Below are 228152 nucleotides of genomic sequence, written 5' to 3'. Positions count from 1 at the left end.
CGAACCATACGCTAAAGAGCGGGCGAGGTGCTTGCAACTGTTGCAACCGGTATTTGCCGCCCAAACGCCTACGCTCAGTCGGGGCGGACATAGCGAAGTACCATGTCGGTGACGTGGTCTTCGAGCTTCTGCTGATTCTCGGATGCGCGCTGGTCCCAATCGAAGATGCGCGAGAAGGTGTGCTGATTGGAGACGTTGAAAAACGACAGCGCGCTGATCAGCCAGTGTAGCTCGCGCGGGTCCAACCCCTCGCGAAAGCAGCCGGTTTCCACGCCGCGGCCATAGACGCCGGACAGCGTATCGATCACCCCGGCGTTGAGCGACTGAATGAGCGTCGACTGCGCGACGAAGCGGCCGTGATGGATGTTCTCGATCATGACCAGGCGAATGAAATCGGGATTTTTGGCATGGTGGGTAAAGGTGAACCGCACCAGCCGGGTCAACGCTTCGACAGGCGCCAAGTGGTTCAGGTCGAGCTCGGCTTCCTGCAGGCGCACCTTCTGGTAGGCCGCTTCCAGCGTGTGCCGGTAGAGCGACTCCTTGTCCGTGAAGTAGTAATAGATCATTCGCTTGGAAGCGCGGGTCTTGGCCGCTATCTCGTCGATACGTGCCCCGGAAAGTCCGTTTTTTGAAAACTCGCGCGTCGCTACGGCCAAAATATCGGCGCGCACGGATTCGGGGTCGTTTTTACGCCGGCGACGAGGCCCGGCCGGGGGTTTCTGGCTCGCGGAAGCGGTCATGAGAGGCGCCTTTTGTTGTCATGATTGTTCTTTTGTCTAGTATGCCCTAGCTTGACTGAACGTACCATTTCGTACATTGTTTTGAAAGACACTACGAAAAAGCCTAAAAACGCCACGCCATGCGGCTTTCGAGGCCGCTCACCGCTTAAAATAGAGGACAATAACAATGTCATCACGCCTGAACCACACCCTGCTCAAACACGCACTGACCGCCGCCGTCGCTACCGCCGTGCTGGCCGCCACCGCCCAGGCGAGCGCCCAGACGCTGCGCTTTGCCCACGTCGACCCAGACGACTGGACCACCTCCAAGAAAGGCGCGGCCGGCCAGGTCTTCAAGAACCTGGTGGAAGCGGAAACGGATCTGACCGTCGAGCTCTACCCGGCGGGCGCGCTGGGTGGTGAAACCGAGCTGATCGAAGGCGCCCAGGACGGCACCATCAGCATCGCCATGGTGTCCGGTGCCTACGCCAACTTCTGCCCGGCGGTGGCCGTGACGGACATTCCCTACACCTTCCCGTCCGCCCCGGTGGCGTGGTCGGTGATGGATGGTGAATTCGGCGATGAACTCGCCGAACACTGCCTTGAGCAGACCGGCCTTCGCACCCTGGCCTACGGCGAAACCGGCTTTCGTCACTTCACCAACTCCGTGCGTACGATCAGCTCGCCTGAGGACATGGCCGGGCTGAAGTTCCGCGTGCAGACCATTCCGCTTTATCTTGAAATGGTGAGCGCGCTGGGTGCCGAGCCTCAAGGCATTGCCTGGGGCGAGGTGCCGACGGCGCTGGCCACCGGCGTGGTCGACGGCCAGGAAAACCCCATTTCGGTAATCTACGGCAACAACTTCTACGAGTTTCAGGATTACCTGACCCTGGATGGCCACGTATACGGCGTCGATCATCTTTTGATCAACGATGAGATCTTCCAGTCGCTGACCGAGGAAGAGCAGGCCGCCGTGAAACGCGCCGCCGTAGTGGCGGGCAACACCGGTCGCGTCATCCAGCAGTTCAACTCCGCCGAGGGTATCGCCAAGCTGCAAGAAGAGGGTATGGAAGTCACCCAGCCCACCGCCGAGCAGTTGGAAGCCTTCAGGGAAGCAGCGCAGCCGCCGGTGCAGGCGTACCTGCGCGAGGAGCTGGGCGACGACGCCGAGTGGATCGACCGCCTCTCTTCGGCGGTGGACGAGGCTTCCGCACGCTTTTAACCCGATCTAAACAAGACGTTTCGCGAGTGGGCCGGGGTCGGCCCGCTCGTCGTTGCGTGTGCCTGACCACCGTTTGAAGGTGCTCCCATGTCCCATCTTCTCGCTCGACTGCAACGTGGCCTGATCCTGTTCAACGCCGGCCTGGCAGGCCTTGCCATGATTTTGATCTTTCTGCTCGTGGCGGGTAACGCTTTCGCGCGCTATACCTACGGCGGCTCCATCAGTTGGGGCGAAGATACCGCCATTTACCTGATGATCTATGGGCTGATGTTCGGCATGGCCTGGGCGTACCTGCAGGACAAGCACATCGGCTTCGACCTCATTCGCCGGCTTCTGCCGCCGCGTTGGCTACGCTGGCAGGCGATCGTGATCGACCTAGTGGTGATGGCGGTGGGCATCGCCCTGGTGGTTTCAGCCATCGAGTTCATCGACTCTCGGGGGAGCCGTACCTCGGCGAGTACCGGCATGCCGATGTGGCTTTACCAGGCCTCGATGGTGCTCGGCGGCGGGCTCTTGAGTCTGTCAGCCCTGATCATGGGTGCCCTGCGTTTAACCACGCCCGCCGACCAGGAGGTGGCGCCATGATTTTCGTTCTTCTATTGGCGCTGGTGCTGATCGGTGTACCGTTCGCCTTCGCCATTCTGGGCACGCTAACGGTGCTGATGAGCACCGGCGACCTGCCCTATCACATTCGTATCGTCTCGCAGCAGTTTTTCGGCGGCATGGAGTCCTTTCCGCTGTTGGCGATTCCGCTGTTCATTCTCGCCGGCGAGCTGATGAACGAGGCGGGCATCACCCACCGCATCATCAACCTGGCCAGTGCTATCGTCGGCCGGCTTAAGGCCGGGCTTGCCCACGTCAACATCTGGGCCTCGGTGATCTTTGCCGGGCTCTCCGGCTCGGCGATCGCCGATACCTCGGCGCTGGGGCGGGTCTTTATTCCGTCGATGGAGAAAGAGGGCTACCCGCGGGATTTCGCCGCCGCGCTCACCGCGGCCTCCTCAGTCATCGGCCCGATCATTCCGCCGAGTATTCCGGTCATCATCTACGCGCTGACGGTCTCCGGCGTCTCGGTACCCGGGCTCTTTCTCGCTGGCATCGTGCCTGGCTTTTTGCTGGCACTCGGGCTTTCGATCTACGTCTACTTCTTTGCCGGTGACCTTGGCGCCTCGAAGACGCAACAGCAGTCGCGCCGCCACGCCCTGCTGCACGGTCTGCTGCCGGCGCTGATGCCGGTTTTCGTGGTCGGCGCGATTCTCGCCGGCATCGTCACCCCAACCGAGGCCGCGGCCTTTGCCGTGGTCTACGCGCTGATTCTAGGTGTGGTGCTGTATCGCAACATCAAGCTCACCCACCTGCCGGCGATTTTCGCCCGCGCCATGCGCGATAGCGCCGTCATCATGGTGATCATGGGAGCCGTCGCCGCCGCCAACTGGGTGCTGACCTTCGAGCGCGTGCCGAACATGCTCACCGAGTGGGCGCTGATGAGCATCGATACCCAGTGGACCTTCCTACTCGCGGTGATCGCGCTGCTGCTGGTCGTCGGGCTGTTCCTGGAAGGGATCGCCGCCATTCTGGTGCTGGTGCCCATCCTTCACCCGATCGCCATGGCGCTGGGGATCGACCCGCTGCACTTCGGCATCGTGGTGATCTTCAACCTGATGATGGGGCTGATTACGCCACCCATGGGGCTTTGCCTGTTCGTCGCCGATTCGGTTTCCGGCGTCGGCATGGGCGCGATCATCCGGCGCATTCTGCCGATGCTGCTCGTGCAGTTTTTGATTCTGCTGCTGATCACCTTCGTGCCGACGCTGGTCACTTTCCTGCCGAGACTCTTTGGCTATTGATCCATGAGCGGCTGGGTTTTCAGCGACCAGGTTTGTAATAGCTGAGTTTTAAAGACTGAGTTTTAACGACCGGGTTTTAACGACTGAGCTTTAGCCACTGAGTGTTCGACGGCTGTTTTTCCGACTGCAAGGAGCGTGTTGTCATGTATTCGTCCATCGCCACGGTGTGCCTGAGTGGCTCGCTCGAAGAGAAGGTCGACGCCATCGCCGAGGCCGGCTTCGAGGGCCTCGAACTCTTTGAGAACGACCTCACCGCCTTCACCGGCTCCCCCCGGGAGGCCGGCGAGCTGATCCGCTCGCGCGGGCTCAGGCTGGTCACGCTCCAGCCGTTTCGCGATTTCGAGGGCCTCGAGGGCCGCGCCCGGCAGCAGGCGTTCGATCGCGCCGAGCACAAGTTCGACCTGATGCAGGAGCTGGGCACCGATCTGTTGATGGCCTGCAGCACCACCCGTGCGGATTCACTGCCGGGGCTGAGCCGGGCCGCCGACGACTACCGTGAGCTTGGCGAGCGCGCCGCCAAACGCGACCTGCGCGTCGCCTTCGAGGCGCTGGCCTGGGGGCGCCATATCCATGACTACCGTGACAGTTGGGAAGTGGTGCGCCGCGCCGCCCACCCAAGCGTGGGGCTGGTGCTGGACACCTTCCATATCTTCTCGCGCCAGACCGAGCTTGGCACCATCGGGCGCATCCCGGGCGACCGGATCTTTCTCGTCCAGACCGCCGATGCGCCCAGGCTCTCCATGGATCATCTCTCCTGGAGTCGTCATTACCGCTGCTTCCCGGGCCAGGGCGAGCTTCAAATGGATGCGTTCATGGCCATGCTCGAGGAGACCCGCTACGACGGCCCGCTCTCCCACGAGATCTTCAACGACGTCTTTCGCATGGGTCACAGCAGTCAGACCGCCCGCGACGGGGTGCGCTCCTACCACCTGCTGCGCAGCATGCAGACCGACAGCGGCATACCCGCGCCGCAGCCGATCGCGTCGGTGGCCTTTCTGGAGATCGCCGTCGAGCCCGGGGATCTCGCCCCGCTGCGTGACGAACTCGGCGCGATGGGACTCGCCTGCGTGGGGCGCCACCATACCCTGGACGCCGAACGCTGGGCCGCGGGGGACGTGAACCTGGTCCTCAACACCGAGTCGAATTTCACCGGACGGGTCCCCGGGCGCGACGCCACCGCGATCACCGCCATCGGCCTGAAGGTGGATAACGCCTACGAGGCGTTCAAGCGGGCGGACAAGCTGGGCTATGACATCGTCGAGCCCGAGGACGTCGGCTCGAGCCATCGCATGAGCGCGCTGCGCAACGTCGATGGGAGCCTTTCCTACATCATTGACGACTCCCAGCTCAGCCGCACCTGGGATCGCGAATTCACCGTCGATGTCGCGCCGGTGCCGCAAAACGCGCTGGTCGATATCGACCACATCAGCGTGGCGCTCTCCTATCACGACTACCTGTCGCTGATGCTGCAGTACCGCGCCATCTTTGCGCTTGAGATCACGCCGTCGTTCGACGTAACCGACCCGCGCGGGCTCATCCAGAGCCAGGTGCTGCAGAACCACGACGGGCGTTTTCGGCTGGCGCTCAACGCCAGCGCCTCGCCGGATACCGCCAGCAACCGCTTCGTGCGCCAGTACGGCGGCTCCGGCATTCATCACGTCGCCCTGCGTACCCGCTCGATGCGCGAGACCGCGGCCACGCTGCGCGAGGCGAACACGCCGACCCTGCCGATTCCCGGCAACTACTACCGCGACCTGAACGCGCGTTTTGAACTGCCGGCGCAGACGCTTGCGTGGATGCAGGACCACGACGTGCTGTTCGACCAGGACAGCGGCGGCGATTTCCACCAGCTCTACGCCCAAACGCAGCGCAAGGCGTTCTTCTTCGAGCTGGTGCAGCGCGACGGCTATCAGGGACTCGGAGCGCCGAACGCCTTCGTGCGCGTGACCGCGCAACAGCGTCTGGACGCCGAGATCGACGCCATCGAGCCCCCGGACTCTATGGATGACACGAAAGGACATCACGCATGATCAAGCTTGGTCTGGTGGGCGAAGGCATCGCCCAGTCGCAGTCGCCGGATTTGCACGTTCGCCTGGGCGCGGCGCTCAATGAGGCGGTTCGCTACGACCTCGTGGATAGCCGCGGCGTCGAGAACTTCGACTTTCCCGGCGCCATCGAAACGCTGCGCCGCGAAGGCTACCGCGGCACCAACGTCACCTTCCCGTTCAAGGAGCGCGCCGCGAAATTGGCCGATATTCGTGGTGAAGGCGTCAAGCGCGTCGGCACTGCCAACACATTGCTGTTCGAGGAAGGCGGCCTGCGGGCGGAAAACACCGACTACACCGGGTTCATCAGCGCTTACCGCCATTCATTTGGCGAGCGCCCCGCCGGCGAGGTGCTGTTGATCGGCGCCGGTGGCGTGGGCCGCGCGGTGGCCTGCGCGCTGGGCGAGGTGGGCGCCACCTGCGTTCATGTGCTGGAGCGCGATGCTGAGCGAGGCGAAAGCCTGGCGCGCGATCTCAACGCCATGGGCATTAACGCCGATTGCCTCTCGTTTGATCAGGCCAAGCGTGAGCTTTCTGGCTTTCAAGGCGTGGTCAACTGCTCGCCGATCGGCCATATCCACCACCCAGGCTGCCCGATCGACACCTCCGGTCTTCACGAGGGCCAGTGGGTGTTCGACGCCGTGTACGTGCCCGCGCATACCGAGTTTTTAAACGCCGCCACCCAAGCAGGCGCCGACGTCCTGTCCGGGGTCGAGCTGTTCGTCTTTCAGGGCGTGGACGCGTTCCGCTTCTTTACCGCGGATCGGCTGAGCGCTGATAGTATCGATGCGCACGTCATTTCGCTGCGCCAGCACTATATCGAGCGGCTGGTGACGTCGATGTCCAGTCGTTGAAGGCAGGGAAACAACCGTTAGACTTCCTGCTCTGCCAACGGTCCAATCGGCTCTCCGGGATTTCCATTGATGGCATATCCGCCGTCTACCAGCCAGTCCGCGCCCGTAATGAAACCGGACCCCGGCTCAGCCAGGAATCTAACGACACGAGCGATTTCCTTCGGGTCGGCCCACCGACCCACCGCGCTTCGCTCTGCAAACAGAGCGTAATTCAGCGTGCCCTCCTTCATTTTTTGACGTAAAGGAGACGTCAGCGTGTAGCCTGGTGATACGGTGTTGACGGTAATGCCTTGCCGACCATACTCCAGCGCCAAACCGCGCGTCAGCCCACCTATGGCGGACTTGGCCACGGAGTAAGCCGTACGCCGCTGAAGCCCGACATGGCCGATGACAGAACCGATGTTGATGATACGACCGCTGCCACGCTGACACATCTGAGGTAAGAAAGCGGCGGCCATTCGCGATGCGCCGCCCACGTGTACGTCCAGCATTCGCTCCAATACGCAGGCCTGTTGCTCGTGATGTCTGGCGATTAACGGCTGCATGATCCCTGCATTGTTGATCAGAATATCGACCCGCTCCTCGCTTTTGACCAGCTGTGCGATGGAGGCTTCGCTTGTCACATCGAGTGCGTAGGGACGACACGTTACACCACCTTTTTCGAGCCGATCAGCCAATGCTTCGGGCGGGGATAGATCGCCCAATACGATGCGCGCGCCGCAGCGCCCAAGCTCGCAGGCCAGCGCCTCACCGATACCGCCTCCGGCACCTGTGACAAGGGCTACCCTGTTCGTTAGTTCTTTACCCGGTATATCCATGTGGAACGCTTACCCGTTTAAAGCGACACCGCTATAGGCAGGTCGGCTGTGTGTGGTACGTTACATACTCGGTGCATCCAACTCGTTTTACTTGTATGGAATCTCCATGTCGTCTAGGTCGCTCAAAATTCAACGTCCCCAGTCGCTGGCAACGCTTGTCACCGAGAGGATTCGTGAGGCCATCGTTTCCGGGGAGTTCACACTGGGCGAGAAAATCTCCGAGGAGTCGCTTGCCGAAACCTTCGATGTGAGCCGCTCCCCGGTACGCGATGCCCTCAACGCGCTTCAGTTCACCGGCCTGGTCGAGATTCGTCCCAAGCGCGGAAGCTTCGTCTTCAATCCCACCATTCTGGACATAGGTCAGCTTTGCGAATATCGCGAAATGCTGGAGCGCGAGGCCTGCACGCTTGCGATGCGAGGCAGTCGCGAGGCACTGCTCGAAGCGCTAAAGGCGCTGTTCGATGAAATGGCCAGCGCTCACAAAAACGGCGATACCCGACGCTATGCCGCCCTCGATACGGCCTTTCACAAGGCCTTTTTCGAACACTGCTCCAACGCTCTTGTCCAGGATGCCTATCTGCTGGTCGAAGCGCGGCTGGCGACTATTCGCACCGTGCTAACAGCAGCAAAGAAAGAGCGACGTGAAGCCAGCTATGACGAACACGGCGAGATCATCGATGCGCTGAAAAAAAACGACATGGCCCGGTTCGAGAAGGTGCTAAAAACGCACATTCATCGAACCCAGGCCGTTGCCGTGGAACGCCTATCCGAACCCGACAGCGGCGGCGTTTATCAAAAGCCCGATCGTTAACGTTTGATATCTCGCACGTCGGGATTGGCCAAATAAGTGGGTTCACGGCCCTGCAAAACATCGACGACGTTCTGAGCGGTTTTCGAGCGAATTTCAAACTCGCTTCCTTCGGAATACCAGGCGCAGTGAGGGCTTGCGATGACGTTAGGTAGTGATAGCAAGGGGTGGTCGGCACCGATGGGCTCAACTTCGAATACATCCAGCCCGGCACCGGCGATCTGACCCTCTTTCAATGCCCGTATCAGCGCCTCTTCGTCAATGACCGGACCACGCGCAGTGTTGAGAATCAAGGCAGTGGACTTCATGGCTGCAAACTGCTCATGGGAAACCATATGCCGGGTCTCGTCCGTCAGCGGCACGTGTACGGATAAGATATCCGACTCGGCGATCAGTGCTTCGTAGGACACGAGCTCGACGCCGGCCTCTTTCGCCACGGCTTCATTAGCATAGGGGTCATGGGCGATCATACGTAGACCGAATCCAGCCATCTTTCGTGCCATGCGCTGAGCGATTTGGCCAAAACTCAAAAACCCCAGGGTTTGGCCACGAAGACGCGTCAGCGGCTTTGCGGCGGTATAGTCCCAACTGCCCGCTCTGAGAGCGCGGTCGTAAAGCCCAATGCCTCTTTTCAGTGCCATCATCAGTGCAATGGCATGATCCGAGACTTCCTCGAGCGAGCCGTCAGGTACATTCGCGACATAAATGCCGGCCTCGGTTGCACGCGGCACGTCAATGGTGTTGAGCCCGATTCCATAGCGCGAGATTACCTGGCAGCGCTCCAGCTTATCGATCACGTTCGCCGTAAGTTGACAGTACTGGTTAATGATGGCGTCCGCATCGGCGCAGGCGGCAATAGCCTCGGCTTCGGTCTTGCACTGGGCTTCTACTAGCTCGAAACCCGCAGCTTCGATGACTGCCCGCTCTGGTGCCAGATCGGGAAATTCGAAATCGGTGACGACGATTTTGGGACTCATGAACGCGCTCCATACTGATCGTCAAACTCATTGAAGAAATCCTGATTGACGATATCGGTGAACTGGCTGTAGTTATGCTGGTCGCCGACATGGGCAGGTGTGCCGTCATCGCGAAGACGAACCAGCGCATTTTCCATGGCCTTGCTAGCGGTAAAGAGCAGCGTGACCGCGTAGAACACGACCGAAAAGCCCATCTCCTGCAGCGTGGATCGGTCGAGCTTGACGGTTTCGTTGCCATCGACGATCGATACTACCTTGGGGCCTTCGACCGCTTTGGCCACCGCCTCGATTTCAGCGATGGTCTTGATACCATCGACGAATACCAGATCGACGCCAGCATCCTGATACATTTTGGCGCGGCGTATCGCCTCTTCAGGGCCAGCAGCGGGCATCGCATCGGTGCGTCCGATGATCAGCATGTCCTGATTGCCTCGAGCAGCAATGGCACCTTTCAAACGACGAGCGTTGGCTTCGGCATCAATCAAGCGAACTCCAGCACGCTGACCGCAACGCTTGGGGGCTTCCTGATCCTCCAGATGAATCGCGGCAACGCCGGCCTGCAGGTACTCCTGCACGGTACGATAGATATTGTTGGGACCACCGTAGCCGGTATCGGCATCGGCAATGACCGGGATATTGACCGCGCGCACCATGTTGCGAGCGTGCTCGGTCATCTCTGTCTGAGATAAGAGCCCAATATCCGGCATGCCTAGCCGACTGGCGGTGGCGCCAAAGCCTGTCATGTAGATAGCGGGAAAGCCGGCACGCTCTACCAGCCGTGCCGATAGCGAGTCGGGGGCACCGGGGGCGGCGACGATACCACCCTTGGCAATTAGGGATCGGAGAAGAGAGGCTTGGGTAGTGGGCCGTGTGTCAGTCATTGAGCACCTTTGAGTAATGTAAGTTATGAGGGTGTTAGCGCCGCCCGCCGGCGACGCGTAGCACTTCGCCAGAGGTATAAGGCGCATCCAGCAGCAGCCATTCAGCGGCACCGGCCACTTCCTCGGCGCTACCCGGCCGGCCGAGCGGGATAGCCTCGGCGCTCGCCGCCCCTCCGGGCGCGCCGGTCTGCATGGCGGTTTGAATGATGCCGGGCGCCAGGGCGTTGACCCGAAGCTCTGGGGCCAGATCGCGAGCCATCGCGCGCGTTAGCGCTAACAAGGCACCCTTTGAAGCACCGTAAGCAGCAAACCCCGGCGCGCCGCCGTTTTCACCCGCAATAGACGCCATGTTGACGATCGCCCCGGGCGCCTCAGGCGTGCGCGCGTTCAGAAAGGCTTTGGTGACCAGCATCGGGCCAGTCACGTTGATGCGTAGCAAGCGCTCGATCTCAGTAGCCTCCAGATTGAGCCAGCTGCGCTTTTGACCAAGAATACCGGCGTTATTAACTAGATGTGTCGGACGCCACGTGGTCAGATCCGCCGATGCAATGGCATTTTCGTCGGCGATATCGACGACGTCCGTTCGGGCCAGGTCGCCGAGCTCGCTGCGTGTCTGCTCCAAGGCGTGCGCCGAGACATCCCACAGAAGAACGCGCGTGCCTCTCTGAACCAGCCGAACCGCGATGGCCCGGCCAATGCCTGCCGCCGCGCCAGTAATCAGTACAGTGGGTCGAGACATGATTCTCTCTTTATCAGTTGTCTGAGCGGATACTGTCGAGCTGCTCCATCATGCGGTCGATGTTGTCACCGCCAAGCGCGTCACGACTGCTTTCGTAAACCGGCGCCACCGTTTCGCGAAGCTCTGTCATTGCCTCTTCACGGAGTTCAGTAAACTCCATGCCTTCGGACTCCAGTGCGGTGCGCGCCTCGTCTACAGCTTCACGGGCGCGCGTGACTTGAGGATCGCGAGCCGCGACGGCACATTCGCGCACCAGGTTCTGCTCGGCTTCGTTAAGTCCGTTCCACTTTCGCTCTGACATCAAGACCGGTAGCGGGGAATAGGCGTGCTGCGTCAGAGTGACGTAATCCTGAACTTCGTAAAAACGCTGCGACTGGATCAGCGGCAGCGGGTTTTCCATGCCGTCGACGGCACCTGTTTCCAGTGCGGTGAAGACTTCGCCAAAGGACATGGGCACGGGGTTAGCGCCCAGCGCGCGGAACGTGGCGAGGTAGATCGGGTTTTGAATCACACGTATGTTCAGCCCCTCGAAATCCGCCACGCTCTCGATGGGATGCACCGAGTTGGTAGCGTGCCGGAAGCCGTTCTCCCAGATCGATAGCATCACCAGTTGATGCCCTTCCATTTTTTCAGCCAGATCGTCGGCGTAGGGGCCCGTCATGACCTCGTCGACTTCATCGAAGTTGGAGAACAGAAAGGGCAGGCTGAAGACGCCCATCGCCGGCTCGATGCCCGCCAGCGCATCAGCCCCGGCTACGACCATATCGATGGAGCCCGAACGTACCGACTGTGTTGCCTGAGCGTCATCACCGAGCTGGCCAGAATAGAAAGCGCGCAGCTTCATCGCGCCATTCGAGCCCTCCTCCAGGCATGACGACATGGCATCGATACCCGTGGCGACCGGGTGATCTTGCGCCGCGCCGTTCGATACTCGGAACGTATGGTTACCAAACTCTTGTGCCATGGCCGGCGTCAGCGTTATTACACTTGTGAGAGCCGTAGCAGTGAGGAAGGTCATTTTTTTCATGATGAATCATTCCTTATTGTTTGTTTTAACACGCTAAATAGTTACCACTTCCAGGTTGTGTCGAGCGTTATCGAGACAACCACTCCAGTGGCCAGAGTACGATTTGCGGAAAAGCGACCAGTAACACCAGCACCATGACCTGCGCGATCAAGAAAGGCGCTGCTCCACGGGCCACCCGGTGCAGCGATACGCCGGATACCCCAGAGGCCACGCTGAGCACGATACCGACGGGCGGCGTTACCAGACCTATGGCGGTATTGACCACAAAAATGACACCGAAATAGATCGGATCAATCCCGGCCTCGACAACGACCGGCAACAAGACAGGTGCCAGGATGAGAATGGTTGGACCCATGTCCAGCATGGTCCCTACCAGTAGCACGATCAGCATGATGACGATCAGCAGCAAACGCGGTGACTCCACTAACGGGCCGACCAGCTCCAGCACCATTCCTGACAAGTCGGCAATAGTGATGAACCAGGCGGTTGCCAGCGCCGCGGCAGCTAGCAACATAACGACCGCGGTGGTAAGCGCTGCATTGCGAAACACTTCGAACAGATCACCGATTCTTAGCTCCCGGTGAATCACCATCCCGATAAAGATGGCGTAAACGGCGGCGACGACCGCCGCTTCCGTCGGAGTAACGATGCCGAATCTGATACCGCCGAGAATGATGACTGGCATGCCCAGCGACCAGATCGCGCGCCGGGTTTCGCGCAGGCGATCCTTCCATCCCTGACGTGGCAGCGGTTTCACGTTGTCGCGGCGCGCCACTACGAGCCACGCTGCCATCGCGGCAAGCCCCATCAGCACGCCCGGAACGATGCCAGCCAGAAAGAGCTTCGTGATCGACAGGTTGGTGGCAACTGCGAAGATGATATAGGCGATAGAGGGCGGAATAATCGGCGCAATGACACCGCCTGCCGACAAGAGTCCGACTGAGCGGGCTTCATCGTGGCCCGAGCCCCGCATCATGGGCAGCATGATGGCGATTAACGCCGCGGTATCGGCGGCGGCGGAGCCGGACAGCGACGCGAGGATGATAGCGGCGAATATCGCCACAATGCCCAAACCACCCCGTAGATGACCCACGAAGGCGATCGCGAACGCAATGATTCGCTTAGACATACCGCCGGCATTCATGAGCTCGCCGGCGAGTAAAAAGAACGGGATCGCCAGTAAGGAAAAGTTATTGGCACCCAGTACCAACTGCTGTGAAATGATTTGCGGATCAAACAGGTCGAGCGCCCAGCCCATCATGGCGGCACAGATTAGAAGCGCGAACGCGACCGGAACACCGATGGCAAGAGTGGCTGCCAAAGTGGCGACAAAGATACCTAAAATCATGACGCCACCTCACCGGCACGCGGCGCGAAACTCAGGCGTCCGCTCAGATAACCCAGCATCCTCAATGCAGCGATCAGACCAATGATGCCGGCCATGGGAATCACCGCACCGAACACCCAAATCATCGGCAAACGCGTTACCGGGGCGATATTCGTTGCGTTGATATCGAATTGTTGCACCGCCCCTGTCACAAGCAGAGCACAAACCGCGACCACTAAACCATTAGCGATCACCAGCATGGCTCGTCTCAATGCTGGCGGTGCCAGCAACAGCACCAAATCGAAACCGATATGCATGTTGCGATGCATGGCGGCGATAGCCCCTAGAAAAATCAGCCATACGAAAAAAAAGCGTGAAAGTTCATCCGAAACATCGATGCCCGAGCCAAATCCGTAGCGCAGTATGACGTTGGTGAACACCATCGCCGTCATGCCGAGCAGCAAAAAAACGAGTGCCATGTCGACTGCACGAAAAATTAAGCGAATTATCCTGGACATCGTCCCTCCACAGCTGGAACCGAGGCTCACAATCGAACGTCTTGATTCTTGTAACGTGTTACATACAACATACAACGATGATTCCAGAGTGCGTCAAGACAAACTTGCTCTTTAAGCAATCAATTAAGACTAAAGTAATACTAAAAAGATGGCTGGAAAGCTCTTATCGCCTTTTTATCAAAGTTTTATTCGAAATAAATGCCGCTTTGTATGTAACCTAAAAATCAGCAGAATAAAGCTAAACCGATTACCCACCCGCATTAAAAAAACAAGTTTTTATATAAATTTAACAAACACTTATATTAAATTAATACTTTTTGCTAATACGTCAGAAGGGAATATTCCTTGACGCGGCACATCGTTTAAATTGAAGTGTTATATGTTACATACAACAAGCTTTCGATAATAAAACAGGACTCGCCGCCATGACTCGTTCGATAAAAAGCCGCTGCTGTTACGCTTTGGGTGCTGCATCGCTGGTAATGCTGACCTCTTCGCCGCTGCACGCTGACAGTTGGCCCGAGAAACCAGTGACATTGATCGTTCCTTGGGGGGCCGGTGGCGGCACCGATGCCACTGCAAGAATGCTTTCAACATTGCTCGAAGAGAGCTTCGGCGTTCCTTTTCCGGTGGTTAATCGCACCGGTGGCTCAGGCGTCATAGGCCACTCAGCGATCGCCAACGCTTCACCCGACGGTTATACGATCGGGGTGGCCACGCTGGAAATCGGTGGCATGCATTACCAAGGCCTAACAGATATCACCTATCAAGATTACTCGCCCATCGGGCTCTATAACGCCGATCCTGTCGCCGTTTTCGTTTCTTCCCGAAGTGACTATGACAGCGTTGAAGATTTACTGAGCACGATTCGCTCCTCCGAACACCGTGAACTCAAGGCAAGCGGCTCGGCCCAAGGGGGCGTGAATCACATTGCAGAAGCCGGAATGCTGCTGGCCTCCGATATCGCGGCCGACAAAGTGGCTTGGGTTCCCTCTGAGGGGGCAGCGCCCGGCCTTCAGGATCTTGCTGCTGGCGGCGTGGATTTCGCGACCGCCTCGATGCCGGAAGGCCGAGCGCTAATGGACGCTGGACTGATCAAGCCTCTAGTGTTGCTCAATACTGAGCGTTCGACATCGTCGCCAGAGGTGCCCACCTTCGAGGAAGAGACAGGGAACGACTGGTCATTTGGTTCCTGGCGCGGCCTGGTTGCACCGGCCGGTGTGGATGAAGAAATCATTACCACACTACAAGCGCATATGAGCGATATCGTAAACGATCCTGCCTACCTGGAGTTCATGGAGAACCGGGGCTACGCAACACAGTGGCTGGAAGGCGATGAGTTCATGGAATTCATGCAGAATTCGGATCAAAGAATCGGCGAAACCCTCAAGTCCTTGGGCATCGTGGAATAGTGAATAAAGGGTACATCGTTTGCGATGTATCCTTTTATTTTAGGTTACCGCACATGAAAGCTAACGATATCGTCATCGGCGCTATGTTTATCCTCCTTGGCCTCTTGACTGTTTTTCAGGCGCGCACTTTCCCATCCATGGCGGGCCAAATGGTCGGCCCCTCCACGTTTCCCACACTCATTGGAAGCGGTTTATCGGTAGGCGGCGCGGTACTGATCTTGAAACAGCTACTAGCCGGCGAGCGGGCGCCTTTAGTGATTGCCAACTCAGGATGGTTCAAGACTAAAAGAGTCTTGAGTTTTGCCCTTCTATTCGTTGGAAGCCTTGTTTTCGCTATATGGATCGAGGAGATCGGTTTCGTCATTGGTGGGGCCATACTCGCGATAGCGCTCTTGTGGCTGGAAAATTATCGCAAGCCGCTGATACTCGGTTTCGCAGCGCTGTTCGTGGTCGTGGTTTATTACCTGCTGTCACAACAGCTCAACGTTCCGCTGCCAACGGGACTATTTATTTAACGATTTTTCCAACGGCATTACTCAAGCACTGTTAGTCAAGAACTTGCCGTTCAAGCGTTTCATTCAAGAGTCTCAAACAATGATCGACAACATCGCAGGCGCACTCCCGCTGGTTTTCAATTACACGACGCTCGGCGTCATTTTAGCCTGTGCGTTGTTTGGACTCTTCGTCGGCGCAATTCCGGGGCTATCCGCGACCATGGCTACCGCTATTCTGGTACCGATCACCTTTTTCATGGATCCGGTTCCCGCCATAGCGGCCATCGTTACGACCGCAGCCATGGCGATTTTTGCCTCCGACATTCCTACTGCCTTGCTGCGCATACCGGGAACGGCTGCCTCAGCGGCCTACGTTAACGACATGAACGGTCTCGCCGTCAAAGGAAAGGTGGGGCATGCGCTAGGCATTTCGGTCTTCTGCGCGGCGTTCGGAGGCGTATTCGGATCGCTCGTGCTTATCTTCGCCGCGCCAAAGCTTGCGCTAGTCTCTCTGAACTTCACATCCACTGAATATTTTTGGCTGGCGCTTCTCGGTTTGACGGCGGCCGTCATGTTAGGCACCGGCTCCGTTCTGAAAAGCCTACTTTCATTAGGGCTCGGCCTATTGATTGCCACCGTTGGTCTTGATTCGACAGCGGGCTACCCTCGCTTCGTCTTCGGTATCGACGCCGTCATCTCCGGCGTCGCTTTCGTGCCCGCCTTGATCGGCATGTTCGCCATACCCGAAATTATTCGTACCCTCGTGCATAAGGAGTCGACCGAAAAAGCGCCTGCTCACGTCTCGGTGCGCTCACTGTTTTCGGGGTTGGGAAGTACTTTGTACAGATACAAGGGCAATGCGCTGCGTGGCTCGCTGATCGGTAATATCGTAGGCATTCTACCTGGCGCGGGTTCCGATATCGGTAGCTGGATCTCCTACGCCGTCTCCAAGAAGTTCTCTCGTCAGCCAGAAAAGTACGGTACAGGTCACGACGAAGGATTGGTGGATGCCTGCTCGGCCAATAACTCCGCGCTATCGGGCGCTTATGTACCTGCCATGGTGTTCGGCATTCCAGGGGATTCTATCACCGCGATAGTCATCGGCGTGCTTTACGCCAAAGGACTCAATCCGGGGCCGCTGGTGTTCATTACCAAAGGCGTCGAAGTCACCGCAGTGTTCATTACCTTTTTGGTGGCCAATCTATTGATCATTCCGCTTGGATTGATCGCTATCTTCGCCTCGAGACGTCTACTTCAGGTCGACAAAACGCTGCTGGCACCCTTCATTCTGATCTTTGCGATAGCAGGCTCTTACGCGATCGACAATACCTATACGGGTATCGTCATCATGCTGGTACTGGGTCTATTGGCTTACTTTATGGAAGAGAACGGTCTACCCATTGCGCCGGTCATTTTGGGGTTGGTTATGGGCCCCATGCTTGAAAGCAACTTGATTACGTCTCTCATCAAGAGTGACGGCAACATGCTCGATTTTTTCTCTCGTCCAATCGCCGCAACGCTGGGTGTCTTGACACTTTGTATATGGTTTGTACCTGTTATTTTAAGACTTGTTCGAAAAACTAGAAAAACCGACGATTGATAGGTCTTATAATGAAAAAAAAATCGCACATTGGCCCTGTTCAATCATTAACGGACATTGCAACTGAACGGCTTCGCACGGCCATCATCAATGGGGATTTCTTGCTGGGGGAAAAAATTCCCGAAGAGGTGCTCTCGTCAAAGCTCGGTGTTAGCAGAACGCCTATTCGAGATGCACTCGCTCGACTTCAAACCATCGGACTCGTGACTGTCAGACCAAAGCGCGGAAGCTTCGTTTTCGAACCCACCAGCACGGACGTCGTCGACATTTGCGATTTCCGCTTTATGGTCGAGTTACAGGCGGCAAAACGCAGCTTTTCTAATAGCCCTGTAAGGTTCATAAAGTCGCTACAGTTGATTGCTCAAAAAATGCAGGTATCGGTTAGCCGAAACAACGCTCTTGAATATTCCAATCTCGATAGCGACTATCATCAGATGTTTTTTGAATATTGTGACAATAAATACCTTCTCAATGCGTTCAACTTGATAAGCAACCGAATTTCAGCTTTAAGAGCTTCCATCACGTCACCTCAGCCTGCGCTTAGAGAAATCAGTTTCGAAGAGCACTTGGCCATGATCGACCATCTCAAAAAAAGTAATATCGAATGTTTTGAAAAGGTGTTGTACACGCACATCATGCGTACTCAAGACATTTACTTGAAGGCGCTGGAAGAGCGAAAAGCAAATGCATAAGTCGACTCCCCTTATTCGAGTAATAATACGGCTCAAGATCATTGATTAAGCTGCTTCCATAGCGCTTCAACTCAATGTTTCTGCCGCCGTAACGAATACCAGAAGTAGAAACACTTCAAAAAATATTCTTTATTTACGTTCCGCGAAGCTGTCCTGTGCCGCGCTTGGCGGACTACTGATTCGTTCGACGGCCGTTTCCAGGCGGCTGGTTTCCGACTGCAAGGAGCGTGTTGTCATGTATTCGTCCATCGCCACGGTGTGCCTGAGCGGCTCGCTCGAAGAGAAGGTCGACGCCATCGCCGAGGCCGGCTTCGAGGGCCTCGAACTCTTTGAGAACGACCTCACCGCCTTCACCGGCTCCCCCCGGGAGGCCGGCGAGCTGATCCGCTCGCGCGGGCTCAGGCTGGTCACGCTCCAGCCGTTTCGCGATTTCGAGGGCCTCGAGGGCCGCGCCCGGCAGCAGGCGTTCGATCGCGCCGAGCACAAGTTCGACCTGATGCAGGAGCTGGGCACCGATCTGTTGATGGCCTGCAGCACCACCCGTGCGGATTCACTGCCGGGGCTGAGCCGGGCCGCCGACGACTACCGTGAGCTTGGCGAGCGCGCCGCCAAACGCGACCTGCGCGTCGCCTTCGAGGCGCTGGCCTGGGGGCGCCATATCCATGACTACCGTGACAGTTGGGAAGTGGTGCGCCGCGCCGCCCACCCAAGCGTGGGGCTGGTGCTGGACACCTTCCATATCTTCTCGCGCCAGACCGAGCTTGGCACCATCGGGCGCATCCCGGGCGACCGGATCTTTCTCGTCCAGACCGCCGATGCGCCCAGGCTCTCCATGGATCATCTCTCCTGGAGTCGTCATTACCGCTGCTTCCCGGGCCAGGGCGAGCTTCAAATGGATGCGTTCATGGCCATGCTCGAGGAGACCCGCTACGACGGCCCGCTCTCCCACGAGATCTTCAACGACGTCTTTCGCATGGGTCACAGCAGTCAGACCGCCCGCGACGGGGTGCGCTCCTACCACCTGCTGCGCAGCATGCAGACCGACAGCGGCATACCCGCGCCGCAGCCGATCGCGTCGGTGGCCTTTCTGGAGATCGCCGTCGAGCCCGGGGATCTCGCCCCGCTGCGTGACGAACTCGGCGCGATGGGACTCGCCTGCGTGGGGCGCCACCATACCCTGGACGCCGAACGCTGGGCCGCGGGGGACGTGAACCTGGTCCTCAACACCGAGTCGAATTTCACCGGACGGGTCCCCGGGCGCGACGCCACCGCGATCACCGCCATCGGCCTGAAGGTGGATAACGCCTACGAGGCGTTCAAGCGGGCGGACAAGCTGGGCTATGACATCGTCGAGCCCGAGGACGTCGGCTCGAGCCATCGCATGAGCGCGCTGCGCAACGTCGATGGGAGCCTTTCCTACATCATTGACGACTCCCAGCTCAGCCGCACCTGGGATCGCGAATTCACCGTCGATGTCGCGCCGGTGCCGCAAAACGCGCTGGTCGATATCGACCACATCAGCGTGGCGCTCTCCTATCACGACTACCTGTCGCTGATGCTGCAGTACCGCGCCATCTTTGCGCTTGAGATCACGCCGTCGTTCGACGTAACCGACCCGCGCGGGCTCATCCAGAGCCAGGTGCTGCAGAACCACGACGGGCGTTTTCGGCTGGCGCTCAACGCCAGCGCCTCGCCGGATACCGCCAGCAACCGCTTCGTGCGCCAGTACGGCGGCTCCGGCATTCATCACGTCGCCCTGCGTACCCGCTCGATGCGCGAGACCGCGGCCACGCTGCGCGAGGCGAACACGCCGACCCTGCCGATTCCCGGCAACTACTACCGCGACCTGAACGCGCGTTTTGAACTGCCGGCGCAGACGCTTGCGTGGATGCAGGACCACGACGTGCTGTTCGACCAGGACAGCGGCGGCGATTTCCACCAGCTCTACGCCCAAACGCAGCGCAAGGCGTTCTTCTTCGAGCTGGTGCAGCGCGACGGCTATCAGGGACTCGGAGCGCCGAACGCCTTCGTGCGCGTGACCGCGCAACAGCGTCTGGACGCCGAGATCGACGCCATCGAGCCCCCGGACTCTATGGATGACACGAAAGGACATCACGCATGATCAAGCTTGGTCTGGTGGGCGAAGGCATCGCCCAGTCACACATTCGAGTAGCCCTATAATTGACTCGCTTTGCGAGGCGTTGCGATAGTATTGAATCAAACGACTCGTCATTGTGCGTGCTCTGTATTCACGCGCCGAAAAGGCCTCCATGCTCTCCATTCTCGCTATTACCACGCCCATTTTCCTGCTGATCGGTGCCGGCTATGTCGCAAGACGTAGCCGGCTGATGAGTGCCGAGCAGATGCAGGGCGTGAGTATTTTCGTGCTCTACCTGGCGCTGCCGGCGCTGGTGATACGCGCTTTCAATCAGCAGCCGCTGGGCGACATCCTTCAGCTCAACTACCTGGTGGCTTACGGGCTGGCGTCGGCGCTGGTGTTCGGTTTGGGGCTTCTGATTAGCTTGAGGCGCGAACGCGAGAACCTGGCGGCTGGGGCCATGCAGGCGCTTGGCATGGCGGCGGCCAACAGCGGCTTCATCGGCTACCCGGTGGCGGCGATGGTCATCGGCTCGCCGGCGGCGGTGCTGTTGGCGCTGAACATGATGGTCGAGAACCTGCTGATCATTCCCACCGCGCTCGTTCTAGCGGAAATGGCGAGCCAGCGCAGCGGGCGACTGGCCACGACGCTCAAGAAAACCGCGCTCAACTTGGTCAAAAATCCGGTACTGGTCGGGCTTGCGATCGCATTGAGCCTTGCAGGCTCCGGCCTTTTGCTGCCGGCGCCGCTGGCCAAGGCGGTCGACATGCTGGCTGAAGCAGCGGGGCCGGCGGCGCTATTCGTGATCGGGGGCGCGCTGTTCGGCTTGAGGCTCAAGGGGCAGACCCGACACGTCAGCCTGATCGTGATCGGCAAGCTGCTGATCCACCCGCTGGCGGTACTTGCGGCCTTTTTAGTGATACCCGGCATCGACCCGGTATACATCGTCGGCGCCGTTTTATTCGCCTCGGCGCCGATGATCAGCATTTATCCGCTGTTCGGCCAGCGCTATGGTGTGGGCGACATGAGCGCAGCGGCCATGCTGACCGCGACGGTGGCATCGTTTGTCACCCTGAGCCTGATCATCGCGCTGCTGCTGCATACCCCGTCGCTGGCGCTCTAAGAGGCGTCTTCGCTGTTGATAATGGCGTCGAGCGCGGCCCGATACCCGTACGTGCCGAGTCCGGCGATGACGCCGTCGGCGCGCAGCGACACATAGGAGTGGTGGCGAAAGCTTTCGCGCTTATGAACGTTGGAGATGTGCACCTCGAACACGGTGCCCTCAAACGCGTTGAGCGCATCGAGAATGGCAACGGAGGTGTGGGTGTAGGCCGCCGGGTTGATGATGATCGCGCGCGTTCCGTCCAGACGGGCAGCGTGAATCGCATCGATCAAGGCGCCTTCGTGGTTGCTTTGAAAGCAGACGACCTCCCAGCCGGCCAGCAGCGCCGCTTCGCGCAGCCGGTTGTTCACGTCGTCCAGGGTGTCGGCGCCGTAGATTTCGGGCTGGCGGGTGCCCAAAAGATTGAGGTTCGGCCCGTGTAGCACGGTGATTTTTTTCTGTTTCATCAAAAGGGCTCCTCATTAGTGAAGCAGGACGATACTGTCGGCGCGTGCAGCGTCCAGGACGAACGAATAATTGTTCGCTATTCGAACATCGTGTTAGATTCAGGGTTTCAACTGCGCGCCTATCGGTCAATGATTCATTATGAAAGACGCTTTACAGGAAGATACGCTCACGCCGGATAGCCGTGATTTCGTCTCCGCCCTCTCCAGCGGGCTGGACGTCATTCTCGCCTTCGACGACGCCCATTCGCGCATGACCTTGAGCGAGGTCGCCGCGCGTACCGGCATGAACCGGGCCAAGGCGCGCCGCTTTCTGCTCACGCTGCACGCGCTTGGCTACGTGCGAAAGCATCAGCGCTATTTCGAGCTGGCCCCGAAGGTGCTGCAGTTGGGCTATGCGTTTCTCTCGGCGAACAATTATCGTAGCGTCATCCAGCAGTTCCTGGAAGATATCACCGCGCAGACCGGCGAGTCCTCGTCGCTGGGTCAGCTCGACGGCGACGAGGTGATCTACGTGGCGCGCTCTGCCGCCCCGCATCGCCTCATGGCGATCACGCTTTCCGTGGGTACCCGCCTGCCCGCCGCCTATACCTCGATGGGCCACGTGCTGCTGGCGCAGCTATCCGAGCCGGCGCTGGAAGCATATCTCGAGCGTATCGAGCTTTCACGCCACACCGACAAGACCGTTGTGGATAAACACGCGCTCAAGCAGCGTATCGACTCCGTTCGTGAGCAGGGCTACGCCATCGCCGACCAGGAGCTGGATTCCGGGCTGCGCTCGCTGGCAGTGCCCGCCTTCAACGCCAGCGGTCAGCTGCTCGGCGCGATCAATATCAGCACCAACGCGGCGCGCATCGACATGCCGACGCTGCTCGAAGAGTACCTGCCGCTGTTGCAGCAAAAGGCCGCGCAGATACGCACCTCGATTGCGAGTTAAGCGCCGCCATGCCATCCGCATCTTTTCTGTTACGTTGTGCCGAGCTTGCACGCTTTGGCGATTAGACGAGCGCCAGCGCAAACGTCGCGCCCGTTCTACCTGGGCTTGCCGATGTGGGCCAATCAGGATTGGCAGGGCAGCCTCTATGCGCGCCACGCGAAAACCGAGCTGTTGAGCGACTACGCGGCGGTGTTTTCGACCGTTGAGGGCAACACCACGTTTTATAGCGGCGCGCCGAAGGCGGAGACCATCGCTTCCTGGGCGCGCCAGGCGCCGAGCGATTTTCGCTTCTGCCTGAAGCTTCCCGCCCGCGTCACCTACGAACAGCGCCTGACGCGGCTGGACGAGGCATGGCGCTTTCTCGAGGCCTTTACGCCGCTGCACGACCGACTGGGCCCGACCATGGTTCAGCTTCCGCGAGATTTTGGCCCCGAGGAGCTACCCCGATTGGAGGCGCTGCTCGCCGGGTGGCCGGCGCATTTGCCCTGCGCCGTCGAGGTGCGCCACCCCTTGTTTTTCCACAAGGGTGAGGCGGAAAAGGCACTCAACCAATTGTTGATAACTTTTGGTGCCAACCGTGTGATGCTGGATGTTCGCCCGGTGTTCTCCACCCCGCCCAACGGCCACGAGGGCTTGGCCCACGCGCAGCAGGAAAAGCCGAAACTCCCGCTACACGTGCTTTCCACGGGAAATGCGCCGGTCATTCGCTTCATTGGACATATTGACAAAGCGATCAATAGCCGCTACTTCGACCCCTGGATATCGCGAATCAACCTGTGGATAAATCAGGGGAAAACCCCTTTCTTGTTTGTGCATACCGCGGATAATCGCGCCTCGCCGCAGATGGCGCGACGGCTCTATAACGCCTTGAACGAACACGCTTCTCTGGCGCCTCTTGCGCCCTTTCCCGGCGAAACCCAGGCACCGCTTTTCTAGCATGGGTTGTTTCATGCTGTTTTGCTCATCAAACTGAGCCTCAGCGGCTGGCATGGCGCGCCGCGTTCCTATAAATTGCGCGTACTTTCGGTCTGCCCCTGGCAGGGCCGAGCTCGACGAAGCGCGCAAACGCATACTACAAACTGAACACCTGGGTGATGTATGGCAAAACTGGCACACGCACAGTGGTCCTCGAAGATGGGCTTCGTGTTGGCCGCCGCGGGGTCTGCGGTAGGTCTTGGGAATATCTGGCGCTTTTCGTATCTCACTGGAGAAAGCGGCGGCGCGGCGTTCGTACTGGTCTATCTGGCCTGCGTTGCGCTGGTGGGGCTTCCGATTCTGGTGGCGGAGTGGATGATCGGCCGGCGCGGTCAGAAAAATCCGATCAACACCATGGCGGAGCTTGCCAAGCGTCACGGCCGCTCGCGCGGCTGGGCCATGGTGGGAGTCAGCGGTGTACTGGCGGCGTTTTTGATCCTGTCGTTTTACAGCGTGATAGGCGGCTGGTCGCTCAACTACACGCTGAACTCGGTGACCGGCGCCTTCAGTGGTCAAAACGCGGAAACGAGCGAAGCGGCTTTTAATGCGCTACTGGGTAACCCAGGGTCGCTACTCATTTGGCACACGCTGTTCATGGTGCTGGTGGTGGGTATCGTAGCTCGCGGCGTGACCAAGGGGCTGGAAGCGGCAGCGCGCTTGCTGATGCCGGCGCTGGTCGTGCTGCTGCTGGTGCTGGTGGGCTACGGCGCGGTGAGCGGCGCCTTCGGCGAGGCGTTTGCGTTTATGTTCAGCCCGGACTGGAGTGCGCTCAACGGCAGCGTCATGCTGGCGGCCATGGGGCAGGCGTTTTTCACCCTGTCGCTCGGTATGGGCATCATGATGGCCTACGGCTCCTACCTGGGTGAAGACGTCAACCTGCTCGGCACCGCCCGTACAGTGATCATTCTGGACACCGCCATCGCGCTGTTGGCCGGGCTTGCCATCTTCCCGATCGTGTTCGCGACCGACCTGAACGCCTCCAGCGGCCCCGGTCTTATCTTCGTGACGCTGCCCATCGCCTTCGGCAACATCCTTGGCGGTAGCCTGCTGGGGTTGGGGTTCTTTTTGCTTTTGACCTTTGCTGCCCTCACTTCGGCGATTTCTCTGTTAGAGCCGGTGGTGGAAACACTCGAGGAGCGCACCGCCCTTGGCCGACTGGGCGCTACGCTTGCCAGCGCCGCGGCGGTCTGGCTGGTCGGCGTGGCCGCACTTTTATCGTTCAACGTATGGGACGGCGTGCTGCTGTTCGGGCTTAACATCTTCGATCTGCTCGACACCTTCACAGGCAAAATTCTGCTGCCGCTGACCGGGCTAGGGGCGATCGTGTTCTACTCGCTTTGCCTGGACAAGGAGGAGTCGCGTAGCGAACTCGGTATGGACGTGTACGACTACAGCCTGTGGAATCTGCTGACCAAATATGTCGCGCCCACTGGCGTGATCGTGGTCTTCGTGGCGGGCTTCATTTAAACCGCGGCGATGTTTTGACCAGCTCAGGGCCCTGCCAATGGCAGGGCCTTTTTTATGGCCGCGCGTTAACGCGGCGATGTTTCGATCGGCCGAGGCTCAATGGAGCGCGCTAGGCGGGAACTCCTCGTCGTCCGCCAGCGGGGCGATCGCGCGCGACAGCTTCTGTGATTCGCGATGCAGCTCGATGCCGCGTCGGGCGCGCAAGTTGCGCTGGGCGGCGCTTTGGCGGCGTTTGGTGTGTTCGTCGACTTCCATTCCCATGAATATATCGAGCAGCTCGTTTTTAAGCGACGTCAGTCGTTCGACGTTTTTCATCATCGATGCTCCCTTGGGTGAATAAGCACTTGTCCACCTGCATCCGTGACGGCGAAAGCAATGATGCAGTGCGGCACGACACTTATTACTATAACCTACTTGACAAAATGATGACGGCTCAGGAAGAAAGAGGCCAACGGCCTTTAAACGCTATCAATTAGCCTAATGAGCCGGGGCGCGCAGCGCACCGGGTTCAGGCATACTGTCGCAAACGCCAACGGCACCAGGCCGTGCCCTGACTATCAAGGAGCTCACCGTGAGTCGCGCCCTGTTCGATGAAATGAGACGCCGCATGGAGCACTTTCGCCGCTCCGAGCAAAAGGTCGCCCGGTTCGTGCTGCGAAACCCTGACGAAGTGATCCACATGCGCATCGTGGATCTCGCCACCGAAGCGGGCGTCAGCGAGCCTACGGTGGTGCGCTTTTGCCGGGCGCTGGGCTGCAACGGCTTTCAGGACTTCAAGCTTCAACTGGCGCAGATGCTCGCCTCGGGCAGCCAGTTCGCCCAGTTCTCGATGAACGATAGCGACTCGGTGGCGGAGTTCTCCCACAGCATTTTCGACTCCACCGTGGGAACGCTTCTGTCGGTGCGCGACCGGCTCGACAACGACGCGCTGGGTAAGGCAGTGAATGCACTCGCGATGGCCAACCGGGTGGAGTTCTACGGCTTCGGCGCTTCCGGGGCGGTGGCGTTCGATGCCCAGCACAAGTTCTTTCGTCTGCAGATCTCGACCTCGGCCTACGCCGATCCGCACATGCAGAACATGTCCGCGGTCACCTTGCAGGAAGGCGACGTAGTGGTGGCGATCTCGCAGACCGGGCGCACCCGGGCGCTGGTGGCGAGCGTACGCCTGGCGCGCGAGGCCGGCGCTACGGTGATCGGGCTCTGCCCGAGTGAGTCGCCGCTGGCAGACGAGGTAAGCCTGCCGCTTTACATCGACGTTCACGAGGACACCGAGATCTACACGCCCTTGAGCTCGCGCATCGCGCATCTGGTGCTGATCGACGTGCTGGCCGTCGGCGTTGCCAAAACCCGCGGGCCGAAGCTCGCCGAACAGTTGAAGGCGGTGAAGAAGAGCCTGAATACGCTGCGCTACCCGGAAGAGGGCTGAGCAAACTGCCCGCGCCACTGTATGGTCGTCCAGTGGCGGGGCTGTGCTAAACTAGCCGCCCATTTGCAAACCGGCAGCGGCGACCATGGATGACGTAACGGCGATTCTCGATCAGCTCAACCCTGCTCAGCGCGAGGCGGTCAGCGCCCCCCAGGGCAACCTTCTGGTGCTCGCCGGCGCGGGCTCGGGCAAGACCCGGGTGCTGGTGCATCGCATCGCCTGGCTGATGCAGGCCGAAGGCCTCTCGCCCTACGCGCTGCTCGCCGTGACGTTTACCAACAAGGCCGCGCGCGAGATGCGCACCCGCCTCGAGGCGCTCTTGGGCATCTCGATGCGCCACGTCTGGGTGGGCACCTTCCACTCCATCGCCCACCGACTTCTGCGCACCCACTGGCAGGATGCCAAGCTCCCCCAGAACTTCCAGATCATCGATTCCGACGACCAGCTGCGCTTGGTCAAGCGGCTATTGAAAGATTACAACGTCGACGACGAGCGCTTTCCGCCGCGCCAGGTGCAGGGCTTCATTTCCGGCTGCAAGGAAGAGGGGCTCCGACCGCATCAGGTCAACGTCGACGGCGACGGCTATCTCGGCCAGATGGTCGAGCTCTACGAGCGCTACCAGTTCACCTGCGAACGTGGTGGCCTGGTCGATTTCGGCGAGCTTCTGCTGCGAAGCCTGGAGCTTCTGCGCGACAATCCGGCGCTTTTGAACCACTACCGCGAGCGCTTCGGCCACGTGCTGGTCGACGAGTTTCAGGACACTAACACGCTGCAGTACGCCTGGCTCAAGCTTCTGACCGGCATGCAGACGCCGATGACTGCGGTGGGCGACGACGACCAGTCGATCTACGGCTGGCGCGGGGCGAAGATCGAGAACATCCGCCGCTTCGAGGACGAGTTTCCGCAAACCAAAACCGTGAGACTAGAGCAGAACTACCGCTCCACCAGCGCTATTCTCGACGCGGCCAACGCCTTGATCAGCCACAACAGCGAGCGCATGGGCAAGAATCTCTGGACCGACGGCGTCGAAGGCGAGCCGATCTCGGTCTACGCCGGCTTCAACGACCTGGAAGAGGCGCGCTACATCGTCGATACCATCAAGGAGCGCGTCGATGAAGGCGTGAACCGGCGCGACGTGGCGATTTTGTACCGCTCCAATGCCCAGTCGCGGCTGATCGAGGAGACGCTGATCCGCCAGGGCATGCCGTACCGCATCTACGGCGGCCACCGCTTCTACGAGCGCCTCGAGATCAAAAACGCCCTAGCGTACCTGCGCCTGCTGCTCAACCGCGACGACGACGCTTCGCTGGAGCGGGTGATCAACGTGCCCACCCGCGGCATCGGCACGCGCACCGTCGAAATCGTGCGCCACCGCGCGCGCCTTGAAAGCGTGTCGCTCTGGCAGGCGCTGCACGACGCCCTCGGTGACGGTACGCTGAAAGGTCGCGCGGGCAACGCGGTGCAAGCGTTCACCAACCTGATCGAGCAGCTCGACAACGACGCCGCGGGCCTCACCCTTCATGAGATCATCGATCATGTGATCGCCCATACCGGGCTCATCGAGCATCACAAGAGCGAGCGCGGCGAGAAAGGCCAGGCGCGGGTGGAAAACCTTGAGGAGCTGGTCACCGCGGCGCGGGCCTTCACCCAGGGCGACGCCTTCGAGACCCCGGAAGCCGGTGAAGGCATGACCGCGCTGGAAGCGTTTCTGTCCGAGGCCGCGCTCAACGCCGGCGACCACGAAGCCGAGGAGTTCGAGGATAGCGTCCAACTGATGACGCTGCACTCCGCCAAGGGTCTCGAGTTTCCGGTGGTGTTTATCGCCGGCGTCGAAGAGGGGCTTTTTCCGCACAAGATGTCCGTCGAAGAACCGGGGCGCCTGGAAGAAGAACGCAGGCTTTGCTATGTGGGCGTGACCCGCGCCATGCAGAAGCTCTACCTGACGCACGCCGAAACGCGGCGGCTGCACGGCAAGGAAGTGTTTCCGCGCCCGTCGCGCTTTTTGCGCGAGCTGCCGCCGCACCTATTGGAAGAGGTACGCCTGCGCGGCCACGTCTCGCGCCCGGTGACCGCGCAAGCGCGCCCCAGCTACGCCCAAACCTCCATCGAGTCCGAAGGCGAGCTTCCGGAGCTACACATCGGCCAGCGCGTTAGCCACCCGGTGTTCGGCGAAGGCATGATTCTCAACGCCGAAGGCCAGGGCGCGCGGGCGCGGGTGCAGGTGAGCTTCGAAGGCGAAGGCGACAAGTGGCTGGTGCTGGGCTTTGCCAAGCTCACCCCCCTTTAGGCTAACTTGCCCAATAAAAGCGGATTGGCGCATACTCGCTAATGATGCTTGCGCTTAGGTGCACTTATAAAAACGATTCATGTCGGAGTAACTCTTTCATGCAACGCCGCCAATTTATCAAGACCGCCGGCTTCGGGGCCGCCGGTGTCGCCGCCGCTCCCTTTGTGAGTACCGCCCAGGCTCAGGAAACCTATACCTGGGACATGGTCACCTCCTGGCCGAAGAACTTCCCGGCCCTCGGCACCGGCGCCAACGACTTCGCCCGCCGGGTGGAGGAGCTTTCCAACGGTCGCATGCGCATTCGCGTGCACGGCGCCGGCGAGCTGGTGCCGGCCCTCGAGGTGTTCGACGCGGTTTCCGCCGGTACCGCCGAAATGGGCCACTCCACGCCCTACTACTGGCGCGGCAAGGTCGCGGCGTCGCAGTTTTTCACCGCCGTGCCGTTTGGCATGACCACCACCGAAATGAATGCCTGGATCTACCACGGCGGCGGCCAGGAGCTGTGGGACGAGGTGTATGCCAACCATAACCTCAAGCCCTTCGCCGTGGGCAACACCGGCCCGCAGATGGCCGGCTGGTTCAAAAAAGAGATCAACTCGCTCGACGACATGCAGGGCCTGCGCCTGCGCCTGCCAGGTCTTGCCGGTGAAGCGATGAATGCCATCGGCGTGAGCACCGTGACCCTGCCGGGCTCGGAAATCTTCACATCACTGCAAACCGGCGTGCTCGACGCCGCGGACTGGGTCGGCCCCTACAACGACCTGGCCTTCGGCCTGCACCAGGTGGCGGACTACTACTACACCACGGTGTGGAACGAGCCCTGCGCGCTGGTCGAGAGCTTCATCAACCTGGACGCCTGGAACGAGCTGCCGGAAGATCTGCAGGCGGTCATTCGCGAAGCGGCGCGGGCATCGAATCTGGCCATGTTCACCGAGTTCGCCTTCCACAACGCCCAAGCGCTGGAAACGCTGGTCGACGAGCACGGCGTCGAGCTTCGCACCTTCCCGGACGACGTCATGCAGGCGCTTTATGAGGCCACCCGCGAGGTGATTCAGACTCAGACCGAAAACGACGAACAGTCGCGCCGCGTCTACGAGTCCTACTCCGCGTTCCAGCAGCTGATGCGCCCATTCAGCGACATCGGCGAGTACGCCTACTTCAAGGGCCGCGACAGCATCGGCGCGTAGCGCGAGAAGTTATTTTCTCTATCGATGATGCAAGCGAAAGGGCGCCCCAGGCGCCCTTTCATCGTTTTTGCCGCCAGAAGTAGCCGCACCGTTAAGCGTGCGAGTCGCCGTGTACCGCGCGAATGCGGCCGTTGTCATCGAGGGCGACGACTACGAAGCGCGCCTCGGTCACTTTCTGGCGCTCTTCGAGGGTACGCCCCTGGGGCGGACGCACCCACACCTCGACGTCGATCTTGATCGAGCTGTGGCCGATCTCCTTGACCTGGGTGTAAACGCTGACGGTGGCGCCCACTCGCACCGGGCTCAAAAAATCCATCGATTCGATCGCCACCGTCGCGGTGCGCCCGCCGGCCTCTCGCCCGGCGGCAAGCTCCGCGGCCTGGTCCATTTGATTGACCAGCCAGCCGCCGGGGATATCGCCATAAAGATTGGTATCCTGGCGCGACGCCAGTAGCTTCAACGTGAGCTGCCCAAGCGGGGCGGGCACGTCGTCCAGATCGTGTTCAAGGGGTGTCATAGTCGGGTCGCTTCGAGGGCTTGTTGTTGTCGAATGTCGCGTGACATATCGTGGTGACGTATGTTTGTAACAGGAAAGGGTAACGATGATGTGTTACTCAACGGCGTCAGTTAATCACAAGAGGTGGTGCGTTTGAAGAGTCCCAGGAGCAGGCCCGCCAGGATCGTCGCGGCGCTTCTTATGGGCGGGCTTTTGTGGCTCGCCACGCCCGCTGTCTGGGCGGCGCCGATCACCGGCACCCTGGGCGCGACCGGCTCGGACACCATGGCGAGCCTGGTGCTGCGCTGGGGGGAGGCGCTGGCCGCGCGCCATCCGGGCATCACCATGCAGCTACAGGCCGGCGGCTCCTCCATTGCCGCGGCGGCGCTGGTGGCGGGTACCACGCGCCTAGCGCCGATGTCGCGCCCGCTGAGCCGCGCCGAGCGCGAACGCTTCGAGCACCGCTACGGTTACCCGCCCCGGGAGCTTCGTGTCGCCCGGGACGCGCTGGTGGTGGTGGTGCATCGCCACAATCCGCTGCGCGCGATCACGCGGCAAACCCTGGACGCCCTTTTCTCCAGTACGCTGGCCTGCGGCGGCGAGGCGCCGATTCGCCGCTGGGACGACCTCCCCCCGCCGCTCGACTGGCCCTTTGGTCACGTGGCGCTGCACGGGCGCAACCAGGCCTCCGGCACGTTCGATCTGTTTCGCCAGCGCGCGCTGTGTGGCGGGCGCTTTCGCGCAGACATCAGCGAATACCCTGGCTCCTCGGCGGTCATCGCCGCCGTGGGCAGCGCGCCGAATGCCATGGGCTACAGCGGCTATCATCACCTGACACCGATGGTTCGCGCGCTGGCCCTGATCAACGCCGAAGGCGAGGCCATCGACCCGACCCCGGAGACGATTCAAAGCGGCGAGTATCCGCTGGCGCGCAATTTATACCTGTACGTAAACGCGGCGCCGGGCACGCCGCTGCCGCCCGCCGAGCGCGCCTTCATCGAACTGATCCTGTCCGATGAGGGCCAGCAGATCGTGCGCGCGGCGGGGTTCGTGCCCTTGGCGGACGAAGCGCTCGAGGTGTCACAAAACTGACATGAAAATGACCTACGCTAGTCAATGGCGGATGCCTCGTTGGCATACCGATACCCTCTTGCTCCCTTTTATGATGTCGTTATGACGCCACCTTCCCCGGCCCCCTCGTCGCTTCGAACGCTCAAGGATCGAATCGCCACCGGCTTGATCACCGCAGCGGGTATCGGCGTGCTGCTAGCGATTCTTGCCATCGGCGTGTTTCTGGTGTGGGAGACGCTGCCGCTTCTGACCCATTTCGACACGCTTTCGCTGGAGAAGCTTTCGCCCCTGGCTTGGGGTACGCTCAAGGCGGCCATCGCCGCGCTGGTACTGGCGGTGCCGGTGGCGCTGGGCGCGGCGATTTTTTCTGCGCTGTTCATGACCGACCGGCTGCGCGCGCGCATCAAACCGAGTCTCGAGCTGATGGAAGCGGTGCCCGGCGTGGTAATCGGGTTCGTCGCCGGGCTGGTGCTGGCGCCCTGGGTCGAGCGTCATCTCGCAAGCACCCTTGCGCTGTTACTGTGGCTGCCGCTGTCGGCGGGTCTTGCGGGCATTCTATGGCACCTGGCGCCGAAGGCGCTGCGCCGGGCGCTGTCGCTTGAAAGCGCGGGGCTTTGGCTGCTGCCCTGGATTGCCGCCACGGCGGCGCTGGTGCTTTGGGCGGCGCCGATTTTGGAGCAGCAGTGGCTGGGTAGCGACCTGGCCACGTTTCTGGATCGGCGCTTTGGCATCGACTACACCACTCGCAACACGCTGATCGTCGGGCTGGCGATGGGCTTTGCGATCATCCCGAGCGTCTATTCGCTGGCCGAGGACGCGCTTTACGATATTCCCAAACCGCTGATGGAAGGCGCCCAAGCGCTCGGCGCCAGCCGCTGGCAGGCGCTTTGGAAAGTGGCGCTGCCAATGGCCGGGCCGGGCATTTTCTCGGCGGTAATGATCGGCGCCGGACGCGCCGTGGGCGAGACCATGATCGTGCTGATGGCGAGCAGCAACGCCGCGCTGATGAGCGCCAGCCCCTTCGAGGGTCTACGCTCGTTTTCCGCGGCGATCGCCATCGAGCTTCCCGAGGCGCCGCCGGACAGTCAGACCTATCACCTCTTGATCCTCGCGGCGCTGGTACTGTTTCTCTTCACCTTTTTGGTCAACACCCTGGCCGAGGTCGTCCGCCAGCGCCTGCGCCGCCGCTATCAGCGGCTGGGAGGCGCCTGATGTCGCGCACGTCTCACCGCCGCCGGTGGCCCGGCGACGCGCTCTGGGCCTGGCTCTGCGCCGGGTGCGTGGCGCTGTCGCTGTTCATGCTGGCCACGCTACTGACGCTTTTAACCGTCAAGGGGCTTGGCCACTTCTGGCCGGCAACGCTCGAGGAGCTGACGCTGCGCTCCGGCGAGCAAATGATCGGCCAGCCGCTGCGCGAGGCGCCGATGCCCACCGGCAGCGCCACCGAGCGGCTCTACTTCACCGGCAATCGGGAACTGACCGGCGCCGACTGGCGCTGGGTCGGCGTTGACGAGATCGTAAGCGCGGCGACCCCGGCAGACGTGATTCGCCTGGAGCGCAGCCCCTGGGGGGACTTCATCGGGCGATTGATCGCGCTGGAGCTCGACGGCGAGCGCCTCACCGGCGACTCGGCTTTTGATCGCATTAGCCAGCTGCTTGCGTTGCCACCTTCCGAGCGCTCGGGCGAGCTGGTGCTGCTTTCACCCAGCGGGCGCGGGCTCGTTCAGCCGCTTTCCGGGGTGAACACGTTCGTGGCGCCGAATGCACTCTCGATAGGGGAAAAAACCGCGATTTGGGGCCAGGGCGTGTGGCGCTTTCTCAGCGAAGGCCCGCGGGCGGCGAATACCGGCGGCGGCGTGTGGCCGGCGATTTTCGGCACGCTGTTGATGGTGATACTGATGTCGGTGATCGTGACCCCCTTTGGCGTGCTGGCGGCGGTTTATCTCAACGAGATCGCCCACCAGAACCGCTTGACCCGGCTAGTGCGCATCGGCGTGCGCAACCTCGCCGGCGTCCCCTCGATCGTTTACGGCGTGTTTGGCTTGGGGGTGTTCGTTTATGGGGTGGGCGGCTCGCTCGATCAGTGGTTTTTCGACGACGCCCTGCCCTCGCCTACCTTCGGTACCGGCGGGCTTTTATGGGCGTCGCTGACGCTGGCGCTTCTGACCCTGCCGGTGGTGATCGTGGCGACCGAAGAGGGGCTCGCGCGCATTCCCGACGCCCAGCGCGAAGGCGCCGTGGCGCTGGGCGCCACGCGCCTGGAGATGCTCACGCGCATCGTGCTGCCCATGGCGACCCCGGCCATGCTGACCGGCGTGATCCTCGCGGTGGCCCGCGCCGCCGGCGAGGTGGCGCCGCTGATGCTGGTAGGCGTGGCCAAGCTCGCCCCGCAAATGCCGCTGGACGCGGAGTTTCCCTACCTGCACCTCGAGCGCAAGTTCATGCACCTTGGCTATCATCTATTTGATAGCGCCTTTCACGGCGACGACGTCGAGGCAGCGATCCCGCTGGTCTACGCCACGGCGCTGTTGCTGGTGCTGATCGTGCTGGTGCTTAACCTAACTGCCATATTCCTGCGTCATTATTTACGCCGACAGCGAGGAGAGTCATGAACGCGCCCCTGAATGCCGCGCCGCCGGTGGTCACCTTTCCCGCCGAGCAGCGCTGCCTGAACGTCGAAGCGTTTAGCCTGGCCTACGGCCACAAGCCGGCGCTCAAGGCGCTCACCCTTGAGGTGCCGCGCCACCGGGTGACCGCGTTCATCGGGCCGTCGGGCTGTGGCAAGTCGTCGCTTTTGCGCGCGTTCAACCGGCTACACGATCTCAACGAAAACGCGGTGCACCAGGGCCGTATTCAGCTTGAAGGCGACGACATTCACGCGCCGAATCTCAATGTCAGCGAGCTTCGCCGCCGGGTCGGCATGGTGTTTCAAAGCCCCAACCCTTTCCCGATGTCGATCTACGAGAACGTGGCGTTCGGCCTGCGCTTGGAGCGGCGCCTGCCCAAACGCCAGCGCGACGACATCATCGAATGGGCGCTGAGCGCCGCCGCGCTGTGGGACGAAGTAAAGGATCAATTGCACCGCTCGGCGTGGCAGCTCTCTGGCGGCCAGCAGCAGCGGCTGGTGATCGCGCGCACGCTGGCGGTCAAGCCGGAGGTGCTGCTGCTCGACGAGCCGGCCTCGGCGCTGGACCCGATCTCCACGCTCAAGATCGAGGAGCTGATACGCAATCTCAAAAACGAGCTAACGCTGATTTTGGTGACCCACAACATGCAGCAGGCCGCGCGGGTATCCGACTACACCGCCTTTCTACACAGCGGCGAGCTCGTCGAGTACGGCCCGACCGATCAGGTTTTCACCAACCCCCAACGACCGCGTACCGAAAACTACATTACCGGCCGGGTCATTTGACCCACCCGACCCTCAGGAGGGCTCGATGGATATTACAAGCGATACCCATAGCCAGCATATTTCGCGCCAGTTCAATCAGGAGCTCGAGGAGCTTAAAACCCACCTGATGGCCATGGGCGGACTGGTGGAAAAACAGGTGCAAAACGCCGTACACGCGCTGCTGGAAAACGACAGCCACTTGGCCGAAGAAGTGCGCGACAACGACCGCCAGGTCAACGACCTGCAGTTGCAGATCGACGAAGAGTGCACCCGCGTGCTGGCCCGGCGCCAGCCGGCGGCATCGGATCTGCGCCTGGTGCTGGCGGTGATTCGTGCCACCTCGGATCTCGAGCGTATCGGCGACGAAGCGAGCAAAATCGCCCGCAACGCGCTGCTCCTTTCGGAAAACGCCAGCACCGTGCGGGGCCTGGTCGAGGTGCGCCACATCAGCGAGCACGTGCGCAAGATGCTGCGCGATGCGCTCACCGCCTTTGCCCGCTTCGATACCGAGCTTGCCATGCAGGTAGTGCGCGAGGACGAATCCGTTGACGACGAGTACGGTAGCGCCATGCGCTCGCTGATGACCTTCATGATGGAGGATTCGCGCTCGATCACGCCGGTACTCAGCATCATGTGGGTGCTGCGGGCGCTGGAGCGCGTGGGCGATCACGCCAACAACCTGGCCGAGTACGTGGTTTACCTCGTCAAGGGGCTCGATATTCGCCACAGCGCGCCGGACAGCGTCGACCAGCAGATGCTAAAAAAGCCTTGACCTTTTAGCGCGTTGATTCTGCAATACGCCCGGCTTCTTAACCCACGCTTTTCGTCGGGCGTATTGCGAAAGGATCAACCATGCTGACTGCGGTTTCCGCACTGAGCCAGGGGCTGCGCCTGGTGTATCAAAAGGGGCAACGGCGCTACGTCTTTCTCCCCATTCTCATCAATCTGATCGTCTACATCGGCCTTGCAAGCTTCACCGCACGGCGTTTTTCCGGCTGGCTGGACCATGCCATGGCCAGCATTCCCACCTGGCTTGATTGGCTCGACTGGCTGCTTTGGCCGCTGTTCGTTTTGAGCCTGCTGGTGGCGATCTTTTTCACCTTCACGCTGGTGACCCATTTTATCGCCGCGCCGTTTTACGGGTTTCTCGCCGCGCGCGTGGAGCGCACCGCGACCGGCGTCGAGCCGCTGGATGATCGCGGTTTGGCTAAAACGGCGCTCGACGCGGTGGGCCGCGAGCTCGTCAAGCTGCGCTACATCCTGCCCAGGGTCGCGCTTTTGTTCGTATTCAGTTGGATTCCCGGGCTCAACCTGGCGGCCCCCTTTTTATGGGCGCTGTTTTCCGCGTGGGTGATGGCGATCACCTATCTGGACTATCCGATGGATAACAACAAGGTGAGCTTTAAGGAGATGCGCCGACGGCTGAGCGCGCGCTGGTGGCCCAGCATGAGTTACGGGGGCTTGGTCACGCTGATTACCTGGATACCGCTGGCCAATCTTTTTCTACTACCAGGGGCGGTCGCCGGAGCCGTGTTGATGTGGGACGCGCACTACCGTGATCTTGAAAGACTGCCTGCTCGTTAAAAGCGGCTTACGGTCAAACGCCTTGCGGTTTCCCAAGCGCTGGGGGCCTTGCTACTACCTAAAATGAAAACCCGCCATTACCCTCAACAAAAAAAGTACCCACAAAAAATTAGACCCCGCAAAGGGCGGGGTCTGGATCTCGTTTAGCGATTTCGATACGTAACGTAAGCTTCCAATCCTTGTGCGGGTCTCCAACCTTGGAATCTACCCTGACAAACGTTTTGATCTTCGCTTGATTCATTCCTTGAATCGGTGAGCATCCGTGCAGTGGGACATCCTTGCCCCTTCTTTTGCTCACTCCATAAGCGTAATACTTTGTACCGAAATTGCAAACAAATGTTACCTAAAGCGTTTGCTTAGGACTCGGAATTTTTCTCGACGACTTCTTCCGGTGACATTTCAGCACCTTCATCGGTCTCGCCTACTGAATCCGGGGCGGTACCCATGGAATCAGGCTCGCCGATCGTTTCGTCGTTCGGGCCTTGAGTATGGTGATCGGTCGTGAGCTCTTCCTGTGTGTAGTCAGGGCTCTCGTTGGTGTTCATATTGACGCCATGATCTTGCGTACCATCCTGCTCGACCATGCTGTCCTGGTTCTCATCGATAGACGGGTGATCAGTAGTATCTGCAAAGGCCATCGGGCTTGCCAACAGACCAAACGCAATACCTACGACACCAGCTTTCTTGAGTAGCTCCTTGGACATCATATTCCACCTCCTGAATTGCTGTGGTACCGCTTAAAGTAAGAAAGAGTGCCTTACGGCGAACTACTTTGAAGCAGCTGTCTTTCTTGCTTAAAGCTTTGCAGAGACTGTGCCATAAATCAAATCAAAAGTTAAAAACATTTAAAATCAATAACATAAAATATTACAAGACCTGTACAAGGGGATGTATCTAGCCTGATCAACGCCTCTATAGTGACTAAAAATGGCACATGCGCGAAGCTGTACCACTCTTTCATGCCATATTGACACACTTGTACAAGCGTTATTTTGAGATAGGGTCAGCTCAGGCGAGCGGCGGGAAAAATACAGCAAAAGGTCGCGCCCAGGCCCGGGCGGCTTTCGATCGAAAGCCGCCCGTCGTGGCGAAGCAGCACGTGCTTGACGATGGCAAGCCCAAGACCGGTACCGCCAGTGGCCGTGCTGCGGCCCTTGTCGACGCGATAAAAACGCTCGGTCAGCCGTGGAATATGCACCGGGTCGATGCCGTGGCCGTCGTCGCTGACCTCAAGACAGGCCCCACCTTCGGCGAGCTCGGCGTAGCGAAGCGTAATCGTACTGCCCCCCGGGGCGTAGCGCACGGCGTTGAATACCAGGTTGGACACCGCACTTCGCAGCTCCTGCTCGCTGCCGATCAGCCGCGCGTCACTTTCGATCTCAAGTGTGATCTGCTGGGGCGTTTCATGCTGCTGGCCAGAAAGCGCCCGAGCGTCCTGGCACACGCTTTCCAGCAGCGGGCCTAGCGCCAGCGGCTGATGATCCTTGCCGCCCTGATCGATCTCGAGGCGCGAAAGCAGCAGCAAGTCGTCGACCAGATTCTGCATGCGCAGGGTTTGCGCCTGCATCTGAGCGACGCTGCGGCCAAGCCTTGGCGGCAACTGATCGCTCAGATCGCTGTAGGTTTCCAGATAGCCAGAGAGTACGGTCAAGGGCGTGCGCAGCTCGTGGGAGACGTTGGCAACGAAATCCTGGCGCATCTGCTCCAGCCGGTGTAACCGAGTGATATCACGCGCCATCAAAAGCCGCTCATCGTCGCCGTAAAGCGTGATCTGATACTCGAGAATGCGCCGTTCGTCGATGGGCGAGGTGAGCGTTAGGGGCTCACTATATTCGCGGGATGAGAAGTAACGCACAAAAGCGGGGTCGCGCAGCAAATTGGTGATGTGCTGGCCGCGGTCATGGGCGGTTTGAAGCCCCATCATCTGCGTGGCGGCGCTGTTCCACCACTCCAGATCACCGTGACGGTCGAGCATGACCACGCTGTCGCGCATCGCCTCCGACGACTCCTGAATACGCGCAAGGGTAGCTCTCAGGCGGCCCTGGGTGATGCGCTGACTTTTCTGGTAGCGGTAGAGGCGGTCCAGAAGCTCGCCCCAGAGCCCGGGGCCGGCAGGCGGCTCTTCACTTGGCGTCAGCGTCAGCCACAGGTAAAGCGCGCGTAGCTGGCGCAGGTGGTAGAAAAGACACACCCCAAGACCGGCGGCGAGGCCAAACCCCGGCGCGCCAAACAGCCAGCCCATGATGATACCGAGCGTGGCAAGCCAGGCGATTCGCCAGAGTTCCCGGCTCCACAGGTGCACGCGTTAGCCCCGGGCAGAGAAGCGATAGCCCGTGCCGCGCACCGTCTGAATCAGGTTCTGATGGGCATCGCCCAAGGCCTTGCGTAGGCGGCGGATGTGAACGTCCACGGTGCGCTCTTCGACGTAGACGTTGCCGCCCCATACCTGATCCAGCAGCTGGCTGCGGGTATAGGCGCGCTCCTGGTGGGTCATGAAAAATTGCAGTAGGCGGTACTCGGTCGGCCCCATGTCGAGCGCCTTGCCGTGAGCACTGACCCGATGGCTTACCGGGTCGAGCAGCAGGCCGTTGATCTCCACCGGGTCTTCCATACCGCGCGGTGTCGTACGGCGCAGTACCGCTTTCAGGCGCGCGACCAGCTCCCTGGGAGAAAACGGCTTGGTGATGTAGTCGTCGGCGCCGGCCTCGAGCCCCTGGATCTTGTTGTCTTCCTCGCCCTTAGCGGTGAGCATGATGATCGGAAGCTCGGCGGTGGCCTCTTCGCGCTTGAGGCGGCGGGCCAGTTCGATGCCGCTGGTACCGGGCATCATCCAGTCGAGCAGCAGTAGGTCCGGCTGGTTGTCGACGACCAGCGCGTGGGCATCCTGGGCGTTATCGGCTTCGAGCACGCGATAGTCCGCCATCTCCAGCGCCACCGCGATCATCTCGCGAATCGGCGCTTCATCGTCGACGATCAAAACGGTTTTGGCGGTCATGGTCGGGCCTCACGGTGTCCAGGCGAAGTGGTCGATGACATATCGGTGACAATCACACCATGAGCGAGTGACAGTTTTATGACACCGACTGTCGCCACCTTAGCCCGTGACCGGCCAAAAGCTCAAGACGAGCCCGGCGAAGAGCAAAAGCCCCGACCAGTGATTGTTCAAAAACGCCTGGAAGCAGGCCGCGCGCTCGCGGTGAACGATCAGGCGCTGCTGATGCACGAAGGTGGCCGCCATGGCCACCAGGCCCAGCCAGAAAAAGCCCCCCAGGTTGACGGCCCACCCTACCCAGGCCAGCAGTAACAGCGTGGCTGCTTGCAGCAGACCAATAATGAGCCGGTCGGCCTGGCCAAACAGCACCGCGGTGGATTTGATGCCGATCTTCAAGTCGTCGTCGCGGTCCACCATGGCGTACTGGGTGTCATAGGCGACGGTCCACAGCACGTTGGCCAGAAAAAGCACCCACGCCACGAGCGGCACGTGGCCAAGAACCGCGCCAAAGGCCATGGGGATCGCCCAGGAGAACGCCGTACCGAGCACCACTTGGGGAAAGTGGGTATAGCGCTTCATGAACGGATACGTGGCGGCAAGCAAAAGCCCGCCCACCGACAGCAACACGGTAAACCAGTTGGTCAACAGCACCAAAATGAACGACACCGCCACCAGCGCGATGAACAGTACCTTGGCTTCGGCTTCGCCGATGCGCCCGGTGGCCAGAGGCCGGTTTTTGGTGCGTTTGACGTGGCCGTCGAAGTGGCGATCGGCGTAGTCGTTCACCACGCACCCGGCCGCGCGCATGGAGTAGACGCCGGCGATAAAGATCAACAGCACCCCGCGCCCCGGCACCCCCTCGGCGGCGATCCACAGCGCCCAAAGCGTGGGCCACATCAAAAGCCAGGTCCCGATGGGCCGATCAAGGCGCATCAGCGTGATGAAATCACCCGCCCGGGACCAGCCGGTCGGGCGCAGCAGAGAACGGTCCATGCTTACCTCTCGAGGATAAAACGCGCGCCCAGCTTAGCGCGAAGCCAGATCGGGTTCATCCGCCATGGTCGATAAAAACGCTTCCTGCACCAAAAGCGACAGCCCGCCGTGGTAGAAGATCGAACGCCGCGCCCAGACGCTCGAAAGCTCCGGCGCCTGGCGATGAGCGAACGCCGGACGCTGGCCGGTGGCATAAAGCGCGCCGCGCTTAAGACCCGGCTGGCGAAACAGCCAGCTACCCAGCGAGCGCTCGCCCAAACGCTCGAGGTGCTGCCCCTGGAGCTGCGACAGCGGCGCCACCGAGCGGGCCACGACCCAGGGCGCGCCATTCACGCACAGCGCCACCTCACGACACCAGGCAAGCCGGCGCGGAGCAAGGCCGAGCGCCCGCGCTTCGTCGCGTTCGGGTACGCCGACGCCCTGGCGCAGCAGCCGTACCCGAAACGCACCGGGGCACCCGCCGCCATCAGCCGCGCGGTCAGCGAATCGGTGGAGGCGACCCACCGCCACCAGGGCGCGCTCATGGCCGGACGCAGCGCCGAAACGGGTTGCCAGCGTGGAAAAAGCGCTACCTGCTGAGTGTGTGTCGCCACGCGATCTCCAGAGCGGTCAAGTCATAAAAGCTAGTGTAACATGATGGCCCAACGCGCTTTTCTCGAGAACATCCGTGTCTCGAGCTCCCGAATTCCAACGTCTGGTGAAGACATGGCCGACTCTTTCTCTCAAACCGATGCGCCGGTGGATCTGCTCATCATCGGTACCGGTATGGCCGGTATCGGCCTTGCCCGCGAGCTGCGAAGATTGGGAGATACCCGCTCGATCACCCTGGTAAGCGGTGATAGCGCCGATGAGTACAGCAAGCCGCTGCTCTCGACGGGCTTTGGCAAGCGCCTGACACCGGAGAAGCTTGCCAAAAAAAGCGCCGCCAGCGTCGCCGACGAGCTCGATGCCACGCTGTTATCGAATACTCACGTCGTCGCTATCGATAGCGACCGCCGCCGGGCGACCCTCGAAGACGGCGAGCATGTGGGCTTCGAGGCGCTGGTGCTGGCCACCGGCGCCGGCCCGCGAAACGCCTTCGACATTCCCGCTGGGCTTGCCGAGCGCTTTTTCAGCGTCAACGACCTGGACGACTACCGCCGCTTTCACGCCGCCCTGGCGCCAGGGCCCGCGCGGATAGCCGTTGTCGGCGCGGGGCTCGTGGGCTGCGAATTCGCCAACGACCTGCTCGCCGGCGGCCACCAGGTCACGCTGATCGCCCCGGAGGCCACGCCGCTGCCGCGCCTTCTGCCGGTACCGCTGGGTCAGGCTTTGGGCCGCGCTTTCGAGGCCGGCGGTATCGAACTGGCGTTGGGCCGCACGGTGAGCCGCGCCGCCGCCGCCGCCGCCGAGCACGACGACATTGCCCTGACGCTTGACAGCGGCGACACCCATCACGTCGACGCGGTGCTGATGGCCACCGGCCTTGCCCCGCGAAGCGCGCTAGCGCGCGAGGCGGGGCTCGACGTCAGCGAGAGCGGCATTCATGTCGACCGTACACTGGCGACCTCCCACGCCGGCATTTACGCCTTGGGCGATGTGGCATGCATAGACGGCGTCAACGCTATGTACGTCCAGCCGCTTCAGGCCAGCGTCAAGGCGCTGGCCGCCACCCTCACCGGTCAACCAACCCGTGTGCGCCTCGGTGCCTGGCCGGTGGTGGTGAAAACGCCGCTTTTGCCCGTGGTGGCCTACCCGCCGGTCGGCGCGGGCGCCCAGTGGCGCATCGAGGGCGAAGGCGATACGTTGACGGCGCTGGCCGACGATAAAGATGGTCAATTAGTCGGGTTTGCGTTGACAGGCGGGGCGGTCAAAAGGAAAGTGGAGCTTTCCAGAGCAGTACCCGCGCTGCTAGGCTAAATCGCAACGCAGTGGCGCTCGAGCCCGGCATCGGGCTTGAGCCGAGAAATTAAAACACTCGTTCGTTTTCAATCGCACTCATAAGCGTTACGCTTATTTTTTCTATCAGGGAGACCCCTTTTATGCGCAAACCTGACCTGGCCGCTGCCATCGCCGATAACGCCGACCTATCCAAGGACAAGGCGGGCCAAGTGCTGAACGTCATTCTCGACGAAATTACCAACAGCGTGGCGAAAGGCGAAGACGTTGCCCTGATCGGCTTTGGTACATTCACCGTACGCGAGCGCGCCGCCCGCACCGGCAAAAACCCGCAAACCGGCCAGCCGCTGAACATTCCAGCCAGCAAGAACGTGGCGTTCAAGCCCGGTAAAGCGCTCAAGGACGCCGTCTCCTAATGAAACTCCGGCTTGCGCTGTTGCTACTGGGCTTGTTGCTCAAGCGAGCGCTGCGGCGTAAGCCGCGCTTCAAGGAGCAGCTCGAGCGGATGCGCGGTTTGGATTGGGGCATCGCCACCGAGGATCTGGACACGGCGCGCCACTACCGGATGACGCCCAAGGGCATCCACACCGGCAAGGGCCTGCCGATCGACCTGGATCTGGAGCTGCGCTTTCGCGATCAGGACGCGGCGCTCAGGATTCTCAAAAAGCCGACCCAGCAGGCGTTTCTGCACGGCATGATGAACGGCGACGTTCGCCTGGTCGGCGACTCCAGCGACCTGACTAAACTGCAAAAGCTCTTGAAGCACCTGTAGCGCTCAACGGCCCGCCTTTAACGGCGGGCCGTTTTGATAGATCCCTTCGCGTCACATCCGCCCGGATGATTCGCTTTCCTGAAAGCACCCTGCTTTTGCCGCCCTACCCCGGCTTACTGACGACAAGCGCCTAAAATGGTATCGATACCTAACGTCGTCAAAATGGCGTGAGGAGCACGAAGGCCGTGGCCAGGCGCTCACCGACATTGTTATACTAAAGTCTAACGAATCATCGAAGAGACGCCATGCCGATCGCTCTACCGCTGCGCCGCCTTTGGACACTGGATAAATTCGCCTACAGCCTGCGGGTGTTCATCGCCTTTAGCGGGGCGCTTTTGTTTAGCGTGTTTCAGGCCGACGTGGCGCTGGTCATTCCGCTGTTTCTGGGCATCATCGCCTGTGCGCTCTCGGAAACCGACGATAGCTGGCAGGGGCGGCTTCAGGCGCTGATCGTGACGCTTTTGTGCTTTGCGCTGGCCTCCTTCGTGGTGCAGTGGCTGTTTGCCTGGCCTTGGCTATTCGCGCTCGGGCTTGGGGTGTCGGCCTTTACGCTGATCATGCTCGGCGCCATCGGCCAGCGCTACGCCACCATCGCCTCGGGCACGCTGATTCTCTCGATCTATTCGATGATCAACATCGAGCAGCACGGCGGCGTCGATGCCGATGTCGCTTCGCGCCAGCTTTTGCTGCTGGCGGGAGCGGCTTGGTACGGGCTCATCTCCGTGATCTGGTGCGCGCTCTTTTCCCGCCAGCCGGTCAAGCAGAGCATGGCGCGGGTGTACAAGACGCTGGGGGAGTTTTTGATCCTCAAATCGGCGCTGTTCGAGCCGGTACGCGGCGTGGATGTGGAGGCGCGCCGGGTGGCGCTGGCGCACCAGAACGGCCAGGTAGTGGCTGCGCTCAACCAGGCCAAGGAGATGATCTTTCGCCGCCTGGAGGGCCAGCGCGGAAGCAAAAAGCTCAACCGCTACCTGCGCATTTACTTCATCGCTCAGGACATCCACGAGCGGGCGAGCTCCACCCACTACCCTTACAGCGCGCTGACCGAAGCGTTTTTCCACCACGACGTGCTGTTTCGCTGCCAGCGCCTTCTGGACCAGCAGGGCCGGGCCTGTCGCCAGCTGGCGAAGTCCCTGCTATTGAACCGCCCGTTCGATCACGAGCTCAGCGAGCAGGCGCTGATGGATCTGCGCGCCTCGATCGATAATCTGAGTGATCGCGACCGCCCGGAGTGGCGCGCGCTGATTCATCCACTCAACGCCCTGGCGGATAACCTGGCCACGCTGGAGACCCAGATCGCCAGCGTCCACAACCCCGATAGTAGCGATGATCGACGCGACAGCGCCCTGTTCGACCGTTCGCCGTCGAGCATCAAGGAGGCCTGGAATCGGGTACGGCTGAATCTGACGCTGGGCTCGCCCACCTTTCGCCACGCCGTGCGTCTATCGACGGCGCTGGTCGCAGGCTATGCGCTTTTGCAGTGGATCGATCCGGAGCAAGGGTTCTGGATTCTCCTGACTACGCTGTTCGTGTGCCGCCCCAACTTCGCCACCACGCGACGCTTTCTTTCCCAGCGGATTCTCGGCACGGTGCTTGGGCTGATCGTGGGCTGGGCTTCGATTTCGCTGTTCCCCAAGCCCGGCGTTCAAAGCGTGATCGCCGTGGCCGCGGGGGTCTGCTTTTTCGCCAACCGCGAGCGCCGCTATGTCATCGCCACCGCCTCGATCACGCTGCTGGTGCTGTGCAGCTTCAACCAGGTGGGAGACGGCTTCAACCTGATCTGGCCGCGGCTGTTCGATACGCTGATCGGCGCGGTCATCGCCGGGCTTGCGGTGTTCTTCATTCTGCCCGACTGGCAGGGCCGACGGCTCTACCGCGAGGCGGCCCGGGTGCTGACCAGCCACCGCGGCTACCTCGATGAAATCACTCACCAGTACGAAACCGGTAAACAGGACGATCTGGCCTACCGGCTGGCACGGCGCAACGCCCACAACGCGGATGCAGCGTTCTCGACACTGTTGACCAACATGCTTCACGAGCCCGGCCACTACCGCAAGCAGGACGCGGACAGCGGGCTGCGCTTTCTGGTGCTCTCCAATACGCTGTTGAGCCACCTGTCGGCACTCGGCGCCCACCGCCACCGGCTAACCGACGACGAAGACGACGCCGCGCTGATGCCCCAGGCCCGGCGCATCAGCGAGCTGCTCGAAGCGATGACCCGGGAGCTACACGCGCGCCAGCCCGTCACCGCCCTCGATGAGCAGACCGAGGCGTTGCTCGCCGCCCTTGGCGATGCGCCAAAGGCCGACACCCCGCCGGCCAGTGACGAGCGCACCACCGCGGTAACGCTTTACCGCCCGATTCAGAGCCAGCTCAAACTGATCGCCGAGCAGCTCACGCCGCTGGCCCAAAGCGCGGCCCGGCTCACCCAGCGGCCTAAACCGGCCGACCGCTAGACTTGCCCGTAGCGCCCGGCGGCTTCGCCCAGCCAGCGGCGTACCAGCACGGCGGTGGCTTCACGGTCGCTTTGAAGCGTTTTCGCCATCGCCGTGACGCGCTCCAGCAGGTCGGCGTCGCGCTCGAGATCGGCGATTTTCATCTGGGCAAGGCCCGTCTGGCGGGTGCCGAGCACCTCGCCGGGGCCGCGAATCTCCAGGTCCTTCTCGGCGATGCGAAAGCCGTCGGTGGTTTCGCGCATCACGCCCAAACGCTCCTTCGAGCTTTTTGACAGCGGCGGGTGATACAGCAGTACGCAGAAGCTCTCGGTGCTTCCCCGCCCGACCCGTCCGCGCAGTTGGTGAAGCTGGGAAAGCCCGAGGCGCTCCGGGTTCTCGATGATCATGAGACTCGCATTGGGCACGTCCACGCCGACCTCGATCACCGTGGTGGCCACCAGTAAATCCAGCTCGCCTTCCTTGAACGCCGCCATCACCTCGGCCTTTTCCGCCGCCTTCATGCGCCCGTGGATCAGGCCAATGGCAAGCTCCGGTAGCGCTGCCGTCAGTTCCTCGCGGGTGACCTCGGCGGCCTGGCACTGCAGCACCTCGGACTCGTCGATCAGCGTGCAGACCCAGTAGGCCTGGCGGCCGTCGCTGCAGGCGCGGCGGATGCGCTCGACCACTTCCGGGCGGCGCTCGTCGGACACCACCACGGTTTTGACCGGCGTGCGCCCCGGCGGCAGCTCGTCGATGATCGAGACGTCCAGATCCGCGTAGGCGCTCATGGCAAGCGTTCGGGGAATCGGCGTGGCAGTCATGATCAGCTGGTGCGGGGTGAGCCCGCCCGCCTCGCCTTTCTCGCGCAGCGCCAAGCGCTGGTGCACGCCGAAGCGGTGCTGCTCGTCGATGATCGCAAGCCCCAAACACTTGAAGTGAACGTCCTCCTGGAACAGCGCGTGGGTGCCGACCACCATCCGCGCTCGGCCATCGGCGATCGCTGCCTTGGCATCGAGGCGGCTTTTGCCCTTGAGCTTGCCGGCAAGCCAGGCGACCTCGATACCCAGCGGCTCGAACCAGGCCTTAAAGGAGCGGTAGTGCTGCTCGGCAAGAATTTCCGTGGGCGCCATGATCGCCGCCTGGCAGTCGCCGGCAAGCGCCGACAGCGCGGCCATGGCGGCGACCACGGTCTTGCCGGAACCGACATCGCCCTGCACCAGCCGCAGCATCGGCGCGGGCTCGACAAGATCGAGCTCGATCTCCTCGAGCACCCGGCGCTGAGCGCCGGTGAGCGCAAAGGGCAGCTGGGCCAGAAAGCGGGTTTGCAGGCTGCGCCCTGCCGGCAGGCGCGGGGCGCCGTCGGCCTGAATGCGCAGGCGCACTTCGCGAAGGCTCAACTGGTGGGCCAGAAGCTCCTCGAGCGCCAGCCGCCGGGTCGCCGGGTGCAGGCCCTGGGCGAGCGTGTCGAGGTCGACGTCCGGCGGCGGCTGGTGCAGCAGCATAAGGCTTGCGTGAAGCCCGGGCAGGCCAAAGCGCTCGGCCAGCGCCGGGGGGATCATGTCCGGCAGCGCTTCCGGGGCGGCTTCCAGACGCTCGAGTGCCTGCAGCGCCAGTGCCCGCAGCCGGGTCTGATGGAGCCCTTCGGTGGTCGGGTAGATCGGCGTGTAGTGCTCTTCGACCGGCGCCTCGGCATCACTGACCGGACGATACTCGGGATGATAAATTTCGAGCCCGGTAGCACCGGCGCGCGCCTCACCAAAGGCGCGCAGCGTCACGCCCGGGCGCAGCTGCTGGCTCTGCGCCGGGGAGAAGTGGAAAAAGCGCAGGCTCAGGATGCCGCTTTGGTCACGAAGGCGTACCAGAAGGCTTCGCCTTCGCCCCTTGACGATGTCGCAGGCGGTCACTTCGCCTTCGACCACCGCTTCGCTGCCCGCGCGCAAAAGCCCGATCGGCGTCAGACGCGTACGGTCCTGGTAGCGAAGCGGCAGATGAAAGAGCAGATCGCTCACCCGCTCGACGCCCAGACGCGCAAGCTTGGCCGCCAGCGCCTCGCCGACGCCCTTGAGCTCGGTGACCGGCGCGTCGAGCGCACTCATGGCATGGCCTGCCGGCACTGGTTGATCGCCTGCACCAGCGCGTCGATCGCCTTGGGTCTGGGAAAACTCGCCCGCCAAGCGATGGCCACGGTGCGCGAGGGCGAGGGCGAAACGAAGGGCCGGCTCGCCAGCAGTGAGCGTTCATCCTTCTGCGTTCCCAGCGCCGACTGCGGCAGCACCGTGATGCCAAGCTTCGAGGCCACCATATGGCGGATGGTCTCGAGCGAGCCGCCTTCGGCGATCAGCGTATTGCTGGGGCTGTTGAGCTTGTGGGTAATCGCCGGGCAGGCTTCGAGAATCTGGTCGCGAAAACAGTGCCCTTCGCCCAGCAGCAATAGCCGCTCCTCGAGCAGCGCCTCCTTCTCGATCGCCTCCCGTTCGGTCCAAGGGTGGCTGCTGGGCATCAGCACCTCGAAATCCTCGTCGTAGATCGCCTTGGTGACGACGTCGGTTTCGGTGAACGGGAGCGCGACGATGATGACGTCGAGCTCGCCGCTTTTGAGCTTGCCCCTGAGCGTGCCGGTCAGCCCCTCCTCGATGTAGAGCGGCATCTGCGGCGCCGCCTCGGCCAGCGCCGGCACCAGGTGCGGGTAGAGATACGGCCCGATGGTGTAAATGGCGCCGATGCGCAGCGGGTTGGCCAACTGATCACGGCCGGCGCTGGCCATCTCGAAAATCAGGCTGGACTGCTCCAGCACGCGCTGCGCCTGAGCGACGATTTTCTCGCCCAGCGGGGTGACCTGCACGGTGGACTTGGAGCGCTCGAACAGGGGCGTGTCGAGTTCGTCCTCGAGTTTTTTCACCGCCACCGAGAGCGTGGGCTGGGAAACGTGGCAGCGTTCAGCGGCGCGGCCGAAGTGGCGCTCTTGTGCAAGGGTTACGATGTAGCGAAGTTCTGTTAAAGTCATAACGGTGCCGGATGGCATCCTCTCGTAGCAGGTCGTGACTCAGTGTGACGATGAACGGGACGGCAAGGACAAACAAATTCTCTTGACGATGGCATATCTCAAGAGGACTTTGTATCTAATAGGGAATATTTATCATGAGGAGTGCGCAGGTGAAACTCACTGTACTGATCATCGGCTGTGGCGATATCGGCACCACCCTGGGACGCGAGCTGGTTAGCGAAGGCCATCGCGTCGTCGGCGTGCGCCGCCATACCGATTCCTTACAGGGGACCGGCATCGAGCCCCTGGCGCTCGATCTTGCGACGCTCGACGACGCCAGCGCCTCGGCACTGCCCCAAGCCGACTACGTCATCTACACCGTCAGCGCCGACCGCTTCGAAGAGAGCGCCTATCAAAGCGCCTATCCGGACGGCTTGAAACGCGTACTTGGCGTGCTCGAACAGCACGAAACACCGCCGCGGCGTATCTTCTTCGTCTCCTCGACCAGCGTTTACGGTCAGCAGGAAGGCGAAGTGGTCAACGAGGTCAGCCCCACCGATTCAACGAGCTTCTCGGGCACGCTAATGCGCACGGCCGAGCAGGCGCTGCTGGATCACCCGCTACCGGGCACCGTCGTGCGCTTTTCCGGCATCTACGGCCCCGGCCGCGACCGGCTGATCCACCAAGTCAAGAGTGGGCGCATGGCGGCCATCACGCCGGCGATCTACTCCAATCGCATCCACCGCGACGACTGCGCCGGGATTCTCGCCCATCTGATCCAGTGTCAGGAAAGCGGCAAGCCCTTGGCCGAGCTCTACCTTGGCAGCGACTCCGAGCCCGCCACCATGCACAACGTCATGAGCTGGCTGGCGAAAGAGCTCAAGGCCACCTCGACCGAGACCATGCAGTCGCCGCTGAGACGGCGCACCAGCAAACGCTGCGACAACAGCCGCGTGCGCGAAACCGGCTACGAATTCCGCTATCCGAGCTTTCGCGAAGGCTACGCCCAGATTCTCAAGGAAGGCGGCTTTTTGACGTCCAAAAGCGCCTGATTCGCGCCTCCCTTGAGACGAAAAAAGCGAGCCCTCAGGCTCGCTTTTTTATGCCTATTCAGACGCTTAGTCGCCAATTACCATGACTGCTTCGGCTTCGACCTGGCTGCCCTTGGGCAGCGCGCGTACGCCCACCGCAGCGCGAGCCGGGAAGGGTGCTTTAAAGAACTCTTCCATCACGCGGTTAACGATGGCGAAGTTATCCAGATCCACGAGATAGAGGTTGAGCTTGACGATATCGGTCAGCGAGCCGGCGGCCTCTTCGCACACCGCCTGCAGGTTGGTGAAGACCTGGCGGGCCTGGGCTTCGATATCACCGGAGACGATCTCCATGGAGCTCGGGTCGAGCGGAATCTGGCCAGAGAGATAGACCGTGTTGCCCGCCTTGATCGCCTGGGAGTACGGGCCGATGGCGGCCGGGGCCTTTTCGGTATTGATAACGGCTTTATTGCTCATGGACATGCTGCTCCTGTCATCGAAAATGGGATGGTTGAAAATCGTCGTTTAAGTTGTCGTTAAAATTGTCGTCGAAACTGTTTTTAAGAGCTGTCTTTAAAAACCGTCTTTAAAACCGTCGCTCACGCGGCCATCGAAAAAAGCGGGCCCGCCTCTGGCACTGCCAGAGGTTGCTGATGCGCGGGTTCTAGTTAGCCGTTCGGGTTATTTTACTGACGCTTGGCAGATTGCGGATACGCTTCATGATACGCGCCAGGTGCACGCGGCCCTTGACCGAAAGCGTCAGGTTCACCGTCGAAAGTTTGGCGTCGCGCTCTTCGATGCCGATGCGCTCGATATTGGCATCGGCGTCGGTGACCAGGCCCGCGAGCTCGGCCACCAGTCCCCGGCGGCTTTCGATCTCGATACGCAGCGCCACCGGGAAATCCTCGTCGATATCCTCTGACCACTGCAGCGTGAAAAGCTTCTCTGGATCGCTTTTCAGGTCTACCAGGTTTCGGCACTCGTCGCGATGCACGACGATGCCCTTGCCCACCGATAGATGCCCCACGACCGCATCGCCGGGCAGCGGGTGGCAGCAGCGGGCAAAGCTCAACACCATGCCTTCGCTACCGCTGATCACCACCGCGTTATCGCTGTTCTCCAGCCGGTTGATCTCGCGATTCTCGCCCTGGGCGGTATCCGCCAGCCGCCGGGCCGCCACGTAGGCCATACGATTACCCAGCCCCACTGACTCCAGCAAGGTATCAAGCGAGGAGACGTCGAGCTCCTTGAGCGCCTTGGCGAAGACCCGCTCGTCGAGCTCTTCGAGGCTCGTCTCATAAGAGGCCAGCGCCTTGTTGAGCAGCCGCCGCCCGAGCATGATCGCCTCGGACTGCTGCTGGTGCTTCAGGGCGTGGCGAATCGCCGAGCGTGCCTTGGCCGTAGAGACGAAATTGAGCCACGACAGGTTGGGCCGCGCTCCGGGGGCGGTGATGATTTCCAGCGTCTGGCCGCTTTCCAGCCGCGTGGAGAGCGGCGCCAGGTGACGGTCGATGCGACAGGCGATGCAGTTGTTGCCGATATCGGTGTGCACGCTGTAGGCGAAGTCGACCACCGTCGCGCCCTGGGGCAGCTCCATGATGTCGCCCTTGGGCGTGAACACGTAGATGTCGTCGGGGAACAGATCGTTTTTGACGTGCTCGATGAACTCCAGCGAGTCGCCGGCGTGGCGCTGCATCTCGAGTAAGCCCTTGACCCAGGCCCGCGCCCGGGCGTGGCTGCCCTCGGCGATCGGGTGCTCGGTCTGGCCGGCCTTGTAGAGCCAGTGGGCGGCAATGCCGTTGTTGGCCATCGCTTCCATCTCGCGGGTGCGAATCTGCACCTCGATGGGCATGCCGCGCTGGCCAAAGAGCGTGGTGTGCAGGCTCTGGTAGCCGTTCGCCTTGGGAATGGCGATGTAATCCTTGAAGCGCCCGGGCACCGGCTTGAAGAGGTTATGCACCACGCCCAGGATCCGGTAGCAGCTCGCCACGTCGTCGGTGATGATGCGAAAACCGAACACGTCCATGATCTCGGCGAAGGGCTTTCGCTGGTCGCGCATCTTCTTGTAGATGGAAAGCAGATGCTTTTGCCGGCCGATCACCGTGCCCTGGAGCGCTTCGTCGTCCAGGCTTTGCTGTAGCGACGACTGAATCTGGCGCATCGCGCTTCGCCGGTTGCCGCGGGCGCTGGCCACCGCGCGTTTGATCCGCTCGGCGCGCATCGGATGGATCGCTTGGAACGAAAGATCCTCGAGCTCGATGCGGATGGTGTTGATCCCGAGCCGCCCGGCCACGCGGGCGTAGATCTCCAGCGTCTCGCGGGCGATGCGCCGCTTCTTGTCAGGGCGCAGCGCGCCCAGGGTGCGCATGTTGTGCAGCCGGTCGGCGAGTTTGACGATGATGACGCGGATGTCCCGCGACATCGCCAGTACCATCTTCTGGAAGTTCTCCGCCTGAGCGACGGCCTTGTCCTCGAAGGTGATCTGGGTGAGCTTCGAGACGCCGTCGACCAGCTCTGCCACCGGCTGGCCGAACTGCTCGCCAAGGGCCTTTTTTGATACGCCGGTATCCTCGATCACATCGTGCAGCATGGCTGCCATCAGGCTTTGATGGTCCATGTGCATATTGGCGAGGATATTGGCGACGGCGAGCGGGTGGGTAACGTAGGGCTCGCCGGAGCGGCGCCGCTGGCCGTCGTGGGCCTGTTCGGCGTAGTAGAAGGCGCGTTTGACCTGCTGGATCTCGTCCGAGGGTAGATAGCCGCCGAGCCGGTCGGCCAGGTCATCGATGGTGAACATGGAACGCGCCCCTTCGGTTCCGGACTCAGTCGTCGATCTGAATGCTGGGCGCAGCCGGGCGCTGGCGTACCGGCGCCTCGACCGGCTCGTCGAGCACGGTATGATCGACCAGGCCTGCGGCGATCTCACGCAGCGCCATGACCGTGGGCTTGTCGTTCTCCCAAGCAAGCTGGGCATCGCGGGAGCCGCGGGCGAGCTGGCGGGCCCGCTGGGTAGAAATCATCACCAGCTTGAAGCGGTTTTCTACGTTTTCGAGACAATCTTCGACGGTAACGCGCGCCATGGGAGCTTTCCTTTAAAAAACGACGCCGGGCCGGCTGGGCTTGAAACGACCGCCGACTCGGCAAAAATGGGTCACTGGACCCGATAGATTACTCGACCGCCGGCGCCTGTGACAAGAGCGCCTTGAGCAGCGGGGCATGGCGATGCTGCATGGCAGCACGCGTCAGCCGCTGACTGGTGATCAGCGCCTGCAGCTCGCCAAGCGCGGTGGTGAAATCGTCGTTGATCACCAGGTAGTCGTACTCGTCGAAATGGGTCATCTCATTGACCGCATCGCGCATGCGCCGCGCGATCACCGCGTGCTCATCGGTGCCGCGGTTTGAAAGGCGCCGTTCGAGCTCCGCCCTCGAGGGCGGCAAGATGAAGATCGATACCGCATCACTCATCTGCTCGCGCACCTGCTGGGCACCCTGCCAATCGATCTCGAGAATCACGTCCTGACCGGCGGTGAGCAGATCCTGCACGGCGTGGCGCGAGGTGCCATAATAGTTATCGAACACGCGGGCGTATTCGAAAAAATCGCCGCGATTGATCATTGCTTCGAACGTCGCGACCGGGCAGAAATGGTAGTTCACCCCGTCCACTTCGCCTTCGCGCCGGCCCCGCGTGGTGTGCGACACCGATACCTGGAGGCCGTCCAGGCTCTCGATCAGCTCGCGAACCAGGCTGGTTTTCCCCGCGCCCGACGGCGCCGACACGATAAACAGCGTACCCTGGGACATGAAACGCTCCCCTCAAAAACAGTCGTTGACCCTGGCATGCCACGCTTACCGCTCGCATGTGGCGCTAAAGCCGGGCAGTATCGCATACCTGCCGCGCGGGCTGTAGTAAAAGCCTGGGCGCGCTCAATAAGCGTTAATCACCCAAGGAGAGCGGCATGCGAGGGACGGTTTTCATTCTGGCGCTGATTGCCTTGGGTGTGGCGCTGCAAAAAGGCATCATCGAGATTCCCCGCCAGTGGGCGCCCTGGGCCCCGCTGCATATCGACGACCCGATTACGCCGGTCACTAAACTCAAGCTCAAGCGCCTGGAAGGCGACCGCCAGGGGTGTCTGGCCGCGCTAGACACCGTGCCCTCGAGCGAGCTCAACTACACGCCGGTGGCGGACTATTCGCCGACGACGAGCTGCCCGCTTTCCAACATCGTGCGTATGAATTCGAGCAGCGTGCGCTTTAACCGAAGCTTCGTCGCTTCCTGCCCCATGGCACTGGCCTGGGTCATGTTCGAGCGCCACGAACTTCAGCCCGCCGCCGCCGAGATCATGGGCAGCCGCGTCAGCCAAGTGGATCACGTGGGAAGCTTCGCCTGTCGCAACGTTTACGGAAGAGCAACCGGGCGTCGCAGTGAGCATGCCACGGCAGAAGCGCTGGATGTCACGGGATTTCGTTTTGAAAACGGCCGGCGCATCACGCTAATCAATAATTGGGACAACGAAGGCGCAGTAGGAGAGTTCTTCAGAGCGGCGCGAGATGGCGCCTGCAAAAGCTTTGGAAACGTACTGGGGCCGGAATACAACGCCGCGCATGCCGACCACTTTCACATGGGCATGCGCGGCTACGGGCTATGCCGTTAGACGATCACTCGAGGTTGATGTCGTCTTCGTCGGTCAGCGCGCCCGCCGCGGCACCTGCGCCGGCGCCAAGAATCGCGCCGCCGCCGACGCTGCCGCCGGTGGCCGCCGCGGTACCCGCGCCGACCGCCGCGCCCACGCCCGCACCGCTGGCGGTACGCTCACCGGTGGTGGAACCACAGCCGGCCAGGCCGATAGTCAGCGCGGCAATGGCGGAAAGCGTCACGATGCGCGAGGTTTTCAAAATCGGGGTATGCATGAGTCATCTCCTTATGGGGTGCACCTATATAACCTAGAAAGGTTTGTACGCCTTTGCCAGCTTTATTGCGCAAACGCCGATTTAACTCATGTTATTACTTAGCGAAGAGGCCGGGTACGTGCGTTTTTCCAGCCACCGCCCAAAAACGAAGATGACCAGCCCGCATAGCGCCAGCCCAGTGCCCACAAAGCCCGTGCTCGACGGCGTGAAACCGGCGCTGATGGCAAGCCCGGCAAGCCAGGCGCCTAGGGCGTTGGCGCCGTTGAAGGCGGCGTGATTGAGCGAGGCCGCCATGGTCTGGGCGTCCTCCGCCACGTCCATCAGGCGCGTTTGCAGCGACGGCGCCAGTGCCATGCTGGTTCCCACCAAACCGACGAACAGAAGCCCGCTCCAGACGCTGTTGGCAGCAAAGTAGTAAAGCCCTTGAATCACCGCGCACCAGATCAAAATGCGTGGGATTGCGCGCATCAGGTTCTTGTCCGCCATGCGCCCGCCTACCAGGTTACCGATGATCGAGCCGATACCGAAAATCACCAGCACCAGCGGGCCGAGTGCCTCGCTCATGCCGGCCTGGCGAGTCAGCGTAGGCATCACGTAGCTAAAGATGGAGAACATGCCGCCGCAGCCAATACAGGCGATGGCGATGGTCACCAGCACGCGCTGTTTCAAGAGCGCCGAGAGTTCTTTCACCGGGCTCGCCGTCAAATCGACAGGCTGTACGGGCACGAACAGGCGAATCAACAGCGCCGTGACGACGGCGATGACGCCCACCCCGGTAAACGCGACCTGCCAGCCGAACTGATTACCCGCCCAGGTGCCCAGCGGCGCGCCGAGCAAAATCGCCACGGTCAGCCCCATCATCACCCGCGACACCGCCCGCGCCCGCTGATCTACCGGCACCGCTCCTGCGGCGACCAACGCGGCCACACCGAAGTAGGCGCCGTGCGGCAGCCCCGCCAAAAAGCGCAGCGCCACGAAGGACCAGAACTCCGGCGCCATGGCGCTGGCGATGTTACCGACGGCAAACACGAGCATCAGCAGAATCAATAAAAGCCGCCGCGGCATGCGCGCCGCCAGCGCCGAGATGATCGGCGCCCCCACGACCACGCCCAGGGCGTAGCTGCTAATGGCGTAGCCCACCTGGGGCACGGTGACCGCGAGATCCCCCGCTACCCGGTTCATCAATCCCATGATGACGAACTCGCTGGTGCCGATCCCGAAACCGCCCAGCGCTAACGCAAACTCGGCCAGCCGCGGACTCCGCGCCTGGCCTTGAGAAGACTCTTGCACACCTTGCTCCCCGGACGCTCGGCGCCCGCATGTCGATCGCTTTGAATGGCGCGAATGATCGCAGGATTAGACGAAAGTAGAAACACGGACGGCCAAAAAGTTGGTCGTGCGCCGCCCCTTGTACGCGTGATTTGCTGCTACGTTAGAGATTCACTTCGCAACGCGTGACGACCGCGAGCCCATGACACCGGACACCATTACCCAAGCAATGAACGCGCTGGCCGCGATGGATGCGGACATCGCCCGTGCCCTGCCCCAGGTCGGCGCCCCCGCGCCGCGCCAGCGCGAGCGCGGCTTTGCCACCTTCTTCTCCACCATCGTCAGCCAGCAGCTCTCCGTCGAAGCGGCGCGCTCGATCATGAACCGGGTCAACACGCTGCTCCCGGCGCTTCACGCCAAGGCGGTGATGGAGGTAGAAGGCCAGGCACTGCGCGACGCCGGGCTCTCCTGGCGCAAGATCGAGTACGCCAAGGGCTTGGCCGAGGCGGAGCTTGCCGGCACCTTCAGCGCCGATGGCCTCGAACGGCTAAGCGATGAAGAGGCCATTAGCGCCATCACCGCCCTTAGAGGTTTCGGGCGCTGGAGCGCGGAAATCTACCTGATGTTTTCGCTTGGGCGAGTGGACGTGTTTCCGGCGGACGATCTAGCCCTGCGCGTGGCGCTGGGCCGGCTCAAGCGCCTGGACGACAAGCCCACGCCCAGGCAGGCGCGCCAAATGGTCGAACACTGGGCGCCCTGGCGAAGCGTAGGCGCGCTTTTTCTGTGGCACTACTACCGCGGCGAGCCGCTTTAGGCGTTCAAGCCACCAAACTTGCCCGCCTGGTAATCCTCCACCGCCTGAACGATCTCCTCGCGGGTGGTCATCACGAAGGGGCCGTGGGAGTAGACCGGCTCGTCGATGACCTCGGCGTGACCAAACAGCAGCCGCGCCCCCGTGGACGCTTCAATATCGAGGTGCTCGCCGTCGCGGTCGACTTCGATCAGGTGGTGTGCCTTGGCCGGCTCGCCGCCCACGCTGACATCGCCGTTCACCACGTAGAGAAACACCTGGCGGCCAGCCGCGACGGGTAGCGTTACGCGACTGCCGGCGGGAAGCGTCAGCGTCGACATGAACACGCCGGTTAGCGTCTCGACCGGGCCTTGGGTTTCTTCCCACTCGCCGGCGATCAGATTCAGCTCGCCGCCGCCGGCAAGCGCTACGCGGGGAATGTCACCCTGCTGCAGGCCGACGTAGTGCGGCGCGCTCATCTTGAGTTTCGAGGGCAGGTTGATCCAAAGCTGCAGGATCTCCAGCGGCCCGCCGTCGCGCTTGAACTCCGGCGGCGATACTTCGGCGTGCACGATGCCGCTACCCGCGGTCATCCACTGCACGCCACCTTCATGGATTACGCTCTGATGGTCGGTGCTGTCGGCATGGGCAAGCGAGCCTTCCAAAATGAACGTCACCGTCTCGAAGCCGCGGTGCGGGTGCGGGCCAAAGGGCAGCCCCTGGTTGTTGGCCGGGTAGGTCTGCGGGCCGTGGTGGTTCAAAAATAGAAACGGATCGAGCTGATCGAGCCCGGGCCCCGGCAGTGGGCGCCGGGTGGTGAGATCGCCGATATCGTCGCGGTGCGCCGGATGCTGTTGGATGACGCGGCGCGCGGAGGGGGAAGTCGATGCAGGCATATCGTGCTCCTCGATGCAGAATGCCCACAGCTTAAAACCCGGCACCGCGATTGAGGAGCGAATAATTTCCACAGGGTGATTGAAGGAAATCGACCCAAGTCGATCGGCACTGCCTGGCCCGATCATGGGCCAGGCAGTGCCGGAAGGCGGTACCTATCTGGCCGGCGCGCTGTCCATCACCAGCTCGCGATCGCTTTCGAGCATGAACCCGGCCGCCACCAGCTCGTCGACAGCGGTGCTCAAGGCGCTCTGGTACGCCTGCTCCGTCGGAAAGCGCGCCGTCGCTGATGGCCGGGTATCGCCTTCGTCATCGAAGGCAATGAAGCTTCCGGTCACGCCGCAAAGCTGCCCTTCGGCGAAGCCTTCGTCGCGCAGGTTCCACCCCAGATAAGTGCCCAGCGGCGCTGCGACATAGGGCTGGCGGATACCGCCCTGGTCGATGCCGTCCGAGTCCACGGCGGGTACCTTGACCGTATAGCGCTCGCCGGCCACCGGCGGTAGAACATCGTGGTCGATCACCGCCAGCTCATTGACCGGGGGCGTCAGCGTTTCACCCTGTAGCGGCGGCAGTGTCAGCGCCTCAAGATCGATCAGCGGCTCGTCACCGGCCAGGCCCGGGAAGCGGCTGGCCGGGGGCTCGCGGCCTTCGGACACCCACGCGTCAAGGGCGACGACCAGCGCGCGCATGCTGGGCGCGACGCTGAGCGGGTTGCTTGGAAAGCGGCAGGTGTCGACCGCCTTCGGCGTGGCGCCCCAGGGGCTGAAATGCTGGGCACCGGGAAAGAAGTAGAGGCGCACGTCGTCGGGCATGCGCAGCGCCTCGCCGTTCGGCGCGGTGGACACCAGCGACGAGCGCGCCTGCCAAAACTCGGTCGAAGTATCCGTATGCATCAATTTGGGGCAGGTACCGGTTGCCCGGCAGGCGGCGAATACGCTGTCACGTTCACCATCCAGGTCCTCGGTTTCCACGTAGCTAAACGGAAATTGATCGCCGGTGACGTCGTGATCCTCGTGCTGGCGCGAGTAGCGCCCGGGCTGGGCGAAGCGAGCGTTGGTAAACGTCTTTCGTGACCCGGCGATATGCGCCATGGCGCCGTCGAAAACGCGCTGGCCTTGGGCGTCCGCATTGAAGCCCTGATAGATGAAGTCGCGCAAGAAACGCCCGGACTGGGACACCCCGAGCGCCAGCGTATGCTGGACGCCCTCCAGCGGCGAGGTGACATCGTGCCCCGGCGCGCCGCGCAGAAACGAGACGAGATCGCTCGTGGCGAGCATGCCCAGCCCGCTGGGCCGGGACTCACGGGCGGTATAGATGAACTCATAGATGGCGCCCCCATCCATATCGGCGGGGCGCTGAATCTCGATGTGCTGATCGTCCAGATAGCGATAGGACGACGCCTCGACAGCGCGACGCGGCTCACCGGCGCTCGGCCGCACCGTCAGCGTCGCATCATTGGGGTCCAGGCTGACGGCAGGATAGCTGAGCGCCGCGACGCTGACCGCTTCGTGATCATCGAAGATAAACTCCTCCCGCGAAGGCCCCGTTATTCCCTGCGCGATGGGCAGATCGATTCGAATCGACGCGTCATCCAGCCCCACTTGCCAGCCGCTCCAGACCAGCGTGTAGCCCTGCTCCATCAAAAAGCCGTCGCCGGGCTCGTCAAGACTGAACCCGCTGGCAGGCTGGGAAAGGTTGAACAGCGGCAGCGCCAGATTCCGGCCCCGGTTGGGCACGTCGTACAAGAGCGTCGTCGAGTCCTGCTCTACGGGGCGAAGGATCGACACCTCGGTGCTGAACGTGACCTCGCCGCGCTCGTCGACAGCCGCCTTGTCGAGATCGACCACCGCGCGGGCGCGCGGGCTTTGCGGGTCGATGGCGAAATGCGCCACCGCATCGATGCGCTCATAACGCCCGGCATCGTCGAACACCTGGCCCTCATAGGCATCGCCCGTATCGACCACCTCGAAACTCGTCACCCGCGCCTGCGCGGTAAACGCCACCCCCAGAGCCCCCACCAATACCATCGAGGCGAGCCCCGCCCGTTTCGTGATTGCCATTGCCCGCCCCTTCATCAAAGTTGATAGTGCCTTGTTTATTATCATTTTAAGGGCGGCCACGACTATTGGCTTTTAGTAACGGGTGGGATTCAGAATTGGGTGACCACCGTCACTCCAGCGCTTTCGAACTTGTCCATAGTGACCAGCGCATCGATCGACTCCTCGAGGGTGATTCTGCGGCCGATCAGCCGCTCCGGTTCCAACTTGCCGGATTCGATCATCGCCAGCATGTCGCCATAGCGGTGCGCCTGCATGCCGTGGCTACCGAAGATCTCAAGCTCGTTGGCAATTACCTGACTCATGGGGATCGCCGGGGTGCTGTGGTCGGCGAGCATCAGGCCCACCTGAACATGGCGGCCGCGCTTGCGCAGATTGCCGATCGAGTTGAAGCAGGTGGTGGGGTGACCCAGCGCATCCAGCGAGACGTGGGCACCGCCCCGGGTGATCTCCCTGACCGCCTCGACGACACTGGCCACCTCGGCCGCGTTCACGGTGGCCACCGCACCGAGTTTGCGGGCGAGCGTCAGCGCATCCTCGGAGATATCCACCGCCACCACGTTAGCGCCCAAAGCATTAGCGATCATCACCGCCGAGAGCCCCACGCCGCCGCAGCCGTGCACCGCCACCCACTGGCCCGGCGCCGCGCGGCCTTGATCCACCACCGCGCGAAACGAGGTCACGAACCGACACCCCAAACTCGCCGCGGTGGCGAAGTCGAGCGTTTCGGGTAACGCCACCAGATTCACATCGGCGTAGTGAATGCTTACATACTCGGCAAAGGAGCCCCAGTGGGTAAAGCCAGGCTGGAACTGGTTATCGCACACCTGATGATTGCCCGAATGACACTCCGGGCAGTGGCCGCACCCGCCGACAAACGGCACCGTCACCCGGTCGCCGACACGCCACCGGGTCACGTCCTTGCCCACCGCCTCGACGTTACCGGCCAGCTCGTGACCGGGCACGTGGGGTAGCACGACATCCGGGTCGTGGCCCATCCAGGCGTGCCAGTCGCTGCGGCACACCCCGTTGGCCATCACCTTGACCACCACGCCGTGGGCTTCCGGCGTCGGGTCGGGCACCTGCTGAATAGACGGCGGGATGGCAAAGTGCTCGATTACTACAGCTTTCATGGGTTACTCCTGGGTATGCGTGAACCGCCCCAATATAACCAGCCGCGCCTGAAATTACTTTTCCGATCAATGTACACGGATCTACGTGTTTCAAGATGAGCCTCTGGAGAGCCCGGGTCCCGTTAGTGCCACCGGCTAAAGTTGTCTTAACCTATTGGGCGGGTTTGATTAGTATGCCGGTATAGCACGGCCAAACCATGAAGAGCCTGGATACCAGAAGCCAAGAAATAAAAAGCCAAGAACGGAGCGCCCAGGGAATGACGACCGAACACGCCACCACCAACTTTGGCTTTCTGGCCGAGCACGATGCGTTACTCGCGGATCTGGCCACCGCCGCCGAGCGTGCTTTCGCGGGCGACCCCAACACGACGCTGATCAAGCTGCGCCAGCTTGGCGAAGCGCTGGCCCAGCATATCGCGGCCCTCTCCGGCATCGCGTTTGACGAGCAGACAAGCCAAGCCGACCTGCTCTACCGCCTCAACCGCGAGCTGCGCCTGGAACCCCAAGTCAAGGAGCTGTTTCACACCCTGCGCATCGAGGGCAACAAGGCCACGCACCAGTTCCGCACCCGCCACAAGGAAGCAATGGACGGCCTGAAGCTGGCCCGCGAACTGGCCATCTGGTTCCACCGCTCCTTTGGCAATGCAGGCACCGCTTTCAAGCCTGGCCCCTTCGTGCCGCCCGCCGACCCGAGCGCGCAGTCGCGCCAGCTTCAAGCCGATATTGAAAAGCTCCGCCACGAGCTGAAAAGCGCCAACCTGGCGCTGGACAGCAGCCAGCAGCTCAGCCAGCTGGTCGAACAGGAGAAGCAGGAGTTTGAAGCACTGGCCTACGCCATGGACCAGGAAGCGCAGACGCTAAGCCAGCAGGCCCAGCAAAACGAGCAGGCGCTGAAGGTTCAACGACAGGCCTACGAGCACAAAATCCAGGCGCTTCAGCAAAAGCTCGACGCGCAGAGTGAGCAGCAAAAGAGCCAGCAGCGCCAGAAAGTCGCCAGCCAGACCCAGGCCGCCAGCCAGTCACTGGAACTCAGCGAAGAGCTCACCCGGCTACTGATCGACAAGCAGCTCAAGCAAGCCGGTTGGGAAGTCGATAGCCAGGAACTCACCTACGCCAAGGGCGCGCGGCCCGAAAAAGGCACCTACCGCGCCATCAGCGAGTGGCCCTGCCTGCCCAGCAGTGGCAAACCTACCGGCAAGCAGGACCAGGCCGACTACGTGCTGTTTGTGGGGCTGACGCCGATGGCCGTGGTCGAGGCCAAAAAAGAGAACGTCAACGTCGCGGGCAAGATCGAACAGGCCGAACGCTACAGCAAAGGGCTGGTCATCGCGCCACCGCTGGTTGGTGCCTGGGAGCTTGCCGGGCGCACCATTGCCTGGCCCACCGATGACGAAGCCCACTACAAGGTGCCTTTCGTCTACTCCTGCAACGGCCGCCCTTATGTGCCGCAGCTCAAGGAGCAGTCGGGCACCTGGTTTCGCGACGTGCGCGAGCCAAGCAATCTGCGCCGCGCTCTGCCCACCTTTCATACCCCGGGTGGGCTGGTAAACAAGCTCGAACGCGACCGGCGTAACGCCGAAAAGCTGCTGCACAGCGAGCCCTTTGGCTATTTGGACCTGCGCGACTATCAGCAGAAAGCCATCGCCGCGACCGAGCAGGCGCTGGCGCGCGACAAGCGCACCGCCCTGCTGGCCATGGCCACCGGCACGGGCAAGACCCGCACCATCATCGGCCTGATGTATCGCTTTCTGAAAACCGAGCGCTTCCACCGCATTCTGTTTCTCGTCGACCGCACCTCCCTTGGCGACCAGGCGACGGACGCCTTCAACGAAGCGCCGCTGGAGCAGCACCATACGCTCTCGAGCATCTACAACGTCGCAAGGCTCGGCGACATGGTGCCAGAGGCCGAAACCCGCGTGCAGGTGGCCACCGTGCAAGCCATGGTGAAACGCCTGTTCGCCAGCGACGCGCCGCCGCCCATCGACCAGTTCGACTGCATCATCATCGACGAAGCCCACCGCGGCTACACCCTTGACCAGGAGATGACCGAGGGCGAACTCGCCACCCGCGACCCGGCCCAGTACCTGTCCAGCTACCGCCGCGTGCTGGAGCACTTCGACGCGGTGAAGATCGCCCTGACCGCCACCCCGGCGCGGCATACCAGCGAGATTTTTGGCAAACCGGTCTACACCTACTCCTACCGGGAAGCGGTGGCCGACGGCTGGCTGATCGACCACGAGCCGCCCATCCGCTACGAAACGCTGTTGACCCAGCAGGGCATCCATTTCGACAAGGGAAGCGCGGTCGAGGTGATCGACCCGCGCACCGGCGAAGTGGACACCACCGAGCTCGACGACGAGCTCGACTTCGAGGTCGACGCCTTCAACCGCCAGGTCATTGCCCCCGACTTCAACCGAGTGATCTGCGAGCAGCTCGCTCGGGAGCTGGACCCGTTTGGCGACGAGAAAACGCTGATCTTCTGCGCCACCGATTTCCACGCCGACATGGTCAAGAACGAGCTGGATAAGGCCTTCAAGGCGCGTTACGGAAAGAGCTACCACCAGGCCGCCGTGGCCAAGATCACCGGCAAGAGCGACAAGGTCAGCCAGCTCATCCGTCGCTATAAGAACGAGCGCCATCCCAACATCGCCGTCACCGTTGATCTGTTAACCACCGGCATCGACGTGCCCAGCATTTGCCATCTGGTTTTCATGCGCCGGGTGCGCTCGCGCATTCTGTTCGAGCAGATGATCGGCCGCGCCACCCGCCGCTGTGACGACATCGGCAAGACCGTGTTCACCCTCTACGACCCGGTGGATATCTACGCGGCCCTTGCCGAGGTCAACACCATGCAGCCGTTGGTGCGCGACCCGAACGTTAGTCTTGCCCAATTGATGGGCGAACTCAGCGACCCGCAAACGCTTGAGACCGCTCTCCAAAGCCCCGGCGATGCCCCCGGGCGCAACCAGGCCGAGGCGGTGCTCGACCAGTTGAGCCAGAAGCTGATGCGCGTGCTGCGCAAGGCGGACGCCAAGGCGGCGCAACAACCCGCGCTCAAGAAGAAACTTGCCGAGCTGCACGACCAGTGGGGCGTCGAACCCGGCAAGCTGCACGAACATCTGCAGACGCTGGGCCCACGCCAGGCCGCCGCGTTCTTGCGCGAGCACGGGAATCTGGTCAACCAGCTTATCGAGGTAAAAGGTCTGGTGGGCCGCGAACACATGCCGATTATTGCCGGGCACGAAGACGAAATCCGCGAACGCCACCAAAGCTACGGCGAGCACAAGCGTCCGGACGACTATCTGGACAGCTTCAACGCCTTCATCAACGAGCAGCTCAACCACTCCGCCGCGCTGGCCGTGGCGGTGAACGCGCCCCGCGACCTGACCCGCGAACAGCTCAAGGAGGTCAAGCTGCTGCTCGATGGCCAGGGCTACTCCGAGGCCAACCTGCAAAGCGCGGTGCGCAACCAGACCAACCACGACATCGCCGCGAGCATCATCGGCCACATCCGCCGCGCCGCCCTGGGCGAGCCACTCAAACCGTTCGAGCAGCGCGTTTCCGAGGCAATGGACACGATCCTCACCCAGCACGCCTGGAACGCCAACCAGCGCAAGTGGCTCAAGCGCCTGGCCAGCCAACTGACCCACGAGGTCATCCTCGACCGCGAAACGGTCAACCAGCTACCGGCATTGGAAGGCGGCGCCAAGCGTCTGGACAGGGTGCTCGACGACCAGTTGGACAGCGTATTGGCAGAGCTGAGCGAGGCGATGTGGCCCAAGCGGCAGGCGTAAATACATGGATTTTACGTTTATCTGTATAAGTGACGCAGCACGTGTAAAGAAAATGGGGTTTTCCTTTGCATGTGCCAGACGACATGTATAGATTTTTAAATTTTATATACATGATCAGGAAATCCAACACATGTTGCCGACCTTACCGCTGAACGACATCGAGCAGTGGGAGACCCGCGCCGTGCTGAAAAAGACGGCCCAGGCCCATCGGTACCTGGCAGAGCTCAAAGGTGTCGCCGCCACCATTCCCAATGAAGAAATTCTGATCAATACGCTCACGCTTCAGGAGGCGCGGCACAGCTCTGAGATCGAGAACATCATCACCACGCAGGACGATCTATATCGTGCCGCGGTGGCGGATGAGGCTAGCGTCGACCCCCAAACCAAAGAGGTTCAGGATTATGCAACGGCTTTGCGAGCCGGTTTCAGAAGCGTTCGGGAAAGTCGGCTACTTCGTCTAAACGACATTCTTGCGATACAGGAGACGCTTGAAAAAAACCGGGCGGGTCTGTGCAAACTACCGGGCACGACTCTAAGAAATCAAGCGACGGGGGACGTCGTTTATGAGCCGCCACAGGCAGCGCCAGAGATCGAGCGCCTGATGGAAAATCTGGTGATTTATCTCAATGACGATGAGCTTTGTGATGCCGACCCGCTGGTCAAGATGGCGATCATTCATCATCAGTTCGAGAGTATCCACCCATTCTACGATGGCAACGGTCGAACCGGGCGCATTATCAACATGCTTTATCTCGTGGCCAAGGACTTACTCGACCTACCGGTGCTCTACCTCAGCCGCTATCTAATACAGACCAAATCACGCTATTACCAGAAACTACAGGCCGTCCGCGATACTGGTGACTGGGAACCGTGGCTTTTATACATGTTGGAAGGCATCAGCCATACCGCGCAGCAAACCGTCGAATTGATAGGCCAGATCCGAAAGCTGATGCAACATACCAAGCATCGCATGCGCGAAGAATGCCCCAAGATCTATCGACAGGAACTGCTCAATAACCTGTTCAATCACCCCTACACCAAGATCGAGTTCGTGATGGAGGACTTGGCCGTTAGCCGTATTACCGCGACCAAGTATCTGGATGAACTGGTCAGCATCGGCTTGCTGGAAAAAATCAAAGTGGGCCGCAGTAACTTTTATATCAATGCCGCCCTTATGGCGCTCTTTCTTGAGCGTGGATAACCCAACAGGAATTTATCGTGTCCAACAACGACATCGTCCAAAAACTCTGGAACCTCTGCGACGTGCTGCGCGACGACGGCATCAACTACTCGGACTACGTCACCGAGCTGGTGCTTTTGCTGTTCATCAAGATGGTGCACGAGAACACCGAAGCGGGCACCTTGCAGCGCCACCCGCTGCCCGAAGGCTGCCGCTGGACGGACCTGAACAACAAATCCGGCCTTAACCTGCTGGATGACTACAAGCGCATTCTGCTGAGCCTTTCCAGCGGCCGCGATGGCAACGGTCACGTGGTGCATGCCGACCCGCTGATCAGCGCGATTTACGCCGACGCCCAGACTCGGCTGCGCGAGCCGCGCCATCTGGAGCAGATGATCAAGGCGCTCGACGGCATCGACTGGTTCAGCATCCAGGAAGATGGCCTGGGCGATCTGTATGAGGGGCTTCTGGAGAAGAACGCCAGCGAAACCAAGTCCGGCGCCGGGCAGTACTTTACGCCGCGCCAGTTGATCGACTCGATGGTGCGCTGCGTGAAGCCCCAGGCCGGAGAAACCGTACAGGACCCTTCCGCGGGGACGGCGGGCTTCTTGATCGCCGCCGACCGCTACATCAAGGCGCAGACCGACGACCTGTGGGATCTCACCGCCACGCAGCAGGCGTTTCAGAAAAACCGCGCCTTTACCGGCATCGAGCTGGTGCCCGGCACCCGGCGGCTGGCGCTGATGAACTGCCTGCTGCACGGCATGGAGGGCGACAACGAAGGCGTGGTGCACCTGGGCAACGCCCTGGGCCAGGCCGGGGCAAGCCTTGCCAAAGCCGACGTGATTCTCGCCAACCCGCCGTTTGGCACCAGCAAGGGCGGTGATGCCAGCATTACCCGCGACGACCTGACGTTCAAGACCAGCAACAAGCAGCTCGCCTTCTTGCAGCACATCTACAGAAACCTCAAGCCCGGCGGCCGCGCCGCGGTGGTGCTGCCGGACAACGTGCTGTTCGAGGCCGGTGTAGGCGCGGACGTGCGCCGCGACCTGATGCACAAGTGCCACCTGCACACCATCCTGCGCCTGCCCACGGGCATCTTCTACGCCCAGGGCGTGAAGACCAACGTACTGTTCTTCACGAAAGGGGCAGCAGCGGACAAGCACCAGGACACCGGCTGCACCGACCACGTCTGGGTGTACGACCTGCGCACCAACATGCCGAGCTTCGGCAAGCGCACGCCGTTCGGCAAGCAGCACCTGACGCCGTTCGAGGCCGTGTACGGCGACGACCCCAACGGCCAAAGCCCCCGCCGTGAAGGCGAATGGTCGTTCAACGCCGAGGAAATCGCCGTCGATCTTGATGCCACGGAGGAAAACCAGGGCGTAAGCGATGACCGCCTCGCCAAATCCCGCTGGCGCTGTTTCAGCCGCGAGTGGATTCGCGACACCAAGGGCGATTCGCTGGACATCAGTTGGCTCAAGGACAAGGACAGCGTCGACGCCGCCGATCTACCCGCGCCCGAAGTGCTGGCGGGAGAAGCGATGAGCGAACTGGTGCAGGCGCTGGGCGAGCTGGATGGATTGATGCGCGAGCTGGGGGCTGAGGACGAGGCTGACGGGCAACGCTTACTTATTGCCGAATCCTTTAACTTAAAGGATGAGGGTAAGTAATGATCGAAGGTAAGCCCAAAGAGTGGTCAAGAGCCAACATTGGAACTCTCTGTAATTTGATCAATGGAAGAGCGTTCAAGTCTTCAGAATGGAGTGAAACAGGCCTTCCCATTATTCGAATTCAAAACTTGAATAATCCTGAGGCAAAGTACAATTATTTTGATGGTGAACTGAATGAGAAACACCGAATAGAAAGTGGCGATTTACTTTTTGCTTGGTCAGGCACTCCGGGCACCTCCTTCGGCGCTCACGTATGGAGAGGTGAATCAGCAGCTCTCAATCAGCATATTTTTAAGATTGAGTTTGAAAGATCATTAATAGAAAAGCGCTTTTTGCTATATGCAATAAATCAAACGTTAGATGTTCTTATTTCAGGTGCGCATGGTGGCGTAGGGCTACGGCACGTAACCAAAGGGAAATTTGAGGCTGCTGAAATTTCATTCCCTTCCCTCGCCGAACAAAAGGTCATTGCCGACACCCTCGACACCCTGCTGGCGCAGGTGGATAACACCAAAGCCCGCCTCGAACGTATTCCCGAGATACTCAAGCGCTTTCGTCAATCCGTGCTCGCGGCGGCGGTGAGTGGGCGGTTGACGGAGGAATGGAACAAAAAATATACAGCGCATGACGAATGGCAAAAAATATCACTCGGACACCTTATTGAAAACGGACCTCAGAATGGGATTTATAAGCCAATCAAGCTCTATGGCTCTGGTTGCTTAATCATCCGAATCGATAGCTTTTATGACGGGCTCATCGCTGACTGGGAAAAACTTAAAAGAGTTCAGCTATCGCCATCAGAGATTAAGAAATGGCAAGTCCATAAAGAAGATATACTAATTAACCGTGTCAATAGTATCGAGTATCTCGGAAAAAGTGCATTAGTTAAAGATTTGCTAGAACCAGCAGTTTTTGAAAGCAATGTTATGCGCCTATCTCTCAAAAGAGGCTTGGCAAACCCAGAGTTTATATCTCTGTTTCTGAGGAGTCCGGTTGGTTTAGAGCAGCTGCGGGCTAATGCAAAACTTGCAGTGAACCAAGCAAGCATTAATCAAAATGATGTAAAAAGCTGCCTATTGGCATTGCCATCTCTCGAAGAACAAGCCGAAATTGTCCGCCGGGTCGATCAGCTCTTCGCCTATGCCGATACCGTCGAGCGCCAGGTCAATAGCGCCCTTGCGCGCGTCAATCAACTTACCCAGTCGATTCTCGCCAAGGCGTTTCGCGGCGAGCTGACCACCCAGTGGCGGGCCGATAATGTTGATCTGATCAGCGGCGACAACAGCGCCGAGGCGCTTCTGGCGCGCATCAAGGCCGAACGCGCCGCCCAGGCGCCGAAGAAACGTACACGCAAGAAGGCGGCCCCATGAGTCAGGCAGCCACCACCCCGCCCACGGCCCAGCAATGGCTTCGCTACTGGCGCAACTCGCTGGCGGATGCCGAGAGCGGGCAAGGCGCGCTGCGCCACAAGGATCTGGATAAGACAGAGCGGCTCGACAGCACGGTATACCGGGAAGGGCGTATACCGATGGAGCACCCGGTACTCCAGCGCCTTTTCGAGAATGAGGAGACGTCGACTCAGCTTGTGCAGGTGGTACTGCGACCGGCTGTATACAAGGTGCTGCAGGAACACGGCGCGAAAAAAAGCGCGCTCTATCCCGAGATCATCACGCCGTTGATCTGCGGTTTGTGGGTCGCCCGCGACGGCCGCCTGATTCCCGCCGAGCCGCCGGTGATACCCCGCGACCTGCTGGCGCCCCAGGCCGATGATCGGTTCACGCTGGCAAGCGTTGCCGAACAGGACCGCTTCCTGAGCAAGGCCGAGCCGCAAACGTGGTCAAAGAGCGAAGCCCAGACGCTGCTTGAAGATGAAACACATCAGACACACGACGAGCGCTGGCAGGCCTACTATGACCTGTCGCGCCGCTTGTTCGATCAGCTTTATCCCAAAGCCCTTTTGCGAGACGTGTTCGTCAGCGCCGACGAGGCGCGCATTGCCAAGGTCGATGAGCAGTTGGGCGCGGCCGACAAGATCATTGCCCTTTACGACTGGCTCTCGAAAAACGCGCCGACGCTGCCGCTGCTGGAAAACTACGCGCTTTCACGCGTCGAGACGTATCGGCCCTGCGTCGCGCCGTTATCCGGCATGGCGCATCGGCTGGGCCACGCCAATTCGCAGTACCCGCTGGCCATTGCCCAGCGCGACGCGCTGGCGCAGGTCATGGCCATGGAGGAAGGCGAAATACTGGCGGTCAACGGCCCGCCGGGCACGGGTAAAACGACCTTCGTGCTTTCGGCCGTTGCCTCGCTGTGGGTGAACGCAGCGCTCAATGAGGCCGAGCCACCGCTGATCGTGGCAGCCTCGACCAACAATCAGGCCGTCACCAACGTGCTCGAAGCCTTTGCCAAGGATTTCGAGGAAACCTCGGACGCCATCGGCGGACGCTGGCTGCCAGAGGTGACCAGCTACGGCGGCTACTACTGCGCTTTCAGCAAAGAAGGCGAGGCGTCAAAGTCCTACCAGACTCCGTCTTTCTATCGCCACGTCGAGTCGCCGGAGTACCTTGATAGTGCCGAGGTAGTTTTTCTTCAGCGTGCCCGGCAAGCGCTGGAGGATGAATCGCTCACGCGCATCCATGCCGTTCGACAGCAGCTTCATCAGCGGCTGACAGAGCGCCAGGCAAGGCTTTCAAAACTTCAGCAGCACTGGGCGGCTCGGGCCACACTTATCGCTCAGCTTGCTGAAAAGCTCGGTGATCCCCCCGAGGAGGCGCTGGCCCATGAGCAAAACGTACTTGCCGGCCTGCAAACAGCATACGATGCCATCAAGGCGGACCTGAAAGCGTGGCAGCGCTTTTGCGCTGACGAACCCATGTGGCTGTCGCTCTTGGCCGTGCTGCCACCGGTGGCCAAAAAGCGCCGACTGCGGCGCGAGCTGTTCGTCGATGAGCATTTCAGCGCTAACGCCCGGCAACTGATCGAGCAGGCGGACTCGGGAAGCGCCATTCATGCCACGCTGAATGCCTGGTTGAGCGAGCAGCGCGACGTCATCGCCCAGAAAAAGACCTTTGTCGCCGAGTGCCAGCACAACCTGCAAGAGATCGAGCAGGCCACGATACAACTTGAAACGGCGTACCAAGCGCTGGGCTTTCGTGCGCTACCCGCCGCGTTCGACACCTTCGATCAGGGGCTGGATACCACGCTACGTTTTCAGCTCTTTCAACTGGCAGTGCACTACTGGGAGGCGCGCTGGCTGGAGGATTGCGCCGAACGGGCGGACGAATTGGCAAAACAAGCCAAGGGCCAAGAGAAGCAGGGGCTTGCCGCGGTACGCCCACGATGGCGACGCCGCATGATGCTGACGCCATGTATCGTCTCGACGCTGCACTCACTGCCCGCCCATATGATCCACAAAGTCTACGAAGGACCAGGGCAGTTTCGGCCTGATTACCTGATCAATGAGATCGATCTTCTGATCATCGACGAAGCCGGGCAGGTCGCACCGGATGTGGCGGGTGCTTCCATGGCGTTGGCCAAGCGCGTACTTGCGATTGGCGACGTCCACCAGATCAAACCGGTAGCCACGCAGTCGCCGACGGTCGATGTGGGCAACCTTGCGCATCAGGGACTGCTCTCAGCAGTCGAGGACTACGAAGCACTACGCGAAGGCGGCCGCTCGGTAGTGGATGGCAGCGTGATGCGGATTGCCCAACAGGCCAGCCGCTACCACTACCTCGAACAGGCCGAGCCGGGCATGTTTCTGCGCGAGCACCGGCGCTGTCTCAACGACATCATCGCCTACTGTAACGACCTCTGCTACCAGGGGCTGTTGCAGCCGCTGCGTGAGAAACCAGCCACCGATGCTGACCTGCCACCCTTTGGCTATGTGCATGTGGATGGTCGGGCCGAGTCGCCACCCTCGGGAAGTCGCATCAACCGGCTGGAAGCCATTACGGTGGCCGAGTGGCTGGCAACCCAACGCGAGCGGCTGGAAACCGCGCACGGCAAGCCGCTGGAACAGATCGTTGGCGTGGTGACACCCTTCAAGGCCCAGGCCAATCTGATCGAGCAAGAGTGCCAAGCGCGACACATCAAGGTGGGCAGTGGCGAGGCGGAAATGACGGTGGGCACGGTGCATGCGTTGCAAGGCGCCGAGCGGCCCGTCGTGCTGTTTTCAGGGGTATATTCGCGCCATGACGACGGCGGTTTCATTGACAGCGACCCCTCGCTTTTAAACGTTGCGGTATCGCGCGCCAAGGACAGCTTCATCGTGTTTGGCGATATGGACGTTATCGATACGGCTGCGCGAGGAACGCCTCGTCACCTATTGGGACGGTATCTGTTCCGCCATGAAGAGAACGAACTGCTCTTTACAGCAAGCGCAGCACGCCCTGATCTGCTCGAACTATGCCGCAAGCCGCGGCTGATCAACGACGCCGAAGAGCACGATGACTGCCTCAAGGAGCTGCTTGACGTCGTCAATTCACGCCTCGATATGGTCTCGCCCTGGATCTCCTACAAGCGTCTGGACGAAACCGGGTTACTAGCGGCCCTGCAAAAGGCGGCGGCAAGGGGCATCGCTATAACGATCTATACGGACTATCGCTTCAACACGGCTAACGGTGATCAGCAGGATGCCCAAAAGACAGCCCGCTTTGAACGGTGTTGTGAAGCACTTGCCGAGGATAACGTGACGGTAAAACCGGCCAATCGGGTTCATAGCAAACTTGTGATGGTCGACGATCATGTCATGTGTGCAGGCTCTTACAACTGGGCCTGCGCCGCGCGACAAGGTCCGTATAGAAATATGGAAACCTCCGTACTTTATAGTGGTGAACTACGAGAGGAGTTGGAGCTTCAGCGCGATGCACTGGAAAAGCGCGTTCGTTAGCGGCATACCGAAAGCGTATGGAAGAACGCCACATGATCGCGACGCGCTGGCTTGATCGAAACACTCATTGAACGTATCCCATGATGCGTGTCCTTAGCCTGACTTAACAAACCCGCTGCCCGGGTGAAACATTAAGCGGTTGACGAGATCCCTTGTCCTCTCCAAAACCGCTTTAACTCGTCTCCCGTCAGCACCTCACTAAACAGGCGTCTCTGGTAGTCATGCGTGCGCAGCTCGACGAAGAATAGCGCAAAGGGCGCCTCGCCTTTCAACATGAGGGAAGCGGGCCGCGAGCGTTCGAACCCCGTGTTCATGATCGGGTTTCTCGAGCCAATCCCCCGCGTTGAGTCTATGGTGATATAAGCCCGCCTCGGTCAATGCCGCCCCGCTAGGCAAGGCAACTCGATAGCAACACCTCTTCTCACAAGGAACGTTAAATGAAGGCGCCCACCCATCAGCCGGATTTTTCTGAACGCGATATTCCCGTGGCCATCAATACCTATACGACGGTGCTGCGTCGCCAGCGCGTGCCCCACGAGCTGTTCGCCACCTACTGGCGAGATGTGCACGGCCCGCTCTGCTCACGGCTGCCCGGGCTTGCCTGGTATACCCAGACCCATTTTCATCGCGAGCAGGATGACCATCTTTGGCCAGCGATCGAAGGCGTTCAGGCGTTTCCAAACTATGCGCTGGATGGCGGGGTGGAAATTGGCTTCGCCTCTGCCGATGACCAGCAAACCTTCATGGACGCGTGCCATCTGCTGTTCTCGGACGAACAGAACATGTTCGCGGAGACCATTGCCTACGCGCTACCCAACGGCTCGACCACGCTGGTGGACAAAATCGCTGAGCCCGCGACCAATGGCGATGACGGGCTGGATCGCATGCACGTTCACTTTGGCGCAGCGCACGACGATGCTTCGGCATTCAGCCGGTTTCTGTCCGACGAGCTGGCGCCCGCCCTGGCGCAGGACCCGGCCCTGCTCAAGGTGCGGCTGCATACGCCCGAACGCTACGACAACGACGACCCCGCGCCGCCGGCACCGGATGTTGGCCACCAGGTACCGCCCGAGCGTGAACTAGTGGCGGTGCTGGAACTTGCGTTTCAATCGCCCCTCACGCGCCGGGCCTTTTTTGAGTCCGACGCTTTCACCCGGCTTGAAAACGGCATAAAGCAGCACATCGCCTACACCACGGCGTTTGCCGTGAGCGGCCACTATGTTTACGTCCGCGATAAGCAAATGACGCTAGCGGGCCTCAGGGGAAGCCGCCCGGCGCAACTGATCGAACGGCTGGGCGCCAACAATCAGATCACGCCAGACGTGATGCACCTGATTCGTACCGGCACGGTGAAAAGCGATTGAGAGAAAAGCATCACTCGGCGGTGCGAAAGCCGCCGGGTGGTGATGGGGTCAGCCCTGAGTGTATCGATGATTACGGTTAGGCATCGCACACGAGCTATCGCTACTCAATATTCTGAATCTTAAAATAGAGTAGGATTTAAAAATATTAAAAATCAATATCTTAAAATAAAATATCCACAAAAAACATGCAATCGCTACCCAATATACTACCCACCTAACGCTAGGGAAGACCAAAAACGAAGCCATTCTGAATGTATCTATTGCAGCCTCCGCTCTTTCGTTTTACATCACTAACTATGGCCACTTCCATCCTCAAAATGCCCCTCCTCATGTAAGCGAATAAATTCTTGCATCCGTTCATTTAGCGAAGGGCCTACTCTCGAACGCATTATTTTCAATTTACCAAGCTCCTCCTCAACTTCCGCAGCACGCTTTGTTACAGAATCGCGGTAAGCCTCAATGGCGTCGCTTTCTATCACTGCATCTTCCAATTTGCCTACTAGCGCTTCATAACGGCAGCGATGGTCAATTTCATCAGCTAGGGCGCTCAGCAATGCATTCACCGCAGAACTATAAACCTGCTCGGCTTGCTGAGCAGTTTCTTGCTGCTTCTTTAACCTAGCATTGAAAGATTCTCGTTCTCTTTTTAACTTTTCTGCGTCTTGCCTTTGTTCATCGACTGCATTGCTGATGAGTTGACTAAGGGTTTGTACCTTGGAATACCCGATTCTTTTGGACAAGGTGTCTAGCTGTTTAAGGGTGATATCCGGTAGTTGAAAAGAGACTTGCTTGCCATTTTGTCTTCGATACTGGTGCGTTTGCCAGGCGCCCTTCATCTGTCGGCTGACCTCTCGATTAGATATATCGTCAGGAAGCTCCATCAACCTTTCAGCCAAAGTTTGGTTATTGCTTGCACTTAGGATATGGGTCAACGAATAGGGCATCTTACCCTTTGAAGATCTGCGTGCTATGTAAGCGCAAATCCATTCCAACTGACCATGATCTTTCGTATCTATCCATCGAAATGGGGGAGCCATGAACTGTACCTAAAGGCGTAAGTATTTATAAAAAGGAGAAGGGTAGCTTCCCCTACCTCTGAAGAGGCAAATAACCGTATTTTTTAATCACATTGTGTTTATACATTGTGTTAACACCATGTGTAAACACGAAGTACACACACTACGTACAAACACTGTGTACAAACACAATGTGTAAATAATCCTATTTTCTATGGGTATGAAATGTCTTTTATTGCTTGAGAAAGCGTGTATATTGCTTCTATGAATACAGCATTTCTCGCCTACGAAAGCACCCTATTAACACCCGAAGCTCGTTGGCTACTGACTCAATGGGCTTCGAAAAAAGGCCTCGATCAGCCTGTGGAATGCTCTCCACGAGACCTCTTTGCTGAGCTGGGTTTAACCTATGCGCAAGGTCGGCGCGCGTGGCAAGTACTCACCTGCAAACGGGGTAAGCAACAAGAGCAATTTGTTGAAGTAGAACGTTTGCCGAGAAAGGGGCCTGGACGATATAAATCGCGCTACCTTTTATCAGCCAAGCTTTTAAAGGCACTGGCGAAATCTTCATTACCCGTCAGCAATTGCCATGCAGAAGAAATAATCACACTGGCAAAAACGTCCCGGTTGTCTAGCATTGAGGAAAGAATTGATTTGCGCGAGGGAAGCCGTCGCCGCCGTACTGGCTTAACGCTTCCTAATCGCTGGTTGCTAATGGTGTTATTGGCTCATGCTGATTCGCCAGGGACTGTGACTCGCCTTAGCGTATCCGCCCTACGTCGTTTGACGGGGATGTCGAGTTTTCGCATCACGAACCAGCTAAAGAAGCTGTGTGGCTTGGGTCTCATTGCTCACCATCAGCCAGGGCGATACGCACCTAAGGCTACTACTCGCAAGACTTCCATCTATTTGCTGGATCTAGAACACCCTTTGCTCGGTAAACGTGTAAGAGCACCGGCCACCATTTTATCGCTACCTTCAAGCAGGAAGTTTAAGAGAACCGAGTTAGTAGGCGGAATTGTAGATGCGGTGATGACGGCTGGGGTGTGTAGCCTTCAAATCGAAGCATTGTTGAAGGAGTACGATGCCAATAAGGATTCTGATAGTACCGTGTCAGACGATACTAAGGATGAATCAAAACGAGAGCATGATCCTTATCGCGAGGCTAAAAACTACCAAGAGAAATACATCCAACTCAAAAGAATTTTTAACGAGGCGCGATCACTGCTGCCAAGCACACGCTACCTAGAAAGCGGTATTGAAGAGCTAGTTAAATACTACGATGCGGATGATGCAAACTGGTTACTTACCAGCGTTCATATCGACGCATGTCATCTGCTAACCTCCTCCTGGAATGAGTTGAAAGAAGGTTTTTTTGGGCCTGAACAACCATGCCATGACGTCATAGTGGCGACGGCTCGTCGTTTAGGCATAGCGCCTGAATATGTGATCGAAGCGAAACCTGGGCAGGAATCAGAATGCGCGTCTGAAAAAGCAGACAATTATAAAAAGGCCCTGGACGATAATAAGCCTCATAGGTCTCCCGAAGTAGATCCAATCACAGGGCAAATTTCTTACCCTCCCTTGGCGCTACTGTTTTATGCCCTGTCACATCACCTAGCCAAACAGCTTCAACGTGTCTTCACCCTAGATGAACACGAAAATGTCGAAGCAATGACATACATGCTCGTACCTGTTTTCCCCAATTCACCTAACGGCCCGAGCTTACCCGCGTTTCAGCTACGGTGTTATTGCCTGCGCTCCGAAGGTACCGATCAAGAGCCAACAACCACTATATTTCTTAGTTCTGTCAGTGAGGATCTAAAAACTTATTGGCAAACGTATCATCAGGATTGCCTTTAAGCCATCAACGATGAGCCAGATGATGCCACAGAGTCTGACGCTCAAGAGCCTAGCGACGCATAACCTCCAGTCGCCAAGGCCACTCTCCAATTAAAAAATACTCAGCTTCCTCATGTCATGAACGAATAACAGGAGTTCGTCATGAGCATGAAACTGATCCGCATCAAAGACGTCATGGAACGCACAGGGCTAGCCAGATCGACGATCTACAAGTACATCAGCCTTGGGCGTTTTCCTCAGCCAATCAAGCTGGGCACGCGGGCCGTTGCCTGGGTCGAAAGTGAAATCGATACTTGGATAAATGACAGCATTAAGCGTAGAGATGACGATGCTGCTTAAGATCAAATCATTTAGCTTTTGCTAATTTAATTGAAGAGTTGATTATCCACTAGCCGCTACTCGCTTACGCTAGCACCTATCTACATCCGTCGAATTGCCATCAACCTTTCTGACCCTTGTTTAATTATTATTAAATTAAGGTATTAAGGTTAAGGTAATCAAAGTGTAGAGGGAGGGGCATCAAGCCCCGTACTTAAGCTGTCATCTAAGAACTCAGCATCGATACACCACCATGGCACTGAATCCAGCAACCGCTGGAGGATTCATCCTGCCTGTCATAAACGCCCATGCTTTAAAGCCATGGGCTATTTTACTCATACAAAGGAGCTTAAAATGCTACAGCTACTCTCATCGAACGCTAACCTGCACTTTGGCAATTCCCCAATGTTCAACGGGCTAAGCCTTCAAGCGGATCATCTACCAATGGCCGATGAATACCTGCAGGCCCTTTACGACACGATGCACAAGGCACTAAGCGACTACCCACGCGTAATGGCATTCAGAGTTGACCCTCGCATCCCTTCAGAAATAAGCGACCGAATGACGCTAGAAGACCACAAGCGGTTGATTAAACGTTTCACTGCTTCTCTGAAAGCCATCATTAAACACGACCGGCAACAAAAGCGTCTGAGTGGCTGGGTGCCAGATACCAAAGTGCGCTATGTATGGTGTCGAGAGGTTGGTAGCAATGGTAAGCCGCACTACCATTTCTTTATTCTACTGAATCGTGACGCCTACCACATGCTAGGTAGAGCCTGCTCCCCCAATGAGAATCTTATCAGCCGTGTGTCACGCGCTTGGTACAGCGCGCTGGGAGTTTTGTGGAACCCCCAAGAGCCATGGGTTCATGTTCCAAAGAACCCTACCTACTGGATAGACCGAGATAATGCAGATAGCTTTCAGGAGGCGTTCTATCGCGCCTCTTACCTTTGCAAAGCTGATACGAAGCAGTATGGGATAGGGTTAAGGGCATTCGGAACCAGTCGTAACTGAAGTCTCATCAAGAACATTGAGCATGGCCGCTGAACACTTCTTTGCCCGCATGCCCCCACACCGCTAAACTCGGCTCACTATTTGTGGGGGCCGGGTACCCGCCATGTTCACTATTACTGCCATACATGGAATCACCAATGAGCCACACCGTTACTCTGCAACAGTTGGAAATCCCAGTAGGACCTGAACCTACAGCCAAGAGATTATGAGTGCAGCCAGGCCATTTTTGAGGAACGCGCCTGCAATGCGACTGTACTTAAAAATCAAAAATTTAAAGATTTCCACCACTAACATCCAACACGCCGTTTACTCGTATTCAGCAATCAAACCGCAACCAAGCTGATCAATTGCTCCAGTTTCATGGTCATGTCGACCGTGCTGAACGATGCATGCACGCTGATTTTTTTTATTCAGGACGCAGGAATGTGGATACGTGCTAAAGCTATGTTAGCTTATAAGAAAAGCCGAAAAGCGCAGAGTTTCAGATATGCACCTTTCTAGAATTTTTATCAAACATTTCAGAAACTTCCAGAGTCTTGACGTGAAGCTCAGCGGCAACGCGGTTATCTTGGGCGAGAACCGTACTGGAAAGAGCAACCTTCTGTACGCGCTGCGGCTCATTTTTGACCACAATCTACCGGATAGCGCACGCCAACTCTCCCCGTCAGACTTCTGGGACGGCCTCGAAACGCTCAGCGCGGATGACAATATCGTGGTCAGCGTCGAAATCAAAGAGTTTGAGCATGATCCGGATATTTTAGCCGTTCTTACAGACTTTCGACTCGATGACGACCCCGAGACCGTTAGACTTTCCTATGAACTTCGGGCAAAAGCCGATCTGGACGTCAACGCCCCTATATCTGCAGAAGATTTCGAATTCTTCTGCTATGGGGGGGAGAGTGGTACAAAAACTTATGGACACAAATTGCGGCGCCGAATCGCAATGGAAGTACTTCCGGCGCTGCGCGACGCTGAGAGTGATCTCGCCGTATGGCGGCGCTCACCTCTACGTCCACTGGTGGAAGAGGCGTTCAGAACCGTCGACCAGGATAGTCTCGCGGCCATCGGCGAGGCTATTGAGGAGGTTACCGGAAAGATAACGCAATTCGAAGAAGTCCAAGTGCTGCAACAGCGCATCGCAGACGCGTTTTTAGAGTTAAGTGGGCCGCGCCAGGACATTCGGCCCGGTATCGGATTCAGCCCAGCGGATCCGACGCGCCTGCATCGTTCGATCCGCCTATTAATTGATGATGGCGCGCGAGGAATCGATGATGCCAGTCTCGGCTCTGCCAACCTGGTTTTCCTCAGCTTAAAAACACTAGAAATCAGACAACTGATCAGTGAAAACAGTCGCGACCATACATTCCTTGCAATAGAAGAACCGGAAGCGCACCTGCACCCACATCTACAGCGCTCAGTTTATCGGCAAATGTTCGAGTCGGTCGATGGCGCAGAGACGCCGGGACCTCTCTCGGTCATTTTGACGACCCACTCTCCACACATCGCAAGCGTTTCGCCATTACGGTCAATCGTGTTGCTAAAGGATCACGGCGAGAAAGGTACAGTCGGCTATTCAGCTCAAGAGATCAATCTCAGCGACGACGAAGCGGACGATATTGCGCGGTACCTAGATGTCACTCGCGCGGAAATGCTGTTCGCGCGTGGAGTCATTCTGGTTGAAGGCGACGCCGAGAAATTCCTCGTCCCGCCCTTTGCCGCGCGGATCGGACAACCACTCGACAGGCTTGGGATAACTGTCTGCTCGGTTTCCGGAACGAATTTCAAACCCTATGTGAAGTTTCTGAGCGGGCTCGGTATACCTTTTTCCATTATCACGGACCGGGACCCACGAGAAGGTAAAAGGCCGCTTGCTTACAAACGAAGCTGCAATCTTGTCACAGTTATCGAGGTACAACGCACTGGGGAAAGACCCAACGACGTGCTCGCGGAACTGGCCGAGCTTAGCGACTATGAAGAATTTCGTGAGCGGTGCGAGGCTTTCGGTATCTTTTCCAATCAGCAGACCCTTGAAGTTGATTTATTTAAAGAGGGCTTCGCGGGCGCGATCATAGGCACATTGCGTGAGTACAATCAGAGCGCGACCCGCAGGGAGCAGATTGATCGCTGGAATGACGATCCTGACAGCTTGGATGAAAGCACTCTTCTTAAGATGATTGATCGCATTGGCAAGGGGCGGTTCGCCCAGAGACTGCTCTCTCATTGCGAGGAGACCGACCCTCCCGCATATATCGCTCGGGCCATCAGATACGTGGCCGACCGTGTCTAAGCGCGCAGCATATCTCAAAGCTGCCGAAGATCTACGGGGCAACCCAGGACAGTGGGCTGCCTACGAGTCGGGTGGCCATTGTGTCGTACTGGCTGGCCCCGGCAGCGGCAAGACGAAGACGCTGACGATCAAGCTCGCGCGTATGCTTGCCGAAGATATTGAAGAGCCGCGTGGCCTTGCCTGCATTACCTATAACAACGAATGCGCGCGTGAACTGGAGCAGAGGCTCGAAGGCCTAGGTATTGCGCCTAGCGAAAGGATTTTCATCGGCACTGTCCATTCATTCTCGCTGACGCAGATCATCCTGCCTTACGCAAAGGTGGCTAGGCTCGGCCTGCCAGACGATTTTGAGGTCGCAAACCTGCAGGAGCAACGCGGCGCACTGGAGCGTGCCTATGACAGGGTGATCGGATGGGGTGAAGATCCGCATAGAATGTGGAAGGGGCCCATGGAACGTTATCGCCGGTCTCATCTAGATCGGACAGTAGCAGCTTTCCATAATGACGACTCCACATGCGCGGAACTCGTTCTTGCCTACGAAGAGGAGCTGAGAGCGCAGGGACTAATCGATTTCGATGACATGCCCTTGCTCGCTTTGCGGGCACTTAAGGAAAACGTGTGGCTCCGTCGCGCCATTCGCGCTAAATATCCCATTTTGGCTGTAGATGAATACCAGGATCTTGGCAGCGCACTACACAGTATGGTTTTAGGACTTTGCTTCAGCACCGGCATACGGCTTTTCGCTGTCGGAGATGTGGATCAATCGATATACGGCTTTACTGGCGCAAAACCAGAACTGCTAAGGCAGCTTGCTAATCGCGAGGACGTAGAAACGGTTCCACTGCGCCTGAATTACCGCTGCGGATCAAGTATCGTCAACGCTTCGCAGTTGGCACTAGGCGAGGAAAAGGGATACGAGGCTCCGACGGGCGCTGCAGAAGGGACGATCTATTTTAAGCCCCTTCATGGCAACTATGAACAGCATGCGCACTACATTTTCGAGACTCTCATTCCCAATGCCATAGCTAGGCTACCGGGTCTAGAACCGGGAGACATTGCTATCCTCTACCCAGCCGCATGGATAGGTAACTCTATCGCAGATGCTGCCCAAGCATACGGCTATGGCACAGTAAGGGCGGACGGTAACTCACACTATCCCCGCTCAAGCCGACTGATGCGCTGGCTAGAGCAATGTGCCACATGGTGCTGCAGCGGGTGGCAAACAGGAACACCTCGCTTCTCAAGGCTTGTGGCTAACGGCGAACTCCTGTTCGCTGAAACACTCGCTTCCGAAACAGAACAAAACAGATTTCAGCGGCAGCTGATTACTTTCCTATGGGAACGGCGTGACAGCACGCTTGATCTTCATACTTGGCTAACTACCTTCCACCAAGAGTTGCTGAACGATCACCTTGCCCGAAGCCGCACTATGAGCGACGAGCGCAGCACACTAAATGCATTTATAGAGAAAAGTGCCCCAGGTAACACCTGTGCCGACTTCACGCTCGGCCTTTTCTGCGGTCATGGCGAGGGTAACAATCGCATCAACTTGACAACCCTTCACAGTTCCAAGGGCCGCGAGTTCCGTTTTGTCGTTCTCTTCGGTATGGATGACGGCAGGATACCGCGCAATAATGCAGGCGAGGGAGAGATAAGAGAGGCACGTCGCCTGTTCTATGTAGGATTCACGCGTGCTGAAGAGGAAATTCATATAATTTACAGTACCAATAACCCGTCACCGTTTGTAACAGAATTGGAAGGACGAATTGATGCAGACGATGCCTGAAGCATTTTACTTTTATATGGTCAGTAGATGCGCAAGCCTTCTGGAAAGGCTAAAAGAATTTACTACAAGCACCTCGCCTTCGTGAATTAATGAAAGTGAAACGCTCTCATCTCACTATTTCTGAAATGGCAGAACATCCGCTCGTGTAGCTCGACCAGACCTTACGGTATTGTGCTTGAGCTTGAGAGGCACCACGTTATCAGCAGCATTGGGCTGTAGGCTTAGGTAACCAGGGCGTAAGCTACAAAGCATCTCAATGGTTTCTGGTGGCAAACCAATCTGATAAGCCAACTCAGAGCGCTCGAAAATGCCGTTATCTACCAACAAATGCGCGCCGCGCATCATGAGCTTGGGCTGCTCGAAAGCGAAGGTGTCATCGCCAGGCTCTCCTTTCGTCCATTTACGTGCAGAGCGTCCTTTCCAAAGTCTCAATTCAAGCTGATCCGAAAGCAATGATAGATCGCGACAGCGTACGATCATTGACGCTACAGAGACCTTCCAGCGAGATTTAAGCGAGAGCAGGTTATCAAGCGTTGGCCATACAACCTCCTGCGCAAAGCTCTCGGGAGGCATCAAGAATGCACTGGCAAAACGGTGTGCCTGACCTTCTAAAAGGTTGTAGAGCTCATTTTTCGCATATTGCGAAGCCGGAATTTTCGAGTGTAGTACCAAGTGCCCCAACTCATGCGCTGCGTCGAAGCGATTACGAATCGCATTCGCTTTGTCTTCAGCGATCAGCACATAGGGTCGGCCATCCAAAATGGAGACATGGGAAACGCCGTCCATTTTGACATGCCCAAGGGTCGCACGAGTACAAATGATTCCAGCATTTTCCATCACTTGGATAACATTCGGAATAGGGGCAGTGCCGAGATTCCAAACCTCACGGCATTCGCGCGCGATATCTTCTATTTCTTCATCACTGATCAGGCGGCAGTCATCGGCATCCAGCATAGGCACATTGACCTCAGGCCACTCCATTGCATCCTGAAAGAAGTCTGAAATCTCTTGAAGCCATGCTAAATACAACTGCGACCGCTCACGGGCCTGCTTGTGAGCAGATGCTTGAGAGCGGAAAAAATGGGGGCGCTGTTCCCCTTGGAAAGCTAGCGGTATTGGCTTAAGAAACCACATACGTGAAACATTAAAAACGTGGCAAAGGCGATCAAAGGACTCAGCCTCAGGTAGCTGGGCACCTTTTTCCCATGCCGAAATCGTGCTGGAAGAGCGCTCAATTTGCTCTCCCAGCTCCGCGAGGGTCAAATTTTGGGCCATACGCAGCTGGCTCAGCCGCTGGCCTTGAAATCCATCAACCCCTGTTCTCATATCACTCGCTTCCGCCTTCGTTTTGGTCTCGACCTTCATCGCGACGCATGCTAGCACGCAGCTTCGGATAAGCAACATCGCCGATACCATCTATTTCGTCGTAATACTGTAAAAGCTCATCAGTACTAATTCGCAAATGGAAACCTGCGCTTGGATCACTGAATGGAACGGCCAACACTACACTCAAAGTGGAGCTGTGATCGCTTTCTGTCCATTTCGCCGTATAGGGCAGCAATAAAGCATGCAAAGAGTCGTCATTCGGACCAAGGGGCGGGGTCAACGACTGAAATAGGTCAGGATGCTGATTTTCCAGCCTTTCGTTAATAGCGCTGAACTCGCGCCGGTATTTAGCCGAAGTGGGCTGTGCCTTGTCTTGCGTCATGACACTCGTAGTAATTTGTAACGAACCAGCACGAATTAGCGCAAAGTGACCGCCTGCTGGTTGAGTAGGATAGTTGCTCACCTCAAAGCTTTCGCCAGCCTGCAAACCTAGAAGCGCCTCTTGCACCGTGTAATGATGTAACTGCGGCCCAGGGCCAGGCAGTGGTACATGCTTGAAGGTCTCTTTGAGAAAGGTATCGCTTTTCTTAAAAGCTGCTTCAATGCTTTCAAGCAACTGATTTAAATCAGGACGAGATAGCTGCTGGCAGATAAAGCGGCACAGTTCTTCTCTGTTCGTTTCTTTTTGGCTCACGATTGCCTCCAAGGCGCCGATTCGGTAAAGCAGATTATAGACCCATTTTTTCCTGTTATCCACGCAGCCATTTATTCTTGCCTGCTGATCAGGGCAAATTGACCGCTTTAGAAGTTGCTCTCTACACAGGTTATTATGTGGCCAAAAGCCCAGCCCAAGTCACACGCTGCTAAGGAACACACGAGTACATGCCCATACTGCGATGGTTGACCCGAGACGAAGACGTGCGCGCCGCTGAAAAGGTGCCTTATCGCTTGATGGAAGAAGCGCCCGAGCTTGGCTATGGCGATCAGAACTCCGGGAATATGCTCATCCAAAGCGATAACCTCGACGCCCTGAAGGCACTTCTGCCCTATTACGCTGGGCAGGTAAAGTGCATCTATATCGACCCACCCTACAACACCGGCTCTGCCTTCGAGCATTACGACGACAACCTAGAGCATTCCAAATGGCTCGCCATGATGTGGCCCCGCTTGGAGCTGCTGCGTGAACTGCTAGCAGAGGATGGGTCGATATGGATCAGTATTGACGAAGACGAGCATGCCTATTTAAAAGTCATTTGCGACGAAGTATTTGGTAGGCGAAAATTTGTGACTACCAACGTCTGGCAGAAACGCTATGCACCAGATTCGCGTGTTGCCATTAGTGATGCCCATGAGTATGTGCTTTGCTATGCGATGGAGCCACGTTCTTTTAAAGAAACACGCAACCTCATCCCGCTTAGCGACGCACAAACTAAACAGTTCAAAAACCCAGATAAAGACAACCGAGGCCCCTGGAAGGCTAGAGACTTTACAGCACCTGGTTACCGTCCTAATCAGATGTATGAAATCACTCTTCCTTCTGGACGCGTAGTCACTCCTCCAGGCGGCCGGTGTTGGCGGGTCACTAAAGCAGGATACGAGCAATTCCTAGCCGACGACAGGATGTACTTTGGCCCCAAAGGCGACGGAGCACCTTCGGTTAAAAGGTTCGTCGCTGAAATGCCAGGTATGGTTCCTTGGACATGGTGGCCTCATACAGACGTAGGGCATTCTCAAGAAGGTAAAAAAGAGAATCAGGCTCTTTTTGGACACGATGACACATTTGGTACTCCCAAGCCGGAGCGCTTGATTGAGCGCATTCTCCAAATTGCCACCAACCCCGGCGACTTAGTACTTGATAGCTTCCTCGGCTCTGGTACCACAGCCGCTGTCGCCCACAAAATGGGCCGTCGATATATCGGCATTGAAATGGGCGAGCACGCCGTCACACACTGCGTTCCCAGGCTCAAACAAGTCGTTGATGGTGAGCAAGGCGGTATTTCAGAAGCGCAAAATTGGCAAGGCGGCGGTGGCTTCCGCTTTTATAGGCTTGGACGTCCCGTATTTACGGAAGATGGGCAAATTCAGCCCGACATAAAATTCCCCGTATTGGCCGCTCATATCTGGTTTACCGAGACGGGCACCTCGTGGTCGAAGCATAATGATCAAACGCCGTTTCTTGGCAGCCATAATGGCCATGGGTATGCCCTCCTATACAACGGCATTCTTGGAGACAAAGCTGCTGCCAATGGAAACGTATTAACTCGGAAGACGTTAGCTGTGATTCGCGCTGCGCAGGGGGATTTTGAAGGCCCTATGACCATTTATGGCGAGCGCACCATGCTATCAGAGGCAACGCTTAACGCTGAGCAGATCGAGTTCAAGCAAACCCCTTACGATGTTAAGGCGCGCACATGAAGTTAAAGGATTACCAACACGCCTCGCTTGATACGCTGAAAACCTACCTGGAAGAGGCGCGGGTGATTGGCCCGCACGAGGCGTATAAAACAATTACCGAAAAGCCCGAGGTAGCCGCCCGCCTACGTGGTTATTCAGCAAAGTACACGTCAGTCAAAACGCTGCCAGATACACCTTATGTATGCCTACGCTTACCCACCGGCGGCGGTAAGACAATTCTCGCCGCTCACTCAATTGCGGTGGCCAAAGATGCTTGGGTAGAAAAGGACTTCCCCTTAGTGCTGTGGCTCGTGCCCACCAACACCATTCGTACGCAAACGGCTGAAGCACTCAAGAACCCTCGGCACCCCTACCGCAAAGCACTGGACGAGGCGTTTGGTGGGCGCGTGCGAATCTTTGATATAGGCGATTTTACTCACATCAAACCGCATGACCTACTATCCAATCTCTGCGTGGTCGTCGGCACGGTACAAACTCTGCGCGTAAGCAATACCGATGGGCGCAAAGTCTATGCCCATAACGAGGAAATGGAGCCACACTTCTCTGCGGTTTCTCCTCAAACGCCAGAGCTGGAGCGCACTGAAAAGGGCAATATTAAATTCAGCTTCGCTAACCTGATGCACCTGCATCAGCCATTGGTGATCATGGATGAGGCCCATAAGGCTGGCTCCAAGCTCAGCCAAGAAGTTTATGAACGGATTAATCCGACCGCGCTCATCGAATTCACCGCCACGCCCAAGGGGTTCAACAATCTGCTTCATTCAGTGACCGCCCAGGAGCTGAAAGATGAAGAGATGATCAAGATGCCTGTGGTGCTGGACGAAGCTGAGACATGGCAAGGAGCGGTTAACTCGGCCATTTTGAAGCGTGCCGAGCTACAAGAGCATGCTGAACGCGACCGAGACGCTTATATTCGCCCTATCGTGCTCTTTCAGGCACAAAAAAAAGGCGAAGAGGTCACCGTGGAGGTGCTGAAGCAGCACCTGATCGACAATGAGAATATTGATCCAAATAAAATCGCCGTGGCCACTGGCGCGCAACGTGAATTAGACGGCATCAACCTATTCAAGCCCGATTGCCCTATTGAGTACGTCATCACGATCGAAGCGCTCAAAGAAGGCTGGGACTGCTCTTTCGCCTATGTTTTCTGCTCGGTGGCTAATATTCGCAGCTCCACCGACGCTGAGCAGCTCTTGGGCCGCGTGCTTCGCATGCCTTACGCCCAGAAACGTAAAGAAAAAGCGCTAAATAAATCCTACGCCAAGCTGGTTTCAAAACGCTTTATGGATGCCGCCCACAGCCTTCGGGATAAGCTCATTGATATGGGCTTTGAAGAGAGCGAGGCAGAGGACAATATCGAAGCTGAACAGCTCGGCCTTGATGATGGGTTGTTTGGACGTCAGCCTCGGCCCACTCCGACGATGAAAGTCGCTATTCAGGCTAGTCAGGAAGAAGCCAGCAAAATGAACACGGCGGTGCCATCGAAGGTACAAGTGACTTTTGATGAGAGCGGCAAGAGCCATGTAGAAGTAAAAGGCTTCCTCAAGCCTGAAGAAGCCGACACATTGATCAGCTATGCTCCTGAATCGCTTAAACCGCAGCTTCAGCAAAGCATCAACGAGCACCACGCTAAATACCAGCACGAGATACCACCTTCACAGAAGGGAGAAACCTTCACGCTGCCTCGCTTAATGGCCTACGTGCAAGGAGAGCTAGTATTTGGAGACCCCGAAATTCTCATGGAGCAACATGAGTGGTCGCTTGCCGACCACCCTGCTCGCTTGGAAGCGTCCGAATTCAGTATCGTGGATACCACGAACACATTTGAAATTGATTTGGACGGCAATCGCGTGACCATTGGCTCTGGCGATGCTGCTGAGCAGCTCACCATGAACGTTGAAGTAGACGACTGGACGCCAAACAGCCTCGTGCAATGGCTAGATCGCAAAATACGTACACCGTGGCTTAGCCAAGCTGAATTACTGGCGTGGCTAAGTGACGTCGTGACCTATCTAACACGTGATCGAGAGCTGAGTTTATCCCAGCTGATGCGCTGCAAATTTATTCTCGCTCGCAAGCTGTCTGAAAAAATTCAGGGCTTCCGCCAAGCAGAGCGTGAGAAAGTCTACCAAGCCAACCTGTTTGGGCCAGACGCCCATATTGAGGTCTCCTTCGATCAAGGCTTTACCTTTTTCGATGAGATGTATGCGGGGGTTCCGACATATCGCGGTAGCTACCGCTTCAAAAAGCACTTCATGGGGCCCGACGCTGTGCCCGTCTTTGATTCCAAAAAGGTCAATGGCGAGGAAGAACAGTGTGCCTTCATAATCGATTTGCACCCGAGGGTAAAATACTGGACGCGTAACGTCAGCAGGCACCCAAATTCGTTCGCATTGCCGACCTCCACCGATAAATTCTACCCAGACTTTGTCGCCCTGCTCGATGATGGCCGCCTGCTGGTCGTGGAATACAAAGGCAAAGACCGCACACCCGAGGAAAGCCGCGATTCACGCGAGAAAAACCTTATTGGTCAGCAATGGGCAAAGGCCTCCAATGGTCAGGCGGTCTTTGTGATGGCCACTATTGAGAAGGGTGATCCGAAGGAAGTGCGGGTGGCAATTGATGAAGTATTAGGGAAATAACCAACCCTTAGCGCAAAACCCGTTCTCGTAGATGCCTCTGCGGTGCAGAAAAACCAGGAATCTTGTAAACGGCAAAATGGAGGGGATTGCCCCCTCCATATCGCTTACTTCTTCTTACGAACCTTGATCGGGAATACCTTGCCGTTTTTAGGCCGAATAATTTTCCCGTTCTTACGGATGTAAGGCCGATAAATGATCTCGTAGTCGTCATGAATAACGCCCATGGATCACCTCCATCTACTATCACGGCCTTAAAAACTTCGCCTCGTTGACCTTTGGCCAGGCAAAGATTAACCTTCGCCATGCTATCGAATATGGCAACTCGCCAAGAGAACAGGGCCGCCATGCTAAGTCCTGCTCTTTTGCGTCCTCCCAGCCAAGGCGGCAACCTTGGCTGGGAATCCTTCCTTCATCTCATCTTCCTTGATTCCCTCGTAGTAGTTTTCTAAGAAAGAAACCACTACATGTAGTGCTCCTTTGTCTAAATCTACATATCAGGTTGACAGGTGTCAACCCAATCACCATATTGTCAACTTAACCCACCTTACAATAAGGTAGAAAGTCATGCTGCATGATCGTATACATCGTGCGCGTGTCCTCAAGAATATGACCTTGCAGCAGTTAGCCGATCTGCTGGGAGACATAACCAAGCAGGCTCTGTCGAAATATGAACAGGGCAAGGACGCGCCCAATTCGACTCGCTTGATCCAACTGGCGGACGCGCTTGGGGTTAACCCTGAGTATTTTTTCCGCTCAGACTCAGTAGAGCTGGGTAAAGTAGACTTCCGTAAGCACTCCGCCTTCGGAAAACGCCAACAAGAAGCCGTAAAAGAGCAAGTGCGTGAGCACCTAGAACGCTATTTAGCGGCAGAGAGCCTGTTTCAAACCGACCAATTAATTGGTGAATTTGCCAAATGGCATCAGCGTTTTCCTGTGTCCAATGTTGATGAGGTTGAACAGGCGGCAAATAAACTGCGTGAAGATTGGCAGCTAGGGGTAAACCCTATCGCCAACCTGACTGAAATTCTGGAAGAAAAAGGTATCAAGGTAGTGAGCCTTCAAGCCCACGAGAAATTCGATGGGCTGTGCGCTCTCGTCAATAATGGCGCGGATGCTGTTATCGTCAGTAACACCGAGCGTCCTGGTGAACGCCAGCGTTTTAACCTCGCCCATGAGCTAGGACATTTGGTGATGTCACTGCCTGAGGAGCTTCATGGCACTCGTGATGAAGAAAACTGGTGCCACCGCTTTGCCGGGGCGTTTCTGTTCCCTGCTAGCCAAGTACGCATCACCTTTGGTGAGCACCGCAAGCGGGTACTGTTCCAGGAATTTCTGTTGGCCAAGGAGGAGTGGGGGATTTCTATTCAAGCCACTTTGCGCCGGTTATATGACCTGGATATCGTTAACTCGAACTTCTATCAGAATACTTTTCGCTTATGGTCGATGCAGGGGTTCAAAAAAAATGAGCCTGGTCGGCTAGACCCTGAAAAATCCTATCGCCTGAAGCAGTTGGTTTACAGGGCACTAGCAGAAGGGCTGGTCACTCCTTCAAGAGCAGCGGAGTTGCTTAGTACAAGCCTCGGTGAGATCGAGGAGATCATGGCAAACGGACAGGCAGGTGACGGTGAGCATGCCCGCGAAAATTCTTGTATCTGATACCAATATCTGGATCGATCTACACCGCAGTGGCCTGCTTGAAACCGTGTTTTCTCTACCTCACCAGTTCGTAACCACCGACTTTGTGTGGCGAGAGCTGAAAAAGCCCCCTGGTAAGGAACTGACAGGCTTGGGGCTTGCGGTTGAAGCATTCAACGGCGATGAGGTAGCGACACTTTTTACGCTACGCCAAACATTGGGCAATTCCTCACTAGCGGATGTGTCGTGCTACTTCCTAGCCAAGGAAAGAGGTTGGACGCTGCTAACCAATGACGGAGCGCTCAGGAAATCAGGGCAACAAAGCCAGTTGGAGGTTCGTGGTGTACTTTGGATATTAGATGAGCTGGAGGCTCATGCCCTTCTTTCGCCAAGCCAACTGGCCGACGCTTTGGAATCGATGCTAAAAGCGGGTGCCAGGCTACCGGAATACGATTGCCATCAACGACTAGGCCGATGGCGGTAAATATGGTGCTTAAGATAACGCCCTAGAGCAGGCAAAAGGCTTCATGTCTGTTATGAATATTAGCCAAAAAAATACAGCCCAATGAAGGGGAACCGCTCCCCAGGAGCGGCACCAAATTTAGAGTTAATCAGTTACAAATACCCCTTTTCTGCGAACGACGTGCATCCATCGCTTCCCACCACTACATGATCAATTACCTTGATATCCATCAGCCCCAGGACTTCCTTCAGGCGCTCAGTGATTCGCCTATCTGAATCGCTGGGTTCAGGGTCACCACTAGGATGGTTATGCACCAGAATGACGGCAGCGGCGTTGTAGGCCAGCGCGGCTTTCAGCACTTCGCGTGGGTAAACGCTTGCGGTGTCGATGGTGCCACGAAAAAGCTCTTCAAAACGGATAACGCGGTGCTGGCTATCCAGGAATAAGACGCTGAACACCTCATGCTCGTAGTCTTGCAGCAATAATTGCAGGTGCTCGAAGGCCTGCGAAGGCAGGGTAATCTTGAGGCCTTTAGCGAGCTTGCGGCGTGCGAAGCGCTTGGCCATGGTGATGATGTCGGTTTCAGTAACCGGCGAAGTGACTAAGTAGGTGCCCGCCACTTCACCGGCTTTGAGTTTGCTATGGGGCATGATGACCTCCAAAAAAATAAAGATGCCGGGGTGGTGGCCCCGGCATCTATGTCGTTAATAGTGGATGTGTATTGTGGTTCAGCGGATGAGTCACGCGGCCATCACTTGGCTGATGCGCCGCTCCATCTCTTCATGAAAGGCCTCAACCCGCTCGGCAATCGTGCGGATCAGAGCCTCGTCTCGGTAGGCACGTTTCACAAACAGCGGCATTCCAGGCCAGTAGCTCACAAAGTCGATCCATTCCCGTTCACTGACCCAGAGCCCACCCTGGCATTGGGGCACGTGTTCGTCGGGTATTTCCCCACTGAGCAGCACCTCAATCTGGAACTTGGGCAGCTTGGTCTTGATCTCCAACAGGCCGTTTTTGCCAATCAAGCTATCCGGTGAGTAGCCTACGTTGTGGTTGAGGATCAGGCCCACTTCTTTAGGCTTCGGTGCGCCAGTCATATCGCGATACAGTGAGCGGGCGACGCTCTCTAGCTCCTGCCCCCGCTTGGTGTGGGCATTGCCTTGAAACGGCTCGGCCAGCTCTCCGGTCATACGCTCGCCGATCAACTGGTGCATGTAGGTGATGGCTCCGGTACCCAACCCGCCTGGGCCTTTGCCATTTACCAGCAATGCTTTGAGTTCCGACATAGTGACGCGCCCAAGACGCGCCGCCAGCCACTCAGGAGAGCCTTGTGGCATGGTGAGTATCTTCATAACGCCTCCTGTAGGCGGTGAGTGAGCAGGCTGCGCCGCTATTTCACGGCTCGCTTGGTGAGGGATGCGCGGAGCTTGTCGAAATCTGCCTGAGGCACCTGAACCGCAGCGCCGTATTTGCCGCTGAACCACTCTTGGGTGGTGCCTGGACATTGGCTGATCAAACGCTGAATCTGCCCCGCCTGAAACGCCGTAACCCTCTTCACGACTGCTCGTGTACTGGTCTGGCCATTATCGTCTTGCCCGCGTGTGGTGATATTGAGCAAGGCGCACAGTACGTAGCGCTTGCCGTAACTAGTGGACGATCCAAACGCCTGTACGGCATTCTTGTTGCCACTCACATCGGCTGGGAGCAGCATGCTGGTCTCTTCCCGGTGGCCGTCCTTGTGCATCAGCACGCCGGTGATCTGAATGCCGCGTTCCTGCGTTTGAATACGAAAGCTCACCGCAAAGCCGTGCTTCTGCATAATCGGCCGCACGGTATCGACGATATCCTCCAGCGTGGCGTAGAAGCCGTTGTTGGTTTGCCCGCGCTCCTCGATGCTGGGCAGCTCGGTCTGCATAGCCGCCATGGCCGCGCTATAGGCCATCAAAGCCTGGCGATCCATGACCCGTTCCTGCATCTGTAGCAAGCGCTCCATCTTGTCGATATCGACGTCCGGGTTGAGGGCGGCTCGCTCGATCACCTGAATAATGGCCGTGCTGTCCGCGAGATGGGGAGTAGGTGTGCTAGGTACGGCTTGTAGTGAAGAGGCGGCAGACGCCTCGTGATTTACCACATTGGTTTTGGTGGCCATGACAAGGCTCCTTCAATAGGGGTTAAAAATCAGCGGGCAGCTCGCGCGGGTGAATGGGGTGTAGACGCAGCTCCGTGCGATACAGCTGTCCTTTTGCCATTACGTACGTCTCGGCGCAGGTTTGATCCTTGTCTAGCAGCCGTTCGGTCAGTTGCGTCAGTGCCATATCCAGATCGGGATCAGGAAAACTCATGGGGTACTCCTCGTAAAAGGCAAAAAGCCCGGCCTGTCAGGGCCGGGCTTATCGCGCTATCCAATGGGGGGCAGAATAAAAAACAGGACAATAAGCAGTAGAACGATTAAAAGCAGCATGTCAGCTCACCAGTTCCAGGGCCGTTTGTAGTGCTTCCTGCTTTAGCTGCGCCCCTTGTCCAAACCACGCGGAATCCAGGCGCGTATCGTTGCTGCGCGCACGCTTGTCATGATCCACGTACTCGGTCACCGCATTGAGCAGACCCCAAGCGGTGTCTTTAGCCGTATCAAGGTGCGAGCCACGGCCTTCGCCGTGGTAGAGCGTCTGTACCTTGTTAAGCGCCCGGTAGTTGGGCAGCCGTGAAGGATCGTCGATCGGCTTGTCGATCCCGCAGAGCACCGACTGAAAATACTGCTGCGCCTCTCGATGATCTATCTTGCGTTCCGCTAACGCCTTCATGCGGTACATGAAGTCATTCCATTGCGAGACCGAAATGCCCAGTTGGCTTTTCACCGCACGAGGATCAAACTCCGACCGGTGGGGCACCTTCACTGCTTGGGATGCACCATCGACGGCAATCTGCAGCGTGTTATTGCACACCACGCGCACCGTGGTGGGGGTCGCCATGGTCGCCAGCGTGCCGTCACAGGACGTTGCCAACAGCAGGTAGTCGTTCACCTCATCCTGACCTTTCAGCGAGGTACTCAAGCCACTGCGCGCCAACGCCCAGAATTTGCGCCCGCCTTTAAGCACCCCGGCGGTTTCAAGCTCATACCCGGCGTACTCGGTCAGATCACGGTAAAACTCCAGAATCTCTTCCGGCTGTACCACTTTGTAGCGCTGGGACACTACCGACAGCGGCGCCTTGGTATCCGAGCGGTAGAGCACTTTCTGCTCAGGGAACGAGTGGATACTGCCCAGGTGGCTCGCGCCTTCCGCGATAAAGCGCACCGGGGCTTCCTCGATATGCCAGTTCATACCGGCCTGCTGCTGCCAGACCTCGAGCGGTTGCTGACGAGACAGCTGCTGCCCCAGGCCGTGCCAGGGGGTCGTACCGACGTAAGCCATTTGTTCAACGAGATGTGCCATGAGTGAGTCTCCAGACATAAAAAAAGCGCTGACATTTGTCAGCGCTATGGGGTAAGTGAAAGGTAATATCCGTCAGGTGTGCCTCAGCGAGCGGCGGCCAGGGGCGGATAGGTCTGTCGAAAGGCGTGCCCACAGGCAAGGCACAGCCAGGGCGTACCGGCGCCGGGGGGTAACCAACTGGCGAATAAAGATGAGGTGACCCGGATACCTGACCGGCCACCGGTAACGGCGCCGATCATAGCAGTGGGAAGTTTAGCGAGCGGAAAGCGCGCCATGGCCAGTGAAGCTTCTGAGGTTACTGCCATGGCGCGAAAGGTGCCTATTGCACCGCCGACGACGCAACCGCTGATAACACCGATGCGTTGAGCGGTATAGAGATTGATCAGACGGGTAGCAGCACATTGCTGGCAAGGTGGGGGCATGGGCAATACTCCTATGCATCACAAGGTAATTCGAGGGATGGATTCATGGGAGTGATATAGGTCTGTAATTTTTTGGTTTTGACCCCTGAATAGTTGATTCACCAGGTTTCTTTACTGATACCGTTTATACATACAGAAATCATAAAGAGGATATCATGTCATTGAATGTGTCACTGTTGGGCTGGGCGGATGCCATGTCCGCCTCACTGCCCTTACCCCTCTATTCCAGTGCTGCGCGCGCCGGATTTCCGTCACCGGCGGATGTCCATCTGGATACTGATCTGGATTTACACCAGTGCGTTGTGAAGCGCTAGGCGGCGACCTATTTTATAAGGTCTGAGTGAGACTCCAGGCTGATCGATGGCGTTCATCATAGCTACCTGCCGGTGGTGGATCGCAGCCTTGAAGCGCTACTTGGACGTATTATTGTGATCTTTGTGAATGGCGAGCTCACGGTAAAAAGATTAGAGCGCATAGGGCAGTGCAACTATCTTCGGGCCAGTAACCCGGCGTATCCGCCCCTTCCTATTGATGGGCGCGAACCCCATGTTTAATGTGTCGTGACCCAGGTGCTGCATAGTTTGCTTGGGGTTACGATGCAATGATGGCCCTGAATGGCTCTAATAACTCTTCTGCGAGCGAGTCTTTAACTCGTCTCTGGAAGGCCGTCCTATGGGGGCGCTGTCCAACAACGATGGTTGCGTCGTTGCCCGTTCCAACGAGCTAAAAGCGTTGAGTTTAGAAATGGGAGCCGCCATGTACCTCTATTATGCTAGACGTACGTCGTCAGGCGGTACTTTTATCCAGCAATATAAATATCCCGGTTTTAGTGGCATCGCTGATTAGAGTTTTCCGCCCGTTGACCTTCTACCCCGGGCCATGCGCGTAATATGTCATAGTAGCCATGAAAGGGTTCATATATGACAGCGCCACCTTGCTACTACCACCAAGGCTGCAATGCCGGAGGTGCATCCAGCGCGACTACTTGGCCGATCAGCGGTATCACCAACTGGTAGCGGTGTGTTTCGCTCGCCCGAACGAGACGCTCGAAAGGCTCGTCCCAGCGATGCTGCGCCAAGGCAAACCGTCCGGCATGGCCGGGCATCAAGAGCCGGGTATTCAAGTCATCAGCGGCATGCGAAGCTTCTTCGGGCGTCATGTGAATATGGGCCCAGCGTGGGTCGTACTGGCCATGATCCAACGCCACGAGATCAAAGTCGCCCAAACGTTGGCCGATCTCGGTGAAGTGCTCGCCATACCCACTATCACCACTGAAGTAGAGCCGACGCTCCGATGTTTCCAGCGCAAAACTCACCCACAGGGTTTGGTTACGCGTGAGAAGCCGCCCTGAATAGTGACGCGCCGGCAGCACGTGGATGCGCAAGCCGTCATCGAAGGTGAGTACATCGTTCCAATCCTGGGCGTGAATACGGTCTGGCGCATAGCCCCATTGCTCGAAATAGGTCTCCATCCCCAAACCGGTAATGACATAGTCGACTTTGGGTTCAAGCGCTTTGAGCGTTGGATAATCCAAGTGATCCCAATGATCGTGAGTAATCAACACGTAGTCGATAGGCGGCATTTCGTCGGCACTGTAGAGCGTCGTTCCTTCGAACGCCTGATTGGCGAACGGTATCGGCGCGGCATTACGGCTGAATACCGGATCGATCAGCAGGCGGCGACCGTTCAACTGCACGTAATAGGAAGAGTGTCCTAGCCAAACGACCAGATCCTCTTGCAGGTCATATGTGCGCAGATCGCTCTTGGCCGAGGGTAAGGGCACATTGGGACGCAGGCCATCGCGGTCGGCGCGCGCATTATCCCAAAGCACCGAAAAGACACTTTCACCATCGCTGAGAGCGGGTGTTTCCATCAGGTTATGAAACTGACCATCTCGATGATTGGGCGAGCGTTCCAACACGGTCATCGCCTCTTCCGAAGGAAGCTGTCCAAACTTCGGATGCTGCAGGTAAGCCCAACCGGCGATGATGCCTACGACAATAACAGCGATAATGGCCAGCAGCACGTGTTTGACCTTCTTGTTCATGAGAGCGGTATCCGGACGGGCCTGATGTCCGCGAGCGCGAATCAGGAAGCGTCGACGATAGATGAATCAACGAACCTTCAGATTAACAGCGTTATAGCCAACAATAATGACAACAAACCGATGACAATAATGAAATATTCTCATCAATCAAGAATGCGTGCTGAGTAGTATCCGTAGAAGCCGCCCTTAGTTCCAGATGTGGAGAAAACCCTTTTTCCGTCAAGATTGATGAGTTTAGCTAATAAGTTTTTTAAGCGTTCCTTAGCTAGTCAACGTCATCAGCGTCGAGCAAGATAGGCCCCCCACCAGCCTCGATATCGCGACATCTTTAAGTGTGCAATGCCGACACTGAAATTCGCCAGGTTCAATGATGGCGGCCATTGCCGTTGCACAAGTGTTCTTGGCACAAGGCTGACATGAGCTTTTTACTGCTTGTCGCTTGAAAGCTTATGGCCGCTGTTTGACGTGATCGGTTATCGAGCCACTTTCATTGCAAGCGCCTTACTGCTGGCCTTGGCAGGCACCCTTGCGCTCATGGCCGCAAGAGAACAGCGATGACCATGGGCGCGTTGACTCAGCGATCGACACGCTCGTGTTAACCCGATGTCTCGACCACTCATTCTCGATCACTTACCCGTGCTTCGACTGTCAGTAAAACCTGGAGGACAACATGAACGATAAAACGCTTGGATACACCGCCATCGAGCAAATCGGCCCATCACGTAGAGGCTTTCTTCAAAGCTCGGTGCTCACAGGTAGCGCCGTTCTACTAGGGGGCCATTCGGCCCTGGCCTCGGCGTCAACGACTGACCGCGCGTCGAATGGCCTCGCGCTGACACAAGAGTGGGACAAGACCTTCCCCCGTAGTGAACACGTCGACCACCGCAAGGTCACGTTTCCTAACCGCTACGGCATCACGCTGGCCGCCGACCTTTACCTGCCAAGGACCCGTTCGACAAGCGAAAGGCTCGCCGCGATCGTGATCAGCGGCCCTTTCGGCGCCGTCAAAGAGCAGTCGTCAGGACTGTATGCCCAGACGATGGCCGAACGAGGGTTCGCAACGCTCGCTTTCGATCCTTCCTACACGGGTGAAAGCGGCGGCGAGCCACGCGATATCGCCTCTCCAGATATCAACACCGAAGACTTCAGCGCCGCGGTGGACTTTATCGGCCTGCTGCCAGAGGTAGATCGTGAGCGAATCGGCGTTATTGGTATTTGTGGCTGGGGCGGTATGGCCCTCAATGCCGTTGCGGTGGACAAGCGTGTCAAGGCTGTCATAGCCAGCACCATGTATGACATGACCCGTGTCATGTCGCGGGGCTACAACGACAGTATGACCGCCGACGAGCGGGCGCAGGTGCTCGAACAACTGAGTCGTCAGCGCTGGGACGACGCCCAAAGCGGGACTCCGGCCTACCAACCTGCCTATAACGAACTGAGCGGGGGTGAGGCACAGTTCATGGTCGACTATCACGATTACTACATGACACCGCGCGGATACCATCCCAGGGCGGTCAACTCGGGCAATGCCTGGACGCAAACGACCCCGCTCTCCTTCATGAACATGCCGCTCCTGACCTATATCCAGGAAATCGCGCCACGCCCGACCCTGCTGATTCACGGCGAGAACGCCCACTCGCGTTATTTCAGTGAAAGCGCTTACGCCGCTGCGGCAGAGCCCAAGGAGTTGCTGATCGTGGAAGGCGCCAGCCATGTCGACCTCTACGATCAACACGACAAGATCCCGTTCGACAGGATGGTCACCTTCTTCGAGGAAAACCTGACCTAAGCCATTTCCCGTATAGCCACCCGGGAGAAGTGCGCGGCCGATGCATGCTCCATCTGTCGCTCCATGATGCGTACTCCGTGGACCGGATCGCCCAACCTCGGGCGTGTAGCGGTGCTGGTCAACATTACGTCGTGTGGTGCTGGCCAGCCCTTTGGCCTCATCAAAGTAGATCGAAAATTCCTTCGCTGGAGCACTTACGCCACGCTCGCTATCCGCTTGGCCGTCGTATTACCTTGCTTGCATCACTTGACCTCAATATTGCTTGAGGTTTTATAACAGGCAACGGCTCCGTTACACGCCTCAATGTCCTGCTGCGTTACCGGCGCCGTTCACCCATTTTGCAGGAGAAGCGACGATGTCTCACCAACTTCCCAACCTCCCCTACGACTACGATGCCCTCGAGCCAGTGATCGATGCCCAGACCATGGAAATTCATCATGGTCGCCACCACGCAACCTACGTCACCAACCTCAATACCGCCTTGGAAGGAACGGGGTTCGAACATCTATCGGTGGATGAACTATTGGGCCAGATCGAGCAATTGCCTGAGACCAAGCGACAAGCCGTCATCAACAACGGCGGTGGGCACAGCAATCACAGCTTGTTCTGGCAGGCGATGTCGCCCAACGGTGGTGGCCTTCCTCAAGGCGAACTGGCCAAAGCCATCGAGGAGGACTTGGGCGGCTTCGAAAGCTTTAAGGAAACTTTCAAGGCCACGGCGTTGGGCCGCTTCGGTAGCGGCTGGGCGTGGTTGTCCCTCAACCCCGATCATCAATTGATCATCGAGAACACGCTCAACCAGGACAGCCCTATCATGGTGGGCAACACGCCCCTGCTGGGTTTGGACGTGTGGGAGCACGCTTATTATCTCAACTATCAAAACCGCCGCCCGGATTACGTGACCGCGTTTTTCGATGTCATCGACTGGAACGAGGTCGCTCGTCGCTACGAATCAGCGCTAGGCTGAGCATTTATCAACGAGCATCGCCGATTGGCGATGCTCGTGACGACTCGCGCCATGATCGAAGATCGCCGCCATTAAACACTTATGCGTCACGCGTCACGTCATGGCGTAGCCACACCACGCCCCCTTTGAGCGTTTCGCTAGCTTGCAGCGCGAGATGCTGTCCGCTGGCGGGCTGGCTCTTTCCTGTCCCCAAGTGATCATAGATGGCCTGCACCCCGGCCAAGCCGTCGAGGGTGGGGCATATCAACGTACTCAGCGCATCGATCAATCCCGCTGCAAGAAAGGCACCGTTGGTAACCCCCCCGCCTTCCAACAACAGATGCCGAACGTTTAACTGCTTGCCGATCTGCTCCAGCGCTTGAGACAAGTCACGGCCCTCAGGCCCTGCGAATACGTAAGAGACGCCCGCTGCGCGAAGCCGTTCCAGTGATGTATCCGGTACCCGCTCCGATAGAATGACGACGGCTTGGTCACCGCCCACGTCATCACTGACGAAATCGAGCCGCCCACCCGGATCGATCGCCACGCCAATCTGGCGTTGTCCGCGCTCGGCGAAATGAGACTTCCGTGGCATAGGTGTTTCGAGAAGGTCGACACTGACATGCTGCTTGACGAAATCGGCCATGGTCTTGCGGCCCACGATCCAGCCATCGGCGTTCAAACGCGATGCGACCGATTCATAATGGACATCTATCAGATCACCTATACGCCCATTGGCGGGATCCATCCAACGTTCGGGTAGGAGGCGACCATCCAGCGAAGTGATCATGTGGCAGGTGATTTTGGGTCGCATCGTGATTAATGACTCATCCGAAAAAGGAATAAAGATTGATCGACAAAAAACAAGCGCCGCTCGTGAGCGGCGCTTGAGCCATGCGATGTCGTCTGATTAACGACCGTACTCGTCGTCGCTCACTTTCTCCATCCAGGTGACTGGTGAACCGTCGACAGACTCTTGAATGGCAATGTGGGTCATGGCGACATCTGGTGAGGCGCCGTGCCAATGCTTTTCACCTGCCGGGAACCAGACTGTGTCACCAGGGCGAATCTCTTCGATGGGCCCACCCTCTCGTTGAACGCGACCTACCCCGTGGGTCACAATGAGCGCCTGTCCGGCAGGGTGCGTATGCCAAGCGGTACGTGCACCCGGTTCGAACGTCACTGCAGATCCGGAGCTACGTCCCGGTGATTCGGCCTGAAATAGGGGATCCACTCGAACGGTTCCAGTAAAGTAATCAGCAGGTCCCTGAGCGGATGCCTGTGTGCCTACACGATTGATTTTCATTGATCATTCTCCTTCATCCACTATGTTAGGTCTTAATAAACATAGTCAGTATTAGCATGGTAATGAAATTATTCTGCTTGCTAAAAGAAATGAGCATGATTCATTAATCGATTATAATCGATCAAAACGATACACCAGTGAGGGCTTGCCCGGCTGATTATAGGCAAGCTCAGCCGTCACCATCGCAAAAGGTTCCACAAAACGAGCCGTTTCCAGTGCCCCTGCATCAAGTGGCTGATAGCCTGCCGCGTCAATCAAGGTCTCGACCATACGTTTGGCTGTGCTGTCATCACCATAGTAGAGGACATCCGGCTTGGTGACTGTGGCCGTGCGTCGCTGAAACACTTCGATCAGCGCCTCACTGGGGGTTGTATTGAAGGCAGAAACGAAGTGGACATTGGGCAATCGCTTGGCGAGTTCTTCCGCGCCCGAGGTGCTGGTGCCGACCACCAGATAGCGATTATCACTATCCAGTGGCACACAGCAATTCACAACACATTTGCCAGACAGATCACCTGCTTGAGCGAGCACGTCATCAATACGCGACCAGTGAACGGCCAGTAGTACGACATCGGCATTCCTTGCGGCCTCGGCAGGTGTACCATAGTGGGCACCCGTTGCTTGGGCCAGACGCTCGAGTTTCGATGCCTGGCGCGAGTAGCTAAAGGTCACTTCATGACCCTCTGCGGCCCAAATGGTGCCAAGTGTACCGCCCATCATCCCCGATCCTAGAATTCCGATTTTCACTGCATTTCTCCTTGGTACCAGTGAAGTAGCGCGAATGAACCGATTGAGCGCTTGATCAGCATAGTGGCGTCTCGGCGTTAAGCGCCAGTCTGCTAGTATGAGTAGAAATAATGAGCAGGAATCATCAATGCTGAGAGAAAACGTTACCGACCTGATGTCTTTCGTCGTGGTCGCTCGAGTCGAAAGCTTTACCAAGGCAGCTGCTCAGATTGGCGTTTCACAGTCGGCTCTTAGTCATGCCATTCGCGGGCTCGAACAGCGCCTTGGGGTACGCTTGCTGACTCGAACAACACGCAAGGTCACCCCCACCGCCGAAGGTGAGCGTGTTCTCAATCGAATTGCGCCTCACTTCTCGCAAATTGAGGAAGAACTCGAGGCGCTGGTGGAAATGCGGGATCTACCTGCAGGCACCATTCGTATCACGACCACCGATTATGCCGCGGACACGCTGATCTGGCCGAAACTCTCACCGGTACTAAAGGCGTATCCAGACCTGAAGGTTGAGGTCGTGACCGACTATAGCTTAACGGATATCGTGGCCGAGAAATTCGATGCTGGCGTTCGTCTTGGCGAGCAAGTATCCGAGGGCATGATCGCCGTCAAGGTGGGGCCTGACTTTCGCATGCTGGTAGTGGCGGCTCCCGAGTATTTCAAGACACGTAGCAAGCCGGTGACACCCCAGGAACTCACGGACCATGACTGTATCAACCTACGGCTTCCCACCCACGGTGGCCTCTATGCCTGGGAGTTCGAGAAAGACGGGCGCGAACTGCGAGTGCGAGTGGATGGACAGTTTACGTTCAATACGATAGGTCCAGTGGTGCGCGCCGCGCTGGATGGCTACGGTTTGGGCTACGCACCTGAAGGCCTAGTGCGAGAGCATATCGATGCTGGTCGCCTGGTATCAGTACTCGAGAACTGGAGCCCTCCCTTTCCCGGCTATTTCCTGTATTACCCCCATCGCCGCCAATCATCTCTTGCGTTTCGAGTAATCGTCGAAGCCTTGCAGCATCGCGACGAGTGACGCCCTGCTCAAGGCCCATCACTGCAATCGACCTATCACGCTATTAATGAGTAATAGTCATAACTCATTTTTATTTAGCACATTTGCATCATGGCTGACGGATTGCCATGTTTGATATGGGCAGGGTGAGCGGCACATCGCTCCCCCCGATTGATAATGTAACTTGCCGATATCAAGCCAGAAGGAGACCAACCACATGAAAAAATTCTTCACGAAAGCGCTGCCCTTGATGGCTTGCTTCGCGTTTACCAGTACAGCCATTGCGCAAACCATCGACGTCAATTCCGCCGACTCACGCCCTTCCAGCATCGGGTCATCGGAATACTTCACAGGTGAATCGATCATCGTACCTTTATTCCATACCACCGAGTATTCCAATATTTCCTCCGGCGAAGTCACTTTCCCGCCTGGCACACGAGCCGCTTGGCACACCCATCCCGCTGGTCAGATTCTGGTGGTCACCTCCGGCATAGGCTGGGTACAGACGCGCGGTGAAGAGCGTCAGGAAATTCGTGCGGGTGATGTCGTACGTATTCCGCCGGATGTCGAACACTGGCATGGAGCCAGCGCCGAACACGCCATGACCCACATTGCCATCCAGGAAAACGTCGATGGTAGCGGTGTGGACTGGATGGATCACGTTACCGACGAAGAATACGCCGAATGAGGCGCCAGGAGCTCATGATGAAATTTGGATCCGTCTCGATACTGACATTGGCCATGGCTTCCGCAACGCTGACGAGCGCTCATGCCAGCAATTCTTCGAGCACCTCATCACCACAAGAGCAGGCCAACGTGGCACCGGCCCTCGCCGCTTATACCGAGAATGTATTGCAGGAAGAAGTATGGGAGCGCGATGGTCTCTCGGTGCGGGATCGTAGTATCGTCACGCTGGCAACGCTCGTGGCGAGAAATGATGCAGCCGAACTTACCTATCATTTCAATCTGGCGCTGGATAACGGCGTGGAACCTGGCGAGATCACCGAATTGATCACCCACTTGGCCTTCTACTCAGGCTGGGGAAACGCAACCTCCGCCACCGAGCTGCTAGCGCCAGTTTTCGAAGAACGCGGCATCAGCAGTGACGACGTTCCAGGCGAAGAGGTGGAATTGCTGCCCCTTGACGAAGAAGCCGAGGCGGAACGCGCCACCTTTGTGGAAAGCGAATTCGGGGACACGGCGCCTGGCGTGGTGCACTATACGACCGAAGCACTTTTCCGTGACCTCTGGCTACGCCCGGGACTTGAGCCACGCGACCGCAGCCTCGTTACCGTTAGTGCTTTAATTGCCAACGGCAATGTCGAGCAGGTGCCTTTCCATCTTAACCGCGCCATGGATAATGGCCTGACACAAGAGGAGGCATCTGAAATGCTGACTCAGTTGGCCTTCTACGCAGGCTGGCCCAACGTCTTTTCGGCACTGCCGATCGCCAGAGACGTGTTCGAATCCAGGGGCGAGTAGACGCTACCCAAGACCGTTCGCTAGGTGTTTGGCCCCGCGAAGTGATGGTTCGGATCGTTATAAAACCTATCGGGCTCTTTCTGCCATTGCTCAAGGATAAATCCAATCGGTATTTGCCCTTGAGCGCTCTTAGCGGTCGAGCACTATTATAGGCCCATTGAGAAGCTTTCAGGTGAGATTGAAGCTGGTCTAACAAGGCGTGATGGGAAGCTCGAACCGTCGCTGCTTTGATGATGCGGTTCATTCGCTCCACCCGACCGCTGATCCAGTGGTGAAGCGATTTCATCAAACGATATTCGATACATTAGCGAAGACACATCTCATCATATATATGCGGCTTGTAAGCCTCTTTGCCCGGAACCTCATCCCATTACCATTTAACACTTTATGGGCGCTATAAGGCAGTGCTTTGAGCGTGTCCTTAAAAAAGTCAGTGGCCCCTGCTTTGTCATCTTCTGGCATAGCCGTGCATGAATGAACCTGGACGCTCGTTCCACTGCAACGAAGAGGTCAGCCTTGCCTTCGCCTGTCCGTATCTCGCTGATATCGATACGCAGATAGTCCATCGGATAATGCTTTAAGGACTTTTTCTCGCACGTTGCTTCACTAGCCCTTGGCCGCTGATTAATACCGTAGCGTCCGCTCAATGCCATGACCGACTCTATCAATCGCTGTAAGTCTTCCCGGATAGCGTGCGTGGCCGTGGCGCGTTGATGACGTCCCTGAGACATGGATCCTCTTCCGGCAAGTAATCATGCCATAAACCATTACATTCCGGGGCCAAACACCTAAAACGAATTCATGAAAGCAACTATTAAGTCCTAGTGCCCCACTGGGCTTATCAGACGCCGATAGAGCACCTACCTTGTTCTCATTAATTATTCTCAGAGAGATATTCGCATGAAAGATTATTTTGTCGATAAGGTCGCGCTCGTAACGGGCGCGGCTATGGGCATGGGGTTTACCACTGCCCGCGCCTTTGCCGAGGAAGGTGCCCGGGTAGTGCTGTCAGACATCAGCCAGCCGGCTCTCGATGAGGCGGTTGCAACCCTGAAGCAGGAAGGCCATGAAGTGACCGGAATCCTGTGCGATGTCGCAGACGAAGGACAGATCGCTCACCTTGTCGAGCAGACCGTGGCCATCTACGGAAGTATTGACGCCGCGTTCAACAACGCTGGCGTTCAAAGTCTGGCTGCCCAAACGGCCGATGCCACCAGCGAAGAGTTTAACCGAGTAAATTCGATCAACTTGTTCGGCGTCTGGTGCTGCATGAAATATGAACTCATGCAGATGCGCAAGCAGGGTAGCGGTGCCATCGTCAACTGTTCATCACTGGGTGGGCTGGTCGGTCTACCGGGCCGTTCGATCTATCACGGCACCAAGCATGGCGTGGTCGGCATGACCAAGAGCACTGCGCTGGAATATGCCTCACAAGGCATCCGCATCAACGCCGTCTGCCCCGGTACCATCGATACACCTATGGTGCAGAAAATGGTCGAAAGTGGCGACCTACCGTTGGAAGACATTCTGCGTGAGCAGCCGATCGGCCGTCTGGGCAAGCCCGAAGAGATCGCTTCCGCCGTCGTCTGGTTGTGCGGGCCGGGCTCCACGTTTGTCATCGGGCATGCTCTTCCAGTAGATGGTGGCTTTACAGCGCACTGACTTTGCGCTTCACGAGCGCCACACCGATACCACCTCACATTTCACTTTAGGAGTTGGACATGACTCAGGAAATTCAGGACAAGGTCGTCGTCATCACCGGTGGCAGCAGCGGTCTGGGCGAAGCGACTGCCCGCCATTTGGCCGCTCACGGCGCCACGGTCGTGCTGGGTGCTCGGCGCCTTGATCGCCTGCAATCCATCGTGGATGACATCGAAGCCAACGGCGGTAAGGCGCTGGCATTGAAAACCGACGTCACTCGTCAGGCGGACGTACAGGCCTTGGTCGATAAGGCCGTGGAGACCTACGGAAAGATCGACGTACTGCTCAACAATGCCGGACTCATGCAGCAGTCCCCGCTCGAGAAGCTGAAGATCGATGAGTGGGACAACATGATCGACATCAACATCAAGGGAACGCTTTACGGCATCGCCGCCGCTCTGCCGCACATGCAATCGCAGAAATTCGGCCATTTGATCAACGTTTCATCAGTCGCCGGTCACAAGGTGACGCCGGCTGGCACGGTCTATTGCGCCACCAAGCACGCCGTTCGTGCGATCAGTGAGGGCTTTCGTCAGGAGGTGAAGGACTACAACCTGCGCTCCACCATCATCTCACCAGGCGCCATAGATACCGAACTGCCAAGCCATATCACTGACCCGGAATCCTCCGAAGCCATTGGTGGCTTCTATGCATCGTCCGCCATTCCGGCAGACTCCTTCGCCCGGACGGTCTTTTTTGCGATCACTCAGCCTGAGGACGTTGATATCAACGAAATCCTCTATCGCCCGACCGCGCAGCCACTGTAAGCGACATACGATCTACCTTTGCGTAACGATTCGGCGAGCGCCTCGGGCGCTCGCCGATGTCTTTAAACTCTCATCGGGAATCAAGATGGTCACGTTCGTTGTCATGTTACGATCCAGCCTCTGCGCTATCGGGCTTGCTGCGATGCTGCCATCGGGCCTAACACAGGCATCCGATACACCTTCCACACAGGAGTCCCATTCCATGAATATCGTTTTCGATGTCGAGGGACAGCAAGTTTCCGCCACACTCGAAGACACGCCCGCCGGCCGTGCATTTGCCGACATGCTGCCGCTCGATCTAGAGCTGGGCGATTTTGGCGGCGGTGTCGAAAAGATCGCCGACCTGCCCGGCAGTCTGCCGGATGGTGAGGCATCCAAGGGTATGAAGCCGGTTGCAGGCGATATCACCTACTACGCGCCTTGGGGCAACCTGGCCATCTTCCGCAAGGAATTTAAGCATTCCAGCGGTCTGGTCAAGCTGGGCAACTTCGATTCGGAGTTTGCAGCCATTGATCGCGACGGACCAGTCAAGGTTACAATCAGGCATAAAGAGTGATGTCATGACCTGGAAGATATGACATGAACTGACGCCTACGTGAATACCGCTGGTGCGCCAGGTCCCAGATGCGTCAAGGTGTCCTACACCAAGTGTGTGCGAAGACGCGTAATAGCAGCAAGACCGAATATTTCGACCTTACAACGCTCATAACGACTGAATGAGCTTGAGAATCTCGGTCCCCGGGGCACGATCGAAATCGGGTGCCAATCGCGCTGCCAGACTCGCCACTGAGGAGGATATCGCACCCGCATCTTCCATCGCCCGAAACATGGCCAGCTCGCTGCGCTCTGATAGCCCACCGATCGCATCGACCATGTAGAAAACGGTATACCCCTCGGCCAGCGCATCGAGCACCGTCTGAATCACCACGACTTCGGCCGCGAATCCGGCAACGACAAGGATGGGTCGCTCCGTCGCTGACAATGCCTCTTGTGTCGGTGCGTCCATCAGCGCCCCCGAGGTGACCCGATGATACGTATTATCCTCTATCGCATAGGGTCTCAGGGGCTCAATGACCGATGGGTCCATGCCGGCCTGAGCCGCCACGCTGTGATGCATTGGCAGTTCTAGAATGTTGGCAATCCTGGCCAGACCAACAGCAGCTCGGATGATCGACTCTGGTGGTGTTGTCCGGCTGTTGTCGATCAGATTGCCCTGCAAGTCGGCGAATAGAATCTGCACCTGATTTGCGTCGAGCCGAGCGGTTTGAGCGGGCCCGAAGGACCCGTCAGCAGTGCTTGTATAAGGATTGGATTGGCCATTATTCATTTGCGACGTCACTCTCGCGCTCACTTGGGCTTGCCACTGAGCGGCGCATCGGAACCGCCGCCCACAACCCGGCCCACGGCATGCTCGGCCTTACCAACGAAGCGGGTCCGCATTGCATCACCGAAATCACCGTAGGGATAGCAGTTTTCCGGCACTGGGCGACTCAGCGTTTCCAGACGCTCGGTGATCTCGTCGCCAAGGTCCAGATCTACCGCACCGAGATTATCCTCAAGATGCGCAAGCGTACGCGCTCCGCAGATCGGTGCCGTCACGCTCGGGCGATCTATCAACCAACGCAGCGCCACCTGTGAAGGCGTCGCACCGAGCTGTGTCGCTGCCTCCCGCACGGCTCCAATGACACGCCAGGCACGATCCGAACTGACGAACTCGGCGCTCGACCATTGATAGAGTGGGTTATCGGAACCGGCTCGCGTGTTGGCATCCGGTATGCCGTTACGCTCGTACTTGCCGGTCAACATGCCACCGGCCAGCGGTGACCATGGAAGCAGGCCCAGGCCATTGTGCATCGAGGCGGGAATGATCTCCCATTCGATCTCGCGCGACAGAAGGTTGTACTGCGGCTGATGCGAGACCGGCACTGTCAGCCCCATGGCCTGGGCGGTGGAGACCATGCGTTGAATCTCCCAACCGTTGAAATTCGAAAGCCCGACGTAATGAATCTTTCCGGCGCGCACAGCGTCGTCCAGAAACGTCAGCGTCTCTTCCATCGAGGTGAGTGGATCAGTACCGTGCAGCTGATAGAGATCGATAGTGTCGACCTTGAGACGCTCAAGCGATGCATTGAGCGCACGGTGCAGGTGACGACGCGAGAGTCCCTGCGCGTTGACATCTTCACCGGTCGGGTAGCGACCCTTGGTCGCCAGCACGACATGATCGGTCACCTCTTTCGGCCGGCTGGCCATCCAGTGGCCAACAATCTTTTCTGCCGCCCCTCCTACATACACGTCGGACGTATCAATTAGCGTTCCGCCCTTTTCCATGAAGGCGTCGAGAATAGTGAAGGCCTCCTTTTCGGCAGTTTCATTGCCGAAATACATTGTTCCAAGCGCAAGTTGGGAAACGGCCATTCCGGATTGACCCAGTAAACGGTAGTCCATGACATTAAATCTCTGATGACGTGATGAAAGGCAGGCAGTAAGCCACATGTTGTCGATGGCACCCGAAAAAGCTCGATTCGGAAACGGTCATACACGCCCTTTTCTTCAACTTTATTCAAGGGCAGTCCATCGCCTATACCAAGCGTAGAAGTCTAATGACGTGACCAGCAGTGACTTTGGATAAAACAGAAATGAATTCAGCTCATGAATGAAATAGAAACGAAATGTTTAGTTTTGGAGTGTCGTGGCTTTTGGTACAGAGCACTAACGGTTTAGGATCCATGGCTCGAATACATCACCAGCGCACCACAGCCATGCACGCCATCCGAGAAAAGATACCGCGCGCCGCAATACGCGGCTCAGGGACGGGGCTGCTGGCAGGATTGGCGATTATTGTCTGCGCCGTGGTGCTGGATCGCCCCATGCAGAGAAAAGCCGCGCGATGAGGTACTGCGTGTATTGCCTCCGCCACCAGTACTGACACCGCAGGGCCTGTAGGGTCATTCCGACCGATCACGGGCAGATGCTGCCTCTGGACCTGCCCATAAATCCTACCCCTGATCGACGTCTGCTTTCGTTTGAAAGCGCGCCGCACCTGCAACGTTCTGGCCTAATATATCGCCAGGGTTACGCAATGGACATTGTGCCAGCGACAGACATCCGCATCCGATGCAGTCATCGAGCTGATCGCGCAGCCGTTCAAGATGACTTATGCGCTCGTCGAGCTGCGTACGCCAGCGTGCCGACAGTTGTGCCCAGTCATCGCTGTCTGGAGCACGACCGTTGGGCAGCTGTGCCAAGGCGTCACGAATCTCGGCCAGAGGAATACCCACCCGTTGAGCGGTCTTGATAACGGCCACGCGACGCAGGATATCTCTTGTGTAACGACGCTGATTACCGGCACTGCGATAGGCCGTGATCAAGCCTTCACGCTCATAGAAATGCAGTGCCGAAACGGCAATGTCCAAGCGCTGTGCTACATCACCGACGGATAAAAACCTTTTTTCAGGGTTCAGGGACCGTGCCACCGCTTGACCTCAACATTTATTGAGGTTTGATAATACCTGCATCCCTAACATGGAGGCAAGCATGGCGCCTGTACCTTTATCCATAGCAACGGTTCTTGGAAGCGCCCGTTACGGGCGACGATGCGAACCCATTGCGCAATGGGTTGCAAACGGAATCGATACACGTCAGGACATGACGTCAGATTTGATAGACCCTTTAGAGCTTCCTCTGTCATTGGGCGAACAACCACTGCCCCTGGATAGTTGGCGCTTACTAGAAGAGCGCATGGAAAAAGCCGACGCCTTTGTCATCGTGACCCCTGAATATCATCAGGGCTATCCAGCAGTACTGAAGCATCTCATCGACATCGTACCAAGCGTATGGCAAGACCGGCCGGTCGGTTTCATTTCGTATGGGACCTATTCGAACGGCGTGAAGGCCGTCGAACAACTCAAACAGGTGTTGTATTCTCTACAGGCCATCCCTGTCGATCAGCCCTTGGCTTTTGAAGGCGTAGAACGCTATTTCGATCATTCCAACGCCTTCCGGCCGAGTATTGATGCCACGCATCACCTGTCCGTGCTGCTTGATCGATTGCGTCATGCGTTATAGGTGATACGTACTCACCGTTATGAGAAGGACCATCAAGGGCGGCCTCGGCATTCAGGCCGAAACCGCAATCTGCAAGGGCAGTCTTACCAGGCGATGGTGCCGCCATCATCTACAAAGGTACCTGTCGGACCGTCCTTATCGACCTGAGCCAGTTTGATAGCAATTTCCGCGCTTTCTTCGACACTTCTGCCCTGAAATTGGGTCGCTTCGGTTGCTGTGAGCCCAGGACACACCGCATTGATTTTGATGCCATATTCGGCAAAGGCTGTTGCGTGGCTGAGCGTCAGGGCGTTCAGGGCAGCCTTGGAAGCCTGATAAAATGGAAGCTGGAACGAGGCATAAGGCCAAGAGGCATCCGATCGCAAGGTGAACGAGGCGAGCGAGGAAGAAATGTTCACGACACGAGCATGCTCCGAATGCTTCAAAAGAGGCAGCATGCCTTCCGTGAGAAGCACCACACCCAACACATTGACGTCGAAGGTATTTCTGTAACGATCACGGGTGCTCAGCGAGGGCGTCATGTCCGCGGAGAGGCCAGCATTGTTGATCAGCACATCGAGCTTTCCGAACTTTTCCTGGATAAACGCCCGAAGCTTTTCAATGCTGTTTTCATCGGTGACTTCAAGCTGTACGGGTTCGATATCGTCGCTGGCTGGAGAAGAAAATACGCGCTGCCCGGCTTCCAGATCACGGCATCCGGCCAGAACGTGAAAACCGGCCCTGCTGAGCCCCTTTGCAATGGATAAACCAAGACCACGATTGGCACCACTCACCAGAGCAATTTGCTTGTCGCCCATGTCTATCTACTCCTGAACCGATTATGAGGATGTTCGAAGACTTTGCCTTCCCTCAGCGACTATAAAACCTCAACTTTTGTTGAGGTCAATTTAAACGTCAGAGAAATCCCGCTGGTTTTACTCAGGGGGCAAGAGCATTAAATGGACAACGTTACAGTGATGAACTTTAAAGAAAATGGGCGGATGCTTTAAAAACATCACTGCACAGAAGGCCCTCTAGCTCGGCTTCTCAGTTTCTGAATATCACTTTTTGGCGGTGCACCGAATGCCCGGCTGTATTCCCTGCTGAACTGGGATGGGCTTTCGTAGCCGACCTGGAAAGCAGCATTGGCCGCATCGACTTGCTCGTTCAGCATTAGACGTCGCGCTTCATCAAGCCGCAGCCGCTTTTGATACTGCAGTGGGCTGAGCGTCGTGAGCTGGCGAAAGTGATGATAGAAGGACGGCGTACTCATCTGTGCCAGTGCCGCCAAGTGCTCGACCTGCATTGGCTGGGAGTAATGGGCTCTGATCCAGTCGACGGCCTTCGATATCCGAAAACCGTGGCCATCGATCGAGGCAATTTGGCGCAGACGATGGGCCTGATCGCTCTGAAGCAGACGATAATGAATTTCACGCAGTACAAGCGGCGCCAGAAAAGGTATCGCCTCCGGTTCATCAAGCAACGTGAGCAAGCGATACACCGGCGCCAGCAGCCCTGTCGTGGTATCGCTCAAGCCAATACTGGCCACATTGCTTTTATCACGCGATCCCTGAGCCCCACCTTGGGAAATCAAGTCTGTCAGTTGAGCCTGATCGATTTTTAACGCCAGCCCGAGACAGGGGCGCTCAAGGGAGGCCTCAATCACCTCGGAGCGAGCCGGCAATTCGAGCGATGTAATCAAAAAACGCGACATATCGTAGGAATAGGCATCTTTTCCGATCCACATACGCTTGGCACCCTGAACCACGATCACGATGCTCGGCTCGATCATGCACTCTACGGGCGGCGAGGGTAGTTCGCGCCGAAAAAGATTAAGCCCGGGCACTGCCGTCTCGATATCCTGATGACCAAGGGACCAGCGCTCGACGATATCCACTAGATCAGGCCCTAAAAGCCCATTAGGGTCGCCGTCACCAGGCGTATCCGTATTATGTTGGACTATTTCCAGCGATCGTGAGGTCTCTTCCATCATCGTCTCCTCTTCGAAGCCATCACTGTAAACAACTCTGAGGCACGCTGATCACGATTCGGTCAATAGACATCGAATCAGGCAATAATTTCAGAGAACCTGGCTATCGGTATCCGCTAGCCTGCCGTGAAAATGCTTCACGTCACAATATCCACCCAGAATGCTGGAGGAAGCCACCATGCCGGATGATGCACAGAACTTCTATAAGAGCGACCGCGTTGCCGCCGAAGCAGTCACGTTCCAGACCCTTTACCAGACCACCGTGGCTGGCAATCTGTTTATCCCGAAGAATCTGGACCGCTCGACGGCGCACCCCGCCATTGTGGTTGGCCATCCGATGGGGGCGGTGAAGGAACAGAGCGCCAACCTCTATGCCACCAAACTGGCCGAGCGCGGCTTTGTCACACTGGCGATCGACCTGCCGTGCTGGGGTGCCAGCGATGGCGCGCGTAATCGCGTGTCGCCGGATTTTTACGCCGAAGGCTTCAGCGCTGGAGTCGATTTTCTCACGAGCCAGTCGTTCGTCGATGGCGAGCGCATCGGTGGTCTGGGCGTGTGCGGCAGTGGCGGCTTCGTGATCAGTGCCGCCAAGATCGACTCACGCCTGAAGGCCGTGGCCACGGTCAGCATGTACGACATGGGTCAGGCCAACCGCTATGGCCTCGGTAAGAGCATCTCGCTCGAGGACCGTAAGGCCGGCATCGAGGCTGCTTCACAGCAGCGCAACGTCGAGTTTACCGGTGGTAGCATCGAGTACACCAGCGGTAGCCCGCACGAGATCGACGAAAACTCGCACCCCATCGCCAAGGAGTTTTATGACTTCTACCGCACGCCGCGCGGCGAATTCACGCCGAAGAGCCAGTCCCCGGACCTGACCACGCACCCGACGCTGACCAGCAACGTGAAGTTTCTCAACTTCTATCCATTCGTCGATATCGACACCATTTCACCGCGCCCGCTGCTGTTCATCGCCGGTGATCAGGCCCACTCCCGCGAATTCAGCGAGGACGCCTATGAGCGCGCGGCCGAGCCGAAGGAACTCTACTGGGTCGAGGGTGCCGGGCACGTTGACTTGTATGACCGCGTCAACCTAATCCCCTTCGACAAGCTGGACACGTTCTTTGGCGCGTATCTCGGCTGAGATCGCCCAGAGAGCCACCCCAGGCCCTGCCTCTGGCGGGGTCTTCTGCGTTATCGCCCAGTCACTGCCGGGCGATGACACACAACAGCCCGTTGCTCGAACACCTTAATGTGGGCAATGGCGTTGCGCTCTCGCCACCGGCTGAGCGAGAAGCCCTGTATTACGAGCAACAAGGTCAGGCCAAGAAGACGGCCTGACTCAAACCAACGGGTCTCCGAGAAAGCCGGGGCGGTTCAGATGCCAAGCTCCAGAAAAAGCTGTTGTGATCCAAGTCGAAGTGATATTTCAAGCTGCCCGTTTGGGCAAGAACACCGGTTTGCCCCGAATTTATTTCAGATCGCCGTTCTGCCGGGGTACTTTTATCCAGAACTTACGCTCGACAAACGCTTCCAGTCGGTCGGCGTTGCGGTAAGCGACAACACAGATAAAAAGCACAACCGCGACAAAGCTCAGGAATGCAATCAAGGGGCGGGAGCAGCTCAGCATCTGGGCGGGGTCACCGGCCTTTTCGAGATGCCCAAAACCGCCCCCCTGACCCTGACACCGGAGGACCTGCAAGTTAAGTTCGACCGTGCCCGCGGCCGCGCCTGAACAATATTGTCACTCCTGAATTAAAAATCAAAAATCCTAATGATCATCTTTTATTGCAAAAGTGGACATAAATCCTAAGAAATAGAGCTGCCTGATTGGCAGCACTAGTAATTAACAATTGTTTTTAGAATTGACGATAGCGTCGACTAATTTTGCCACTTTAGCTAATGCTTTTTTTCTCTCTTCAAGGTAGTCGTATCTATCATAAATGCCTTCCACACCTTTTAGCTTATGATTTAAGCAACGTTCAGCCACATGACTCGGCACTCCTGTCTCAGCCAACAGACTGCGGCAAGTGCGCCTAAGGTCATGCACCGTAAAGATGGATAGATCACCCATTCTATTCTCGGGCTGCAGCTTCTTACCTGGTTCATGACCAAATAGCTTAGCAATGGCGCGATTGAGAGTGTCTTTACCCATGTGGGGCTGCTTACTGCTGCGACGGCTAGGAAATACGTAAGGCGAACCGCAAGCACGAGTGTGAAGCTCCTCTAACCACTCGACCGTCTGCGGTGGCAAAGGAATTGCAATTCCAACGCCTGACTTGCTGCGCTCTCCGGGTAAATTCCATTTCGCATTGTTCAAATCAAATTCTGACCATGTGGCTTCTGTTAGCTCTGTTTTACGCACTCCAAGCACAACAAGCAGTGCGCATGCGAGATAGTTGTCACGCGTAAAGCTAGTGCGATTCTCTCTGAAAACCTCAAAGACAAAGCTGAGCTCCTCAAGGCTAAGTGCTCTATCACGGCTTTTCTCGACCCCGCCCGCATCGTTGACGTTGAAAGCAGACGCAGGATTATAGGCCAAAAGTCCTAGCTTGATACCATGGTTAAATAGCTGCTTTAAGTACATCAAAGCATCGTTTGCAATGGTTGGCCGACCGCTACTCGTCACCTTTCTGACGATGGCACGTATATCCATAGGAGTAACGCTATCTAGCGCTAACGAACCTATGAATGGAGCAATATCCCTTTCAAATACACGCTTGGGAATATTGGGATGCTTGAGCCGCTTCTCTAATTCCTGATACCAATCGTCGAACAGATCCTGCACTGTACTGATGGTTATTTTTTCTTCACGTTTGCGCTCGGTAAGAGGGTCTCTACCGCTACGAATCGCCTTCTGAGTCTCAACCACCTGCTCGCGAGCTTCAGCTAAGGAGAGGTGAGAATATTTACCCAGCGTCATACCACGGCGTTTACCCGCGAAGGTATAGCGGCACATCCAATAGGCAGCTCCTGCCTTAGGAATCATCAAGTACAAACCGTTGCCATCACCATAGCGTCCCGGCTTGGCTTCTTTGATCAACGACTGGACCTTCTTGGCAGTAAAGCTTCCCATCCCCCCCTCCCAAACGCCTCATTATTTTCTATATTTAACAATATTTTCAGATACTTAAATTAAAAACGGGTAGTAACTTTAAGAAATTCTTCATTATTGGTGGGTAGCATGGCACTTTACTACCCATTTTACTACCCACTTGGGCGTGGCTTAAGCGGTATTTTAGTAGACGGCCGTAGACAACCATTAGCATTAAAAAATATAAAAAACAATAATTTATAAACGATCATGAACAAGCATAGAAATCACTCAATATTCTGAATCTGCTCGCGCATCTGCTCGATCAGCACCTTCAGCTCCACCGCACACCGCGTGGTATCGGCGACCACGGATTTCGACGAGAGCGTGTTGGCTTCGCGGTTGAGTTCCTGCATGAGAAAGTCGAGCCGGCGCCCTTGGGGACCTTTTTGAGTGAGCTGGCGGCGCACCTCGTCGACGTGGGTATCGAGGCGGTCGAGCTCTTCGTCGACGTCGGCCTTTTGCGCCACCATCACCAGCTCCGCTTCCAGCCGCTGAGGGTCGAGCTCGGTTTTGGCGCTCTCCAGGCGTTCGAGCAGCAGCGCGCGCTGACGCTCGAGGATCTGCGGAAGAAAGCCGCGCACCTGATTGACCTGTTCGCTGACCGCGTCGAGCCGTGACGCGATCATCTCACCGAGTTTTTCGCCTTCGCGAGCGCGGGTATCGATAAGCTCCGTAAGAGCCTGGTCGAACAGCGCCAGCGCCCGGGCCTTGATCGTTTCCTGATCGAGATGGCGGGTTTGCAGGACGCCGGGGTGGTTCAAGAGCTCGAGCGTGGTGGGCGCGCGGGCGTCGGGCACTTGGGCGTTAATCGTCGCCAGCGCGTTGGCGATTTCTACAAGCCGCGCCTCGTTGATGCTGGGCGCCTCGGTATCTTCCTGGCTTTCAAAGCGCAGGGTGCACTCGATCTTGCCGCGGGCCAGGCGCTGCCGGAGCGCTTCGCGAAGGGCGGGCTCGAGCTCGCGCAGCGCTTCCGGCAGGCGAAAATGCGGGTCGAGATAGCGCTGGTTCACGGAGCGGATTTCGATCTGCAGGGTGCCAAAAGCGGCTGCCTGTTCGGTACGAGCAAAGGCGGTCATGCTATGCGGCATGGGGCAGACTCTCTTGGACGGTAAACGTCAGGCAAGTGTAGCGCAGTTCCCACCCACTGAGTGTTCGTCTCACCTAGACGCCGATGATCTCCGGTGCCACTTCGATACAGCGGTTCTTTTCGACCACCGGCGCATCGATCATCTCGAACACCCGCGCGATCATCACCTCCACGCTTTGCCGCACCATCATCAAGTGCGGGTGAAAGGCGGCGGCCAGCGGGTCCCAGTCAAAGCATCCTACCACCATGTCGTCGAGCTGATAGCCGCCCAGCTGCAGCCAGCGCACGATGCCTTCCAATGAAATCGTCGAGTTGACGAACATCGCGCTGGGCAGCCGGGGGCGATGACGCATGTACGCTTCCAAGGCGGCCTGGGCTTTATCGGCGGCGTAATCGCAGGGAATGATATCCACCTCCGAGGTGGCAAGCCCGCGCTGAGTACGAGCCTGGGTGAACCCGGCGATACGTTCGCGAGTGTTGTGATCCTCAGCGCGCCCGCCGATGAAAAGGATGTCGTCGCCGCTGACGGGTTGCTCGGCCAAGCGGTCGAGAATGGCATCGGTCAGACTTCGCGCGCCTTCGCGGTTGTCGGAAATCACCGAGGGTGCCTTGTGTCCTGGCAGGTCTAGATTGATGCTGGCTGCACCGCTTTCGTCGCACATCTCGGAAATCGTGTCGGGGTCGGTGGCACCGGTGCTGACCAGGCATTCGACCCGGTAGGCCAGCATCATGCGCGCGGCCTCCCGCTCTTGTTCCGGGTCGCGGTTGGTACAGGCGACGATAGCAAACAGGCCACGTTGACGCGCCTGAGCTTCAAAGTGCTGGGCGATGGAGCTGAAGTAGCGGTTGTCGTAGAGCGGCAAAATCATACCGATGATACCCGAGCGCTCGCGGCGCAGCGCGCGAGCTTGCATGTTTGCCGAGTAGCCCTCGGCCTGCGCCAGGGAGAGGATCCTGTCGGCCAGCTTCTGGCTGATGCGCCGGCGCTGCCACGAACCGTTGAGCACGGCGCTGACGGTGCTCGGCGAGGCGTTAGCGAGTCTCGCTAGATCGTAGATGGTCGGCCGCTTAGGGGACTCGCTTGCCACGTAACCGCTCCTTGTAATAGATAAAAGTCGCATTGACATGAAGGCGCCAACGAACAATGCTACACTTTGCACAACCGATTGTGCAGCCTAATTTAAGTGACGTTCGACTCCATGGCGCTTTATCTTTGCAGCCCAGGGTCGGAGGCCACCGCCACCTATGCTTCATTTCACTGGCTTTGTTCGCCACCAGCAAAGGATAAGACAATGAAATACAAAGTACTTCTGAGTGCCGCCACGCTTACCGGTGCGCTTGCCAGCACTGGCGTCATGGCGCAGGAGTCTCCCACCATTGCTGTCGTGGCGAAAGTGGGCGGTATTCCCTGGTTCAACGCCATGGAAATGGGCATCGAGGAGATGGGCGACGAGCTGGGCGTCGAGGCCTACATGGTCGGCCCCACCAGCGCCGACCCGGCCCTGCAGGTACGCGCCGTCGAAGATCTGATCAGCCGCGGCGTCGACGTCATCGGCGTGGTTCCCAACGACCGTGAAGTGCTGGAGCCGGTGCTTGAGCGCGCTCGCGAGCAAGGAATCATCGTGCTGACCCACGAAAGCCCCGAGTCGGTCAATATCGACTACGACTTCGAGATGATCTCCGCCCAGCAGCTCGGTGAAGAGCATGCAAGGCTTCTGGCAGACACCACCGGCTGTGAAGGCTCGTATGCCGTTTTTGTGGGTGGCTTGAGCGTTCCGGCGCACAACGCCTGGGCGGATGCCGCGGTGAACTGGCTGGAGGAGAACTGCGAAGGTCTGACCCCGGCCGCGGAGCGTTTCGGCGTGGCGGAAAGCGTCGACGATAGCCGCAACACCACCCTCGATCTGTTGCGCGCCCACGAAGACCTGGCCGGTATCATGTCGTTTGGCAGCCAAGGCACCATTGGCGCGGCGCGGGCGGTGAAAGAGCGCGGCCTGGCCGGCGATGTCGCCGTAATGGGTCTGTTTTCGCCGGGTCAGGGGCGGCGCCTGGTGCACGAAGGCGTGATCACCGGTGGGTTCCAGTGGAGCCCGCTAGAGGCGGGCAAGGCGTTCGTGGCGTTGGGTAACCTGCTCTACAACGGCGAAGAGATCACCGACGGTGACGAGCTGCCGGTACTGGGCGAGATTACTCTGGATGGCCACACCCTTTTTGCATCGAAGCCTCTGGAGCTTAGCGAAGAAACCGTAGACGAACTCGCCGAGCTTGGCTTGTAACACACCCCCTTCATCCCATCGTGTCAACGCTGCCGCGCTCCTTGAGCGCGGCAGTCATGTCAAGAGAGCCATCATGTCTAGAGAGAAGCCGCCGATGAGCGACATCGCGATTCGCGCGCGTCATGTAAGCAAGGTTTTCGGGCAAAGCCGGGTACTCGACGAGGTCGAGTTCGAGCTGCGCCGCGGCGAGGTCATGTGCTTGGCGGGCGAAAATGGCTGTGGTAAAAGCACGCTCATCAAGATCATCAACGGGGTCTACAAACCCGAGCCGGGCGTAGAATTCACCTTCGGTGACGAAACCCTCACCACGATCAGCCCGCTAGAGGCGCGCAGTCGCGGTATCCACGTGATCTGGCAGGATTTGGCGCTCTTTCCTCATCTGAGCGTGGCGGAGAATATCGTCTTTGACGACTATGTGGCCAAGCCTTGGCGACCGATCTCCTACAAGGAGGCTCTTCGACAGTCTCGCGAGATCATCCAGCAGTTTGGCTTGACCCTGGACCCGACTGCGCGCGTGGAAGATCTCTCTATCGCTCACCGCCAGTTGGTGGCGATCTGCCGGGTGCTGCGCGCTGGCGCCAGCATCATCTTCATGGATGAACCCACCGCCTCGCTCACCTATAAAGAGGTGCAGTCGCTGCTGGCCATCACCCGAACGCTGGCCGACAAGGGCATTTCCATCGTTCTGGTCAGCCACCGCTTGGCGGAAGTGCTGGAGGTCTGCCAGCGAGTCACCGTGCTTCGCAACGGCCAACTGGTGGGCACCTACCCCACCGAGGGCATGACTCAAGCGCGCCTTTCCACATTGATGACCGGCATGGAGCTTGAGCTCACTCCGCGAACGAATGCCTGGAAAGGCGCGCCGATGCTGGAGCTCGATGGTTTGAGCCGCGACGGCGAATTCGAGGATATATCCTTCACTCTGCACCGCGGCGAGATTCTGGGGCTGACAGGGCTTCTGGGCGCCGGGCGCACCGAGATCGCTCACACCATCTTCGGCATGACCCGCCCCACCTCAGGCGAGATGCGCAAGGAGGGCAAACCGCTCAAGCTGCGCTCCAATCGCGACGCCGTGCGCCAAAAGATCGCGTATCTCTCGGAAGATCGCCTACACCTGGGGCTGGTGCAGAACCAGTCGATCAACATGAACAGCGCCGTGACCGTACTGCCCTCTCTGGAGAGGCCACGAGGCTTTCTCTCGCCCGGGCGTATCAAGGCATTGACCGCGCGCTGGATCGAACAGTTGAAGACCAAGGTGAGTGACGCCGAGCTTGCGGTGTCGTCGCTTTCCGGAGGCAACCAGCAGCGCATTGCGCTGGCCAAGTGGCTGGCCACCGAGCCGGACGTGCTGATCCTCGACTGCCCCACGATTGGTGTCGATGTCGGCGCGAAAGCCGGTATTTTCGACATCATCCGTAGCCTTGCCGATCAGGGCATGGCGATCATCCTGATTTCCGACGAGGCTGGCGAGATCTGGATGAACACCGACCGCGCGCTGGTACTGCGTGACGGGCGCATCGCCACCGAAATCATTCCCGCGGACACCACCGAAGAAGCGCTGGAGGCAGTGATCAATGCGTAAGCTTTTACCCCGCCGGGGCCTTGGTAGAAAGGGCCTTGGCACCGAAGGCGTACTGCTGGCTATCATCATCGCGCTTTGCGTGGTGCTGGCGCTGAGTACCGACAGCTTCTTGAGCGTTCAGAACCTGTTCGACCTGCTCAACAACCAGTCGGTCAACATCATCTTCGCAATAGGGCTGGTGGTGGTGCTGATCGCCGGTGGTATCGATATTTCCTTCGCGGTGGCCGCCTCGGTCGTGCAGTACGTGGTGATCACGGCGCTGACGCAGTACATGGGCGGCGGCGGTTGGGTGGCTGGCATCCTGCTGTCCATGCTGGTGGGCACGCTGTTGGGGCTTATCAACGCCTTGCTGATCCACCGCTTTCGTATCGTGTCGATCATCGTCACCATCGGCACGTTCAACCTGTTCTTTGGGCTGTTGATGTACGTAACCGGCGGGGTATCGATCTACGACATTCCCGACTGGCTTTACTACTCGATTCCACTGCTGGACCTGCCCGCCGAACGTGGCTCGGCCACGCTCTACTTTCCCGCCGCCGTCATGGCGGTGATGGTGCTGCTGACCTGGTTCATCCTGGCGCGAACAGGTTTTGGCCGGGCGCTCTACGGCTACGGTTCGAGCCCCGAGGCGGCGCGGCGCTCCGGCGTCAGCGTGTGGAAGATCCATGCCTTTGCCTACGGCTGGCTAGGGCTCTGCGCAGGCGTTGCAGGGCTGATGCAGGCGCATATCGTGCAGGAAGTGGTGCCCAATGCGCTGATCGGCCAGGAACTGCCCATTTTGGCAGCAGTGGTGCTGGGCGGCGCCACCCTGGGCGGGGGGCGTGGCACGGTGCTCGGCGCAGTGCTCGGCGTGCTGCTGCTCGCCGTGGTACAGAACGGGCTGAACCTGCTGGGCGTCACACCCTACGCATTTCGCATGATTGTGGGGCTGATCATCCTGGCCGCCATCACGACCAGTAATCTGGGCAACCTGTTGCCCCGTTCCACCAGGGCAAAAACCGTATGAACAAGCATCAAGCCACGCCCGCCAAGGCGGGCATTCGTCTGGGCGGCGATAGTCTCGAAGTGCTGGCGATGACCGCGCTTTTGATCGTCAGCATCGCGTTCTTTTCTCTACTGGCTCCCGGGTTTCTCAGCACGACCAACTTCGGTTCGATGTCGATGCAGCTACCCGAGCTCGGCCTGCTCTCGCTGGCCATGCTGGTGCCGATCATCTCCGGCGGGCTGAACCTGTCGGTCACCTTTACCGCCAACATCGCCGGGCTCACCACGGCGTGGCTGGTGCAGGGGGTGCTTGCGGAAATGGGCGGGGTCGGTGCGCCGCTCGCCATTCTGGCAGGGCTGGCGGTGGGCGCGGCGGCGGGATGCCTGATCGGCGTCATCGTCGCTTACGTCGGTGCGCACCCGATCCTGGTATCGTTGGGCGCGATGATCTTTTTGCAGGGCGTGGGCGAGTTCTTGACCCGCGGCGGCGGTATCTCGGGCATGCCGGAGGTGTTCCAGGTCATTGGCAGCGGCCACTGGCTGAACGTGCCGATTCCCATGTGGATCTTTCTCGGTGCCGCCGCCGGGCTCATGTATATCATGCACTTCACCCGAACCGGCTTCTCGATTTATATGCTCGGCTCCAACCCGCGCGCGACCGCATACTCGGGCATCAACGTCAAGCGCGTGCTGATCGCCGTCTACACCCTTTCTGGCCTGCTGGCAGGGCTAGCCGGCATGGTGATGCTGGCGCGCTTCAACTCGGTGCGCGTCGGCCACGGTGAAAGCTACCTGTTGATCACCGTACTGGCCTGTTTTCTGGCCGGCGCCAACCCGTTTGGCGGCTTTGGCCGCGTGCTGCCGCTGGTACTGGGGTTGATGAGCCTGCAGGTAATCGCCTCGGGCATGAACCTGATGGGCGCCAGCCAGCACCTGGCCACCGCCGTCTGGGGCGGGTTTCTGATCATCGTGATGGCACTGCGGATGCCGTTCATCAAACAGTCATGAGTACGCATTTATGAGTCACCAAGAGCACGTTCTGGGCATCGACATCGGCACCGGTAGCGCCCGCGCGGGTATTTTTACCCAGGATGGCGTAATGCTGGCGGAGGCGAAAACCCCCATCGCCATGCACCGCCCCGCCGAGCACCACGTCGAGCAAAGTTCTACCAATATCTGGCGCGCAGTCTGCAGCGCTACTCGCCGGGCGACCGAGGCCGCCGGCGTTGCCGCCGAGAGCGTGACGCGCATGTCGGTCAGCGCCACCTGCTCGCTGGTGCTACTGGATAAAGCCTATCGCCCTCTGGCGCTATCGGAAGGGGACGAGCCCTGGGACATCATCGTCTGGATGGATCATCGCGCCACGATGGAAGCCGCCGAGTGCACCGCGACCGGCTCGAAGGTCCTCGCCAACCTGGGCGGGGCGATGTCGCCGGAAATGCAGATGCCCAAGCTCAAGTGGCTTAAGCGCCACCGGCCCGAACTCTATGAACAGATCGGTTATGCCGGCGATTTGGGCGACTGGCTAGGCTTTGCTTGCACGGGTTCTTTCGAGCGTTCGGTGTGCATGCTCGCCTGCAAGTGGACTTTCGACCCGCGCCCGGGCCACGGCTGGGATCACGACTTTCTCGACCGTATCAATATGGCGGATGTCATCGAGCGCGCTCGCCTCCCCGAAACCGCGCTGCCGGTAGGCGTGGATCTTGGCCCGCTCACCGAGGCCGCTGCAGCGGATCTGGGTCTGACCACCGGGTGTCACTTTTCGGTGGGCATGATCGATGCCTACGCCGGCGCCTTGGGCACCCTGGGTCGCAGCCTAACAAACGCTCCCGAGACCCGTCTGGCGGTGATCGGTGGCACCTCGACTTGCCATATCGGTGCCCAGCCCAGCCGCTGCGAGGTTCCCGGCGTCTGGGGGCCCTACCCTGGCGCGCTGTGCGATGGATTCGTGGCCAACGAAGGCGGCCAGAGCATTACCGGTGCACTGCTCGATCACCTGGTCGCGATGTTCGCCGCTGGCAGCGCGTTCGGTGATGACGTGCACGGCGAGCTATCGAAGGTGCTGCTCGAGCGGCTAGAAAGCGGTGATCCCGCTCCGCACACCCACGTCTGCCCGGACTTCATCGGCAACCGCTCGCCGCTCGCCGACCCGGAGATTCGCGGCGCGATCACCGGGCTCACCCTGGATACTCCTCAAGAGAGTTTCATCAAGGTGTACTGGGCCGCCGCCACCGCGCTGGTCTACGGCACTCGGGCGATCATCGAGCGGCTCAATGCCCACGGTTACGCCATCGACACGCTGCACTTGAGCGGCGGCCACGGCCGATCAGCGCTTCTACGCAAGCTTTACGCCGATGGTACCGGCTGCCGGGTAGTGCTTTCCGAAGCGCCGGAGCCGGTGCTGTTGGGCGCCGCCGTGGCGGCGTTGGGTGCCGCGACGAAAGGCGATGTGCTGGGCGTGGCCAAAGGGCTCTCCCCGGGCGAGCACGTGCTGGAACCCGACCCCGCCATGGGTGCGATGCACGCCACGCGCTATCAAGCGTTCAAGGCGCTCTATGCCGGCCGCCTGGAGTAAACACGCTCAGGCGCCACAAGGCCCGAGGGTGTACAATGGGTCGCTTTAGCCTTAATTGACGAGAGGTGCCATGCGTCCCGATGTTGTTCGCCCCAGCGGCCGCGAGGCCGACCAACTGCGCGATATTCGCCTGACCCGTGACTATACCCGCCACGCCGAGGGTTCGGTGCTGGTGGAGTTCGGCGATACCAAAGTGCTGTGTAACGCAAGCGTCGAGGCGGGCGTGCCGCGCTGGCTGCGCGGTAAACACCAGGGCTGGGTGACCGCCGAGTACGGCATGCTGCCCCGCGCCACCCACTCGCGCAGCGGCCGTGAAGCCAGCCGCGGCAAGCAGGGGGGCAGGACGCTCGAGATCCAGCGGCTGATCGGGCGCAGCCTGCGCGCCGCGGTGGATCTGAAAAAGCTGGGCGAGTTCACCATTACCGTGGATTGCGATGTGATCCAGGCCGATGGTGGCACGCGGACCGCGGCAATCACCGGCGGCTGCGTGGCGCTGGTGGATGCGATTCGTTATCTTCAGCGCGAGAAAAAGATCAAGGGCGACCCGTTCAAGCAGATGGTCAGCGCGATTTCGGTGGGAATCTTCAAGGGGGCGGCGGTGCTGGATCTGGACTACCCAGAAGACAGCAAAGCGGACACCGACCTGAACGTGGTGATGACCGAAAGCGGCGAGCTGATCGAGGTGCAGGGCACCGCCGAAGCCGGCTCCTTCAGCCGCCAGGAGCTCAACGCCATGCTGGATCTGGCCGAGAAGGCCGGGGCCGAGCTTCTCGAGCATCAGCGCGAGGCGCTGGGCATTCGCGGCTGATCGGCTGCGCCCGTGTAGAACGTCAACGTTTAGAAACGCCAAAGGCCAGCATGATGCTGGCCTTTTTGCGGGCGGCTCGCTACAGGCGACGCGGGAAGCCGTCTGCGCTTACAGCGCGAGGTCGTACTCGACGATCAGCGGCGCGTACTCGGAGAAGGTCGCATCATAGTCGATCCAGGCGTCGACCACGTGGCGGCGAAAGTTCGGGCCGACCAGCTGGTAGTCGATGCGCCAGCCTTCCTGGCGGTCGCGGGGAACATCCTGGTCGAGCTTCGGCCACCAGGTGTATTCGCCGGCGTCGCGATTGATTTCGCGGAAGGTATCGATGAAGCCGGTCGGGCCGAGCACCTGGTCCATCCAGGCCCGCTCTTCCGGGCGAAAGCCGGAGGTGAGCTGGTTATCGGACCAGTTGGCCAGATCCACGGTCTTGTGGGCGACGTGCCAGGTCCCGCAGATGATGTACTCGCGGCGCTTGCGCGACATCTTGGTCAGGTACTCCTGGTACTGGTCCATGAAGGCTTGCTTGGCCTTCTGATCGGTGCCATCGGGCATCAAGAACGTGGCGATGCTGAAGCGGTCGTAGTCCGCCTGCAAAAAGCGCCCTTCGTGGTCGCACTGGGGAAAGCCCAGCCCGTACATGATGGCCTTGGGAATCTTGCGACAATAAAGGCCCACGCCGGAGAAGCCGTCCTCTTCGGCATCGAGAAAATAGCCTTCGAAGCCTTCCGGATAGAGGATATGGTCGCCAAGCTCGAAGCTCTTGGCCTTGAGGTTCTGCACGCAGACCACGTCGACATCCTGCTGAGCCAGCCAGTCCAGGAAGCCTCGATCGACGGCATCGCGTATACCATTGACATTAATGCTGGCAATTTTCATAAATCGTCCCTTTTGCGTCGCTGCGGTATGATACCCGACGTTTCGACGTTTGGGTAAATAGGCAGGCTCAATCAGGCGTGTTACCTGATCAAATCGGTTACTTTCACTCACTTTCGACTCAAGAGACGATCATTGTGACTTCGACTCTCAAATCCTATCAGCGCGACTTCATCGCCTTCGCCATCGAACAGGGCGTACTCAAATTCGGCGAGTTCACGCTCAAGTCCGGGCGTGTCAGCCCCTATTTCTTCAACGCCGGTCTTTTTCAGACCGGACGCGCCTTGGCCAAACTCGGCCGCTTCTACGCCCAGGCGATCATGGACAGCGACCTTGGCGCGGACGTGCTCTTCGGCCCGGCCTATAAGGGCATTCCCCTTGCCGCCGTGACCGCCGCCGCGCTTGCCGACCATCACGACCGGGACATGCCCTACGCCTTCAATCGCAAGGAAGCGAAGGCCCACGGCGAAGGCGGCAACATCGTCGGCGCGGCGCTTTCCGGCGACATCCTGATCATCGACGACGTCATCACCGCCGGCACCGCCATCCGCGAGGTCATGACGCTGATCGAGGCTCAAAGCGCCCGCGCCGCCGGCGTCATCATCGCGCTGGACCGCCAGGAGCGCGGCCAAGGCGAGAAGAGCGCGCTACAGGAAGTCACCGCCGACTACGGCATGCCCGTTGTCAGTATCGTCACGCTCGAGCAGGTACTTGAATATCTCGAAGAGCACGAAGGCGGCGAGATGCTCGCCTACGCCGAGGCGGTGCGCGCCTACCGCGACCGCTACGGCGTCACCGCCTAACCACCGGCGCCCTGGTAGCCCTGCTGGCGCCAGGCCTCGTAGCTCACCACCGCCACGGCGTTGGAGAGATTGAGGCTGCGGTTGTTGGGCTGCATGGGGATCCGAAGCTTTTGGGCCTCGTCGATCGCGGCGTGGGCATCTGCTGAGAGCCCGCCGGTTTCCGAGCCGAACAGCAGCACGTCGCCCGGGGCAAAGGCGGCCTCGCTGTACGCCTTGACGCCTTTCGTGGTGATCGCCCAGATCCGGCGGCCGGCCATCGCCTCTAAAAAGGCGGCGAAATCGGCGTGGCGCGTCACGTTGGCCAGATCCCGATAGTCCAGCCCCGCGCGACGAAGCTTCTTCTCCTCGAGATCGAAGCCCAGCGGCTCGATCAAATGCAGCCGACAGCCGTTGTTCGCCACCAGGCGCATGATGTTGCCCGTATTGGGCGCCATGCGCGGCTCGAAAAGCGCTACTTCAAACATGACTCTTCCTTTGCGTGCTGCGCCGGCCAGTGGATCGACGGCCGGGGCAGGCTGAACGCGGCCAGCCAAGGCGTGGCGCCTTTTAGCGGTCGCGTATTATACAAGCTCTTATAGAACTTTGGTCTAATGCTATAAAAGATTTTTTAGACGCTACCGGCCACTTTTATTCACCGGTTTCGCCTTCGTCGTGCCGGCCTGTATGATACGGCCAAAGCGTCCCGCTTTCCTGTCAGGTAGTGATCATGTCCTCTATTCTCAGCCGCATCCAAGGCCTCAACCCGCGCCAGCAGGAAGCCGTGCGCTATATCGACGGCCCTTGCCTGGTATTGGCCGGCGCGGGCTCGGGCAAGACCAGCGTGATCACCACCAAGATCGCCTATCTCGTGCAGGAGTGCGGCATGAGCGCGCGGCGCATCGCTGCGGTCACCTTCACCAATAAGGCCGCCCGCGAGATGAAAGAGCGGGTGGGTCAGATGCTCAAGGGCAAGGAGGGCCACGGGCTGACCGTTTCCACCTTCCACACCCTGGGGCTCAACATCATTCGCGGCGAGCTGAAAACGCTGGGCTACAAACCCGGCTTTTCGCTGTTTGACCCGGAGGACGCCAAGGCGCTCTTGCGCGATCTGATGAACAAGGACGCCCAGGTCGACGCCGAGCAAATCAACACGGTGCAGGCCAAAATCTCCACCTGGAAAAACGATCTGGTGCTACCCGCTCAGGCGCTATCCCATGCCGAAGACGAGGACGAGCAGTTCGCCGCGCGAGTGTATGAAGCCTACATGCGCCATTTGAAAGCCTACAACGCGGTGGATTTCGACGACCTGATTCTGCTGCCGGTGGTGCTTTTGCAAAACGATGCCGAGGCGCTGGCCCGCTGGCGGCGCAAGATCCACTACATGCTGGTGGACGAGTACCAGGACACCAACGTCTCGCAGTATCTTTTAGTGAAGCTTTTGATGGCGGAGCGCGCCACCTTCACCGTGGTCGGCGACGACGACCAGTCGATCTACGCCTGGCGCGGGGCGCGGCCGGAGAACCTGGTGACGCTGGGCGAGGATTTTCCGCGGCTCAACGTCATCAAGCTCGAGCAGAACTACCGCTCCACCGGTACCATCCTGCGCGCGGCGAACACGCTAATTGCCAACAACCCCCACGTCTACGACAAGACGCTGTGGTCGGAAATGGGCGACGGCGCGCCGATCCGCGTGGTGGTCAACCGCCACGAGGAGGCCGAAGCGGAGCGAGTGGCGAGCGAAATGCTCACCCGGCGCATCAAGGAGAAAGCGGAGTGGCGCGACTTCGCCGTGCTTTACCGGGGTAACTTTCAGGCCAGGCTTTTGGAGCTCAAGCTTCAGCACTACCAGATTCCCTACAAGCTCTCCGGCGGCACCTCGTTTTTCTCGCGCAACGAGATCAAGGACGCCATGGCCTACCTGCGCCTTCTGATCAACCCGGCGGACGACAACGCCTTTTTGCGCATCGTCAACGTGCCGCGCCGCGAGATCGGCCCCGGCACGCTCGAAAAGCTCGCCAACTACGCCAACGACCAGGCCTCCGGCCGCGCCATTTCGCTGTTCAACGCCTGCCGCGAATTGGGCCTTGAGCAGGTGTTGCCGACCCGGGCGGTGGAGCGGCTGTCGCGCTTTACCCACTTCATCGAAGGGGTCAGAAAGCGCATGGACCAGGGCGACGCCATCGCCGCCATTCGCGACATGCTGCGCGACATGGATTACGAGGCCTGGCTTTACCAAAACGCCAGCGCCCCGACCATCGCCGAGCGGCGCATGGCCAACGTGTGGATTTTGATCGACCAGCTCGAGAAGTCACTCAACCGCGACCCGGAAGAGGATGACGACGCCACGGCGACAGAGACCGACGGCGTCGAAGCCGCGATTTCGCGGCTGGTGCTGCGCGATATTCTCGAGCAGCAGGCCGAGGAGGACGACTCAGACCGCGTGCAGCTGCTCACCATGCACGCCTCGAAAGGTTTGGAGTTTCCCCACGTCTACCTGATGGGCCTGGAAGAGGACCTGCTGCCCCACCGTAACGCTATCGAGGTCGGCACCGTCGAAGAGGAGCGTCGCCTGGCCTATGTGGGTATCACCCGTGCCCGGCGCACGCTGACCATGACGCTCGCCCGTCAGCGCAAGGCCTACGGCGAGCTGATGGACTGCCAGCCGAGCCGCTTTCTCGACGAGCTGCCCGCCGACGACCTCGAGTGGGAGGGGCGCGCCGACAAGGAAGACCCGGATAAAAAGCAGGCACGGGGCAAGGACGCGATCGCCGGGCTGCGCTCGCTGTTGGGCTAGGGACACTTGCTATAAAGCCGAGTGAATATCGAGTTATCCACAGCCGGATCGAGCCGAGCGGCTGTGGATGGTTTGAACGGGCGCCTTAGCGGGCGCGCTCGATCATGTAGTCCACCATCGCCTTGAGCTCGTCGTCGCTGGCGGTGCTTGCGCCCCGGGGCGGCATCACGCCCTTGCCAAGGATCACGCTTTGATAGAGCGTCTCACGCCCCTGCTCCAGCCGCTCCCGCCAGGCGTTCGTGTCACCCAATTTTGGCGAGCGGGCGATACCGGTGGCATGGCAGGTAGCGCAGCGCGCGCGGGCGTAGAGCGCCTCGCCGTCGAGACTGCGGTGATCGGCGCTTGAGCCTTCGCCGTTGGTGTCATCAGGCTCGGCATCGTCAGAAACCGGTAGCGGCGCCTCGCGCTCGACACGTTCGTCGGCGGCCTCGCTCTCTTCAGCCGGCGCCGCCATGACCGGCTCGACCAGATAGTGCGTGGCCGCGCGTATCTCGTCGTCGGTCAGATTGGGATTACCGCCGCGGGGCGGCATGGCGCCGATGCCGTCGATGGCGTGCTGCACCAGCGTCTCGACGTCCTGCTCCAGGCGTGCCGTCCAGTCGTCGCTGTCGCCGCGAATCGGCGCGCCGGCCACGCCGGTTTGGTGACACGCCATACAGAGCCGATCATAGACCGCCTCGCCCTCTCCGGTCTCACCGGCCACGGCGACGCTTGTTAAAACGCCGAACACTACTGCCGCTACGCGCCTGACGCTCACCGTGGACTCCTTGTATGACACATCGCCCCGACCGGCCGAGGAACCAATGTCGGGGCGTGAAGAAATTGGGGAAAGCGGTCGCGAGCATTAGAGCGCCTATCGCCCAAAGCGTCGCGACCGGAGGCTGGCTCGAACGTCAAGCCACGCCGACACCGTCAGAAGATGAGCTTGAACACGCCCGTGAGCGTCAACAAACCGACGAGGAAGATAAATACGATAATACCGAGAATGATTTTCACCAGCGTTCCTCCATGAATTGAACAGTTGTCCTTGTGCGAACGCCCTCAGTATAGAGTAAAAAGGCGTTTTTCGAAGACCATTTGCCTTAGTTACGAAGGCTTACGCCACGCATAGAGCAACTGCTCGCTTTCACGCTCGAACCCGGCATCGAGGTACAGTCTGACAGCCGGGGCGTTGTGTGCATCGACGGTTAGACAAAGCTCACGAGCCCCAGCCTGAAACGCCAGCCGCATCGCCCGCTCTAAAAGCGCCCGGCCAAGCCCTCGCCCGCGCCAGCCGGGCAATAACCCCATCAGTTGAAGCTCCCAACGCGCGGGGCTTTGCGGCGCCAGCAGCAGCACGCCCGCCGTTTCGCCCTCGTGAAGGATACGATACCAGTGCCCTGGGGCATCGGGAGCACCGGCGTAAAACCCCGACAGCAGCGTCTGTATCGGCAGCGCCTCGAGCAGCGCCGGACAGTCGAGCGAGCCGTCGCTAACGCCTTGCAATAAGCCAAGCTGCGCTTCGCGGCCAAGCGCGCCGAACGGAGCCACTTCAAGTGTTTCCGGCGTTGTTTTTGGCATTGTTTCTGGCACTGTTTTTGGCATTGCAGGCGGCGTTGAAAGCGCAACGCTCAGGTGCCAAAGCGCGGCCAGACGCTCCATGGCGCTTTTTACAAGCGCCGGCTCCCAATGGCTGTCACTTTCTCCAAGCGCCACGTGGCAAAGCGTGTATCCCTGTGCTCCGACCCACTGACGGGCATCGCTCAAAAGCGTGCCCAAACACTCGTGCTGAACACCGGGCAGCCAGAGCCGGGCGGTGTTGCCCTCCATGGGCTCGACCCATAGCGCCGTTTCGATGTGAGCACCTCGTTTGACGACTCTAAGCCCCTGCCAGACGACGTTTGGTGCGGCCTTCGCACGCTCTAGAGCGCGCTGTAGATCGGCTTGATGGCTGGGGTCGTTGACCGCTGCAAGATGCAGCAGCGCTTCTCGGCGCTGGGAAAGCGGACATCGTTCAGCCTGTAGAAATGATCCATGTTCTAACACCATTGATTCATCACCTTTCTTCATTGCCCGGCAAAAGCGGTAATAAATATTTAGCTGACTTAAGCCTGTGTTAAGCCACCCCCTCCAGAGTGTTTAAAAACACGATGGAGATACCGATGTCTCGCTTACGTTCACTCTCCCCTGACCCGTCGACGCTGCATTGGCATGAGGCGATCAGTTGGCAGGAAAAGACAGCGCTTAAACAGCTGATTAGAAAGCGCTTTGTTCTACAGCATAGTGCTCATATCCAGCGTTTTTTACCTCGTCTATTTGGGGTGTGGCAAGCCGATCAACCCCTAGCTGCAGTGGGTCTGCGCCTTGCCAGCAGCGGGCCACTCTTTTTGGAACGTTACCTGGATGGTCAAGCCGAAGAGATCCTCACGAAGCGCTTTCAGTCATCGCTTGTTCGTCAGGATATTGCTGAAATCGGCAACCTGGCCAGCTTGCGTCCTGGCTTGCAGCGTCAACTGTTTCTCTATCTGGCCTACCAATTGGCGAAAGAAGGCATCGCCTGGTTGCTGTTTACGGCAACGCCTGAAGTTGCCAATGGCCTGCGCCGAATGGGCTTCGAGCCGCAGCCCATCATGCCGGCTGATCCTAAGCGGCTAGGCGATGAGTCGCACCTATGGGGGCGTTATTACAAGCATCGTCCTTGGGTCATGGCAGGGGACCTTCGTTACGCCATGCAGATGCTCCAGACCCGATTAGAAGTGGCTGAAACCGCCGTCGAAGAGGTGTTGCATGCACGTATTGCCTAATGCGCTGATGAAGCGGATCGAATACCACGCCCATCATACCCCCCAGCGTATCGCCCTCAGCGATGGCGAGCAGCACCTCTCGTACAAGGCTGTCATGCAGCACATTGCTCAACGGCGCCAACGCTTGCGCGAGGTAGGTGCGCAACGCGTGGCGTTGGCGCTGGATAACGGACTGGAGTGGGCTCTGTGGGATTTGGCTCTCATGATGGAAGCACGTGTGGCGGTGCCTATTCCTGATTTTTTCAGTGACACGCAGCGTCGTCATATCGTTCAACAGGCAGGAATTGACAGCTGGATTGGCCAAGGTAGCGAAACGTTTAGCTTTCGGCCCACCAGTGATACAGCCATCTGCCAGCGTCGCGTCGACCACGTGCCCGCGTTACATGAAGGCACTACACGGATCACTTTTACCTCAGGCACTAGCGGCTCCCCCAAGGGGGTGTGTCTGGATAATGAGGCGCTGCTGACCGTTACCGAAAGCCTCGCGGAGATAGTGGCCGCGCTCGATATCCGCCGCCATTTGGCCATGCTGCCTCTTTCCACACTCCTGGAAAATATCGGTGGGCTTTATTTACCGCTATGGCTTGGCGCTTGTAGCGTGCTGCCTGGCATGGCATCGCTAGGTTGGCAGGGAGCCAGCGGCTTCGACGCTACTGTTGCACTGAAGGCTATCGCCTACTACCAGCCTCATAGCATGATTTTAGTCCCGCAACTGCTGCAAGCGTTAGTGAACCACTCCCCACTCGCACCTACTGGCCTGCGCTTTGTCGCGGTAGGTGGGGCACCGGTGGCCAACACCTTGCTCACCCATGCTCAACAGGGCGGCTGGCCGGTCTTCGAAGGCTACGGTTTATCGGAGTGTTCCTCGGTGGTGTGTCTTAACCGTCCAGGCGAGCAACGCCAGGGAGTCGGTCGCCCACTCGCTCATGCGCGCCTGCGTATCGATGGCGAAGGTCAACTGCACGTTAGCGGTGCCCTGATGCTGGGCTACCTGGGTGAGCCTGCGTGTGGCGAATGGCACGCCACGGGAGATACCGGTGAGTGGCAAGACGAGTCCATCGCGCTCAATGGTCGCCAGCGAGACGTCTTCATTACGGCCTATGGCCGTAATGTCAATCCGCAATGGGTAGAGAGCGAGCTTTGCACGCAGTCTGCGATTGCTCAAGCCATGGTCTACGGCGAGGCGCTGCCCGCCAATCGCGCGCTAATCGTTCCCACATCGGCTCAGCATACCGATGCACAGCTCGACGCCGCCATCCAGGCCGTCAATCGCCAGCTACCCGACTACGCCCAGGTACACGAGTGGCAGCGTACCCCCCCTTTTACTCCAAATAACCAGCAACTGACCGCCAATGGCCGCCTACGTCGCGACAAGCTACTCACGGCCTATGGACACTGGTTACAAAGCACGGCCCCCTACCCTACAAAAGGAGCAACACAATGACTGCTTACCAACAGCTGCAAAGCGCAACGGAAGAAGCACGTACCTGGTTACTGAGCACGCCTATCGTCGGCCGCGCCTTGGCAGGCAACGTGACCCTTGAGGAGTATCTTGCATTTCTCGGTCAGGCATACCATCACGTACGCTTTACCGTTCCACTCATGATGGCCTGTGGTGCGCGGCTACCCGAGCGCCTTGGCTGGCTGCGCACGGCCTTGGTGGAGTACATCGAAGAGGAGCACGGTCACGAGCAGTGGATTCTGGACGACATCCGCGAGGCGGGTGGCGATCCCCGTGCTGCCGCTGACGCGATGCCCGACCCCGCTACACGCCTGATGGTGGCCTGGATTCGTGATTCGATCGAGCATGGTAACCCAGTCGCGTTCTTCGGCATGGTGCAGGTACTGGAAGGTACGAGCACGGCGCTGGCGACCCAAGCTGCCGAGAAGCTTCAGGCAAGCCTGGCGCTACCTGACAATGCCGTACGCTACCTGACCTCACACGGCAGCCTGGATATTGGCCACTTGGCCTTTTTCGAAGAGCAGATAAATCAGCTAGGGGAAGAGGATCTTGCCGCAGTGATCGATAGCGCCAATATGTTCTACCGCTTATACGGCGCGATGTTCAGGGGCATTGAAGCACGCTATGCGCAACAAAGTACGATAGAGGAAGTTAGTCATGCGCTGGTTTGGTAAACGCGTTTTTCCTGGCGGTTGGGCGGCACAACGCGTGCTGATCACCGGTGCCAGCGGCGGCATCGGACATGCGCTCGCTGAGGCCTTGGCGAAGCGAGGCGCCCAAGTGCTCATCAGTGGGCGAAATCAGGAGGTGCTATCTGCACTGGCCAACCGCTATCCTGATCATGTCGTCGCCGTCAGCGCCGACTTGACCAATGCAGAAGATCGCAGTCGCTTGGTCAATGCCGCGCGTATGGCGGAATGCAACATGCTGATCAATGCTGCCGGCAGCAATCAGCAGGGCTTTTTCGATACCGCCAGCGATCACGATATCGAACAGCTCATCGCCATTAACTTGACCGCTACGCTGCAACTCACTCGAGCTCTTCTTCCACAGCTGATGACCTACCCTCGGGCGATGATCATCACCCTCGGCTCGACCTTCGGGCAGTTGGGTTATCCCGGACAAGTCACCTACTGCGCAACCAAGTTCGCCCTGCGTGGCTTCAGTCAGGCGCTGCGCCGTGAGCTAGCCGATACCCGTGTACGCGTGATGTACATCGCTCCAAGAGCGACACGCACCGCCATGAACTCCCCACAGACCGAGGCGCTCAACGCGGCACTTGGAAATGCCGTCGATGCACCGGATGCCGTCGCTTTGGCCATTGTCGATGCGGTGGAACAGCAACGTGAGGAGTTGCAGATCGGTCTGCCGGAACGCTTTTTCACTCGTCTTAACACGCTCTGGCCAAGCGCCGTTGACCGCGCGCTCTTACGTCAACTGCCGGTCATTCGCCGATTTATGACGTCCAAGGAGTCTGTATCATGATCCAGTCAGCATCCAGGGTGCTACGCACCACGCTATTGGCGAGCGCCATTGCCTTGATCAGCCTGCCTGGTTTCGCCAGTGAGGGCGATAGTACGGCAATCGCCACCTCGCTTGCCGAGCTACAAAACCGTTGGGCAGAAATCAATTATACGCTGCCACCTGCCGAGCAGGAGGCCGCTTTCAGTCACCTGGGCGACCGTGCCGAACAACTGGTCGGGCGCTATCCCGACGCCGCCGAGCTGCATATATGGGCCGGCATCATTCGTTCGACAGAAGCGGGGGCTCGTGGCGGGCTGAGCGCACTGGGATTGGTGAAAGAGGCTAAAAAGGAGCTTGAAACCGCGTTGGAATTGGATCCGCTGGCACTCGATGGCTCGGCCTATACGAGTCTGGGTGCGCTCTATTATCAAGTTCCCGGCTGGCCTATCGGCTTTGGTGACGACGAAAAAGCTGAATGGTATCTGCAGCGAGCGCTTGCGATTAATCCCGATGGGATCGACAGTCTTTACTTCTGGGGTGACTATTTACACGAGCAAGGCCGCGATGTAGAGGCACATCAGGTATTGGAAAAAGCCTTGATGGCACCGTCTCGCTCTGGTCGCGAACTTGCAGATGATGGCCGCCGTGACGATATTCGTCAGTTAATGTCAGAACTTCAATAGGAAGGACTCATGCGCATCTTGCTGGTAGAGGATGACCCAAGTTTGGCCTCGGGCATCCGCTTGGCTTTGAAGCCTGAACACTACACGGTGGATCATCTAAGCGACGGTGCTACCGCTTTGAATGCGCTTAAAGAGAAGGAACCATTCGATGCCGTGATTCTTGATCTGGGTCTGCCCGGTATGGATGGCATGACGGTATTGAACGCAGCCCGGCGCCATGGGAGCCAAGTGCCCATTCTGGTACTGACGGCCCGCGATGCAGTGAACGACCGCATCGCGGGGCTGGATGCAGGCGCCGACGACTATTTGACCAAACCCTTCGAAGTGGCCGAGTTGAAGGCTCGACTACGCGCATTAATGCGCCGCAGCCAAGGTCAACTCAGCAGTATATTGAGTTGTCGCGGTATTCAACTGGACCCCCATACCCTGAACGTTAGTTATCGGGGGCAAGATATCGGCCTTACGCGTCGTGAGTTGACCCTGCTTCAGGAGTTCATGAGCCATCCTGGCCGAGTATTTACCCGCGATACCTTGACCCGCCTGGTCTACGGCTGGGACGAGGACGTCGAAAGCAATGCCATTGAAGTCCACATCCATCACTTACGTCGCAAGTTATTCACCGACGTCATCCGAACGGTACGTGGTATTGGTTATGTCATGGATAAACTGCCAAAGGATGACGCATGACGTCTATACGCCAACGCACCCTGGGACTGGTACTACTCGTGTTCGGCGCCAGTATGTTAGTGATCGGTTTTATCAGTTATCGCTATGCTGCCCATGAGGTAGAGGAACTTTATGACGCCAGTTTGGCGCAAAATGCCCGTTTGCTGGAAGGCTTTTTGCAGGCTCCGCTGTCCGGCGCGGATCGTACGGTGCTGTTGAGTAGCCTGGAAAACGCCCTGGAACGCGCTCGTCAATCCGACAAGCGTTTTGCTGGCCACCGCTATGAGAGCAAACTGGCCTTTCAACTATGGGAAGATGACCGGCTGCTTTTGCGCTCCGCGACAGCCCCTGAAACACCGATTTCCCAACAGACCACGGGCTACTCGACGCTAACCGTGAAAGGATACGATTGGCGGATGTATGTTCTGAATGTGCCCAATTCCTCAAAGCGCCTGATAGTTAGCGAGCGCGAAGACGTAAGAGGTGAATTAATCAGAGCAGTAGCACTTCGAACTCTATTGCCCGACCTGATTGGTCTGCCACTCCTTGTTATTCTGCTGTGGTGGTCCATTGGTTGGGGGCTGGCCCCACTATCCCGTATGGCCGAGCAGATACGCAGTCGTGATGCACATAATTTGCAACCGTTGACGCTAAGTCGGTTACCCCAGGAATTGGATACGATCGCTGGTGCGCTTAACCGCTTACTGGAGCGTATTCGTCTTATGCGCGTTCGCGAGAAGCGCTTCATTGCCGATGCCGCCCATGAGCTTCGCACGCCCTTGGCAGTACTTGACCTGCATGCCCAGAATGCATTGACTGCCGGCAATTTTGAAGATCGCCAGGAGGCGCTCTTTCATTTGCGCGGAGGTGTTGCCCGAGCCACACGCCTGGTTACCCAGCTATTAACGCTGGCGCGTCTGGAGCCTGAAGAGGAACCTCAGCTCGAGTACCGCTCTACCAACATACTCAGTGAAGTGCGTGAAACGCTAGCCAAGCTTTCACCCTTGGCCGCAGAGCGCCAACAGCAGCTACTATTAGACGCGGATGAGAAAGCACAATGGTTGAATCTGCAAGAACCCGGTGCGATCGAAACCCTGATACAAAATCTGGTCGGCAATGCCATTCAGCACTCGCCTAACCAGAGTACTATTAGCATCTCTCTGTCGGCCACGCCTCAAGGTTTTCAGCTCATAGTGGATGATCAGGGGCCAGGTATACCAGCCGACGAGCGTCATAAAGTGATTGAGCGATTTCAACGTTCAGGCCCTAGCGCCGGGTCTGGGTTAGGGCTTTCAATCGTTGAGCGACTGGTTATTCGCCATGGCGGTACATTACAGTTAGGTGATGCTCCCAGCGGCGGGTTACGCGTTGACGTAATGCTCAAGCGTCATGCATTCTCAGAATAGTTTTTTATCCCCTTAAGGTTCTGATAAGAATTAGCTGCAAATCTTAAGTTACGAAACAGGCTTGGCTGCTTGATCACCCTTACACTAGAGGTACCGCCATGAATCTGATGGTTCGCAAACCCAAACCCCTTGTCCAGTTCGGCCAAACCCCGTTTCTGACCACGCCCGCCGTGAAAGAACTGACCCCGGACAGCCCGGCTATCGAGCTTCTGACCGATTTCAAACAGATCGCCCCGCAGTCGGTGGCCTCGGATATGCCGATCAACGACGCGCACCTAAAAATGCGTCATGGCGGTGTTCGGCTGTTGTTCGTGATCGACCCGGAAGGCCACTGCATCGGCGTACTGACCTCCAAGGAAGTGATCGGCACTCGCCGCGTGAACCTGGCAATGCAGCAGCGCCAGATCGACCGCGAGGAAGTCACCGCCGAAATGATCATGACGCCCTGGGAGAAGCTCAGCGCCATGCCGCTGGAGCACTTGGAATCCTTGAGCATTCAGGACCTAATTCTCTCCATGGAGAGCTTTACCGAGCAGCACCTCTTGATCACCGAGCAAAACGCCGAGCACGCGCTGAGCGTTCGTGGTTTGATCTCGGTGACCGATATTCAAAACGCTATCGGCAAGGGCGCGAACAGCAAGGTATCGAGCTCCGCCATCCCGATGGCCAGCAGCTTCGCCGATATCTGCCAGGTCATCACCGGCCACGATCTATAAGACCCGTCAGTTTTGCCGAACAAATTTGCCGAACAAAAAAACCGCCCTCATTCGAGGGCGGTTTTCGTTTGGCTAAACGCCATACGTCTAACGCTTGCGAGCCTAGAACAGCGACGCGTTGATCAACAGATGCGCGCCGATACTCGCGGCGTAGCCGAGCAAAATGGCCGGCACCCAGCGTAAATGCACCGCAAAGGTGTAGATGCCGCGGGCTTGGCCCATCAGCGCCACACCCGCCGCCGAGCCCATAGAGAGCAGGCTTCCGCCCACGCCGGCGGTCAGAGTGATCAACAGCCAGTTGCCCTCGGACATGTCCGGTGCCATGGAGAGTACGGCGAACATGACCGGAATGTTATCCACCACCGCCGAGATCAGCCCCAGTACCACGTTGGCCCAAACCGGGTTCCAGCCGCCGTAGAGCGTCTCGGAGAGAAGCGCGAGATAGCCCATGAAGCCCAAACCGCCTACACACAGCACGACCCCGTAGAAGAACAGCAGCGTATCCCACTCCGAACGGGCGATACGGCTGAAAATATCGAAGGGCACGACGCTTCCCAACTGCTCGAGCTTTTTCCAATCGCCGCGGCGCGAGTAGCGCTCACGCTTGCGCTCGAGCGAGCGCGGCAGGCTCCGGCGCAGGTAGTAGCCGAAGAACTGCAAAAGCCCTAGACCGAACATCATGCCCATCGCCGGCGGCAGGTAAAGCACCGAATGGCACAGCACCGAGATCGCCACGGTCAGCAGGAAAAGCGCGATGATGCGCCGTGAGCCGCGCTTGAGCCAGACGTTTTCGGTGAGTGCGGCGGGCTGACGGTTCTGAATGAAGAAGTTCATGATGGTGGCGGGCACCATGAAGTTGATGATCGCCGGCACCAGCAGCACGAAAAAGCCCATGAAAGGCACCTGACCACCCTGCCACACCATCAGCGTGGTGATATCGCCAAACGGGCTGAAGGCACCGCCGGCATTGGAGGCGACCACCACGTTGACACAGCAAAGGCCAATGAACTTGTTATCGCCTTCGGCGACCTTAAGTACCACCGCGCACATCAGCATCGCCGTGGTCATGTTGTTGGCGATCGACGAAATGAAGAAGGCGAGAAAACCGGTGATCCAGAAAAGGCTGCGGTAGCTAAACCCCTTGCGCACGAGCCAGGCGCGCAGCGCGTCGAACACCCGGCGCTCCTCGAGGGCGTTGATATAAGTCATCGCCACCAGCAGGAACAGCAGAAGCTCGGTGTATTCCAAAAGCGTTTCGCGAAACGCCTCCTCCGAGGCCTCGGGAATGCCTGCCTGCACGTAAACCCAGGCCACGATCGCCCAGATCAGCCCCGCCGCGACCAGCACGGGCTTGGACTTGCGCATGTGGATGATTTCTTCGGACATCACCAACGCATAAGCGAGGATGAATAGCAAAACGGCAGTGATACCGGCAGCGGACGTGGTGAGATCGATAGGGCCGGGGGCGGCGAAGGCGAGCGAGGGAAAAGCGAGAAGCACAAACGAAATCAACAGCCAGGCACCCCGGCGGTTGGAGCACCGGGCTGCGAGGGCGTTTGATGGAGTCATGGCGGCGAGATCCTGGGCGTTTAGGTGGAGAGACACCGCCGAATGATAAGCACACTAATGACGTGTTGCAACGCAGCGGTTGCGCATACGATGCGACAATTGACCGCGTCTTGCAAAGCCCAATTTGTGAATCTTTGCAACGTTATTCGACGGTGACGCTTTTGGCCAGGTTACGCGGCTGGTCGACGTCGGTGCCCTTGAGTACCGCCACGTGATAGCTCAGAAGCTGCAGCGGTAACGTGTAGAGAAGCGGCGCCAGCGCTTCGTGCACGTGGGGCAGCGTCAGCACCTCGATGCCTTCTTCGGGCTTGATGCCCACGTTCTCGTCGGCAAAGACGAACAACTGACCGCCGCGGGCGCGCACTTCCTGCAGGTTCGACTTGAGCTTTTCGAGCAGATCGTCGTTGGGCGCCACTGAAATCACCGGCATTTCGCTGTCCACCAGCGCAAGTGGCCCGTGCTTGAGCTCACCGGCCGGGTACGCCTCGGCGTGGATGTAGGAGATTTCCTTGAGCTTGAGCGCGCCTTCCAACGCCACCGGGTAGTGGGCGCCGCGACCTAAAAAGAGCGCGTGGTGCTTCTCGGCAAAGGCCTGGGAGAGCGTCTCGATCTGGCTATCCAGCGCCAGCACTTTTTGGCAGAGCTCGGGCAGGGCGCGCAGCACCTCGACGATATCGCGGTAGTCGCCCCGCTCTTTGACCTTCGCCACCGACAGCGTCAGCAGCATCAGCGCCACCAGTTGCGTGGTGAACGCCTTGGTCGAGGCCACGCCGATCTCCGGGCCGGCACGGGTCATCAGCGCCACGTCGGATTCGCGCACCAGCGAGCTTCCCGGCACGTTGCAGATCGCAAGGGTTCCCACATAGCCAAGCGTTTTGGCAAAGCGCAGCGCCGCCATGGTGTCCGCGGTTTCGCCGGACTGGGAGAGCGTGACGAACAGCGTATCCTCCGGCACCACCGGACAGCGGTAGCGATACTCCGAGGCGACTTCCACCTGAACCGGCACGCCGGCGTAGCGTTCGAGCCAGTAGCGCGCGACCATGCCGGCATGATAGCTCGTACCGCAGGCGACGATATGGATCTGGCGCGTGGCCTTGAACAGCGACAGCGCCTCGGGCCCGAAGCTTTCGACCAGCACACTGTCGGCGCTCAGGCGCCCTTCCAGCGCCGCGCTGATCAGCCCGGGCTGCTCGAAGATCTCCTTGAGCATGTAGTGGCGGTATTCGCCCTTACTCGCCACGCCGTCGCCGTGCTCGAAGGTTTGAACCGGGCGATCGACGGATTGCCCGTCGCGGTCGACCACCTCAATCTCGCCGCGCTCGCGAAGCACCACCAGATCGCCCTCTTCGAGATAGATGAAGCGGTCGGTCACCGGCAAAAGCGCCATCGGGTCCGAAGCGAGAAACGCCTCGTCAATGCCCACGCCGACCACCAGGGGACTCCCCTGGCGGGCGCCGATCACCACGTTCGGCTCCGCCGCGCACACCACGCCCAGTGCGTAGGCGCCGCCAAGCTGGGCGACGATTTGCCGGGTCGCCTCATAAAGGCTGGCGCCGCCCTCGACCCGCTCGTCGAGCAAGTGAGCGATCACTTCGGTATCGGTTTGCGACTGGAACGTGTAGCCGTCGCCTTCGAGGCGGTGCTTGATCGACTCGAAGTTTTCGATAATGCCGTTATGCACCACGGCGACCCGGTCGCTGCTATGGTGCGGGTGAGCGTTGGCCTCGACGGGCGTGCCGTGGGTGGCCCAGCGGGTGTGGGCAATGCCGAAGGTGCCGGGCAGTGGCTCGCGCTCGAGTTTTTGTGCCAGTGCGGCCACCTTGCCGACCGCGCGGTGGCGGTTTAGCTGACCGCCGTTTGGCACCGTCATGCCGGCGGAGTCATAGCCCCGGTACTCCAGGCGCTTAAGACCTTCCAGCAAAATTTCCTGTACGTTGCGCTGTGCAACCGCTGCGACGATGCCACACATGATTCACTCCTGGGCGTTTTGGGCAGTAAAAGGTTTATGACGTTTTCTTGGCCGGACGTGACCAGGGCGTTTTCTGGGTTTGCTGGCTGCGTGCCAGCACCAGCGAGTGGTCATCGACATCGCGCGTCACCGTCGAGCCGGCGCCGACCGTAGCGCCCGCGCCGATCAGCACCGGAGCGATAAGAGCACTGTTGGAGCCGATGAACGCATCGTCCTCGATAACGGTTTGATGCTTGTTGGCGCCATCGTAATTGCAGGTGATCACCCCAGCGCCCACGTTCACACCGCGGCCCAAGCGCGCATCGCCTACGTAACTCAAATGATTGATTTTACTGCCTTCACCGACTTCGGCGTTTTTGGTCTCGACGAAGTTGCCAATTTTGGCTCCCCGCGCCAGCCGCGTTCCCGGGCGTAGCCGGGCGAAGGGGCCGATCTGGTTATCGCCAGCCCCTACGGTATCCTCTACCACACTATGGCTGTCAATCGTACTATCGGGGCCAAGGGTGCTGTTTTTAATCACACTGTAGGGCCCAACGCGTACGCCTTTTTCCAGACGTACCTTTCCTTCGAACACGCAGCCCACATCGATGAACACGTCCTCGCCGCAGGTGAGCGAGCCGCGCACGTCCAGCCGTGCCGGGTCCGCCAGCGCTACGCCCTGCTCCATCAACGCCTCGGCAAGCTGAGACTGATAGGCGCGCTCGAGCCGCGCCATCTGGGCGCGATTGTTGATGCCTTCGACCTCGAGGGCGCTTTGTGGCTGGGCGGTGCAGACCCGGGTGCCCTCGTTACTTGCAAGCTCGATCACGTCGGTCAGGTAGTACTCGCCCTGGGCGTTTTGGTCCGAGAGCTTCGGCAGCCAGCGCGAAAGCTGCTCGCTGGTCATCGCCATGATGCCAGTGTTGCACTCGGTGATGGCGAGCTCGTCGCGGCTGGCGTCCTTTTGCTCGACGATGGCCACCGCCTCGCCCTGCTCATTGCGCTTGATGCGCCCGTAGCCGGTGGGATCAGAAAGCGTGACTGTCAAAAGCCCCATGTGGGTATCGTCGACCTGGTCGAGCAGCGCGCGCAGGGTGTCGGTCTGGATCAAGGGCACGTCGCCGTAAAGCACCAGCACTTTGCCGCTTCCCCACTGCGATTGGGCCTGGGCGACGGCGTGGCCGGTGCCCTTCTGCTCGGCCTGAACGGCGAAGCTCACGTTCTGGCCTTCAAGCGCGTTGCGCAGCTGGTCTGCGCCGTGGCCGATCACCACGTGGGTACGCGTAGGCGAAAGCGCAAAGGCGCTGTCCAGTACGTGCTGGACCAGAGGTTTGCCGGCAAGCGTATGAAGCACCTTGGGCGTTTGCGAGCGCATTCTCGAGCCCTTGCCAGCGGCGAGAATGACGATATCGAGTTCTTGCACGTTATTCACCTGTTGCGGCGGGTGTCGTCTCGGCGTTCCATACATCGACGCCGAGCGTTTGAAGAAGGTCTTCACCGAAGTAGTCGACGAAGGCAGGACTCGCCACGCTCTGCCACTGCCCTTCGTCGTCGTTGACGAGCATCAGCACGCTCAGGTCGTTGTCGACGGCCATCTGCATGCCGACGTCCTCGCCCACCACCGAAAGCGCGGTGGCCCAAGCATCCGCCCAGGCGTTCGACGGATGGAACACCGATACAGAAGCCAGGCTGTGGGTGACCGGGCGCCCGGTGCGCGGGTCCAGGGTATGGGCGTAGCGCTGCCCGTCCACTTCGAAGTAGTTACGGTAGTCACCGGAGGTAGCCACCGACAGCGTCTCCAGCGGAATGATGTGCTGCGCTTGGGGACGGCCATCTCGGGGCACCTCGATGCCAATGCGCCAGGGTTCCTGCTCGGCGGCAACGCGGTGGCCGCGGGCGATCAGGTCTCCGCCCAGGTTGACCAGGTAGTTGTCGATGCCTTCCTTGTCGAGATACGCCGCGACCCGGTCCGTTGCATGGCCTTTGGCCACCCCGGAGAGATCGACGAAAACGTCGCGCACGCGCCGCGCCTGCATTTTCTGCGTATCCACCTCGACGGCATCGAAGCCGATGCGCGCCAGGCGCTCCTCGAGCTCCTGGTCGGAAGGAACTTCCTGGGGCCGCGCCTCGGGGCCGAAACTCCAAAGATTGACCAGTTCCCCAACGGTGATATCAAAGGCGCCGTTGCTCGTCTCGGCCACCGACTGGCTGATTGCCATCACTTCGATCAGCTCGTTGGAGAGCGGCTGCCACTCGTCGAGCGGGGCACCGTTGAAGGCGATCAGCTCCGAGTCGTCGCGGTAGGTGGACATCGCCTGATCGACATCCTCGAGCTCGGCGAGAATGCCCTCCTCGAGCGCCTGTGACTCGCCTTGGGTGAGCGGATCGGCGATGGTGACCTGGTAAAACGTGCCAAAGATACCGCCCTCCAGGCGTACGGGCGAGTCGAGCGGCCGGTCGTTTTCCGAGCAGCCCGCCAACAGGCCTAGTGCCAGTAGCAGCACAAGAGGAAGGTAGCGCGCGGTTCGGTTCGCGCTCGGCGAAGTCATGTTCATGCAGGATCCCTTCGAAAACGCTGGGCGACTAAAAGTAAAAGAACCATAAAAGCCAAAGGCCAAATAATACGCGATAAATCACGAAGGGTTGCATGCTCAACTTTCTAATCACCGCTAAAAAGTAGTGAATACAGAGATAGGCGCTGACGCCGGAGAGCAGGGTCGCCCAAAACATGGCGGTGACGTCGACCGATACTGGCGCGCTGATCAACTTGAAAGTTTCGAGCCCGCCGGCCAGTACGATCACGGGAATGGAGAGTAGAAACGAAAAGCGCGAAGCCCCCTCACGGCCCATGCCTACCATCAGCGCGGCGGTAATCGTGATGCCTGAACGCGAGGTGCCGGGGATGAGCGCAAGCACTTGAGCGGCGCCGATGATAAGCGCATCTTTTAGGCGCATGTCGTACTCCGAGCGCTCACCGCGCTTTTTCATGTCGGCGTAGCCCAACAGCAGTCCGAATACGATAAGACTCACGGCAATGACTGATGTCGAGCGCATGTTCGCCTCGACAATGTCTTGAAGCACAAACCCAACGGCGCACACCGGAAGCGTTGCCACCACCACCCAAAGCGCCAGCGTCGCGTCCCGATTGATGCCTTTGCCGCCCAGCGTGGCGAACGTACTGGTCACCATCTGCCAAAGCTCGCGGCGAAAATAGAGCACCACCGCGCTGAGACTACCCAGATGCAGCGCAACGTCGAACGCCAAGCCCTGGTCATCCCAGTCGGTCAATACGGGAACCAAAATGAGGTGGGCCGAACTCGAAACGGGTAGAAACTCGGTCAACCCCTGTACGACCGCCAGCACCACTACTTGAAGCCAATCCATGAATAATCCTGTTCGTATTACGCTATTCGGGTGCTGTCTGAAAAGCCGGCGAGCGGCCACGCTTTTCAGACAAGACCTCTTCGATGTGGCCCTGACCGGATTGCAAGAATACACATCCTCTCGATATTTGTCCGCTTTGTAACATCAAGTGAACAAACGTTCGGGGGTATGGATGACGCTGCGATGCGCTACAATAGAGCCCTATTGATCGTGCAAGCCCCGGCAGGGAACCCATGTCTCAGACCGTAGAATCGCCAGTGGTTCAAAACCACGCGCTCGACCACCAAAAAGCCAAGCGGGTGACCTACGTGGGCGCCTGGCTCGACGCGCTTTTAAGCATCGTGAAAGTGGCGGTTGGCTATCTGGTCGGCTCGGCGGCGCTGATTGCCGACGGCATCCACTCACTGTCTGATCTGGTCACCGACGGCTTCGTGCTCACGGCGATCCACTACGGCCGCCAAGGGCCGGACGACGACCACCATTATGGCCACGGGCGCATCGAAACGCTGACTACGCTGCTGCTGGGCAGTGTCCTGATCTTTGTCGCCGGGGCGATCGCCTGGTCGAGCGTCGACAGGCTTTTAAACGGCGAAGGCGTCAGCGCGCCGGGAGCGGTTGCGATCGCCATCACTGTGGCCGCGCTTTTGAGCAAGGAGTGGATCTTTCGCTACACCATGCGCGTGGCGAAGGAGGTGAAGTCGAAACTGCTTGAAGCCAATGCCTGGCACTCGCGAAGCGACGCGCTCTCCACCGCCGTGGTACTGGTAGCGCTTCTGGGCGCGCAGTTCGGCGCCGGCTGGCTGGACGCCGTCGCCGCCGTGGTGGTCGGGCTTTTGGTCGGCAAGGTGGGCTGGGATCTTCTGTGGCAGTCCGCTCGCGAGCTCGTCGATACCGCGCTTCCTGAGGAGGTGCAGCGCCAGATGCACGACGTGGCCTGCAGCGTGCCCGGCGTGGACAGCGTGCACGACCTGCGCACGCGCCAGTCCGCGGGCTGGGTGATGGTCGATCTGCATGTCGTGGTGGGGCCGACGATCACCGTCTCGGAAGCCCACGAGATCGGCAACGAAGTGAGCCGCCGGCTGCGCCACGAATTTCCGCTGCTCACCGACGTGATTTTCCACATCGACCCGGAAGACGACGCCGGCGAAGGCGACCCGAGCAAGCTGCCAGGCCTGCCGCTGCGCCCGGAGGTCGAGGCTGCCCTCGACGAGCGCTGGTACGCACACCCGGTGTGGCGCACCCTGAATGATCTACAGCTTCACTACCTGGACAACAAGGTGTCGGTATCGCTGATCATCAGCGACCCGGTGCACCAGCCGCCCCAGTGTCTGGCCAGCCACCTAAAGGCGATGGCCGGCGACATCGAGTGGCTGGGCCACGTCGAGATTCTCTTCATCACCCGGGCGGCGAGCAGCGCGCTGCGTTAAACCGCGCGGCTAGTTAATGCTGACCAGCACGGCGGTGGCGATACTGAAGTAGATCAAAACGCCCGTGGCGTCGATCAGCGTGGTCACCAGCGGTGCCGAGGCCGTGGCCGGGTCGACCTTGAAACGCTCGAGCACGAAGGGCAGGCACATGCCGATCAGGCTGCCAAACAGCACGATCACCACCATACTCAGCGCAACGATTCCCGCCACCGCCTCGCCGCCGCGCATGATGCCAATCGGCGCCACGGCGATTGCCATGGTCAGGCCCAGCGAGCCGGCCACCAGAAGCTCCCGACCCAGCATTTTGCTCCAATCCTTGACCCCGACATCCCCGGTCGCCATGCCGCGCACCATCAGCGTCGCGGCCTGGGCGCCGGCGTTGCCGCCGCTGCCGATCAGAAGCGGCAAGAAGAACACCAGCGCCACCTGAGCGGCGATCACGTCCTCGAAGTAGGCGATGCCCGCCCCGGAGAAGAGATTGGCGAACACCAGCAGCACCAGCCAGGTCACGCGTTTGCGATAAAGGCTCCAAAGCGGCACCCGGCTCACGCCGTCCTCGAGCTGGCCGATCGACATCCCCTTGTGGATATCCTCGGTCGCCTCGGACTCCGCCACGTCCATCGCGTCATCGTGGGTGACAATGCCCACCATTCGGCCATCATGGTCGATCACCGGCAGCGCCAGCAGATCGTAGCGGGCGACCACGCGAGCGACGTCCTCCTGGGCGCGGTCCACGACGGTGCTGATCACATCCTTGATCATGATGTCGTCGACCACCGCCCCCGGGCGCGCCACCATCAGTTGGCGCAGCGACATGGTGCCGATCAGCTCGCCGTCGCTATCCAGCACGTAGAGCTGATAGACCGTCTCCGCGTCCGGCGCGGTCTGGCGCACGCGCATCAGCGCCTGGGAGACCGTCATGCCGCTGGTGATGGCAACGTAGTCCGAGGTCATGATGGCGCCGGCGGTGCCCTGCTCGTAGCTTGCCAAGCGCTTTAGATCCTCGCGCTCCTGGTGAGCCATGCGCCGCAGCAGCGCTTCACGGCGATCCTCACCCAGCAGGTTGAAGAGATCCGCCCGCTCGTCCGAGCCCATCTCTTCGAGCAGTTTCAGTACCTGGGTGTCAGAGAGCTCGCCAACGACTTCGAGCTGGCTTTCACCGGGCAGATAGCCCAGCACGTTGGCGGCGCGCTCCGGTGAGAGAATATCGAGGATGGCGATCGCTGCCGGCAGCCGCTCGTCATCCTCGATAAGTTCCTCGAGCACCTCGGCGATATCCGCTGAGCGGATTTCCGCCAGCCGCCCGGCGAGCAGGTCCCGGCGCACCGGGTTGGCGTTGAGCGCGTCCAGAAGCGCCGTTTTCAGTGCCTGCAGGGTTTCATCGTTTAGCGACATCGTCATTTCCTCTACTAAACCCAGTGGGCAGGATGAAAGATAACCGTGCGTTTTTTGACGCGGCGCGTAGGCGCCTATAGTAGCAGAGAAAAAAAACGCTCCCTGAACCCGATGGGCTCAAGGAGCGTTTTCGTCGCGCGAAGGGCGTCGGTCTTTCTAGCCCTTACCCGCCTTCTTGCGCAGCTGTTGGATCGTACGCAGTTGGGCCACGGCTTCGGCAAGCTCTGCCGAGGCGCGCGTGTAGTCGAGCTCGGCAGACTTGTCGTTGAAGGCTTTCAGCGCTTCTTCCCGCGCCTGTTCGGCGGCGGCTTCGTCAAGGTCGCTTGCCCGCGTGGCGGCATCGGCCAGGATGGTCACGTGGTCCGGTTGGACCTCCATGAAGCCCCCGGACACAAAGAAGTGATCTTCCTTGCCACCGTCGTGAAACACGCGAACCGGCCCGGGCTGTAGCTCGGTCAAAAGCGGAGCGTGCCCCGGCAGAATACCGAGATCGCCCACGACGCCGGCCGCCACCACCATCTCGATGGTTCCCGAGAAGATCGAGTCTTCGGCGCTGACGATATTGCAAGTGAAGCTATTCGCCATAGCGAATCCCCCTATTGAACGGGATTACTTCTTCATCTGGTTGGCTTTTTCGACCGCTTCGTCGATAGAGCCGACCATGTAGAAGGCCTGTTCGGGCAGATCGTCATAATCGCCGTCGAGAATGCCCTGGAAGCCCTTGATCGTGTCTTTCAGCGACACGTACTTGCCCGGCGAGCCAGTGAATACCTCGGCCACGAAGAACGGCTGCGACAGGAAACGCTGGATTTTACGCGCCCGGGCAACGGCCAGCTTGTCTTCATCCGACAGCTCGTCCATACCCAGAATGGCGATGATATCCTTGAGTTCCTTGTAGCGCTGCAGAACACCCTGAACACCGCGGGCGATGTTGTAGTGCTCGTCACCGACGACCAGCGGGTCGAGCTGACGCGAGGTAGAGTCGAGCGGGTCGATCGCCGGATAGATACCGAGCTCGGCGATGGAGCGCGCCAGTACCACGGTGGCGTCCAGGTGCGAGAAGGTGGTCGCCGGTGACGGGTCGGTCAAGTCATCCGCGGGGACGTAAACCGCCTGTACGGACGTGATCGAGCCGTTCTTGGTCGAGGTGATACGCTCCTGCAGAACGCCCATCTCTTCGGCCAGCGTCGGCTGGTAACCTACCGCGGACGGCATACGACCCAAAAGCGCCGATACCTCGGTACCCGCCAGGGTGTAGCGGTAGATGTTATCGACGAACAGCAGAACGTCGCGGCCTTCGTCACGGAATTTCTCCGCGATGGTAAGGCCAGTCAGCGCCACGCGCAGACGGTTACCCGGCGGCTCGTTCATCTGACCATACACCAGCGATACCTTGTCGATAACGTTGGATTCAGTCATCTCGTGATAGAAGTCGTTACCCTCACGCGTACGCTCACCCACACCGGCGAATACGGAGTAGCCACTGTGCTCGGTGGCGATGTTGCGGATAAGCTCCATCATGTTGACGGTTTTACCCACACCGGCGCCGCCGAAGAGGCCGACCTTACCGCCCTTGGCGAACGGGCACACCAGGTCGATGACCTTGATGCCGGTTTCCAGAAGCTCGTTGGAAGCGGCCTGGTCGGCGTAGCTCGGCGCTTTACGGTGAATCGGCATGCGCTCGGTTTCACCGATCTCGCCGGCTTCGTCGATCGGCTCGCCGAGCACGTTCATGATCCGGCCCAGCGTCTCCTTACCGACCGGCACGGAGATTGCGGCCCCTGTGTTGGTCACGTCCAGATTACGCTTGAGGCCCTCGGTGGAGCCCATGGCGATGGTGCGCACCACGCCGTCGCCCAGCTGCTGCTGGACTTCGAGGATGGTCTCTTTATCGGAGACTTTCAGCGCGTCGTAGACCTTGGGCACAGAGTCCCGCGGAAACTCTACGTCAATCACCGCGCCGATGATTTGTACGATACGTCCGCTCATCTTGGTTCCTCTTTAAAACCTGCAAATGAAACCTGTCTGCCTTGAGCCGGCGGGCGGCTCCAAAGGCGTTATACGGCTGAAGCGCCGCCGACAATCTCGGAAATTTCCTGGGTAATGGCGGCCTGGCGGGCCTTGTTGTAGACCATCTCCAGATCGTCGATCAAATTACCCGCGTTGTCGGTCGCGCTCTTCATGGCGATCATCCGGGCGGCCTGTTCGCACGCACCGTTTTCGACCACCGCCTGATACACCTGGGATTCGATAAAGCGAATCAGCAGGCTGTCCAGCAACGCCTTGGCATCCGGTTCATACAGGTAGTCCCAGCTTCCGGGACGGGCGTTTTCTTCGTTGTCATGTCCGGCGTCCTCACCCATGTCGGATGAGAGCGGCAGGAGCTGACGAACCACCGGCTTTTGCGTCATGGTGTTGACGAATTCGTTGTACACCACGTATAGACGATCAAGACGGCCTTCGTCGTACGCTTCGAGCATGACCTTGACACTACCGATCAGACCCTCGACGGTCGGCTTTTCACCCAATCCGCTTTTCGCCGCAACCAGGTTGCCGCCGTACTTACGGAAAAAGGCGCCGGCCTTTGAGCCCAGGGCGCAGAAGTCCAGCTCAGCGCCTTCCTCTCTCCAGGCGGCGGCGTCTTTCAGCACGGCCTTGAAGAGGTTGACGTTCAAACCGCCGCACAGACCGCGGTCGGTGGACACCACAATGTAACCAACGCGCTTCACCTCGCGCTCGACCATGTAGTCGTGCTTGTACTCGGGATTGGCGTCAGCGATGTGGCCGACCACGTTGCGAATCTGTCGTGCGTAGGGCTGGCCAGCCTTCATCAGATCTTGTGCTTTACGCATTTTCGACGCAGCGACCATTTCCATGGCGCTGGTGATTTTCTGCGTATTTTTAATGCTCCCGATCTGGGTGCGTATCTCTTTTGCAGCTGCCATAGCGATCTACCCTTCGTTCGTGGCTCTCAAAAAGTAGTGAAGCCCGCCCTTTGAAGGCGGGCTGACCATTACCAGCTCTGAGTCGCCTTGAACTGTTCGAGACCCGACTTCAAGCCGTTTTTGATCTCGTCGTTGTAGTCGCCGGTCTGGTTGATCTTGTCCATCAGGTCAGAGTGCTCGGACTTCATGTAGTCGTGCAGGGCACGCTCGAAATCCAGCACCTTGTCGACGCTGACATCATCCAGATGACCTTCGTTGGCGGCGTACAGGGTAAGCGCCATTTCAGCCACGGACATCGGCGAGTATTGATTCTGCTTCATCAGCTCGGTGACGCGCTGACCGTGCTCGAGCTGCTTGCGCGTGGCTTCGTCCAGATCTGATGCGAATTGCGAGAACGCCGCCAGCTCACGATACTGGGCCAATGCCAGACGCACGCTGCCGCCAAGCTTCTTGATGATCTTGGTCTGAGCCGAACCACCAACACGAGATACCGACAAACCGGCGTTGATCGCCGGGCGGATGCCCGAGTTGAACAGGTTCGTTTCCAGGAAGATCTGACCGTCGGTGATCGAGATCACGTTGGTCGGAACGAACGCGGAGACGTCGCCGCCCTGGGTCTCGATGATCGGCAGTGCGGTCAGCGAGCCGGTCTTGCCGGTCACTTCGCCGTTGGTGAACTTCTCGACGTAGTCGGCGTTAACGCGCGCGGCGCGCTCGAGCAGACGCGAGTGGAGGTAGAACACGTCACCCGGATAAGCTTCACGGCCCGGCGGACGGCGCAGCAGCAGCGATACCTGACGATACGCCACGGCCTGCTTGGAGAGATCGTCGTAGACGATCAGGGAGTCTTCGCCGCGGTCGCGGAAGTACTCGCCCATGGTGCAGCCGGAGTAGGCGGCGAGGAACTGCATCGGCGCCGGGTCGGCAGCGCCGGCCGCGACCACGATGGTGTGCTCCATCGCGCCGTGCTCTTCGAGCTTGCGTACCACGTTGGCGATGGTCGACTGCTTCTGACCGATCGCGACGTAGACACAGGTCACGCCCTTACCTTTCTGGTTGATGATCGCGTCGATGGCGATCGCCGACTTACCGATCTGACGGTCGCCGATGATCAGCTCACGCTGACCGCGACCGATCGGCACCATGGAATCGATCGACTTCAGACCGGTCTGGATCGGCTCGTCGACGGACTGACGCGTGATGACGCCAGGTGCTACTTTCTCGACCGCGTCGGTCATCTTGGCGTCGATGTCGCCCTTGCCATCGATGGGGTTACCGAGCGCGTCGACCACGCGGCCAACCAGCTCCGGACCCACCGGCACTTCGAGGATGCGACCGGTGCACTTGGCGGTCATGCCCTCTTCGAGGAGCAGGTAGTCACCCAGTACGACGGCACCCACGGAGTCGCGCTCCAGGTTGAGTACCATGCCGAACACGGAGTTCGGAAATTCAATCATTTCACCAAACATCGCGTCTTCGAGGCCGTGAATTTTCACGATACCGTCGGAAACGGTGACGATGGTGCCCTGATTACGGGCTTCGGATGCGACGTCAAGCTTTTCGATACGCTGCTTGATGATGTCGCTGATCTCGGAAGGATTCAGTTGCTGCATGCCATGTCCCTCGGACTCAAGCGGTGAGCGCGTCAGAAAGGCGGTTCAATCGACCGCGTACCGAACCGTCAATGACGGTGTCGCCGGCACGCAGGATGACACCGCCGATGAGCGACTTGTCTACCTGAGTAGTAATGGAGATTTCGCGATTCAGACGCTTTTTAAGCGCGTTTGCCAACTTGGTTTTCTGCGGCGCCGTCAGCTTATAGGCCGACGTGACCAGCACCTCGACACGCTCCTCGTGTTCAGCGCGCAGGCGCTCGAACTGATCGGCGATGAAGGGCAGGGCCATGAGGCGCCCCTGAGCGGCCAGCGTCGTCAAAAAACGTGAAAGGCCGTCGGGCTTTTCCGCCAGCAGGTCGCCCAGAAGTTCGACCTTTTGCTCACTAGACACCTTGGGGCTGCCAAGCACCCGGCGAAGGGTGTCGTCGGCGACCGCAACGCTTAGAAAGTTCAGCGTTTGGGACCAGCTATCAAACGCCTGTTGGTCACGCGCGTATTCAAACGCCGCCTTGGCGTAAGGACGAGCGACGGTCAGTAATTCCGCCATGGGTCACCTCCTTACAGTTCGGCGGCAAGCTCATCAAGCAACTTGCGATGTGCGTTCTCGTCGACCGACTCTTGCAAAATACGCTCAGCGCCGATGATCGCGAGGTGAGACACCTGAGCACGAAGCTCGCTTTTCGCGCGGTTGACCTCTTGCTCGATTTCCGAGCGGGCGCTTGCAACGATACGTTCGCCTTCGGCTCGCGCCTGTTCCCGCGCCTCTTCGATCATCTGGGCAGAGCGCTTGTTGGCCTGCTCGATGATCTGTGAGGCTTGCTCCTTGCTCTCCTTGAGCGTCTGCTCGGAGCGCTCCTGGGCAAGTTCGAGATCGCGTGTTGCACGGCTGGCTGCGTCCAAACCATCAGCAATTTTCTTCTGGCGCTCGTGAAGCGCGTTGCTGATCGGAGGCCACACGTACTTTATGCAAAACCAGACAAAGATCGCAAAGGCGATCGTCTGCCCGATAAGCGTCATGTTGATATTCACAGGACTGTACCTCTGACAAGTTCGTGGCGACCGGGGTAAAACAAAACCGAGCGTTGAAGCGCCCGGTCAGGTTTGATTAACCGGCAACAACGAAGATCAGGTACATCGCGATACCAACACCGATCATCGGTACCGCATCCAGCAGACCCGCCATAAGGAAGGTTTTGGTTTGCAGCTGGTCGCCAAGCTCCGGCTGGCGAGCGGTAGACTCAATCAGCTTACCGCCGAGGATGGCAAAGCCGATACCGGTGCCGAGTGCACCCAGACCGATCATGATGGAAGCAGCAATGTAGATCATTTCCATGGTAATGCTCCTGGTTTTTTCAAGTTGAAGGTTGAGGTTGAGGGTTGAAGTTAAGGGTGGATCTTGAGATCAGTGGTGTTCGTGAGCGGCGCTCAGGTAGACCACGGACAAAACGGTAAAGATGAAAGCCTGCAGGGTGACGATCAGGATGTGGAAGATGGCCCACGGCACGTCCAGCACCCAGATGGCCCAGAAGGGCAGCATGGCGATCAGGATGAAGATCACTTCACCGGCAAACATGTTGCCGAACAGACGCATCGCGAGGCTGAACGGCTTGACCAGCAGCGATACGATTTCGAGCACCAGGTTGAAGGGAATCAACAGCCAGTGATTGAACGGGGTCAGCGAAAGCTCGCGAGCAAAACCGCCCACGCCCTTCACCTTGAAGCTGTAGTAGAGGATCAAACCGAACACGCCCAGCGCCAGGCCGAGAGTAGCGTTGACGTCGGTGGTGGGTACGATTTTCATGTAATCGACGCCAAGCTTAGCGAACAGCACCGGGAAGAAGTCGACGGGGATGATCTTCAGCGTGTTCATGAACAGAATCCACACGAACAGCGTCAGTGCCAGCGGTGGAATCAACGGGTTATGACCCTTGAAGGCGCCCTGAATCATGTTTTCGACAAACTCGAACACCATCTCGACGGCGTTTTGCAGGCCGCCCGGCACGCCGGTGGTCGCCATTTTACCCGCCTTGCGGAACAGCCAGACGAACAGAAGGCCCATCGCGATCGACCAGCCCATGGTGTCCAGGTGGATCGCCCAAAAGCCCATTTCGCTCGCCTCTTCGGCGCTATGCGCCAGCGACCAGCCGTTGACCGGATGATGACCAAAGGTCAGATTCTGCAAGTGGTGCTGGATATAGTAAGTCGTCGAGACTTCGTTACCTGCGGCCATGGAGATGTCACCTCAATCAGTTGTACGGCGTTTCAGCATTAACCAGGGCGCCAGCCAATGCGTCAGTATCACCGCAACATAAGCGCTAAAAAATAAAGTAGGGTTTGAGGGAGGCACTGCCACGAAAACCAGCGTGAAAAGTGCCACCGTCAAACCAAACTTGCCTGCCTCGGCGCGCAGCAGGTGCGTGGAGCCGGCTCTGCGGCCACGAGTGCGAAGAAACCCCATTCGCTGTATGAAAAATGCCTGTGGCAGTATTGCCACCAGCGCCCCGGTCAGCACAGAAATGCTGCCGGACACATCGGCCGCCGGGTACGCAAGCGCCGCGCCGAGCAGCATGATGGCTAACTGAGCGAGCGTGAGCTGAACGATATAGGTTCTGCGCCGCTGCGTTTCGAATCGCTGCATAGCCCCCGGCCCAACCCCTCGGCACTCGCGTGTCAGCATCGAAGGCTGAAGCCGTGGCGTCCGCTGTTTTACTCTTTGCCGTTCCGTTACTGCGAACAACCTGCACAAATCTTGCGCGATTATAGGGAAGCGCTATCGCACCTTCAACCGAAGTTGCGTCTAATTTGCGGGTTTACGCGCGCAGTTGCGACCAAAGCGCTAAAAAAAGGGGCTAACGTGTGGCCATTTAATGAGCCTGCTATTTATTCAGCCAACCCGCTATTTGATGTGCCCGAGAATGCCGTCGAGCTCCTCGAGGCTGGTGTAGCGAATGGTCACCTTGCCCTTGCCGCGCTGGCCGTGGTCGATCGACACCGGCGCGCCGAGCAACTCCCCAAGCTGGGTTTCGAGCCGCGTAACGTCTGCGGTCTTGTTCGAGCGTTTGGGCACGGCCTTGGCGGCTTCATCGCTGCCAAGCTTTTTGACCAGCGCTTCGGTGGCGCGCACAGTCAGGTCATTGTTGACCACCTCGTGAGCGATACGGCGCTGCTGGGCGCTGGTGAGCGATAAAAGCGCGCGGGCGTGGCCCATATCGAGATCGCCGCGCTCCAAAAGCGTCTGCACCTCGTTATCCAGGCTCAAAAGCCGCAAGAGATTCGCTACCTGGGTGCGCGATTTGCCGACCGCATCGGCGATCTGCTGCTGGGTGAGTTCGAACTCGTCGCCCAAGCGCTTGAGCGCGATCGCCTCTTCCACCGCGTTGAGGTTCTCGCGCTGTATGTTCTCGATCAGGGCAAGTGCCAGCGCAACGTCGTCGCTGACGTCACGAATGACCGCGGGGATAACGTCGAGTTCGGCGAGCTGCGCGGCGCGCCAGCGCCGTTCGCCGGCGATGATCTCGTAGCGAGACTCGCCCACCGGGCGCACGACGATCGGCTGCATCACGCCCTGGGCACGGATCGAGTCGGCGAGTTCCTCAAGGGCTTCGGGCTGAATATCGCGGCGAGGCTGGTACTTGCCGCGGCTCAGTTGGCCCAGCGGCAAACGCTCGAGACGCTCGCTGTCGGCGGCCTCGACGACGACGCTCGACGGCGCTGTATCGACGCTTTCAAACGTTTCCTCACTGGTGAGATCCAGACTGTCACGACGACGTGCGCCCGCTCCGATGAGGGCGTCCAGGCCACGTCCTAGCGCGCGTTTACGCGTCATGCGCTTCCCCTTAAACGTTGAGTCAATACCCGGCCGTCAGGCGCTAAAGTGCCAGCTTGCGAATCATCTCTTTGGCGAGCACGCGATACGCCTGGCTTCCCCGCGAAAAGCGCGCGTAGTGGGTGACCGGCAGGCCGTGGCTCGGCGCCTCGGCCACCTTCACATTGCGCGGAATGGTGGTCTTAAGCAGCGCATCGCCGAAAAAGTCCCGCAGTTGCTTGTCCACTTCCCGCGTCAGGCTCGTGCGCTTATCGTACATGGTGCGCAATATACCGGAAATCGCGAGCTCCGGATTGACGCTCTCCTTGATCTGCTCGACGGTATCCAAAAGCGCCGACAGCCCTTCGAGGGCGTAGAACTCGCACTGCAGCGGAATCAGCACGCCTTGGGCAGCGGTCAGCGCGTTGACGGTGAGCATATTGAGCGATGGCGGGCAGTCGATCAGCACCACATCGTAGTTCTCGGCCACCGTGCTGAGCGCGGTGGAGAGCCGACTCTGGCGCTCGTCGCGATCCAGAAGTTCGACCTCCGCGGCGGTGAGATCGCCGTTACCCGGCAACACGTCAAAGTTGACAGGCAAATTCTTGATGATCGCCTCATGAGCGCTGGCCTCACCGAGCAGCACGTCCAGCACGCTCTTGTCCAGATCGTACTTGTCGATTCCGCTACCCATGCTGGCGTGGCCCTGGGGGTCGAGATCCACCAGCAGCACGCGGCGGTCGAGACTCGCCAGGCTCGCCGCGAGATTGACGGCCGAGGTGGACTTGCCCACGCCGCCTTTTTGGTTGGTCAGGGCAATGATCTGGCTCACTACAAGGCTCCTTCAGGGGTCAAAATCAACAGCTGCCGGGTCGCCGTCTCATAGGGGATTGGCAGCCGATGCCGCGCTGTCAGCGCGATATCGGCGGGAAGTGCACTGAGTTCATCGTCGGCGCCGGGGCCTTTCATGGCCAGCCACTGCCCGCCGGGGCCCACGAGCTTTCGGGTCAGCTCGACAAAGTCGACCAGGCTTGCAAACGCACGGGAGACGACCTGATCGAAGGTCCGCTCGCCAAAGGCTTCGACCCGTACCTGGGTCGGGGTCGCGTTGTCGATCGAAAGCTCCATGACCGCCTGGCGCTGAAAGCGCACCTTCTTGCCGTTGCTGTCGACCAGCGTGACTTGAACCTCGGGCTTCAAAATGGCAATGACCAGGCCAGGAAGGCCCGGGCCTGCGCCGACGTCGAGCAGCGTATCGCCGTGCACGAAAGGCGCGATGGCGGCGCTGTCCAGTACGTGACGAGAGACCATCTCGACCGGATCGCGCACCGCGGTGAGGTTATAAGCCCGGTTCCACTTGTGCAACAGCGCCACCAACCCCAAAAGCCGCTCGCGCTGGGAAGCGCTAACCTCGAGACCAAGGGTATCGAGGCCGTCATCCAGCCGGGTAGCGACGTCAACGGGCAGGTCATTCAAAAGCGGGGACAGCGAACTCATCCGTTCGCTACCTCGGCGCTTTGGATCATGCGGCGTTTTTTCAGATGGATCAGCAAAATTGAAACCGCCGCCGGGGTCACGCCGGAAATACGCGCCGCGTGGGCCAGGGTTGCCGGGCGGGCCTCGATGAGCTTCTGACGAATCTCGTTGGAGAGGCCCTCGACCTTTTGATAGTCGAGCTCTGCCGGCAGCGGCGTGTTCTCATGACGCTTGAGCTTGTCGATCTCGTCCTGCTGGCGGTCGATATAGCCCTGGTACTTGGCGTGGATCTGCACCTGTTCGGCCACGGCGCCGCTCTGCACCGCCTCGCTTTCAAGGCCGGGAAGCGCTGCGATATCGGCGTAGGTCAGCTCCGGGCGCTTGAGAAGATCCGCCAGCGAGTACTCGCGATTAAGCGGATGGCCGGTTTTCTCAGCGACTTTTTCGGCGGCGGCGGTGTTGGGCTGGACCCATACCGATGCAAGGCGTGCGCTTTCGCGCTCGATCGCCTCGCGCTTTTCGCTAAACGCTTTGAAGCGTGCGTCATCGACCAGTCCAAGCTCGCGGCCTTTTTCGGTCAGGCGCAGATCCGCGTTGTCCTCGCGCAGCATTAGGCGATACTCCGCGCGCGAGGTGAACATGCGGTAGGGCTCTTTGGTGCCCATGGTGATCAGGTCATCAACCAGCACGCCAAGATACGCCTCGTCGCGGCGCGGGTGCCAGGATTCGAGCGACTTCGCCCGGCGGGCGGCGTTGAGCCCGGCCAAAAGTCCCTGGGCGCCGGCCTCTTCGTACCCCGTGGTGCCGTTGATCTGGCCGGCAAAAAACAGATTGTGGATAAATTTGGTTTCCAGCGAGTGCTTGAGATCCCGCGGATCGAAGAAATCGTACTCGATGGCGTAGCCCGGGCGCGTGATATGGGCGTTTTCCAACCCCTTCATCGAGCGTACTACCTGAAGCTGAACGTCAAAAGGCAGCGAGGTGGAAATACCGTTGGGGTAAAGCTCGTTGGTGTCCAACCCTTCGGGCTCGATGAACACCTGATGGCTCGACTTGTCCGCGAAACGGTGAACCTTGTCCTCGATCGACGGGCAGTAGCGCGGCCCGGTGCTTTCGATCACGCCGGAATACATCGGCGAGCGATCGAGATTCGCCATGATGATGTCGTGAGCGCGCTGGTTGGTATGCGCGATATGGCAGCTCACCTGGCGCGGGTGCATGTCGCGCGAGCCCAGATAGGACATGACCGGCGTTGGCGTGTCGCCGGGCTGCTCTTCGAGCTGGCTAAAATCCACACTTTTGGCATCGATGCGCGGTGGCGTGCCGGTTTTTAGTCGATCGACGCGAAACGGCAGCGCCCGCAGGCGCTCGGCCAACGCGTTGGAAGGCGGGTCGCCTGCACGGCCGCCTCGGCTGGTGTCGAGCCCGATATGAATCACACCGCCCAAAAACGTGCCGGTCGAGAGCACGACGGTTTCGGACATGAAGCGGATGCCGGTTTCGGTGACGACGCCGCGCACGGTGTCGTTATCCACAACCAGATCGCCCGCCGCCTGCTGAAAGATTGTCAGGTTCGGCTGGTTTTCGAGCATGCCGCGAATGGCTGCCTTGTAGCGTACCCGGTCGGCCTGAGCGCGAGTGGCGCGCACCGCGGGCCCCTTGCGGGCATTTAACACGCGAAACTGAATACCGCCCAGGTCAGTGGCAAGCCCCATGGCGCCGCCCAGCGCATCGATTTCTTTCACCAGGTGGCTTTTGCCGATACCGCCGATGGCGGGATTACACGACATTTGGCCCAGGGTTTCGATGTTGTGAGTGAGCAGCAGGGTTTGACAACCCATGCGAGCAGAGGCCAGTGCGGCTTCGGTTCCCGCATGGCCACCGCCGATGACAATCACGTCAAAGCGGTCGGGGTAATTCAATTGACACCTCAACTTGGCCCTTCCAAAAAGCGCCGATCGATCGTTTGAGAACGAGGCTCGCCTCGATAAGCCCGCCAGTATAAACCTCCTGTGAATAACAGTCAGGTTTTTCCACACCTCGGTTTGTCAGTACTGATCTACTAATAACAAAATAAAAAATATAAAGAGAAGTTCTGTTGATGTTGTAACTAATGGTGTGGATAAAATCTGTGTATAAGCCATTAAAAATTATATTTTTCAAATCACTATATTGTTGACCAAACGGTGATTAAAGGGCGTAGTTGCTGCGCAGAAGCGGTGTTGGGGCTGTGGATCGAATGGGCATTTATACACAGCGCCAAAAGAACACGGCTTATCCACCGACGCATACCGACGCTGTGCGCGCGCTTGTAAACATCAGAGCCAGCGTTTGATAAATGGCTTTAAAGCGCGAATGGCGGGCGACGTAGGCGGGCATGAAAAAAATCGAAAAAATGTTGTCCACAGGCAAAAAAAGAGCCTGTCACAAGGACAGGCTCAAAAATAGCCGGTTTTGGTGAAGGATTTTGAGCGTACAGCGCGCCTTAAGTACGCGTTTCAGTGCTTGAGTACGCGGGCCAAAAACGATTGGGTGCGTTCGTGTTGGGGGGTATCGAACAGCTGCTCCGGTGGGCCCTCTTCGGTGATCTCTCCTTTATGAATGAAGATGACGCGATCGGCGACTTCGCGGGCAAAGCCCATTTCGTGGGTGACGATCACCATGGTCATGCCCTCTCTGGCAAGCTCGCGCATGGCGTCGAGCACCTCGCCGATCATCTCCGGGTCGAGCGCCGACGTGGGCTCATCAAACAGCATCAGCCGGGGCTCCATGGCAAGCGCCCGGGCCAGCGCCACACGCTGCTGCTGGCCGCCGGAAAGCTGGCTGGGGTACTTGTTCGCTTGGTCGGCGATGCCCACGCGGTCGAGCAGGCGCTTTGCGGTTTGAGTCGCCTGATCCCGGCGCTGGCCGCGCACCTTGATCGGCGCCAGGGTGACGTTGTCGATCACGCTCAAATGCGGAAAGAGGTTGAACTGCTGAAAGACCATGCCGACTTCGGTGCGAATGGTTTGAAGCGCTTTTGAGCTCTTCCCATAGGGTTTGAGCGTGTTGTTATCCACTTCAAGGGTGCCGGCCTGAAACTCCTCGAGCCCGTTGATGCAGCGGATCAGGGTGGATTTACCCGAGCCGCTTGCGCCGATCACTACGACGACTTCGCCGGAGGTGATCTCAAGGTCGATATTGTTGAGCACGTGCAGGGCGCCAAAGTGCTTGTTGAGCTTTTCCATGCGCACGATGGGAGCGGGGTGTGAAGATGGGTTCGCTGTCATGGCGCGCTCCTTATTGACCGGCAAGGTTCGAACGCTCGACCAGGCGCAGCACCACGGAGAGCGTCCAGGTGATGGCCAGATACAAAAGGGCCACCATGAAGTAGACCTCGAGCGCGGTGAAGGTGGTGGCGATGTAGATCTGCCCCTGGCGTACCAGCTCGCCAACGCCGATCACCGAGAACAGTGAGGTGTCCTTGATACTGATGATCGCCTGATTACCCAACGGTGGCACCATGCGTCTAAGCGCCTGGGGCCAAATCACGTAGCGAAACGACTGGGCGCGAGAAAGCCCAAGCGAAAGAGAGGCCTCGCGCTGACCGCGCTCGATTGACTGCACGCCGCCGCGCACGATTTCCGAAATGTAGGCGCCGGAGTTCACCGCGATGGCGGCAATACCGGCGACCAGCGCGTTGATCGGCCCGCCCAGAAGCTGCGGCAGCCCGTAGAAGATGAACAGTACCTGCACCAGAATCGGCGTGCCGCGAAAGACTTCGATGTAGATCGTCGCGACCCAGCGCATCCAGGCCACAGGGCTGATGCGCAAAAGGCCGAAGAAGATGCCGATGAAAAAACCGATGGCCAGGCCCCCGAAGGAGATGGCCAGCGTCCACGGAATACCGGGTAACAGGTGGGGGATCGAGGCAAACGCCGCCGACCAGTCGAACTCAAAGGTAACGTCCACGCGTTATCTCCAGGTGAAAATTACAGGTAGTACGGGTAAACAAAGGGTCGGGCGTTATCGCCCGACCCTGAAGGAGTGCGTTACTCGAGAGCCGCGTTAGTCGGCGGTCGGCGCTTCACCGAACCACTTCTCGTAGATCTCGTCGTAGGTGCCGTCTTCGCGCATGGCCGCGAGCGCTTCGTTGCTCGGCTCTAGCCACTCGCTGCCCTTGTGGAAAACGAAGCCGTACTGCTGGCCTTCGTAAAGCGGGCCGACCACTTTGGTACGGCCTTCGCCGCGGGTTTGAGAGAAGTAAGCGACGTTGGGCGCGTCATACAGCACCGCGTCGACGTTGCGGCCCAACAGCGCCATGTACATGTCGGCAGTGCCCGGGTAGGGGGTAATGTCGGCGTCTTCACCCAGCTCCTGCTGCAGGAAGTTGTAGCTGGTCGAGCCGATCTTGGTGGCGATGCTCATGCCTTCCAGATCGTCGATCGCTTCGACGTCGTCGTTATCGGCGCGCACGATGATCTGCAGGCCGGAGTCGTAGTAGGGGTCAGAGAAATCGACGACCTGAGCGCGCTCGTCGGTAATCGTGATACCGGCGATAGCGATCTCCTGGCTGCCGGTCTGGACCGCCGGGATGATGCCCGAGAACTCCATGGTGGTCAGATTGACCTCGAAGCCGGCGCGGCGGGCGACTTCGTTGATGATGTCCATATCGAAGCCGATCATTTCGCCGGAGTCCGGGTCCATCATCTCGAAGGGAACGAAGCTTGGGTCGGTAGCCACGTTGACCGATGGTGTCTGGGCCAGTGCGGCAGTACTGCCAAGACTCAGCGTCAGGGCGGCGGCGATAGCGCTATAGCTAAACGTATTGTTCATGTGTTTCCCCGTGATGTTATAGGGCACGGCGTTTCGGGCAGCCATTGCCCGTACGCGCGCGCCGTTTTAGACCTATCAACCTTGGCGAGAAACCGCCAAGGCGTCAAGTCACGAGAAAGCAGGGGAGTTAACGCAAGTGCCCGGCGGGCTCAAACCATGAAGGAGGCGCCGCACCCGCAGGTGGTGGTGGCGTTGGGGTTTTGCACGCGAAAACGCGCGCCGGCCAGGCCCTCTTCGAAATCGACGGTGGAACCGACCAGGTACTGGTAGGAGAGCGGGTCGACCACCAGGGTGGCATCGCCGAACTCGATGAGCGTGTCATCGTCGTCGACGCTATCGGCGAAATCGAATCCGTACTGAAAGCCCGAGCAGCCGCCGCCGGTCACGTAGACGCGCAGTTTCAGCGCGGGGTTTTGCTCCTCGCTCATCAGCGCCTTGATACGCTGGCGGGCGCTGTCGGATAGCAGTAGTGGGGTTGGTACGAAAGCTTCTGCACCGCTCATGGGTACCTCCCGCAAGCTGAATGGCTGGATGAAAGGGCAATTATGGGTAATCCCCAGCAAAAGGGTCAACTATTGCGTGCCCTTTTGCCGGGAGATCGCGTCGTGCCCGAGCGCTTACGGCATTAGCGCCGGGGCGTTGAGGCCGGTTTTTTCGTCGAAGCCAAACATCAGGTTCAGGTTCTGAATCGCTTGGCCGGAGGCGCCCTTGACCAGGTTGTCGATCACCGACAGCACCACGACCGTGTCGCCGCCTTCCGGGCGATGAACGGCGATCCGGCAGGTGTTGTTGCCTTTCACGCTGCGCGTTTCCGGGTGGCTACCAGCGGGCATGACGTCGACGAAGGGCTCGTCCCGATAGCGCGCTTCGAACAGCGCCTGCAGGTCCTCGGCGCTTTTGGTCAGCGTCGAGTAGAGCGTGGCGTGGATGCCGCGAATCATCGGCGTCAGGTGCGGCACGAAGGTGAGCTTGATGTTCCCCGCCTGCATGTCGTTCAGGCCCTGGCTGATTTCCGGCAGGTGGCGGTGGCCGGAGGCGCCGTAAGCCTTGAAGGATTCACTCGCCTCGGCGAGCAGCGAAGGCACCTTGGCGCCGCGCCCGGCGCCGGTCACGCCGGATTTGCAGTCGGCGATCAGCCGGGTCGGGTCGACCAATCCCGCTTCCAGCAGCGGCAGATAGCCAAGCTGCACGGCGGTGGGGTAGCAGCCGGGCACGGCAACCAGACGCGCGGTCTTGATCTTTTCGCGGTGCATCTCGGGCAGCCCGTAAACGGCTTCCTCGAGCAGTTCCGGGGCGCCGTGTGGCTGGCCGTACCAGCGGCTCCACTCGTCGGCGTCGCGCAGGCGAAAGTCCGCCGAAAGGTCTATGACTCGAGTGCCGTTATCCAAAAGCTCGCCAGCCAGCGCGTGGGCGACGCCGTGGGGGGTGGCAAAAAACACTGCGTCCATGGCGCCCAGCGCTTTAGCGTCGGGTTCGCTAAAGGCGAGCCCATCAAAATGGCCGCGCAGGTTGGGGTACATGTCGCTCACCTTGACCCCGGCTTCTGAGCGCGAGGTGATCGCCTCGACGCTGACTTCGGGATGTCCGGCCAGAAGCCGCAATAGCTCTACGCCGGTGTACCCCGTACCGCCTACGATGCCGACCTTGATCACACGCCACCCCTTATCCGTTCTCTGGTTTGATTCGAATACGTCGTTCACAGCCTAATAAACTGGCGATGGGCTGTCCAAGCTCGTCAAACTGTCCAAGCTCGTCGAGCTATGATACACAAGAGTGGCGGCCCGTGAGCGCAGGAATCGGTGAGTGAACGCTTACTTTTTACCGGGTCGACAGCGCGCAGGGCACCTCTCTGATAAAAAAGCCAACAGCTAAGGAACGCGGTCGTGGCACGGTATTCCCGAGCAGATTTCACCCTGGAGGCCTTTCGCCGCCAGCTCGCCAACGTCGACGCACTGCCCCAGCTGTGCGTACTGGGACTGCTCTCCGGAATCATCACCGGGGCGGTGATGGTGGGCTTTCGCCTGCTGCTCGAGATGGGCGCGGTACTCTACATGCCCGACGCCAACCCGGAAGCTTTCGAAGGGCTCGCCCCCTGGCTTCGCGCGCTGCTGCCGCTGTTGGCGGTCACGGTGATCGGCGTGTTTCTCTACCGCCAGAAGGCCGCGGCGCAAAAGCTTGGCGTCAGCCACGTGATCGAGCGGCTCTCCTATCATCAGGGCCGTTTTCCGCTGCGCAACTGGCTCAATCAGTGGTGGGTCGGCGTGGTGTCGGTGCTTGGCGGGCTCTCCGCCGGGCGTGAAGGCCCGGCCATCCACCTGGGCGCGGCGGCGTCGAGCGGGCTCGGGGTCAAGCTTCGCCTGCCCAACAACAGCCTGCGCGTGCTGGTCGCCTGCGGCACTGCGGCAGGTATTTCCGCTTCCTTCAATACGCCGATCGCCGGGGTCATCTTCGCCATGGAAGTGGTGATGATGGAGTACACGCTGATGAGCTTCATGCCGGTGATTCTGGCCTCGACCATGGGGGCGGTCGTGGCCCAGATGGTTTACGGCAGCGAACCCGCCTTTCGTATTCCCGAAGTCACACTCGGCTCCTTGATGAACTTGCCTTGGGTGGTCATCACCGGGCTGTTCATCGGGCTTTTAGCCGGGCTGTTCATTCATATCGCGCGTAACAAGCGTTTGGCCGCGATGCCGCTGTGGATGCGCCTGGCGGCGGTGGGGCTTGCCACCTCGGCGATGGCCTGGTGGTTCCCCCAAGTGCAGGGTATCGGCTACGACAGCCTGGCCGCGGCGCTCAATAATCAGCTCGGCGTCTACGTGCTGCTGGGGCTGGTCGTCGCCAAGCTGTTGATCACCGCGCTGACCGTCGCCGGCGGCGTGCCTATCGGTATCATCGGCCCGGTGCTGGTGGTGGGCGCGGCAGCCGGGGCGCTCAGCGGCTCGCTGGGGCTCTGGATCTGGCCGGCCCCCGCCGCCGACCCGGGCGTATTCGCCATGCTCGGTATGGCGGCGATGATGGGCGCGGTGCTCCAGGCGCCGCTGGCCGCGCTCATGGCGCTTTTGGAGCTGACCCATACGCCGAACATCATGCTGCCGGGCATGCTGGTAGTGGTGGTGGCGTGTTTGACCTCGCGCCAGCTCACCGGCTGCGAAGGCTTTTTCCTGAGCTCCGTACGCTACGGGCTGCACCCGCTGCAGCAGCCCTTGATGCAGGCGCTCTCACGCGTGTCGGTCCCGGCGGTGATGGAGCGCCAGTTGGTGCGCACCGAGCGTGTAGTTACGCCAGACCAAGCGCGAAAACTTCTGGAAACCAATCCGGTGTGGCTACTGATCGAACGCTCCAGCGACAAAAAGCCGGCGCTGGGGCTCAAGGCGGCGGCGCTGGCGCGCTGGCTTTTAGAGCACGACGAGGCGCTCGACGGCAAGCCGCCCCCGGAGGACGAACTGGTGGATCTTCTCGAAATTCCGGGCCAGCGCGTGGAAATGGCGCCGATCGCGCTCCAAGCCACGCTCTCCGAGGCGTTTTTGAAACTTCAGGACAACGCCTTGGGCGCGCTTTACGTGGTGCACGGTTATCGCCCGAAGCAGCAGCGAATTTCAGGTATCATTACCCGCGGTGCCATCGAGCGCTATTACCACTACTCGGATCCAAGCGATAAAGCCGGACCCCGTGACAATGAGCCGACCGCGTAAGGAGAGACCATGTATTTATGGATGAAGGCTTTGCATTTGATGGCCATGGTGACCTGGTTCGCCGCGCTTTTTTATCTGCCCAGGCTTTTCGTTTATCACGCCACGGCGCGCGACGCTGGCGATGAGCAAGCGATTACTTACTTCAAGACCATGGAGCGCAAGCTCTACCGCGGGATCATGACGCCGTCGATGATTCTGGTGCTGATTTTTGGCGGGATCATGCTTTACCTGGTGCCCGGCTGGATGAGCCAAGGCTGGATGCACGTCAAGCTGACGCTGGTGGCGCTATTGATCGCTTATCACCACGTTTGCCTGATCTATCTCAAGCAGTTCGCCCAGAACCGCTGTACCAAAAGCCACACCTTCTTTCGCTTTTTCAATGAAGCCCCGGTGATCGTGCTGGTCGCGGTGGTGCTGCTTGCCGTGTTGAAGCCGTTTTAATGCATCAACCGCTTCCTCCCACCGTTTTGGTGTTGGCCGGGCACGACCCGACCGGCGGCGCAGGCCTGATCGCCGATAGCGAAGCCATCGCCGGCTGCGGCGGCTGGGCGCTGACGATCCCCACCGCCACCACCGTGCAAAACTGCCGCGATGTCCAGCGCGTGTTGCCCGCCGACCCGCAGATGATGCGGCAAAGCGCGGCGGCGCTTGGCGACTTCACTATTGGGGCGATCAAGCTGGGGCTTCTGGCCGACGCGCCGACGCTGTTGGCCGCCGAGCAGATCATCCGCCGCTTTCCCGGCGTTCCGGTGGTGGCAGACCCGGTATTGAAAGCCGGCGGCGGGGCTGAGTTATCCACAGCCGCTTTGCAAAAGCTCTACATAGACCGGCTGCTTCCGCTTGTGGATATCCTGACGCCCAACCGCTTTGAGCTGATGACGCTGACCCCGGATATTGCCGAAGGCGAGGACGACACCGCCCGCGTGGTGGCGCTGATCTCCCAGGGCTGCCAGGCGGTGCTGGTGACGGCCACCGACGACCCGCTGCCGGGTAATCCGGACCAGGTGGTGCATACGCTGCACTCGCCGGACACCACGCGGCAGTGGCAGTGGCCGCGCCTACCGGAGCGTTTTCATGGCTCGGGCTGCACGCTCGCCTCGGCGATCGCCGCGCGCATGGCGGTGGGTGAGCGCTTACCCACCGCCTGCGAACAGGCGCAGCACTTTACCTGGCAGGCCCTGTCGAAGGCCTATGCGCCGGAAAGCGGCCAGTATCTTCCCCGCCGCTTGCCTCGCCTGACCCGCTTTTGATCTCATTGGCCGCCGATCGATAAAGCGCCTGTTTACGCCACGCCGTCAGGCGCTAAGCTATCAATCATTGAGCCAACCACGCTGAGGATGACATGACCACATCTGCCGAACTCTTCGAGCAAGCCACGCGCCACATTCCCGGCGGCGTCAATTCCCCCGTTCGCGCGTTCAAGGGCCTGCACCGCCCGCCGGTGTTCATGGAGCGCGCCCAGGGCGCCTACCTGTTCGACGTCGAGGGCAACCGCTACATCGACTACGTCGGCTCCTGGGGGCCAATGATCACCGGTCACGCCGACCAGGACGTGCTCGCCGCGGTGCGCGCGCGTCTGGATAACGGGCTGTCATTCGGTACGCCCACCGCGGTGGAAACCACCATGGCGGATCTGATCTGCGAGATGATTCCCTCGATGGAGATGGTGCGCATGACCAGCTCCGGCACCGAGGCGACCATGTCGGCGATACGCCTGGCCCGGGGCAGCACCGGCCGCGACAAGATCGTCAAGTTCGAGGGCAACTACCACGGCCACTCGGATTCGCTGCTGGTGAAAGCCGGCTCCGGCGCTCTGACCCACGGTGAGCCGAGCTCGCCGGGCGTACCGGCATCACTGGCCGAGCACACCATCACGCTCTCCTACAACGACCCGGAAGGCGTCGAGGCGTGCTTTGCCGAGATCGGTAGCGAGGTCGCCTGTATCATCGTCGAGCCGGTAGCGGGCAACATGAACTGCATTCCGCCGCAGCCCGGCTTTCTGGAAACCCTGCGCCGGGTGTGCAACGAGCACGGGAGCCTATTGATCTTTGACGAGGTAATGACCGGCTTTCGCGTGGCGCTTGGCGGTGCCCAGGCGCACTACGGTATTACGCCGGATCTGACCTGCCTTGGCAAGATCGTCGGCGGCGGCATGCCGGTCGGCGCCTTTGGCGGACGGCGCGATATCATGCAGAACATCTCGCCCATGGGGCCGGTTTATCAGGCGGGTACGCTGTCGGGTAATCCGCTGGCCATGGCCGCTGGCGTTACGCTGCTACAAAAGCTCAAGGAACCCGGCTTTCACGACGCGCTGACTCAGCGGGTGCAGACGCTGTGTACCGGGCTCAAGGAGCGTGCTGACGCAGCGGGCGTGCCGATGATGACCCAGTCCGCCGGCGGCATGTTCGGTCTCTTTTTCACCTCTCAGTCGCGGGTCGATAACTTCGCCCAGGCCACCGCCTGCGACCCGGAAATCTTTCGCCGCTTCTTCAGCGCCATGCTCGATCATGGCGTGTATCTGGCGCCCTCGGCGTTCGAAGCGGGTTTCATGTCCAGCGCCCATACGCCGGAGGATATCCAAAAAACTCTGGAGGCCGCCGAAAAGGCGTTTGCGCTGCTTTAATCAGAGCGATCGGCAAACTGCTGCTACACTCAAAACGCCGCCCATCCGGGCGGCGTTTATGGTTGATGAGGTTACTCACCATGAAACGGCGATCGATTTGGTCTTATACACTGGGCGTTGCGGGTTTGGTGGGCGCCTTATCCACCGGCGCACTGGCCTATCAGGAGCAGGACATGACCCGAATTCAGATCAACATCAGCGGCACGGAAGGCGCGGAGTTTTCAGCGCACTGGCGGGTAAGCGACGGCGACCAGGTCACCGAGTACTCGGAGGAACGTATGAGCGTTCCCGCCGACTTCAGTTATGAAGGTACCGCATTAGAAGGTGAGGTCACGCTGTTAACCGACAACGAACGTTTGGAGGTAGATATCCTCAAGGGTACCAACCGCTCACGCTCATCGACTCAGGGTAAGGGGGGGACGCTAACCCTGCATCTTAGATAAGCGTTTTTAATAATTCTTGTGCATAAAAAAAACCGCCCTCAAGGGCGGTTTTGGCTTCCAATATCTTTGAGCGATAAACGCTTAGCGAGCCTGCTTCACAACGTTATTGTTGTAGCTGCCGTAAGTTTCGATAGTGGATTGATGAGCATTTTGAGTGTACAAAGCGCTTTGGCTAACTTGCTGGTAGTTGCCATAGCCGTTGGTCAGGATGTAAGAGTCGTGACGGTCGCCGCTTTGCATTACATTGTATTCGTTGTCGTTACCGCCCTGGTTAACGATAACGCTCTTCAGTTCGTTACCAGACTGTGTTACATCGGCAATGTTACGGTCGCCACGCAGAGTAACGGTGCTATCGTTCATGTTGCCGTTTTGATCGAGCATGGTCAGGTTATCGCTGCCGTAAGACTGCGCCACTGACTTGTCATCAAGGCCGTCTTGCATGATTTCAGCTACGTTACCGTTGCCGTTTTGAAGAACGTAGCTGTCGTTACCGTTCCCTACCTGGTTCACGACTGTATCGTTGCGGCTGCCTTGTTGCTGAATGCTGGAGACGTTCGCTGCCTCGAACGGAGTGGGAGCCTGGCCGACAACATCGTCCTGAACGACGGTAGCTGCGTTGTCGTTACCACGTTCCTGACGAATACGTGATTCCTGGTTACCGTACTGAGTAACGTTGGTGCTGTGTTCGTTGCCGTATTGGATAATGTAGGAATCGCTGGCGACTTGAGCAGAAGCAGCGGTGCTTAGTGCAAGAGCGATACCAGCAGCGATAGTAGTGATTTGAGTTTTCATTTGGTGATTCCCCTTTATGATGACGACTTGCTTTGTTGGTTACTGAGCAAGGATTTTTGCTCAGTAAGTGACGACGGTGACTGGTCGCGCATTGCCCGAGAACGCTTGTTGCTCGACATTGATGCTGCGGTAACCACTCCCCGATTGTGAAATCGTGATATTGCTTTGCTGACCCGTTTGAGTAACGAAGGCTTCCGCTCCTTGAGAACCGTTATTCTGAAGAATCGAAACGCTGTGCTCGTTACCTTTTTGCGAAACCTGGCTGGTATTGTTGCCACCGATTTGTTCGATTGACGCCGCATTTGCGTTACCGATTTGGCGGATACTCGAAAAGTTACCGTTTTGATACTGGGCCGAATAGGATTGAGCGACGTTGGTCCGGTTGTTGTTACCGTTTTGGTAAATGACGCTGTAGTTACCGGGGCCTATCTGCTTTGACCCGCTATAGACATACTGAGCGATACGATTGTCTTGGCCGGCTTGGGCAGCGGATGAAAATGTCATCGTTAGGGCGATTAGCGCTAGCGACGGTTTGACCGTTGCTGCTCTTAACAGCGAAAACGCCTGGTTGATAGTCATCCTCATACCCTTTGAAAGTTTTTGTATCAAAATGTATTCACGAGGTTGAGTTTGGCCTATCTGTGAAATTGCGCTATCAGTAATTTTCCTGGATATAAGATCATCTATTTAATTATTCTAATAATACAAAGTACTATTTTTTTAATACTATTGTAAGATGTTGTTTTTAGTGCATTAAAAAAGCGGTGCCACACTTGTGCGACACCGCTTTTGGTAAGTTTTTAGTGACCGAACGCTTCTATCGACCAATCTTTATTAGGAAAATGGCGCGTACAGACACCAAAAAATATTGTTCACATATTTTTACAATTCTGGAATGGGCGCATTCAAATAGTCGGCAAGTACCGAATCTTGAATATTGTTACCGCTTGCCAGATTCCAAAGGTTGTTTTCCACTCCTTGAGCGATTAGGTGAATAACCGCAGACTCCACCGCCGACATGACCGCCATCTGTACAGGCTCGTTGGTGGTAATCCCCGCTTCGGCTTCCAGCAGTCGACGGAAATCGATAAAACGGTACACCCCGGCACGTAGCTCTTTTGAGTAGATGGTCTTGGTGGTCGTTACGTTGGCAAGTATCTCGCCGGTGGAAATCTCCACCGCGCGCAGGTTGATCGTGACCTGGTCAACCTGGTACTGGCCCGAAGCACCGATGCCGAAGTATTCAGCGCCCGCGCCGCCGGTGCGTACGTTGGACTCATACGCGATGATACCGCCTTCGAGCATGACTGACGCCGCCCGCAGCGACGGTAGCGTATCGGGTTGGCCGAAGCGCTCGAACTCGGCACGGATGATGCGCCGCTCGGTCAGAAGATTTTGAAGCCCGACCCGCTCAAGTGGGATGAACCAACCAGAATCGGCAAGCGCGCCGGTTAGCATCGCCGCAGCCCCTTGCGTCACAGCGGTGGAGAAGGTGCTGGCTGGCGCCGGGCGGTACTGACCGGTCTGATCGCGAAAGTCGTAGACCGAGACGAAGATTTTGCCTGCCGGCGGCGGGAGCGAAACGAGATCCTGATAGGTAGCCCCGCGTGGTGTGAGCGTGGCTTGAGCACCTTCCAGATTTTCCGAATTGGCGACCATGCCGGCGCAGCCGCTAAGAAGCGCAGCCAGCATGAGTGAAGCGATGATTTTCATTGTGATCCCCTGACGATACAAATAAGCGTTATGCGGCGTTTTGCCGATTCGGTATTGGTAAACGTGAGCGCTGTTTTTATTAAGGATTAAAGGCGCCGCCTACGCTGATATTAGTTATATCGCCGGTGAGCTTGTCCACCACACGTACGACGAGCTCGCCGCCATCGTCGCTTACCACTACGTTGAACTCGCCGCTATCGAAAGAGCCCTGATCGACATTGCCGGCGCCCACATCGTTGATTAGCTGCGAAATGAGCCGGCTTTCCAGACTCTGAACGAGTCGGTCTGTGGAAGAGAGCCTGTCCACGCTGCGCGCATTGGGGTCGGTGGTGGTATCCTGAGCCTGCGCCTTACCCAGTAGATAAGTGCCCATGAAAGGGTCGCCACCAAAAGAAGGATTGAGCGGTCGGTAAACCAGATCCCCTGCGACTGCGTGTGTAGTACCCGCTAACGCCAGAGCGGCGACGCCTAGCATGAAACTGCGTTGTTTGCCTTTCATTATCGTAACTCCTCGCTTCCCAGATCTTTGTCTGACGTTAACGCCGTTGCCAACTGTTCCTTTAGCAGCGCTTCCTGAACCACTTGTACCGCCTCGTCAGCGGCTTCATCCGCCTGATTGATTCTTGGCGAAAGCTGCGTGCGGAAATACATTTGATTGCCCTGCATGATCCAGACTTGGCTTCCCCAACGGGCGTCCGGGCGCTCCTGAATCGTGATCGTGGCGTTGTTGATTAGCGGGTTATCCATAGCGCGCTGACTGAATGCACGGTAGAACGAACGACCGGCCATGGTGATGGTGCGATCGATCATGACCCCGGTCAGCTCACTGCTGCCGTAACCGCGCGGCTCGATTTCCGCACCGTCTGGCCCGGAGAGGCGGTTGATCGCATCCACCTCTTCCTGCTCGTTTTCCGACAGAGTGTCGTTTGGTGAAGCCGGCTGGTTGGGAGATACGGGCTGGCCAGGAAGCTCTTCGCTGGCGTAAACCGACAGGGCCAGCGTCAGCAGGCAGGCGGCGAGCGGTAAATGAAAACGATACGTGACCATGGCCGAATGCTCGTTGGAAAATTAGCGGCCGCGCTGCAGGCTACGCGCGGTTTCGATATTGGGTAGAATCGGCCCCAGGTTCTGATGAATCCAGTTAAGCGCCTGAATGCGGTTGTGCACGTTGATCTTTCTAAAGATGTTGTAAAGGTGCGACTTGACCGTGTGCTCACTGACAAAAAGCTTTTCGGCGATCTGCTGGTTCGACGAGCCCGCGCTCAACAGCGAAATGATCTCCATTTCACGATTGGTCAGCCCACAGGCCGGACGAAACGCGTTGCTTTGGTACTTGCGATAAAAAAGGATGAGCCGTGCCATCAAGTCACGCGACATCCAGAGCTCATCGTTTAGAAGCGCGTGGATACCCTTGCAAATCACTTCGAGATTTTCGTTGCGGTAGAACACGCCCTTGAGCTGCGAGCATGAGAGCGCTTCCAGCGCATGGTCCATGTCACGGATGTTGAATGCGGCCAAAGGCATGCGGGCGAGCGATTCGGGAAGCTTTTCCTGCCAGTCGGGAATGGCATCGACGCTAATGTGATCCGCATCCACCAGCAAAAGCTGATGCTCGGCGTTGGACGCCGGCAGCGTCGCCCCCGGCGCGTAAAGATCGATCGTGTGACCTGTTTTTTTATTCAGGTACTCTGCAAATAGCTGAGATTGAGGGCTTTTTTCGGTGACGATGTACACCACGCCCTGGGTCCTTTCCTGCACCATCGATAAACCCTCCAACTGCAAATAAAGTGTGAGACGCTAATGAGGTGATTGTTACCTGGAAGATCAGTTTAGTAAAGTTATGTTACTAAAAATAAGTGAAATGGCGCTTCACCTTCATATTGCTTAGGAAAAAGTAAGCCGCCGGTCTGATTGGCTAGTCATCTTTCGGATGAACAGTCTAATCCATCTACCTGAAGTCGCCATCTTTAGCTGCGATCTCGTTCGGCGTAAACTGAAGAGTCCATACTGGAGGTGACACCATGTCCGCGGTCGATACGCTCGTTTTAGCCAGCGGTAACGCTGGCAAGTTAAAAGAGTTCAAACAGCTTCTTTCGCCCTTGATGTTCGATGTGCGGTTGCAGTCCGAATTCGGCGTGGTGGACGTCGAAGAGACCGGCCTGACCTTTATCGAAAACGCACTGTTGAAAGCGCGCGAAGCGAGCCGGATTAGCGGGCTACCGGCACTGGCAGACGACTCGGGTCTTGAGGTAGACGCACTATCCGGGGCGCCGGGTATCTACTCGGCGCGCTTTGCTGGCGAGCCTAAAAGCGATGCGCGCAACAACGAGAAACTTCTTCATGCGCTCGCCGACTGCGCCGAAGGTCAGCGCACCGGACGCTACTGGTGTGTGCTGGTTTATTTGCGCCACGCCGACGATCCGGTGCCGATCATCGTTCAGCGCAGCTGGGAAGGGGAGATACTGGCCCACCCGCGCGGCGACAACGGCTTTGGCTACGACCCGCTTTTCTGGCTACCGGACCAGGGTATGAGCGTGGCGGAGCTTTCGTTTGAAACCAAGAACCGGCTCAGCCACCGGGGCCGGGCGCTGCAGGGGTTGGTCGATCTGTTGAAGGTGGCGCATGGGTAATACCCCACCGCTGTCGCTTTATATCCACACCCCTTGGTGCGTTAGAAAGTGCCCTTACTGCGATTTCAACTCGCACGAGCCGCAAAGCCGAGAGCTGCCCGAGGCGGAATACCTCGATACGCTACTGGCGGATCTGGATGCCGATCTGACGCTGGCCGACGGCCGCTCGCTCGAGACCATCTTCATCGGTGGCGGCACGCCGAGCTTGTTATCGCCTTCGTTCTACCGGCGTCTGTTGAGCGAAGTACGTGTGCGGCTGCCTTTCTCGCCGTCTATCGAGATCACCCTGGAAGCCAATCCTGGCACCACCGAGCAGGCGCGCTTCGTCGGCTACCGCGAGGCGGGGATCAATCGGCTCTCGATCGGCACCCAAAGCTTTCAACCCGCTCAGCTCGAAGCGCTGGGCCGTATCCACAGCGCCGAGGAAGCCGCCGACGCCGTGGGCCAGGCCCGCGCTGCGGGCTTCGATAATCTCAACATCGATTTGATGCACGGCCTGCCGGGGCAAACGCCGGAGCTGGCGCTGGCCGACATCGACCAAGCGCTTGCGCTTTCGCCGGATCACCTCTCCTGGTATCAGCTGACGCTCGAGCCCAACACCGCCTTTCATTCGAGCCCGCCGGTGCTTCCCCGGGAGGAGGCGCTTTGGGACATTCAAGAGAGTGGCCACGAGCGGTTGGTTCAGGCGGGGTTCGAGCGCTACGAAATCTCGGCCTACGCCCAGCCGGGTCAACAGAGCCGTCACAATATTAACTATTGGCAGTTCGGCGACTACCTGGGGATCGGCGCCGGCGCCCACGGCAAGCTTTCGCATATCGACGAGCAGGGGCACTGGACGATCGAGCGGCGCTGGAAGACCCGCCAGCCCGATGCCTACCTGCGCCGACGCTTTGATCCGCGCGGCTTCATCGCCGGCAAATCGACGATCGATGAAGCGGAGCTTCCGCTGGAGTTCGCCATGAACGCGCTGCGCTTGACCGACGGCGTCGATATGGCGCTTTGGTCGGCGCATACGGGCCAGCCGCCGGAGGTTCTCTTGAAGAAACTATCCAGCGCTGAGAAAAAAGGACTTTTAGTGCAAGTGCCGGTAAAACTACGTGCTTCTCCTCATGGTCTATTATTCTTGAACGAGCTGTTGGCGTTGATCAGTGACGACTGACCCACAGCCCGGTTTAATCAAATAAGCTTTTAAAGGAGTGAGTGATGCGTATTTCTCGACTGTTGACCCCGGTAGCCGCGGCCCTTCTGATTGCCGGGTGTGCCAGCTCCGACCCCTACGGCGGCCAAACGCAGCGCTCCAGCACCGGCATCGGTACGGGTATTGGTGCGGTGGTCGGCGGTGTGGCCGGCGCGCTCTCCGGTGACGGCGCCACTAGCCGTCGCGACCGTGCGCTGATCGGAGCTGCCGTAGGTGCTGCTGCGGGTGCCGGTGTTGGCGCTTACATGGACCGTCAGGAGAATCAGCTGCGCGAAAGCCTGCAGGGTTCGCGCATCGAAATCGACCGTCGCGGCGACGACATCGTGCTCAACATGCCCAGCAGCGTAACGTTCGGCTTCGACTCCTCGGAGCTGACCAGCCAGGCACGCAGCTCGCTCAATGAAGTAGCCAACGTACTCACTCAATACACCGATACGCGCGTCAATATCGCTGGCCACACCGACAGCACCGGCGCCGCCGACTACAACCAGCGCCTTTCCGAGCGCCGCGCTCAGGCCGTAGGTAGCTACCTGAGCCAGAACGGTGTTTCTTCCTCTCGTCTGGTAACCAGCGGTTACGGCGCATCGCAGCCGGTGGCCAGTAACGACAACGAACAGGGCCGTGCGCAGAACCGTCGCGTTGAAATCACCCTGACGCCGACCGGTCAGGCCGGCCAGAACCAAAATCAGGGCCAGGGCAACTACTGATCGATGTGATTCGACCCGGTAGGGTCTGACCCGCGAGCCCGCTATCATGGATAGCGGGCTTTTTTATTTCACCAGTGCGAACCGCCATGCTCTCCTACCAACACGCCTATCATGCCGGCAATTTTGCCGATGTTCATAAACACCTCACCCTTTATGCAGTGTGTGATTATCTATTACGTAAAAAAAGCGCTATTACATATATAGATACCCACGCCGGTCGCGGCCTTTATCCGTTGGGATCAAGGGAAGCCATGAAGCTTCAGGAGCATCGCGAAGGTGTCGAGCCGCTATGGAAGGCGCGCAAAAGCTTGGCCAACCCATTACTGTGCGAATGGCTCTCACACGTGGCTCGTGTCCAGGCCGATGACACCGAATTGAGCCGCTACCCAGGCTCGCCCTGGTGGCTAAGCCAGGGGCTTCGCGAGCAGGACGCGCTGCGCCTTTGCGAGCTGCATCCCGGCGAGCATGCCGAACTCGACGGCCAGACGCTGCCCGAGGCGGCGCTGCGTATCCATGGCGATGGGCTGGCCGAGCTCGAAAGGCGCGTGCCGGTGAGAACGCCTCGGCTGTGCGTGCTGATCGACCCGAGTTTCGAGCGTAAGGCGGAGTATCAGGAGGTGGCGGATAGCGTGATTTACGCACTCGATAAGGTGCGCCACGCCGTTATGTTGATCTGGTACCCGCTGTTGCCGTCAGGCGCTCATCACACGCTGCTAAGCGCGCTGAAAACCAGCGGCGTGCGCAAGATCTGGCAAAGTGAGCTCACACTACGTGAACCCGGCGTCGAGGCCCACGGTATGTACGCCAGCGGCATGCTGGTGATCAACCCCCCTTGGGGGCTCGATGAGCGCATGCAGGGCGCGATGAGCGAGGTTACCGCGCTGCTCGGCGGCGAGAGCCGCTTCGATGCCCGTTGGCTGGTCGAAGAGTAGCCAAACTAGGCCGGCAAAACTTCCTGGGAGGTTTTGACGCGATCCAGTGCGACCAGCGTACGAAACCATTTCACGTTCGGGTTTTCGTGAAACAGCGCGTCGCAAATTTGCTGGAAGCGACGCATGCTGGGCACCAAAAGCACCAGCATGAAATCCGCCTCGCCGGTCACGTAGTAGCATTGCTGAATCTCCGGGCCTGAAAAGCGCGCCTTGAGCGCGTCCAGGTCGGCGGCGTGGGTCTTGTCGGCGCGCACTTCGACGAAAATCGTGATCACCTGACCGAGCTTGTCCGGGTCGAGCACCGCCACGTTCGCCTTGATGTAGCCCTCCTTTTTGAGCCGCTGAATGCGCCGCTGCACGGAGGCGGTGGAAAGATGTACCGCCTCGGCCAGCTCGCGAAGCGGTGTCTGGCAATCCTTTTGCAGATGTTCGAGCAGGGCTTTATCGAAGTCATCCAGCACCATTGTGTGTGCTCCGTGAGAAAATTTATCGTGATGGCCGGCTAATTCGGGCGCCTTTATCGTACGTGATGCAATAAAGTACCGCGACCTGTTCCTGTCCGGAAGCGCCTCATGCCTACTCAATCCTCTATCGCCCTTGGCGTTACTCTGAACGTCGCGGCTTCGATCTTCTTTGCGCTCATGTTCGCCTATACGCCACTGCTCGGCGCGCTAAGCGGCTCGGAAATTTACGGCTGGCGCATGCTGCTCACTTTTCCCTGCCTAACTCTGTTCATTCTTTGGCGCGGCTACGGCGCGCTCGTTATCGAGGTGGCGCGGCGCCTAAAAGCCGAGCGCTACTTTTGGGCAACGCGGCTTCTCGGGGCTGGGCTGCTCGGCGTTCAACTATGGCTTTTCATGTGGGCGCCAGGCCACGGGCAGGGGCTGGCGGTGTCACTAGGCTATTTTCTGATGCCGATCACCATGATCATCATCGGCCGCTTCGCCTTTGACGATCGTCTGTCGCGCTTTCAGTGCTTGGCCAGCCTGCTCGCTTTGGCGGGGGCATTGAATCAGCTGCTGATCTCTCAGGCGCTGGCCTGGCCCGCGCTCGTGGTGTGCCTAGGCTATCCGCTCTACTTTTGGCTGCGCCGGGCGACCGACACCAACCACATCGGCGGGCTCTGGTTCGACATGCTGCTGGCGCTTCCGGTCAGCCTCTTTTTCATCGTTAATGGGGGCGGTGTGATCGGCGCGCCGAGTATCGAATCCGCGGCGCTGGTCGTGGGCCTTGGGCTTTTGAGCGCTCTGGCGCTGGTGTTTCAGGCGCTCTCGGCGCCGCTTTTGAACCTGAGCCTGTTCGGCCTTTTAGTCTATGTAGAGCCTCTGCTGCTGTTCGCGGTGGCGCTGTGGCTGGGTGAGTCGGTCGCCCCCAACGAGTGGCCGACCTATATCGCCATCTGGCTGGCCGTTTTCGTGCTGTGCGTGGAGGGCGTGCTCGGTATGAGCAGAGACCAAACAGCGTTTTGGCCGATGCGTCGGCGCAGTCATTAAAATGATTCACCTGATCTCAAAAAAAGATCACTTTTGCTCAGCGCAGGTTTGCGCGAGCATGGGTTTATCGAGTCACGTGTAATAGAGCAGGAGAGTATGATGAGCGATCAAACCGCCCCCTTTCGCGCCGATGTCGTGGGCAGCCTGCTGCGGCCAACGGCCATCAAGAACGCCCGTGAAAAAAGCGACAGCGACCTTCGCCGCATAGAAGACGCGGCGATCAAGCACGCGGTCGACGAGCAGTGCCAGTGCGGCTTGAAAGTGGTCACCGACGGTGAGTTTCGCCGCGCCTGGTGGCACTTCGATTTCTTCGAGGGGCTCGAAGGCGTAGAGGGGATCGACGCCGAGCAGGGCATCCAGTTCAGCGGCGTGCAGACCAAATCGCGCAACGTTCGCGTGACGGGCAAGCTGGGCTTTGGCACGCACCCAATGCTCGAGGATTTCAAGTATCTCGCTAGCGTCAGCGGCAACGCCACGCCCAAGATGACGATCCCCAGCCCCAGCGTGCTGCACTTTCGCGGCGGTCGGAACGTGGTCAGCCAGGATGCCTACCCCAATATCGACGACTTCTTCGACGACCTCGCCCGGGTTTACAAGGAGGCGGTGCAGGCCTTTTACGACGCCGGCTGTCGCTACCTGCAGCTCGACGATACCGTCTGGGCGTACCTTTGTTCTGATGAGCAGCGCGCCCAGGTCGTCGAGCGCGGTGAAGACCCGGATCAACTCGCCCAAACCTATGCCCGGGTGATCAACCAGGCGCTCGAGAACAAACCCGAGGACCTGGTGATTGGCATGCACGTTTGCCGCGGTAACTTCCGCTCGACGTGGATTTCCGAAGGCGGCTACGAGCCGGTCGCCGAGCTGCTGTTCGGCTCGGTGAATATCGACGCGTTCTTTCTGGAGTACGACTCCGACCGCGCCGGCGACTTTGCGCCGCTGCGCTTCATCAAGCCCGGCCATCAAAAAGTGGTGCTGGGGCTGGTGACCACCAAGACCGGCGAGCTTGAGGACCCACAAGCGATCAAGGCGCGCATCCTGGAGGCGGCGCGCTACGTGCCGCTCGATCAGCTTTGCCTGAGCACCCAGTGCGGCTTCGCCTCGACCGAAGAGGGTAACTCGCTCAGTGAAGCCGAGCAGCAGGCCAAGCTTGCGCTTGTGGTCGGCATCGCCCGCGACGTGTGGGGCGAATAAAGGCTAATAGCCTATTCAATAAGCTCTGTAAGAAAAGTAAGCACTTACTCACAAAGGTGGCCGGTGCTACTTGCCGATGCAGAAGCTGCCGAAAATCTCGCCGAGCAGATCGTCGGCGCTGAACTCGCCGGTGATCTCGCCAAGCGCCCCTTGGGCGTCGCGCAGGTCTTCGGCGAGCAGCTCACCGGCGCTTAGGCCTTCGAGCTGGGCGCGGCCGTTATCGAGTGCGGCCAATGCTCGGTCCAGCGCGTCCAGGTGGCGCCGGCGAGCCGAGAAACGCCCCTCGGTGGTGGCGGCAAAGCCCATCACGTCCTTGAGATGCTTTTTCAAACTGTCCACACCCGCCCCGGTCTTCGCCGACAGACGCAGCGTCGGGGTGGCTGTGGATAAATCGATACCCGCGGCTTCTTCGCTCTCATCGATCTTGTTGCGCACCAGCGTGAGTCGCGAAAGCTGAGGCAGGCGTTCGACGAACTCCGGCCAGATCGCCATCGGATCCGTCGCCTCGGTCGTTGCGGCGTCCACCATCAGAAGCACCCGGTCGGCTTTTTCGATTTCCGCCCAGGCGCGGGCCACGCCGATCTTCTCCACCGCATCCGGCGTGTCCCTGAGTCCGGCCGTGTCGATCACGTGAAGCGGCATCCCGTCGATATGGATATGCTCGCGCAGCACGTCCCGGGTGGTGCCGGCGATGTCGGTGACGATCGCCGTCTCCTGCTCGGTCAGCGCGTTCAAAAGACTCGATTTGCCGGCGTTGGGTCGCCCGGCGATCACCACGCTCATGCCTTCACGCAACAGCGCGCCCTGGCCCGCGGCGCGGCGTACCGACTCTAGCTCCTTCCGTACGGCCTGCAGCCGTGTGGCCACGTGGCCGTCGGCGAGAAAGTCGATCTCCTCCTCGGGGAAGTCGATGGCGGCCTCTACATAGACGCGCAGCGCAATCAGCCGTTCGACCAGCTGTGATACCCGGTTCGAAAACTCGCCCTGCAGCGAGCGCACGGCGTTTTCGGCGGCCGAGCGCGACGTGGCGTCGATCAGATCGGCGATCGCCTCGGCCTGGGCAAGATCCAGCTTGTCGTTTAGAAAGGCGCGCTCGGAGAACTCGCCTGGGCGGGCGAGGCGCGCGCCGAGCGCCACGCAGCGCTCGAGCAGCATGTCCATGATGATCGGCCCGCCGTGGCCCTGAAGCTCCAGCACGTCCTCGCCGGTGAAGGAGTTCGGGCCTTCAAATGAAAGCGCGATGCCTTCATCGATGATGCCTTGCTCGCCATGAAACGGCCCGTAGTGCGCGTAGCGGTTGACCGGGCATCGCCCCAGCAGTGCGGTGGCGATATCGCCGCAGGCAGGTCCTGAGACCCGAATGATGCCGACTCCGCCGCGCCCGGGCGGGGTAGCCAGCGCTGCGATCGTGTCCTGGGTGTAGAGTGTTGAGGCCATGGCGCGTCTCTTGAATGAATGGCGATAGTGTGAATTCGCGGCGCTCAAAACGCCAGACCCCCGCACGGGGCGGGGGTCTGGTGAGTCAAGTGCGGGGAGCGATTACTTGGTTCGCATCCCTTTACCAACGCTTGGGTCGTTCTCTATGCGCTTGGTGATGAAGTACTGCTGCGCCACCGAGATAATGTTGTTGACCACCCAGTAGATGACCAGACCCGCCGGGAACCACAGGAAGAAGAAGGTGAAGATGATCGGCAGTAGCCGCATGATCTTCGCCTGCATCGGGTCCGGAGGCGTCGGGTTGAGCATCTGCTGCACGAACATCGACACGCCCATCAGAATCGGCAGGATGAAGTAGGGGTCCTTCACCGAGAGATCCTGAATCCAGAAAATGAACGGCGCGTGGCGAAGTTCCACGGACTCCAGAAGCATCCAGTACAGCGCGATGAACACCGGCATCTGCACCACAATCGGAAGACAGCCGCCGAGCGGGTTGATCTTCTCTTTCTGGTAGAACTTCATCATCTCCTGAGACATCTTCTGGCGATCGTCGCCGTAGGTCTCTTTAAGCCGCTGCATCTCCGGTCCGAGCTTGCGCATGCGCGCCATCGACTTGTAGGCCTTGGCGGATAGCGGGAAGAGCACGGCTTTGACCAGCACGGTCAGAAGCACGATCGACCAGCCCCAGTTGCCGACGATGTCCTGGATATGATCGAGAAGCCAGAACAGCGGATTGGCGATGAACCAGAGCCAGCCGTAGTCCACGGTCAGCTGAAGGTTGGGGGCGACCTGTTCCAAATAGTCCTGCACCTTCGGGCCCATGTAGAGCGTGGCCCCTAGGGTTGCTTCACCTTCGGCGGCGACGCTGCTGGTCGGGCCGGCAAAGGCGACCACGTTGCGATCGCGCGCGTCGGTGGTGACATAAAAAAGGTTTTGCTCGTTCTGCTTCGGCGCCCAGGCAGAAACGAAGTAGTGCTGGATGATCGCGATCCAGCCGCCTTCGGCCTCGCGATTCTGGAAGTTACTATTTTGAATATCTTCGAAGTCGATTTTTTCGTAGCGCGTGTCCGGCGTGGAGTATGCCGCGCCCATGTAGGAGTTCATGCCCAGCGTCACGCCGCTGGAGGGGTCAGGGCTGTTATCGCGCGCCAATTGGCCGATAAAGCGGGCGCTGACCGGCGCATCGGTGTTGTTCGCCACGAAGTAGTCGACGTCGACCGCGTAGTTGCCGCGCTCGAAGGTCAGCCGCTTGGTGATCTCGACGCCATTGACGTCGGCGGTCAGGTCGACGTTGAGCGTCTGCTCGTCGTTGCCCAGGCGGTATTCGGTGCGCTCCGGCGTAAAGGCGATACGGCTGGCCTGGCCATCGAGCTGAATGCCCGAACGCGCGACGTAGCTTCGCGTGGCGTTGTCCGAGAGCAGCACGTAGTTGCGCTCGGAATCCAGCGTCATCTCGTGCTGGGGCAGGGCGGCAAAAACGATGTCGCCGCCGTAAGGGTCGATGCGCACGTCCAGCACGTCGGTGGTGACGGCGATGAAATCGCGGCTGGCAGCATCGCTTGCCGACTCCGCCGGTAGCCCTTCGTCGGCGCTACCCTGCGGGGCACCGCTGCTGGGGACGGTCAGATTGTCGCGGTTTGCGCCTTCATCGGCCGGGGTGTTGTCGCGCTGGGTGATTTCCGGCGTCGATTCGAAGCTGGTCTGCCCGTAGTCCTGATTCCACTGGATCACCAGTAGATAGGCCAGTATGGCCAGTGGAATCAGCAATAAAAGTCGTTTTACGTCCATGAGGGGTCTGCCCGATGGGTGGTGAACATGCCAATGGCGCAGCGCCGTTTACTCGGCCCAAGACACACGAAAGCCTGCCAGAAGGCAGGCCCGGGTCGAGCAGCGACGTGTTGAATCAAGCGCCATGCGTAGCGTTTTCAAGCAGGGAAGGCGGTGCGGCGGCCGTTGCCTCTCGGGCGAGTCGTTTCCACATGCCGTGTAGCTGGCGGGCAAGGGTGTCATTATCGATATCCTGTACGCCGCGTTTTGCCAATACCACGATATCCATCGCGGGAAGGCGGTGCTGACGAAGTCGAATGGATTCTCTAACAAGACGCTTGAAGCGGTTACGATCGACGGCGAGCTTGACGTTCTTCTTACTGACCACAAATCCAACGCGAGGATGTCCTCGAGGCGAAAAGCGCGCGAGCGCCATCATGCCTTTGCCGTGGACCTTGAGGTCTGCCTGCTCGAATACGTGGCTGAAATCCCCGGCATTCAGTAAACGTAAATCCCGGGGAAAGCCCTGATGCGACACACGCAATCTGAAATCAGGCGCTCAGACGCTTGCGGCCCTTGGCGCGACGGCGATTGATAACGGCACGGCCGTTTTTGGTTGCCATACGAGCACGGAAGCCATGCGCGCGCTTGCGCTTGAGAACGCTGGGTTGAAAAGTGCGTTTCATAACTCGTTATTCCCACGTGGTTTAGGACGAAAGTGAATTCCAAACGACCCGGTCCAGTGAGCAACTAGCCGGGGAGATCCAATTCAAGACCGGAAATTGTAGAGACTTCGCGCCCCCGGTGCAATTTTTATGCGTACAAAAAGCGCTAAAAACCTTCTAACGCCCCACAACGTGTCTTCAAAGCGTGCGCATCGAGACACTACTATTACTAATGAAGTTATTTAAAACCTGCTGTTATTAATGGTGGGGATACTATTTGTGGATAAGTGGTTTTAATATTTTATTAACAGCTGGTTAAAGTTATAAAAAATGTGTGCATAAGCCGTCAAAAAGCGGCTTGAAAGATGTGAAAGGGGTGTGTATAGCGCGGGAGAAAAACGCGATCGGACGAGCTGTCCCCACCCCACACCGAACTTTTCCCGCTAGCTCGCGCAAAGTTGTCCACAGGCCAAAAAGGGGCCTTTACACGTGTGGATAACAGGGAGGCTGAGCGCTACAATAGTCGGCCGTTTTCAACTGATGGTGAGATGAGTGTCACTCGCGCTTTGGCAGCAGTGCCTGGATTATCTGCAGGACGAACTAAGCTCCCAGCAGTTCAATACATGGATTCGCCCTTTGCAGGCCGAAGAAGGAGACGCCAACGAGCTCTGCTTGCTGGCGCCCAACCGCTTTGTGCGCGACTGGGTGAGCGATAAATACGCCAAGCGCATTAGTGAACTGATCCGCGAGCTATCACCGGCAAAGCCGCCCAAGGTGAGTCTGACCGTTGGCAGCCGCCGTGCGGCCGCCCCCCAGCCGCGAGAGCTGGGTAATCCGGTGTCAGCCGCGCCACAGCGCCCCGCCGCGCCGGCTGTTCATACCCCGCCGCGCGGCGATATTGCCGATGAGCGCGAAATCGATGCCGAGCGTGAAGAGTCTGCGGGTAAACGTACCGGCGAACGCCAGGTACAGGTCGAGGGGAGCCTCAAGCACGCAAGCGGCCTCAACCCCAATTTCACTTTCGACAAGTTTGTCGAGGGTAAGTCGAACCAACTCGCCCGCGCGGCCTCCCGGCAGGTGTCGGAAAACCCGGGCGGCGCCTACAATCCGCTGTTTCTTTATGGCGGGGTGGGGCTGGGTAAAACCCACCTGATGCACGCGGTGGGCAACGCCCTGGCGGGCAAGCGTGAAAATGCCCGCGTGGTCTATCTGCACTCCGAGCGCTTCGTCGCCGATATGGTCAAGGCGCTACAGCTCAACGCGATTAACGACTTTAAGCGTTTTTATCGCAGCGTCGACGCGCTACTCATTGATGATATTCAGTTTTTTGCCGGAAAGGAGCGCTCTCAGGAAGAGTTTTTCCACACCTTCAACGCGCTTTTGGAAGGCGGCCAGCAGATGATTCTGACCTCGGACCGCTACCCCAAGGAGATCAACGGGGTAGAAGAGCGCTTGAAATCGCGCTTTGGCTGGGGGTTGACCGTGGCCATCGAGCCGCCGGAGCTTGAAACCCGCGTGGCGATCCTGATGAAGAAAGCCGACCAGGCAAGCGTCGATTTGCCGCATGATGCCGCTTTTTTCATCGCCCAGAAGATTCGCTCCAACGTGCGCGAGCTCGAAGGCGCGCTCAAAAAAGTCATCGCCGACTCCCACTTCATGGGCAAGCCGATCACTCAGGATTTTATCCGCGAATCGCTAAAGGATCTGCTCGCACTTCAGGACAAGCAGGTGGGCGTGGACAACATCCAGCGCACGGTGGCGGAATACTACAAGATCAAGGTGGCGGATCTGCTCTCAAAGCGCCGTTCGCGCTCGGTCGCAAGGCCGCGCCAGGTGGCGATGGCTCTAGCCAAGGAACTGACCAACCACAGTCTGCCGGAAATCGGCGACGCCTTTGGCGGGCGCGACCATACGACGGTGCTACACGCCTGTCGCAAGGTCAAAACGCTGCAGGAAGAGAGCGCCGACATTCGCGAGGATTACAAAAACCTCATGCGCCTGCTCACCAGTTGAGCCTTTGCCAACGCGCCTTGTGCATACACTGATATTCGACGAGCCGATGCGGCCTTTGATCCTTTAACCTGGAGTAGTGATGAAGTTTTCAATTTCCCGAGAGGCGCTGCTACGTCCCCTTACGCTGGTAGCGGGCGTGGTCGAGCGCCGTCAAACGCTACCGGTGCTCTCCAACGTGCTGATTCAGGTCGAGGGCGATCAAGTCGCGCTGACCGGCACCGACCTCGAGGTCGAGCTGGTTGGCCGCACGGTGGCAAGCCAGGTGGAGCAGGAGGGCGGCGCGACCGTTCCCGCGCGCAAGTTGATGGACATCTGTAAATCCCTGCCGGATCAGTCCGAGATCCAGCTGGCCCTCGAAGAGGGGCGGGCGGTACTGCGCAGCGGCCGCTCGCGGTTCACGCTATCGACCCTGCCGGTTGCGGAGTTTCCCAACATCGAGGATGGCGAAGGCAGTCAGGAGCTGAGCATCCCGCGCGGCACGCTCAAGCACCTGATCGAAGCGACCTCCTTTGCCATGGCGCAGCAGGACGTCCGCTACTACCTGAACGGGATGCTGCTCGATATCCAGAATCAGCTTTTGCGCGCCGTAGCTACCGACGGTCACCGGCTGGCGATGTGTTCGCGGGATGTCGATGTCAGCGTCGAACAGGGCCAGAAAATGATCGTGCCCCGTAAGGGCATCCTCGAGCTTTCGCGCCTTCTTGACGACAGCGACGAGCCGGTGAGCCTGACGCTAGGCGCTACCCATCTGCGCGCTCACACCGGCGACTTCACTTTCACCTCGAAACTGATTGACGGCAAGTTCCCCGACTACGAGCGCGTGGTGCCCAAAAACGGCGACAAGGTACTCATCGCCGAGCGCGCCGAGCTGCGTCAGGTGCTGTCGCGCACCGCGATTCTCTCCAACGAAAAGTACCGTGGCGTGCGTTTGTATCTGGAAGAGGGTAACCTCAAGGTGATGGCCAACAACCCGGAGCAGGAAGAAGCCGAAGAGAACGTGGCGATCGAATATACCGGCCCTACCATGGAAGTCGGCTTCAACGTCGGCTATCTGGTCGATGTGCTGGCGGTGCTCAATGAGGACCGTGTGCAGATGACGCTGGCCGACCCGAACAGCAGCGCGCTGTTGGAAGAGCCAGGCGGCGGCGATGCACTCTACGTGGTCATGCCCATGCGGCTTTGATGTCACTTGGCAAGGCGGCGCCTAATTCAAAGGCGCCGTTTTTTTCACGCATTGGCAGCAAGGCGATTAAGCAATGAGCCTGACCCAGCTCAACTTTCAAGGCATTCGAAACCTGGCCACGGTAGAGCTTGCGCCGTCGCCCCACGTCAACCTGATTCACGGTTCGAACGGCAGCGGCAAGACCACTCTGCTTGAAGGTATTCACATCCTCGGTATGGGACGCTCGTTTCGTACCCGCCAGCTCAAGCACGCCATACAGTTCGAAGCCCCCGCCATGACGCTCTACGGCCGCTTGGCCGGTGACCCGGAGGTTGCCCTTGGGGTGCGGCGCCTTCGCGCTGAGCGCGAGCTGGAGCTGCGTTTGAAGGGGCAGAAAGGCGTACGTCTGGCCGAACTGGTCGATGCCATGCCCCTTCAGCTTATAAACCCGGATGCCTTTCGCCTATTGGAGGGCTCGCCCGCCGGGCGACGCGAGTTCATGGATTGGGGTGTGTTTCACGTGAAACACGATTTTTTGCACGCCTGGAAACGCGCTCGCCGCGCGGTGAAACATCGGAATGCGCTGCTAAGGCGTGGTAGAATAACCGATGCGGAAATTGCGGTGTGGGAGCAGGAGCTTTGCGAATCCGGCGAGCGAATGGACGCGCTGCGTCAAACCTGGTTTAGCGCGTTTTTGCCCGTTTTCGAACAGACGCTCGAACGCCTGTTGCCCATTGAAGGGCTAACGCTTCGCTATGCCCGCGGTTGGGACGTCAAACGCTCGCTTTCAGACGTGTTGAAAGCCAGCCGTGCATCGGACCAGCAAATGGGCTTTACCCAGCAGGGACCGCAGCGGGCAGACCTTCGCATACGGCTAAGCAAGCAGCCCGCCATTGAGGTGCTTTCCAGAGGCCAGCAGAAGCTGGTGGTTAGCGCACTGAAGCTTGCCCAGGGGCGGCTTCTGGAAAGCAGTGCCAAGCGGCAATGCATTTATCTAATAGACGATCTACCGGCCGAGCTCGATTTCGAACACCGCAAGCTATTTTGCGCGCTGCTCGAAGAGATGCAGTGTCAGGTATTCATCACCAGCGTCGATCCGGATGTACTCAGCGACGTGTGGCAACCAACGACTCAAATCCGAATGTTTCACGTGAAACATGACGAACACGGGGTCGGTCGGCTAGCCCCAACCGGATAGATGACACGGAACGAGACAGACTTCACGACGGAGTGGTCAATGAGCGAGCAGGCTTACGATTCATCAAGCATCAAGGTGCTCAAAGGGCTCGATGCGGTACGCAAGCGTCCGGGTATGTACATCGGCGATACCGACGATGGCACTGGGCTGCACCATATGGTTTTCGAGCTGGTGGATAACTCCATCGATGAAGCACTAGCGGGCCACTGCAGTGAAATTCGCGTGGTAATTCACCCGGACGAATCCATCACGGTGAGCGACAACGGTCGCGGCGTTCCGACGGAGCTTCACGAGGAAGAGGGAGTCTCCGCCGCCGAGGTCATCATGACCGTGCTGCATGCCGGCGGTAAATTCGATGACAACTCCTATAAAGTCTCTGGCGGGCTTCACGGCGTTGGCGTTTCGGTGGTCAACGCGCTCTCTGCCGAGCTCAAGCTGACCATCTGGCGTCAGGGTGAAGTGTTCGAGCAGCACTACCAACACGGCGTACCCCAGGCGCCGCTGGATGTAGTCGGCAAGACGGAGAAAAGTGGTACCAAGGTGCACTTTCGCCCGTCGCCAGATACTTTTGCCAACATCGAATTCCACTACGACATTCTGGCCAAACGCCTGCGCGAGCTGTCGTTTTTGAACTCCGGCGTGGCGATTCGTTTGATGGACGAGCGCGACGGTCGTGAAGAGCTGTTCCACTACGAAGGCGGCTTGAAAGCGTTCGTGGACCACCTTAACAAGAACAAGTCGACGCTAAACCCGGTATTCCATTTCAACGCGGTGCGCGAAGACGGCGTCGAGGTGGAAGTGGCGATGCAGTGGAGCGACTCTTTTACCGAAAGCATCTACTGCTACACCAACAACATTCCTCAGCGCGATGGTGGTACCCACCTTGCCGGCTTTCGTGCGGCGCTGACGCGCACGCTGAACCACTACATCGAGGCGGAAGGGCTTTTGAAGAAAGCCAAGGTCGCCACCTCCGGTGATGACGCCCGCGAAGGCCTCACGGCGATCATTTCCGTGAAGGTGCCGGATCCCAAGTTCTCGTCCCAGACCAAGGACAAGCTGGTCTCCAGCGAAGTCAAGACCGCCGTCGAGCAGGAGATGGGGCGACTTCTAGCCGAGTATCTGGTCGAGAAGCCCAACGAAGCCAAGGCGATCGTCAACAAGATGCTCGACGCCGCCCGCGCGCGGGAAGCGGCGCGCAAGGCACGCGACATGACCCGGCGCAAGGGCGCGCTGGACATCGCCGGCCTGCCGGGTAAGCTCGCCGACTGCCAGGAGAAGGATCCGAGCCAGTCGGAGCTGTATCTGGTGGAGGGTGACTCCGCCGGTGGCAGCGCCAAGCAGGGTCGCGATCGCCGCACCCAGGCCATCCTGCCGCTCAAAGGCAAGATTCTGAACGTCGAGAAAGCCCGCTTCGACAAGATGCTTTCCTCCGCCGAAGTCGGCACGCTGATTACCGCGCTTGGCTGCGGGATCGGCCGTGAAGAGTTCAACCCGGATAAGCTGCGCTATCACTCGATCATCATCATGACCGATGCCGATGTCGACGGCTCGCACATCCGTACGCTGCTGTTGACGTTCTTCTTCCGCCAGATGCCGGAGCTGATCGAGCGCGGTCATGTCTTCATCGCCCAGCCGCCGCTTTACAAGATCAAGCGTGGTAAGCAGGAGCTCTACCTGAAGGATGAGCAGGCGATGGTCGATTACCTGACCACCACCGCGTTGGACGGCGCCGGACTGCACGTCAACGCCGACGCACCGGCGATCACCGGCTCACAGCTCGAATCGCTGGTGAATCAGTACCGTAACGTCATGAAGCGTATCGACCGGCTCGGGCGCGTGTTCCCCATCGAAGTACTGCGTCAGGCGGTTTACGCAAGCGCGCTGCAGGGCGAGTCGAGCCTCAAGGATCGCGTCACCATGGAGAACTGGATTGCGGAGCTGCAAACCGCCATGGACGAACGTGTGGCTTACGAAGGCGGTCCGCGCTACCAGTTCTATCTCAAGGAGGACAGCGAGCGCGGCCTTATGCTACCCACGGTGTCGCTGATTGCTCACGGCGTGACCACCGAGTACGTGTGGGGGCTCGATTTCTTCGAGAGCACGGATTACCGTGCAATAGCGGGCCTGGGTGAAACGCTTAACAATCTGCTGGAAGAGGGCGCCTTTATCGCCCGTGGCGAGCGCCAGAAGCCGGTTCAGGACTTCTCCGAGGTGCTGGCGTGGCTGATGCACGAAGGTCAGCGTGGACTCTCCGTGCAGCGCTATAAGGGTCTGGGCGAGATGAACCCGGATCAGCTTTGGGAAACCACCATGGACCCGGACAGTCGTCGCATGCTGCGTGTGACCATCGAGGACGCCGTTGCGGCGGACATGATGTTCAATACGCTAATGGGCGACGAAGTCGAGCCGCGTCGCGACTTCATCGAAACCAACGCGCTGGTGGCGAACCTGGACATTTAAGTCCATGTGTTTCACGTGAAACAGTGAAAATGAAAAACGCCGCGATTATCGCGGCGTTTTTTATGCAAGTTGAATAAAATATTCAGTGGGCGTGCTCTTCCAACAGCCAGCGGGTAAACGCGGCAAGATCGTCAAAAACGCGCGCGTTATCGAGCACTTCGTTCTTCTCAAGCGTCTTTTGGCCCTTGCCGGTTTTGACCAGCACCGGCTTGCTCCCCGCTGCCTCGCCGGCCTGTAAATCGCGCAGGCTATCGCCGACCATCCAGCTTCCTTGGAGCGAGTCCAGGGCGAGCGCGCTTTGTATTTCAAGAAGCAGCCCCGGTAGCGGCTTTCGACAGCGGCAGCCATCGGAAGGCCCGTGGGGGCAAAAAGCGATATACGAGATCTTGCCGCCCACGTTGTCGACCAGCCGTTCGAGCTTTTCATGCATGGCGCTGAGCGTCGCTTCATCGAAGTAGCCGCGCGCGAGGCCAGACTGGTTGGTGGCCAAAGCTACGGTAAAGCCCGCGCGTGTCAGCTCACCGATGGCGGCAATCGATGCCGGGTAGGGCACCCACTCATCGAGGGTTTTGATGTAATGATCAGAATCCTGGTTGACCACACCGTCACGATCCAGGATCACCAGTTTTTTAGCAGTAAAAGGCATGTCGCTCTCAGTCAGGCAATACGCTGCTTTAGAATAGCGAGCGATTGCAGGGTTGAGTGAATTTTTCTGCCGTCGCTTCCAAAACGCTTGAACGGTATGCGCTGCAGGCGAAGAAGCGGCGAAAGGGCCTGCTTGAAAGCGGTAGAGACGTCATTGCGAGTACGATTGAGCCCTTCGATAAATGCCGGCGTCAGGCGTTCACGCTGAAGCGGCGAAGCATGCAGTTTGCCGTAAAGCGAGAAAATAAAGCAGTACCAGTCGCGTACCATACAGTCGAGCGGGGTGTGTATCTCACCCGGATCGGTTTCAAAATCGATGAAGACAATTTGGCGTCCGTTCACGACCAGGATATTGCGCGTAAAGGCCTCGCTCAAGTAAAAGCCGCGACGATGGACGTCGTTGAGCGCCTCGATACCCAGTTGCAGAAGGCGGTCGACCTCCTCCGGCGACTCGGCTCGCTTTAGGCAATGCAGTAGCGTCGAGGCGGGGGCTTCCGGCGTACCCGCGTCCGCCAGCAGCAGCGCCTGAGAATTAAACGCCAGCAGCCGCGGTACAGCAATACCGGCGGCGTCGAGCGCTTCAAGGCGGGCTACTTCCGTTTGAATGCTTTTTTCACCGCCTGGATTGGGTACGGGCTTGAGCGCCTGGACCTTGAGAACACGAGCAAACAGATTGAGCGGCGTATAAGTAAAGCGTCCGTTGCGTTTTACGGCTCGCTTAAGCCAAACCCGCTCTTCGCCCAGCTGATGGTAAGCCATCGAGGAATGTTGGTTGGGGTAGGCTTGCTTTAAAAACTCGTCATACATACATGGTCTCGGTAGGCCGCGATCATCTTTTCAACAATGAAAACGTCGCAGCGTAGCGTTAATACCGGTGAGTTTAGCACGCAGTTTAAAAAGTGTTTCACGTGAAACACGGCGATTGAAAGTGTGCTCAAGAGATATAAGCAGTCATAAAAAAGGGGCGCAAGGCGCCCCTTTTAGCATCGCGTTTTGAGGAAGTTACTGCGGTAGTAGCGAAATATCCGCCACTTCCAAAAAGAGCGCTTGAAGGCTCGCCAGCAGCGCTAAACGGTTTTGGCGCACGCCGGGATCTTCCGCCATGACCATGACCTCATCGAAGAATCGGTCCACCGGCGCTCTAAGCTCCGCGAGCGTGTCCAGCGCCTGCTGGTAGTGGCCTTCGGCGAATAGCGGAGCGACCCGCGTCTGGCTCTGGGAAACCGCTTCGAACAGCGCGAGCTCGGCGTCTTCCTGTAGAAGCGCTTCATCGACCCGAGTGCTGCCGTCGTGTTCTTGCTTTGCGAGGATATTGGAGACGCGCTTGTTGGCGGCGGCCAGCGCCGTTGCTTCCTCGCGTTGGGTGAACGCCTTGACCGCGCGCAAGCGGCGGGCAAAGTCCAGCGGCTTGGTCACGGGGCGGGCGCGAACGGCCAAGTACATCTCGGCGCTGATCCCTTCTTCTTGCCCCCAGGCGCGGAAGCGATCCAGCATATAGGTTAGTACGTCGTCGACCAGGCCGTCCTTGGCAAGCTCGCGATGCTGCTCGGCGGCCACGCTCAAGAGCTCGCGCAGGTCCAGGTCGAGCTCACCCTTGACCAGAATATTCAGCACTCCGATGGAGGCGCGACGCAGGGCGAAGGGGTCCTTGGCGCCGGTCGGGCGCTGGCCAATGGCGAAGATGCCCACCAGCGTATCGAGTCGGTCTGCCAGTGCCAGCGCCTTGCCCGCTTGGCTTTGAGGTATGGCATCCAGCGCGAAGCGGGGCAGGTACTGCTCTTCAATTGCCTGGGCGACCTCGGCGGGCTCACCATCCTGCTCGGCGTAGTAGCGCCCCATGATGCCCTGAAGCTCGGGGAATTCGAGCACCATTTCGGTGACCAGATCGCACTTGGCCAGCGCTACTGCGCGCTGGGCGTGGCCGGTGTTGCCGCCGATTTTTTGTGCGATGTAAGTGGCGATCGCGGTGCTACGGCGCACCTTGTCGGCCAGCGTGCCGAGCTGCTGCTGGAAGACGACGCTTTCGAGCTGGGGAATGCGCGAAGCGAGGCTCTGCTTGCGGTCGGTGTCATAAAAGAACACCGCGTCCGCCAGACGCGGGCGAATCACCTTCTCGTTGCCCGAGATGACCTGCTGCGGGTCCTGACTCTCGATGTTGGAGATGGTGATGAACAAGGGCTTGAGCGCGCCGTCTTCATCCAGCAGGTGGAAGTACTTCTGGTTCGCCTTCATCGACGAAATCAGACACTCGCCGGGCACTTTCAAAAAGCGCTCGTCGAAGGTGCCGGTTAACGCCACCGGCCACTCGACCAGACCGCTGACTTCGACCAGCAGATCCTCATCGATCACTGCCGTGGCGTCATGCACTTCGGCTTCCGCCAGTACCTGCTCGCGAATACGCTCGCGGCGCCTGGTGCGATCCGCCAGCACGTAGGCGTTCTCGAGCGCCTCGAGGTAGTCGTCGGCATGCGTAAGTTGAATCGCATCCGGGGCGTGGAAGCGGTGGCCGTAGGTCGTGCGGCTCGCCTCGAGGCCCAGCGCCTCGGCGGCGATCACGTCACTACCGTAAAGCGCGAGCAGCCAGTGAACCGGGCGGGAAAATTCGATGCGCGAGCTGCCCCAGCGCATGTTTTTGGGCACCGGAAGCGCAGCCAGCGTTTTACGCAAAAGCGCCGGCAGCAGGTCCTGAACGCTTTCACCCGCCTGACGCTCGCGATAGCCAAGCCAGGTGCCCTTATCGGTTTCCAGATGAATCAGCTCGTCGACGCTGACCCCACAGGAGCGGGCGAAGCCTTCGGCGGCCTTGGTGGGCGCGCCGTCCTTGAAGGCGGCGGCCAGTGCCGGGCCGCGCTTTTCGACTTCGCGGTCGGGCTGCTTGTCGGCAAGCCCTTCGACGCGCACGGCCAGCCGCCGCGGCGTGGCGTAGGCGATCACGTTATCGAAGGCGATCTCGGCCTCCGTCAGGCCTTTTTCGATACCGTCGGCAAAGGCGTTTGAGAGCGCGTCGAGAGCGGTCGGCGGAAGCTCCTCGGCACCGAGCTCGAGTAACAGCGTATCAGCGGCCATTTAGGCGTCTCCCTGGTCGTCTAGTAGTTCACGGCGAAGCGCATCAGAAGCCATGGGGAAGCCTTCCGCCTTGCGCGATTCAAAGTAGGCGTGGGCCACGTCGCGGGCCATGGTGCGCACGCGCAGGATAAAGCGCTGACGCTCGGTCACCGAAATAGCGTGGCGGGCATCCAGCAGGTTGAAGGTGTGCGAGGCCTTGAGCACCTGCTCGTAAGCGGGCAGCGGTAGTTTCGCTTCCAGAAGCTTGCCGCACTCCTTCTCCTGGTGGTCGAAGTTGGCGAAGAGCTGGTCGACGTCGGCGTACTCGAAGTTGTAGGTGGACTGCTCGCGCTCGTTTTGCAGGTAGACATCGCCGTAGCTGACTTTACTGCCGTCCGGCGCGACCGCCCACACCAGGTCATAGACGCTGTCTACGTCCTGCAGGTACATGGCGATGCGCTCGAGCCCGTAGGTGAGCTCGCCGGTCACCGGGTAGCACTCGATGCCGCCGGCCTGCTGGAAATAAGTGAACTGGGTCACTTCCATGCCGTTGAGCCACATCTCCCAGCCAAGCCCCCAGGCGCCGAGGGTCGGCGACTCCCAGTTGTCCTCGACGAAGCGCACGTCGTGCACCAGCGGGTCGAGCCCCAGGCGCTTGAGCGAGCCCAGGTACAGATCCTGGAAGTTTTGCGGCGAGGGCTTCATCACGACCTGAAACTGGTAGTAGTGCTGCAGGCGGTTCGGGTTTTCGCCGTAACGCCCGTCGGTGGGGCGCCGTGAAGGCTGCACGTAGGCGGCGTTCCAGTTTTCCGGGCCAATTGAGCGCAGGAAGGTGGCCGGGTGGAAGGTACCCGCGCCTACTTCCATGTCCAGCGGCTGAAGAATCACGCAGCCCTGTTCCGCCCAGTACTGCTGCAGCGCAAGGATCAAGCCTTGAAAGGTCGACACATCCGGCGTCGATTGGTTCGTCGAGACACTCATCGCAAAAAGCACCATTGGCCATGAATTCAGAAGCCGTCAAGTATACAATCCCAGGCAGATGGGTTATAGGCACCAAAGCCAACCAGAGCGCTTTTCAAGGAGTTCTTATGATCGTAGTGACCGGTGGGGCCGGCTTTATCGGCGCCAATATCGTCAAGGCGCTCAACGCGCGCGGGCGCACCGACATCATCGTGGTGGACGATCTATCGGATGGCACCAAGTTCGTGAACCTGGTCGACTGTACGCTTTATGACTACCGCGACAAGGAGGCCTTCCTCATGGAGGTGCAGGCATCCCTGCGCGGCGAGCCCAATGATCTGCCCGCGATCGAGGCGATCTTTCACGAAGGCGCCTGCTCGGATACCACCGAGTGGGACGGCCAGTACATGATGGAGAACAACTTCGAGTACTCGAAGGTGCTGTTGGAGTACTGCGAGCAGCACGGCATCGCCTTTTTGTATGCCTCCTCGGCGGCCACCTACGGCGGCAGCGAAGTATTTAAGGAGTCGCCCGAGTTCGAAAAGCCGCTCAACGTCTACGGCTACTCGAAGCTCTTATTCGACCAGCACGTGCGTGCGCGCATGCCAACGCTCACCACCCAAGTGGTCGGGTTTCGCTACTTCAACGTCTATGGCCCGCGCGAGCAGCACAAGGGCAAAATGGCGAGCGTGGCGTTTCACAACCACGGCCAGGTCAAAAATGGTCAGACGCTCAAGCTCTTCGGCGCGTTCGACGGTTTTGAAGCGGGCATGCAGAGCCGAGACTTCGTTTTCGTGGGCGACGTAGTGGACGTGAACCTGTGGTTTCTGGATCACCCTAACGTTTCCGGCATCTTCAACCTGGGCACCGGGCGCGCCGAGCCGTTCAAGGCGATCGGCGAGGCGGTCATCGACTACTACGGTAAGGGGCAGATCGACTACATCGACTTTCCCGACGAGCTCAAGGGGCGCTACCAGAGCTACACCCGAGCGGACATCTCGAGGCTTCGCGACGCCGGGTGTGACGTCGAATTCAAGACCGTCGCCCAAGGCGTGAAGGCGTACCTGGAGTGGCTCAATGGCTGACACCGCCAAGCGGCTTTTAGTCGTGGGGCCCTCCTGGGTGGGGGACATGGTGATGGCCCAGAGCCTGTTCATCGAGCTCAAGGCGCGCCATCCAGGCGCCACCTTGAGCGTGGTCGCCCCGGGGTGGTCCCAGCCGATTTTGGCGCGCATGCCCCAGGTCGATGAGGTACTGCCCTTGGGCGTGGGCCACGGCGAGTTTGGCCTCAAAAGCCGCCACGAGCTGGCCGGCCGGTTGAAAGGCCGGTTCGATATGGCCATCGTGCTGCCGCGCTCCTGGAAGGCAGCGCTGGTGCCGTTTCTAGCGCGTGTTCCTAAGCGGGTCGGGTTTCTCGGCGAGTACCGCTACGGGCTTTTGACCGAGACGCGCAAGCTCGATAAACGCGTGCTCGACCAGACCGTGAAGCGCTTCGTCTCGCTTGGCGTATCCAAAGAAGAAGCGCGGCGCGGCGATTTCGCCATTGCTCCGCCCAGGCTGTCGGTGGATCACGACAACCTGGTGAACCTGCGCCTGAAGCTTGCGCTGTCGTCGCGCCCGGCGATCGGCATGATGCCCGGCGCGGAGTACGGCCCGGCCAAGCAGTGGCCGCCGGCGTACTTTCATGGTCTGGCCAAACGGCTGACTGACGAGGGATTCGAGGTGCGCATTTTCGGCGGACCGAAGGATCACGCGGTGGGGGAAGTGATCAGTGCAGGGCTAAGCCATGTTCACAACCTGTGCGGGCAGACCGCGCTTGCCGACGCGGTGGACCTGCTCGCCGACTGCCGCCAAGTGGTCACCAACGACTCCGGGTTGATGCACGTAGCGGCGGCGGTGGGGGTATCGATCCACGCGCTCTACGGCTCGTCATCGCCGCGCTACACGCCGCCGCTCACCGACAGCGCCACGGTGCACTACCTAGGCCTTTCGTGCTCGCCCTGTTTCAAGCGGGTCTGCCCGCTGGGCCATACCAACTGCCTGAACCAGCTGACCGAGGCGAGCGTGTATGATGCCGTGGGCGCGGTGCAGTCCGGCACGCCTGGCGTGATCGTCAGCGGCTGACGTTCTCCACCTCCAGCGGGGCGTCGGACGGCGTTTCGACGACCTGCTCGGCAGGGGAGGGGGTGTCGTTCTGGCGCTGCGGGGCGAGACCTTCCCACAGCCGGTGCTGCAGCGCGGTCTCCTCACGCAGGCGCTCGTTGAGCACGTCGAGCCCGTGGGTCTCGGTAAGCGTCGAGCGGTCGCCCAACAGCGACACCCCGAGCCCCGCGCGGTGCTCATCCAGCGGCACGCCCATCGCCTCCAAAATCGTCGGAAATACGTCGAGCATGGTGGCGTTTCGCCGAATGCGCCGGGGCTCGAGCCCGTCGCCGAGCATGATCAGCGTATTGTCGCGATCGAGCGCGGTGAGCTGGTCCCACACCGGCACGCGCATGGTCAAATGATCGCTCTGGAGCACGACGAGCGTATTGTCCAAAAGGCCTTCGGCTTCCAGGCGCTCGATCAGATCCCGCGCCTGCCAAGCGGAACACTTCACCGAGAAGAGAATGTCCTGGCCGTCGAAGTCGCCCTGGCGGTCGATGCAGGTTTGCGACGGAAAGCCGTGGGGGGAGTGGCCGGCCAGGCTCAGGTTGACCACCGCCCAAGGGCCGTCGTCCTCATTTTCGAGTCGTCGAATCTCGCGCTCGGTTTCGCTGTAGAGGGTGTCGTCGTACACGCCCCAGCTGTTGACGTACTGCTGGTCGTCGAGCTCGGCGAGCCAGTCCTCCTTGCCCTTGACCGTTTGGAACTGGTGCCCGTTGTAGAAAAGCCCCTTGCCGGCAAACTGCGAGCTGGCCCCGCCCAAGTAGCTCAACCGGTAACCTTGATCTGCCAGCACGTCGCCCAGACAGTTAACGCCGGGCACCACCTGGGTAAGCGGCTCGAACTGGGTGTCGTGTAAAAGCCCCGCGGGCATCAGGGGCACGCCGCACTGGCTTGCGATCATGCCGGCCATGGTCCAGCCGGTGTTGTCCATTTGACGCACGCCTTCGAACACCCAGCCGCGCTCGCCAAGCGCCTCGAGATCGGCGTAGGCGTCGCCGAAGATGTCGCTCGAGTAGGTGCGCTCCATGCTCTCCAGGTACATCAAAAGCAAATTGGGCGGGTCGGAGCGCGTCACGGTGGGCGGCGCTACATAGCGCCGATCGAGCCACTCGCCGTCGTCGGTCACGATGGCCGCGCTGCGCTGGCCAAGGCCATAAAGCAGCGGGTTGATCGCCAAAAGCGCCAGCGCGAAGAAGCGCTCTGCCAACCGCCAGCGCGGATCTCGACGGGCCATCCACGTAATCGAGGTTAAAAGCGCGAGTATGATCAGCACGTAGATCACGGCGACGACCATCTTGCCGCCGCCGCCGTGGTCGGTAATGCCCGCCTGCAGATGGAAAAACACCGCGCCGAGATCCACGTTACCGAAGCTGTCGGCCAAATAGACATATATACCCAGAAGGCTCAGTGGGACGAGCGACCAGGGCCACACCGGCTTGTAGCGCTCGCGTTTGGGCGCCCCCCAACGAAGCTTGAGCCCGAGTGCTACCCAAACCGCCGCGATGGGGAAAAGTGTCCACCAGGGCAGGCGGGTGACCACCGTCACGGCGTAGCCAAAACTGGCGCCAATGATCAAAAGCGGCAGCCAAGGGGTGAGCCGATAGCTCCTTATCAACGCCATGCCATATCCCTTTTCATCCTTAACCAAATGAGTATGCTAGCTTACCAAATGTGTCGTGCGCGGGTGGCAGATTCCCCTTCGCCGCGACGAATGAGTCCAACGAAGGCGCCGGGTCGCGGCCTTCGAACGCGCAAGGGTAATTTGTGGCCATTTCCGCCGTACTGATCGTCAAAAACGAAGCGCATCACCTTCGCGCCTGCCTGGAAACCCTCACCTTCGTCGACGACATCGCCGTGCTCGACGCCGGAAGCCAGGATGAGACGCTCGCCATCGCCCGGGAGTTCACCGATAACGTCAGCATCGATGCCGATTGGCAGGGCTTTGGCGTTCAGCGCCAGCGCGCCGAGGCGCTGGCGCGAGGCGACTGGATTTTAATGATCGATGCCGATGAGCGCGTCACCGACGAGCTCAGAGAGAGTATTCAGGCGGCGGTAAAAGGGCCGGCGGCGGTCTACAGCGCACCCAGGCTTTCCTGGTGCTTTGGCCGCTTCATCCGCCACTCCGGCTGGTATCCGGACCGGGTGCTGCGCCTATACCCCAAGGGGCACGCTTCCTATAACGCCGCGCTGGTGCACGAAAAGCTGGTGGTGCCGGATTCGCTCAAGGTGCTTCCCTTGAGCGGCGATCTATTGCACTACACCTACCGCGACGTGCGCCACTACCTGGAAAAATCCGCTCACTACGCCGATGCCTGGGCGGAGCAGCGCGCCGCCCGCGGCAAGAGCGCCTCCCTCGGCCAGGGCATGATGCACGGGCTGGGCTGCTTTCTTAAAATGTATCTGCTCAAGGCGGGCTTTCGCGACGGCGCTCAGGGGCTACTCCTCGCCATTCTCTCCGCCCACTCCACCTTCAACAAGTACGCTGCGCTCTGGGTGCGCGGCAAGCAAGGCGTCGATAAGCGCTGAGATCTCGCCGGCGGCGGCGCCGATATCGATGGCCGTCATCTCCTGCTCGTCGGCGCTCGCGGGTGGGCTAAACGCCAGGCGCCTGTCGGCGTCATTGCAGGTCTGCCAGCGAAGCGGCGTGGCCGAGCGCCTGGCCGGGTAAAAGCCGGCGGTGGCGATGTTCAAACACCCGGCGATGTGCAGAGGACCAGTGGAGCCGGCGATCAAGAGGTCGGCGCCGGCAAGCTGATAGGCGAACGCCTCGACGCTCGCGCTCGGCGCAAAGCGGTTGGCCTCGATGCCATGCGCGGCCAGCACCTCGATCAGGGCGTCGGACTGGGCCTCTTCCCCCGGCCCTGCGCTGATCCACCAAGCGGGCGGCGCTTTCGTTTGCGCGTTCACTTGGTGGATCAGCGCGGCGTACTGCTCGAGCGAGAGGTTCACCGCCGAGCCGCCGCTGCCCGGGTGCACTACGACCGCACAGGAAGACGCGACCGTCGTCAGCGCCTGGCGCTGGTGCGCAACCTGTTCACTGGCCAGCGGCCAGAAAGGCGGTGCGGGCAGGCGGGTAAGCTTGAGCGAGAGCCGCTCGAGTAGTTGGCAGGCCAAATCCACGTTGTACTGGTACTCGGGCTTTTCTGAGCGCGAGCGGCGCTGGGTGACTCGCGCGTTATAGAAAATCTGGGCCCACTTGGTGGCGGGCGCCAAACGTAGCGGTATGCCCGCCCGCCAGCCAAGAAAGCCAATACGCGGCGTCGAGAACAGTGTCAGCAGGGCATCGAAGCGCTCGGCTTTGACGGTCTCGAGCAGCGCCTTTTGCGCGCGCTTGTCACCGCCTTTGCCTGGGTCGACGATCACCTCGTCCACCCAAGGGCAGGCGCGGGCCAGCGCTTCGGTGTAGGCCGGCACCAGCACGCTGACGTGCGGTGTCGGCGAGGCGCTTTTCAGGCAGGCAAGCGCCGGCCAGGCCAGCATGAAATCCCCGATTTTGTCGTTGCGCACGACCAGCACTTTCTGCGCCATGGTGAATACCCCGTTAATTGCAGCCTGTATACTACAAGACAACGCATAACTTGTTGAACGGCACAGAGAAGGCGAGGCGTAATGGCCAAGGGCGTAGAAGCTGAAGGTGTAAAATCAGCAGGTATAAAAACAGAAGGTGGCCACCAGGCGAGTGGAAAAGCGGCAAAGGTACTGCAGCTTTGCATGTCCGACGGCAAGGGCGGCATGGAGCTCTACGTGGACCGGGTCATCGAGGATCTGAACGCGGAAGGGGTCGAGGTCATCGGCATCTGCCTGCGCCAGACCCGTATCGAAACCTACTTCCAGCGACACGGCGTGGCCTTCAAGGCGTTTTCGAGCAACCTGGATGCGCTGAAAAACGCCTGGCGTATCCGCCGCTGGCTGATCGATGAAAACGTGCGCATCGTCCACTGCCACAAGTCCAGCGACTTGCGCCTCACCGCGCTTTTGAAACTTTTGCTGCCAAGCCTTCGCGTGCTCTACACCGATCACGTCGGCGGGCAGCGCGCCAAGAAAAGCCCCTATCACCGCTTCGCCTATCGAAACGTCGACTACGTACTCTCCATCAGCAAGGCGACTCATGTACGCAACGTCAACAATCTGCCGGTGCCGCGCGAGCGCGTGATCTGCCTGCCCCACGGCGTCAATATCGATACCTATCACCCGGTAACGGACAAAGCGCGCATCGCCGCCAAGCGCGCCGAACTCGGTATCCCTGAATCAGCCGTGGCGATCGGGCTGCCCGGGCGGGTGACGCCGGGCAAGGGGCAGGACGTCTGGGTGAAGGCGCTTTTGGCGCTGCCGGAAACGCTCGACTTCTTCGCGGTCTCGATTGGTGGAACCGACTACGCCTCCGGCGGCACCGAGGAGTTCTATCAAACGCTTGTCGAGATGATCGACGGCACACCGCTTGCCGACAGGATCCGCTTTTTGGGCCATCGCTCGGATCTCACCGAGATCCTGCCGGTGCTCGATCTGGTGTGCATTCCCTCGGAAAACGAAGCGTTTGGCCTGACGATCATCGAGTCCATGGCGTGCGGGATGCCGATCGTCGGCTCCAACACCGGCTCACTGCCCGAACTCGTCGACGAGGCCTCCGGCGTGCTGGTCGGGCCTTTCGACGTCGAAGCCTGGCGCGACGCCATGGCCGCGCTCATCGAGGACGATGCGCGCCGACAAGCGATGGGGGCGGCGGCGCGCACGCGGGTAGAGCGCCATTTCAGCAACAAACAGCACGTCAAGCGCCTGATGGGTTACTACGACGCCCTGGCGTAGCCTGCGGAAATGGCGGTCATCACGGCATCGGTCGCCGCGCTAAATTTGGCTACCGAGCGCGCCAGCCGTTCGAGATTGTCCGTCTGCCATTTACCGGGTTGGCGAAACCGGCAGCGGTCGAAGTCGATGAGCCAGGGCGCGTCCTCGGCGTCGATCAGGATATTGCGGGCGTTGAGATCGACGTGGTCGAGCCCGGCCTGGTGAAAGCGCGCGATCATCTCGCCCACCCGCTCGAGCAGCGCATCGCTGGCGCTGGCCTCGGACAGGCGCGACGCCAGCGCCCGGGCACCCTCGATGCGCACCGTGATCAGCGCCGCCTGGTAGCCGAGACCGTCGCGCTTCACCCCGGCGGCCACCGGGCGGGGCACCGGCAGGCCCTGATCATATAGCGCAGCGGTCAGGCGCAGTTCACGAAAGGCGCGGGTGCGCTCGGCGCCGAGCCACAGATAGCGCTTTTGGCACAGATGGGCGACCAGCCCGCCGCGTCGGTAGGGGCGCAGCACCCACTGCGACTCGCCGTGCTTTAAAAACAGGCTCTCGCCGCGCCCCGGGGCCTCGCCGGTGACCAGGCCCGCCCGGCGCCACGCCTGTCCGTTGAAGAGCGCGGGCCCGGGTTGGTATGGCGCGTCGTCGTCACTTAAACTATCCACATCGTGTAGAATCAGCCAATTTTTTTGCTGGAGTGCCGCTAAGCGCATGAAGCCCTCTCTGCCCAAGGATCCTCGTCATATTGCCATTCTGCGCCTTTCCGCGCTGGGCGATGTATGCAATCTCGTGCCCACGGTGCGCGCGCTGCAGCGCCAATGGCCCGAGGCGCGCATTACCTGGATCATCGGTAAAGGCGAGCACAGTCTACTGGCGGGCCTGTCCGGGGTCGAGTTCGTCGTTTTCGACAAGGCGACCGGTCTTGCTGGCATGCGCCGGATCTGGCGAGAGCTGGCCGATACCCGTTTTGATGTGCTCTTGCACATGCAGCAGGCGATTCGCGCAAGCGTGCTGTCGCTCGGGCTCAAGGCGAAGGTGCGCGTAGGCTTTGACAAGGCCCGCGCGAAGGATTTTCAGCACTGGTTCACCCAGCGCCAGATCAATCCGCGAAGCAACCCCCACGTGCTCGACTCCTTCATGGACTTCGCCCGCCTACTCGGTGTGAGCGACGACCATCTGACGTGGGATCTGGCCATCCCGGATACCGCCTATCAGGAAGCGCGTGCGTTGGCCGGCGAGGCGCCTTACCTGGTCATCAATCCCTGCAGCAATCCGCGGCTGCGCAATTTTCGCAACTGGTCGGTGAAAGGGTATGCCAGCGTCATCGAGCACGCCTTTACCCACCACGGCTTGAAAAGCGTGCTGACCGGCGGCGGCAGCGCCGCCGAGCGCGAAATGGGCGACGCGATCGAGGCGCTCTGCCAGCCCGGCAGCGTCGTCAACGCCATCGGCGCCACCTCCTTGAAAGGGGTGCTGGCGCTGATCGATGAGGCGCGCGCGGTGATCGCCCCGGACACGGGCCCGGCGCACATGGGTAACGCCCTGGGCAAACCGACCCTCGGGCTCTACGCCACGACCAATCCGCAGCGCGCCGCCCCTTACTTGTGGCGCGATTTTGCAGTCAACGCCTACCCCCAAGCGGTGCGTACCTATCTGAACAAATCGGTGGGGGAGGTGAGCTGGGGCCAGCGCGTGCGTCACGCCGACGCCATGGACCTGATCAGAACCGACGACGTGATCGAAAAGCTCGACGCGCTGCTCGAACACACCCGACCCACCATCACGGGGCCTACCAATGAAAGTTGATCTCAACGCGCTTGCTCGCGCCCGCGTGCTGGTCGTGGGCGATGTCATGCTCGATCGTTACTGGCACGGCAGCACCTCGCGAATCTCCCCGGAGGCGCCGGTGCCGGTGGTCCGCGTGGACGGCGCCGACGACCGCCCTGGCGGGGCGGCTAACGTCGCGCTCAACGTCGCCTCGCTCGGCGCCCAGGTATCACTTGCCGGCGTCGTAGGCCGTGACGAGCACGCCACTCTGCTTCAAAACGCGCTGACTGACGCCGGGGTGAGCACTCACTTCCAGATAAGTGAGGCGCTTCCCACCATCACCAAGCTGCGCGTGATGAGCCGCAACCAGCAACTCATTCGCCTCGATTTCGAACAGACGTTGGCCGGTACCGACACCGACGAGCTGCTCACGCGGGTGGAGGGAGCGCTGGCGGATGCCGACGTGATGATCCTCTCGGACTACGGCAAGGGCACGCTCAACCAGGTCGAGAAGCTGATCCAGATGGCCAACCGGCTGGGCAAGACGGTGCTGATCGACCCCAAAGGGGTCGATTTCACCAAATACCGCGGGGCGAGTCTGATCACCCCCAACCTGGGCGAGTTCGAGGCGGTGGCCGGGGTGTGCGATTCCGATGAGGCGCTGGAGCGTCAGGGCGAGGCGCTGCGCGCCGAGCTCGAGCTCGAAGCACTCTTGATAACGCGCAGCGAAAAGGGCATGACCCTGATTCGCCGCGATCATGCGGCCCTGCATTTGCCCACCCGGGCGCAGGAAGTGTTCGACGTGACCGGCGCCGGCGACACCGTGATCGCGCTTTTAGGGCTGGCGCTGGCGGCGGGCAGCGAACTTCCGGACGCGATGATGCTGGCCAACCTGGGCGCCGGGCTCGTCGTCGCCAAGCCCGGCACCGCCACGCTCAGCGTCGAGGAGCTTTCGCGCGCCCACTACGGCGACCGGCCCGCTGAGTTCGGTGTCACCGACAAAGCGGCGCTTTACGACGCCGTACGCGCCGCCCACGGCCGCGGCGAGCGGGTGGTCATGACCAACGGCTGCTTCGATATTCTGCACGCTGGCCACGTCAGCTACCTGGAACAGGCCAAGCGCTTGGGCGACCGGCTGATCGTCGCGGTCAACGACGACGCCTCCATTCGCCGTTTAAAAGGCGAGAAGCGCCCGATCAACCCGCTGGAGCGACGCATGCAGGTGCTGGCCGGGCTCGGCGCGGTGGACTGGGTAGTGCCCTTTAGCGACGACACCCCGCAGGCGCTGATCGAAGAAGTGCTGCCGGACATTCTGGTCAAGGGCGGCGACTACCGCGTGGACGAGATCGCCGGCAGCCAGGCGGTGCTCGCCAACGGCGGCGAAGTGAAGGTGCTCGGCTTCGAGGACGGCGTTTCCACCTCCGGTATGATCGGCACCATCCTCGAGCGCGAGCGCTGATGTCGACGCCGCCGACCGGCTCAAAAGCCAAACAGCGGCTGGCGCGAGCACTCTATTCGGCGGCGCTTTACGCGCTCTCTCCTCTGATCTTTAGGCGTATCTGGCGTGAGCAAGTGCTCACTTACCCGCGCCGCCAGCGCCTGGGCCTCGGCCTTGGCGCGCTTCCGCCCGCGCCAAGGATCTGGCTCCACTGCGCCTCCGTCGGTGAGGTGCGCGCCGCAAAAGCCCTGATCGAGGCGCTGCTGGCGCGCTACCCGCACCACAGCCTCTTGATCACTACCATGACCGCCACCGGCGCCGGCCAGGCGCAGGCGCTGATCGACGCTCAAACGGATGCGTTAAAGCCGCGGCTGGCCCACCGCTTTCTACCGCTGGATTTTCCCGGCGCGGCGCGGCGCTTTGTCGCCCGCGTAGCGCCGGCGATGGCGCTGATGTTCGAAACCGAGCTCTGGCCGAACCTGCTGCACGCCTGCGCCCGGCGCGGCGTGCCGGTAGCGGTGGTCAATGGGCGCCTCTCCGAGCGAGCGTTTTCGCGCTACGCGCGCATTCGCCCGCTGATGGCTGGCGCGCTGAATAACGTCGACTGGCTGGCGGCAAAATCCGCCGCCGACGCCCGCCGCTTCCAGGCCCTGGGCGCGCCCAAGCGCGCAAGTGTGGTCGGCTCGCTCAAGTTCGACGTTGCCGTTAGTGAAAGTCGTCCTGAGGATAGTAAGCGCTCACTGTTTGGTGAGAGTGAGCGTCCGGTGTGGGTGGCGGGTTCGACCCGAGACGGCGAAGAAACACTCGTCCTGAGCGCCCACAGGGCGGTGCGCCAGCGCTTCTCCAGGGCGCTGTTGATCCTTGTGCCGCGCCACCCTCAGCGCTTTGAAGAGGTCGCCGAGCTTTGCCAGCGCGAAGGCTGGATGACGGCGCGGCGAAGCGAGAACGCCGCTATCTCTGACGACGTCGAGGTCTACCTGGGCGATACGTTGGGCGAGCTCGCCACGCTCTACGCAGCAGGGGATGCGGCGTTCGTGGGCGGCTCTCTGGTTGAGCTTGGCGGGCACAACGTACTCGAACCCGCCGCCCTGGGCCGGCCGGTGCTCTGCGGGCCGTCGCTTGAGAACTTCATCGACGTGGCCGAGCCGCTTCTGGAGGCAAAAGCGCTGGAGCGGGTCGAGACACCGGCGGCGCTGGGGGTGGCGGTCGCGGCGCTGCTGGGCGACCCCGCCCTGGCGAAAGCGCGGGGACAGGCGGGCGTCGACGTCATCCGCGACCATCAGGGGTCGCTTTCGCGCACGCTGGAAGGGCTCGACGTGCTGCTTTCTTAGGGCGACGAGCGCCCGGTGAGTTAGCGCTCGCTTCGCTCGACGCCCTTGTCGGTGCCCAGCAGCAGCACGTCGGCGCCGCGGGCGGCGAATAGCCCGTTAGTGACCACGCCGACGATGGCGTTCAGGCGCGTTTCCATCGCGACCGGGTCGTCGATCGCTAGATCATAGCCGTCGATGATTTGGTTGCCGTTGTCGGTCACCACGCCCTGGCGATACACCGGGTCGAAGCCGAGCTTGACTAGTTCCCGGGCAACGTAAGAGCGCGCCATGGGAATGACCTCGATGGGCAGCGGGAAGTGCCCTAGCGTCTCGACGCGCTTGGAACCGTCGGCGATGCAGATGAAGCGCTCGGCGCAGGCGGCCACGATCTTTTCGCGAGTCAGCGCCGCGCCGCCGCCCTTGATCATGTGAAAGTGAGCGTTCACTTCGTCGGCGCCGTCGATATAGAAAGGTACCGATCCCACTTCGTTAAGCTCGAACACCTCGATACCGAGCGCCTCGAGGCGCGCTTTCGAGGCGTCTGAGCTTGCCACAGCGCCGCGAAAGCGGTCGCGCAGCGGTTTCAATCGGTCGATGAAAAGATTCGCCGTCGAGCCGGTACCGATCCCCAGCACGGTCGTGCGTTCAAGGTGCGGGGTGATTTCGTCGATGGCGGCATCGGCGACGGCGGCTTTGAGTTCGTCCTGGGTCATGAAGGGCTCCGGGCAGTGGTGGGCGGCGCCAGTATAGCGTTTCTGGCGCGATGTGTTGATGCGCGCCTATAACGCTGGACGCGCCCGGGCGCGATCTGCTACCAATAAAGGCTTTTCTCTCGGCCCTTGGGTCTTTTCACCGTTTGGATATCCGCATGCTCGAAGCTACCGTCAAAAAGATCCTCCAGGCCCGCGTCTACGAAGCGGCCTGCGAAACGCCCATTTCACCCGCTCCCTTTTTGTCGCGTCGCTTTCACAACCAGATTTTGATTAAGCGCGAGGATCTGCAGCCGGTCTACTCGTTCAAGATTCGCGGCGCCTACAACAAGATGGCCCAGCTTTCCGAGGAGCAGAAGGCGAAAGGCGTCATCGCCGCTTCCGCCGGCAACCACGCTCAAGGGTTGGCCATGGCGGCGAAGCTGATGGGTGTCAAAGCGACCATCGTCATGCCGCGCAGCACCCCGGAGATCAAGGTGCAGGGCGTGCGCTCGCGCGGGGCGCGCGTGGTACTCAAGGGCGACGCCTTTTCCGATGCCGCCGCCCACGCCCAAGAGCTGATCGCCGAGCACGGCTACACCTACATTCCGCCCTTCGATGACATCGACGTGGTCGCGGGTCAGGGCACCATCGGCGTGGAGATTTTGCGCCAGCACAGCGGCCGGCTGGACGCGATCTTTGTGCCTGTCGGCGGCGGCGGGTTGATCGCGGGCGTGGCGGCTTACGTTAAGTACCTGCGCCCGGATATCAAGGTGATCGGTGTCGAGGCCGAAGACAGCGCCTGCCTCAAGGCGGCGCTGGCGGCAAACGAGCGCGTGGTGCTCGACCAGGTGGGTACCTTCGCCGAAGGCGTAGCGGTGTCGCAGATCGGCGAGGTGCCTTTTAATCTGGCCAAAACGCTGATCGACGACGTCATCACGGTCAATACCGATGAGATCTGCGCGGCGGTGAAGGATATCTTCGAAGATACCCGGGCGGTGTCGGAAACCTCCGGGGCGCTGTCGCTGGCCGGCTTGAAAAAGTACGTTCAGCAAACCGGCGTCGAAGGGCAGACGCTTTTGTGCATCAACTCCGGGGCCAATACCAACTTCGACCGGCTCCAGCACATCGCCGAGCGCACCGAGCTTGGCGAGCAGCGCGAAGCGATTCTGGCGGTCACCATCGAAGAGACCCCCGGCAGCTTCAAGAAATTCTGCCGAGCGCTGGGCCGGCGCATGGTCACCGAGTTCAGTTACCGCTACGCCGATGATCACGAGGCCCACATCTTCGTCGGCGTGCAGGTCAAACCCGGCGGCGAGGACCGCCGTGCCGTCATCGACCGGCTGGTGGAAGCCGGCTATCCGGTGGAGGATCTGACCGACAACGAACTCGCCAAGCTGCACATTCGCCATTTGAGCGGCGGACGCCCCAGCGAGCGCTTCGAAGAGGAGCTCTACCGTTTTGAGTTTCCCGAGCGCCCGGGGGCTTTAATGAATTTTCTCACCCAGCTGCCCCACGACTGGAACATCTCGCTGTTCCACTACCGCAATCACGGCGCCGCCTACGGGCGCGTGCTGGTCGGCATGCAGGTGCCCGCCGACGACCGTACCCACGTGGCCGAGTATCTGGACGCCATCGGCTACCGCTACTGGCAGGAGAGCGACAATCCGGCCTACAAGCTCTTCATGGCGTGAGTGAGTTAGCGTTTACCAACCCTCTGGTTCACACCTGCCGCGCCATTGTGGTGCATTGGTCGCCATCGGATGATTAAAAAAGTGGGCCGCTGGCTATTGTCAGCAGCCCGCCATTGGCCCTATAGTCGGCTTTGAAAATTAGTCAAGCCAGCCATCCTTGAAAACAAGCGTTGATGACTGGCTTTAGGGCATCGGTCATCATAAAAACGTTGGAGACAAGGCATGCGGCGTAAGAAGCCTGACGTAGTAATGGCGTTGACGGTCGTCTTTTTGTTGGGAGTACTGGTCACCGGATACGCACAGGCACTGGCAGGAAGTTGATCGTTGCAAAGCGGCGCGCTTAGCGCTGACCGCGACATAAAAAAGGGCCGATCGCGCGATCGGCCCTTTTTTTGTGGCGCTCATTAGGCACTCAGCCACCGCTGCGGCGAACGATATTTTGGTCGCTCACCACCGCATCCAACGGGATATCCCAGGGCTCGACCTCGAGCTTATTCACCTGCTGGCAGGCGTGGGCCACGCCAACCAGTGCAGGCTTGGGGCCCGGGCGGCGCATGAAGGCGAGCGTACGGTCGTAAAAGCCGCCGCCCATGCCCATGCGGTTGGCCTCGCCATCGAAGCCGACCAGCGGCACGATCAGCGTATCCAGCGCCCAAGCGGGCAGCCGGTTTTGGCGCCGTGCGCCAAAGCGTGTGCAGGGCTCAGAAATGCCGAAGCGGTTCTCGACCATGGGGGTGTCATCGTCAAAGCGCACGAACCAGAGCGCGTTGTGGCTCAAGGGGCGCAGCACCGGCAGGTAAACCGTCACGCGACGCTTTTGGAACCAGCCAAGTAGCGGGGTTGGGTCGATTTCGCCGCCGACCGGCAGATAAAGGCTCACGCGCCTGGCGCGCTGGATTTCGGGAAGTTTCTTGAGGCGCTGACAAAGCGAGGTGGCCGCCGTTTGCTGCTCGGCGTCGCTCAAGGCACGGCGCCTTCGGCGAAGCTCGCGGCGCAGGGCGCGCTTGTCGAGGTGTTCGGTATCGAAAGGATCAAACATGGTGTTCCCCAGAGTGCCGCTGTCATTCTGGCCCTGAACCTACTGGTTCAGAGTGGGTGGCCGCAGCCAAACCGTCAGGCTTTCCGACGCACGGACATGCACACGGGTCTGGCTAGCATTTGGCCCCCTGGGTACTGCGCATAGGCTCGAGGGACTATAACGACTGGCGCACACTCCAGAGAACCGCTTCATCTTAACAGAGCAAGCGCCGATGCCATAGGCCTGGGCCCGGTTTGCGCGAAGGTGTCAGGGGGTTTCGACGGGGCGGGCATTTTGCAGCGCTTTTTCCAGCCGGTCGTGCAGGCGGTTCAGGCTCGCCTCGCCGGCGCGGTGCTCGTCGAGCGCCTCCAAAAGCTCGTGGGTGATGTTCAAGGCCGCCATGATGGCGATGCGCTCGTTGCCCAGCACATTGCTTTGCGAGTGAATGCCCTGCATGGCGCGGTCCAGATAGCGAGCGGCGCGTTCAAGCTTGGCCTGCTCGCCGGTATCGCAGGCGATCATGTAGCCGCGACCCAGCAGGGTAATTTCTTTGGTTGGCCGCTTGGCGTTACTCATCGAAGACTCCGGCACGGGCACGTCAGGGCCCGAATGCGTTAACATCACGGTATAGAAAGGAGGGGCGGCGTTCACTATAAGAGAGCGGCTTGCGCGGGGTCAACGCGCTTTGCCGCCGGGGCGCCGCCTACTCAACCTCCTTCGCTTTTTCGACACCCTTCGTTCACCGCCCAAAGCGAGAGCCCTCATGTCCCTCATCGAGCAGCGCCAGGACTTTTCCGACGTGGCCGACGTCTTTCTTCTTCACGGCAGCATGCAGTCGCCCGCCTTTCTCGACGGCCGGCTCTGCGCGCTTTTAGCCCTTCGCGACGTCACCGCCGAGGCCTGGCTCGAGGAAGTCTGTATGAGCCTGGGCGTCGAGCAGCCCAGAGACCCGGAGAGCGCCGAGCGCCTGCTCGGCTGGCGCCGGCAAACCCTGGACGCGCTCAGCGCCAGTGACTTGAATTACGCCCCGCTTCTGCCCGACGAGCTCTTCTCGCTCGGCGAGCAGGCCCAAGCACTCAAGGAGTGGGCGCTGGGCTTTAACGAGGTCATCGATGACGTGGCCGACGAGGCGCTGAAAAAGCGCTGGTCGCAGCCGCTCAAAGAGGCCATCGACGATCTTGCAAGCTTTGGTCAGATCGAGACTGACATCGACGACAGCGCGGAAAACGAGAACGACCTGTTTGCGCTCTCCGAGCACGCGCGCATGGCCGCGATGCTGCTCTACACCGAGCAGCACCCGGGCAAGCCCCAGGTCGAGCAGACCGATGCCCCGGTTCACTGAGTTTTCCCGGCCGTTTTAAGGAGCTTCAATGTTACCCGATACGCTTTCGCGCTCCGCCGCGATTACCCTTGAAGAGTACCGCGCCCGCCGTGAGGCGCTGATGGCGAAACTGCCCGACGGCGCGGCGCTCATCGTGCCCGGCGCCTCGCTCACCACCCGCTCCAACGACAGCGAGTACCCGTTTCGCCAGCAAAGCGACTTCTATTATCTGACCGGCATCAACGAGCCCGATGCGCTGCTGTTGCTACTACCCGGCCGTGTGGCGGGTCAAAGCGTCGTGTTTTGTCAGGACCGCGACCCGACGATGGAGGCTTGGACCGGCCGGCGGCTGGGCGCCGAGGGCGTCATGGCCGAGCACGGTATCGACCAGGCGTTTGAAAACGCCGAGCGCGACGACTACCTGCCGACAATGCTCGAGAGCCGCACCCTGCTCTACGCGCCGCTGGATCACCCCGAAGCCCAGGCCATTGCCGAAGAGGCGCTTGCTCAGGCCCAGCGAGGCCAGCGCCGCGGCAAGCCGATGCTCAAGGGCTGGCTCGACAGCCGCGAGCTGATCCACGACATGCGGCTGATCAAAAGCCCGGCGGAGCTTGCGCTTTTGCGCCACGCCTGTCGCATTTCCGCTCGTGCGCACTGTCGCGCGATGCGCACCTGCGCCCCCGGGCTCTTCGAGTACCAGCTCCAGGCCGAACTCGAGCACGAATTTCTCTGGCACGGCGGCAGCGGCCCGGCCTACAGCACCATCGTGGGCGGCGGCGCGAACGCCTGCGTGCTGCACTATATTGAAAACGGCGACGTACTCGAGGAGAACGCGCTGGTACTGATCGACGCCGGCGCCGAGTTCGATCTCTACGCCGGCGATATTACCCGCACCTTCCCGGTCAGCGGCCGTTTCAGCGACGCTCAGCGGGCGCTTTACGAGGTGGTGCTCGGCGCTCAGGAGCGCGCCGTCGCCGCCGTGGCGCCCGGCGCGACGCTTGCCGATATCCATGCAGGCGTAGTCGAGGATCTAACCCGCGGGCTGATCGAGCTTGGGCTGCTGGAAGGCGAGGCGCAGGCGCGCATCGACGATGAAAGCTACCGGCGCTTCTATTTGCACTCCACGTCCCACTGGCTGGGCCTCGACGTTCACGACGTCGGTACCTACCGGCTCGACGAGCAGACGCCGCGCGCGCTTTCACCCGGCATGGTCGTGACCGTCGAGCCCGGCCTCTATATTCCCAATGACGACGATCTGCCCGCCGCCTACCGCGGCATCGGTATTCGTATCGAGGACAACGTGGTCGTTAGTGAAACGGGCGGTGAAATATTGACCAGTGATGTTCCCAAGCGGATTGACGAAATCGAAGCGTTAATGGCTAAAAAGTAACCAGTTTGAACATGCTAAAAATATCGTTATGTAAAGGATTACGAAATTACATTTAATCACGGAGGCTTTTGATGCTCGCGGATGTGCCGGAAAATGCTTTAAAAACGGCTTCTTACGATATCGTAATCGTAGGTGGCGGGCTGGTGGGGGCGAGCCTTGGCTGCGCGCTGGCGCCGCTGATCGAACGCTTCGCCTTGCGGGTAGCGATCGTGGAGGCCGCGGCGCTGCCGAACGCCGATGAGCTCACCTGGCAGCCGAGTTTCGACGCGCGCGCCAGCGCCATTGCCGCCGGCTCCGCCCATCGCTTTCGCGAGCTCGACGTCTGGCCGGCGATGCAGCGTGAAGCCTCGCCGATTTCGCGCATTCATATCAGCGAGCGCGGGCGCTTGGGCGCCACCCGTCTTTCTGCCGCCGAGGTGGGGGTCGAGGCGCTTGGCTACGTGATTCCCAACGCCTGGATGGGGCAGGTGCTGCATCAGCGCCTTAATGAGCTTGCCATCGACTGGTACTGCCCGGCCACGGTCGACACCATGACCGCGGTCGACGGGGGGCATCGCCTTGAACTCTCGACCGGTGATACGCTCGAGGCCAGCCTGACCGTGCTGGCCGACGGCGGCCGCTCCGGGCTCAAGGAGCAGCTGGGTATTCAAAGCGAGCGCCGCTCCTACGAGCAGACCGCGGTGATTACCCACGTCGGCATCAGCCAGCCGCACAAGGGGGTGGCCTTCGAGCGCTTCACTGATGAAGGCCCGATTGCGCTGCTGCCGCTGCCCCACCAGGCGATGGAGCTGATCTGGACCCACCAAAGCGGCGAGGAGGGCTCGAGGCTTTCGCTCAGCGACGGCGCGTTTCTGGATCAACTCCAGCGCGCCTTCGGCGACCGGGTCGGGCGTTTCACCAGAGTCGGTAAACGCTTTAGCTATCCGCTCTCGCTGGTGACCGCTCGCGAGTCGGTGCGCCCGGGGCTTGCGGTACTCGGTAACGCTGCCCACGCGCTGCACCCGGTGGCAGGCCAGGGCTTCAACCTGGCGCTGCGCTCGGTGATGGACCTGGTCGAGGCACTGGAAGAGGGTCGCGAGCAGGGCCGGCGCTTTGGCGACATGCAGACGCTGCTCGCTTTCGAGCACCGCCGGGCTAAGGATCGGGCCAACGTGATTCGCTTTAGCGACAGCCTGGTGCGGCTGTTCGGCGCCTCGTTTCCGCTGCTGCCTCACGCCCGCGCCGCCGGGCTCATCGGCCTCAACCTGTTCGGGCCGTTGCGCCGCGGGCTGGCGCGCCGCGCCATGGGCCTGGAGCGCTAGCGCTCATACTCGTCATTCACGATTCACGATTCACGACAGGAAGCGGTATGCAGACCCAACAGGCGTCACCCAGCAGTACCTTCGAGCAATTTGACGCGGTCATCGTCGGCGCTGGCATGGTGGGCACGGCGCTGGCGGGGCTTTTGGCCGGCGCGGGTATGCGCACCGCGCTGGTAGAGGCCCAAACCGCGCCGCTCGATTTGAGCACCCTCGACACCCTCACGCTCGCCCCCAGGGTGAGCGCGCTGACGCCGGTGTCCCAGCGGCTGTTGAAACACCTCGGCGCCTGGCCTGATATGGCGGCCACGCGGGTAACACCGTATCGCTATATGCACGTGTGGGACGGCGAGGGCAGCGGCAGCATCCACTTTTCAGCCGATGAGGCGGGTACGCCAGTGCTGGGGCACATCGTCGAAAATGGCGTGACGCTGGCCGCGCTCAATCGCCATGTGCTGACGCTGCCGACGCTGAGCCTCTTTTTTGGTGCCGAGGTCGCCGCGCTGCAAACGACGGCCAGGGGGCGCAGCCTGGTGCTCAAGGATGGGCGCGAGCTCAATACGCCGCTCGTAATTGCCGCCGACGGCGCCCGCTCGGCGCTTCGCGCGCTTGCCGGTATCGAGGTGGCAGAAGAGTCCATGGAGCAGGACGCGGTGGTAACCACCGTGCGCTGCGAAAAGCCCCACGGTGGTACCGCCCGGCAGGTCTTTGTCGATGGTCGGCCGCTGGCCTTTTTGCCGCTGACTGACGGCGACGATGCGCGCTACTGCTCGATCGTCTGGTCGACCACCCCGGAGCACGCGCAGACGCTTCAGGGATTGTCTCGCGAGGCATTGGGACAAGCGCTACAGGAGACCTTTGGCCCGGCGCTTGGGCGTATCGAGGTGCTGGACGACGCCTATCGCTTTGCGCTCATCCAGCGCCACGCCAAGCGCTACGTACTGGATCACTTCGCGCTGGTGGGCGACGCCGCGCACACGCTTCACCCGCTGGCGGGCCAAGGCGTGAATCTGGGGCTGATGGATGCGGCGGTGCTGGCCGAGGAAGTGGTGCACGCCTGGCGGCGCGGCGCCCCCTGGGGCGAGCGTGTAACGCTTGCGCGTTTCGAGCGCCGGCGGCGTTTCGACAACACCGCCATGCTCGCCTTGATGAAGGGGTTCAAGCAGCTTTTTGGCAGCCGCCTGCCGGCGCTGACGCTGGCGCGCAATCTCGGCATGAGCGCGATGAGCCAGGCGGTCCCGCTCAAACGACTGATCATGCGCCAGGCCACCGGCGAGCGCGGTCGCCTGCCGCGCTCGTGCCGCTAACCCGGCAGGCTAGCGGCGCCGGTCGACCACGTTGAGCGCTTTCAACAGATTCAGCGCTTCGCTGAGCTGGTAGTCGTCGCGCAGCCGCTCGGAGAACTCGCCGCGATCGGAAGTGCCGCCGTCCTGATTGTTCAGGTGGCCGTCCAGGTCGATTTCGCGAATTTCGCGGCGCCCTTCGGCGACTTCCAGCCGCCCGCGCACGACCTCCACGTCTGGCTCGATGCCCTGGGCCTGGATCGAGCGGCCGTTGGGGGTGTAGTAGAGCGCGGTGGTGAGCTTCAAGCCTTCGCCGTTACCCAGCGGCATGATCTGCTGCACCGAGCCCTTGCCGAAACTTTCGGTGCCCATGATGATACCGCGGCGCTGATCCTGCAGGGCGCCGGCGACGATTTCGGCGGCGGAGGCGCTGCCGCCGTTGATCAATACCACCAGCGGCGTGTCGCGGGCAGGCGTGGCCGGGTTGGCAGAGAACGACATCTCGGTGTTGGCCAGGCGCCCTTCGGTGTAGACGATCAGCCCGCTGTCGAGAAACAGATCCGCTACGCCCACTGCGGACTGCAGCACCCCACCTGGGTTGTTGCGCAGATCGAGTACCAGGCCCTGGAGCGGCTGCTCGCGGCTCATGCGGGAAAGCGCATCAGACGCCTGCTCCGGGGTGCGCGACTGGAACTGGCTGATACGCAGGTAGCCGTAGCCGGGCTCCAACAGCTCGTGCTTGACGCTTTCGCTGCGAATCACTTCGCGGGCCAAGGTGATGTCGCGCGGGCTGTTCTCGCCGGCGCGCAGAATGCTCAGCGTAAGCTCGCTTCCGGGCTCGCCGCGCATCAGCGTCACCGCTTCCTGTAGCGACAGGCTTTCCGTCGGCGTGCCGTCGATGGCAATGATCAAATCGCGGGCGAGCAGCCCGGCCTGGGAGGCGGGCGTGTCATCGATCGGGGTAATGACCATCAGCTGGCCATCCTCGTTACCTACCTCAATGCCGATGCCGCCAAACTCGCCCTCGGTCGATTCGCGCAGGCTCTGAAACTCGTTGACGTCCAGATAGGCGGAGTGTGGGTCGAGCTCGCTCAAAAGCCCGCGCATGGCGTTGCGCAACAGCGTCGCGTCGTCTACCTCTTCGACGTAGCCGCGCTTGATGCGCTCGAACACCTCGGCGAAGGTCTGGATCTCCTCGAGGGGCAGCGCTTCCGGCGCGGCGTCAGCCTGCTGCGCCCAGAGTGGCAGCGGCGCGCCGAGCAGCGAAAGCGAAAGCAGGGGCGCTATCAGCCGCCTGGCGGGGGCCAGTACTTCGTTCACAGTTAGCGTCATGCAGACTCCGCAAGGCAGAAGGCGCCGGGGTAGCGCGTGTAGTGAAGTGTCGTATCGTGTCGTGCCAGCTTATCCCGTCAGCGGCGCGCAATCCAACGCTCGGGATTAATCGGCTCGCCACGGTTTCTTACTTCGAAGTAAAGCGCGGCGCGGCGCTGGCCGCCACTATTTCCGACGCGGCCGATCTCCTCGCCGGCGCCGACGGCCTGGCCCGCTCGGGCGCTGAACTGCTGCAGGTGCGCGTAAAGCGTCATCACCTGGTCGCCGTGGTCGATGATCAACAAATTGCCAAAGCCGCGCATCCAGTCAGCGAACACCACCCGGCCTTCGTGCACCGCGGTGACCGGCGTGTTGGCGCCGGCCTCGATGACGATGCCGTTATAGTGCACACCGTCCTGGCCGCGAAAGCCCGCGCTGATCGGGCCCTGAACCGGCCAGGGCAAGTCGCCCTGGGTGCGGCCAATGTGGGTGGTCGGCGTGGCCTCGGCCAGCCGCGCCATTTCCGCCTGGATGCGGCTAAGCTGCGCTTCGGCTTCCTCTCGGGTCTGGTTGAGATCCGCCAGCCGGTCGGCCTCGCTTTCGTAGCGATTGTCGAGCGTGGCCACCACGCTCTGGCGCTCGGCGCTGGTTTCGGCAAGCGCGGCACTTTGCGTCTCGAGCTCCTCGGAAAGCGCCGCCAGCTGGGTCTGGCGCTGGTCGAGCTCGGTTTCAGTGTCGGCCAGGGCGGTGTCGAGGCGCGCAAGCTCCACGAGCTTTGCCTCGCGCGCTCGGGTCAGGCGGTTCAGGTACGCCTGCATGCGGTCGAGCTCCGCCGGGTCGCTTTGGTTGAGCAGAAGCTTCAACTGCGGGGTTGGCCCCAAGCGGTAAAGCGCGGCGAACTGCTGCGCCAGCGCGTTGACCTGGGCGCTGCGCTCGCTTGTGAGCCGGTCGCGGTGGCGGCGAAGCGTTTGGGTTTCGTCGTCGAGCGTGCGCCGCTCGGCCTGCAGGCGATCGAGGCGCTGGTGGGTCTGGGCCAGTTCGGTTTCCACCGCTTGAAGCTCGCGCTCGGCGCTGTCGCGCGCCTGCCCGGTATTTGAGAGCCGGGTATTGAGCGACTCGATCTCCTGGCCCAGGGCGTCGAGCTGCTCGCGGGCGGCGCGCTCGTCCTGGGCCAGCGCGGCGCTGGCAAGGCCCAGCGCGAAGAGCGCGCTCAGCAGGGCGCCGCGGCGCGCCGCCCGCTTGGCGAGCCGTGGCTTCATTCGTCGAAGGTGAGCAGGGGCGTGCCGGTCATCGCCTCGGGCACGCTCTGATCCATCAGGGTCAGAAGCGTGGGTGCCAGGTCGCACAGCCGGCCTTCGGCGAGGCGCGCTGGGCGCTCGCCAACGTAGATCAATGGCACCACGAAGGTGGTATGGGCGGTCTGCGGCGCGCCGGTCTGCGGGTGGATCATCTGCTCGGCGTTGCCGTGATCGGCGGTGACCAGGCAGGCCCCGCCAGCCCGCTCGATCGCCTCGACCACGCGGCCAACGCAGGTGTCCACGGTTTCGATCGCTTTCACCGCGGCGTCGAAGTCGCCGGTGTGGCCGACCATGTCGCCGTTGGCGTAGTTGCATACGATCAAATCGAAGGTGCCGCCGTCGATCGCTTCGACCAGCTTGTCGGTGATCTCGAAGGCGCTCATCTCCGGCTTTTCGTCGTAGGTTTTCACATCCCGCGGCGAGGGCACGAGGATACGCTCTTCGCCTTCGTATTCGGCCTCGAAACCGCCGGAGAAGAAGAACGTGACGTGGGGGTACTTCTCGGTTTCGGCGATGCGCAGCTGCGAAAGCCCGCGCTTGGCGACCACTTCACCCAGCGTGTCGGTCAGATCCGTCGGCGGAAAGGCGGCGGGGGCGTCGATATCTGCGGCGTAGCGGGTCATCATCACCAGGCCCTGGCCGGCCAGTTGGGGGCGGTGCTCGCGGGTAAAGCCGTCGAAGGCGCCGTCGGTGAAGGCGCGGGTCAGCTCGCGGGCACGGTCGGAGCGAAAGTTCAAAAAAAGCGCCGCGTCGCCGTCTTCGATCGCCACCCCGGAACCTTGCTTGCGTACCTGGCCGGCTTCAACGAATTCGTCGGTTTCGCCGCGGGCGTAGGCGGCTTCCAAAAGCGCCTCGGCGCTTTCGGCGGTGTGCTCGGCTTCGCCCTGGGTGAGCAGGCGGTAGGCCTTCTCGACGCGCTCCCAGCGGTTGTCGCGGTCCATGGCGTAGAAGCGCCCGATGATTGAGGCGACGAAGCCGTTGTCCGCACCGACCAGATCAGACAGCCTGGCGTTGGCGCGCTCGATCGATGCAAGCGCGCTTTTCGGCGCGGTGTCGCGGCCGTCGAGGAAGGCGTGCACGTAGATGCGCGTGGCGCCGCGGCTCGCGGCAAGCTCGGCCAGCGCTAAAAAGTGATCCTCGTGGCTGTGCACGCCGCCGGGCGATAAAAGCCCCAGCAGATGCACCGCGCGCCCTTTGGAAACTGCCTCGTCGATGGGCGCGGTGAGCGCCTCGATGCGCGCAAGCTCGCCCTCCTTGATCGCCTTGGTGATGCGGGTGAAATCCTGATACACCACGCGCCCGGCGCCCAGATTCATGTGGCCGACTTCGGAGTTGCCCATCTGCCCGTCGGGCAGGCCCACGTGCTCGCCATCGGTGTGTACGAAAGCGTGGGGGCGCTGGGCCCAGAGCGCATCCATGACCGGCGTATTGGCGGCGGCGACGGCGTTGTGCGCGGCGTCCGGGTTATGGCCGTAACCGTCCAGAATGATCAGCGCTACCGGGCGCGGGGTCTGTGTTGCCATTGAAGCCTCGTCGTATCGGATGGTCGTTCAAAGTGGTCGTTTTAAAGCGTGCCCGTTAAGCCAGGCGTTCGAAAAGTGCGCGGGTCGTTTCCTTTTCGAATACCCCCTTTTGGTCGGGGTCGCGACCAGCGTACGCTTGGGGCATCATAACGCAGCCAGTCGTTAGGCGTCATGGCCTGCGCGTCGGCGCCCGTGACGTGTATACTTGTCGCGTTTGACGGTGGCCTGGCCGCTTTTTTTGCATATACCAAGAGATTGTGTTCGCGATGATCGATCAACTGTTCGAATTCGTAATGAACCACCCTTTGCTGGTGGGCGCATTTTTGCTGGTGCTGCTGGCATGGCTCGTTTATGAAACCCGCAGCGCGTCCACCCACGCGGTGAGCTCCTCTGAGGCGACGCAGCTCATCAACCGGGAAGACGCGGTGATAGTGGACGTGCGCGAGAGCAAGGAGTTCAAGGCCGGTCACATCGCCGGCGCGCGCAACATCCCGCAGTCCAATCTGGACAGCCGCATGAACGAGCTTGAGAAAGTGAAAGACAAGCCCATCATCGTGGTGTGCAAGCATGGTCAGAGCGCGGGCGCGGTGCAGGCCAAGCTCGCCAAGGCGGGGTTCAATGCCCACAAGCTCAAGGGCGGCATGGCGCAGTGGCAGGCGGACAGCCTGCCGGTGGTGAAAAAGTAAGCGCCGCGGCGCCGCTTTATCCAACGCAGTAATTTATCCAACGTAACAATGACCAGGAGTACTCCCATGGCGGAAGAGAACAACGCCCCTCAGCAAGGCGCCGGTGCAGCGGATGGTGAAAAGCCGCAGCTGAAATTCTCGCTGCAGCGCATCTATGTCAAGGACATCTCCTTTGAGGCGCCGAACTCGCCGTCGGTGTTCAAGCAGTCGTTCAAGCCCAAGGTCAATCTGGATTTGAACACCACTAGCACCAAAATCGACGACGACCAGTACGAGGTCGTGGTGAAGGTGACCGCCCAGGTCAACGACAGCGAGTCCGGCACCACCTCCTTTTTGGCCGAAGTGGAGCAGGCAGGTCTTTTCCGTATCTCCGGCATCGAAGGGGCGCAGCTGGAACAGACCCTCGGCGCGTTCTGTCCGAATCTTTTGTTCCCCTACGCCCGCGAGTGCGTCGACAACTTGGTCAACCGGGGCGGCTTCCCGCCGCTGATGCTGGCGCCGGTCAATTTCGAAGCCATGTACGCCCAGCGCAAAAAGCGCGAAGCGCAGCAGGCTCAGGGCGCGGCCGAAAACACTCACTAAGCCGGACGCCCAATAAGCCATGAAAGCCGACTGGTACGCCCTCAACGGTAAAATGCCCCGCCTGTACGTTGCCGCCGCGCTCAGCGTCGGCGCTCGGGTGGAGCTGCCGGAAGGCCCGGCGCGTCACGTCACTCGCGTGCTGCGCATGGGGGAGGGCGCGCCGCTGGTGCTGTTCGACGGTCAGGGCCAGGAGGCCGGCGTGCGCCTGGTCGAGGCTGGGCGCAAGCGTAGCGTCGTGCTGGTCGAGCGCGTGTGGTCCGGCGAAGGCGAGTCGCCGCTTTCGGTCCACCTGGGCCAAGCGATCTCCAAGGGCGATCGGATGGACTACGCCATCCAGAAAGCCGTGGAGCTTGGCGTGGCCGCCATCACCCCGCTCTATACCGAGCGGGGTGATGTGCGCTTGAAAGACGAGCGCGAAGCCAAAAAGCACGCCCACTGGCAGGCGGTCGCCGAAAGCGCCTGCGAGCAGAGCGGGCGGGCGACGGTGCCGGTGGTGCATCCACCCATGGCGCTTGATGCTTGGCTTGCCACGCGCGATGAGCCGCTAAAGTTGATGCTGCACTTGGCCACCGGTAACCGCTTCGATCTAGCCGAGCGCCCGGCGAGTGCAGCGCTTCTGATCGGCCCGGAAGGTGGGCTGACCGAGCAGGATATCGCCGCCGCCAAGTCTCACGGCTTTACGCCGCTGACGCTGGGCCCGCGCACACTGCGCACCGAAACCGCGCCGGTTGTGGCGCTGACGCTTCTACAGCACCATTTCGGCGATTTGTAAGCGCTTACTCACTTGGCAAGCGCTTCCCATCCAGGCTAACCGCCGCTCTCCTCCAGAAACCTTTTCGATTGACGCCGCCCTTCGTGTGCCCGTCGTTTGAGCTCGCTCAGTACCAGCGGCTTGAGCTGGGGTAGCGCTTGGCCCGAGAGTCCGCTCAGCACCACGAGCCGGCGCTGGCGGTGGGCGGTATAGCCAAGCCAGCAAGGCAGCCAGAGCGGGGTCGGCGGCGACTCATTTAGCGTCAGCGGCCAGCGTTTAGGGTTTGCCATGCGCTCCCAAAACCACTGACGGGATAGCGGCGCGCGGGAAGGTACTTCACCGCCATCGAGCGTAAGTTCGTCCGAGGGCTTTTCGGCCCGCTCTGTCAGCGCCGCGTGGGGAAGCAGTAGCGGGCGGGTGAGCGCTTGGCTTGCCAGCAGCCACGCGGCGTACTCGGAGTGCAGAGCGCCCAGGCCAAACGCCCAAAGCGATACCCAGGCGGGTTCGAAGTTCGCCCCACCGAGGCGCGCTAGCCGCTCGCGCGCGCTCTGGGCATCGATATGCCGGGCGAGCGTGATGGCCTCAGGCATTGGCCCAGCCCTGGAGCAGCGCGAGCATCATTAGCATCAAAACGAACCAGACCAACAGCCCTAAGCAGCGCCGCCGGGTCAGGCGCGCCTCATGACCAACCTCCGGGGCGCTGCCGGCGCGGGCGGTGAGAATGGCCTGCATATCCGGGGCGGACTCGTCGATGATCACGTCAGCCAGCGCTTCGGCGCTGGGCGCCGGTGCGCTCAGGCTCACCAGATACCCCACGCCGACCGAAACCACCACGCCCACGGTGTTGTTATAAAGCCAGGAGATATCCAGAAAGGCAGTGGTTGCCCACACCGCGAGCATACCGGTACACAGCCCCGCCATCGCCCCGCGGGCGTTGCTGCGGTGGCTAAAGATTGCCAGCAAAAAGGTGCCTAACAGCGCCCCGTAGAACCAGGATCCCACCTGGTTGACCGCCTCGATCACCGGCCCCAGATTGCCGGCAAAGAACGCGAACAGCGTGGCGTAGCCGCCCCAGAAAACCGTCGCCCAGCGCGAGGCCTTGAGATAATGAGCGTCGCTGGCATCTCGTTTGATATAGCGGCTGTAAAAGTCGCGTATCGAGACCGCAGAGAGCGAGTTGAGCGCCGAGTCCAGACTCGACATCGCCGCGGCGAATACGCCGGCGATCACCAGCCCCGCCATGCCGGAGGGAAACGTCTCGACCACGTAGCGGGGCAGCAATTCGTTGAGGTTCTCCGGCGCACTCAGGCCGTTTTGCTGGTAGTAGGTAGCTAAAATGATGCCTACGAATAGAAACAGCAGCATCTGGGGAATCAGCAGATAGCCGCCGATCAACAGGGAGCGCTGGGCGTCCGGCACCGAGGGGCTCGACAGCACGCGCTGGATCTGGCTTTGATCGGTGCCGAAGTACGCCACGTGAAGAAAGAAGCCGCCGAAGAGCCCGGCCCACAGCGAGTAGGTCACATTCGGATTGAGCGACAGATCGATGGCGTTGAACAGGCCGCTTTCGGCGCCAAACGCGAACACATCGCTCCAGCCGCCGGGCAGGCTCGTGACCAAAAAGATGACGCTCAATAGCGCCCCGAGCCAGAGTACGAACATCTGGGTGACGTCGGTCCAGATCACCGCGCTGATGCCGCCAAGCACGGTGTAGCTGATCGCTAGCACCGCCATGATGACGATGGTCAGGTTTACGCTCCAGCCGGTGACCACCGCCAGCACCAGCGCCGGGGCGTAGAGCACCACGCCGGTGGCAAGGCCGCGAGCGATCAAAAATAGCAGTGCGGTCAGCGTGCGCGTGTTGGGGCCGAAGCGGCGCTCGAGAAGCTCGTAAATGCTGTAGATGCCCGCCCGATGAAACACCGGCACCAGCACTAGAATCAGCACGATCATCGCAAGCGGGACGTTGAGAAAGGTCACTAGCCGCTCGAGGCCGCCCTCGAACCCCCAGCCCGGCGCGCCGATGAAGGTAATGGCGCTGGCCTGGGTGGCCATCACCGAAAGCCCGATCGCCCAGCCGGGAATGCTGCGCCCGCCCAGAAAGTAGTCTTCCGGGCTGTGCTGGTTTTTACCAAAGCGCGAACCGATCCAGGCGATGAGCGCGATATAGCCGATCAGCACCCCCGTATCCAACAGCGTGAATCCTTCCATGCCGCCGCCCCCTTTTTTTAATGATCCGTTTTTACTGGCCTGTTTTTTTGACTGGCCCGTTTTTTATTGACCCATTGAGCATAGCAGCTCGGCCTAAACGCATTTAACGCAGGCGCGGGGCCGCCCGCTTTGCCCCCGACAGGCCCAGGGCTCATAATGAAGGCTCAATTATCGAGGAAGTGCTCATGGCTGACGACGCGCGCCCCACCCCCGGGCCTGCAAGCGATGCAATTGCCCGTATCGGGGAAGTGGCCTATTTGACAGTGGTGACCGTCAACGACACCGGCGCGTTTTTGCGCTGGGGCCTGCCCAAGGACGTACTGTTGCCCTACGGGGAGCAGCGCTTTCGCCCCGACCCCGGCAAGCGCGTGCTGGTCATGCTCTATGAGGATGACCGTGGCCGTCCGGTCGCTTCTCAGCGCCTCGATCGTTTTTTGAGCGACGACGCATCAAACCTTGAAAACGGCGAGGAAGTCGCCATTATCGTCGCCGACCGCACCGACTTGGGCCTCAAGGTCGTGGTCAACCATCGTTACTGGGGGCTGATCTACCAGGACGACATCACCAAACCGCTGCGTCGCGGTCAGTCGGTGACCGGCTACGTCAAGCAGCGCCGGGACGATGGCCGGGTCAATATTTCGCTGCTGCCACCGGGCGCGGCGCGCCTGGACGTGGTGGGCGAGACGATCCTCGCCGCGCTCAGAGAGAGCGGCGGCTATCTGCCGCTGGGCGACAAGAGCAATGCCCACGCCATCAAGGCGCGGCTCGGGGTGAGCAAGAGCGCCTACAAGCAGGCGATCGGCCGGCTTTATAAGCAGCAGTTGATCACTCTCGCCCCGGATGCGATCCGTCTGGTGCCCGGCGCGCTCACCCAGTGAGGTTTGCGCCGCCTTAGCGGTGCGTCATACTGCTTCTCTACCGTTTATGAAGGGATAGTGCCCCGATGAGTCAACCGAATCTGCAGCTTGGCGTCGTAATGGACCCCATCAGCGCCATTGCCTATAAAAAGGACACGACGCTGGCCATGCTGTGGGCCGCCCAGGAGCGCGGCTATACCCTGTACTACATGGAGCAGGGCGACCTTTTCCTGGAGGCAGGCAAAGCCCACGCCCGCATGCGCGCGCTGACCGTTCACCGCGACCCGGCGCACTGGTTCGATCTGGGCGAGGTCGAGTCGCGCCCGCTGGCAAGCCTGGACGCGGTGCTGATGCGCAAGGATCCGCCGGTCGACGCCGAGTTCATCAACGCGGTGCACCTGCTGGGCTTTGCCGAGCGTGAAGGCGTGCTGATCGTCAATCCGACCCAGGCGCTTTTGCAGTGCAACGAAAAGCTCTTCGCCCAGCAGTTTCCCCAGTGCTGCGCGCCCACGATCGTCGCCAGCCGCGATGACGTACTGCGCGCCTTTCACGCCGAGCACGGCGACGTCATCTTCAAGCCGCTCGACGGCATGGGCGGTACCGGCATCTTTCATATCGAACCTGGCGGGCGCAACATCGGCGCGGTGATCGAGCAGCTCACTCTGCGCGGGCAGCGCCAGATCATGGCCCAGCGCTATCTGCCCGAAATCAAGGATGGCGACACGCGCATTCTGCTGGTCGACGGTGAGCCGGTGCCGTTTGGTTTGGCGCGAATTCCCTCCGCCGGGGAGACTCGCGGCAACCTGGCCGCCGGCGGGCGCGGCGTGACCCGCGAGCTCACTGAGCGGGATCACTGGCTGATCGATCAGGTCAAACCGGTCATCAAGGAGAAGGGGCTGATGTTCGTGGGGCTCGACGTGATCGGCGACTACATTACCGAAATCAACGTCACGAGCCCCACCTGCGTGCGCGAAATCGACGATCAGCGCGGCACCAACATTGCCGGGCTCTTGCTGGACGCCGTCGAGCGCCGCCTTGGCGCCTAAAAGCTTCACCCGCGCTATTTACTGCCTATCAAGCGAGGCGCGCTGACGTTCGGCGCGCCGTAGGAGACGCATGCAAAGCTTAAAGCACCACTTTTTAATGGCAATGCCGCACCTCGACGACGCCAATTTCGCCGGCAGTCTGATCTATCTGTGCGATCACGATCACAACGGCTGCATGGGCGTGATCATCAACCACACCCTCGAGATCACCCTCGACACGCTGTTCGAGCAGCTCTCGCTCGGCGGTGAGGAAAGCCCGCACCGCAACGCGCCGGTTTACTACGGTGGCCCGACGCACAAGGATCGTGGCTTCATTCTTCATGTCGGCGACAGCCAGGAGTGGGACTCCAGCGTTCAGGTCGATGACAACGTCGCGCTCACCACCTCGATGGATATCCTCAAGGCGCTCGCCGACGGCGATGGGCCGGAGCAGTTTCTAGTCTGCCTGGGCTGCGCCGGCTGGGAAGTTGGCCAGCTCGAGGACGAGCTCAAGGAGAACAGCTGGCTGACCGTTGAAGGCGATGAGCGCGTGATTTTCGCCACGCCCCCCGCCGAGCGGTTGGCGAGCGCGGCGGGCATTCTCGGCGTGGATTTGAACCTCATGACCCGCGACGCAGGGCACGCCTAGTGGCGGCGCCCGGTCAGCGGCTGGTGCTCGCCTTCGATTACGGCACGCGGCGTATCGGCGTGGCGGTCGGCAACGAGCTTTTGAAAAGCGCCCGCGAGCTCGAGCCGCTGACCGCCCGCGACGGCATTCCCGACTGGCAGCGCGTCGAGGCGCTGTTAAAAGAGTGGCAGCCGGATCTGCTGGTGGTGGGGCTGCCGCTCAACATGGACGACAGCGAGTCGGAGATGAGCCGGCGCGCGCGCAAGTTCGGCAACCGTCTTCACGGGCGCTTTGGCAAGCCGGTGGAAATGGTCGATGAGCGCGGCTCTACCAAAGAGGCCAAAAGCATCGCCCGCGACGCCGGCCACCGTGGCAACTACCGCGAAGAGAGCGTCGACGGCATCGCCGCCGTGCTTATCCTGGAAGGCTGGTTTGCCCACCGGGAAGGGCTCCCCGGCGGGCGTCTCTCGCTCTAACGTCTACGCCTCTTTTTTTATCCTTTCTTTTTCTGACGCCTAGCGATCCAGCGTGCCGGTCTGGTGGGGGACGAACCAGCGGACCGGACGCAAATCCTCGGCGATCAAACCGTCGACTTTCAGCAGCGTGGCAAAAATCGCCATGCGCATCGGAATGCCATTATCGGTCTGGCGGAAGATCGCAAGCCTGGGGTCGCCGTTCAAATCCACGTTGAGATCGTTCACGCCAGGGCGGCTGTCGCGGGGCAGCGGGTGCATGACGATCGTGGAGCTTGTGCAGTGGCGATCAAGAAAGCCCTTGTTGACGACGAAGTCGTCCGAGACGCCCTTGAAGCTCTCGTTCATCTCTTCGGTGAAGCGCTCCTTTTGAATGCGCGTGGTGTACACCACGTCCAGATCGCTGAAGTCCGTGCCCAGGTGCTCGCGCATCTCGACCCGGTGGCCGCGCGAAGTTACCAGGTCTACAAGGTGCGCCGGCATCTCGAGCCCCGGCGGTGATACCAGCGTGATACGCAGCGGGTCATAAAGCGAGAGCAGCTTGATCAGCGAATGCACGGTGCGTCCGTATTTCAGGTCGCCGGTGAGTAGAATGTGGGCACCTTCGAGGCGCTTACCAAGGCGCTGAAACTCCTTATCGATGGTATAAAGATCCAGTAGCGCCTGGCTTGGGTGCTCGCCCGGGCCGTCGCCGCCGTTGATTACCGGCACGTTGGTCGCCTCGGCGAACTCGGCAACCGACCCCTGCTCCGGGTGGCGCATCACGATCGCATCGCAGTAGCCGCTCATGACGCGGCTAGTATCGTAAAGCGACTCGCCCTTCGCCATGGAGGAGAAGGTAAAGCCGGTGGTGTCGCACACGCTCCCGCCCAACCGGCAGAACGCGGCGTTGAAACTCACGCGCGTACGGGTACTGGCTTCGAAAAACAGATTGCCCAGTACCGCGCCTTCCAACACACGGGTGACCTGTTGGCGGCTGGCGATCGGCTCCATCTGCGCGGCCACGCGCAGCAAATGATCGACGCTTTCGCGGTTCAATGAATCGACGGATAGCAGGTGGGGGCTCATCAAGGACCTCGGAGATGGTGGGCGAGAGCGCTAGTTTAACCGTTAACCGGGGCATGGCCGAAATGCTTTGAAAAAGCCAGACGGTTAGCCGTGAAAGATTTTTACAAAACCGCTTGCACTCGCCCGGCCAAATCCGTAAAGTACGCATCCGCTGCCGGGGACGCACAGCGTTTCAGGCGGTGAATGAAGGTGAAAACCTTCGGTTTGTCAGGAAGTTAGCGCAGTTTTAATCGCTTGCTTCACGCGCTGAAATCAGCGGTTGACAAACATCAGGAAATGCGTAGAATACGCCTTCCTCGCAACGGCAACCGGCTCAGGTCATCGAGTCAGTGTTCAAGTCGAAGCGAAACCGCTCTTTAACAATTTGATCAGGCAATTCATGTGGGCGTTTGCCGATGAGGGTGACAAGTCACCTTATATCAAGGCAGACGAACACAGCGATACCTTTCGAGGTATCACGGTAAATTCGTTT

Annotated in this window: 212 protein-coding genes and 1 other RNA gene; 110 read left to right on the top strand and 103 right to left on the bottom strand. The window is 59.7% G+C overall.

The window, feature by feature from the left end:
* Positions 1-74: 74 nt before the first annotated feature.
* Positions 75-740 (bottom strand): TetR/AcrR family transcriptional regulator, encoded by a 666-nt coding sequence (locus MQW23_RS10420; protein ID WP_252108028.1) that lies wholly within the window; start codon positions 738-740, stop codon positions 75-77.
* Positions 741-906: 166 nt separating this feature from the next.
* On the opposite strand from MQW23_RS10420, the gene MQW23_RS10415 reads away from it, so the two are divergent.
* The 5 genes from MQW23_RS10415 (at position 907) to MQW23_RS10395 (ending at position 6687) form a co-directional block, all read left to right on the top strand.
* The gene (locus MQW23_RS10415; RefSeq protein ID WP_252108027.1) at positions 907-1941 is read left to right on the top strand and encodes a DctP family TRAP transporter solute-binding subunit; all 1035 of its coding nucleotides are present in this window, start codon (positions 907-909) and stop codon (positions 1939-1941) included.
* Between the two features lie 87 nt (positions 1942-2028).
* Positions 2029-2526 (top strand): TRAP transporter small permease, encoded by a 498-nt coding sequence (locus MQW23_RS10410; RefSeq protein ID WP_252108026.1) that lies wholly within the window; start codon positions 2029-2031, stop codon positions 2524-2526.
* A complete protein-coding gene (locus MQW23_RS10405) occupies positions 2523-3788 on the top strand; it encodes a TRAP transporter large permease (protein ID WP_252108025.1) in 1266 nt (421 codons plus the stop codon). The genes MQW23_RS10410 and MQW23_RS10405 overlap by 4 nt, the downstream gene beginning before the upstream one ends.
* A gap of 143 nt (positions 3789-3931) precedes the next feature.
* Positions 3932-5818, top strand: a complete 1887-nt coding sequence (locus MQW23_RS10400; protein WP_252108011.1) for a bifunctional sugar phosphate isomerase/epimerase/4-hydroxyphenylpyruvate dioxygenase family protein — start codon at positions 3932-3934, stop codon at positions 5816-5818.
* The gene (locus MQW23_RS10395) at positions 5815-6687 is read left to right on the top strand and encodes a shikimate dehydrogenase family protein (RefSeq protein ID WP_252108024.1); all 873 of its coding nucleotides are present in this window, start codon (positions 5815-5817) and stop codon (positions 6685-6687) included. The genes MQW23_RS10400 and MQW23_RS10395 overlap by 4 nt, the downstream gene beginning before the upstream one ends.
* A 17-nt stretch (positions 6688-6704) precedes the next feature.
* Here MQW23_RS10395 and MQW23_RS10390 read toward each other — a convergent pair whose 3' ends face one another.
* Positions 6705-7505 carry an SDR family NAD(P)-dependent oxidoreductase gene (locus MQW23_RS10390; RefSeq protein ID WP_252108023.1) on the bottom strand — a complete coding sequence of 267 codons (801 nt, stop codon included), beginning with the start codon at positions 7503-7505 and terminating at the stop codon, positions 6705-6707.
* A gap of 106 nt (positions 7506-7611) precedes the next feature.
* Between MQW23_RS10390 and MQW23_RS10385 the strand changes: the two genes are divergently transcribed.
* Positions 7612-8316: a GntR family transcriptional regulator gene (locus tag MQW23_RS10385; protein ID WP_252108022.1), complete on the top strand. Its 705-nt coding sequence runs from the start codon at positions 7612-7614 to the stop codon at positions 8314-8316.
* Here MQW23_RS10385 and MQW23_RS10380 read toward each other — a convergent pair.
* From MQW23_RS10380 to MQW23_RS10355, 6 genes are all read right to left on the bottom strand, one after another.
* Complete coding sequence (locus tag MQW23_RS10380) at positions 8313-9290, bottom strand: C-terminal binding protein (RefSeq protein WP_252108021.1); 978 nt, start codon at positions 9288-9290, stop codon at positions 8313-8315. The two genes, MQW23_RS10385 and MQW23_RS10380, sit on opposite strands and share 4 nt — an antisense overlap.
* Entirely contained in the window at positions 9287-10171 is an 885-nt protein-coding gene (locus tag MQW23_RS10375; RefSeq protein ID WP_252108020.1) for an isocitrate lyase/PEP mutase family protein, read from the bottom strand. The genes MQW23_RS10380 and MQW23_RS10375 overlap by 4 nt, the downstream gene beginning before the upstream one ends.
* Before the next feature lie 34 nt (positions 10172-10205).
* Positions 10206-10910 (bottom strand): SDR family NAD(P)-dependent oxidoreductase, encoded by a 705-nt coding sequence (locus MQW23_RS10370; protein ID WP_252108019.1) that lies wholly within the window; start codon positions 10908-10910, stop codon positions 10206-10208.
* Between the two features lie 13 nt (positions 10911-10923).
* Positions 10924-11937 (bottom strand): DctP family TRAP transporter solute-binding subunit, encoded by a 1014-nt coding sequence (locus tag MQW23_RS10365; protein ID WP_252108018.1) that lies wholly within the window; start codon positions 11935-11937, stop codon positions 10924-10926.
* A gap of 67 nt (positions 11938-12004) precedes the next feature.
* Positions 12005-13285, bottom strand: a complete 1281-nt coding sequence (locus tag MQW23_RS10360) for a TRAP transporter large permease (RefSeq protein WP_252108017.1) — start codon at positions 13283-13285, stop codon at positions 12005-12007.
* Positions 13282-13782 carry a TRAP transporter small permease gene (locus MQW23_RS10355; protein ID WP_252108016.1) on the bottom strand — a complete coding sequence of 167 codons (501 nt, stop codon included), beginning with the start codon at positions 13780-13782 and terminating at the stop codon, positions 13282-13284. The genes MQW23_RS10360 and MQW23_RS10355 overlap by 4 nt, the downstream gene beginning before the upstream one ends.
* Before the next feature lie 425 nt (positions 13783-14207).
* Between MQW23_RS10355 and MQW23_RS10350 the strand changes: the two genes are divergently transcribed.
* The 6 genes from MQW23_RS10350 (at position 14208) to MQW23_RS10325 (ending at position 21201) form a co-directional block, all read left to right on the top strand.
* Complete coding sequence (locus MQW23_RS10350; protein WP_252108015.1) at positions 14208-15194, top strand: Bug family tripartite tricarboxylate transporter substrate binding protein; 987 nt, start codon at positions 14208-14210, stop codon at positions 15192-15194.
* 53 nt (positions 15195-15247) lie between these two features.
* A complete protein-coding gene (locus tag MQW23_RS10345; protein ID WP_252108014.1) occupies positions 15248-15709 on the top strand; it encodes a tripartite tricarboxylate transporter TctB family protein in 462 nt (153 codons plus the stop codon).
* Positions 15710-15788: 79 nt separating this feature from the next.
* Positions 15789-17288: a tripartite tricarboxylate transporter permease gene (locus tag MQW23_RS10340; protein WP_252108013.1), complete on the top strand. Its 1500-nt coding sequence runs from the start codon at positions 15789-15791 to the stop codon at positions 17286-17288.
* Between the two features lie 11 nt (positions 17289-17299).
* Positions 17300-17980: a GntR family transcriptional regulator gene (locus MQW23_RS10335; RefSeq protein ID WP_252108012.1), complete on the top strand. Its 681-nt coding sequence runs from the start codon at positions 17300-17302 to the stop codon at positions 17978-17980.
* 235 nt (positions 17981-18215) lie between these two features.
* Positions 18216-20102 carry a bifunctional sugar phosphate isomerase/epimerase/4-hydroxyphenylpyruvate dioxygenase family protein gene (locus MQW23_RS10330; RefSeq protein WP_252108011.1) on the top strand — a complete coding sequence of 629 codons (1887 nt, stop codon included), beginning with the start codon at positions 18216-18218 and terminating at the stop codon, positions 20100-20102.
* 148 nt (positions 20103-20250) lie between these two features.
* Entirely contained in the window at positions 20251-21201 is a 951-nt protein-coding gene (locus tag MQW23_RS10325) for an AEC family transporter (RefSeq protein WP_252108010.1), read from the top strand.
* Here the strand turns inward: MQW23_RS10325 and aroQ are convergent.
* Positions 21198-21647: a type II 3-dehydroquinate dehydratase gene (gene aroQ / locus MQW23_RS10320; protein WP_252108009.1), complete on the bottom strand. Its 450-nt coding sequence runs from the start codon at positions 21645-21647 to the stop codon at positions 21198-21200. The genes MQW23_RS10325 and aroQ overlap by 4 nt on opposite strands.
* Positions 21648-21786: 139 nt before the next feature.
* Between aroQ and MQW23_RS10315 the strand changes: the two genes are divergently transcribed.
* The 3 genes from MQW23_RS10315 (at position 21787) to MQW23_RS10305 (ending at position 25023) form a co-directional block, all read left to right on the top strand.
* Positions 21787-22581, top strand: a complete 795-nt coding sequence (locus MQW23_RS10315; RefSeq protein WP_252108008.1) for an IclR family transcriptional regulator domain-containing protein — start codon at positions 21787-21789, stop codon at positions 22579-22581.
* A 54-nt stretch (positions 22582-22635) separates the two neighbouring features.
* Positions 22636-23517 carry a DUF72 domain-containing protein gene (locus MQW23_RS10310; RefSeq protein ID WP_502800954.1) on the top strand — a complete coding sequence of 294 codons (882 nt, stop codon included), beginning with the start codon at positions 22636-22638 and terminating at the stop codon, positions 23515-23517.
* A gap of 162 nt (positions 23518-23679) precedes the next feature.
* Complete coding sequence (locus tag MQW23_RS10305) at positions 23680-25023, top strand: sodium-dependent transporter (RefSeq protein ID WP_252108007.1); 1344 nt, start codon at positions 23680-23682, stop codon at positions 25021-25023.
* A 96-nt stretch (positions 25024-25119) separates the two neighbouring features.
* Here the strand turns inward: MQW23_RS10305 and MQW23_RS10300 are convergent, their stop codons facing one another.
* Positions 25120-25338 carry a PA3496 family putative envelope integrity protein gene (locus MQW23_RS10300; RefSeq protein WP_252108006.1) on the bottom strand — a complete coding sequence of 73 codons (219 nt, stop codon included), beginning with the start codon at positions 25336-25338 and terminating at the stop codon, positions 25120-25122.
* A 256-nt stretch (positions 25339-25594) separates the two neighbouring features.
* Here MQW23_RS10300 and hexR point away from each other — a divergent pair, with 256 nt between their 5' ends.
* From hexR to MQW23_RS10285, 3 genes are all read left to right on the top strand, one after another.
* A complete protein-coding gene (gene hexR, locus MQW23_RS10295; protein ID WP_252108005.1) occupies positions 25595-26449 on the top strand; it encodes a transcriptional regulator HexR in 855 nt (284 codons plus the stop codon).
* Positions 26450-26534: 85 nt separating this feature from the next.
* The gene (gene uvrD / locus MQW23_RS10290) at positions 26535-28736 is read left to right on the top strand and encodes a DNA helicase II (RefSeq protein WP_252108004.1); all 2202 of its coding nucleotides are present in this window, start codon (positions 26535-26537) and stop codon (positions 28734-28736) included.
* Positions 28737-28834: 98 nt separating this feature from the next.
* Positions 28835-29923 (top strand): TRAP transporter substrate-binding protein, encoded by a 1089-nt coding sequence (locus MQW23_RS10285; RefSeq protein ID WP_252108003.1) that lies wholly within the window; start codon positions 28835-28837, stop codon positions 29921-29923.
* Positions 29924-30014: 91 nt separating this feature from the next.
* On the opposite strand, the gene MQW23_RS10280 is transcribed toward MQW23_RS10285, so the two are convergent.
* On the bottom strand, positions 30015-30440 hold the full coding sequence (locus MQW23_RS10280; RefSeq protein ID WP_252108002.1) for an acyl-CoA thioesterase: 426 nt from the start codon (positions 30438-30440) through the stop codon (positions 30015-30017).
* Between the two features lie 180 nt (positions 30441-30620).
* On the opposite strand from MQW23_RS10280, the gene MQW23_RS10275 reads away from it, so the two are divergent.
* The 6 genes from MQW23_RS10275 to cysZ all read left to right on the top strand — a co-directional run bounded on the left by MQW23_RS10275 (position 30621) and on the right by cysZ (position 36465).
* Positions 30621-31511 (top strand): PstS family phosphate ABC transporter substrate-binding protein, encoded by an 891-nt coding sequence (locus tag MQW23_RS10275; protein WP_252108474.1) that lies wholly within the window; start codon positions 30621-30623, stop codon positions 31509-31511.
* A gap of 81 nt (positions 31512-31592) precedes the next feature.
* Positions 31593-32702 carry an ABC transporter permease subunit gene (locus MQW23_RS10270; RefSeq protein ID WP_252108001.1) on the top strand — a complete coding sequence of 370 codons (1110 nt, stop codon included), beginning with the start codon at positions 31593-31595 and terminating at the stop codon, positions 32700-32702.
* A complete protein-coding gene (gene pstA / locus MQW23_RS10265) occupies positions 32702-34102 on the top strand; it encodes a phosphate ABC transporter permease PstA (RefSeq protein WP_252108000.1) in 1401 nt (466 codons plus the stop codon). Before MQW23_RS10270 ends, pstA begins: the two co-directional genes overlap by 1 nt.
* On the top strand, positions 34099-34902 hold the full coding sequence (gene pstB / locus MQW23_RS10260; RefSeq protein ID WP_252107999.1) for a phosphate ABC transporter ATP-binding protein PstB: 804 nt from the start codon (positions 34099-34101) through the stop codon (positions 34900-34902). Before pstA ends, pstB begins: the two co-directional genes overlap by 4 nt.
* Positions 34903-34927: 25 nt before the next feature.
* The gene (phoU, locus tag MQW23_RS10255) at positions 34928-35653 is read left to right on the top strand and encodes a phosphate signaling complex protein PhoU (RefSeq protein WP_252107998.1); all 726 of its coding nucleotides are present in this window, start codon (positions 34928-34930) and stop codon (positions 35651-35653) included.
* 80 nt (positions 35654-35733) lie between these two features.
* The gene (gene cysZ, locus MQW23_RS10250) at positions 35734-36465 is read left to right on the top strand and encodes a sulfate transporter CysZ (protein WP_252107997.1); all 732 of its coding nucleotides are present in this window, start codon (positions 35734-35736) and stop codon (positions 36463-36465) included.
* Positions 36466-36821: 356 nt separating this feature from the next.
* Here the strand turns inward: cysZ and MQW23_RS10245 are convergent, their stop codons facing one another.
* The 5 genes from MQW23_RS10245 to MQW23_RS10225 form a co-directional block, all read right to left on the bottom strand.
* Complete coding sequence (locus MQW23_RS10245) at positions 36822-37172, bottom strand: hypothetical protein (protein WP_252107996.1); 351 nt, start codon at positions 37170-37172, stop codon at positions 36822-36824.
* A 296-nt stretch (positions 37173-37468) separates the two neighbouring features.
* On the bottom strand, positions 37469-38767 hold the full coding sequence (phoR, locus tag MQW23_RS10240) for a phosphate regulon sensor histidine kinase PhoR (RefSeq protein ID WP_252107995.1): 1299 nt from the start codon (positions 38765-38767) through the stop codon (positions 37469-37471).
* Positions 38768-38770: 3 nt separating this feature from the next.
* On the bottom strand, positions 38771-39460 hold the full coding sequence (gene phoB / locus MQW23_RS10235) for a phosphate regulon transcriptional regulator PhoB (protein WP_252107994.1): 690 nt from the start codon (positions 39458-39460) through the stop codon (positions 38771-38773).
* A gap of 99 nt (positions 39461-39559) precedes the next feature.
* The gene (gene ubiA / locus MQW23_RS10230; RefSeq protein ID WP_252107993.1) at positions 39560-40450 is read right to left on the bottom strand and encodes a 4-hydroxybenzoate octaprenyltransferase; all 891 of its coding nucleotides are present in this window, start codon (positions 40448-40450) and stop codon (positions 39560-39562) included.
* A 33-nt stretch (positions 40451-40483) separates the two neighbouring features.
* Positions 40484-40960 (bottom strand): chorismate--pyruvate lyase family protein, encoded by a 477-nt coding sequence (locus tag MQW23_RS10225; protein ID WP_319022811.1) that lies wholly within the window; start codon positions 40958-40960, stop codon positions 40484-40486.
* A 195-nt stretch (positions 40961-41155) separates the two neighbouring features.
* Between MQW23_RS10225 and MQW23_RS10220 the strand changes: the two genes are divergently transcribed.
* The 4 genes from MQW23_RS10220 (at position 41156) to yccS (ending at position 45556) form a co-directional block, all read left to right on the top strand.
* On the top strand, positions 41156-42349 hold the full coding sequence (locus tag MQW23_RS10220; protein ID WP_252107992.1) for an NAD(P)/FAD-dependent oxidoreductase: 1194 nt from the start codon (positions 41156-41158) through the stop codon (positions 42347-42349).
* Positions 42350-42471: 122 nt separating this feature from the next.
* The gene (locus MQW23_RS10215; protein ID WP_252107991.1) at positions 42472-42744 is read left to right on the top strand and encodes an HU family DNA-binding protein; all 273 of its coding nucleotides are present in this window, start codon (positions 42472-42474) and stop codon (positions 42742-42744) included.
* Positions 42744-43100, top strand: a complete 357-nt coding sequence (locus MQW23_RS10210) for a hypothetical protein (RefSeq protein ID WP_252107990.1) — start codon at positions 42744-42746, stop codon at positions 43098-43100. The genes MQW23_RS10215 and MQW23_RS10210 overlap by 1 nt, the downstream gene beginning before the upstream one ends.
* Before the next feature lie 245 nt (positions 43101-43345).
* Entirely contained in the window at positions 43346-45556 is a 2211-nt protein-coding gene (gene yccS / locus MQW23_RS10205; protein ID WP_252107989.1) for a YccS family putative transporter, read from the top strand.
* Here the strand turns inward: yccS and recG are convergent.
* Both recG and MQW23_RS10195 read right to left on the bottom strand, forming a co-directional pair.
* A complete protein-coding gene (recG, locus tag MQW23_RS10200; protein ID WP_252107988.1) occupies positions 45553-47631 on the bottom strand; it encodes an ATP-dependent DNA helicase RecG in 2079 nt (692 codons plus the stop codon). The two genes, yccS and recG, sit on opposite strands and share 4 nt — an antisense overlap.
* Positions 47628-48539, bottom strand: a complete 912-nt coding sequence (locus tag MQW23_RS10195; RefSeq protein ID WP_252107987.1) for a hydrogen peroxide-inducible genes activator — start codon at positions 48537-48539, stop codon at positions 47628-47630. The genes recG and MQW23_RS10195 overlap by 4 nt, the downstream gene beginning before the upstream one ends.
* A gap of 149 nt (positions 48540-48688) precedes the next feature.
* On the opposite strand from MQW23_RS10195, the gene MQW23_RS10190 reads away from it, so the two are divergent.
* Positions 48689-49570, top strand: a complete 882-nt coding sequence (locus tag MQW23_RS10190; RefSeq protein ID WP_252107986.1) for an SDR family oxidoreductase — start codon at positions 48689-48691, stop codon at positions 49568-49570.
* A 66-nt stretch (positions 49571-49636) separates the two neighbouring features.
* Here MQW23_RS10190 and ridA read toward each other — a convergent pair whose 3' ends face one another.
* From ridA to gmk, 4 genes are all read right to left on the bottom strand, one after another.
* Positions 49637-50026: a deaminase RidA gene (gene ridA, locus MQW23_RS10185; RefSeq protein WP_252107985.1), complete on the bottom strand. Its 390-nt coding sequence runs from the start codon at positions 50024-50026 to the stop codon at positions 49637-49639.
* Positions 50027-50213: 187 nt separating this feature from the next.
* Positions 50214-52346, bottom strand: a complete 2133-nt coding sequence (locus MQW23_RS10180) for a RelA/SpoT family protein (protein WP_252107984.1) — start codon at positions 52344-52346, stop codon at positions 50214-50216.
* Between the two features lie 25 nt (positions 52347-52371).
* A complete protein-coding gene (rpoZ, locus tag MQW23_RS10175; RefSeq protein ID WP_252107983.1) occupies positions 52372-52629 on the bottom strand; it encodes a DNA-directed RNA polymerase subunit omega in 258 nt (85 codons plus the stop codon).
* 88 nt (positions 52630-52717) lie between these two features.
* On the bottom strand, positions 52718-53350 hold the full coding sequence (gmk, locus tag MQW23_RS10170; RefSeq protein WP_252107982.1) for a guanylate kinase: 633 nt from the start codon (positions 53348-53350) through the stop codon (positions 52718-52720).
* Positions 53351-53505: 155 nt separating this feature from the next.
* Here gmk and MQW23_RS10165 point away from each other — a divergent pair, with 155 nt between their 5' ends.
* Positions 53506-54201, top strand: coding sequence for an extensin-like domain-containing protein (locus MQW23_RS10165; protein ID WP_252107981.1), 696 nt, complete (start codon positions 53506-53508; stop codon positions 54199-54201).
* A 4-nt stretch (positions 54202-54205) separates the two neighbouring features.
* Here MQW23_RS10165 and MQW23_RS10160 read toward each other — a convergent pair whose 3' ends face one another.
* Both MQW23_RS10160 and MQW23_RS10155 read right to left on the bottom strand, forming a co-directional pair.
* Complete coding sequence (locus MQW23_RS10160) at positions 54206-54457, bottom strand: YMGG-like glycine zipper-containing protein (RefSeq protein ID WP_252107980.1); 252 nt, start codon at positions 54455-54457, stop codon at positions 54206-54208.
* A gap of 81 nt (positions 54458-54538) precedes the next feature.
* Positions 54539-55747, bottom strand: a complete 1209-nt coding sequence (locus tag MQW23_RS10155) for an MFS transporter (RefSeq protein WP_252107979.1) — start codon at positions 55745-55747, stop codon at positions 54539-54541.
* Between the two features lie 181 nt (positions 55748-55928).
* On the opposite strand from MQW23_RS10155, the gene MQW23_RS10150 reads away from it, so the two are divergent.
* Positions 55929-56540 carry a DNA-3-methyladenine glycosylase family protein gene (locus tag MQW23_RS10150; protein WP_252107978.1) on the top strand — a complete coding sequence of 204 codons (612 nt, stop codon included), beginning with the start codon at positions 55929-55931 and terminating at the stop codon, positions 56538-56540.
* Here the strand turns inward: MQW23_RS10150 and MQW23_RS10145 are convergent.
* The 3 genes from MQW23_RS10145 to MQW23_RS10135 form a co-directional block, all read right to left on the bottom strand.
* Positions 56537-57412 carry a pirin family protein gene (locus MQW23_RS10145; RefSeq protein ID WP_252107977.1) on the bottom strand — a complete coding sequence of 292 codons (876 nt, stop codon included), beginning with the start codon at positions 57410-57412 and terminating at the stop codon, positions 56537-56539. The two genes, MQW23_RS10150 and MQW23_RS10145, sit on opposite strands and share 4 nt — an antisense overlap.
* 153 nt (positions 57413-57565) lie before the next feature.
* Entirely contained in the window at positions 57566-59470 is a 1905-nt protein-coding gene (locus MQW23_RS10140; RefSeq protein WP_252107976.1) for an alpha/beta hydrolase domain-containing protein, read from the bottom strand.
* Between the two features lie 89 nt (positions 59471-59559).
* Positions 59560-60600: a zinc-dependent alcohol dehydrogenase family protein gene (locus tag MQW23_RS10135; protein WP_252107975.1), complete on the bottom strand. Its 1041-nt coding sequence runs from the start codon at positions 60598-60600 to the stop codon at positions 59560-59562.
* A gap of 257 nt (positions 60601-60857) precedes the next feature.
* Here MQW23_RS10135 and hsdR point away from each other — a divergent pair, with 257 nt between their 5' ends.
* The 6 genes from hsdR to MQW23_RS10105 all read left to right on the top strand — a co-directional run bounded on the left by hsdR (position 60858) and on the right by MQW23_RS10105 (position 73502).
* Positions 60858-64394, top strand: coding sequence for a type I restriction-modification system endonuclease (gene hsdR / locus MQW23_RS10130; protein ID WP_252107974.1), 3537 nt, complete (start codon positions 60858-60860; stop codon positions 64392-64394).
* A gap of 130 nt (positions 64395-64524) precedes the next feature.
* Complete coding sequence (locus MQW23_RS10125; protein WP_252107973.1) at positions 64525-65595, top strand: Fic family protein; 1071 nt, start codon at positions 64525-64527, stop codon at positions 65593-65595.
* A 17-nt stretch (positions 65596-65612) separates the two neighbouring features.
* Positions 65613-67247, top strand: a complete 1635-nt coding sequence (locus MQW23_RS10120) for a class I SAM-dependent DNA methyltransferase (RefSeq protein WP_252107972.1) — start codon at positions 65613-65615, stop codon at positions 67245-67247.
* On the top strand, positions 67247-68617 hold the full coding sequence (locus MQW23_RS10115) for a restriction endonuclease subunit S (RefSeq protein ID WP_252107971.1): 1371 nt from the start codon (positions 67247-67249) through the stop codon (positions 68615-68617). Before MQW23_RS10120 ends, MQW23_RS10115 begins: the two co-directional genes overlap by 1 nt.
* Positions 68614-72138 carry an AAA domain-containing protein gene (locus MQW23_RS10110; RefSeq protein WP_252107970.1) on the top strand — a complete coding sequence of 1175 codons (3525 nt, stop codon included), beginning with the start codon at positions 68614-68616 and terminating at the stop codon, positions 72136-72138. Before MQW23_RS10115 ends, MQW23_RS10110 begins: the two co-directional genes overlap by 4 nt.
* A gap of 437 nt (positions 72139-72575) precedes the next feature.
* On the top strand, positions 72576-73502 hold the full coding sequence (locus MQW23_RS10105) for an EthD domain-containing protein (RefSeq protein WP_252107969.1): 927 nt from the start codon (positions 72576-72578) through the stop codon (positions 73500-73502).
* Between the two features lie 290 nt (positions 73503-73792).
* Here MQW23_RS10105 and MQW23_RS10100 read toward each other — a convergent pair whose 3' ends face one another.
* Complete coding sequence (locus MQW23_RS10100) at positions 73793-74539, bottom strand: hypothetical protein (RefSeq protein ID WP_252107968.1); 747 nt, start codon at positions 74537-74539, stop codon at positions 73793-73795.
* A 228-nt stretch (positions 74540-74767) separates the two neighbouring features.
* Between MQW23_RS10100 and MQW23_RS10095 the strand changes: the two genes are divergently transcribed.
* From MQW23_RS10095 to MQW23_RS10075, 5 genes are all read left to right on the top strand, one after another.
* Positions 74768-76381 (top strand): hypothetical protein, encoded by a 1614-nt coding sequence (locus MQW23_RS10095; RefSeq protein WP_252107967.1) that lies wholly within the window; start codon positions 74768-74770, stop codon positions 76379-76381.
* Between the two features lie 141 nt (positions 76382-76522).
* Positions 76523-76720 carry a helix-turn-helix transcriptional regulator gene (locus MQW23_RS10090; protein WP_252107966.1) on the top strand — a complete coding sequence of 66 codons (198 nt, stop codon included), beginning with the start codon at positions 76523-76525 and terminating at the stop codon, positions 76718-76720.
* A 333-nt stretch (positions 76721-77053) separates the two neighbouring features.
* Positions 77054-77713, top strand: a complete 660-nt coding sequence (locus tag MQW23_RS10085; RefSeq protein ID WP_252107965.1) for an inovirus Gp2 family protein — start codon at positions 77054-77056, stop codon at positions 77711-77713.
* A 487-nt stretch (positions 77714-78200) separates the two neighbouring features.
* Positions 78201-80000 (top strand): ATP-dependent nuclease, encoded by a 1800-nt coding sequence (locus tag MQW23_RS10080; RefSeq protein ID WP_252107964.1) that lies wholly within the window; start codon positions 78201-78203, stop codon positions 79998-80000.
* Complete coding sequence (locus MQW23_RS10075) at positions 79993-81786, top strand: ATP-dependent helicase (RefSeq protein ID WP_252107963.1); 1794 nt, start codon at positions 79993-79995, stop codon at positions 81784-81786. Before MQW23_RS10080 ends, MQW23_RS10075 begins: the two co-directional genes overlap by 8 nt.
* A gap of 114 nt (positions 81787-81900) precedes the next feature.
* Here the strand turns inward: MQW23_RS10075 and MQW23_RS10070 are convergent, their stop codons facing one another.
* Together MQW23_RS10070 and MQW23_RS10065 are read right to left on the bottom strand one after the other, a co-directional pair.
* Positions 81901-83151 (bottom strand): helix-turn-helix domain-containing protein, encoded by a 1251-nt coding sequence (locus tag MQW23_RS10070; RefSeq protein WP_252107962.1) that lies wholly within the window; start codon positions 83149-83151, stop codon positions 81901-81903.
* A complete protein-coding gene (locus MQW23_RS10065; protein ID WP_252107961.1) occupies positions 83114-83806 on the bottom strand; it encodes a hypothetical protein in 693 nt (230 codons plus the stop codon). The genes MQW23_RS10070 and MQW23_RS10065 overlap by 38 nt, the downstream gene beginning before the upstream one ends.
* 188 nt (positions 83807-83994) lie before the next feature.
* Between MQW23_RS10065 and MQW23_RS10060 the strand changes: the two genes are divergently transcribed.
* From MQW23_RS10060 to MQW23_RS10045, 4 genes are all read left to right on the top strand, one after another.
* Positions 83995-85527, top strand: coding sequence for a site-specific DNA-methyltransferase (locus MQW23_RS10060; RefSeq protein WP_252107960.1), 1533 nt, complete (start codon positions 83995-83997; stop codon positions 85525-85527).
* Positions 85524-88169: a DEAD/DEAH box helicase gene (locus MQW23_RS10055; protein WP_252107959.1), complete on the top strand. Its 2646-nt coding sequence runs from the start codon at positions 85524-85526 to the stop codon at positions 88167-88169. Before MQW23_RS10060 ends, MQW23_RS10055 begins: the two co-directional genes overlap by 4 nt.
* Positions 88170-88733: 564 nt before the next feature.
* Positions 88734-89825, top strand: coding sequence for a helix-turn-helix domain-containing protein (locus tag MQW23_RS10050; protein WP_089676073.1), 1092 nt, complete (start codon positions 88734-88736; stop codon positions 89823-89825).
* A complete protein-coding gene (locus tag MQW23_RS10045; protein WP_252107958.1) occupies positions 89800-90288 on the top strand; it encodes a PIN domain-containing protein in 489 nt (162 codons plus the stop codon). Before MQW23_RS10050 ends, MQW23_RS10045 begins: the two co-directional genes overlap by 26 nt.
* Positions 90289-90419: 131 nt before the next feature.
* Here the strand turns inward: MQW23_RS10045 and radC are convergent, their stop codons facing one another.
* From radC to MQW23_RS10020, 5 genes are all read right to left on the bottom strand, one after another.
* Entirely contained in the window at positions 90420-90833 is a 414-nt protein-coding gene (gene radC / locus MQW23_RS10040; RefSeq protein ID WP_502800955.1) for a RadC family protein, read from the bottom strand.
* Positions 90834-91007: 174 nt separating this feature from the next.
* A complete protein-coding gene (locus MQW23_RS10035) occupies positions 91008-91619 on the bottom strand; it encodes a lambda exonuclease family protein (protein ID WP_252107956.1) in 612 nt (203 codons plus the stop codon).
* 38 nt (positions 91620-91657) lie between these two features.
* Positions 91658-92416 carry an ERF family protein gene (locus MQW23_RS10030; RefSeq protein WP_252107955.1) on the bottom strand — a complete coding sequence of 253 codons (759 nt, stop codon included), beginning with the start codon at positions 92414-92416 and terminating at the stop codon, positions 91658-91660.
* Between the two features lie 22 nt (positions 92417-92438).
* Positions 92439-92609 carry a hypothetical protein gene (locus tag MQW23_RS10025; RefSeq protein ID WP_252107954.1) on the bottom strand — a complete coding sequence of 57 codons (171 nt, stop codon included), beginning with the start codon at positions 92607-92609 and terminating at the stop codon, positions 92439-92441.
* A gap of 120 nt (positions 92610-92729) precedes the next feature.
* Positions 92730-93698 (bottom strand): DUF932 domain-containing protein, encoded by a 969-nt coding sequence (locus MQW23_RS10020; RefSeq protein ID WP_252107953.1) that lies wholly within the window; start codon positions 93696-93698, stop codon positions 92730-92732.
* 775 nt (positions 93699-94473) lie between these two features.
* On the opposite strand from MQW23_RS10020, the gene MQW23_RS10015 reads away from it, so the two are divergent.
* The gene (locus tag MQW23_RS10015) at positions 94474-94674 is read left to right on the top strand and encodes a LexA family protein (protein ID WP_353653845.1); all 201 of its coding nucleotides are present in this window, start codon (positions 94474-94476) and stop codon (positions 94672-94674) included.
* A gap of 386 nt (positions 94675-95060) precedes the next feature.
* Here the strand turns inward: MQW23_RS10015 and MQW23_RS10010 are convergent, their stop codons facing one another.
* Positions 95061-96167: an MBL fold metallo-hydrolase gene (locus tag MQW23_RS10010; RefSeq protein ID WP_252107952.1), complete on the bottom strand. Its 1107-nt coding sequence runs from the start codon at positions 96165-96167 to the stop codon at positions 95061-95063.
* 670 nt (positions 96168-96837) lie between these two features.
* Here MQW23_RS10010 and MQW23_RS10005 point away from each other — a divergent pair.
* Both MQW23_RS10005 and MQW23_RS10000 read left to right on the top strand, forming a co-directional pair.
* On the top strand, positions 96838-97956 hold the full coding sequence (locus tag MQW23_RS10005) for an alpha/beta hydrolase (protein ID WP_252107951.1): 1119 nt from the start codon (positions 96838-96840) through the stop codon (positions 97954-97956).
* Between the two features lie 355 nt (positions 97957-98311).
* On the top strand, positions 98312-98923 hold the full coding sequence (locus MQW23_RS10000; protein WP_252107950.1) for a superoxide dismutase: 612 nt from the start codon (positions 98312-98314) through the stop codon (positions 98921-98923).
* Positions 98924-99002: 79 nt separating this feature from the next.
* Here MQW23_RS10000 and MQW23_RS09995 read toward each other — a convergent pair whose 3' ends face one another.
* The 3 genes from MQW23_RS09995 to MQW23_RS09985 all read right to left on the bottom strand — a co-directional run bounded on the left by MQW23_RS09995 (position 99003) and on the right by MQW23_RS09985 (position 100955).
* Positions 99003-99716, bottom strand: coding sequence for a RibD family protein (locus MQW23_RS09995; protein WP_264297484.1), 714 nt, complete (start codon positions 99714-99716; stop codon positions 99003-99005).
* A gap of 96 nt (positions 99717-99812) precedes the next feature.
* Positions 99813-100208, bottom strand: coding sequence for a (R)-mandelonitrile lyase (locus MQW23_RS09990; protein ID WP_252107948.1), 396 nt, complete (start codon positions 100206-100208; stop codon positions 99813-99815).
* Between the two features lie 111 nt (positions 100209-100319).
* Positions 100320-100955 carry an NADPH-dependent F420 reductase gene (locus MQW23_RS09985; protein ID WP_252107947.1) on the bottom strand — a complete coding sequence of 212 codons (636 nt, stop codon included), beginning with the start codon at positions 100953-100955 and terminating at the stop codon, positions 100320-100322.
* 127 nt (positions 100956-101082) lie between these two features.
* Here MQW23_RS09985 and MQW23_RS09980 point away from each other — a divergent pair, with 127 nt between their 5' ends.
* The 6 genes from MQW23_RS09980 (at position 101083) to MQW23_RS09955 (ending at position 106464) form a co-directional block, all read left to right on the top strand.
* Positions 101083-101979 (top strand): LysR family transcriptional regulator, encoded by an 897-nt coding sequence (locus MQW23_RS09980; RefSeq protein WP_252107946.1) that lies wholly within the window; start codon positions 101083-101085, stop codon positions 101977-101979.
* A 196-nt stretch (positions 101980-102175) separates the two neighbouring features.
* Complete coding sequence (locus MQW23_RS09975) at positions 102176-102646, top strand: (R)-mandelonitrile lyase (protein ID WP_252107945.1); 471 nt, start codon at positions 102176-102178, stop codon at positions 102644-102646.
* A gap of 17 nt (positions 102647-102663) precedes the next feature.
* Complete coding sequence (locus tag MQW23_RS09970) at positions 102664-103440, top strand: carboxymuconolactone decarboxylase family protein (protein WP_252107944.1); 777 nt, start codon at positions 102664-102666, stop codon at positions 103438-103440.
* 900 nt (positions 103441-104340) lie between these two features.
* Positions 104341-105102: an SDR family oxidoreductase gene (locus MQW23_RS09965; RefSeq protein WP_252107943.1), complete on the top strand. Its 762-nt coding sequence runs from the start codon at positions 104341-104343 to the stop codon at positions 105100-105102.
* Positions 105103-105161: 59 nt separating this feature from the next.
* Entirely contained in the window at positions 105162-105908 is a 747-nt protein-coding gene (locus MQW23_RS09960) for an SDR family oxidoreductase (protein WP_252107942.1), read from the top strand.
* 202 nt (positions 105909-106110) lie between these two features.
* Entirely contained in the window at positions 106111-106464 is a 354-nt protein-coding gene (locus tag MQW23_RS09955; protein WP_252107941.1) for a cyclophilin-like fold protein, read from the top strand.
* 147 nt (positions 106465-106611) lie between these two features.
* Here MQW23_RS09955 and MQW23_RS09950 read toward each other — a convergent pair whose 3' ends face one another.
* The 3 genes from MQW23_RS09950 to soxR form a co-directional block, all read right to left on the bottom strand.
* On the bottom strand, positions 106612-107235 hold the full coding sequence (locus MQW23_RS09950) for an isochorismatase family protein (protein ID WP_252107940.1): 624 nt from the start codon (positions 107233-107235) through the stop codon (positions 106612-106614).
* Between the two features lie 20 nt (positions 107236-107255).
* Positions 107256-108353 carry an aldo/keto reductase gene (locus MQW23_RS09945; protein WP_252107939.1) on the bottom strand — a complete coding sequence of 366 codons (1098 nt, stop codon included), beginning with the start codon at positions 108351-108353 and terminating at the stop codon, positions 107256-107258.
* 551 nt (positions 108354-108904) lie between these two features.
* Positions 108905-109381: a redox-sensitive transcriptional activator SoxR gene (gene soxR, locus MQW23_RS09940; protein ID WP_252107938.1), complete on the bottom strand. Its 477-nt coding sequence runs from the start codon at positions 109379-109381 to the stop codon at positions 108905-108907.
* Positions 109382-109442: 61 nt separating this feature from the next.
* On the opposite strand from soxR, the gene MQW23_RS09935 reads away from it, so the two are divergent.
* Positions 109443-109973 (top strand): NADPH-dependent FMN reductase, encoded by a 531-nt coding sequence (locus MQW23_RS09935; protein WP_252107937.1) that lies wholly within the window; start codon positions 109443-109445, stop codon positions 109971-109973.
* 83 nt (positions 109974-110056) lie between these two features.
* Here the strand turns inward: MQW23_RS09935 and MQW23_RS09930 are convergent, their stop codons facing one another.
* Together MQW23_RS09930 and MQW23_RS09925 are read right to left on the bottom strand one after the other, a co-directional pair.
* Positions 110057-110770 (bottom strand): SDR family NAD(P)-dependent oxidoreductase, encoded by a 714-nt coding sequence (locus tag MQW23_RS09930; protein ID WP_252107936.1) that lies wholly within the window; start codon positions 110768-110770, stop codon positions 110057-110059.
* Positions 110771-110967: 197 nt separating this feature from the next.
* Positions 110968-111945 carry an AraC family transcriptional regulator gene (locus MQW23_RS09925; RefSeq protein ID WP_252107935.1) on the bottom strand — a complete coding sequence of 326 codons (978 nt, stop codon included), beginning with the start codon at positions 111943-111945 and terminating at the stop codon, positions 110968-110970.
* A gap of 175 nt (positions 111946-112120) precedes the next feature.
* Here MQW23_RS09925 and MQW23_RS09920 point away from each other — a divergent pair, with 175 nt between their 5' ends.
* Entirely contained in the window at positions 112121-113083 is a 963-nt protein-coding gene (locus tag MQW23_RS09920; RefSeq protein WP_252107934.1) for an alpha/beta hydrolase, read from the top strand.
* 237 nt (positions 113084-113320) lie between these two features.
* The gene (locus MQW23_RS09915; RefSeq protein ID WP_252107933.1) at positions 113321-113674 is read left to right on the top strand and encodes a hypothetical protein; all 354 of its coding nucleotides are present in this window, start codon (positions 113321-113323) and stop codon (positions 113672-113674) included.
* A gap of 111 nt (positions 113675-113785) precedes the next feature.
* Here MQW23_RS09915 and MQW23_RS09910 read toward each other — a convergent pair whose 3' ends face one another.
* From MQW23_RS09910 to MQW23_RS09900, 3 genes are all read right to left on the bottom strand, one after another.
* Entirely contained in the window at positions 113786-115015 is a 1230-nt protein-coding gene (locus MQW23_RS09910) for a tyrosine-type recombinase/integrase (RefSeq protein ID WP_252107932.1), read from the bottom strand.
* A gap of 245 nt (positions 115016-115260) precedes the next feature.
* Positions 115261-116124, bottom strand: coding sequence for a YicC/YloC family endoribonuclease (locus MQW23_RS09905; RefSeq protein ID WP_252107931.1), 864 nt, complete (start codon positions 116122-116124; stop codon positions 115261-115263).
* 73 nt (positions 116125-116197) lie between these two features.
* On the bottom strand, positions 116198-117211 hold the full coding sequence (locus MQW23_RS09900; RefSeq protein WP_252107930.1) for a substrate-binding domain-containing protein: 1014 nt from the start codon (positions 117209-117211) through the stop codon (positions 116198-116200).
* A 204-nt stretch (positions 117212-117415) separates the two neighbouring features.
* On the opposite strand from MQW23_RS09900, the gene MQW23_RS09895 reads away from it, so the two are divergent.
* The 6 genes from MQW23_RS09895 (at position 117416) to rph (ending at position 124348) form a co-directional block, all read left to right on the top strand.
* The gene (locus MQW23_RS09895) at positions 117416-118399 is read left to right on the top strand and encodes a substrate-binding domain-containing protein (RefSeq protein WP_252107929.1); all 984 of its coding nucleotides are present in this window, start codon (positions 117416-117418) and stop codon (positions 118397-118399) included.
* A gap of 73 nt (positions 118400-118472) precedes the next feature.
* Complete coding sequence (locus MQW23_RS09890; protein WP_252107928.1) at positions 118473-119981, top strand: sugar ABC transporter ATP-binding protein; 1509 nt, start codon at positions 118473-118475, stop codon at positions 119979-119981.
* On the top strand, positions 119974-120987 hold the full coding sequence (locus MQW23_RS09885) for an ABC transporter permease (protein ID WP_252107927.1): 1014 nt from the start codon (positions 119974-119976) through the stop codon (positions 120985-120987). The genes MQW23_RS09890 and MQW23_RS09885 overlap by 8 nt, the downstream gene beginning before the upstream one ends.
* Positions 120984-121973, top strand: a complete 990-nt coding sequence (locus MQW23_RS09880; protein WP_252107926.1) for an ABC transporter permease — start codon at positions 120984-120986, stop codon at positions 121971-121973. Before MQW23_RS09885 ends, MQW23_RS09880 begins: the two co-directional genes overlap by 4 nt.
* 10 nt (positions 121974-121983) lie before the next feature.
* Complete coding sequence (locus MQW23_RS09875) at positions 121984-123540, top strand: FGGY-family carbohydrate kinase (RefSeq protein WP_252107925.1); 1557 nt, start codon at positions 121984-121986, stop codon at positions 123538-123540.
* 70 nt (positions 123541-123610) lie between these two features.
* Positions 123611-124348, top strand: a complete 738-nt coding sequence (rph, locus tag MQW23_RS09870) for a ribonuclease PH (protein WP_252107924.1) — start codon at positions 123611-123613, stop codon at positions 124346-124348.
* 108 nt (positions 124349-124456) lie between these two features.
* Here the strand turns inward: rph and MQW23_RS09865 are convergent, their stop codons facing one another.
* On the bottom strand, positions 124457-125224 hold the full coding sequence (locus tag MQW23_RS09865; RefSeq protein WP_252107923.1) for an exodeoxyribonuclease III: 768 nt from the start codon (positions 125222-125224) through the stop codon (positions 124457-124459).
* Between the two features lie 131 nt (positions 125225-125355).
* Here MQW23_RS09865 and pyrE point away from each other — a divergent pair, with 131 nt between their 5' ends.
* Positions 125356-126024, top strand: coding sequence for an orotate phosphoribosyltransferase (gene pyrE, locus MQW23_RS09860; protein ID WP_442908602.1), 669 nt, complete (start codon positions 125356-125358; stop codon positions 126022-126024).
* Here pyrE and MQW23_RS09855 read toward each other — a convergent pair.
* Positions 126021-126488, bottom strand: a complete 468-nt coding sequence (locus MQW23_RS09855; protein WP_252107921.1) for a tRNA (cytidine(34)-2'-O)-methyltransferase — start codon at positions 126486-126488, stop codon at positions 126021-126023. The two genes, pyrE and MQW23_RS09855, sit on opposite strands and share 4 nt — an antisense overlap.
* Positions 126489-126730: 242 nt before the next feature.
* Here MQW23_RS09855 and rep point away from each other — a divergent pair, with 242 nt between their 5' ends.
* Positions 126731-128797 (top strand): DNA helicase Rep, encoded by a 2067-nt coding sequence (rep, locus tag MQW23_RS09850; RefSeq protein WP_252107920.1) that lies wholly within the window; start codon positions 126731-126733, stop codon positions 128795-128797.
* A gap of 85 nt (positions 128798-128882) precedes the next feature.
* On the opposite strand, the gene MQW23_RS19530 is transcribed toward rep, so the two are convergent.
* The gene (locus tag MQW23_RS19530) at positions 128883-129554 is read right to left on the bottom strand and encodes a c-type cytochrome (RefSeq protein ID WP_252107917.1); all 672 of its coding nucleotides are present in this window, start codon (positions 129552-129554) and stop codon (positions 128883-128885) included.
* Between the two features lie 14 nt (positions 129555-129568).
* On the opposite strand from MQW23_RS19530, the gene MQW23_RS09840 reads away from it, so the two are divergent.
* Complete coding sequence (locus tag MQW23_RS09840; RefSeq protein ID WP_252107915.1) at positions 129569-129814, top strand: hypothetical protein; 246 nt, start codon at positions 129569-129571, stop codon at positions 129812-129814.
* Positions 129815-129883: 69 nt separating this feature from the next.
* Here the strand turns inward: MQW23_RS09840 and MQW23_RS09835 are convergent, their stop codons facing one another.
* On the bottom strand, positions 129884-130825 hold the full coding sequence (locus MQW23_RS09835) for a GNAT family N-acetyltransferase (protein ID WP_252107913.1): 942 nt from the start codon (positions 130823-130825) through the stop codon (positions 129884-129886).
* Positions 130826-130938: 113 nt separating this feature from the next.
* Here MQW23_RS09835 and MQW23_RS09830 point away from each other — a divergent pair, with 113 nt between their 5' ends.
* The 8 genes from MQW23_RS09830 (at position 130939) to MQW23_RS09795 (ending at position 137977) form a co-directional block, all read left to right on the top strand.
* The gene (locus MQW23_RS09830) at positions 130939-131580 is read left to right on the top strand and encodes a thermostable hemolysin (RefSeq protein ID WP_252107911.1); all 642 of its coding nucleotides are present in this window, start codon (positions 130939-130941) and stop codon (positions 131578-131580) included.
* The gene (locus MQW23_RS09825; RefSeq protein ID WP_252107908.1) at positions 131564-133024 is read left to right on the top strand and encodes an AMP-binding protein; all 1461 of its coding nucleotides are present in this window, start codon (positions 131564-131566) and stop codon (positions 133022-133024) included. Before MQW23_RS09830 ends, MQW23_RS09825 begins: the two co-directional genes overlap by 17 nt.
* The gene (locus MQW23_RS09820) at positions 133021-133716 is read left to right on the top strand and encodes an iron-containing redox enzyme family protein (RefSeq protein ID WP_252107901.1); all 696 of its coding nucleotides are present in this window, start codon (positions 133021-133023) and stop codon (positions 133714-133716) included. Before MQW23_RS09825 ends, MQW23_RS09820 begins: the two co-directional genes overlap by 4 nt.
* The gene (locus MQW23_RS09815; protein WP_252107899.1) at positions 133700-134527 is read left to right on the top strand and encodes an SDR family oxidoreductase; all 828 of its coding nucleotides are present in this window, start codon (positions 133700-133702) and stop codon (positions 134525-134527) included. The genes MQW23_RS09820 and MQW23_RS09815 overlap by 17 nt, the downstream gene beginning before the upstream one ends.
* Positions 134524-135189, top strand: coding sequence for a hypothetical protein (locus MQW23_RS09810; protein ID WP_252107897.1), 666 nt, complete (start codon positions 134524-134526; stop codon positions 135187-135189). The genes MQW23_RS09815 and MQW23_RS09810 overlap by 4 nt, the downstream gene beginning before the upstream one ends.
* 9 nt (positions 135190-135198) lie before the next feature.
* Positions 135199-135876 (top strand): response regulator transcription factor, encoded by a 678-nt coding sequence (locus MQW23_RS09805; RefSeq protein WP_252107895.1) that lies wholly within the window; start codon positions 135199-135201, stop codon positions 135874-135876.
* Positions 135873-137261: an ATP-binding protein gene (locus MQW23_RS09800; protein WP_252107893.1), complete on the top strand. Its 1389-nt coding sequence runs from the start codon at positions 135873-135875 to the stop codon at positions 137259-137261. The genes MQW23_RS09805 and MQW23_RS09800 overlap by 4 nt, the downstream gene beginning before the upstream one ends.
* A gap of 98 nt (positions 137262-137359) precedes the next feature.
* Positions 137360-137977, top strand: coding sequence for a CBS domain-containing protein (locus MQW23_RS09795; protein WP_252107891.1), 618 nt, complete (start codon positions 137360-137362; stop codon positions 137975-137977).
* A 102-nt stretch (positions 137978-138079) separates the two neighbouring features.
* Here MQW23_RS09795 and nhaD read toward each other — a convergent pair whose 3' ends face one another.
* From nhaD to MQW23_RS09770, 5 genes are all read right to left on the bottom strand, one after another.
* Entirely contained in the window at positions 138080-139546 is a 1467-nt protein-coding gene (nhaD, locus tag MQW23_RS09790; protein WP_252107889.1) for a sodium:proton antiporter NhaD, read from the bottom strand.
* Between the two features lie 142 nt (positions 139547-139688).
* Complete coding sequence (glmS, locus tag MQW23_RS09785; RefSeq protein WP_252107887.1) at positions 139689-141515, bottom strand: glutamine--fructose-6-phosphate transaminase (isomerizing); 1827 nt, start codon at positions 141513-141515, stop codon at positions 139689-139691.
* 34 nt (positions 141516-141549) lie between these two features.
* Positions 141550-142917, bottom strand: a complete 1368-nt coding sequence (gene glmU, locus MQW23_RS09780; protein WP_252107885.1) for a bifunctional UDP-N-acetylglucosamine diphosphorylase/glucosamine-1-phosphate N-acetyltransferase GlmU — start codon at positions 142915-142917, stop codon at positions 141550-141552.
* A 1-nt stretch (position 142918) separates the two neighbouring features.
* Positions 142919-144049: an FAD:protein FMN transferase gene (locus MQW23_RS09775; RefSeq protein ID WP_252107884.1), complete on the bottom strand. Its 1131-nt coding sequence runs from the start codon at positions 144047-144049 to the stop codon at positions 142919-142921.
* Positions 144050-144077: 28 nt separating this feature from the next.
* Entirely contained in the window at positions 144078-144878 is an 801-nt protein-coding gene (locus MQW23_RS09770; protein ID WP_252107882.1) for an undecaprenyl-diphosphate phosphatase, read from the bottom strand.
* A 233-nt stretch (positions 144879-145111) separates the two neighbouring features.
* Here MQW23_RS09770 and MQW23_RS09765 point away from each other — a divergent pair, with 233 nt between their 5' ends.
* Positions 145112-146305, top strand: a complete 1194-nt coding sequence (locus MQW23_RS09765) for a cation diffusion facilitator family transporter (RefSeq protein WP_252107877.1) — start codon at positions 145112-145114, stop codon at positions 146303-146305.
* A gap of 9 nt (positions 146306-146314) precedes the next feature.
* On the opposite strand, the gene mgtE is transcribed toward MQW23_RS09765, so the two are convergent.
* The 19 genes from mgtE to argC all read right to left on the bottom strand — a co-directional run bounded on the left by mgtE (position 146315) and on the right by argC (position 164009).
* On the bottom strand, positions 146315-147700 hold the full coding sequence (gene mgtE / locus MQW23_RS09760) for a magnesium transporter (RefSeq protein WP_252107869.1): 1386 nt from the start codon (positions 147698-147700) through the stop codon (positions 146315-146317).
* 156 nt (positions 147701-147856) lie between these two features.
* Positions 147857-148285 (bottom strand): F0F1 ATP synthase subunit epsilon, encoded by a 429-nt coding sequence (locus MQW23_RS09755; protein ID WP_252107863.1) that lies wholly within the window; start codon positions 148283-148285, stop codon positions 147857-147859.
* Between the two features lie 24 nt (positions 148286-148309).
* The gene (atpD, locus tag MQW23_RS09750) at positions 148310-149689 is read right to left on the bottom strand and encodes a F0F1 ATP synthase subunit beta (RefSeq protein ID WP_252107862.1); all 1380 of its coding nucleotides are present in this window, start codon (positions 149687-149689) and stop codon (positions 148310-148312) included.
* 68 nt (positions 149690-149757) lie between these two features.
* Positions 149758-150645, bottom strand: a complete 888-nt coding sequence (gene atpG, locus MQW23_RS09745) for a F0F1 ATP synthase subunit gamma (RefSeq protein ID WP_252107860.1) — start codon at positions 150643-150645, stop codon at positions 149758-149760.
* Between the two features lie 68 nt (positions 150646-150713).
* Positions 150714-152258 (bottom strand): F0F1 ATP synthase subunit alpha, encoded by a 1545-nt coding sequence (atpA, locus tag MQW23_RS09740; protein ID WP_252107855.1) that lies wholly within the window; start codon positions 152256-152258, stop codon positions 150714-150716.
* A 16-nt stretch (positions 152259-152274) separates the two neighbouring features.
* Positions 152275-152808: a F0F1 ATP synthase subunit delta gene (locus MQW23_RS09735; RefSeq protein ID WP_252107854.1), complete on the bottom strand. Its 534-nt coding sequence runs from the start codon at positions 152806-152808 to the stop codon at positions 152275-152277.
* 11 nt (positions 152809-152819) lie between these two features.
* Complete coding sequence (locus MQW23_RS09730; protein WP_252107853.1) at positions 152820-153290, bottom strand: F0F1 ATP synthase subunit B; 471 nt, start codon at positions 153288-153290, stop codon at positions 152820-152822.
* Between the two features lie 76 nt (positions 153291-153366).
* On the bottom strand, positions 153367-153594 hold the full coding sequence (gene atpE, locus MQW23_RS09725; RefSeq protein ID WP_252107852.1) for a F0F1 ATP synthase subunit C: 228 nt from the start codon (positions 153592-153594) through the stop codon (positions 153367-153369).
* 69 nt (positions 153595-153663) lie between these two features.
* Entirely contained in the window at positions 153664-154491 is an 828-nt protein-coding gene (gene atpB / locus MQW23_RS09720) for a F0F1 ATP synthase subunit A (RefSeq protein WP_252107850.1), read from the bottom strand.
* Positions 154492-154503: 12 nt separating this feature from the next.
* The gene (locus MQW23_RS09715) at positions 154504-154899 is read right to left on the bottom strand and encodes an ATP synthase subunit I (protein ID WP_252107849.1); all 396 of its coding nucleotides are present in this window, start codon (positions 154897-154899) and stop codon (positions 154504-154506) included.
* A gap of 258 nt (positions 154900-155157) precedes the next feature.
* Entirely contained in the window at positions 155158-156087 is a 930-nt protein-coding gene (locus tag MQW23_RS09710; RefSeq protein WP_252107848.1) for a ParB/RepB/Spo0J family partition protein, read from the bottom strand.
* Between the two features lie 43 nt (positions 156088-156130).
* Positions 156131-156898 carry a ParA family protein gene (locus MQW23_RS09705; RefSeq protein WP_252107846.1) on the bottom strand — a complete coding sequence of 256 codons (768 nt, stop codon included), beginning with the start codon at positions 156896-156898 and terminating at the stop codon, positions 156131-156133.
* A complete protein-coding gene (gene rsmG, locus MQW23_RS09700; protein WP_252107844.1) occupies positions 156898-157563 on the bottom strand; it encodes a 16S rRNA (guanine(527)-N(7))-methyltransferase RsmG in 666 nt (221 codons plus the stop codon). Before rsmG ends, MQW23_RS09705 begins: the two co-directional genes overlap by 1 nt.
* Positions 157560-159464: a tRNA uridine-5-carboxymethylaminomethyl(34) synthesis enzyme MnmG gene (gene mnmG / locus MQW23_RS09695; RefSeq protein ID WP_252107843.1), complete on the bottom strand. Its 1905-nt coding sequence runs from the start codon at positions 159462-159464 to the stop codon at positions 157560-157562. The genes rsmG and mnmG overlap by 4 nt, the downstream gene beginning before the upstream one ends.
* Before the next feature lie 576 nt (positions 159465-160040).
* The gene (locus MQW23_RS09690) at positions 160041-160811 is read right to left on the bottom strand and encodes an amino acid ABC transporter ATP-binding protein (RefSeq protein ID WP_286086943.1); all 771 of its coding nucleotides are present in this window, start codon (positions 160809-160811) and stop codon (positions 160041-160043) included.
* A 10-nt stretch (positions 160812-160821) separates the two neighbouring features.
* Positions 160822-161493: an amino acid ABC transporter permease gene (locus MQW23_RS09685; RefSeq protein WP_252107841.1), complete on the bottom strand. Its 672-nt coding sequence runs from the start codon at positions 161491-161493 to the stop codon at positions 160822-160824.
* 96 nt (positions 161494-161589) lie between these two features.
* The gene (locus MQW23_RS09680; RefSeq protein ID WP_252107840.1) at positions 161590-162357 is read right to left on the bottom strand and encodes a transporter substrate-binding domain-containing protein; all 768 of its coding nucleotides are present in this window, start codon (positions 162355-162357) and stop codon (positions 161590-161592) included.
* A 149-nt stretch (positions 162358-162506) separates the two neighbouring features.
* Complete coding sequence (erpA, locus tag MQW23_RS09675) at positions 162507-162860, bottom strand: iron-sulfur cluster insertion protein ErpA (protein ID WP_252107838.1); 354 nt, start codon at positions 162858-162860, stop codon at positions 162507-162509.
* Positions 162861-162974: 114 nt separating this feature from the next.
* Complete coding sequence (gene argC / locus MQW23_RS09670; RefSeq protein WP_252107836.1) at positions 162975-164009, bottom strand: N-acetyl-gamma-glutamyl-phosphate reductase; 1035 nt, start codon at positions 164007-164009, stop codon at positions 162975-162977.
* Between the two features lie 231 nt (positions 164010-164240).
* Between argC and MQW23_RS09665 the strand changes: the two genes are divergently transcribed.
* The 5 genes from MQW23_RS09665 to MQW23_RS09645 all read left to right on the top strand — a co-directional run bounded on the left by MQW23_RS09665 (position 164241) and on the right by MQW23_RS09645 (position 169115).
* A complete protein-coding gene (locus tag MQW23_RS09665) occupies positions 164241-166049 on the top strand; it encodes a chloride channel protein (protein WP_252107834.1) in 1809 nt (602 codons plus the stop codon).
* Between the two features lie 9 nt (positions 166050-166058).
* A complete protein-coding gene (gene hemJ / locus MQW23_RS09660) occupies positions 166059-166490 on the top strand; it encodes a protoporphyrinogen oxidase HemJ (protein ID WP_252107828.1) in 432 nt (143 codons plus the stop codon).
* The gene (thiD, locus tag MQW23_RS09655) at positions 166490-167299 is read left to right on the top strand and encodes a bifunctional hydroxymethylpyrimidine kinase/phosphomethylpyrimidine kinase (RefSeq protein ID WP_252107826.1); all 810 of its coding nucleotides are present in this window, start codon (positions 166490-166492) and stop codon (positions 167297-167299) included. Before hemJ ends, thiD begins: the two co-directional genes overlap by 1 nt.
* 92 nt (positions 167300-167391) lie before the next feature.
* Positions 167392-168672 carry a glutamate-1-semialdehyde 2,1-aminomutase gene (hemL, locus tag MQW23_RS09650; RefSeq protein WP_252107817.1) on the top strand — a complete coding sequence of 427 codons (1281 nt, stop codon included), beginning with the start codon at positions 167392-167394 and terminating at the stop codon, positions 168670-168672.
* A gap of 173 nt (positions 168673-168845) precedes the next feature.
* Positions 168846-169115, top strand: coding sequence for a hypothetical protein (locus tag MQW23_RS09645; protein ID WP_252107815.1), 270 nt, complete (start codon positions 168846-168848; stop codon positions 169113-169115).
* A gap of 81 nt (positions 169116-169196) precedes the next feature.
* Here the strand turns inward: MQW23_RS09645 and MQW23_RS09640 are convergent, their stop codons facing one another.
* The 6 genes from MQW23_RS09640 to MQW23_RS09615 all read right to left on the bottom strand — a co-directional run bounded on the left by MQW23_RS09640 (position 169197) and on the right by MQW23_RS09615 (position 173381).
* Positions 169197-169907, bottom strand: a complete 711-nt coding sequence (locus tag MQW23_RS09640) for a curlin subunit CsgB (protein ID WP_252107813.1) — start codon at positions 169905-169907, stop codon at positions 169197-169199.
* Between the two features lie 60 nt (positions 169908-169967).
* Positions 169968-170486, bottom strand: coding sequence for a hypothetical protein (locus tag MQW23_RS09635; RefSeq protein ID WP_252107811.1), 519 nt, complete (start codon positions 170484-170486; stop codon positions 169968-169970).
* Between the two features lie 303 nt (positions 170487-170789).
* Complete coding sequence (locus tag MQW23_RS09630; RefSeq protein ID WP_252107809.1) at positions 170790-171620, bottom strand: CsgG/HfaB family protein; 831 nt, start codon at positions 171618-171620, stop codon at positions 170790-170792.
* Positions 171621-171699: 79 nt separating this feature from the next.
* Entirely contained in the window at positions 171700-172119 is a 420-nt protein-coding gene (locus MQW23_RS09625) for a curli assembly protein CsgF (RefSeq protein ID WP_319022812.1), read from the bottom strand.
* On the bottom strand, positions 172119-172667 hold the full coding sequence (locus MQW23_RS09620; protein WP_252107807.1) for a CsgE family curli-type amyloid fiber assembly protein: 549 nt from the start codon (positions 172665-172667) through the stop codon (positions 172119-172121). The genes MQW23_RS09625 and MQW23_RS09620 overlap by 1 nt, the downstream gene beginning before the upstream one ends.
* A 21-nt stretch (positions 172668-172688) precedes the next feature.
* Positions 172689-173381, bottom strand: coding sequence for a response regulator transcription factor (locus tag MQW23_RS09615; RefSeq protein WP_252107805.1), 693 nt, complete (start codon positions 173379-173381; stop codon positions 172689-172691).
* A gap of 260 nt (positions 173382-173641) precedes the next feature.
* Between MQW23_RS09615 and rdgB the strand changes: the two genes are divergently transcribed.
* The 4 genes from rdgB to MQW23_RS09595 all read left to right on the top strand — a co-directional run bounded on the left by rdgB (position 173642) and on the right by MQW23_RS09595 (position 177087).
* Entirely contained in the window at positions 173642-174250 is a 609-nt protein-coding gene (gene rdgB / locus MQW23_RS09610; RefSeq protein ID WP_252107803.1) for an RdgB/HAM1 family non-canonical purine NTP pyrophosphatase, read from the top strand.
* A complete protein-coding gene (hemW, locus tag MQW23_RS09605) occupies positions 174243-175409 on the top strand; it encodes a radical SAM family heme chaperone HemW (protein WP_252107802.1) in 1167 nt (388 codons plus the stop codon). Before rdgB ends, hemW begins: the two co-directional genes overlap by 8 nt.
* A gap of 44 nt (positions 175410-175453) precedes the next feature.
* Positions 175454-176155 (top strand): YiaD family glycine zipper/OmpA-like lipoprotein, encoded by a 702-nt coding sequence (locus MQW23_RS09600; protein ID WP_252107801.1) that lies wholly within the window; start codon positions 175454-175456, stop codon positions 176153-176155.
* 86 nt (positions 176156-176241) lie between these two features.
* Positions 176242-177087, top strand: a complete 846-nt coding sequence (locus MQW23_RS09595) for a 23S rRNA (adenine(2030)-N(6))-methyltransferase RlmJ (RefSeq protein WP_252107799.1) — start codon at positions 176242-176244, stop codon at positions 177085-177087.
* Positions 177088-177092: 5 nt separating this feature from the next.
* Here MQW23_RS09595 and MQW23_RS09590 read toward each other — a convergent pair whose 3' ends face one another.
* Complete coding sequence (locus tag MQW23_RS09590) at positions 177093-177551, bottom strand: Lrp/AsnC family transcriptional regulator (RefSeq protein ID WP_252107797.1); 459 nt, start codon at positions 177549-177551, stop codon at positions 177093-177095.
* Positions 177552-177659: 108 nt separating this feature from the next.
* On the opposite strand from MQW23_RS09590, the gene rarD reads away from it, so the two are divergent.
* Positions 177660-178580 (top strand): EamA family transporter RarD, encoded by a 921-nt coding sequence (gene rarD / locus MQW23_RS09585; protein ID WP_252107795.1) that lies wholly within the window; start codon positions 177660-177662, stop codon positions 178578-178580.
* A 99-nt stretch (positions 178581-178679) separates the two neighbouring features.
* Entirely contained in the window at positions 178680-179771 is a 1092-nt protein-coding gene (locus tag MQW23_RS09580) for a cobalamin-independent methionine synthase II family protein (RefSeq protein WP_252107793.1), read from the top strand.
* A gap of 66 nt (positions 179772-179837) precedes the next feature.
* On the opposite strand, the gene mnmE is transcribed toward MQW23_RS09580, so the two are convergent.
* The 4 genes from mnmE to rpmH form a co-directional block, all read right to left on the bottom strand.
* Positions 179838-181208, bottom strand: coding sequence for a tRNA uridine-5-carboxymethylaminomethyl(34) synthesis GTPase MnmE (gene mnmE / locus MQW23_RS09575; RefSeq protein ID WP_252107791.1), 1371 nt, complete (start codon positions 181206-181208; stop codon positions 179838-179840).
* 102 nt (positions 181209-181310) lie between these two features.
* Positions 181311-182996 carry a membrane protein insertase YidC gene (gene yidC / locus MQW23_RS09570; protein ID WP_252107789.1) on the bottom strand — a complete coding sequence of 562 codons (1686 nt, stop codon included), beginning with the start codon at positions 182994-182996 and terminating at the stop codon, positions 181311-181313.
* Between the two features lie 115 nt (positions 182997-183111).
* Positions 183112-183513, bottom strand: coding sequence for a ribonuclease P protein component (rnpA, locus tag MQW23_RS09565; RefSeq protein ID WP_252107787.1), 402 nt, complete (start codon positions 183511-183513; stop codon positions 183112-183114).
* Positions 183514-183526: 13 nt separating this feature from the next.
* Positions 183527-183661, bottom strand: coding sequence for a 50S ribosomal protein L34 (rpmH, locus tag MQW23_RS09560; RefSeq protein ID WP_227391295.1), 135 nt, complete (start codon positions 183659-183661; stop codon positions 183527-183529).
* Positions 183662-184192: 531 nt separating this feature from the next.
* Between rpmH and dnaA the strand changes: the two genes are divergently transcribed.
* The 4 genes from dnaA to gyrB all read left to right on the top strand — a co-directional run bounded on the left by dnaA (position 184193) and on the right by gyrB (position 190473).
* Positions 184193-185653, top strand: coding sequence for a chromosomal replication initiator protein DnaA (gene dnaA / locus MQW23_RS09555; protein ID WP_252107778.1), 1461 nt, complete (start codon positions 184193-184195; stop codon positions 185651-185653).
* A 79-nt stretch (positions 185654-185732) separates the two neighbouring features.
* Entirely contained in the window at positions 185733-186836 is a 1104-nt protein-coding gene (gene dnaN, locus MQW23_RS09550; RefSeq protein WP_252107776.1) for a DNA polymerase III subunit beta, read from the top strand.
* Positions 186837-186909: 73 nt separating this feature from the next.
* The gene (recF, locus tag MQW23_RS09545; RefSeq protein WP_252107774.1) at positions 186910-188013 is read left to right on the top strand and encodes a DNA replication/repair protein RecF; all 1104 of its coding nucleotides are present in this window, start codon (positions 186910-186912) and stop codon (positions 188011-188013) included.
* Between the two features lie 39 nt (positions 188014-188052).
* Positions 188053-190473, top strand: a complete 2421-nt coding sequence (gyrB, locus tag MQW23_RS09540; protein WP_252107772.1) for a DNA topoisomerase (ATP-hydrolyzing) subunit B — start codon at positions 188053-188055, stop codon at positions 190471-190473.
* Positions 190474-190555: 82 nt separating this feature from the next.
* Here gyrB and gmhB read toward each other — a convergent pair whose 3' ends face one another.
* From gmhB to glyQ, 4 genes are all read right to left on the bottom strand, one after another.
* The gene (gene gmhB, locus MQW23_RS09535; protein WP_252107770.1) at positions 190556-191119 is read right to left on the bottom strand and encodes a D-glycero-beta-D-manno-heptose 1,7-bisphosphate 7-phosphatase; all 564 of its coding nucleotides are present in this window, start codon (positions 191117-191119) and stop codon (positions 190556-190558) included.
* A gap of 11 nt (positions 191120-191130) precedes the next feature.
* Positions 191131-191877: a BUD32 family EKC/KEOPS complex subunit gene (locus MQW23_RS09530; RefSeq protein ID WP_252107768.1), complete on the bottom strand. Its 747-nt coding sequence runs from the start codon at positions 191875-191877 to the stop codon at positions 191131-191133.
* Between the two features lie 243 nt (positions 191878-192120).
* Complete coding sequence (glyS, locus tag MQW23_RS09525) at positions 192121-194184, bottom strand: glycine--tRNA ligase subunit beta (RefSeq protein WP_252107766.1); 2064 nt, start codon at positions 194182-194184, stop codon at positions 192121-192123.
* Positions 194185-195144: a glycine--tRNA ligase subunit alpha gene (gene glyQ, locus MQW23_RS09520; protein WP_252107764.1), complete on the bottom strand. Its 960-nt coding sequence runs from the start codon at positions 195142-195144 to the stop codon at positions 194185-194187.
* 107 nt (positions 195145-195251) lie between these two features.
* On the opposite strand from glyQ, the gene rfaD reads away from it, so the two are divergent.
* Together rfaD and waaF are read left to right on the top strand one after the other, a co-directional pair.
* On the top strand, positions 195252-196208 hold the full coding sequence (gene rfaD, locus MQW23_RS09515; RefSeq protein ID WP_252107763.1) for an ADP-glyceromanno-heptose 6-epimerase: 957 nt from the start codon (positions 195252-195254) through the stop codon (positions 196206-196208).
* Positions 196201-197247: a lipopolysaccharide heptosyltransferase II gene (gene waaF / locus MQW23_RS09510; RefSeq protein WP_252107762.1), complete on the top strand. Its 1047-nt coding sequence runs from the start codon at positions 196201-196203 to the stop codon at positions 197245-197247. The genes rfaD and waaF overlap by 8 nt, the downstream gene beginning before the upstream one ends.
* Here the strand turns inward: waaF and MQW23_RS09505 are convergent.
* Positions 197237-198892: a sulfatase-like hydrolase/transferase gene (locus MQW23_RS09505; protein WP_252107760.1), complete on the bottom strand. Its 1656-nt coding sequence runs from the start codon at positions 198890-198892 to the stop codon at positions 197237-197239. The genes waaF and MQW23_RS09505 overlap by 11 nt on opposite strands.
* Positions 198893-199035: 143 nt before the next feature.
* Here MQW23_RS09505 and MQW23_RS09500 point away from each other — a divergent pair, with 143 nt between their 5' ends.
* On the top strand, positions 199036-199797 hold the full coding sequence (locus MQW23_RS09500) for a glycosyltransferase family 2 protein (RefSeq protein WP_252107758.1): 762 nt from the start codon (positions 199036-199038) through the stop codon (positions 199795-199797).
* On the opposite strand, the gene MQW23_RS09495 is transcribed toward MQW23_RS09500, so the two are convergent.
* Positions 199708-200799: a glycosyltransferase family 9 protein gene (locus tag MQW23_RS09495; RefSeq protein ID WP_252107757.1), complete on the bottom strand. Its 1092-nt coding sequence runs from the start codon at positions 200797-200799 to the stop codon at positions 199708-199710. The genes MQW23_RS09500 and MQW23_RS09495 overlap by 90 nt on opposite strands.
* A gap of 183 nt (positions 200800-200982) precedes the next feature.
* Between MQW23_RS09495 and MQW23_RS09490 the strand changes: the two genes are divergently transcribed.
* Positions 200983-202074, top strand: a complete 1092-nt coding sequence (locus MQW23_RS09490; protein ID WP_252107755.1) for a glycosyltransferase family 4 protein — start codon at positions 200983-200985, stop codon at positions 202072-202074.
* Here MQW23_RS09490 and MQW23_RS09485 read toward each other — a convergent pair.
* Entirely contained in the window at positions 202056-202772 is a 717-nt protein-coding gene (locus tag MQW23_RS09485) for a 3-deoxy-D-manno-octulosonic acid kinase (RefSeq protein ID WP_252107750.1), read from the bottom strand. The two genes, MQW23_RS09490 and MQW23_RS09485, sit on opposite strands and share 19 nt — an antisense overlap.
* Here MQW23_RS09485 and MQW23_RS09480 point away from each other — a divergent pair.
* The 3 genes from MQW23_RS09480 to waaA are packed head-to-tail and all read left to right on the top strand — an operon-like array spanning position 202771 to position 206595.
* Positions 202771-203865, top strand: coding sequence for a glycosyltransferase family 9 protein (locus MQW23_RS09480; RefSeq protein ID WP_252107748.1), 1095 nt, complete (start codon positions 202771-202773; stop codon positions 203863-203865). The genes MQW23_RS09485 and MQW23_RS09480 overlap by 2 nt on opposite strands.
* Complete coding sequence (gene hldE / locus MQW23_RS09475; protein WP_252107746.1) at positions 203855-205285, top strand: bifunctional D-glycero-beta-D-manno-heptose-7-phosphate kinase/D-glycero-beta-D-manno-heptose 1-phosphate adenylyltransferase HldE; 1431 nt, start codon at positions 203855-203857, stop codon at positions 205283-205285. Before MQW23_RS09480 ends, hldE begins: the two co-directional genes overlap by 11 nt.
* On the top strand, positions 205285-206595 hold the full coding sequence (gene waaA, locus MQW23_RS09470) for a lipid IV(A) 3-deoxy-D-manno-octulosonic acid transferase (protein ID WP_252107745.1): 1311 nt from the start codon (positions 205285-205287) through the stop codon (positions 206593-206595). Before hldE ends, waaA begins: the two co-directional genes overlap by 1 nt.
* Before the next feature lie 20 nt (positions 206596-206615).
* Here the strand turns inward: waaA and rpiA are convergent, their stop codons facing one another.
* Complete coding sequence (gene rpiA, locus MQW23_RS09465; protein WP_252107744.1) at positions 206616-207287, bottom strand: ribose-5-phosphate isomerase RpiA; 672 nt, start codon at positions 207285-207287, stop codon at positions 206616-206618.
* Positions 207288-207442: 155 nt separating this feature from the next.
* Here rpiA and ilvA point away from each other — a divergent pair, with 155 nt between their 5' ends.
* Entirely contained in the window at positions 207443-208957 is a 1515-nt protein-coding gene (gene ilvA, locus MQW23_RS09460) for a threonine ammonia-lyase, biosynthetic (RefSeq protein WP_252107743.1), read from the top strand.
* Positions 208958-209369: 412 nt separating this feature from the next.
* Here ilvA and MQW23_RS09455 read toward each other — a convergent pair whose 3' ends face one another.
* The 3 genes from MQW23_RS09455 to MQW23_RS09445 form a co-directional block, all read right to left on the bottom strand.
* Positions 209370-209996 carry a 5-formyltetrahydrofolate cyclo-ligase gene (locus tag MQW23_RS09455; protein ID WP_252107741.1) on the bottom strand — a complete coding sequence of 209 codons (627 nt, stop codon included), beginning with the start codon at positions 209994-209996 and terminating at the stop codon, positions 209370-209372.
* 1 nt (position 209997) lies between these two features.
* Positions 209998-210181, bottom strand: a non-coding RNA gene (gene ssrS / locus MQW23_RS09450) — 6S RNA.
* 61 nt (positions 210182-210242) lie between these two features.
* Positions 210243-210551 (bottom strand): cell division protein ZapA, encoded by a 309-nt coding sequence (locus MQW23_RS09445; RefSeq protein WP_252107739.1) that lies wholly within the window; start codon positions 210549-210551, stop codon positions 210243-210245.
* A 187-nt stretch (positions 210552-210738) separates the two neighbouring features.
* Between MQW23_RS09445 and MQW23_RS09440 the strand changes: the two genes are divergently transcribed.
* The 4 genes from MQW23_RS09440 to MQW23_RS09425 all read left to right on the top strand — a co-directional run bounded on the left by MQW23_RS09440 (position 210739) and on the right by MQW23_RS09425 (position 215291).
* Positions 210739-211317: a UPF0149 family protein gene (locus MQW23_RS09440; protein ID WP_252107737.1), complete on the top strand. Its 579-nt coding sequence runs from the start codon at positions 210739-210741 to the stop codon at positions 211315-211317.
* A gap of 28 nt (positions 211318-211345) precedes the next feature.
* Positions 211346-212686: a Xaa-Pro aminopeptidase gene (gene pepP / locus MQW23_RS09435; RefSeq protein ID WP_252107735.1), complete on the top strand. Its 1341-nt coding sequence runs from the start codon at positions 211346-211348 to the stop codon at positions 212684-212686.
* A 71-nt stretch (positions 212687-212757) separates the two neighbouring features.
* Positions 212758-213987, top strand: coding sequence for a 2-octaprenyl-6-methoxyphenyl hydroxylase (ubiH, locus tag MQW23_RS09430; RefSeq protein ID WP_252107733.1), 1230 nt, complete (start codon positions 212758-212760; stop codon positions 213985-213987).
* A 47-nt stretch (positions 213988-214034) separates the two neighbouring features.
* Positions 214035-215291: a UbiH/UbiF/VisC/COQ6 family ubiquinone biosynthesis hydroxylase gene (locus tag MQW23_RS09425; RefSeq protein ID WP_252107731.1), complete on the top strand. Its 1257-nt coding sequence runs from the start codon at positions 214035-214037 to the stop codon at positions 215289-215291.
* Positions 215292-215300: 9 nt separating this feature from the next.
* Here MQW23_RS09425 and MQW23_RS09420 read toward each other — a convergent pair whose 3' ends face one another.
* The 3 genes from MQW23_RS09420 to gpmI all read right to left on the bottom strand — a co-directional run bounded on the left by MQW23_RS09420 (position 215301) and on the right by gpmI (position 219399).
* Positions 215301-216599, bottom strand: a complete 1299-nt coding sequence (locus MQW23_RS09420; protein ID WP_252107729.1) for a S41 family peptidase — start codon at positions 216597-216599, stop codon at positions 215301-215303.
* Positions 216600-216676: 77 nt separating this feature from the next.
* The gene (locus MQW23_RS09415; RefSeq protein WP_252107727.1) at positions 216677-217837 is read right to left on the bottom strand and encodes a murein hydrolase activator EnvC family protein; all 1161 of its coding nucleotides are present in this window, start codon (positions 217835-217837) and stop codon (positions 216677-216679) included.
* Positions 217834-219399, bottom strand: a complete 1566-nt coding sequence (gene gpmI, locus MQW23_RS09410) for a 2,3-bisphosphoglycerate-independent phosphoglycerate mutase (RefSeq protein WP_252107725.1) — start codon at positions 219397-219399, stop codon at positions 217834-217836. Before gpmI ends, MQW23_RS09415 begins: the two co-directional genes overlap by 4 nt.
* A gap of 266 nt (positions 219400-219665) precedes the next feature.
* Between gpmI and MQW23_RS09405 the strand changes: the two genes are divergently transcribed.
* The 3 genes from MQW23_RS09405 to MQW23_RS09395 all read left to right on the top strand — a co-directional run bounded on the left by MQW23_RS09405 (position 219666) and on the right by MQW23_RS09395 (position 221439).
* Positions 219666-220085 (top strand): rhodanese-like domain-containing protein, encoded by a 420-nt coding sequence (locus tag MQW23_RS09405; RefSeq protein ID WP_252107722.1) that lies wholly within the window; start codon positions 219666-219668, stop codon positions 220083-220085.
* A 66-nt stretch (positions 220086-220151) separates the two neighbouring features.
* On the top strand, positions 220152-220667 hold the full coding sequence (gene secB, locus MQW23_RS09400; RefSeq protein WP_252107714.1) for a protein-export chaperone SecB: 516 nt from the start codon (positions 220152-220154) through the stop codon (positions 220665-220667).
* Positions 220668-220686: 19 nt separating this feature from the next.
* Positions 220687-221439: a 16S rRNA (uracil(1498)-N(3))-methyltransferase gene (locus MQW23_RS09395; RefSeq protein WP_252107712.1), complete on the top strand. Its 753-nt coding sequence runs from the start codon at positions 220687-220689 to the stop codon at positions 221437-221439.
* Between the two features lie 35 nt (positions 221440-221474).
* Here the strand turns inward: MQW23_RS09395 and MQW23_RS09390 are convergent, their stop codons facing one another.
* Both MQW23_RS09390 and MQW23_RS09385 read right to left on the bottom strand, forming a co-directional pair.
* Positions 221475-222008 (bottom strand): hypothetical protein, encoded by a 534-nt coding sequence (locus MQW23_RS09390; protein WP_252107710.1) that lies wholly within the window; start codon positions 222006-222008, stop codon positions 221475-221477.
* Complete coding sequence (locus MQW23_RS09385; RefSeq protein ID WP_252107708.1) at positions 222001-223629, bottom strand: sodium:solute symporter family protein; 1629 nt, start codon at positions 223627-223629, stop codon at positions 222001-222003. The genes MQW23_RS09390 and MQW23_RS09385 overlap by 8 nt, the downstream gene beginning before the upstream one ends.
* Positions 223630-223814: 185 nt before the next feature.
* On the opposite strand from MQW23_RS09385, the gene MQW23_RS09380 reads away from it, so the two are divergent.
* The 4 genes from MQW23_RS09380 (at position 223815) to ruvX (ending at position 226615) form a co-directional block, all read left to right on the top strand.
* Entirely contained in the window at positions 223815-224507 is a 693-nt protein-coding gene (locus MQW23_RS09380) for a CvfB family protein (protein ID WP_252107706.1), read from the top strand.
* 65 nt (positions 224508-224572) lie between these two features.
* Positions 224573-225532, top strand: coding sequence for a glutathione synthase (gene gshB / locus MQW23_RS09375; protein ID WP_252107704.1), 960 nt, complete (start codon positions 224573-224575; stop codon positions 225530-225532).
* A gap of 70 nt (positions 225533-225602) precedes the next feature.
* Positions 225603-226160, top strand: a complete 558-nt coding sequence (locus MQW23_RS09370; RefSeq protein WP_252107702.1) for a YqgE/AlgH family protein — start codon at positions 225603-225605, stop codon at positions 226158-226160.
* Positions 226160-226615 (top strand): Holliday junction resolvase RuvX, encoded by a 456-nt coding sequence (gene ruvX, locus MQW23_RS09365; RefSeq protein WP_252107699.1) that lies wholly within the window; start codon positions 226160-226162, stop codon positions 226613-226615. Before MQW23_RS09370 ends, ruvX begins: the two co-directional genes overlap by 1 nt.
* Positions 226616-226654: 39 nt before the next feature.
* Here the strand turns inward: ruvX and pyrB are convergent, their stop codons facing one another.
* On the bottom strand, positions 226655-227680 hold the full coding sequence (gene pyrB / locus MQW23_RS09360; RefSeq protein WP_252107697.1) for an aspartate carbamoyltransferase: 1026 nt from the start codon (positions 227678-227680) through the stop codon (positions 226655-226657).
* Positions 227681-228152: the final 472 nt, after the last annotated feature.

The sequence above is a fragment of the Halomonas sp. S3-1-1 genome (genome assembly GCF_023757625.1).
In the GTDB taxonomy this organism is placed as follows: Bacteria; Pseudomonadota; Gammaproteobacteria; order Pseudomonadales; family Halomonadaceae; genus Vreelandella.
This window is presented reverse-complemented; position numbering and strand designations above follow the sequence as displayed.

Excerpts from the sequence above, each read along its gene's own strand:
- MQW23_RS09990 (WP_252107948.1), bottom strand. The coding sequence starts at position 100,208 with ATGAAAATCAATCGTGTAGGCACACAGGCATCCGCTCAGGGACCTGCT.
- rfaD (WP_252107763.1), top strand. The coding sequence starts at position 195,252 with ATGATCGTAGTGACCGGTGGGGCCGGCTTTATCGGCGCCAATATCGTC.
- MQW23_RS10080 (WP_252107964.1), top strand. The coding sequence starts at position 78,201 with ATGCACCTTTCTAGAATTTTTATCAAACATTTCAGAAACTTCCAGAGT.
- MQW23_RS10415 (WP_252108027.1), top strand. The coding sequence starts at position 907 with ATGTCATCACGCCTGAACCACACCCTGCTCAAACACGCACTGACCGCC.
- MQW23_RS09805 (WP_252107895.1), top strand. The coding sequence starts at position 135,199 with ATGCGCATCTTGCTGGTAGAGGATGACCCAAGTTTGGCCTCGGGCATC.
- MQW23_RS10375 (WP_252108020.1), bottom strand. The coding sequence starts at position 10,171 with ATGACTGACACACGGCCCACTACCCAAGCCTCTCTTCTCCGATCCCTA.
- MQW23_RS10085 (WP_252107965.1), top strand. The coding sequence starts at position 77,054 with ATGCTACAGCTACTCTCATCGAACGCTAACCTGCACTTTGGCAATTCC.
- MQW23_RS10365 (WP_252108018.1), bottom strand. The coding sequence starts at position 11,937 with ATGAAAAAAATGACCTTCCTCACTGCTACGGCTCTCACAAGTGTAATA.
- MQW23_RS09455 (WP_252107741.1), bottom strand. The coding sequence starts at position 209,996 with ATGTTTGATCCTTTCGATACCGAACACCTCGACAAGCGCGCCCTGCGC.
- MQW23_RS10010 (WP_252107952.1), bottom strand. The coding sequence starts at position 96,167 with ATGAACAAGAAGGTCAAACACGTGCTGCTGGCCATTATCGCTGTTATT.
- MQW23_RS09970 (WP_252107944.1), top strand. The coding sequence starts at position 102,664 with ATGAAATTTGGATCCGTCTCGATACTGACATTGGCCATGGCTTCCGCA.
- pepP (WP_252107735.1), top strand. The coding sequence starts at position 211,346 with ATGTTACCCGATACGCTTTCGCGCTCCGCCGCGATTACCCTTGAAGAG.
- recF (WP_252107774.1), top strand. The coding sequence starts at position 186,910 with ATGAGCCTGACCCAGCTCAACTTTCAAGGCATTCGAAACCTGGCCACG.
- MQW23_RS09370 (WP_252107702.1), top strand. The coding sequence starts at position 225,603 with ATGCAAAGCTTAAAGCACCACTTTTTAATGGCAATGCCGCACCTCGAC.
- MQW23_RS09975 (WP_252107945.1), top strand. The coding sequence starts at position 102,176 with ATGAAAAAATTCTTCACGAAAGCGCTGCCCTTGATGGCTTGCTTCGCG.
- MQW23_RS10100 (WP_252107968.1), bottom strand. The coding sequence starts at position 74,539 with ATGGCTCCCCCATTTCGATGGATAGATACGAAAGATCATGGTCAGTTG.
- aroQ (WP_252108009.1), bottom strand. The coding sequence starts at position 21,647 with ATGAAACAGAAAAAAATCACCGTGCTACACGGGCCGAACCTCAATCTT.
- hemL (WP_252107817.1), top strand. The coding sequence starts at position 167,392 with ATGACCACATCTGCCGAACTCTTCGAGCAAGCCACGCGCCACATTCCC.
- MQW23_RS09905 (WP_252107931.1), bottom strand. The coding sequence starts at position 116,124 with ATGCCGCATAGCATGACCGCCTTTGCTCGTACCGAACAGGCAGCCGCT.
- MQW23_RS09950 (WP_252107940.1), bottom strand. The coding sequence starts at position 107,235 with ATGAATAATGGCCAATCCAATCCTTATACAAGCACTGCTGACGGGTCC.
- MQW23_RS10150 (WP_252107978.1), top strand. The coding sequence starts at position 55,929 with ATGACACCGGACACCATTACCCAAGCAATGAACGCGCTGGCCGCGATG.
- MQW23_RS10395 (WP_252108024.1), top strand. The coding sequence starts at position 5,815 with ATGATCAAGCTTGGTCTGGTGGGCGAAGGCATCGCCCAGTCGCAGTCG.
- MQW23_RS09890 (WP_252107928.1), top strand. The coding sequence starts at position 118,473 with ATGTCTAGAGAGAAGCCGCCGATGAGCGACATCGCGATTCGCGCGCGT.
- MQW23_RS09820 (WP_252107901.1), top strand. The coding sequence starts at position 133,021 with ATGACTGCTTACCAACAGCTGCAAAGCGCAACGGAAGAAGCACGTACC.
- gyrB (WP_252107772.1), top strand. The coding sequence starts at position 188,053 with ATGAGCGAGCAGGCTTACGATTCATCAAGCATCAAGGTGCTCAAAGGG.
- MQW23_RS10220 (WP_252107992.1), top strand. The coding sequence starts at position 41,156 with ATGGCCGACTCTTTCTCTCAAACCGATGCGCCGGTGGATCTGCTCATC.
- MQW23_RS09645 (WP_252107815.1), top strand. The coding sequence starts at position 168,846 with ATGACCCGAATTCAGATCAACATCAGCGGCACGGAAGGCGCGGAGTTT.
- MQW23_RS09895 (WP_252107929.1), top strand. The coding sequence starts at position 117,416 with ATGAAATACAAAGTACTTCTGAGTGCCGCCACGCTTACCGGTGCGCTT.
- ilvA (WP_252107743.1), top strand. The coding sequence starts at position 207,443 with ATGCTCGAAGCTACCGTCAAAAAGATCCTCCAGGCCCGCGTCTACGAA.
- MQW23_RS10115 (WP_252107971.1), top strand. The coding sequence starts at position 67,247 with ATGATCGAAGGTAAGCCCAAAGAGTGGTCAAGAGCCAACATTGGAACT.
- phoB (WP_252107994.1), bottom strand. The coding sequence starts at position 39,460 with ATGACCGCCAAAACCGTTTTGATCGTCGACGATGAAGCGCCGATTCGC.
- MQW23_RS09625 (WP_319022812.1), bottom strand. The coding sequence starts at position 172,119 with ATGAAAGGCAAACAACGCAGTTTCATGCTAGGCGTCGCCGCTCTGGCG.
- MQW23_RS09415 (WP_252107727.1), bottom strand. The coding sequence starts at position 217,837 with ATGAAGCCACGGCTCGCCAAGCGGGCGGCGCGCCGCGGCGCCCTGCTG.
- atpE (WP_252107852.1), bottom strand. The coding sequence starts at position 153,594 with ATGGAAATGATCTACATTGCTGCTTCCATCATGATCGGTCTGGGTGCA.
- MQW23_RS10285 (WP_252108003.1), top strand. The coding sequence starts at position 28,835 with ATGCAACGCCGCCAATTTATCAAGACCGCCGGCTTCGGGGCCGCCGGT.
- MQW23_RS10165 (WP_252107981.1), top strand. The coding sequence starts at position 53,506 with ATGCGAGGGACGGTTTTCATTCTGGCGCTGATTGCCTTGGGTGTGGCG.
- MQW23_RS09875 (WP_252107925.1), top strand. The coding sequence starts at position 121,984 with ATGAGTCACCAAGAGCACGTTCTGGGCATCGACATCGGCACCGGTAGC.
- MQW23_RS09680 (WP_252107840.1), bottom strand. The coding sequence starts at position 162,357 with ATGAACAATACGTTTAGCTATAGCGCTATCGCCGCCGCCCTGACGCTG.
- MQW23_RS10390 (WP_252108023.1), bottom strand. The coding sequence starts at position 7,505 with ATGGATATACCGGGTAAAGAACTAACGAACAGGGTAGCCCTTGTCACA.
- MQW23_RS09385 (WP_252107708.1), bottom strand. The coding sequence starts at position 223,629 with ATGGAAGGATTCACGCTGTTGGATACGGGGGTGCTGATCGGCTATATC.
- gpmI (WP_252107725.1), bottom strand. The coding sequence starts at position 219,399 with ATGGCAACACAGACCCCGCGCCCGGTAGCGCTGATCATTCTGGACGGT.
- MQW23_RS10145 (WP_252107977.1), bottom strand. The coding sequence starts at position 57,412 with ATGCCTGCATCGACTTCCCCCTCCGCGCGCCGCGTCATCCAACAGCAT.
- gshB (WP_252107704.1), top strand. The coding sequence starts at position 224,573 with ATGAGTCAACCGAATCTGCAGCTTGGCGTCGTAATGGACCCCATCAGC.
- pyrB (WP_252107697.1), bottom strand. The coding sequence starts at position 227,680 with ATGAGCCCCCACCTGCTATCCGTCGATTCATTGAACCGCGAAAGCGTC.
- rarD (WP_252107795.1), top strand. The coding sequence starts at position 177,660 with ATGCCTACTCAATCCTCTATCGCCCTTGGCGTTACTCTGAACGTCGCG.
- MQW23_RS09880 (WP_252107926.1), top strand. The coding sequence starts at position 120,984 with ATGAACAAGCATCAAGCCACGCCCGCCAAGGCGGGCATTCGTCTGGGC.
- atpG (WP_252107860.1), bottom strand. The coding sequence starts at position 150,645 with ATGGCAGCTGCAAAAGAGATACGCACCCAGATCGGGAGCATTAAAAAT.
- MQW23_RS09395 (WP_252107712.1), top strand. The coding sequence starts at position 220,687 with ATGAAAGCCGACTGGTACGCCCTCAACGGTAAAATGCCCCGCCTGTAC.
- ridA (WP_252107985.1), bottom strand. The coding sequence starts at position 50,026 with ATGAGCAATAAAGCCGTTATCAATACCGAAAAGGCCCCGGCCGCCATC.
- MQW23_RS10270 (WP_252108001.1), top strand. The coding sequence starts at position 31,593 with ATGACGCCACCTTCCCCGGCCCCCTCGTCGCTTCGAACGCTCAAGGAT.
- hemJ (WP_252107828.1), top strand. The coding sequence starts at position 166,059 with ATGTATTTATGGATGAAGGCTTTGCATTTGATGGCCATGGTGACCTGG.
- MQW23_RS10045 (WP_252107958.1), top strand. The coding sequence starts at position 89,800 with ATGCCCGCGAAAATTCTTGTATCTGATACCAATATCTGGATCGATCTA.
- MQW23_RS09770 (WP_252107882.1), bottom strand. The coding sequence starts at position 144,878 with ATGGATTGGCTTCAAGTAGTGGTGCTGGCGGTCGTACAGGGGTTGACC.
- ubiA (WP_252107993.1), bottom strand. The coding sequence starts at position 40,450 with ATGGACCGTTCTCTGCTGCGCCCGACCGGCTGGTCCCGGGCGGGTGAT.
- MQW23_RS10360 (WP_252108017.1), bottom strand. The coding sequence starts at position 13,285 with ATGATTTTAGGTATCTTTGTCGCCACTTTGGCAGCCACTCTTGCCATC.
- MQW23_RS09490 (WP_252107755.1), top strand. The coding sequence starts at position 200,983 with ATGTCCGACGGCAAGGGCGGCATGGAGCTCTACGTGGACCGGGTCATC.
- dnaN (WP_252107776.1), top strand. The coding sequence starts at position 185,733 with ATGAAGTTTTCAATTTCCCGAGAGGCGCTGCTACGTCCCCTTACGCTG.
- MQW23_RS10090 (WP_252107966.1), top strand. The coding sequence starts at position 76,523 with ATGAGCATGAAACTGATCCGCATCAAAGACGTCATGGAACGCACAGGG.
- MQW23_RS09980 (WP_252107946.1), top strand. The coding sequence starts at position 101,083 with ATGCTGAGAGAAAACGTTACCGACCTGATGTCTTTCGTCGTGGTCGCT.
- pstB (WP_252107999.1), top strand. The coding sequence starts at position 34,099 with ATGAACGCGCCCCTGAATGCCGCGCCGCCGGTGGTCACCTTTCCCGCC.
- atpD (WP_252107862.1), bottom strand. The coding sequence starts at position 149,689 with ATGAGCGGACGTATCGTACAAATCATCGGCGCGGTGATTGACGTAGAG.
- cysZ (WP_252107997.1), top strand. The coding sequence starts at position 35,734 with ATGCTGACTGCGGTTTCCGCACTGAGCCAGGGGCTGCGCCTGGTGTAT.
- MQW23_RS09380 (WP_252107706.1), top strand. The coding sequence starts at position 223,815 with ATGGCTGACGACGCGCGCCCCACCCCCGGGCCTGCAAGCGATGCAATT.
- MQW23_RS09445 (WP_252107739.1), bottom strand. The coding sequence starts at position 210,551 with ATGAGTAACGCCAAGCGGCCAACCAAAGAAATTACCCTGCTGGGTCGC.
- MQW23_RS09825 (WP_252107908.1), top strand. The coding sequence starts at position 131,564 with ATGCACGTATTGCCTAATGCGCTGATGAAGCGGATCGAATACCACGCC.
- MQW23_RS10420 (WP_252108028.1), bottom strand. The coding sequence starts at position 740 with ATGACCGCTTCCGCGAGCCAGAAACCCCCGGCCGGGCCTCGTCGCCGG.
- MQW23_RS09530 (WP_252107768.1), bottom strand. The coding sequence starts at position 191,877 with ATGGCTTACCATCAGCTGGGCGAAGAGCGGGTTTGGCTTAAGCGAGCC.
- MQW23_RS09995 (WP_264297484.1), bottom strand. The coding sequence starts at position 99,716 with ATGCGACCCAAAATCACCTGCCACATGATCACTTCGCTGGATGGTCGC.
- MQW23_RS09690 (WP_286086943.1), bottom strand. The coding sequence starts at position 160,811 with ATGACAGCGAACCCATCTTCACACCCCGCTCCCATCGTGCGCATGGAA.
- MQW23_RS10035 (WP_252107956.1), bottom strand. The coding sequence starts at position 91,619 with ATGAAGATACTCACCATGCCACAAGGCTCTCCTGAGTGGCTGGCGGCG.
- MQW23_RS09795 (WP_252107891.1), top strand. The coding sequence starts at position 137,360 with ATGAATCTGATGGTTCGCAAACCCAAACCCCTTGTCCAGTTCGGCCAA.
- MQW23_RS10110 (WP_252107970.1), top strand. The coding sequence starts at position 68,614 with ATGAGTCAGGCAGCCACCACCCCGCCCACGGCCCAGCAATGGCTTCGC.
- MQW23_RS10340 (WP_252108013.1), top strand. The coding sequence starts at position 15,789 with ATGATCGACAACATCGCAGGCGCACTCCCGCTGGTTTTCAATTACACG.
- MQW23_RS09965 (WP_252107943.1), top strand. The coding sequence starts at position 104,341 with ATGAAAGATTATTTTGTCGATAAGGTCGCGCTCGTAACGGGCGCGGCT.
- MQW23_RS09495 (WP_252107757.1), bottom strand. The coding sequence starts at position 200,799 with ATGGCGCAGAAAGTGCTGGTCGTGCGCAACGACAAAATCGGGGATTTC.
- MQW23_RS09910 (WP_252107932.1), bottom strand. The coding sequence starts at position 115,015 with ATGGGAAGCTTTACTGCCAAGAAGGTCCAGTCGTTGATCAAAGAAGCC.
- waaA (WP_252107745.1), top strand. The coding sequence starts at position 205,285 with ATGTCGACGCCGCCGACCGGCTCAAAAGCCAAACAGCGGCTGGCGCGA.
- mgtE (WP_252107869.1), bottom strand. The coding sequence starts at position 147,700 with ATGTCGCTAAACGATGAAACCCTGCAGGCACTGAAAACGGCGCTTCTG.
- nhaD (WP_252107889.1), bottom strand. The coding sequence starts at position 139,546 with ATGACTCCATCAAACGCCCTCGCAGCCCGGTGCTCCAACCGCCGGGGT.
- MQW23_RS09920 (WP_252107934.1), top strand. The coding sequence starts at position 112,121 with ATGCCGGATGATGCACAGAACTTCTATAAGAGCGACCGCGTTGCCGCC.
- secB (WP_252107714.1), top strand. The coding sequence starts at position 220,152 with ATGGCGGAAGAGAACAACGCCCCTCAGCAAGGCGCCGGTGCAGCGGAT.
- glyQ (WP_252107764.1), bottom strand. The coding sequence starts at position 195,144 with ATGAGTGTCTCGACGAACCAATCGACGCCGGATGTGTCGACCTTTCAA.
- MQW23_RS09505 (WP_252107760.1), bottom strand. The coding sequence starts at position 198,892 with ATGGCGTTGATAAGGAGCTATCGGCTCACCCCTTGGCTGCCGCTTTTG.
- radC (WP_502800955.1), bottom strand. The coding sequence starts at position 90,833 with ATGGCCAAGCGCTTCGCACGCCGCAAGCTCGCTAAAGGCCTCAAGATT.
- MQW23_RS09595 (WP_252107799.1), top strand. The coding sequence starts at position 176,242 with ATGCTCTCCTACCAACACGCCTATCATGCCGGCAATTTTGCCGATGTT.
- rep (WP_252107920.1), top strand. The coding sequence starts at position 126,731 with ATGTCCTCTATTCTCAGCCGCATCCAAGGCCTCAACCCGCGCCAGCAG.
- uvrD (WP_252108004.1), top strand. The coding sequence starts at position 26,535 with ATGGATGACGTAACGGCGATTCTCGATCAGCTCAACCCTGCTCAGCGC.
- MQW23_RS09810 (WP_252107897.1), top strand. The coding sequence starts at position 134,524 with ATGATCCAGTCAGCATCCAGGGTGCTACGCACCACGCTATTGGCGAGC.
- MQW23_RS10050 (WP_089676073.1), top strand. The coding sequence starts at position 88,734 with ATGCTGCATGATCGTATACATCGTGCGCGTGTCCTCAAGAATATGACC.
- MQW23_RS09945 (WP_252107939.1), bottom strand. The coding sequence starts at position 108,353 with ATGGACTACCGTTTACTGGGTCAATCCGGAATGGCCGTTTCCCAACTT.
- rdgB (WP_252107803.1), top strand. The coding sequence starts at position 173,642 with ATGTCCGCGGTCGATACGCTCGTTTTAGCCAGCGGTAACGCTGGCAAG.
- gmk (WP_252107982.1), bottom strand. The coding sequence starts at position 53,350 with ATGTCCCAGGGTACGCTGTTTATCGTGTCGGCGCCGTCGGGCGCGGGG.
- rsmG (WP_252107844.1), bottom strand. The coding sequence starts at position 157,563 with ATGAGTTCGCTGTCCCCGCTTTTGAATGACCTGCCCGTTGACGTCGCT.
- MQW23_RS09405 (WP_252107722.1), top strand. The coding sequence starts at position 219,666 with ATGATCGATCAACTGTTCGAATTCGTAATGAACCACCCTTTGCTGGTG.
- MQW23_RS10195 (WP_252107987.1), bottom strand. The coding sequence starts at position 48,539 with ATGACTTTAACAGAACTTCGCTACATCGTAACCCTTGCACAAGAGCGC.
- hemW (WP_252107802.1), top strand. The coding sequence starts at position 174,243 with ATGGGTAATACCCCACCGCTGTCGCTTTATATCCACACCCCTTGGTGC.
- MQW23_RS10020 (WP_252107953.1), bottom strand. The coding sequence starts at position 93,698 with ATGGCACATCTCGTTGAACAAATGGCTTACGTCGGTACGACCCCCTGG.
- thiD (WP_252107826.1), top strand. The coding sequence starts at position 166,490 with ATGCATCAACCGCTTCCTCCCACCGTTTTGGTGTTGGCCGGGCACGAC.
- MQW23_RS09755 (WP_252107863.1), bottom strand. The coding sequence starts at position 148,285 with ATGGCGAATAGCTTCACTTGCAATATCGTCAGCGCCGAAGACTCGATC.
- MQW23_RS10160 (WP_252107980.1), bottom strand. The coding sequence starts at position 54,457 with ATGCATACCCCGATTTTGAAAACCTCGCGCATCGTGACGCTTTCCGCC.
- MQW23_RS10140 (WP_252107976.1), bottom strand. The coding sequence starts at position 59,470 with ATGGCAATCACGAAACGGGCGGGGCTCGCCTCGATGGTATTGGTGGGG.
- MQW23_RS09865 (WP_252107923.1), bottom strand. The coding sequence starts at position 125,224 with ATGAAAATTGCCAGCATTAATGTCAATGGTATACGCGATGCCGTCGAT.
- MQW23_RS10000 (WP_252107950.1), top strand. The coding sequence starts at position 98,312 with ATGTCTCACCAACTTCCCAACCTCCCCTACGACTACGATGCCCTCGAG.
- MQW23_RS10315 (WP_252108008.1), top strand. The coding sequence starts at position 21,787 with ATGAAAGACGCTTTACAGGAAGATACGCTCACGCCGGATAGCCGTGAT.
- MQW23_RS10325 (WP_252108010.1), top strand. The coding sequence starts at position 20,251 with ATGCTCTCCATTCTCGCTATTACCACGCCCATTTTCCTGCTGATCGGT.
- MQW23_RS10060 (WP_252107960.1), top strand. The coding sequence starts at position 83,995 with ATGCCCATACTGCGATGGTTGACCCGAGACGAAGACGTGCGCGCCGCT.
- MQW23_RS10300 (WP_252108006.1), bottom strand. The coding sequence starts at position 25,338 with ATGAAAAACGTCGAACGACTGACGTCGCTTAAAAACGAGCTGCTCGAT.
- MQW23_RS09420 (WP_252107729.1), bottom strand. The coding sequence starts at position 216,599 with ATGACGCTAACTGTGAACGAAGTACTGGCCCCCGCCAGGCGGCTGATA.
- MQW23_RS10105 (WP_252107969.1), top strand. The coding sequence starts at position 72,576 with ATGAAGGCGCCCACCCATCAGCCGGATTTTTCTGAACGCGATATTCCC.
- hldE (WP_252107746.1), top strand. The coding sequence starts at position 203,855 with ATGAAAGTTGATCTCAACGCGCTTGCTCGCGCCCGCGTGCTGGTCGTG.
- MQW23_RS09480 (WP_252107748.1), top strand. The coding sequence starts at position 202,771 with ATGAAGCCCTCTCTGCCCAAGGATCCTCGTCATATTGCCATTCTGCGC.
- glmS (WP_252107887.1), bottom strand. The coding sequence starts at position 141,515 with ATGTGTGGCATCGTCGCAGCGGTTGCACAGCGCAACGTACAGGAAATT.
- MQW23_RS10180 (WP_252107984.1), bottom strand. The coding sequence starts at position 52,346 with ATGTTCACCATCGATGACCTGGCCGACCGGCTCGGCGGCTATCTACCC.
- MQW23_RS09710 (WP_252107848.1), bottom strand. The coding sequence starts at position 156,087 with ATGACGCGTAAACGCGCGCTAGGACGTGGCCTGGACGCCCTCATCGGA.
- MQW23_RS10070 (WP_252107962.1), bottom strand. The coding sequence starts at position 83,151 with ATGAAGGTCGAGACCAAAACGAAGGCGGAAGCGAGTGATATGAGAACA.
- MQW23_RS10025 (WP_252107954.1), bottom strand. The coding sequence starts at position 92,609 with ATGAGTTTTCCTGATCCCGATCTGGATATGGCACTGACGCAACTGACC.
- MQW23_RS09640 (WP_252107813.1), bottom strand. The coding sequence starts at position 169,907 with ATGAAAACTCAAATCACTACTATCGCTGCTGGTATCGCTCTTGCACTA.
- MQW23_RS10215 (WP_252107991.1), top strand. The coding sequence starts at position 42,472 with ATGCGCAAACCTGACCTGGCCGCTGCCATCGCCGATAACGCCGACCTA.
- MQW23_RS09715 (WP_252107849.1), bottom strand. The coding sequence starts at position 154,899 with ATGCAGCGATTCGAAACGCAGCGGCGCAGAACCTATATCGTTCAGCTC.
- MQW23_RS09580 (WP_252107793.1), top strand. The coding sequence starts at position 178,680 with ATGAGCGATCAAACCGCCCCCTTTCGCGCCGATGTCGTGGGCAGCCTG.
- MQW23_RS09630 (WP_252107809.1), bottom strand. The coding sequence starts at position 171,620 with ATGAAAATCATCGCTTCACTCATGCTGGCTGCGCTTCTTAGCGGCTGC.
- MQW23_RS10350 (WP_252108015.1), top strand. The coding sequence starts at position 14,208 with ATGACTCGTTCGATAAAAAGCCGCTGCTGTTACGCTTTGGGTGCTGCA.
- MQW23_RS10355 (WP_252108016.1), bottom strand. The coding sequence starts at position 13,782 with ATGTCCAGGATAATTCGCTTAATTTTTCGTGCAGTCGACATGGCACTC.
- rph (WP_252107924.1), top strand. The coding sequence starts at position 123,611 with ATGCGTCCCGATGTTGTTCGCCCCAGCGGCCGCGAGGCCGACCAACTG.
- MQW23_RS09800 (WP_252107893.1), top strand. The coding sequence starts at position 135,873 with ATGACGTCTATACGCCAACGCACCCTGGGACTGGTACTACTCGTGTTC.
- MQW23_RS10330 (WP_252108011.1), top strand. The coding sequence starts at position 18,216 with ATGTATTCGTCCATCGCCACGGTGTGCCTGAGCGGCTCGCTCGAAGAG.
- MQW23_RS10335 (WP_252108012.1), top strand. The coding sequence starts at position 17,300 with ATGAAAAAAAAATCGCACATTGGCCCTGTTCAATCATTAACGGACATT.
- MQW23_RS10385 (WP_252108022.1), top strand. The coding sequence starts at position 7,612 with ATGTCGTCTAGGTCGCTCAAAATTCAACGTCCCCAGTCGCTGGCAACG.
- rpiA (WP_252107744.1), bottom strand. The coding sequence starts at position 207,287 with ATGACCCAGGACGAACTCAAAGCCGCCGTCGCCGATGCCGCCATCGAC.
- MQW23_RS10410 (WP_252108026.1), top strand. The coding sequence starts at position 2,029 with ATGTCCCATCTTCTCGCTCGACTGCAACGTGGCCTGATCCTGTTCAAC.
- MQW23_RS09835 (WP_252107913.1), bottom strand. The coding sequence starts at position 130,825 with ATGGTGTTAGAACATGGATCATTTCTACAGGCTGAACGATGTCCGCTT.
- MQW23_RS09635 (WP_252107811.1), bottom strand. The coding sequence starts at position 170,486 with ATGACTATCAACCAGGCGTTTTCGCTGTTAAGAGCAGCAACGGTCAAA.
- MQW23_RS10400 (WP_252108011.1), top strand. The coding sequence starts at position 3,932 with ATGTATTCGTCCATCGCCACGGTGTGCCTGAGTGGCTCGCTCGAAGAG.
- MQW23_RS09815 (WP_252107899.1), top strand. The coding sequence starts at position 133,700 with ATGCGCTGGTTTGGTAAACGCGTTTTTCCTGGCGGTTGGGCGGCACAA.
- MQW23_RS09855 (WP_252107921.1), bottom strand. The coding sequence starts at position 126,488 with ATGTTTGAAGTAGCGCTTTTCGAGCCGCGCATGGCGCCCAATACGGGC.
- MQW23_RS09885 (WP_252107927.1), top strand. The coding sequence starts at position 119,974 with ATGCGTAAGCTTTTACCCCGCCGGGGCCTTGGTAGAAAGGGCCTTGGC.
- MQW23_RS10125 (WP_252107973.1), top strand. The coding sequence starts at position 64,525 with ATGTTGCCGACCTTACCGCTGAACGACATCGAGCAGTGGGAGACCCGC.
- MQW23_RS09590 (WP_252107797.1), bottom strand. The coding sequence starts at position 177,551 with ATGGTGCTGGATGACTTCGATAAAGCCCTGCTCGAACATCTGCAAAAG.
- MQW23_RS09930 (WP_252107936.1), bottom strand. The coding sequence starts at position 110,770 with ATGGGCGACAAGCAAATTGCTCTGGTGAGTGGTGCCAATCGTGGTCTT.
- MQW23_RS09935 (WP_252107937.1), top strand. The coding sequence starts at position 109,443 with ATGGCGCCTGTACCTTTATCCATAGCAACGGTTCTTGGAAGCGCCCGT.
- MQW23_RS10005 (WP_252107951.1), top strand. The coding sequence starts at position 96,838 with ATGAACGATAAAACGCTTGGATACACCGCCATCGAGCAAATCGGCCCA.
- MQW23_RS09600 (WP_252107801.1), top strand. The coding sequence starts at position 175,454 with ATGCGTATTTCTCGACTGTTGACCCCGGTAGCCGCGGCCCTTCTGATT.
- MQW23_RS09485 (WP_252107750.1), bottom strand. The coding sequence starts at position 202,772 with ATGCGCTTAGCGGCACTCCAGCAAAAAAATTGGCTGATTCTACACGAT.
- MQW23_RS09425 (WP_252107731.1), top strand. The coding sequence starts at position 214,035 with ATGCAGACCCAACAGGCGTCACCCAGCAGTACCTTCGAGCAATTTGAC.
- glyS (WP_252107766.1), bottom strand. The coding sequence starts at position 194,184 with ATGGCCGCTGATACGCTGTTACTCGAGCTCGGTGCCGAGGAGCTTCCG.
- MQW23_RS10405 (WP_252108025.1), top strand. The coding sequence starts at position 2,523 with ATGATTTTCGTTCTTCTATTGGCGCTGGTGCTGATCGGTGTACCGTTC.
- MQW23_RS09925 (WP_252107935.1), bottom strand. The coding sequence starts at position 111,945 with ATGATGGAAGAGACCTCACGATCGCTGGAAATAGTCCAACATAATACG.
- MQW23_RS09840 (WP_252107915.1), top strand. The coding sequence starts at position 129,569 with ATGACACATCGCCCCGACCGGCCGAGGAACCAATGTCGGGGCGTGAAG.
- phoU (WP_252107998.1), top strand. The coding sequence starts at position 34,928 with ATGGATATTACAAGCGATACCCATAGCCAGCATATTTCGCGCCAGTTC.
- MQW23_RS10135 (WP_252107975.1), bottom strand. The coding sequence starts at position 60,600 with ATGAAAGCTGTAGTAATCGAGCACTTTGCCATCCCGCCGTCTATTCAG.
- atpB (WP_252107850.1), bottom strand. The coding sequence starts at position 154,491 with ATGGCCGCAGGTAACGAAGTCTCGACGACTTACTATATCCAGCACCAC.
- MQW23_RS10280 (WP_252108002.1), bottom strand. The coding sequence starts at position 30,440 with ATGACACCCCTTGAACACGATCTGGACGACGTGCCCGCCCCGCTTGGG.
- MQW23_RS10275 (WP_252108474.1), top strand. The coding sequence starts at position 30,621 with ATGGGCGGGCTTTTGTGGCTCGCCACGCCCGCTGTCTGGGCGGCGCCG.
- MQW23_RS09765 (WP_252107877.1), top strand. The coding sequence starts at position 145,112 with ATGTCTCAGACCGTAGAATCGCCAGTGGTTCAAAACCACGCGCTCGAC.
- pstA (WP_252108000.1), top strand. The coding sequence starts at position 32,702 with ATGTCGCGCACGTCTCACCGCCGCCGGTGGCCCGGCGACGCGCTCTGG.
- MQW23_RS09960 (WP_252107942.1), top strand. The coding sequence starts at position 105,162 with ATGACTCAGGAAATTCAGGACAAGGTCGTCGTCATCACCGGTGGCAGC.
- recG (WP_252107988.1), bottom strand. The coding sequence starts at position 47,631 with ATGAGTGCGCTCGACGCGCCGGTCACCGAGCTCAAGGGCGTCGGCGAG.
- MQW23_RS09390 (WP_252107710.1), bottom strand. The coding sequence starts at position 222,008 with ATGCCTGAGGCCATCACGCTCGCCCGGCATATCGATGCCCAGAGCGCG.
- MQW23_RS09915 (WP_252107933.1), top strand. The coding sequence starts at position 113,321 with ATGCCAAGCTCCAGAAAAAGCTGTTGTGATCCAAGTCGAAGTGATATT.
- MQW23_RS10305 (WP_252108007.1), top strand. The coding sequence starts at position 23,680 with ATGGCAAAACTGGCACACGCACAGTGGTCCTCGAAGATGGGCTTCGTG.
- waaF (WP_252107762.1), top strand. The coding sequence starts at position 196,201 with ATGGCTGACACCGCCAAGCGGCTTTTAGTCGTGGGGCCCTCCTGGGTG.
- MQW23_RS09620 (WP_252107807.1), bottom strand. The coding sequence starts at position 172,667 with ATGGTCACGTATCGTTTTCATTTACCGCTCGCCGCCTGCCTGCTGACG.
- yidC (WP_252107789.1), bottom strand. The coding sequence starts at position 182,996 with ATGGACGTAAAACGACTTTTATTGCTGATTCCACTGGCCATACTGGCC.
- yccS (WP_252107989.1), top strand. The coding sequence starts at position 43,346 with ATGCCGATCGCTCTACCGCTGCGCCGCCTTTGGACACTGGATAAATTC.
- hsdR (WP_252107974.1), top strand. The coding sequence starts at position 60,858 with ATGACGACCGAACACGCCACCACCAACTTTGGCTTTCTGGCCGAGCAC.
- ubiH (WP_252107733.1), top strand. The coding sequence starts at position 212,758 with ATGCTCGCGGATGTGCCGGAAAATGCTTTAAAAACGGCTTCTTACGAT.
- MQW23_RS09735 (WP_252107854.1), bottom strand. The coding sequence starts at position 152,808 with ATGGCGGAATTACTGACCGTCGCTCGTCCTTACGCCAAGGCGGCGTTT.
- mnmE (WP_252107791.1), bottom strand. The coding sequence starts at position 181,208 with ATGGCCTCAACACTCTACACCCAGGACACGATCGCAGCGCTGGCTACC.
- MQW23_RS10210 (WP_252107990.1), top strand. The coding sequence starts at position 42,744 with ATGAAACTCCGGCTTGCGCTGTTGCTACTGGGCTTGTTGCTCAAGCGA.
- MQW23_RS10380 (WP_252108021.1), bottom strand. The coding sequence starts at position 9,290 with ATGAGTCCCAAAATCGTCGTCACCGATTTCGAATTTCCCGATCTGGCA.
- MQW23_RS10345 (WP_252108014.1), top strand. The coding sequence starts at position 15,248 with ATGAAAGCTAACGATATCGTCATCGGCGCTATGTTTATCCTCCTTGGC.
- gmhB (WP_252107770.1), bottom strand. The coding sequence starts at position 191,119 with ATGCCTTTTACTGCTAAAAAACTGGTGATCCTGGATCGTGACGGTGTG.
- MQW23_RS10055 (WP_252107959.1), top strand. The coding sequence starts at position 85,524 with ATGAAGTTAAAGGATTACCAACACGCCTCGCTTGATACGCTGAAAACC.
- MQW23_RS09615 (WP_252107805.1), bottom strand. The coding sequence starts at position 173,381 with ATGGTGCAGGAAAGGACCCAGGGCGTGGTGTACATCGTCACCGAAAAA.
- atpA (WP_252107855.1), bottom strand. The coding sequence starts at position 152,258 with ATGCAGCAACTGAATCCTTCCGAGATCAGCGACATCATCAAGCAGCGT.
- MQW23_RS10370 (WP_252108019.1), bottom strand. The coding sequence starts at position 10,910 with ATGTCTCGACCCACTGTACTGATTACTGGCGCGGCGGCAGGCATTGGC.
- MQW23_RS10030 (WP_252107955.1), bottom strand. The coding sequence starts at position 92,416 with ATGGCCACCAAAACCAATGTGGTAAATCACGAGGCGTCTGCCGCCTCT.
- MQW23_RS10245 (WP_252107996.1), bottom strand. The coding sequence starts at position 37,172 with ATGATGTCCAAGGAGCTACTCAAGAAAGCTGGTGTCGTAGGTATTGCG.
- rpoZ (WP_252107983.1), bottom strand. The coding sequence starts at position 52,629 with ATGGCGCGCGTTACCGTCGAAGATTGTCTCGAAAACGTAGAAAACCGC.
- MQW23_RS09955 (WP_252107941.1), top strand. The coding sequence starts at position 106,111 with ATGAATATCGTTTTCGATGTCGAGGGACAGCAAGTTTCCGCCACACTC.
- rpmH (WP_227391295.1), bottom strand. The coding sequence starts at position 183,661 with ATGAAACGCACTTTTCAACCCAGCGTTCTCAAGCGCAAGCGCGCGCAT.
- MQW23_RS09830 (WP_252107911.1), top strand. The coding sequence starts at position 130,939 with ATGTCTCGCTTACGTTCACTCTCCCCTGACCCGTCGACGCTGCATTGG.
- MQW23_RS09440 (WP_252107737.1), top strand. The coding sequence starts at position 210,739 with ATGTCCCTCATCGAGCAGCGCCAGGACTTTTCCGACGTGGCCGACGTC.
- erpA (WP_252107838.1), bottom strand. The coding sequence starts at position 162,860 with ATGAGCGGTGCAGAAGCTTTCGTACCAACCCCACTACTGCTATCCGAC.
- MQW23_RS09775 (WP_252107884.1), bottom strand. The coding sequence starts at position 144,049 with ATGAACATGACTTCGCCGAGCGCGAACCGAACCGCGCGCTACCTTCCT.